The sequence below is a fragment of the Pseudomonas sp. SJZ103 genome (genome assembly GCF_007828335.1).
GTDB lineage: Bacteria > Pseudomonadota > Gammaproteobacteria > Pseudomonadales > Pseudomonadaceae > Aquipseudomonas.
Genome location: NZ_VIUN01000009.1, coordinates 1 through 230,686 on the forward strand (window position 1 = coordinate 1; position 230,686 = coordinate 230,686).

General features: G+C 62.0%; 188 protein-coding genes and 3 pseudogenes. 109 read left to right on the top strand and 82 right to left on the bottom strand.

The annotated features are described in order from the left end of the window. Window positions 1-575: 575 nt before the first annotated feature. Both narL and FBY10_RS19145 read right to left on the bottom strand, forming a co-directional pair. On the bottom strand, window positions 576-1,223 hold the full coding sequence (gene narL, locus FBY10_RS19140; RefSeq protein ID WP_145338841.1) for a two-component system response regulator NarL: 648 nt from the start codon (window positions 1,221-1,223) through the stop codon (window positions 576-578). Then, window positions 1,220-3,022 carry a HAMP domain-containing protein gene (locus tag FBY10_RS19145; protein WP_145338840.1) on the bottom strand — a complete coding sequence of 601 codons (1,803 nt, stop codon included), beginning with the start codon at window positions 3,020-3,022 and terminating at the stop codon, window positions 1,220-1,222. Before FBY10_RS19145 ends, narL begins: the two co-directional genes overlap by 4 nt. A gap of 325 nt (window positions 3,023-3,347) precedes the next feature. On the opposite strand from FBY10_RS19145, the gene FBY10_RS19150 reads away from it, so the two are divergent. From FBY10_RS19150 to FBY10_RS19210, 12 genes are all read left to right on the top strand, one after another. After that, window positions 3,348-4,589: a nitrate/nitrite transporter gene (locus tag FBY10_RS19150; protein ID WP_205885947.1), complete on the top strand. Its 1,242-nt coding sequence runs from the start codon at window positions 3,348-3,350 to the stop codon at window positions 4,587-4,589. Between the two features lie 2 nt (window positions 4,590-4,591). Next, window positions 4,592-5,989, top strand: a complete 1,398-nt coding sequence (locus tag FBY10_RS19155; RefSeq protein ID WP_145338838.1) for a NarK family nitrate/nitrite MFS transporter — start codon at window positions 4,592-4,594, stop codon at window positions 5,987-5,989. A 57-nt stretch (window positions 5,990-6,046) separates the two neighbouring features. After that, on the top strand, window positions 6,047-9,820 hold the full coding sequence (locus tag FBY10_RS19160; protein ID WP_090403144.1) for a nitrate reductase subunit alpha: 3,774 nt from the start codon (window positions 6,047-6,049) through the stop codon (window positions 9,818-9,820). 1 nt (window position 9,821) lies between these two features. Next, window positions 9,822-11,360, top strand: a complete 1,539-nt coding sequence (narH, locus tag FBY10_RS19165) for a nitrate reductase subunit beta (protein ID WP_027607174.1) — start codon at window positions 9,822-9,824, stop codon at window positions 11,358-11,360. Between the two features lie 3 nt (window positions 11,361-11,363). Further along, window positions 11,364-12,119 (top strand): nitrate reductase molybdenum cofactor assembly chaperone, encoded by a 756-nt coding sequence (gene narJ / locus FBY10_RS19170; protein ID WP_145338837.1) that lies wholly within the window; start codon window positions 11,364-11,366, stop codon window positions 12,117-12,119. Further along, window positions 12,112-12,792: a respiratory nitrate reductase subunit gamma gene (narI, locus tag FBY10_RS19175; RefSeq protein ID WP_131699965.1), complete on the top strand. Its 681-nt coding sequence runs from the start codon at window positions 12,112-12,114 to the stop codon at window positions 12,790-12,792. The genes narJ and narI overlap by 8 nt, the downstream gene beginning before the upstream one ends. A 10-nt stretch (window positions 12,793-12,802) precedes the next feature. Continuing rightward, window positions 12,803-13,729 (top strand): peptidylprolyl isomerase, encoded by a 927-nt coding sequence (locus FBY10_RS19180; protein WP_131699966.1) that lies wholly within the window; start codon window positions 12,803-12,805, stop codon window positions 13,727-13,729. Between the two features lies 1 nt (window position 13,730). After that, window positions 13,731-14,717 (top strand): GTP 3',8-cyclase MoaA, encoded by a 987-nt coding sequence (gene moaA / locus FBY10_RS19185; RefSeq protein ID WP_145338836.1) that lies wholly within the window; start codon window positions 13,731-13,733, stop codon window positions 14,715-14,717. 693 nt (window positions 14,718-15,410) lie between these two features. After that, window positions 15,411-17,411, top strand: a complete 2,001-nt coding sequence (locus tag FBY10_RS19195) for a ribonucleoside triphosphate reductase (RefSeq protein WP_145338835.1) — start codon at window positions 15,411-15,413, stop codon at window positions 17,409-17,411. A 31-nt stretch (window positions 17,412-17,442) separates the two neighbouring features. Continuing rightward, the gene (gene nrdD, locus FBY10_RS19200) at window positions 17,443-17,598 is read left to right on the top strand and encodes an anaerobic ribonucleoside-triphosphate reductase (protein ID WP_027607168.1); all 156 of its coding nucleotides are present in this window, start codon (window positions 17,443-17,445) and stop codon (window positions 17,596-17,598) included. Continuing rightward, window positions 17,595-18,290, top strand: coding sequence for an anaerobic ribonucleoside-triphosphate reductase activating protein (locus FBY10_RS19205; protein ID WP_145338834.1), 696 nt, complete (start codon window positions 17,595-17,597; stop codon window positions 18,288-18,290). Before nrdD ends, FBY10_RS19205 begins: the two co-directional genes overlap by 4 nt. A 68-nt stretch (window positions 18,291-18,358) precedes the next feature. Beyond that, on the top strand, window positions 18,359-19,978 hold the full coding sequence (locus FBY10_RS19210) for a methyl-accepting chemotaxis protein (RefSeq protein WP_145338833.1): 1,620 nt from the start codon (window positions 18,359-18,361) through the stop codon (window positions 19,976-19,978). A 553-nt stretch (window positions 19,979-20,531) separates the two neighbouring features. Here FBY10_RS19210 and FBY10_RS19215 read toward each other — a convergent pair. Genes FBY10_RS19215 through FBY10_RS19230 form a run of 4 tightly spaced genes read right to left on the bottom strand, consistent with a single transcriptional unit; the run spans window position 20,532 to window position 23,586 of the window. Continuing rightward, window positions 20,532-21,887 carry a 4Fe-4S binding protein gene (locus FBY10_RS19215; protein WP_145337453.1) on the bottom strand — a complete coding sequence of 452 codons (1,356 nt, stop codon included), beginning with the start codon at window positions 21,885-21,887 and terminating at the stop codon, window positions 20,532-20,534. Beyond that, window positions 21,884-22,723, bottom strand: a complete 840-nt coding sequence (locus FBY10_RS19220; RefSeq protein WP_145337454.1) for an FTR1 family protein — start codon at window positions 22,721-22,723, stop codon at window positions 21,884-21,886. Before FBY10_RS19220 ends, FBY10_RS19215 begins: the two co-directional genes overlap by 4 nt. 9 nt (window positions 22,724-22,732) lie before the next feature. Beyond that, entirely contained in the window at window positions 22,733-23,056 is a 324-nt protein-coding gene (locus tag FBY10_RS19225; RefSeq protein WP_131699213.1) for a cupredoxin domain-containing protein, read from the bottom strand. Beyond that, window positions 23,056-23,586 carry an iron transporter gene (locus FBY10_RS19230; RefSeq protein ID WP_131699214.1) on the bottom strand — a complete coding sequence of 177 codons (531 nt, stop codon included), beginning with the start codon at window positions 23,584-23,586 and terminating at the stop codon, window positions 23,056-23,058. Before FBY10_RS19230 ends, FBY10_RS19225 begins: the two co-directional genes overlap by 1 nt. A gap of 179 nt (window positions 23,587-23,765) precedes the next feature. Between FBY10_RS19230 and FBY10_RS19235 the strand changes: the two genes are divergently transcribed. Beyond that, window positions 23,766-23,975: a DUF3079 domain-containing protein gene (locus FBY10_RS19235; protein ID WP_053130271.1), complete on the top strand. Its 210-nt coding sequence runs from the start codon at window positions 23,766-23,768 to the stop codon at window positions 23,973-23,975. Here the strand turns inward: FBY10_RS19235 and FBY10_RS19240 are convergent. Continuing rightward, complete coding sequence (locus FBY10_RS19240) at window positions 23,964-24,242, bottom strand: hypothetical protein (protein WP_131699215.1); 279 nt, start codon at window positions 24,240-24,242, stop codon at window positions 23,964-23,966. The genes FBY10_RS19235 and FBY10_RS19240 overlap by 12 nt on opposite strands. A gap of 68 nt (window positions 24,243-24,310) precedes the next feature. Beyond that, window positions 24,311-24,787, bottom strand: coding sequence for a hemerythrin domain-containing protein (locus tag FBY10_RS19245; RefSeq protein ID WP_145337455.1), 477 nt, complete (start codon window positions 24,785-24,787; stop codon window positions 24,311-24,313). Between the two features lie 256 nt (window positions 24,788-25,043). On the opposite strand from FBY10_RS19245, the gene FBY10_RS19250 reads away from it, so the two are divergent. Continuing rightward, window positions 25,044-25,250, top strand: coding sequence for a PLDc N-terminal domain-containing protein (locus tag FBY10_RS19250; RefSeq protein ID WP_145337456.1), 207 nt, complete (start codon window positions 25,044-25,046; stop codon window positions 25,248-25,250). 60 nt (window positions 25,251-25,310) lie between these two features. Here the strand turns inward: FBY10_RS19250 and FBY10_RS19255 are convergent, their stop codons facing one another. After that, window positions 25,311-25,871 (bottom strand): type 1 glutamine amidotransferase domain-containing protein, encoded by a 561-nt coding sequence (locus FBY10_RS19255; RefSeq protein ID WP_145337457.1) that lies wholly within the window; start codon window positions 25,869-25,871, stop codon window positions 25,311-25,313. Between the two features lie 203 nt (window positions 25,872-26,074). Here FBY10_RS19255 and FBY10_RS19260 point away from each other — a divergent pair, with 203 nt between their 5' ends. After that, entirely contained in the window at window positions 26,075-26,287 is a 213-nt protein-coding gene (locus FBY10_RS19260; protein WP_145337458.1) for a hypothetical protein, read from the top strand. Window positions 26,288-26,289: 2 nt separating this feature from the next. Next, a complete protein-coding gene (locus FBY10_RS19265; protein ID WP_145337459.1) occupies window positions 26,290-26,724 on the top strand; it encodes a DNA methylase in 435 nt (144 codons plus the stop codon). A 257-nt stretch (window positions 26,725-26,981) separates the two neighbouring features. Here FBY10_RS19265 and FBY10_RS19270 read toward each other — a convergent pair whose 3' ends face one another. Continuing rightward, window positions 26,982-27,767 carry a DeoR/GlpR family DNA-binding transcription regulator gene (locus FBY10_RS19270; protein WP_145337460.1) on the bottom strand — a complete coding sequence of 262 codons (786 nt, stop codon included), beginning with the start codon at window positions 27,765-27,767 and terminating at the stop codon, window positions 26,982-26,984. A gap of 121 nt (window positions 27,768-27,888) precedes the next feature. Between FBY10_RS19270 and FBY10_RS19275 the strand changes: the two genes are divergently transcribed. After that, complete coding sequence (locus tag FBY10_RS19275) at window positions 27,889-29,046, top strand: alpha-hydroxy acid oxidase (RefSeq protein WP_145337461.1); 1,158 nt, start codon at window positions 27,889-27,891, stop codon at window positions 29,044-29,046. Window positions 29,047-29,241: 195 nt separating this feature from the next. Here FBY10_RS19275 and FBY10_RS19280 read toward each other — a convergent pair whose 3' ends face one another. Next, a complete protein-coding gene (locus tag FBY10_RS19280; protein WP_131699223.1) occupies window positions 29,242-30,168 on the bottom strand; it encodes an alpha/beta hydrolase in 927 nt (308 codons plus the stop codon). Between the two features lie 162 nt (window positions 30,169-30,330). Between FBY10_RS19280 and FBY10_RS19285 the strand changes: the two genes are divergently transcribed. The 6 genes from FBY10_RS19285 to FBY10_RS19310 all read left to right on the top strand — a co-directional run bounded on the left by FBY10_RS19285 (window position 30,331) and on the right by FBY10_RS19310 (window position 36,031). After that, window positions 30,331-31,176 carry an SDR family NAD(P)-dependent oxidoreductase gene (locus FBY10_RS19285; RefSeq protein ID WP_145337462.1) on the top strand — a complete coding sequence of 282 codons (846 nt, stop codon included), beginning with the start codon at window positions 30,331-30,333 and terminating at the stop codon, window positions 31,174-31,176. A 32-nt stretch (window positions 31,177-31,208) separates the two neighbouring features. Continuing rightward, window positions 31,209-31,796 (top strand): NUDIX domain-containing protein, encoded by a 588-nt coding sequence (locus FBY10_RS19290; RefSeq protein WP_145337463.1) that lies wholly within the window; start codon window positions 31,209-31,211, stop codon window positions 31,794-31,796. A gap of 105 nt (window positions 31,797-31,901) precedes the next feature. Beyond that, window positions 31,902-32,492, top strand: coding sequence for an antibiotic biosynthesis monooxygenase (locus FBY10_RS19295; RefSeq protein WP_145337464.1), 591 nt, complete (start codon window positions 31,902-31,904; stop codon window positions 32,490-32,492). After that, entirely contained in the window at window positions 32,489-34,327 is a 1,839-nt protein-coding gene (locus FBY10_RS19300) for an amidohydrolase (RefSeq protein WP_145337465.1), read from the top strand. The genes FBY10_RS19295 and FBY10_RS19300 overlap by 4 nt, the downstream gene beginning before the upstream one ends. Before the next feature lie 25 nt (window positions 34,328-34,352). Beyond that, complete coding sequence (gene ycaC / locus FBY10_RS19305) at window positions 34,353-34,970, top strand: isochorismate family cysteine hydrolase YcaC (RefSeq protein ID WP_131699228.1); 618 nt, start codon at window positions 34,353-34,355, stop codon at window positions 34,968-34,970. A 179-nt stretch (window positions 34,971-35,149) separates the two neighbouring features. Beyond that, on the top strand, window positions 35,150-36,031 hold the full coding sequence (locus tag FBY10_RS19310) for a LysR family transcriptional regulator (RefSeq protein WP_131699229.1): 882 nt from the start codon (window positions 35,150-35,152) through the stop codon (window positions 36,029-36,031). Here FBY10_RS19310 and FBY10_RS19315 read toward each other — a convergent pair. Further along, window positions 36,018-37,055: an AraC family transcriptional regulator gene (locus tag FBY10_RS19315; RefSeq protein WP_145337466.1), complete on the bottom strand. Its 1,038-nt coding sequence runs from the start codon at window positions 37,053-37,055 to the stop codon at window positions 36,018-36,020. The genes FBY10_RS19310 and FBY10_RS19315 overlap by 14 nt on opposite strands. 1 nt (window position 37,056) lies before the next feature. Continuing rightward, a complete protein-coding gene (locus FBY10_RS19320; protein WP_145337467.1) occupies window positions 37,057-37,971 on the bottom strand; it encodes a GGDEF domain-containing protein in 915 nt (304 codons plus the stop codon). A 381-nt stretch (window positions 37,972-38,352) separates the two neighbouring features. Here FBY10_RS19320 and FBY10_RS19325 point away from each other — a divergent pair, with 381 nt between their 5' ends. The 5 genes from FBY10_RS19325 (at window position 38,353) to FBY10_RS19345 (ending at window position 44,852) form a co-directional block, all read left to right on the top strand. Further along, the gene (locus FBY10_RS19325; protein ID WP_145337468.1) at window positions 38,353-40,866 is read left to right on the top strand and encodes a TonB-dependent receptor; all 2,514 of its coding nucleotides are present in this window, start codon (window positions 38,353-38,355) and stop codon (window positions 40,864-40,866) included. Window positions 40,867-41,015: 149 nt separating this feature from the next. Next, entirely contained in the window at window positions 41,016-42,881 is a 1,866-nt protein-coding gene (locus FBY10_RS19330; protein WP_145337469.1) for a phytase, read from the top strand. 47 nt (window positions 42,882-42,928) lie between these two features. Next, window positions 42,929-43,621, top strand: coding sequence for a protein TolQ (tolQ, locus tag FBY10_RS19335; RefSeq protein WP_145337470.1), 693 nt, complete (start codon window positions 42,929-42,931; stop codon window positions 43,619-43,621). Between the two features lie 14 nt (window positions 43,622-43,635). After that, on the top strand, window positions 43,636-44,082 hold the full coding sequence (tolR, locus tag FBY10_RS19340) for a protein TolR (protein ID WP_027607142.1): 447 nt from the start codon (window positions 43,636-43,638) through the stop codon (window positions 44,080-44,082). Beyond that, window positions 44,079-44,852, top strand: coding sequence for an energy transducer TonB (locus tag FBY10_RS19345; RefSeq protein WP_145337471.1), 774 nt, complete (start codon window positions 44,079-44,081; stop codon window positions 44,850-44,852). The genes tolR and FBY10_RS19345 overlap by 4 nt, the downstream gene beginning before the upstream one ends. A gap of 138 nt (window positions 44,853-44,990) precedes the next feature. Here the strand turns inward: FBY10_RS19345 and FBY10_RS19350 are convergent. Continuing rightward, window positions 44,991-45,140: pseudogene (locus FBY10_RS19350) on the bottom strand (alkanesulfonate monooxygenase); the annotation flags it as partial. A 200-nt stretch (window positions 45,141-45,340) separates the two neighbouring features. Between FBY10_RS19350 and FBY10_RS19355 the strand changes: the two are divergent. Beyond that, window positions 45,341-45,961 carry a hypothetical protein gene (locus tag FBY10_RS19355; protein ID WP_371920984.1) on the top strand — a complete coding sequence of 207 codons (621 nt, stop codon included), beginning with the start codon at window positions 45,341-45,343 and terminating at the stop codon, window positions 45,959-45,961. Here the strand turns inward: FBY10_RS19355 and FBY10_RS19360 are convergent. After that, complete coding sequence (locus FBY10_RS19360) at window positions 45,913-46,245, bottom strand: hypothetical protein (RefSeq protein WP_145337473.1); 333 nt, start codon at window positions 46,243-46,245, stop codon at window positions 45,913-45,915. The two genes, FBY10_RS19355 and FBY10_RS19360, sit on opposite strands and share 49 nt — an antisense overlap. Then, window positions 46,242-46,550 carry a phosphomannomutase gene (locus tag FBY10_RS31820; protein ID WP_256663551.1) on the bottom strand — a complete coding sequence of 103 codons (309 nt, stop codon included), beginning with the start codon at window positions 46,548-46,550 and terminating at the stop codon, window positions 46,242-46,244. Before FBY10_RS31820 ends, FBY10_RS19360 begins: the two co-directional genes overlap by 4 nt. A gap of 230 nt (window positions 46,551-46,780) precedes the next feature. Between FBY10_RS31820 and FBY10_RS19370 the strand changes: the two genes are divergently transcribed. The 18 genes from FBY10_RS19370 to FBY10_RS19455 all read left to right on the top strand — a co-directional run bounded on the left by FBY10_RS19370 (window position 46,781) and on the right by FBY10_RS19455 (window position 65,985). Continuing rightward, entirely contained in the window at window positions 46,781-47,221 is a 441-nt protein-coding gene (locus FBY10_RS19370; RefSeq protein WP_145337474.1) for a low molecular weight protein-tyrosine-phosphatase, read from the top strand. A 41-nt stretch (window positions 47,222-47,262) separates the two neighbouring features. Next, entirely contained in the window at window positions 47,263-49,482 is a 2,220-nt protein-coding gene (locus FBY10_RS19375) for a polysaccharide biosynthesis tyrosine autokinase (RefSeq protein ID WP_145337475.1), read from the top strand. Window positions 49,483-49,487: 5 nt separating this feature from the next. Continuing rightward, window positions 49,488-50,801, top strand: coding sequence for a lipopolysaccharide biosynthesis protein (locus FBY10_RS19380; protein WP_145337476.1), 1,314 nt, complete (start codon window positions 49,488-49,490; stop codon window positions 50,799-50,801). Then, entirely contained in the window at window positions 50,798-51,973 is a 1,176-nt protein-coding gene (locus FBY10_RS19385) for an O-antigen ligase family protein (RefSeq protein ID WP_145337477.1), read from the top strand. Before FBY10_RS19380 ends, FBY10_RS19385 begins: the two co-directional genes overlap by 4 nt. Then, window positions 51,970-53,133: a polysaccharide pyruvyl transferase family protein gene (locus FBY10_RS19390; RefSeq protein WP_145337478.1), complete on the top strand. Its 1,164-nt coding sequence runs from the start codon at window positions 51,970-51,972 to the stop codon at window positions 53,131-53,133. Before FBY10_RS19385 ends, FBY10_RS19390 begins: the two co-directional genes overlap by 4 nt. Further along, window positions 53,130-53,681: a putative colanic acid biosynthesis acetyltransferase gene (locus FBY10_RS19395; RefSeq protein ID WP_145337479.1), complete on the top strand. Its 552-nt coding sequence runs from the start codon at window positions 53,130-53,132 to the stop codon at window positions 53,679-53,681. Before FBY10_RS19390 ends, FBY10_RS19395 begins: the two co-directional genes overlap by 4 nt. A gap of 14 nt (window positions 53,682-53,695) precedes the next feature. Further along, window positions 53,696-54,655, top strand: a complete 960-nt coding sequence (locus FBY10_RS19400; RefSeq protein ID WP_178116772.1) for a nitroreductase family protein — start codon at window positions 53,696-53,698, stop codon at window positions 54,653-54,655. A 1-nt stretch (window position 54,656) separates the two neighbouring features. After that, window positions 54,657-55,592, top strand: a complete 936-nt coding sequence (locus FBY10_RS19405) for a glycosyltransferase family 2 protein (protein ID WP_145337481.1) — start codon at window positions 54,657-54,659, stop codon at window positions 55,590-55,592. Between the two features lie 69 nt (window positions 55,593-55,661). Then, window positions 55,662-56,783 (top strand): GDP-mannose 4,6-dehydratase, encoded by a 1,122-nt coding sequence (gene gmd / locus FBY10_RS19410; protein ID WP_145337482.1) that lies wholly within the window; start codon window positions 55,662-55,664, stop codon window positions 56,781-56,783. Between the two features lie 2 nt (window positions 56,784-56,785). Beyond that, complete coding sequence (locus tag FBY10_RS19415; protein ID WP_131699250.1) at window positions 56,786-57,763, top strand: GDP-L-fucose synthase; 978 nt, start codon at window positions 56,786-56,788, stop codon at window positions 57,761-57,763. Further along, a complete protein-coding gene (locus FBY10_RS19420; RefSeq protein ID WP_145337483.1) occupies window positions 57,763-58,971 on the top strand; it encodes a glycosyltransferase WbuB in 1,209 nt (402 codons plus the stop codon). The genes FBY10_RS19415 and FBY10_RS19420 overlap by 1 nt, the downstream gene beginning before the upstream one ends. Before the next feature lie 5 nt (window positions 58,972-58,976). Further along, complete coding sequence (locus tag FBY10_RS19425; RefSeq protein ID WP_145337484.1) at window positions 58,977-59,435, top strand: GDP-mannose mannosyl hydrolase; 459 nt, start codon at window positions 58,977-58,979, stop codon at window positions 59,433-59,435. A 21-nt stretch (window positions 59,436-59,456) separates the two neighbouring features. Next, on the top strand, window positions 59,457-60,866 hold the full coding sequence (locus FBY10_RS19430) for a mannose-1-phosphate guanylyltransferase/mannose-6-phosphate isomerase (protein WP_145337485.1): 1,410 nt from the start codon (window positions 59,457-59,459) through the stop codon (window positions 60,864-60,866). 180 nt (window positions 60,867-61,046) lie between these two features. Beyond that, complete coding sequence (locus FBY10_RS19435) at window positions 61,047-61,277, top strand: hypothetical protein (RefSeq protein ID WP_145337486.1); 231 nt, start codon at window positions 61,047-61,049, stop codon at window positions 61,275-61,277. 87 nt (window positions 61,278-61,364) lie between these two features. Beyond that, a complete protein-coding gene (locus tag FBY10_RS19440) occupies window positions 61,365-62,477 on the top strand; it encodes a polysaccharide biosynthesis/export family protein (RefSeq protein WP_145337487.1) in 1,113 nt (370 codons plus the stop codon). Window positions 62,478-62,489: 12 nt separating this feature from the next. Continuing rightward, window positions 62,490-63,149, top strand: a complete 660-nt coding sequence (locus FBY10_RS19445; RefSeq protein ID WP_306100597.1) for a YjbF family lipoprotein — start codon at window positions 62,490-62,492, stop codon at window positions 63,147-63,149. Continuing rightward, entirely contained in the window at window positions 63,146-63,913 is a 768-nt protein-coding gene (locus FBY10_RS19450; protein ID WP_145337488.1) for a capsule biosynthesis GfcC family protein, read from the top strand. Before FBY10_RS19445 ends, FBY10_RS19450 begins: the two co-directional genes overlap by 4 nt. Further along, window positions 63,910-65,985: a YjbH domain-containing protein gene (locus FBY10_RS19455; RefSeq protein WP_145337489.1), complete on the top strand. Its 2,076-nt coding sequence runs from the start codon at window positions 63,910-63,912 to the stop codon at window positions 65,983-65,985. The genes FBY10_RS19450 and FBY10_RS19455 overlap by 4 nt, the downstream gene beginning before the upstream one ends. Window positions 65,986-66,129: 144 nt before the next feature. Here FBY10_RS19455 and FBY10_RS19460 read toward each other — a convergent pair whose 3' ends face one another. From FBY10_RS19460 to FBY10_RS19475, 4 genes are all read right to left on the bottom strand, one after another. Further along, a complete protein-coding gene (locus FBY10_RS19460; protein WP_145337490.1) occupies window positions 66,130-67,521 on the bottom strand; it encodes an undecaprenyl-phosphate glucose phosphotransferase in 1,392 nt (463 codons plus the stop codon). Between the two features lie 235 nt (window positions 67,522-67,756). Continuing rightward, complete coding sequence (locus tag FBY10_RS19465) at window positions 67,757-68,404, bottom strand: winged helix-turn-helix domain-containing protein (RefSeq protein WP_145337491.1); 648 nt, start codon at window positions 68,402-68,404, stop codon at window positions 67,757-67,759. Window positions 68,405-68,442: 38 nt separating this feature from the next. Next, the gene (locus FBY10_RS19470; protein WP_256663557.1) at window positions 68,443-69,147 is read right to left on the bottom strand and encodes a hypothetical protein; all 705 of its coding nucleotides are present in this window, start codon (window positions 69,145-69,147) and stop codon (window positions 68,443-68,445) included. Beyond that, window positions 69,137-69,868: a winged helix-turn-helix domain-containing protein gene (locus FBY10_RS19475; RefSeq protein ID WP_145337492.1), complete on the bottom strand. Its 732-nt coding sequence runs from the start codon at window positions 69,866-69,868 to the stop codon at window positions 69,137-69,139. Before FBY10_RS19475 ends, FBY10_RS19470 begins: the two co-directional genes overlap by 11 nt. A 367-nt stretch (window positions 69,869-70,235) precedes the next feature. Between FBY10_RS19475 and FBY10_RS32030 the strand changes: the two genes are divergently transcribed. Continuing rightward, window positions 70,236-70,565, top strand: a complete 330-nt coding sequence (locus FBY10_RS32030; protein ID WP_371920986.1) for a zinc-binding dehydrogenase — start codon at window positions 70,236-70,238, stop codon at window positions 70,563-70,565. Window positions 70,566-70,627: 62 nt separating this feature from the next. Here the strand turns inward: FBY10_RS32030 and FBY10_RS19490 are convergent, their stop codons facing one another. Next, on the bottom strand, window positions 70,628-70,975 hold the full coding sequence (locus tag FBY10_RS19490) for a hypothetical protein (RefSeq protein WP_145337493.1): 348 nt from the start codon (window positions 70,973-70,975) through the stop codon (window positions 70,628-70,630). 145 nt (window positions 70,976-71,120) lie between these two features. Then, window positions 71,121-71,843, bottom strand: a complete 723-nt coding sequence (locus tag FBY10_RS19495) for a pirin family protein (RefSeq protein ID WP_145337494.1) — start codon at window positions 71,841-71,843, stop codon at window positions 71,121-71,123. Window positions 71,844-72,024: 181 nt separating this feature from the next. On the opposite strand from FBY10_RS19495, the gene FBY10_RS19500 reads away from it, so the two are divergent. Then, window positions 72,025-72,975, top strand: coding sequence for a GlxA family transcriptional regulator (locus FBY10_RS19500; protein WP_145337495.1), 951 nt, complete (start codon window positions 72,025-72,027; stop codon window positions 72,973-72,975). A gap of 95 nt (window positions 72,976-73,070) precedes the next feature. After that, window positions 73,071-74,594: a winged helix-turn-helix domain-containing protein gene (locus tag FBY10_RS19505; protein ID WP_145337496.1), complete on the top strand. Its 1,524-nt coding sequence runs from the start codon at window positions 73,071-73,073 to the stop codon at window positions 74,592-74,594. Here FBY10_RS19505 and FBY10_RS19510 read toward each other — a convergent pair. Both FBY10_RS19510 and FBY10_RS19515 read right to left on the bottom strand, forming a co-directional pair. Then, window positions 74,541-77,303, bottom strand: a complete 2,763-nt coding sequence (locus FBY10_RS19510; protein WP_145337497.1) for a winged helix-turn-helix domain-containing protein — start codon at window positions 77,301-77,303, stop codon at window positions 74,541-74,543. The two genes, FBY10_RS19505 and FBY10_RS19510, sit on opposite strands and share 54 nt — an antisense overlap. Before the next feature lie 58 nt (window positions 77,304-77,361). Further along, window positions 77,362-77,760, bottom strand: coding sequence for a helix-turn-helix domain-containing protein (locus tag FBY10_RS19515; protein WP_090403294.1), 399 nt, complete (start codon window positions 77,758-77,760; stop codon window positions 77,362-77,364). Window positions 77,761-77,964: 204 nt separating this feature from the next. On the opposite strand from FBY10_RS19515, the gene FBY10_RS19520 reads away from it, so the two are divergent. The 7 genes from FBY10_RS19520 (at window position 77,965) to uvrA (ending at window position 89,095) form a co-directional block, all read left to right on the top strand. After that, window positions 77,965-78,873 (top strand): LysR family transcriptional regulator, encoded by a 909-nt coding sequence (locus FBY10_RS19520; RefSeq protein WP_131699267.1) that lies wholly within the window; start codon window positions 77,965-77,967, stop codon window positions 78,871-78,873. Between the two features lie 114 nt (window positions 78,874-78,987). Next, the gene (lexA, locus tag FBY10_RS19525; protein ID WP_145337498.1) at window positions 78,988-79,605 is read left to right on the top strand and encodes a transcriptional repressor LexA; all 618 of its coding nucleotides are present in this window, start codon (window positions 78,988-78,990) and stop codon (window positions 79,603-79,605) included. Beyond that, window positions 79,605-80,219, top strand: coding sequence for a translesion DNA synthesis-associated protein ImuA (gene imuA / locus FBY10_RS19530; RefSeq protein WP_145337499.1), 615 nt, complete (start codon window positions 79,605-79,607; stop codon window positions 80,217-80,219). Before lexA ends, imuA begins: the two co-directional genes overlap by 1 nt. 7 nt (window positions 80,220-80,226) lie before the next feature. After that, on the top strand, window positions 80,227-81,642 hold the full coding sequence (locus FBY10_RS19535) for a DNA polymerase Y family protein (protein WP_145337500.1): 1,416 nt from the start codon (window positions 80,227-80,229) through the stop codon (window positions 81,640-81,642). Between the two features lie 43 nt (window positions 81,643-81,685). Continuing rightward, on the top strand, window positions 81,686-84,757 hold the full coding sequence (locus FBY10_RS19540) for an error-prone DNA polymerase (RefSeq protein WP_131699271.1): 3,072 nt from the start codon (window positions 81,686-81,688) through the stop codon (window positions 84,755-84,757). Window positions 84,758-84,866: 109 nt separating this feature from the next. Beyond that, window positions 84,867-86,579, top strand: coding sequence for an ATP-binding protein (locus FBY10_RS19545; RefSeq protein ID WP_131699272.1), 1,713 nt, complete (start codon window positions 84,867-84,869; stop codon window positions 86,577-86,579). Next, the gene (gene uvrA, locus FBY10_RS19550) at window positions 86,576-89,095 is read left to right on the top strand and encodes an excinuclease ABC subunit UvrA (protein WP_145337501.1); all 2,520 of its coding nucleotides are present in this window, start codon (window positions 86,576-86,578) and stop codon (window positions 89,093-89,095) included. Before FBY10_RS19545 ends, uvrA begins: the two co-directional genes overlap by 4 nt. A gap of 67 nt (window positions 89,096-89,162) precedes the next feature. Here uvrA and tkt read toward each other — a convergent pair whose 3' ends face one another. Next, on the bottom strand, window positions 89,163-91,226 hold the full coding sequence (gene tkt / locus FBY10_RS19555) for a transketolase (RefSeq protein ID WP_131699274.1): 2,064 nt from the start codon (window positions 91,224-91,226) through the stop codon (window positions 89,163-89,165). A 175-nt stretch (window positions 91,227-91,401) separates the two neighbouring features. On the opposite strand from tkt, the gene FBY10_RS19560 reads away from it, so the two are divergent. Next, window positions 91,402-91,626, top strand: coding sequence for a DUF465 domain-containing protein (locus FBY10_RS19560; protein ID WP_053128262.1), 225 nt, complete (start codon window positions 91,402-91,404; stop codon window positions 91,624-91,626). Between the two features lie 256 nt (window positions 91,627-91,882). Here the strand turns inward: FBY10_RS19560 and FBY10_RS19565 are convergent, their stop codons facing one another. After that, complete coding sequence (locus FBY10_RS19565) at window positions 91,883-93,259, bottom strand: VOC family protein (protein WP_145337502.1); 1,377 nt, start codon at window positions 93,257-93,259, stop codon at window positions 91,883-91,885. A 298-nt stretch (window positions 93,260-93,557) separates the two neighbouring features. On the opposite strand from FBY10_RS19565, the gene FBY10_RS19570 reads away from it, so the two are divergent. Both FBY10_RS19570 and FBY10_RS19575 read left to right on the top strand, forming a co-directional pair. Further along, window positions 93,558-94,967 carry an OprD family outer membrane porin gene (locus FBY10_RS19570; protein ID WP_145337503.1) on the top strand — a complete coding sequence of 470 codons (1,410 nt, stop codon included), beginning with the start codon at window positions 93,558-93,560 and terminating at the stop codon, window positions 94,965-94,967. A 69-nt stretch (window positions 94,968-95,036) separates the two neighbouring features. Then, window positions 95,037-97,712: a glucosidase gene (locus FBY10_RS19575; RefSeq protein ID WP_145337504.1), complete on the top strand. Its 2,676-nt coding sequence runs from the start codon at window positions 95,037-95,039 to the stop codon at window positions 97,710-97,712. Window positions 97,713-97,779: 67 nt separating this feature from the next. Here the strand turns inward: FBY10_RS19575 and FBY10_RS19580 are convergent, their stop codons facing one another. Together FBY10_RS19580 and FBY10_RS19585 are read right to left on the bottom strand one after the other, a co-directional pair. Continuing rightward, the gene (locus FBY10_RS19580; RefSeq protein ID WP_005788868.1) at window positions 97,780-98,094 is read right to left on the bottom strand and encodes an SCP2 sterol-binding domain-containing protein; all 315 of its coding nucleotides are present in this window, start codon (window positions 98,092-98,094) and stop codon (window positions 97,780-97,782) included. A gap of 56 nt (window positions 98,095-98,150) precedes the next feature. Further along, on the bottom strand, window positions 98,151-98,861 hold the full coding sequence (locus FBY10_RS19585; RefSeq protein WP_145337505.1) for a histidine phosphatase family protein: 711 nt from the start codon (window positions 98,859-98,861) through the stop codon (window positions 98,151-98,153). 195 nt (window positions 98,862-99,056) lie between these two features. Between FBY10_RS19585 and sohB the strand changes: the two genes are divergently transcribed. After that, window positions 99,057-100,082 carry a protease SohB gene (gene sohB / locus FBY10_RS19590; protein ID WP_131699279.1) on the top strand — a complete coding sequence of 342 codons (1,026 nt, stop codon included), beginning with the start codon at window positions 99,057-99,059 and terminating at the stop codon, window positions 100,080-100,082. 114 nt (window positions 100,083-100,196) lie between these two features. On the opposite strand, the gene FBY10_RS19595 is transcribed toward sohB, so the two are convergent. Continuing rightward, window positions 100,197-101,705: an MFS transporter gene (locus FBY10_RS19595; RefSeq protein WP_145337506.1), complete on the bottom strand. Its 1,509-nt coding sequence runs from the start codon at window positions 101,703-101,705 to the stop codon at window positions 100,197-100,199. 150 nt (window positions 101,706-101,855) lie between these two features. On the opposite strand from FBY10_RS19595, the gene FBY10_RS19600 reads away from it, so the two are divergent. After that, window positions 101,856-102,752 carry a LysR family transcriptional regulator gene (locus FBY10_RS19600; RefSeq protein ID WP_145337507.1) on the top strand — a complete coding sequence of 299 codons (897 nt, stop codon included), beginning with the start codon at window positions 101,856-101,858 and terminating at the stop codon, window positions 102,750-102,752. Here the strand turns inward: FBY10_RS19600 and dhaL are convergent. The 7 genes from dhaL to FBY10_RS19635 all read right to left on the bottom strand — a co-directional run bounded on the left by dhaL (window position 102,709) and on the right by FBY10_RS19635 (window position 109,999). Beyond that, a complete protein-coding gene (gene dhaL / locus FBY10_RS19605; protein ID WP_145337508.1) occupies window positions 102,709-103,356 on the bottom strand; it encodes a dihydroxyacetone kinase subunit DhaL in 648 nt (215 codons plus the stop codon). The two genes, FBY10_RS19600 and dhaL, sit on opposite strands and share 44 nt — an antisense overlap. 3 nt (window positions 103,357-103,359) lie before the next feature. Next, window positions 103,360-104,361, bottom strand: a complete 1,002-nt coding sequence (locus FBY10_RS19610; protein ID WP_145337509.1) for a dihydroxyacetone kinase subunit DhaK — start codon at window positions 104,359-104,361, stop codon at window positions 103,360-103,362. A gap of 144 nt (window positions 104,362-104,505) precedes the next feature. Next, a complete protein-coding gene (locus tag FBY10_RS19615; RefSeq protein WP_145337510.1) occupies window positions 104,506-105,621 on the bottom strand; it encodes an alcohol dehydrogenase catalytic domain-containing protein in 1,116 nt (371 codons plus the stop codon). A 27-nt stretch (window positions 105,622-105,648) separates the two neighbouring features. Continuing rightward, a complete protein-coding gene (locus FBY10_RS19620; protein ID WP_145337511.1) occupies window positions 105,649-106,404 on the bottom strand; it encodes an SDR family oxidoreductase in 756 nt (251 codons plus the stop codon). Window positions 106,405-106,493: 89 nt separating this feature from the next. Further along, window positions 106,494-107,501, bottom strand: coding sequence for a substrate-binding domain-containing protein (locus FBY10_RS19625; RefSeq protein ID WP_145337512.1), 1,008 nt, complete (start codon window positions 107,499-107,501; stop codon window positions 106,494-106,496). Between the two features lie 36 nt (window positions 107,502-107,537). Further along, on the bottom strand, window positions 107,538-108,515 hold the full coding sequence (locus FBY10_RS19630; RefSeq protein WP_145337513.1) for an ABC transporter permease: 978 nt from the start codon (window positions 108,513-108,515) through the stop codon (window positions 107,538-107,540). Continuing rightward, complete coding sequence (locus FBY10_RS19635; protein ID WP_131699287.1) at window positions 108,512-109,999, bottom strand: sugar ABC transporter ATP-binding protein; 1,488 nt, start codon at window positions 109,997-109,999, stop codon at window positions 108,512-108,514. The genes FBY10_RS19630 and FBY10_RS19635 overlap by 4 nt, the downstream gene beginning before the upstream one ends. 283 nt (window positions 110,000-110,282) lie before the next feature. Between FBY10_RS19635 and rpiB the strand changes: the two genes are divergently transcribed. Both rpiB and FBY10_RS19645 read left to right on the top strand, forming a co-directional pair. Continuing rightward, entirely contained in the window at window positions 110,283-110,744 is a 462-nt protein-coding gene (rpiB, locus tag FBY10_RS19640) for a ribose 5-phosphate isomerase B (protein ID WP_145337514.1), read from the top strand. 63 nt (window positions 110,745-110,807) lie between these two features. Continuing rightward, window positions 110,808-111,788 carry a sugar-binding transcriptional regulator gene (locus tag FBY10_RS19645; protein ID WP_027608636.1) on the top strand — a complete coding sequence of 327 codons (981 nt, stop codon included), beginning with the start codon at window positions 110,808-110,810 and terminating at the stop codon, window positions 111,786-111,788. Window positions 111,789-111,890: 102 nt separating this feature from the next. Here FBY10_RS19645 and FBY10_RS19650 read toward each other — a convergent pair whose 3' ends face one another. After that, a complete protein-coding gene (locus FBY10_RS19650; protein WP_131700823.1) occupies window positions 111,891-113,066 on the bottom strand; it encodes an integrase core domain-containing protein in 1,176 nt (391 codons plus the stop codon). A 339-nt stretch (window positions 113,067-113,405) separates the two neighbouring features. Here FBY10_RS19650 and FBY10_RS19655 point away from each other — a divergent pair, with 339 nt between their 5' ends. After that, a complete protein-coding gene (locus tag FBY10_RS19655; protein ID WP_131699288.1) occupies window positions 113,406-114,974 on the top strand; it encodes a TerC family protein in 1,569 nt (522 codons plus the stop codon). 19 nt (window positions 114,975-114,993) lie between these two features. Here the strand turns inward: FBY10_RS19655 and FBY10_RS19660 are convergent. Continuing rightward, window positions 114,994-115,290 (bottom strand): annotated as a pseudogene (locus tag FBY10_RS19660) (thioredoxin family protein); the annotation flags it as partial. A 68-nt stretch (window positions 115,291-115,358) separates the two neighbouring features. Continuing rightward, a complete protein-coding gene (locus tag FBY10_RS19665; protein WP_131699289.1) occupies window positions 115,359-115,607 on the bottom strand; it encodes a hypothetical protein in 249 nt (82 codons plus the stop codon). 332 nt (window positions 115,608-115,939) lie between these two features. On the opposite strand from FBY10_RS19665, the gene FBY10_RS19670 reads away from it, so the two are divergent. The 8 genes from FBY10_RS19670 (at window position 115,940) to FBY10_RS19705 (ending at window position 122,373) form a co-directional block, all read left to right on the top strand. Continuing rightward, window positions 115,940-116,788 (top strand): transporter substrate-binding domain-containing protein, encoded by an 849-nt coding sequence (locus tag FBY10_RS19670; RefSeq protein ID WP_027608633.1) that lies wholly within the window; start codon window positions 115,940-115,942, stop codon window positions 116,786-116,788. Between the two features lie 52 nt (window positions 116,789-116,840). Beyond that, entirely contained in the window at window positions 116,841-117,503 is a 663-nt protein-coding gene (locus FBY10_RS19675) for an amino acid ABC transporter permease (RefSeq protein ID WP_115488214.1), read from the top strand. Window positions 117,504-117,514: 11 nt separating this feature from the next. Next, entirely contained in the window at window positions 117,515-118,177 is a 663-nt protein-coding gene (locus FBY10_RS19680) for an amino acid ABC transporter permease (RefSeq protein WP_145337515.1), read from the top strand. Then, a complete protein-coding gene (locus FBY10_RS19685; RefSeq protein WP_131699291.1) occupies window positions 118,174-118,956 on the top strand; it encodes an amino acid ABC transporter ATP-binding protein in 783 nt (260 codons plus the stop codon). The genes FBY10_RS19680 and FBY10_RS19685 overlap by 4 nt, the downstream gene beginning before the upstream one ends. A gap of 16 nt (window positions 118,957-118,972) precedes the next feature. Further along, window positions 118,973-119,362 (top strand): RidA family protein, encoded by a 390-nt coding sequence (locus FBY10_RS19690; RefSeq protein WP_010210958.1) that lies wholly within the window; start codon window positions 118,973-118,975, stop codon window positions 119,360-119,362. 106 nt (window positions 119,363-119,468) lie between these two features. After that, the gene (locus tag FBY10_RS19695) at window positions 119,469-120,233 is read left to right on the top strand and encodes an IclR family transcriptional regulator (RefSeq protein ID WP_145337516.1); all 765 of its coding nucleotides are present in this window, start codon (window positions 119,469-119,471) and stop codon (window positions 120,231-120,233) included. Between the two features lie 9 nt (window positions 120,234-120,242). Beyond that, window positions 120,243-121,451 carry an amino acid deaminase gene (locus FBY10_RS19700; RefSeq protein ID WP_145337517.1) on the top strand — a complete coding sequence of 403 codons (1,209 nt, stop codon included), beginning with the start codon at window positions 120,243-120,245 and terminating at the stop codon, window positions 121,449-121,451. Window positions 121,452-121,461: 10 nt separating this feature from the next. Next, window positions 121,462-122,373: a sugar kinase gene (locus tag FBY10_RS19705; RefSeq protein WP_131699294.1), complete on the top strand. Its 912-nt coding sequence runs from the start codon at window positions 121,462-121,464 to the stop codon at window positions 122,371-122,373. A gap of 139 nt (window positions 122,374-122,512) precedes the next feature. On the opposite strand, the gene FBY10_RS19710 is transcribed toward FBY10_RS19705, so the two are convergent. The 12 genes from FBY10_RS19710 to FBY10_RS19765 form a co-directional block, all read right to left on the bottom strand. Beyond that, window positions 122,513-122,788 carry a peptidylprolyl isomerase gene (locus FBY10_RS19710; protein ID WP_010564624.1) on the bottom strand — a complete coding sequence of 92 codons (276 nt, stop codon included), beginning with the start codon at window positions 122,786-122,788 and terminating at the stop codon, window positions 122,513-122,515. Window positions 122,789-122,819: 31 nt separating this feature from the next. After that, window positions 122,820-125,327 (bottom strand): PAS domain-containing sensor histidine kinase, encoded by a 2,508-nt coding sequence (locus FBY10_RS19715; protein ID WP_145337518.1) that lies wholly within the window; start codon window positions 125,325-125,327, stop codon window positions 122,820-122,822. A gap of 140 nt (window positions 125,328-125,467) precedes the next feature. Further along, the gene (locus FBY10_RS19720; RefSeq protein ID WP_145337519.1) at window positions 125,468-127,420 is read right to left on the bottom strand and encodes an acetoacetate--CoA ligase; all 1,953 of its coding nucleotides are present in this window, start codon (window positions 127,418-127,420) and stop codon (window positions 125,468-125,470) included. A gap of 160 nt (window positions 127,421-127,580) precedes the next feature. After that, the gene (locus FBY10_RS19725) at window positions 127,581-128,354 is read right to left on the bottom strand and encodes a 3-hydroxybutyrate dehydrogenase (protein ID WP_131699297.1); all 774 of its coding nucleotides are present in this window, start codon (window positions 128,352-128,354) and stop codon (window positions 127,581-127,583) included. A 7-nt stretch (window positions 128,355-128,361) separates the two neighbouring features. Further along, entirely contained in the window at window positions 128,362-129,753 is a 1,392-nt protein-coding gene (locus tag FBY10_RS19730; RefSeq protein ID WP_131699298.1) for a GntP family permease, read from the bottom strand. 293 nt (window positions 129,754-130,046) lie between these two features. Beyond that, complete coding sequence (locus tag FBY10_RS19735; RefSeq protein ID WP_145337520.1) at window positions 130,047-131,438, bottom strand: sigma-54-dependent Fis family transcriptional regulator; 1,392 nt, start codon at window positions 131,436-131,438, stop codon at window positions 130,047-130,049. Continuing rightward, a complete protein-coding gene (locus FBY10_RS19740; protein WP_131699300.1) occupies window positions 131,435-133,009 on the bottom strand; it encodes an ABC transporter ATP-binding protein in 1,575 nt (524 codons plus the stop codon). Before FBY10_RS19740 ends, FBY10_RS19735 begins: the two co-directional genes overlap by 4 nt. Window positions 133,010-133,019: 10 nt before the next feature. Next, complete coding sequence (locus FBY10_RS19745; RefSeq protein ID WP_167655810.1) at window positions 133,020-134,042, bottom strand: ABC transporter permease; 1,023 nt, start codon at window positions 134,040-134,042, stop codon at window positions 133,020-133,022. Next, on the bottom strand, window positions 134,042-135,103 hold the full coding sequence (locus FBY10_RS19750) for a microcin C ABC transporter permease YejB (RefSeq protein WP_027608619.1): 1,062 nt from the start codon (window positions 135,101-135,103) through the stop codon (window positions 134,042-134,044). The genes FBY10_RS19745 and FBY10_RS19750 overlap by 1 nt, the downstream gene beginning before the upstream one ends. Beyond that, the gene (locus FBY10_RS19755) at window positions 135,103-136,962 is read right to left on the bottom strand and encodes an extracellular solute-binding protein (protein WP_131699302.1); all 1,860 of its coding nucleotides are present in this window, start codon (window positions 136,960-136,962) and stop codon (window positions 135,103-135,105) included. Before FBY10_RS19755 ends, FBY10_RS19750 begins: the two co-directional genes overlap by 1 nt. A 130-nt stretch (window positions 136,963-137,092) precedes the next feature. Continuing rightward, window positions 137,093-137,374, bottom strand: coding sequence for a peptidylprolyl isomerase (locus FBY10_RS19760; RefSeq protein WP_044274278.1), 282 nt, complete (start codon window positions 137,372-137,374; stop codon window positions 137,093-137,095). Between the two features lie 510 nt (window positions 137,375-137,884). Beyond that, window positions 137,885-138,379: a DUF1543 domain-containing protein gene (locus FBY10_RS19765; RefSeq protein WP_145337522.1), complete on the bottom strand. Its 495-nt coding sequence runs from the start codon at window positions 138,377-138,379 to the stop codon at window positions 137,885-137,887. Window positions 138,380-138,485: 106 nt separating this feature from the next. Between FBY10_RS19765 and FBY10_RS19770 the strand changes: the two genes are divergently transcribed. After that, entirely contained in the window at window positions 138,486-139,307 is an 822-nt protein-coding gene (locus FBY10_RS19770; protein ID WP_145337523.1) for an aldo/keto reductase, read from the top strand. 53 nt (window positions 139,308-139,360) lie between these two features. On the opposite strand, the gene FBY10_RS19775 is transcribed toward FBY10_RS19770, so the two are convergent. Beyond that, the gene (locus FBY10_RS19775; RefSeq protein ID WP_048729440.1) at window positions 139,361-139,876 is read right to left on the bottom strand and encodes an Hcp family type VI secretion system effector; all 516 of its coding nucleotides are present in this window, start codon (window positions 139,874-139,876) and stop codon (window positions 139,361-139,363) included. Between the two features lie 471 nt (window positions 139,877-140,347). Here FBY10_RS19775 and tssA point away from each other — a divergent pair, with 471 nt between their 5' ends. Genes tssA through FBY10_RS19855 form a run of 16 tightly spaced genes read left to right on the top strand, consistent with a single transcriptional unit; the run spans window position 140,348 to window position 160,241 of the window. Beyond that, complete coding sequence (gene tssA, locus FBY10_RS19780; protein WP_145337524.1) at window positions 140,348-141,904, top strand: type VI secretion system protein TssA; 1,557 nt, start codon at window positions 140,348-140,350, stop codon at window positions 141,902-141,904. Window positions 141,905-141,936: 32 nt separating this feature from the next. Continuing rightward, entirely contained in the window at window positions 141,937-142,434 is a 498-nt protein-coding gene (tssB, locus tag FBY10_RS19785) for a type VI secretion system contractile sheath small subunit (protein ID WP_131699306.1), read from the top strand. Between the two features lie 27 nt (window positions 142,435-142,461). Further along, window positions 142,462-143,937, top strand: coding sequence for a type VI secretion system contractile sheath large subunit (gene tssC / locus FBY10_RS19790; RefSeq protein ID WP_145337525.1), 1,476 nt, complete (start codon window positions 142,462-142,464; stop codon window positions 143,935-143,937). Next, the gene (gene tssE, locus FBY10_RS19795; protein WP_371920985.1) at window positions 143,934-144,353 is read left to right on the top strand and encodes a type VI secretion system baseplate subunit TssE; all 420 of its coding nucleotides are present in this window, start codon (window positions 143,934-143,936) and stop codon (window positions 144,351-144,353) included. The genes tssC and tssE overlap by 4 nt, the downstream gene beginning before the upstream one ends. Further along, window positions 144,343-146,130 (top strand): type VI secretion system baseplate subunit TssF, encoded by a 1,788-nt coding sequence (gene tssF / locus FBY10_RS19800; protein WP_145337526.1) that lies wholly within the window; start codon window positions 144,343-144,345, stop codon window positions 146,128-146,130. The genes tssE and tssF overlap by 11 nt, the downstream gene beginning before the upstream one ends. Beyond that, window positions 146,094-147,101 carry a type VI secretion system baseplate subunit TssG gene (gene tssG, locus FBY10_RS19805; protein ID WP_145337527.1) on the top strand — a complete coding sequence of 336 codons (1,008 nt, stop codon included), beginning with the start codon at window positions 146,094-146,096 and terminating at the stop codon, window positions 147,099-147,101. Before tssF ends, tssG begins: the two co-directional genes overlap by 37 nt. Window positions 147,102-147,113: 12 nt before the next feature. Further along, window positions 147,114-149,681, top strand: coding sequence for a type VI secretion system ATPase TssH (tssH, locus tag FBY10_RS19810; protein WP_145622929.1), 2,568 nt, complete (start codon window positions 147,114-147,116; stop codon window positions 149,679-149,681). Further along, entirely contained in the window at window positions 149,678-151,210 is a 1,533-nt protein-coding gene (locus FBY10_RS19815) for a sigma-54-dependent Fis family transcriptional regulator (protein ID WP_145337529.1), read from the top strand. The genes tssH and FBY10_RS19815 overlap by 4 nt, the downstream gene beginning before the upstream one ends. A 42-nt stretch (window positions 151,211-151,252) precedes the next feature. After that, window positions 151,253-151,384 (top strand): type VI secretion protein, encoded by a 132-nt coding sequence (locus FBY10_RS31830; protein WP_131699313.1) that lies wholly within the window; start codon window positions 151,253-151,255, stop codon window positions 151,382-151,384. Between the two features lie 16 nt (window positions 151,385-151,400). After that, window positions 151,401-152,570, top strand: coding sequence for a type VI secretion system-associated FHA domain protein TagH (tagH, locus tag FBY10_RS19825; protein WP_145337530.1), 1,170 nt, complete (start codon window positions 151,401-151,403; stop codon window positions 152,568-152,570). Window positions 152,571-152,575: 5 nt separating this feature from the next. Continuing rightward, window positions 152,576-153,061, top strand: a complete 486-nt coding sequence (gene tssJ / locus FBY10_RS19830) for a type VI secretion system lipoprotein TssJ (RefSeq protein ID WP_145337531.1) — start codon at window positions 152,576-152,578, stop codon at window positions 153,059-153,061. Between the two features lies 1 nt (window position 153,062). Continuing rightward, window positions 153,063-154,391 (top strand): type VI secretion system baseplate subunit TssK, encoded by a 1,329-nt coding sequence (tssK, locus tag FBY10_RS19835; RefSeq protein ID WP_145337532.1) that lies wholly within the window; start codon window positions 153,063-153,065, stop codon window positions 154,389-154,391. Window positions 154,392-154,396: 5 nt separating this feature from the next. After that, window positions 154,397-155,260, top strand: coding sequence for a type IVB secretion system protein IcmH/DotU (gene icmH / locus FBY10_RS19840; RefSeq protein WP_178116773.1), 864 nt, complete (start codon window positions 154,397-154,399; stop codon window positions 155,258-155,260). A 15-nt stretch (window positions 155,261-155,275) separates the two neighbouring features. Then, window positions 155,276-158,647 carry a type VI secretion system membrane subunit TssM gene (tssM, locus tag FBY10_RS19845; protein ID WP_145337533.1) on the top strand — a complete coding sequence of 1,124 codons (3,372 nt, stop codon included), beginning with the start codon at window positions 155,276-155,278 and terminating at the stop codon, window positions 158,645-158,647. Then, entirely contained in the window at window positions 158,614-159,372 is a 759-nt protein-coding gene (locus FBY10_RS19850; RefSeq protein ID WP_145337534.1) for a PP2C family serine/threonine-protein phosphatase, read from the top strand. Before tssM ends, FBY10_RS19850 begins: the two co-directional genes overlap by 34 nt. Further along, window positions 159,369-160,241, top strand: coding sequence for a serine/threonine-protein kinase (locus FBY10_RS19855; protein ID WP_145337535.1), 873 nt, complete (start codon window positions 159,369-159,371; stop codon window positions 160,239-160,241). Before FBY10_RS19850 ends, FBY10_RS19855 begins: the two co-directional genes overlap by 4 nt. Here the strand turns inward: FBY10_RS19855 and FBY10_RS19860 are convergent. Further along, window positions 160,217-160,546, bottom strand: coding sequence for a DUF6388 family protein (locus FBY10_RS19860; RefSeq protein WP_131699320.1), 330 nt, complete (start codon window positions 160,544-160,546; stop codon window positions 160,217-160,219). The two genes, FBY10_RS19855 and FBY10_RS19860, sit on opposite strands and share 25 nt — an antisense overlap. Before the next feature lie 207 nt (window positions 160,547-160,753). Between FBY10_RS19860 and FBY10_RS19865 the strand changes: the two genes are divergently transcribed. Beyond that, window positions 160,754-162,829 carry an EAL domain-containing protein gene (locus FBY10_RS19865; RefSeq protein WP_145337536.1) on the top strand — a complete coding sequence of 692 codons (2,076 nt, stop codon included), beginning with the start codon at window positions 160,754-160,756 and terminating at the stop codon, window positions 162,827-162,829. Here the strand turns inward: FBY10_RS19865 and FBY10_RS19870 are convergent. From FBY10_RS19870 to FBY10_RS19880, 3 genes are read right to left on the bottom strand one after another with little or no spacing between them, the layout of a single operon-like run. After that, window positions 162,826-163,659, bottom strand: coding sequence for a metal-dependent hydrolase (locus FBY10_RS19870; protein WP_131699322.1), 834 nt, complete (start codon window positions 163,657-163,659; stop codon window positions 162,826-162,828). The genes FBY10_RS19865 and FBY10_RS19870 overlap by 4 nt on opposite strands. Before the next feature lie 15 nt (window positions 163,660-163,674). Next, window positions 163,675-164,565 (bottom strand): SDR family oxidoreductase, encoded by an 891-nt coding sequence (locus FBY10_RS19875; RefSeq protein WP_131699323.1) that lies wholly within the window; start codon window positions 164,563-164,565, stop codon window positions 163,675-163,677. Beyond that, window positions 164,562-166,100, bottom strand: a complete 1,539-nt coding sequence (locus tag FBY10_RS19880) for an NAD(P)/FAD-dependent oxidoreductase (protein WP_131699324.1) — start codon at window positions 166,098-166,100, stop codon at window positions 164,562-164,564. Before FBY10_RS19880 ends, FBY10_RS19875 begins: the two co-directional genes overlap by 4 nt. A 276-nt stretch (window positions 166,101-166,376) precedes the next feature. Between FBY10_RS19880 and FBY10_RS19885 the strand changes: the two genes are divergently transcribed. The 10 genes from FBY10_RS19885 (at window position 166,377) to FBY10_RS19930 (ending at window position 179,957) form a co-directional block, all read left to right on the top strand. Further along, the gene (locus tag FBY10_RS19885; RefSeq protein ID WP_237683125.1) at window positions 166,377-167,366 is read left to right on the top strand and encodes an alpha/beta fold hydrolase; all 990 of its coding nucleotides are present in this window, start codon (window positions 166,377-166,379) and stop codon (window positions 167,364-167,366) included. Window positions 167,367-167,660: 294 nt separating this feature from the next. Next, complete coding sequence (locus FBY10_RS19890; protein ID WP_145337538.1) at window positions 167,661-168,941, top strand: alkane 1-monooxygenase; 1,281 nt, start codon at window positions 167,661-167,663, stop codon at window positions 168,939-168,941. Between the two features lie 118 nt (window positions 168,942-169,059). Then, on the top strand, window positions 169,060-169,554 hold the full coding sequence (gene praA / locus FBY10_RS19895) for an alkane oxidation protein activator PraA (RefSeq protein WP_145337539.1): 495 nt from the start codon (window positions 169,060-169,062) through the stop codon (window positions 169,552-169,554). 122 nt (window positions 169,555-169,676) lie between these two features. Continuing rightward, window positions 169,677-170,171: an alkane oxidation protein activator PraB gene (gene praB / locus FBY10_RS19900; RefSeq protein WP_027608591.1), complete on the top strand. Its 495-nt coding sequence runs from the start codon at window positions 169,677-169,679 to the stop codon at window positions 170,169-170,171. A 131-nt stretch (window positions 170,172-170,302) separates the two neighbouring features. Further along, a complete protein-coding gene (locus FBY10_RS19905) occupies window positions 170,303-171,757 on the top strand; it encodes an outer membrane protein transport protein (protein ID WP_131699328.1) in 1,455 nt (484 codons plus the stop codon). Window positions 171,758-172,012: 255 nt separating this feature from the next. After that, on the top strand, window positions 172,013-174,538 hold the full coding sequence (locus FBY10_RS19910) for an acyl-CoA dehydrogenase (protein ID WP_145337540.1): 2,526 nt from the start codon (window positions 172,013-172,015) through the stop codon (window positions 174,536-174,538). 151 nt (window positions 174,539-174,689) lie between these two features. Next, window positions 174,690-176,033, top strand: a complete 1,344-nt coding sequence (locus tag FBY10_RS19915; protein ID WP_145337541.1) for a 3-oxoacyl-ACP reductase — start codon at window positions 174,690-174,692, stop codon at window positions 176,031-176,033. Window positions 176,034-176,036: 3 nt separating this feature from the next. Further along, window positions 176,037-176,927 carry a MaoC/PaaZ C-terminal domain-containing protein gene (locus tag FBY10_RS19920; RefSeq protein WP_145337542.1) on the top strand — a complete coding sequence of 297 codons (891 nt, stop codon included), beginning with the start codon at window positions 176,037-176,039 and terminating at the stop codon, window positions 176,925-176,927. Further along, window positions 176,924-178,222, top strand: a complete 1,299-nt coding sequence (locus FBY10_RS19925; protein WP_145337543.1) for an acetyl-CoA C-acetyltransferase — start codon at window positions 176,924-176,926, stop codon at window positions 178,220-178,222. Before FBY10_RS19920 ends, FBY10_RS19925 begins: the two co-directional genes overlap by 4 nt. Window positions 178,223-178,253: 31 nt before the next feature. Next, window positions 178,254-179,957: an AMP-binding protein gene (locus FBY10_RS19930; protein ID WP_145337544.1), complete on the top strand. Its 1,704-nt coding sequence runs from the start codon at window positions 178,254-178,256 to the stop codon at window positions 179,955-179,957. A gap of 660 nt (window positions 179,958-180,617) precedes the next feature. On the opposite strand, the gene FBY10_RS19945 is transcribed toward FBY10_RS19930, so the two are convergent. Continuing rightward, the gene (locus tag FBY10_RS19945) at window positions 180,618-181,733 is read right to left on the bottom strand and encodes a Gfo/Idh/MocA family protein (RefSeq protein ID WP_145337546.1); all 1,116 of its coding nucleotides are present in this window, start codon (window positions 181,731-181,733) and stop codon (window positions 180,618-180,620) included. Window positions 181,734-182,031: 298 nt separating this feature from the next. Between FBY10_RS19945 and FBY10_RS19950 the strand changes: the two genes are divergently transcribed. Together FBY10_RS19950 and FBY10_RS19955 are read left to right on the top strand one after the other, a co-directional pair. Next, the gene (locus tag FBY10_RS19950) at window positions 182,032-183,060 is read left to right on the top strand and encodes a YCF48-related protein (RefSeq protein ID WP_178116777.1); all 1,029 of its coding nucleotides are present in this window, start codon (window positions 182,032-182,034) and stop codon (window positions 183,058-183,060) included. A gap of 15 nt (window positions 183,061-183,075) precedes the next feature. Further along, window positions 183,076-185,451: an RND family transporter gene (locus FBY10_RS19955; RefSeq protein ID WP_145337547.1), complete on the top strand. Its 2,376-nt coding sequence runs from the start codon at window positions 183,076-183,078 to the stop codon at window positions 185,449-185,451. Window positions 185,452-185,531: 80 nt separating this feature from the next. Here FBY10_RS19955 and FBY10_RS19960 read toward each other — a convergent pair whose 3' ends face one another. Both FBY10_RS19960 and FBY10_RS19965 read right to left on the bottom strand, forming a co-directional pair. Further along, window positions 185,532-190,181: a hypothetical protein gene (locus FBY10_RS19960; RefSeq protein WP_145337548.1), complete on the bottom strand. Its 4,650-nt coding sequence runs from the start codon at window positions 190,179-190,181 to the stop codon at window positions 185,532-185,534. Between the two features lie 42 nt (window positions 190,182-190,223). Beyond that, the gene (locus tag FBY10_RS19965) at window positions 190,224-195,080 is read right to left on the bottom strand and encodes a hypothetical protein (protein WP_145337549.1); all 4,857 of its coding nucleotides are present in this window, start codon (window positions 195,078-195,080) and stop codon (window positions 190,224-190,226) included. 140 nt (window positions 195,081-195,220) lie between these two features. Here FBY10_RS19965 and FBY10_RS19970 point away from each other — a divergent pair, with 140 nt between their 5' ends. The 4 genes from FBY10_RS19970 (at window position 195,221) to FBY10_RS31835 (ending at window position 197,306) form a co-directional block, all read left to right on the top strand. After that, entirely contained in the window at window positions 195,221-195,511 is a 291-nt protein-coding gene (locus FBY10_RS19970; protein ID WP_131700572.1) for a DUF5629 family protein, read from the top strand. Then, window positions 195,498-196,673 (top strand): lactonase family protein, encoded by a 1,176-nt coding sequence (locus tag FBY10_RS19975; protein WP_145337550.1) that lies wholly within the window; start codon window positions 195,498-195,500, stop codon window positions 196,671-196,673. Before FBY10_RS19970 ends, FBY10_RS19975 begins: the two co-directional genes overlap by 14 nt. 156 nt (window positions 196,674-196,829) lie before the next feature. After that, the gene (locus FBY10_RS19980) at window positions 196,830-197,009 is read left to right on the top strand and encodes a hypothetical protein (RefSeq protein WP_145337551.1); all 180 of its coding nucleotides are present in this window, start codon (window positions 196,830-196,832) and stop codon (window positions 197,007-197,009) included. Window positions 197,010-197,180: 171 nt separating this feature from the next. Beyond that, window positions 197,181-197,306 carry a hypothetical protein gene (locus FBY10_RS31835; RefSeq protein WP_256663561.1) on the top strand — a complete coding sequence of 42 codons (126 nt, stop codon included), beginning with the start codon at window positions 197,181-197,183 and terminating at the stop codon, window positions 197,304-197,306. On the opposite strand, the gene FBY10_RS19985 is transcribed toward FBY10_RS31835, so the two are convergent. The 11 genes from FBY10_RS19985 to FBY10_RS20035 form a co-directional block, all read right to left on the bottom strand. Beyond that, the gene (locus FBY10_RS19985; RefSeq protein ID WP_131700575.1) at window positions 197,303-197,896 is read right to left on the bottom strand and encodes a glutathione S-transferase; all 594 of its coding nucleotides are present in this window, start codon (window positions 197,894-197,896) and stop codon (window positions 197,303-197,305) included. The genes FBY10_RS31835 and FBY10_RS19985 overlap by 4 nt on opposite strands. Next, window positions 197,893-201,531 (bottom strand): AAA family ATPase, encoded by a 3,639-nt coding sequence (locus tag FBY10_RS19990; protein WP_145337552.1) that lies wholly within the window; start codon window positions 201,529-201,531, stop codon window positions 197,893-197,895. Before FBY10_RS19990 ends, FBY10_RS19985 begins: the two co-directional genes overlap by 4 nt. Next, complete coding sequence (locus FBY10_RS19995; RefSeq protein ID WP_131700577.1) at window positions 201,528-202,769, bottom strand: exonuclease SbcCD subunit D C-terminal domain-containing protein; 1,242 nt, start codon at window positions 202,767-202,769, stop codon at window positions 201,528-201,530. The genes FBY10_RS19990 and FBY10_RS19995 overlap by 4 nt, the downstream gene beginning before the upstream one ends. A gap of 106 nt (window positions 202,770-202,875) precedes the next feature. Further along, window positions 202,876-205,956, bottom strand: coding sequence for a hypothetical protein (locus FBY10_RS20000; RefSeq protein WP_131700578.1), 3,081 nt, complete (start codon window positions 205,954-205,956; stop codon window positions 202,876-202,878). Window positions 205,957-206,228: 272 nt separating this feature from the next. Beyond that, window positions 206,229-207,869, bottom strand: a complete 1,641-nt coding sequence (locus FBY10_RS20005; RefSeq protein WP_145337553.1) for a BatD family protein — start codon at window positions 207,867-207,869, stop codon at window positions 206,229-206,231. Further along, complete coding sequence (locus FBY10_RS20010; protein ID WP_145337554.1) at window positions 207,866-209,611, bottom strand: tetratricopeptide repeat protein; 1,746 nt, start codon at window positions 209,609-209,611, stop codon at window positions 207,866-207,868. Before FBY10_RS20010 ends, FBY10_RS20005 begins: the two co-directional genes overlap by 4 nt. Then, window positions 209,608-210,696: a VWA domain-containing protein gene (locus FBY10_RS20015; protein ID WP_145337555.1), complete on the bottom strand. Its 1,089-nt coding sequence runs from the start codon at window positions 210,694-210,696 to the stop codon at window positions 209,608-209,610. Before FBY10_RS20015 ends, FBY10_RS20010 begins: the two co-directional genes overlap by 4 nt. Beyond that, window positions 210,689-211,183 (bottom strand): DUF4381 domain-containing protein, encoded by a 495-nt coding sequence (locus tag FBY10_RS20020; RefSeq protein WP_131700582.1) that lies wholly within the window; start codon window positions 211,181-211,183, stop codon window positions 210,689-210,691. The genes FBY10_RS20015 and FBY10_RS20020 overlap by 8 nt, the downstream gene beginning before the upstream one ends. Next, entirely contained in the window at window positions 211,180-212,112 is a 933-nt protein-coding gene (locus FBY10_RS20025; protein ID WP_145337556.1) for a DUF58 domain-containing protein, read from the bottom strand. Before FBY10_RS20025 ends, FBY10_RS20020 begins: the two co-directional genes overlap by 4 nt. A 5-nt stretch (window positions 212,113-212,117) precedes the next feature. Then, window positions 212,118-213,077, bottom strand: a complete 960-nt coding sequence (locus FBY10_RS20030) for a MoxR family ATPase (RefSeq protein ID WP_003174327.1) — start codon at window positions 213,075-213,077, stop codon at window positions 212,118-212,120. Window positions 213,078-213,672: 595 nt separating this feature from the next. Further along, on the bottom strand, window positions 213,673-214,026 hold the full coding sequence (locus FBY10_RS20035) for a hypothetical protein (protein WP_131700584.1): 354 nt from the start codon (window positions 214,024-214,026) through the stop codon (window positions 213,673-213,675). A gap of 491 nt (window positions 214,027-214,517) precedes the next feature. Between FBY10_RS20035 and FBY10_RS20040 the strand changes: the two genes are divergently transcribed. Further along, the gene (locus FBY10_RS20040) at window positions 214,518-219,386 is read left to right on the top strand and encodes an NAD-glutamate dehydrogenase (protein WP_131700585.1); all 4,869 of its coding nucleotides are present in this window, start codon (window positions 214,518-214,520) and stop codon (window positions 219,384-219,386) included. A gap of 69 nt (window positions 219,387-219,455) precedes the next feature. Here FBY10_RS20040 and FBY10_RS20045 read toward each other — a convergent pair whose 3' ends face one another. The 3 genes from FBY10_RS20045 to FBY10_RS20055 form a co-directional block, all read right to left on the bottom strand. Then, a complete protein-coding gene (locus FBY10_RS20045; protein ID WP_131700586.1) occupies window positions 219,456-220,142 on the bottom strand; it encodes a GntR family transcriptional regulator in 687 nt (228 codons plus the stop codon). Between the two features lie 17 nt (window positions 220,143-220,159). After that, window positions 220,160-220,861 (bottom strand): FadR/GntR family transcriptional regulator, encoded by a 702-nt coding sequence (locus tag FBY10_RS20050; protein ID WP_131700587.1) that lies wholly within the window; start codon window positions 220,859-220,861, stop codon window positions 220,160-220,162. 148 nt (window positions 220,862-221,009) lie between these two features. Further along, on the bottom strand, window positions 221,010-222,320 hold the full coding sequence (locus FBY10_RS20055) for a C4-dicarboxylate transporter DctA (RefSeq protein ID WP_145337557.1): 1,311 nt from the start codon (window positions 222,318-222,320) through the stop codon (window positions 221,010-221,012). Window positions 222,321-222,552: 232 nt separating this feature from the next. Here FBY10_RS20055 and FBY10_RS20060 point away from each other — a divergent pair, with 232 nt between their 5' ends. Next, window positions 222,553-223,182, top strand: a complete 630-nt coding sequence (locus FBY10_RS20060) for a DNA-3-methyladenine glycosylase I (RefSeq protein WP_145337558.1) — start codon at window positions 222,553-222,555, stop codon at window positions 223,180-223,182. A gap of 81 nt (window positions 223,183-223,263) precedes the next feature. Here FBY10_RS20060 and FBY10_RS20065 read toward each other — a convergent pair. The 9 genes and pseudogenes from FBY10_RS20065 to FBY10_RS20105 all read right to left on the bottom strand — a co-directional run bounded on the left by FBY10_RS20065 (window position 223,264) and on the right by FBY10_RS20105 (window position 230,366). Continuing rightward, window positions 223,264-223,666: pseudogene (locus FBY10_RS20065) on the bottom strand (cupin domain-containing protein). Between the two features lie 84 nt (window positions 223,667-223,750). Then, complete coding sequence (locus FBY10_RS20070) at window positions 223,751-225,184, bottom strand: PLP-dependent aminotransferase family protein (RefSeq protein ID WP_145337560.1); 1,434 nt, start codon at window positions 225,182-225,184, stop codon at window positions 223,751-223,753. A 70-nt stretch (window positions 225,185-225,254) separates the two neighbouring features. Further along, window positions 225,255-226,022, bottom strand: a complete 768-nt coding sequence (locus FBY10_RS20075) for an SDR family oxidoreductase (protein WP_027608558.1) — start codon at window positions 226,020-226,022, stop codon at window positions 225,255-225,257. A 10-nt stretch (window positions 226,023-226,032) separates the two neighbouring features. Next, entirely contained in the window at window positions 226,033-227,100 is a 1,068-nt protein-coding gene (locus tag FBY10_RS20080) for a phosphotransferase family protein (protein WP_145337561.1), read from the bottom strand. 129 nt (window positions 227,101-227,229) lie between these two features. Further along, window positions 227,230-228,183, bottom strand: a complete 954-nt coding sequence (locus FBY10_RS20085) for a 2-hydroxyacid dehydrogenase (RefSeq protein WP_145337562.1) — start codon at window positions 228,181-228,183, stop codon at window positions 227,230-227,232. Between the two features lie 140 nt (window positions 228,184-228,323). Continuing rightward, entirely contained in the window at window positions 228,324-228,518 is a 195-nt protein-coding gene (locus tag FBY10_RS20090) for a hypothetical protein (RefSeq protein WP_131700594.1), read from the bottom strand. Window positions 228,519-228,608: 90 nt separating this feature from the next. Then, window positions 228,609-229,133 carry a cysteine hydrolase family protein gene (locus FBY10_RS20095; RefSeq protein WP_145337563.1) on the bottom strand — a complete coding sequence of 175 codons (525 nt, stop codon included), beginning with the start codon at window positions 229,131-229,133 and terminating at the stop codon, window positions 228,609-228,611. A gap of 260 nt (window positions 229,134-229,393) precedes the next feature. Next, entirely contained in the window at window positions 229,394-229,813 is a 420-nt protein-coding gene (locus FBY10_RS20100) for a hypothetical protein (protein WP_178116774.1), read from the bottom strand. 52 nt (window positions 229,814-229,865) lie between these two features. After that, window positions 229,866-230,366: a DUF4822 domain-containing protein gene (locus FBY10_RS20105; protein WP_145337564.1), complete on the bottom strand. Its 501-nt coding sequence runs from the start codon at window positions 230,364-230,366 to the stop codon at window positions 229,866-229,868. Window positions 230,367-230,686 lie beyond the last annotated feature (320 nt).

Below are 230,686 nucleotides of genomic sequence, written 5' to 3' on the forward strand. Positions count from 1 at the left end.
CAGCTTGAAATCAGAGTGGGTGCCTGAAACGGGCTACAAACTGGAACATGAGGCCCGAGCAGACGTGCAGCGCTATGTCTCGCGCTACAACATCACCAGGCCTCATAGCTACAACGACTACCGGTCGCCGGTCGTGAAGGAAAGGTTGGCGGCGTGAACCTTAATCAGTGTCCAAGATTACTTGACCAGTTCAAGCCCCCTCCCACATTTGGATCTCCATATATCAGATGGGCCTCGGTCTGCTTTTGCTCTGCTTTTGCTCTGCTTTTGCTCTGGCTTTTGATCTTGATCCTGGGCGCCCCGTCAAACACGCTGGCCGAACGCAGGCTTGAATCCGTGGGTAACCCGGCAGGACGCCGGGTTAGCCGTCCTGGGCCAGGGATGGCCCATGACGGCGGCCCACGGATTCAAGCCGGAGTGAGGGCACACCGAGCCTAAGCGAGGTGCCGAGTGTTGGGGCAAGAGCCCTTTTGGTTACTTTTGGGGCTCTTTTCCAAAAGTGACCCGCCGTAAGGGCGGAACCCTAAGCCGCCGTTACCTAAATAACGGATATGTACTCAATCCCCCCAAAAACCTCACCCCGCCTGCCGCAAATGCTCCATCGCCCAAACCGCCGCCTCCACCCGCGACCGCAACCCCAGCTTATGCAGCAAATTCTTCACATGCACCTTCACCGTCCCTTCGGTAATCCCCAACTTATGCCCGATCACCTTGTTGCTGTACCCACTGGCAATCGTCCTCAGCACCTGCCGTTCCCGCTCGGTCAACTCCACCGCCGCATGGGGTTGTGGCGAGCGCAGCGCCTGGGCCAGCACCCGCGTCAACCCGGGGCTGATCACCAGCGCGCCATGCAACGCATCGCGGATGTACGTCACCACCAGTTCCGGCTCCATGTCCTTGAGCAGATAGCCATTGGCATCCAGCCGCAACGCATCACGAATATCGTCTTCAGCGTCGGACACGGTAAACAGCAACACCTTGCCGCCATAGTTCATGGCCCGCAGGCGGCGCAGGGTTTCGAGGCCGTTCATGTGCGGCATGTTGTTGTCCAGCAGCACCAGGTCCGGTTGCAGCGCGTCGATCTGGTCCAGGGCTTCCTGGCCGTTGCCGGCTTCGCCGACCACGTGCAGGTCGTCTTCCAGTTCAAGCATCTGGCGCATGCCGTGGCGCATCATCGGGTGGTCGTCGACCAGCAGGATACGGTGGCGAGTGGCTGTGTTCATGCGTGGGTGCCTTGTAGGGGTTGCCCGAGAAATTCCGGGTGAAAGCGCAGTTGCACCCGCGTGCCTTGGGGCTCGCGGGGGCTGATGTCGAGGTGGCCGTGCAGGCTGCGGGCGCGCTCGTCCATGATGGTCAGGCCGTGGTGTTCACGTCTGTCGACCTCTTCGCAAAAGCCACGGCCGTCGTCTTCGATGCTCAGGCTCACGGTCTCGCCCTCTTGGCGCAGTTGCAGCCAGGCGTTTTGCGCATGGGCATGGCGCAGGCAGTTGGACAGCGCCTCGCGGGTGATTTGCAACATGTGGATCTGTTCACTGGCCGACAGCTGGAAGGCCAGGGCGTCCACATGCAGGTGCACTTGGAATTCGCCACGCCGCGAGAACTCCTCGGCGGTGTCCTGCAGTTCGTGCACCAGCCCGGCATCGTGGATTTGCAGGCGGAACGTGGTGAGCAATTCGCGCAGTTGGCGGTAGGCGTTGTTCAGCCCCTCGCGCAGTTCGGCCGTGACGGTGGCCAGGGTCTCCACCGGTTCGCCACGGCGGATCAGGGTTTGCATGCGGCTGACTTGCAGCTTCATGTACGACAGCGCCTGGGCCAGGGAATCGTGCAGTTCGCGGGCGATGATGGTGCGTTCGTCGAGCAGCAGCAGGCGGTGGTCCTGTTCACGCTGGCGCTTGAGCGACAGCGAGGTGCCGATCAGGTTGGCCAGGGCCTGGATCAGTTGTTTTTCCCAATCCTGGGGGGGATGGCCATCGTCGAAGTGGGCCTTGAGTTCGCCCAGTTCCGAGCCCTGGTTGCTGATGCTGAACACCTGCGGGAGCGCCACTTTGTGCTTCTGGCACGTCGCGCAATCACCGATGGCGCAGACGTTGCGGCTATCCCCACCATGCAGCGATAGCATCTGCTGGGCCGGCGCGAGAAAGTGCCCTTGCAGGCACAGCGACAGGCGCAGCCCCGGCAGGCGTTTCTGGAAGCGCCGGATCAATTCATCCAGGCCCTCGGCATTCGCCAGGCGCGTGGCCAGGCTGCGGCTGCTCTGGTAGAGCAGTTCGAGGGCGGCGTTGGCTTGTTGCAGGTTGAGGGTTTTCTGCCGCACCTGGCTCTCCAGGGTGCTGTGGGATTGTTCAATGGTCTCGGCCATGGCGTTGAAGCTCAGGGCCAGTTGCCCCAACTCGTCTTCGGAGCGGTGGTTGACCCGGGTCTTGAAGTCGCCGTCACGAAAGCGCCGGGTCGCGTGCACCAGTTCTTCCAGGGGGTTGACCACGCCGTACTGCAATTCATACAGGCCGATCAGCAGGATGATCAGCGTGCTGAACAGTGCCAGCCCCTGGATACCCTGCTGCCAGCCTTGTTTCTGTTCGCTCTGTTGCTGCAACAGGCTGACGAACTGGTTGAGTTGATCGACAAAACCCGGCGCACTGGCCTGGAACAGCGCCGCGTCGCCACGAGCCAGGGCCGGGTGCAGGTCATCGTTCCAGCGCTGCTGGATCTGTTGGTAGCTCTGGAGCAGGGCGCTGCGCGGGCCGTCTTCGAGCACCGCCTTGAGCGATTGGCTGTCGAGGCGCCCTTGCAGGCTGTGGATGATGGTGTCGATCTCGTCGGCCGGGGCACCGGCGGCGAGTTTCCAGCTGAGGTGGTAGGTCTCCATGCGCACCGAACCGGCGGTGTTGATGGCGGCCGCGTCGCCCTGGCTGAACCAGGCGATCAAGCCGGCGCTCAAGGAACTGGCGAGGGCGAGGATGGCGATCAGGATCACCGCCAGCCCGGCGCGAGCGGGCAGGGAGCTGCGCAGCCAGTTAAACATGGTGGCGTAAGTGAAGGGGGTTGGAAGCCTGCATGGCGGAACCTGCAAAGGGAAAAGGGCTGAAAAACCGCAATCCCTGGCGCACTACCTCTAAAGAATTGCCGGCCAACCCTCCCACGGGAAAATACCGGCACAAGAGACCAATCCATTGATAAATAAAGACTTTATCTTGTTATTGGGACTACCTCCTTAGAGGTATGTGGGGCCAGCATAGCCCCATACCCCCCAGGCGGACGTTGATCTGGGTCAAGTTCCACGGGGGTGCCGCCCCTAACCTGCGCCCATGAAATCACTTTCTGGAGCGCATACCGTGACTCAACCCCGTATGAGACAGGGCCTGGTGCTGGGCATGAGCACCCTGGCCTTCACCGTCTGCTTTATGGTGTGGATGATGTTCGCCGTGTTGGGCGTACCCATCAAAGAGCTGTTGCAACTCAACGAAACCCAGTTCGGCCTGTTGGCCGCCACGCCGGTGTTGACCGGTTCCCTGGTGCGCTTGCCCCTGGGCCTGCTGACTGACCGCTTCGGCGGGCGCATCGTGTTCTTCCTGTTGATGCTCGCCTGTGTGCTGCCGCTGTACCTGATCACCTACGCCACTGCTTATTGGCAGTTCCTGGTGCTGGGCCTGTTCGTCGGCCTGGCCGGCGGTTCGTTTTCGGTGGGCATCGCCTATGTCGCCAAGTGGTTCGACAAAGAGAACCAGGGCTTTGCCATGGGCGTGTTCGGCGCCGGCAACGCGGGCGCCGCCGTCACCAAGTTTCTGGCCCCGGCGCTGATCGCCCTCGGCACCTGGCACCTGGTGCCCAAGGTGTTCGGCGCGATCCTGTTTATCACCGCGCTGCTGTTCTGGTTCCTTACCAGCGAGAACAAGGCGCACCGCAGTGCCGGCGGCGCCACCCTGCGCCAGCAGTTGCTGTGCCTGAAAGACCCGGCCGTGTGGCGCTACTGCCAGTACTACTCGATTGTGTTCGGCGGCTATGTGGCCCTGGCGCTGTGGATGACCAAGTACTACGTGCAGGAATACGGCTTCAGCCTGCAAAGCGCCGCGTTGCTGGCCGCGTGTTTCTCCCTGCCGGGCGGCGTGCTGCGTGCGGTGGGCGGCTGGATGTCCGACCGCTGGGGCGCCCAGAGCGTGACCTGGTGGGTGCTGTGGGTGAGCTGGATCTGCCTGTTCCTGCTCAGCTACCCGCAGACCCAATTGCAGGTGCAGACCGTCAACGGTCCCCTGGATTTCCACATCGGCCTCAACGCCACCCTGTTCACCGTGCTGCTGTTCGTGATGGGCATCGCCTTCGCGTTCGGCAAGGCCTCGGTGTTCAAGTACATCGCCAATGACTACCCACAGAACATGGGCGCGGTGTCCGGCATCGTCGGCCTGGCCGGTGGCCTGGGCGGCTTTGTGCTGCCGATCCTGTTTGGCGCCCTGGTGGACCTCACCGGCGTGCGCTCGTCCTGCTTCATGTTGATGTACGGCGTGGTCTGGGTGTCCCTGACCTGGATGTACTTCGGCGAAATGCGCAAGCAACCGCTGTTGGGCAAAACCGCCCAACCTCTCCAAGGAGAATGAACATGTCCATCGCGCAAAAGCCCGGCTCGGGGCCGGTGATCCACGACTGGCGCCCTGAAGACCCTGCGTTCTGGGGCGCCAGCGGCAAGAAGACCGCGACCCGCAACCTGTGGATCTCGATCCCTGCGCTGTTGCTGGCCTTCGCCGTGTGGATGGTGTGGAGCACGGTGATCGTGCGCCTGAACGCCATCGGCTTTACGTTCACCACCGACCAGCTGTTCTGGCTGGCAGCGTTGCCGGGCTTGTCCGGCGCCACCTTGCGGGTGTTCTACTCGTTCATGGTGCCGATCTTCGGCGGCCGCCGCTGGACCGCCCTGAGCACCGCGTCGCTGCTGCTGCCGTCGCTGTGGATGGGCTTTGCGGTGCAAGACCCCAACACCCCCTACAGCGTGTTTGTACTGATCGCGCTGCTGTGCGGTTTCGGCGGCGGCAACTTCGCCTCGAGCATGTCCAACATCAGCTTCTTCTATCCCAAGTCGCAGCAAGGCACGGCCCTGGGCCTGAACGCCGGCCTCGGCAACCTGGGGGTGTCGGTGATGCAGTTCTGCGTGCCGCTGGTGATCACGTTCGGCGTGTTCGGCCTGGTGGGCGGTCAACCGCAAACCTTGCCGGATGGCAGTCAACTGTGGCTGCAGAACGCCGGTTTTATCTGGGTGCCGTTTATCCTCACCGTCACCGTGGCGGCCTGGTTCGGCATGAATGACCTGTCCAGCGCCCGCGCTTCGTTCAGCGAGCAGGCGGTGATCTTCAAGCGCAAGCACAACTGGCTGATGTGCTGGTTGTACCTGGCGACCTTCGGCTCATTCATCGGCTTTTCGGCGGCGTTCCCGCTGCTGATCAAGACCTCGTTCCCCGACGTGGTGGCACTGAAATTCGCCTTCCTCGGCCCACTGGTCGGTGCCCTGGTGCGCCCACTCGGCGGCTGGCTGGCGGACAAAATGGGCGGTGCACGGGTGACCTTGTGGAACTTCGTGCTGATGATCGTGATGGTGTTCGGCGTGCTGCACTTTTTGCCGGTGAACGGGCAGGGCGGCAGCTTCTACGGCTTCCTCGGCATGTTCATGCTGCTGTTCATCACCACCGGCGTCGGCAACGGCTCCACCTTCCGCATGATCCCGGTGATCTTCCGCACCCAGCACGAGAAGGCCAGTGCCGGTAAATCCGCCGCCGAGCGCGAGCAGGCGATCAAGGATGCCGGCAAGGAATCCGCCGCCGTGCTGGGCTTCAGCTCGGCCATGGGCGCCTTCGGTGCGTTCTTCATTCCCAAGTCCTTCGGCACGTCCATGGCCGCCACCGGCAGCCCGGCGATGGCCTTCTACATGTTTGTCGGTTTCTACCTGAGCTGCATCGTCGTGACCTGGTGGTGGTACGCCCGCAAAGGCTGCGCCACACCCTGCTGATCGACCACGAATTCGCGGGGCAACGCACCCCACGGCACGCCTGATGAGGAAAGCATCATGAGTCACTTATTGGATCAACTGCGGTTCTTCAACCGCAAGCAAAACGAATTCTCCGACGGTCACGGCGAGACCCGCAAGGAGTCCCGCGACTGGGAAAACGTCTACCGCTCGCGCTGGCAGTACGACAAGATCGTGCGCTCCACCCACGGCGTGAACTGCACCGGCTCGTGCTCGTGGAAGATCTACGTGAAGAACGGCCTGATCACCTGGGAAACCCAGCAGACCGACTACCCGCGCACCCGCAACGACTTGCCCAACCATGAGCCGCGCGGCTGCCCACGGGGTGCCAGCTACAGCTGGTACATCTACAGCGCCAACCGCCTCAAGTACCCGAAGATCCGCAAGCCGCTGCTCAAACTGTGGCGTGACGCGCGCCAGACCCTGTCGCCGGTCGAGGCGTGGGCGAGCATCGTCGAGGACAAGGTCAAGGCCGACTCCTACAAGAGCAAACGCGGCATGGGCGGTTTCATTCGCTCGAACTGGGAGGAGGTCAACGAGATCATCGCCGCCTCCAACGTCTACACCATCAAGCAATACGGCCCGGACCGCATCGTCGGCTTCTCGCCGATCCCGGCCATGTCGATGGTCAGCTACGCGGCGGGTTCGCGTTACCTGTCGCTGATCGGCGGCGTGTGCCTGAGCTTCTACGATTGGTACTGCGACCTGCCACCGGCCTCGCCGATGGTGTGGGGCGAGCAGACCGACGTGCCGGAATCGGCCGACTGGTACAACTCCAACTACATCATCGCCTGGGGTTCCAACGTTCCGCAGACCCGCACCCCGGACGCGCACTTCTTCACCGAGGTGCGCTACAAGGGCACCAAGACCGTGGCCATCACCCCGGACTATTCGGAAGTGGCCAAGCTCACCGACCTGTGGCTCAACCCCAAGCAGGGCACCGACGCCGCGTTGGCCCAGGCCTTCAACCATGTGATCTTCAAGGAATTTCACCTGGATAAACCGAGCGCCTACTTCACCGACTACGCCAAGCGCTTTACCGACTTGCCGGTGCTGGTGATGCTCAAGCCGATGACCGGGTTCGCGCCCGGCGCCGGCTTCCAGCCTGACCGCTTCCTGCGTGCCTCGGACCTCACCGGCAACCTCGGCCAGGACAACAACCCGGAATGGAAAACCATCGCCCTCGACGAGAGCGGTGAACTGGTCTCGCCACAAGGGTCCATCGGCTACCGCTGGGGCGAGAAGGGCAAATGGAACATCCTTGCGAAGGAGGGCGGTGAAGGCCGTGCCATCGACCTGAAACTCAGCCTGATCGGTGACGACGTCGCCGAAGTGGCGTTCCCGTATTTTGCCGGCGAAGCCCACGAGCACTTCCAGCACGTGGCCGGCGATGCCGTGCAGTTCCGCCGCGTGCCGGTGCACAGCGTGACCCTGGCCGACGGCAGCGTGGCCAAAGTGGCGACGGTGTTTGACTTGTCCGCCGCCAACCTGGCCATCGACCGTGGCCTGGGCGGCCAGAACGTGGCCAAGGACTACGACGACGCCAGCGTACCGGGCACCCCGGCGTGGCAGGAAGCGATTACCGGCGTCAGCCGCGAGAAAGCCATCCAGATCGCCCGTGAGTTCGCCGACAACGCCGACAAGACCAAGGGCCGTTCGATGATCATCGTCGGCGCGGCGATGAACCACTGGTACCACATGGACATGAACTACCGCGGGCTGATCAATATGCTCATGCTCTGCGGTTGCGTCGGCCAGACCGGCGGCGGCTGGGCCCACTACGTCGGCCAGGAAAAACTGCGCCCGCAATGCGGCTGGCTGCCCCTGGCCTTCGGCCTCGACTGGAACCGCCCGCCACGCCAGATGAACGGCACCAGCTTCTTCTACGGCCACAGCTCGCAATGGCGCCACGAGAAGATGAGCATGCACGACGTGCTCTCGCCCCTGGCCGACAAGTCGCAGTTCCCGGAACACGCCCTGGACTACAACATCCGCGCCGAACGCGCCGGCTGGTTGCCGAGTGCGCCACAGCTCAACACCAACCCGCTGCACATTTGCCGTGATGCGGCCGCCGCCGGCATGACGCCGAAAGACTACGTGGTCAAGTCCTGGCAGGACGGCAGCCTGCGCTTTGCCTGCGAACAGCCGGACAGTCCGGTGAACTTCCCGCGCAACATGTTTATCTGGCGCTCCAACCTGCTCGGTTCCTCGGGCAAGGGCCATGAGTACATGCTCAAGTACCTGTTGGGCACCAAGAACGGCGTGATGAACGAAGACATCGGCCACAGCACCGAATGCAAGCCCACCGAGGCCGAATGGGTCGAAGACGGCGCCATCGGCAAGCTCGACCTGGTGACCACCCTCGACTTCCGCATGTCCTCCACCTGCGTGTACTCCGACATCGTCTTGCCGACTGCCACCTGGTACGAAAAAGACGACATGAACACCTCGGACATGCATCCGTTCATTCACCCGTTGTCGGCGGCCATCGACCCGGCGTGGGAGTCGCGCTCCGACTGGGAAATCTACAAGGGCATCGCCAAGGCGTTCTCGGCCATGTCGGTCGGCCACCTGGGCGTGGAGCAAGACCTGGTCACCGTACCGTTGATGCACGACAGCGTCGGCGAACTGGCCCAGCCGTTTGGCGGCACCGATTGGAAAAGCGCCGGTGTGGCGCCGGTTCCGGGCAAGAACGCGCCGAACATGGCGGTGGTGGAACGGGACTACCCGAACATCTACAAGCAGTTCTCGTCGCTGGGCCCGATGCTGGAAAAACTCGGCAACGGCGGCAAGGGCATCAACTGGAACACCGATGAAGAAGTCGAGTTCCTCGGCGAGCTGAACCATCACGAAAGCGATGCGGGCATCAGCCACGGCCGGCCGAAAATCGACACGGCCATCGACGCCGCCGAAGTGATCCTGTCCCTGGCCCCGGAAACCAACGGCAAGGTCGCTTTGAAAGCCTGGGCCGCGCTGTCGGAATTCACCGGCATCGACCACAGCCACCTGGCGATCTCCAAGGCCCACGAAGCGATTCGCTTCCGCGACATCCAGGCGCAGCCGCGCAAGATCATCTCCAGCCCGACCTGGTCAGGCCTGGAAGACGAGCACGTGAGCTACAACGCCGGCTACACCAACGTCCATGAAAACATCCCATGGCGCACCATCACCGGTCGCCAGCAGTTCTACCAGGATCACCCGTGGATGCAGGCGTTCGGCGAGCAACTGATGAGCTACCGGCCACCGGTCAACACCCGCACCATCGAAGGCGTGAAGGGCAAGCGCAGCAATGGCGAGACCGAGATCGTGCTGAACTGGATCACCCCGCACCAGAAATGGGGCATCCACAGCACCTACAGCGACAACCTGCTGATGCTCACCCTGAGCCGTGGCGGACCGATCGTGTGGCTCTCGGAAATCGACGCCAAGCGCGCCGGCATCGAAGACAACGACTGGATCGAATGCTTCAACGTCAACGGCGCATTGACCGCTCGTGCGGTGGTCAGCCAGCGCGTCAAGGAAGGCATGGTGATGATGTACCACGCCCAGGAACGCATCGTGAACGTGCCGGGTTCGGAAACCACCAAGACCCGTGGCGGCCACCATAACTCGGTGACCCGCGTGGTGCTCAAGCCGACCCACATGATCGGCGGCTATGCCCAGCAGGCCTACGGTTTCAACTACTACGGCACGGTCGGTTGCAACCGCGATGAGTTTGTCGTGGTGCGCAAGATGGCCAAGGTCGACTGGCTCGATGGCTCCAGCGGTGATGATTTGCCGCGCCCATTGCCGACTGACATCGAGGAGAACTGAGATGAAAATTCGCTCACAGATCGGCATGGTCCTCAACCTGGACAAATGCATCGGCTGCCACACCTGTTCCATCACCTGCAAAAACGTGTGGACCAGCCGTGAAGGCATGGAATACGCCTGGTTCAACAACGTCGAGTCCAAGCCCGGCATCGGCTACCCCAAGGAGTGGGAGAACCAGGACAAGTGGAAGGGCGGCTGGGTGCGCAACGCCAACGGCTCGATCAACCCACGCATCGGCGGCAAGTTCCGCGTGTTGGCGAACATCTTCGCCAACCCCGACCTGCCAAGCCTGGACGACTACTACGAGCCGTTCGACTTCGACTATCAGCACTTGCACACCGCGCCATTGGGCGAGCACCAGCCGACCGCACGCCCGCGTTCGCTGGTGTCCGGCAAGCGCATGGAAAAGATCGAGTGGGGCCCGAACTGGGAGGAAATCCTCGGCACCGAATTCGCCAAGCGCCGCAAGGACAAGAACTTCGACCAGATCCAGGCCGACATTTATGGCGAGTACGAAAACACCTTCATGATGTACCTGCCGCGCCTGTGTGAGCACTGCCTCAACCCGGCGTGTGCGGCATCGTGCCCGAGCGGTGCGATCTATAAACGTGAAGAAGACGGCATCGTGCTGATCGACCAGGAGAAGTGCCGGGGCTGGCGCATGTGCATCAGCGGTTGCCCGTACAAGAAAATCTACTTCAATTGGAAGAGCGGCAAGTCCGAGAAGTGCATCTTCTGCTACCCGCGTATTGAAGCCGGTATGCCGACAGTGTGCGCCGAAACCTGCGTGGGTCGGATTCGCTACCTCGGTGTGCTGCTGTACGACGCCGACCGCATCAGCGAAGTGGCAAGCACCGCCAACGAGCAGGACCTGTACGAGAAGCAACTGGAAATCTTCCTCGACCCGAATGACCCGGCGGTGATTCGCCAGGCCCTGGCCGATGGCGTGCCGCAGTCGGTGATCGACTCGGCCCAGCGTTCGCCGGTGTACAAAATGGCCGTCGACTGGAAGTTGGCGCTGCCGCTGCACCCGGAATACCGCACCTTGCCGATGGTCTGGTACGTGCCGCCGCTGTCACCGATCCAGAACGCCGCTGCTGCCGGCACCGTGGGCATGAACGGGGTGATCCCGGATGTGGACAGCCTTCGTATTCCGCTGCGTTACCTGGCGAATATGCTCACCGCCGGCGATGAAAAACCGGTCAAGCGTGCACTCAAGCGCCTGTTGGCGATGCGCGCCTACAAACGCTCCCAGCAAGTCGATGGCGTGCAGGACCTGCAAGTGCTCGAAGACGTCGGCCTGAGCGTTGAACAGGTGGAAGAGATGTACCGCTACCTGGCCATTGCCAACTACGAAGACCGCTTCGTGGTACCGAGCGCCCACCGTGAAGACGCCATGAGCGATGCCTTCGCTGAACGCTCCGGCTGTGGTTTCAGCTTCGGCAGCGGTTGCAGCGGCAGCTCCGACACCAACATGTTCGGCGCCAAGAAAGCCAACCGCCGTGACGTGCTGAAAACCGTCCAGATCTGGGAGGACTGAGCCATGCGCATTCTTAAAGTGATTTCGTTGCTGCTGGACTATCCCACTGAAACCTTGGTGAACGGCCGCGACGAACTGGAACAGGCGATTCTCGAATCGCGGGAAATCAGCCCCAAGCAGCGCGGTGCGTTGTTTGAGCTGCTGGAACTGATCTGTGCCAATGACCTGATGGACGGCCAGGAACACTACGGCGCGCTGTTTGGCCGGGGGCGTTCGCTGTCGCTGTTGTTGTTCGAACACGTGCACGGCGAGTCCCGCGACCGCGGCCAGGCCATGGTCGACATGATGGCCCAGTACGAAGAAGCCGGCTTCGCCATTGGCGTCAAGGAGCTGCCGGACTACATCCCGTTGTACCTGGAGTTCCTGTCCACCCGCGAAGACATCGAGGCCCGCGAGGGCCTGGCGGATGTGGCGCACCTGTTGGCCTTGCTCGCTGCGCGTCTGGACGAGCGTGAGAGCGGCTATGCCGGTTGCTTCCGTGCGCTGTTGCAGATTGCCGGCGCCGAGCCGCACCAGGCCGTGGCCGAACTGCGCGCCCAGGTCGCCGCCGAACCGCGCGACGACTCCCTCGAAGCCCTGGACAAAATCTGGGAAGAGGAAGCGGTGGACTTTATGCAGGCTGAGCAACAGGACCGCTGCAGTTCAATGCCGAGCAGTCCGGGCAAGGCCCGCGAAGAAAGCGCGGTGCCGTTGCACTGGGTGGATTTTCAGCAAGAAGGCCGGGCCGCAGCGCCCGCCGGGGAGGTGGGTAATGTCTAAGTGGAATTTGCTGGTATTCGGGGTGTACCCCTATGTGGCCCTGGCGATCTGCCTGTTGGGCAGTTGGGCGCGGTTCGACCTGTCGCAGTACACCTGGAAGGCCGGATCCAGCCAGATGCTCAACAACCGGGGCATGCGCGTGGCGAGCAACTTCTTCCACATCGGCGTGCTGTTCGTGCTGGCCGGGCATTTTGTCGGCCTGCTGACCCCGGCGTCGGTCTACCACCATGTGATCAGCACTGAGAACAAGCAGTTGCTGGCGATGGTCTCGGGTGGCTTCTTCGGCCTGCTGTGCCTGGTGGGCTTGCTGATGCTGGTCAAGCGCCGCCTGGGTGACCCGCGCGTGCGGGCTACCTCGAGCCCGTCGGACATCCTGATCCTGCTGGTGCTGCTGGCGCAGCTGGTGCTGGGTTTGCTGACCATCGTCGCGTCCACCGGGCATATGGACGGCTCGGTGATGGTGATGCTCGCCGACTGGGCGCAGAACGTGGTGCTGTTGCGGCCCGTGGAAGCGGCCGAGTCGATTGCGCCGGTGTCACTGATCTACAAGGCCCACGTGGCGCTGGGCTTGACCCTGTTTGTGCTGTTCCCGTTTACCCGCTTGGTGCACATGGTCAGCGCGCCGATCTGGTACCTGGGGCGTCGTTATCAAATCGTGCGGCAGAAGTACTGAGGAGAACGTCATGAGTACAGGATGCGGATGTGGTGGCGGTAACGGCGGCAGCGGTGGTTGCGGTTCGTCGGCCAAAGAACCGGTGGTGGCCGAGGGTGTGGCCCAGGCTTCTTTCGAGGAGATCAAGGCGCCGGAGTTGATCGCCAGCAGTGAACAGGAATGGCCGATCATCAGCGTCAACGGCGTGGCGGTCACGCCCGAGGCCATGGCCCTGGAGTTGCAGTACCACCCGGCCGACAGCCGCGAGGAAGCGGTGTACCTGGCCGCCCGCGCGCTGGTGATCCGCGAGCTGTTGCAACAGCGGATCGCCGAGCTGGGCCTGGCGGTGGAGATCGCCGCCGGCGAGAACGAAGAAGAAGCCGCCACGCGCCTGCTGCTGGAGCGTGAGGTGACGGTGCCCGACTGCGACGAGGCGACCTGTGTGCGCTACTTCGAGAACAACCGTGGGCGCTTTCACAGCGCGCCGTTGCTGGCGGCGCGGCACATCCTGCTCGAATGCGCGCCGGACGACGCCGAGGCGCGCCACCTGGCGCGCACCCAGGCCGAAGTCCTGCTGCTGAGCCTGGAAGAACAGCCCGGCCAATTTGCCGAACTGGCGCTCAAGTACTCGGCCTGCCCGTCCAAGGCCCAGGGCGGCTCATTGGGCCAGGTGAGCAAAGGCCAGACCGTGCCCGAGCTGGAGCGCCAGCTGTTCACCCTGGCCCCAGGCCTGGCCGCCAAACCGCTGGAGAGCCGTTACGGCTGGCATGTGATCAGTGTCGACCAGCGTATCGAAGGCCAGCCGCTGCCGTATGAAGCGGTGGCCGTCGCGATTCGTACCCAGTTGCAGCAAGGGGTGTGGCAGAAGGCACTGGTGCAGTACCTGCAAACCCTGATCGGCGCAGCGGACATCCGTGGTATCGCGCTGCAGGGCGCCGACTCACCGTTGGTGCAGTGACATGAGCCTGGTGGATGGGGTGGGCCGTTCGATCGATTACCTGCGCTTGTCGGTGACCGACCGTTGCGATTTTCGCTGTGTGTACTGCATGGCGAAAAACATGACATTCCTGCCGCGCCAGCAGGTGCTGACCCTGGAAGAACTGGAACGCCTGGCCGCGCTGTTTGTGGGGCAGGGCGTACGCAAGATCCGCCTGACCGGGGGCGAACCGTTGATTCGCCCGGGCATTGTCGGTTTGTGCCGCAACATCGCGGCGCTGCCGGGCTTGCGTGAACTGGTGATGACCAGCAATGGCTCGCAGTTGGCGCGGTTGGCGCGGCCGTTGGTAGAGGCGGGGGTCAAACGCATGAACATCAGCCTCGACAGCCTGGATACGCAGCGCTTTCGCGCAATTACCCGCAACGGTGATCTGCGCCAGGTGCTGGACGGTATCGAGGCCGCGCGGGAGGCGGGGTTCGAGCGGGTCAAGCTCAACTGCGTGGTGATGAAGGGGCGCAATTTTGACGAGGTCCCGGCGTTGGTGCGGTATGCCATTGACCAGGGTGTCGACATCAGTTTTATCGAGGAAATGCCCCTGGGGGACGTGGGGCGGTCGCGGGGGGAGACGTTCTGCTCCAGCGATGAAGTACGGGCGGTGATTGCCCGTGAGCATGGGCTGATCGATAGCACCGAGAACAGCGGAGGGCCAGCGCGGTATGTGCGATTGGCGGGGCACCCGGGGACGCGGGTGGGGTTTATTTCGCCTAATTCGCATAATTTCTGTGGCAGTTGTAATCGGGTACGGATGACGGTGGAAGGGCAGTTGCTGTTGTGCCTGGGGCAGGAGGATGCGCTGGATTTTCGCGCTTTGTTACGGCGCTATCCGTTGGCGGATGGGCCGTTGGTTGAGGCGCTGCACAGGGGGTTGAAGGGCAAGCCGTTGCGGCATGATTTCAGTGGGGCGGGGGAGGTGCAGGTGGTGCGGTTTATGAATATGAGTGGGGGGTGAGTGCATACCCATTACTTCGGCCTGCCGGGGTAGCTACGCTCCAACGCTTGTGTTCGGCCAGCGTGTTTGACGGGGCGATTTGAGATCAGAAGCCAAAGCGCGGCGGCCTTAGAGCCGACCGGTTTTGTGTCTGGTGTACTCGGTAAAAAATGTGGGAGGGGGCTTGCCCCCGATGAGGGAGTGTCAGTCACTTATTTTTTACTGACCCGGCGCTATCGGGGGCAAGCCCCCTCCCACATTTGGATCTCCATATATCAGATGGACTTCGGTCTGCTTTTGCTCTGCTTTTGCTCTGGCTTTTGATCTTGATCCTGGGCGCCCCGTCAAACACGCTGGCCGAACGCAGGCTTGAATCCGTGGGTAACCCGGCAGGACGCCGGGTTAGCCGTCCTGGGCCAAGGATGGCCCATGACGGCGGCCCACGGATTCAAGCCGGAGTGAGGGCACACCGAGCCTAAGCGAGGTGCCGAGTGTTGGGGCAAGAGCCCTTTTGGTTACTTTTGGGGCTCTTTTCCAAAAGTGACCCGCCGTAAGGGCGGAACCCTAAGCCGCCGTTACCCAAATAACGGATATACCCCCAATCAAAAAACCTTGACCCCGATCAAGGGATCCCCACCCCATTCTCCGTAACCTCACTGCATATTGTGTCTTAAAGCCTAAAAACATCTATATGTAGTGCCTGGAGCCCGGAAAATGCAAAACACGCTCACCCCGTTGGTCAGCACCCGCCTACACAAACGCGACGGCAGCCTGGTCCCCTTCAACGCCGAAAAAATCCACCACGCCCTGATCGCCGCCGGCACCGCCACCGGCGAGTACCAGGAGGCCGACGTCGACCTGTTACTGGGCGCCGTCCTGGCCCGCCTGAGGGGCATCGAACACCTGGACGTCGAACAAATCCAGGACAGCGTCGAACGCGTACTGATGGACGCCGGCTACTTCCTCTCCATGCGCGCCTATATCGTCTACCGCGAACAACACGGCCGCCTGCGTCGCGACCGCAAGACCCTGGTGGAAGTCGCCACCTCGATGAACGAATACCTCGACCGCGAAGACTGGCGCGTGCAAGCCAATGCCAACCAGGGCTACTCCCTGGGTGGGCTGGTGTTGAACGTGTCGGGCAAGGTCACTGCCAACTATTGGCTCGACGAGGTCTACAGCCAGCAGATCGGCCGCGCGCACCGCGAGGCGGATTTGCATATCCATGACCTGGACATGCTCGCCGGTTATTGCGCCGGCTGGTCGCTGCGTTCACTGCTGCACGAAGGCCTTAATGGTGTGCCGGGCCGTGTCGAAGCGGGGCCGCCCAAGCACTTGAGCAGCGCCCTGGGGCAGATGGTCAACTTCCTCGGCACCCTGCAAAACGAATGGGCCGGCGCCCAGGCGTTCAGTTCGTTCGATACCTACCTGGCGCCCTATGTGCGCAAGGATCAACTGAGCTACGCCGAGGTGCGCCAGGCGGTGCAGGAGTTCATCTACAACCTCAACGTACCGTCGCGCTGGGGCACCCAGACGCCGTTTACCAACCTGACCTTCGACTGGGTGTGCCCGGAAGATCTGCGCGAGCAGGTGCCGGTGATCGGTGGGGAGGAAATGCCGTTTGCCTATGGCGACCTGCAAGCGGAAATGGAGCTGATCAACCGCGCCTATATCGAAGTGATGCAGGCCGGCGATGCCAAGGGCCGGGTGTTCACGTTCCCGATTCCCACCTACAACATTACCCACGATTTCCCTTGGGACAGCGAGAACGCCGACCGCCTGTTCGAGATGACCGCGCGCTACGGCCTGCCGTATTTCCAGAACTTCCTCAATTCCGATATGCAACCCAACCAGGTGCGCTCGATGTGCTGCCGCCTGCAACTGGACGTGCGCGAGCTGCTCAAGCGCGGCGGTGGGTTGTTCGGTTCGGCGGAGCAGACCGGCAGCCTCGGCGTGGTGACGATCAACTGCGCGCGCCTGGGTTACCTGTTCAAGGGCGACACCTCAGGCCTGTTGCAACGCCTGGACAGCCTGATGGACATGGCCATGGAAAGCCTGGAGGTCAAGCGCAAGGTGATCCAGCACCATATGGACGCCGGCTTGTACCCGTACACCAAGCGTTACCTCGGCACCTTGCGCAATCACTTCTCCACCATCGGCTTCAACGGCATGCACGAGATGCTGCGCAATTTCACCGGCGACGAGCAGGGCATGCACACCGAAGAGGGCCGCGCGTTTGCCCTCAAGCTGCTCGACCATGTACGCGCCACCTTGCTGCGCTTCCAGGAAGACACCGGCCACCTCTACAACCTCGAAGCCACGCCGGCGGAAGGCACCACCTACCGCTTCGCCAAGGAAGACCGCAAGCGCTATCCGGACATCCTGCAGGCCGGCAGCGACGTCGCGCCGTACTACACCAACTCCTCGCAATTGCCGGTGGGCTTTACCCAAGACCCCTTCGAAGCCCTGGAGCTGCAAGACGAACTGCAATGCAAATACACCGGCGGCACCGTGTTGCACCTGTACATGGCCGAGCAGATTTCCTCGGCCCAGGCCTGCAAGCAACTGGTGCGCAAGGCGTTGGGGCGTTTCCGCCTGCCGTACCTGACGATCACCCCGACGTTCTCGATCTGCCCGGTGCACGGCTACCTCGCCGGTGAGCATGAGTTCTGTCCCAAGTGCGATGAAGTGCTGGCACTTGCCGCTGCGCATTGAACCGATCTTCCAACCCGCAAGGAGATTCACCATGCAAACATCCCAGCCACAACGTCAGCGCTGCGAAGTCTGGACCCGGGTGATGGGCTATCACCGGCCCGTGTCGGCGTTCAATCCCGGCAAACAATCCGAGCACAAGGAACGGGTGCATTTCACTGAAACGGCCGCCGTGGCCGGGCGCCAATGAGTCGAGCGCTACGGATCGGGGGCCTGGTGCCCCTGACCACCCTCGACTACCCCGGCATGCTCGCCTGTGTGCTGTTTTGCCAGGGCTGTGCCTGGCGCTGTCGTTACTGCCACAACCCGGACCTGATCCCACCGCGCGGCAGCACGGAGGTGGATTGGCGCCGGGTGTTGCTGTTTTTGCAGCGGCGCAAGGACCTGCTCGACGCCGTGGTGTTCAGTGGTGGCGAGCCGACCTTGCAGGAAGGCTTGCCGGCGGCCATGGATGAAGTGCGGGCGATGGGCTTTCGCGTCGGCCTGCACAGTGCCGGGATCAAGCCGGCAGGATTTGCCAATGCGTTGCGCCATGCCGACTGGGTCGGTTTTGACGTCAAGGCGCTGGCCGAGGATTGCCAGTTGATTACCCAGGTCAGGAACAGCGGTGCCGCCAACTGGCGCAGCCTCGACACCCTGTTGGCCAGCGGTGTGGAATACGAGTGCCGCACCACGGTGCATTGGCATTTGATCGACCCCCCTCGGTTGTTGTTGCTGGCCCAGCGTTTGCAAGCCAACGGTGTGCAACGCTTTGCGGTGCAAATGGTGCGCACGGCCAGCATGCTCGATGCGCAATTGTCGAGCTCACCCGCACAGGCCGCATTGCCGGAGTTATGGGGCCGATTGCGCGAATTGTTTCCTGCTTTTGTATTGCGAGGGTGATGCGTGCCCTCACCGGATTTTTATAGATGCTGCCCATGACGGGCAGGTTTTCATCAGGGAATAGCACAATGAAGCAATTAACCACGGCACAACGCATTGTCATCGGTTTCGCGATTGCGCCGTTGGCGCTGGCCGGCTTGGTGTTTTACGCCCTTCACGATCTGGCAACCCTCAAGCAGCAATCCGAGCAGATCGTGCAGCAGGACTGGCCCAGGATCGCGCCGATCATGGTGATTGCCACCGGGGTGCGCGATAACGGGCGCAACACCCGCGACCTGCTGATCGACCAGGACAACCAACAGGCCCAGGCCTCCATCGGCACCACGCGCGAACGCATCACCCAGGCGTTCGCTACCCTTGAGCCGCTGCTCGACACCGCTGAAGGCAAGGCGGCCTATGCCACCTTGAAAACCCACCGTGAGGCCTACGTGGCGGCCTTCACCCAGGTGCAGGCGCTGATCCGACAGGGCGCGCGCGAGCAGGGCCTGGCCCAGCTCAAGCAACAGGTGATGCCCGCCGAGTTGGAAGTGTTCAAGAGCCTGGATGCGTTGATGGCCATGCAAGGAAGGCTGTTCGCCGAACGCCAGCAGGCCGCGCAAATCCTCTATGACGAGGCCCGACGCAATATGCTCGGGCTGTTCCTGCTGTGCCTGGCCCTGGTGGTGGCGGCGGCGGTGATCGTCACGCGCAGCGTCACCCGGCCGCTGGGCGGCGAGCCGGATGAAGTGGCGCGGGTGTTGAGCCACATCGCCGAGGGTGACCTGACCATCGAGGTGCCGTTGGGCAACAGTATCGACGGCAGTGTGATGCGCAATCTGCATCAGATGCAGCAGAACCTTAACCAGATGGTCCGGCATATCGCGGCGTCGGTGGACGGCGTGGCCAGTTCGTCGGAAGAGTTGAGCGCGGTCAGCAGCCAGACCAGCAGCAGCCTGCAGTTGCAGGGCCAGGAAATCGAACAGGCCGCCACCGCGGTGAATGAAATGACTGCCGCCGTCGACGAAGTGGCACGCAATGCCGTGAGCACCAGCGAAGCCTCGCGCCTGTCGGAGCAGACCGCCCAGCGTGGACAGGCGCAGGTGCAGGAAACCGTGGCGTCGATCAACACCTTGGCCACCGGTGTGGTGGAAACCTCGGAGCGTATCCAGCAACTGGCCGGCCGCGTGCAAGACATCAGCAGCGTGCTCGAAGTGATCCGCAGCATTGCCGACCAGACCAACCTGTTGGCGTTGAACGCGGCCATCGAAGCGGCCCGCGCCGGGGATGCCGGGCGAGGTTTTGCGGTAGTCGCCGATGAAGTGCGCGCACTGGCCCATCGCACCCAGACCTCGACCCAGGAGATCGAGCAGATGATCGGCAATATCCGCCAGGACACCGAACACGCCGTGGCCGCCATGCACAGCAGCAGCGAGCGGGTACAGGCGACCTTGAGCGTGGCGCAACGCTCGGGAGAGGCGCTGGACGAAATCACCCGGTCGATCTCGCAGATCAACGAACGCAATATGATGATTGCCAGCGCCACCGAAGAACAGGCACTGGTGGCGCGGGAAGTGGATCGCAACCTGGTGGGCATTCGCAACCTGTCGCAGCAGGTGTTGCAGGGCGCCATACACACCGAGACGGCAGGGCATGACCTGGCCGGGATGGCGGGGACGCTGCATCAGACGGTGGCGCGGTTCAAGGTGTAACTTCGGCTGGTGCGGTCAAAACTGTGGGAGGGGGCTTGCCCCCGATGAGGGTGGGTCAGTGATACTTGGGTTGACTGACTCACCGCTATCGGGGGCAAGCTCCCTCCCACATTTGGATCTCCATATATCAGATGGACCTCGGTCTGCTTTTGCTCTGGCTTTTGATCTTGATCCTAGGCGCCCCGTTAACCACGCTGGCCGAACGCAGGCTTGAATCCGTGGGTAACCCGGCAGGACGCCGGGTTAGCCGTCCTGGGCCAAGGATGGCCCATGACGGCGGCCCACGGATTCAAGCCGGAGTGAGGGCATACCGAGCCTAGGCGAGGTACCGAGTGGTGGGGCAAGAGCCCTTTGGTTACTTTGGGGCTCTTTTCCAAAGTGACCCGCCGTAAGGGCGGAACCCTAAGCAGCCGTGACCGCAACAATGGATATGTACTTATTCCAACCCCAACGACATGGTCGGCCCGAAGGCCGCCACGGGAGCAAGCGCCCGCGCCACAGATACCCATGCTCATCGGGGGCAAGCCCCCTCCCACATCTGGATCGGTGTGCATCAGCCAGCCCACCCCCAGAACTGCAACCACCAGCCACACCCCACCAGCCCATTACTCAGCAGTACGCACAACCACCCGAGGCAACGGCGCCGGGTTTCCAGCCCCTGGAGCTGTCGCCACCCCAACCACAAGCACCAGCCAATCGCGGCGCTCAGCATCAGTGCGCGCGCCGGTTGCACCCACGCCAATGCCAACCCTTCATAACGCAACAACTTCACCGTCGTCGCCGACAGCCCCAGGAACAGCCCTGCACCACCCAGGGGCGTGAGCGTCAGTGCCAAGGGCCGAAACAGTGCGCGATCTCCGGCCACATACGCGGCCAGGCGCAGCAGCAGCCAGCAGCCACCGCCGATCAGCAGTGCGCTGCCACCCAGGTACAGCACGATGCACAGGCCATCGAGCCAGCTGAAGCTGTCGTTGAGTTGCGGGTAGTGCGTGAGCAGCCACCACGGCGCGTTGTCTTGCAGCAGCCATACCCAGTCGCGGCTCACCAGCCATTCGGCGAGTGTCTGTTTCAGCGCGATAAACCACGGGCTTACGGTCCACTGGAACGCGCCCATGGCCAGGCCGATCACGCCAAACAGCAGCAGGCGCGCATCCCATGGCGAGCCGGGTTGGCGCGGTGCCTGCAGAATCTCTTGATTGCACGAGCGGGCGATCAGTTGCACCGCGCCGCGTTGCCCGCTGCAACGGCCACAGGCGTGGCAGTCGCTGGCGCCTTGCAGGCGGCGGATGTCCAGGAGTGGCGCGCAGTTGGGCAGAGGCAGGCGCGGGGCGCTGTTGGCTTTCCAGCGTTGTTCATCCACGGCGAAATGGAGCGGCGCCAGGCGGGCGAGCAGGGCGAACACGCCGCTCACCGGGCACAGGTAACGGCACCACACGCGCTTGCCGCGCACGAACAACAGGCCGACCACCACCGCCGCCAACGTCGAGCCGCCCAGGATCAGCAACGCTGCCTGGGCGTAGTCGTACACGCTGATCAACTGGCCGTAGAGCGTGGTGAGGCAAAAGCCCAGGGTCGGCCAGCCGCCCCAACGCAGCCAGCGCGGTATGCCCAGGCCGCGCCCGTGCTGGCTGGCCCATTCGCTCAGTGAACCTTCCGGGCACAGCACGCCGCACCACAGGCGCCCGAACAGCACCATCGACAGCAACACGAACGGCCACCAGATCCCCCAGAAGATAAATTGCGCGAGCAGCGTCAGGTTGTTCACCACACGCGCCTGGCTATCCGGCAACGGCAGCACGGTGGGCAGCACCAGCAATACGGCGTAGACCAGCACCACCGCCCATTGCATGGCACGGATCAGCCGGGCATGGCGGCGCATGCCATCGCCCAGTTGCTGCAGCCAACTCATGCCGCGTGCCGGGCGCGACGCAGGCCGTTGCCCACCCAGAGCCAGTAGCCGAGCAGTACCAACACGGTGATAAGGCTGGGGGCCGCACGGTAGCCGGCAAAGTCGGCCAGCAGTGCGCCCAGGCCGTGGCTGTCACTGAGCAGTGCGCTGCTGTCCCAGCGGCTGTCACCGAAGGCGGCGTAGGCCCACTCGGGCATGTCCATGCCCAGCAGTTGCCCGCTGATGCGATCCACGGCCGCCACCAGCAATGCACCGCCGAGCAGCAACAGCAGCGCCTCGCTGAGGGCGAAAAACAGTGACCAGGAGATAAAGCGCCGACTGCCGCGCAACAGCAGCACGGTGAGCCCCGCCAATGCCAGGCCGAGCACGCCGCCGACGGCGAACAGGCCTTGCGCCTCCTCGTGCAGGCGCGCCCCGGCACCATACAAAAACACCACGGTTTCACTGCCTTCGCGGCTCACCGCCAGCAGCGCCAGTAACAGCACGCCCCAGCCGCCCTGGCGCGCCAGGCGCTCATCGGCTTCGCGTACCAGGGTGTGTTTGAGCGTGGCCGCGTTGCGGTGCATCCAGAACACCATCTGCACCATCAAGCCGCTGGCCAACAGGGTCAGCGCCGCTTGCAGCCACTCGCCCTGTGGACCGGTCATGGTGTCACCGGCCCACAGCATCAAACCGGCCAGACCGGCCGAACACAACAACCCCAGCAGCACCCCGGCCCAGAGGAAGCGGGCCAGTTGCGCATGGCCGGCCTGGCGGCTGATCCAGGCTTGCAGAATGCCGATCACCAGCAGGGCCTCGACGCTTTCACGCCAGACAATAAACATCGATTGGTTCATCAACGGCTCCTATTCGGCGAGGATGCTGCCTTCGGGCAACTGTGGGTTGAACTCGTCGAAGAACGGGTACAACCCCGGCTTGAGCGGGTGGATCACCACAAAGGTGGTCACCCCCGCAGACAACACCTTCTCCACCCGCAGGGGCGTGCTTTCGAATTCGGCCGGGCCTTGGCCGATGTTCTTGAGCACGATCTTGAAACGCTCATCGGCCTTGACCACCAGTTGTGGCGGGTCGAAATGGCCGTCCTGCAGGCTCAACTCATAGGTGGGCAACGGCGCTGCCATCGCCGCGCCGCTTAGTAGCAGGCCGCCCAGCAACAGGGCGCGGCGCATCAATAGCCGCCTTTTTTGCCGATGCCGGCGTAGACGAATTCGTAATGCACCTCGCAGCGTTCGAACCACGGGGCGACCCCGGTTTCCTTGTCGGTATGACGACCCAGGGAGTGATGGCCGGTGGGCGGCAATACGCTGAAGGTGAGGGTGTATTTGCCGGGGCCTTGCAGCTTGACGTTATCGCCATAGTGCGGCCCGTCATTGGCGACCATGGCGTGGAAATCACCGCTGATGGGGGTGTCGCTGCCTTGTTTCTTCAGGGTGAAAGACAGGTTGAGGTAGGGCACGAAACTGCCTTCCTGAAACCCTTGGGCATTGTCCGCCGTGGCGCGTACGTCGGCCTCCAGGTGCACATCGGAATCGGCCGTGGCGCGCATCATGCCGGCGGGTGCCATCTCGATCGGTTGCAGATACACCGCGCCGATTTCCAGGCCGGGGCAGTGTTGTGGTTCGCCGATGGGGTACTCCTTGGCAAACACCACGGAGGTGCTCAGCAGCAGGGCAAGGGACAACAAAGAAGGGCTACGCATCGAGGCTTCCTGACGGGTGAGGAGAGAGAACCCGAGTCTAGGAAGGTCAGCCGTAAATAATAATGATTCCTGTCAAGTTTCGAGGATATTTCATCTTGGCCAGGCTTGATGCCGGTCAAGGTTGTACAGGTTTTATCGGGGTAGGTTGCTGGGAGTGTTCGTCGCCAGGGAGTCCACGCATGGCCAAGCCTTTTCCGCTGCACCCCAAGCATCCTGAACGTATCTGTTGGGGCTGTGATCGCTACTGTGCCGCCACCGACCTGGCGTGCGGCAATGGCGCCGACCGCACCATGCACCCGGCCGAGATGATCGGGGACGACTGGTACGAGCATGGCGACTGGGGGCTTGCACCCGAGCCGCCGGTTGCGGATGAACCGTCAGCTGCCTGAGCGGGGTTTTTCCTTGCCGTCTTTATGGGTGTCAGCCGGCCTGGCGGGTTTGCTCGGCGGTTTGGCGGTGTCCTTGGTTTTTTTGTCGCTGTCGGAAGGGCTGCTGGGGTAGGTCCCCGGTGGCAGGGCGGAGCCGGCGGCGCTGTCGCCACTCAAGGCGTTGGAGGCAGGTTCAGGGTTATCGCCAAAGGCGGCGAGGGCGGGGCCGGTGAGCAGGGCTGACAGGCCGACGATAAGCACAATCCGTTGGGACGATCTGGTCTTCATGACGCTATCCCCTATCGTGTGGATGTATCAAGAGCCTGGATGAATTCCAGGCTCTTGTCATGCCTCGATCAAGCCGCCATAGGCTTGCTCGACTGCAACTTTTTATGCGCCGCTTTCATGGCTTCCATTTCAGCGCCCAACTCTTCAAGCAGCGCCTTGCCCAGCAGCTTTTTAGCCTGCGGGAACATCTCGGTTTCCTCTTCTTCGATATGGTGCTCCAGCAATTCCTTGACCACTTTGACGCGGCCGGAAAACTCGGTGGTCGAAGGTTCGGTTTGCTTCAGGTCGGGCAGTACCAGGGCGTCGACGGTGCGATGCTCTTCCTTGGCCTCGTGGTACATGATGTCCTGTTCCTTGCCGCCAGCCTTCCTGAATGCCGGGTAGAGGATTTCTTCTTCCAGCTTGGTGTGCAGGCTGATTTCCGCTTCCAGCTTGGCCAGCAATTCAGTGCGTTTTTTAACCCCGCGTTCAGTGGACTCACTCAGTTGAGTCAACAGGGCCTTCACGCGTTCGTGGTCGGCTTTGAGCAGATCAATGGCATTCATCGGTGACACCTCACGGGCATTTCAGGGCGTGTCGACATGCACACCTCGTCCAGTTGACAGGTGCATCAGGTGTACCAACTTGAGCAGTTTTTAAATTATTCGTTAATTCAACAGGTTATATGTGATCAGGGGGGGCGATTGTCGTGCAGGTTGCATGGTCGGCGCTGCGGCGCGTTGCATTCCACAACGTCGGAAAATTTAAATGAACCCTCGCGGCCGATGCTTGACCTAATGCATACGACCTAGGAGGTGAAGCATGGAAATTCAATATATCTGGATCGGCTTGGCGGTGATTCTGCTGCTGTTGGAGTTGTGGGCGATCAATATCGTCCTGCGCAGCACCGGTGGTTGGGAGAGCAAGGGCTTGTGGTTGGTGATCCTGATCTTTGTGCCGTTGTTTGGCTTGATTGCGTGGGCGATGTTCGGGCCCAAGCGTGAGATGCCGGAGCAGCGTAAGAACTGAAGGGCTTGGGGAAAAAAAACAGGCGCCGAGAGGCGCCTGTTTACGTTCAACAGCGACCGTTCAACCAGCGACAGCCTTGGCAATCGCTTCGTTGAACGCCGGCAAATCATCCGGCGTACGCGACGTGATCAACGTCCAGCCATTGGCCTGGCATTGCTTGACCTCGGCATCCACCCATCCAGCCGCGCCGGCGTTTTCCAGGTCGATGCGCACGCTCTTATAGGAGGTCAGGGTCTTGCCCTTGATCACGCCGGCATCGATCAGCGTCCATGGGCCGTGGCAGATCGCGGCGATGGTTTTACCGGCGTCGGCGAAGTCCTTGATCAGGCGCAGCGCCGCCGCATCCTGGCGCAGGGTATCGGCATTGACGGTACCGCCAGGGATGACCAGGGCGTCAAAGTCGCCGCTGACGACGTCCGACAGCTGCACCTCGGACTCCACTGTTTTGTCTTTCTCGGTGTCGCCGACGAAGGTCTGGGTGGTGCCGCCTTTGCTGGAAGCGTGGGTTACCGTGGCGCCGTAGCCGCGCAAGGCGTCCAGGGGTTTGAGCAGCTCGTCGCGCTCGATACCGGTGTTGGAGGTGATGATCAAAATTTTCTTGCCGTTAAGGTGTGAACTCATGATCGAGTGTCTCCTGAGGGGTGGATTAAAGAAGCGATATGGGAGAGTGGATCGAGTCCGGGCGGCAAAGGTTTAAATTAATTTGCGCTTATTTCGCCGGCGGTTTGGCGCGGGCAATTTCCTTGAACTATCTAAATCCACCGGCCTCTGCTGCATACGTGCCCGCACTTTTTCGTGGGCCTTCAACCCCTTGGAGAGAGACCATGACTGCCGACAAAACCCCCGCGCCGATCAGCTCTGAAGATGCTCAGAAAGGCACTGATAAAGCTGCCAAAGGCCAGACCCTGGAACGCCCGAATCCAAAGACCGAAACCGTCGATAAAGTGTTGACGCCCACCTCGATCAAAGACACTGAACGCCAGGCCGATGCCATCAACGAGCAGGCCGCCAAGGCCGAGCGCAAGCTGGGCCACTGAACATGGCCCGTGCCATTACTGCGTCGGAACTGGGTATCGAGCTCAAGCCGGAGGATGACAGCAGCCTGTTCAAGTGGTTTGTCGCCAGCTTCCTGATGGGCAAGCGCATCCAGGCCCCCATCGCGGCACAGGCGTACAAGGTGATCGTTGAGGAAGAGGGGCGTGATACTGCGCGCAAGCTGCAACATTGCACCTCCCGAGAGCTGGTCTCCATGCTCGGGCGTGCTCACTACGTGCGGTACGACGAAAGCACCGCGCAGCGCCTGCTGGACCTGAGTGCCAAGCTCAACGCCGAGTACGCCGGCAAGATCAGCCACATTGGCAGTGCCAGCGAAAACCGCCAGGCGTTCGAAAAACGCCTGGGTGAATTTGACGGCGTGGGGCCCAAGACCATCGAGATTTTCATGCGGGATGCGGCGAAGGTGCTGTCGTGGTGAGCAGGCTTGTTGTGGCTATCGAGCTTGTCGTGGTGAGCGAGCTTTTTTTGTGGCGAGCGGGCTTGCCCCGCGTTGGGCTGCGAAGCGGCCCTGAAACCTGCCACCGCGTTTAGGCAGGATAGTGGCGGTGACCTTATGTGGGGCCGCTACGCGCCCCAACGCGGGGCAAGCCCGCTCGCCACAATAAACTTGCTGGCCACAACAAGTCTGCCAGTCACAAAAGCCAATCCGCCACACAGCTATTTGATGCCCTGCTGCTACTCGACCTCCACCCGCAACACCTCCAACCCTAACTGCTCATACGCCTCCACACTCGGCACATGCCACTCCGTGATCAACGTGTGAATACGGTTGCACGGCGCCACCACAAACGGTTCCACCGCACCGAGTTTGTCCGCCAGGGTCACCGCCACCACATGGGACGCGCTGTCGAGCAGGGCCTGTTTGACCGCGACCTCGTCAAAATGCAGCGAGCTGATGCCCACTTGCGGATGCAGTGCGCACACCCCGGTAAACAGCAGGTCGGCCTTGATACTCTGGATCAGGCGCACGCTTTCCTGGCCGCTGGTAGACAAGGTGGCCGGGTTGAGTTGGCCGCCGGCGAGAATCACTTTTACATCGCGATGGTCGGCCAGGGCGATGGCGATCATCGGTGACGGCGTGACGACGGTCAGGCGGATCGAGCGCGGCAATGACTGGGCGATCTGCAACGTGGTGGAGCCGGAATCGAACAGCACAATCTGGCCGTCCTGCACCTGGTCAGCGGCGAGTTGTGCAAGTTGACGCTTGGCTTCATTGGTCTCGCCGACCCGGGTGAAGAAGTCCTTGCCGGTGTCCTTGGGCCGGGGCAGGGCGCCACCGTGCACGCGCTGCAACAGGCCGGCGGCGGCGAGTTCGCCGAGGTCGCGGCGGATGGTGTCCTGGGACACGGCGAAGTGTTCCACCAGTTCCGAGGCGGTGACTTTGCCGTCGCGTTCCAGCAATAACAGGATCTTTTGTTTGCGCAGGGAAGGCAGGTCGATGGCTTGATGGGTGTTATGCATGTTTGTGCGCTTTTTTGCGGGTTTGTGCGAGATTAGTCCGCAGTCGATATAAACGCAATGGCTGGTTGCCCACCCGAGGGGCGGTTACTCTTTGTGCTCAGTTCAGGGAGAGGTGACCTAGATGTCGTTGATTACAACCATCGAAGATTTACGCAAGCTGGCGCAAAAGCGTGTGCCACGGATGTTCTACGATTACGCCGATTCCGGGTCCTGGACTGAGAGCACCTACCGCGCCAATGAAAGCGATTTTGCCCGGATCAAATTCCGCCAGCGCGTGGCGCGCAATATCGATGAACGCTCGATCCGAGCCAGCATGATCGGCCAGGACATGGCCATGCCGGTGGCCCTCGCACCGACCGGCCTGGCCGGTATGCAGCATGCCGATGGCGAGATTCTTACCGCCCGCGCCGCCGCTGCGTTTGGCCTGCGCTACACCTTGTCGACCATGAGTATCTGCTCCCTCGAAGACATCGCTGAACAGGTCGGCAAGCCGTTCTGGTTCCAGCTGTATGTGATGCGCGACCGCGCATTTGTCGAGCAATTGATCGAACGTGCCAAGGCGGCCGGTGTGGATGCACTGGTGCTGACCCTGGACCTGCAGATCCTCGGGCAACGCCACAAGGACTTGATCAACGGCCTGTCTGCACCGCCCAAGCTGACCTTGCCGAACATCCTCAACATGGCCACCAAGCCGCGCTGGGTGATGGGCATGCTCGGCACCCAACGGCGTGGCTTCGGCAATATCGTCGGGCATGTGAAGGGTGTGGCGGACATGAGCTCGCTGTCATCGTGGACCGCCCAGCAATTCGACCCGCGCCTGAGCTGGGACGATGTGGAATGGATCAAGCAGTGCTGGGGCGGCAAGCTGATCATCAAGGGCATCCTCGATGTTGAGGACGCGCGCCTGGCCGCCAATTCCGGTGCCGACGCACTGGTGGTGAGCAACCACGGTGGCCGCCAGTTGGATGGTGCGCCGTCGAGCATCAGCCAGTTGCCGGCGATTGTCGACGCGGTGGGTGAGCGGATTGAAGTGTGGCTGGACGGCGGCATTCGCTCCGGTCAGGACGTGCTCAAGGCGATGGCACTCGGCGCCAAAGGCACCATGATCGGTCGCCCGCATTTGTATGGCTTGGGCGCGATGGGCGAAGCGGGGGTGACCAAGGCGCTTGACATCATCGCCCGTGAGCTGGACGTAACGATGGCACTGTGTGGCTATAACGATATACGCGATGTGAATCGCGAGATTTTGCTGCCGGGTACATTCCCCGAAACCGTTTAGTGAGCAAAAAAATCGTAAAAAAATAAAAAGAGTTGTCCACGAAAACCGTGGGTATCTCTGTGGATAACTTTGCGAACGCCCGGCAGGGTTGGCGATTTAACCAAAGGTTAATATTTGATCAACTGCCGGCCATGTCCAGTATGGGCAGGGTTTGCGCTTGACAGCCAAGCGCGAACCCAGTGCCGAAAAGCAGATTTATGACTCGTTGTTATGACCTGGAGTGTGGGTGACCACCTGTGCTGGCATCTTCGCTTGCATCAGGTTATTGAGTGCCTGGCGATAGCTGCCACCGGCCAGGCTCATGCTGTTGTTATGGCTGGCACCCGGCACCAATAAGAGGCGTTTGGGTTGCCGGGCCGCTTCAAATAGTTGCTCGCTGAAACGCGGCGGCACGTAGCGGTCGTCCAGGCCATGGACCACCAGCAGCGGCATGTGAATGTCGGCAATCTTGTCGATGGAGTCGAACTTCTGCGACAGCAGCCAGCGCACCGGTAGCGATGTATTGGCTACCGCTGCGGCCACATCGGCCAGGGAGGTGAAGGTGGACTCGATCACCAGCCCACGCACCGGCAGCGGCGTTTGCCGGCCCAGCTCCGCCGCCAGGTCGATGGCCACCGCGCCGCCGAGTGAGTGCCCGTAGATCAGGCGTTTGCCGGGGTCCGGTTGCAGCACCTGGAAACGTTCCCAGGCGATGCGTGCATCTTCATACACCGTGGTTTCCGACGGCAGTTCGCCATGGCTCTGGCCGAAACCGCGATAGTCGATGGCCAGCACCGAGTAACCCAGGGCGTGCAATTGCTCGATGCGAAACAGCTGCCCGGTGAGGTTCCAGCGTACGCCGTGCAAGTAGAGGATCGCCGGCGCGTCCTTGTTGGCTGCCGGGTACCACCAGCCATGAATGTTCTGCCCCGATTTGAAACTGGCGGGCTTGAGTTCGAATTCCTGCACCGCCTTGGGCAAACCGCTGTACCAACTGGCGGTGCCGGGCTCGATGCGAAACACCAGCTCGCGCTCCTTGTGTTGCAGCACCGCGCAGCCCACTGGCAGGCCGACGATCAACAGTGCCATGCACAGCAGGGGAAACCAGCGCAGGCTCAGGCGCGATAGAAAACGTGAGGGCATGAAGATTCCAGGGCAAAGGTGAAGTGGGGGTTTTACCAGATGGCCTACACAGGCAGGTATAAATTCGACGGCCGCCCACGGCGATTGCTTGCAAAGTGTTACAGCATTGAACAACCCGTACACCGGTTGTTAGGGTAGGCGGCCGAACAGGAGAGCAAGCACATGGATTTCACAGGTAAAACCGCCATCGTCACCGGCGGTGCGCGCGGGTTGGGACTCAGTTATGCACGGGCACTGGCCCTGGGCGGTGCCCGGGTGGTGATCAGCGATATCGGCGCTGACAAGGTGGGCGCCGGCAACGATGCCTCGGTGGTCAAGGCGGCGGCAGAAGCCTTGCAGGCCGAAGGGCTGGCGGTGATCGCGCATGGCGGTGACTTGTCCACCCACGAGGGCTGCCGGCAACTGGTTGCATATGCCGTCGAGGCCTTCGGTCAACTCGATATCCTGATTCACAACGCCGGTTGGGTGGGTTACCAGAACATCCAGGACCTGGATGCCGCGTTCCTGCAGCGGGCCATGGACATCAACCTCTACGCGCCACTTTGGTTGTGCAAACACGCCTGGCCGCATCTGCTGCGTTCAACCGCACCACGCATTATCCTCACCACCTCCGACCGCGCCATGTACGCACAATACGAGCAGACCGGCCTGGTGGCCTACAGCGCCGGCAAGATGGCGCAACTGGGGATCATGAACGCGCTGAGCCAAGAGGGCGCCGAGGCCGGCATCCGGGTCAATGCGATTTCGCCGGTGGCCAAGACGCGGATGTGGGGCGTGACCGAGGAACCCGACGAGCTCAAGCCTGATTGGGTAACCCCAGGCGTGTTGTTCCTCGCCTCCACACAGTGCGAGGACACCGGCTACATCCTGCGGGCCAGCAACGGTCAATTCACCGCAACGCGCTTCACTGAGAATCCTGGTGTGGATTACCCGCGCAACCTGGCGCGGATCCACGCCGGCAGTGCTGAAGAAGTTGCGGCCGCGTGGCCTCGCATCAAACAAGCGTGAACCCCGATCACCCCTTTGGAAAAGAGCCAGCCATGGACAACAGCCCCGTTCGCATCACCGCCGAAGAGACCCTCTCGGACAACTGGTACCTGCTGAAAAAATACAGCTTCGACCTGCGTCGCCGCGACGGCAGTTGGCAAGCCCAGACCCGCGAGGTGTATGACCGCGGCAATGGCGCGACCATCCTGCTGTACAACCGTGAGCAACGCACGGTGTTGCTGATTCGCCAGTTCCGCATGCCCACCTTCGTCAATGACTACCCCGGTTACCTGATTGAAGCGGCGGCGGGGTTGCTGGACAACGCCAGCCCCGAAGAGCGCATTCGCCTGGAGGCGGAGGAGGAAACCGGTTATCGCGTCGGGCATGTGGAGAAGATCTATGCGGCGTTCATGAGCCCGGGGTCGGTCACTGAGCGGATTCATTTTTTTCTCGGCGAATACCAGCCAGGAGACCAGGTCGGCAGTGGCGGCGGCCTGGAAGAGGAGGGCGAGGACATCGAGGTGCTGGAGCTGGGTTTCGAGCAGGCACTGGTCATGGTGCAGAGCGGCGAGATCGCCGACGGCAAGACCATCATGCTGTTGCAGCACCTGGAGTTGCGCATGCTGAAAGAAGGCTGGTGACACCCTTCCAGCGCCCCGCTTAAACAGCACGTATATCCAATTTTCCCAACGCTGGCCCCGGCAAACTCCCCTCATCGCTGACATTTCAAGGCAGAGGGGCATCCCATGGACCCAGCACCACAGACAGGGCCCGACGAAATCGTCACCCTGGTCGTGAAACACCTGATCAAGGCAGGCCGCGAAGCCGACTACGAAGCCTGGCTACGCCGTACCGTACGTATCGCCGGCGAGCGTCCCGGCCACCTCGGTGTCGACGTAGTGCGCAGCAAACAGAGCGGCCTGACGCTGTTCACCTGCGTATTGCGCTACCGCTCCACCGCTGACCTGGAAACCTGGCTCAATTCCCCCGAGCGCAACACCCTGATCGCCGAAGCCACGCCGATGCTGGCCGACGGCGACAAGACCGAAATCGGTGCGGTCAACGAATTCTGGTTCACGCCCCTGGCTGACAGCGCCGCCAAGCCGCCGCGCTGGAAGCAGGCGGTGGTCACCCTGTGCGTGATCCTGCCGCTGACCTTGTTGGTGCCGATCGTGTGGGGTCCGATCCTCGGCCTGCACCCGTTCCTGTCCAACTATGTGGTCGCGACCTTCCTGGTCACCGTGACCATCGTCCTGCTGGTGGTCTACCTGCTGATGCCGGCCGCCACTCGCCTGTTCGCTCCCTGGCTTGAAGCCTCTGTAAAGGAAACCCTATGAACGCCGATCTGATTCTGTTCAATGGCCAGTTCCACACCGTGGACCGTGAAAACCCGCGGGCAACCGCCGTCGCCATCCGCGAGGGGCGCTTTGTTGCCGTCGGCACCGATGGCGAGGCCATGGCCCTGCGTGGCAGCGGTACCCAGGTCATCGACCTCAAGGGCCGCACCGTGATCCCCGGCCTCAATGACTCGCACCTGCACCTGATCCGTGGCGGGCTGAACTACAACCTCGAGCTGCGCTGGGAAGGCGTGCCGTCCCTGGCCGATGCCCTGCGCATGCTCAAGGAGCAGGCCGACCGTACCCCTACGCCGCAATGGGTGCGGGTGGTGGGTGGCTGGAACGAATTCCAGTTCGCCGAAAAACGCATGCCCACCCTGGAAGAACTCAACCAGGCCGCACCGGACACCCCGGTGTTCGTGCTGCACCTGTATGACCGCGCCTTGCTCAACCGCGCCGCCCTGCGCGTGGCCGGTTACACCAAGGACACGCCAAACCCGCCGGGTGGCGAGATCGTGCGCGACAGCAACGGCAACCCCACCGGCATGCTGGTGGCGCGACCCAACGCGATGATCCTCTACTCGACCTTGGCCAAAGGCCCGAAACTGCCGCTGGAATACCAGGTCAACTCCACCCGCCAGTTCATGCGTGAACTCAATCGCCTCGGCCTGACCAGCGCCATCGATGCCGGCGGTGGTTTCCAGAACTACCCCGATGACTACGCGGTGATCGAGCAACTGGCCAAGGATCAACAGCTGACGGTGCGCATCGCCTACAACCTGTTCACCCAGAAGCCCAAGGAAGAACTCAGCGACTTCAAGAACTGGACCGGCAGCGTCACCCTGCACCAGGGCGATGACTACCTGCGTCACAACGGCGCCGGCGAGATGCTGGTGTTCTCCGCCGCCGACTTCGAAGACTTCCTCGAACCCCGTCCCGACCTGCCGCTGACCATGGAGCAGGAGCTGGAACCGGTGGTGCGCCATCTGGTGGAACAGCGCTGGCCGTTCCGCCTGCATGCCACGTATGACGAGTCCATCTCGCGCATGCTCGATGTGTTCGAGAAGGTCAACCGCGACATCCCGTTCAATGGCTTGCCGTGGTTCTTCGACCATGCCGAAACCATCACCCCGAAGAATATCGAGCGGGTCCGCGCCCTCGGTGGCGGTATTGCGATCCAGGACCGCATGGCGTTCCAGGGCGAATATTTTGTCGAGCGCTACGGCGCCAAGGCCGCCGAAGCCACGCCACCGATCAAGCGCATGCTGGCCGAAGGCGTGCCGGTAGGGGCGGGCACCGATGCCACGCGGGTGTCGAGCTACAACCCGTGGACCTCGCTGTACTGGATGGTCAGCGGCCGCACCGTCGGCGGCCTGGAGTTGCACGCCGAAGGCCTGCCGCGCCTCACCGCGCTGGAGCTGTTCACCCATGGCAGCGCCTGGTTCTCCTCCGAGCAGGGCAAGAAAGGCCAGATCAAGGTCGGCCAATTGGCGGACGTGGCGGCGCTGTCGGCGGACTTTTTCAGCGACGATGAAGAAGCCATCAAGTGGATCGAATCAGTGCTCACTGTCGTGGGCGGCAAGGTGGTCTACGGCGCCGGCGACTTTGAAGACTTCGCACCGCCACGCGTGCCGGTGCTGCCGGACTGGTCGCCGGTGGTCAAGGTGCCGGGGCACTGGCGCCCGAGTTCGCCTTTGCAAGCTCAAGTACACCAATGCAGCGGCCCGTGCGGCGTGCATTCCCACAGCCACGAAAAAGCGCGCCTTTCCAGCGTGCCGGTCAGCGACTTCCAGGGTTTCTGGGGCGCGTTTGGCTGCTCGTGCTTTGCCTTCTGATTTCACTACCCAAAGGAGTTACCCCATGACTTACTCGCGCTTGAACAAAGATGACGCCGTTGTCCTGTTGGTCGATCACCAGACCGGCCTGATCTCACTGGTGCAGGATTTCTCCCCTAACGAATTCAAGAACAACGTACTGGCCCTGGCCGACGTGGCGAAGTTCTTCAACCTGCCGACCATCCTGACCACCAGTTTTGAAGGCGGTCCTAACGGCCCACTGGTGCCGGAACTCAAGGAGCTGTTCCCGGACGCGCCGTACATCGCCCGTCCTGGCCAGATCAACGCCTGGGACAACGAAGATTTCGTCAAGGCGGTCAAGGCTACCGGTCGTAAGCAGATCATCATTGCTGGCGTGGTGACGGATGTGTGCGTAGCGTTCCCGACCCTGTGCGCCCTCGACGAAGGCTTCGAGGTGTTCGTGGTCACCGACGCCTCCGGCACCTTCAACGAAACCGTACAGCAGGCCGCCTGGGCCCGTATGACCGCCGCCGGTGCGCAACTGGTGAACTGGTTCGCCGTGGCCTGCGAGCTGCAAGTGGACTGGCGCAACGACATGGAAGGCCTGGCCAACCTGCTGTCGCCGCGCATTCCCAACTACCGCAACCTGATGAACAGCTACTCGGCGTTCACTGCCAAGTAACCGGTTTTCAAGCCTTTAGGTGATCAATGTGGGAGGGGGCTTGCCCCCGATAGCGGTGTATCAGTCAAAGCTATTGAGACTGACACACCGCAATCGGGGGCAAGTCCCCTCCCACATTTGATTTGTGGTGTTGCGACCATCCAGTTATAAATCTCCAAACTGTCCACCGAGAAGCGACAATGAACCCCTTCGAAGACATGCGCCTGTTCTGCCAGGTCATGGAATCCGGCAGCTTCACCGCCGCCGCCGAACAGCTGGGCCTGTCCAAGCAATTTGTCAGCCGCCGCCTGATCCAGCTGGAAGACCGCCTCGGCGTGCGCCTGCTCAACCGCTCCACGCGCCGCCTGGATATCACGCCCCTGGGCCAGAGTTACTACGAATCCGCCTTGCGCCTGCTCGGTGAAGTCGAGCAAGTGGAGCAGGGCATCGCCGGCCAGAACAGCGAACCGCGCGGCACCCTGCGCCTCAGCGCGCCGTTGTCGTTTGCCATGGCCCATCTGGGTTGCCTGTTGCCGTTGTTTTTGCAGCGCCACCCCCAGGTGTCGGTAGAAGTTGACCTCAGCGACCGCCCGGTGGATCTCATCGGTGAGGGCTACGATCTGGTGCTGCGCATCGGCACCCTGGAAGATTCCACCCTCATAGCTCGTCGTATCGCCAGCATCGAGCGCGTGTATTGCGCCAGCCCCGAGTACCTGACACTGCGCGGTACACCACTTAAACCCGAAGACCTCGCCGAACACGACTGCCTGCCCTACGGCCATGGCCGCCAGGTGCAATGGCGCTTCAAGGGCAAGCTGCAAGCGCTGAATGTCACCGGCCGTATGCGCGTAAATAACGGCGAGTTGCTGCGCGATACCGCCGTCGCCGGCCTGGGCGTCACCTACCTGCCGACCTTTATCGTCGGCGACGCCTTGAAGGACGGGCGCCTGGTCACCGTCCTTGATGACTTTGCCCCCGAAGCCCTGACCCTGTCGGCGGTGTATCCCCAGCATCGGCAAAGCTCACGGCCGGTGCAGGCGCTGGTGGAGTTTTTGCGCGAACGCCTGGCTAGCGGCTGTTGAACAGCTGGCGGATCAGGTTCGGGGTGCTGCCGGTCCAGCGCTTGAACGAACGCCGGAAGTTCGCCGCATCGTTGAAGTTCAGGTACGCCGCCACTTCATCATTGCTGTAGCCCTTGACCTGGTACAAGTGCAACGCCACCTGCTTGCGCACCCGGTCCACCTGCTGTTGAAAACCGGTGTCGTGCTTGTGCAACTTGCGCTTGAGGGTCGCCGGGCTCATGGCGAAGGCCTGTGCCGCCTGTTCCAGGCTGGGCGGCTGGCGCACCTGGTCGCGCAGGTACTCGTAGAGGCAGTCGAGAAAGCTGTTGGCAAAGCCCAATTGTTCGATCTGCTCGCGGGCTTGGCGGCGCGCAACCTGGCCGGCCGTGGCCGAGGCGCCAGGCCAGGTGCGGGTGAGGTATTCACGCGGGATGCTCATCATGTCCAGCGGGCGCTCGAAGCGCGTGCTCTCGCCCAGGTGCACCCAGTACTGCTCGATATAACGCGGTTCGGCATGGCTGAAACTGCACGTCCACGGCAGGCGCTCGCCGCTGAGCCATTGGCTCATGGCAACCAGCGAGGTCATGCTGGCTTCCAGCAGGAAACGCCAGTGCTCGCCGGCGCCGCAACTGTCCAGCCAGTACAGGTAGGCGTGGTGCTCATCCAGCTCCAGTTGCAGGGTGGCCAACGGGCTGAGCAGCACCTGTTGCTGGATCAGTATCTCCAGGGCCTGGTGCAGGTTCTGCGCATGGCCAAGGGCGTGGCTGGCGGCACCGTAGTAGCCGGGTAGCAGGCGCTGGCCAAACAGGAAGCTGCTGTCGTCGGCGTCCAGTAACTTGCGGCTGTTGCCGATCAAGCCGAAAAACTGCTGCGGGCTCAGGTGCGCGGTGCCGGCCAGGATGTCCTCGTGAAACAGCCCGGTGCCGCGCAGCAGGCGATGGCTGTCGATGTCGCGGGACAAGGCCAGGTCGATCAGCGTGGCGGGTTGGTAATGCCCTGGGATAAAGCGGCTGTCGGCTTCATACCAGCTGGTTTTCACGGCCATCTCAGGCACTTTTCGCAAGCGGTTGCTTGGCCCTGGCCAATGCCAGGTTCAGGCGCTTGAGCAAGTCCTGAGGCGGTTCTTCAAGGGCCATGACCACGGCGGTGGTCGCGGCCAGTTGCAGGCGTTCGCCTTGTTGCCGGGTCTTGTGGGCCAGGCCGAGCACCGCTTGCTGCAACTCCAGCGCCAGCTCCTTGGCCTGGCGTTCGCCGGTATTGGGCAGCAGCACCACAAAGCGGTCGCCGGCCAGGCGGCACAGCAGGTCCTGGCGGCGCAGGTTGAGCAGCAGCAAATGGCTGAGCGCCTGCAACACCGCGTCGCCCTCGGCATGCCCGTAGGCCTGGTTGATGGCGGCGAAGTTGTCCAGGTCCAGGGCCAGCAGCGACAGCGGTTGTTGCTGGTCGCGGCTGTCTTGCAGGCTGTCGGCCAATTGGCGCTTGAGGTAGTCGGCGCCGGCCAGCGGCGTGAGTTTGTCGAACAGTCGATGCTCACGGAACAGCCGCTCGCGTTTTTCCATCTGCGCGCTGATCGCCAGTTGTTCGCGGTGCCAGTGGTAGATGCCGATGGTCAGCAGGATCATGCCCACCGGCATCGGCCCGGACTCGAGCCAATGGTCCCAGGTGATGCTGTCGGGCAGGCGGATAAATTCGTCGAGGCTGTCGATCCACCAGGAAAAAAAGATGCACGACAGGCCCAGCGCCAGGTAATTGGTGACGCGCCCGGCGGGGCGGCTTTTGAGCACCAGGCCCAGCCACACCAGGGCGAGCAGGGCGGAACCGCCTTCGCCGAAGATATCCAGCCACACCCATTCGCTGACGCTTTTCAACTCGCCACAGGCCAGGTTCAGGATCAGCCCGAGGTTGGCGGCGATCAGCAGCAACGAGAGTTTCCAGCGGTGGGGCTTGAGCACGGAAAACATGGCCGCGGGTCCTTGGGCAAATGAGCGATGGGCGCCAGCACAGCAGATGGATGTGACCGTTGGATGACGGTGGAGGAGGGTCGAATCAGCTCAGCTCAAACACACTGGAGATGAAAAAATGTGGGAGGGGGCTTGCTCCCGATAGCGGTGGATCAGTAGAGAAACAGGTGACTGACCCACCCCTATCGGGAGCAAGTCCCCTCCCACATTCGATCTGCTGAGGTCATTTCAGCTCATTTCAAACCGGAAATCGGCTAAACCCCTCGGTTTATGGGCCTGCGACAGACCTTCTGTCACAGAACCGTCATCCCCCACCCCTAGCTTGCCCTCCCAGTTGCCGGGCCCCTTGCCTGGCGCCAACGGATTCTTGGGGAGGATTGCATGTACAAGCGCACCGGGCTCGTCAGCTTTACGCTTACCGCCTTGGCCCTGGCGATGGCCAGTGAACGGTTGAGCGCCGCCGAAGCGAGCGCCACCGAGCATGTCGAAGTGATCGGCCAGGCTGCCGCCATCGACCAGGCGCTCAAGGAGCAACGCAGCGCCGACAGCATCAAGAGCGTGGTGCATGCCGACGGCGTGGCCCAGTTGCCGGATCAGAACGTCGCCGAAGCGGCGCAGCGCCTGCCGGGCATCAGTGTGGAGCGCGACCAGGGCGAAGGGCGTTTTGTCAGCGTGCGCGGCCTGGGCCCGGACCTCAACAGCGTGACCATCAACGGCACCCTGGTGCCCGCCCCGGAAAGCGCGCGCCGCGCCGTGGCCCTCGATGTGCTGCCCTCGGAGCTGGTGCAGTCGCTGTCGGTGATCAAGACCCTCACCCCGGACATGGACGCCAACTCCCTCGGTGGCACCGTCGATGTGCAAAGCCTCTCGGCCTTTGACCATAAAGGCCTGTTCTATACCGGCAGCAGCGAAGCCAGCTACGACAAGAACACCCGCCAGACCAGCCCGAAATTCTCCGGTGCCGCCAGTAACCGTTTCAGCCTCGGCGACGGCATCGACAACTTCGGCGTGGCTGCAGCGCTGAGCTGGCAAAAGCGCGACTTCGGCTCGGACAACGTCGAAACCGGTGGCGCCTGGGACTTCACCGACGGCGCGCGGCTCAACGAGTTCGAACAACGCGATTACGACATCAGCCGCGAACGCGCCGGCGGTGGCCTGAACTTCGACTACAAGCCCGATGACCTCAGCAGCTACTACCTGCGCACCCTCTACAGCCGTTACACCGACACCGAAACCCGCAACTCCACCAGCATTGAATTTGCCGACCCCCAGGCCCCGGGCCAACTGGGCGATGCCGAGGGCAAGCGCAAGCTGAAAAACCGTGAGGAAACCCAGGAAATTCAATCCTATGTGTTCGGCGGCGAACGCATGCTCGGCCTGTGGACCTTAAGCGGCCAGGCCGGCTACAGCCAGTCCAGCGAAGACAGCCCGGCGCATATCGCCGGCGCCACCTTCGACGGCGGTGACTTTGCCAACAGCGGTTTCTACGACAAGGACAAACCCCGCCCGATCATCGGCAGCGGCTTCTACGACGCCAGCAACTTCAGCCTCGACAAGGTTGATTGGGAAAAACAGAACACCCAGGACACCGAGAAAAACCTGCGCCTGGACCTGGCCCGCGACTATGACCTGAGCGGCTATGCGTCCCAGGTCAAGTTCGGTGGCAAGGTCAGCCGTCGCAACAAGGACAACGACCTGGAAGCCTGGGTCTACGAAGACCTCGACACCCTCGGTTTCAACGCCGACCAGCTCAACCTCACTCGGTTCCAGAAGGGCAGCGTCGACTATCGCCTGGGCAACTACGGCCCCGGCATCAGCCCCGGCGCCATCAAGCAGCTGATCGGCAGCCTCAACCCGGCGGACTTCTATGACCAGACCGAGTCGCGGGTCAACGACTTCACCATCCGCGAGGACATCAACGCCGGCTATCTGATGAACACCCTCGACATCGACGACTGGCGCTTTATCGCCGGGCTGCGCTACGAAGGTACCGAGTTCGAAGCCAAGGGCACCGGCGCCACCGATGGCGTGTTCACCCCCACCGAGACCAAGCGCCGCTATCATCATTGGCTGCCGGGCCTGCATGCGCGCTACAAGATCGACAAGAACACCCAGGTGCGCGCGGCCTGGACCAAGTCGGTGGTGCGCCCGACGTTCGGCCAGTTGGCGCCGGGTTTTGTGATCGACGATGACGAAGCCACCTTCGGCAACCCGGACCTCAAGCCCCTGGAATCGAGCAACCTGGACTTGGGTATCGAGCACTTCATGGGCCGTGCCGGCACCGTGTCGGCGTTCGTGTTCTACAAGGACATCAAGAACTTCGTCTACAACACCGACCTCGCCGGCACCGGCGCCTGGACCAATTTCTCCGAGGCTCACACCTACGCCAACGGCGACAGCGCCAAGCTCTACGGCCTGGAACTGGCCTACTCACAGAAGTTCGACTGGCTGCCGGCGCCGTGGAACGGTTTGCTGGTCGGCGCCAACAGCACCTTCAGCCGCTCCAGCGCCGATATCGAAGGCTTCGACGCCGCCAGCGGCACGAATCGCAAGCGCAACATCAGCCTGCCCAACCAGTCGGACACCGTCGGCAACCTGATGCTCGGCTGGGAGGACGACAAGCTCAGCCTGCGCCTGTCGGCCAACTACAAGTCGGCCTACCTGTATGAACTGGCCTCGATCAACGACAAGGCCCACGACCTGCACGTCGACGCGCAGACCTTCGTCGACTTCAGCGCGCGCTACTCACTGACCAAGAACCTGAAGGTCAGCTTCGAGGCCCAGAACCTTACCGATGAGTCGTACTTCGTCTACACCGGCCACCGCAGCTACAACGGCCAATACGAAGAGTACGGCCCCACCTACAAAGTGGGCCTGACCTTCACTCATTTTTGAATTCAACACATGCCAAATGTGGGAGGGGGCTTGCTCCCGATGGCGGTAGGTCAGATACAAATTTATTGACTGGTACACCGCTATCGGGAGCAAGTCGCGCCGCCCCTTCCACATTGGATCTCTATTGCTTCCGAAGGATTTGCTTGTTCATGAGAATTTCCAAGCTGTACCTGCTGATTGCCCTGGTCACCAGCGGCAATGCGTTCGCCGCCGACCTGGCGCTGACCCCGTGGGCACCCAGCCTGAAGGCCGAAGCCGTGGCCTTCCTGCCCAACGCCACCGAGCGCGTGGCTGCCAGCACCCGCGACGGCCTGCAACTGCTCGACAGCAAGGGCGCCGAGCTGGCGCGTTTCAAAGGTAATTTCAGCAGCCTCGACACCCGCGCCGCAGGTGCCCAGGTGCTGGTCGCCAGCCTCGACAACGACCGCCAACAGGCGCTGCTGATCAGCCTGGACAGCGCCGGCAAAAACTGGGGCAAGCCGCTGTACCTGCCGACCCGCGACTACCCGGTGAACGGCCTGTGCCTGTACCGCGACGCAGCGGCCAACCTGTTTGTGTTCCTGGTGGGCGAAGAGGGCAAGGGCGAGCAATGGCTGGTGGGCAACGGCTCGACGCTGCTCACCGATCCCCAGCGCGTACGCGGTTTGCCGCTGCCGCCGTCGGCGCAGTTCTGCCAGGTGGACGATGCCACCCAGCAGTTGCTGGTGAATGAAGAGAATGTCGGCTGGTGGGCCTACCCGGCGCACCCGGAAGCCGAGGTGAAACGCACGCCGGTGGCGCTGTTCGACACTCCCAAGCGCGAAGCCGGGGCCATGGCGTTGGTACCCGGTGGCGTGGTTGCGCTGGACCCGAAGACCGCCCGGTTACACCTGTTCCAGCACACCGGCGAGCGCTGGGTGGAGCAATCGAGCCTGGGCCTGCCGGGCCTGAAAGAACCGGAACAATTGGCGATCAATGGCCGCCAGCTGCTGGTACGCGATGACGACAGCGGCACGCTCTACCAGGCCAGGCTCGACTGGCAGGCCACACCCGTCGCGGCGGCTGCGGTGCTGCCGGAAGTCGCGGCCTTGCGCCAGAGCGACCCGGTCGGCCGCCAGGGCGATGCGGCGGATGACCCGGCGATCTGGATTCACCCGGAAACACCGGCCAACAGCCGTGTGCTCGGCACCAATAAGAAACAGGGCCTGCTGGCCTACGACCTCGACGGCAAGCTGTTGCAGGAGCTGGCGGTGGGCCGCCTGAACAATGTGGACGTACGCCCCAACTTCAAGCTCGGCGCGCAAACGGTCGACCTGGCGGTGGCGAGCAATCGCGACCACAACAGCCTGAGTCTGTTCAGCATCGACCGCCGTAGCGGCGAGCTGCGTGAGGCCGGTGAAGTGCCCACGCCGCTCAAGGAAATCTACGGTATCTGCCTGTTCCAGCCCGCCAGCGGCGAGATCTACGCGATTGCCAACGGCAAGGACGGCACCTTCCTGCAATACCGCCTCAGTGCGCCGGACGGCCGTGTGCACGGCGAGCTGGTGCGCCAGTTCAAGGTCGATAGCCAACCCGAAGGCTGTGTGGCCGACGACCAGCGCCAGCGCCTGTTTATCGGTGAGGAGGACGTCGGCGTATGGGCGGTGGATGCGCGCGCCGATCAACCGGCGACGCTCACCAGCGTGATCAAGGTCGGCCCGCAATTGCATGCGGATGTCGAGGGCCTGGCGCTGTACCAGAGCGATAAACATGACTACCTGGTGATCTCAAGCCAAGGCAATGACAGCTACCTGGTGGTGGATGCCGAACCGCCGTTTGCCGTGCACGGCGGCTTCCGTGTCGGCTTGAACGCCGCCGCCAGGATCGACGGCGCGTCGGAAACCGATGGCCTGGAAGTCACCGCCATCAACCTCGGCGGGCCATGGAGCCAAGGCATGCTGGTGGTGCAGGACGGGCGCAAGCGCATGCCCGAGCAAACCCAGAACTTCAAGTTCGTGCCCTGGGCCGAGGTCACCCGCGCATTGAAATTGCCATGAACCGTCATCAACCGGTCATCACTTTTTAATCGAATGGGAGATTCACTATGCACGCGACGATGGAACATATGACGATCTGGGGTTTGATCAGTGACGCCAGCCTGTTGGTCAAGGCTGTCATGGTCACCTTGCTGTTGGCGTCCTTGCTCAGCTGGTACCTGATTATCCAGCGCGGCAGTGTGTTGCGCCGCCTGGAACGGCAGTTGAATACGTTTGTGCAGCGCTTTCGCGCCGCGCCGGATTTGCAGGCACTGTCCCGTGAGATCCAGCAGGCGGGCGAGGGCGGCATTGCGCCGATCTTTATCGCCGGGGTCCAGGAATACCAGCACCTGCACAGCCATGACCCGGCGGTGCTTGAAGGCGTGGAGCGGGCCTTGCAGGTGGCGATTACCGAGCAGGAAATCGAGCTGGAAAAGGGCCTGCAATTTCTGGCGACCGTGGGTTCGGTCAGCCCTTATATCGGCCTGTTCGGCACGGTGTGGGGCATCATGAATTCCTTTATCGGTCTTTCCCAGGTGCAACAGGCGACGTTGTCCACCGTAGCGCCGGGCATCGCCGAAGCCTTGATCGCCACGGCCATCGGCCTGTTTGCGGCGATCCCGGCGGTGATCGCCTATAACCGCTTCGCGGCGCGCGGCCAGACTCTGCTCACCCGTTACTACGCCTTTGGCAACGAGCTGCAAGTGCGCCTGCACCGCACCCTGCGCGGTACGTCGATCAACCTGGCCGCCGCCGCCTGAAAGGAGCAACTCCCATGTTAGTCAGGCCGCAACGCAAGCACGGGCCCAAGGCCGAGATGAACGTGGTGCCGTATATCGACGTGATGCTGGTGCTGCTGGTGATCTTCATGGTCACCGCGCCGATGCTGACCCAGGGCGTGAAGATCGACCTGCCCAAGGTCGCCGCCGAGGCGTTGGCTACCGACACCCGCCAGCAGATCCTCACGCTGTCGGTAAAGGCCGACGGTGGCTACTACTGGAACCTCGGCGGCGAACTCGATACCCAACACCAGACCGATAGCGCCGTGAGCCTGGATGAAATGGGCGCCAAGGTCATGCAGGTGGTGGCGGCGCGCAGCGACACCCAGGTTTATATCCGCGCCGACGACAACGCCGGTTACGGCCGTGTGGTCGCGGCCATGGCGGTGTTACAGAAGGGTGGAGTCAGCAACCTGGGGCTGGTGACCGAGGCCCCGCAATGACGGCGATGATCATGCACAGTCCCTCCCTGACGATGGCGCCCCGGGATGCCTCCGGGATTTGGAGAAACAGCCTCGCCGCCAGCCTGGCGGTGGCGCTGCACGTCGGCGTGCTGGCCGCGTTGATGCTGGGCTGGTCGACGGAGAAGCCTGTGGTGGATGCCCCTCGGGTGATGCACACGCAGTTGGTCATGCTGCCACCGGCGCCAGCGCCCGAGCCTGAACCGGTGGTGGCTGCACCCGCACCGCCGGAGCCGGTGGTGATGCCGGTGCCGGTGCCGACAAAGCCCACGGTAGACCCGCAGGTCCAGGCGCAAAAACTCGAGAAAGCCGCCCTGGCGCGTAAACGCGTCGAAGACAAGAAAATCGAGCAGCAGCAGGAACGCCTGGCCAGCGAACAACGCAACCGCGAGCTGGAACAACAACGCCTCAATCAGCAACGCCTGGCCGCTGAAAAAGCCCGGGTTGCCACACCCGCGCCAGCCCAGGCACCCGCCTTCGACAGCCGCCAATACCAACCCCTGAGCAAGGAGGCACCGGACTATCCCGAGCGCGCCCTGGACAAGAACATCGAAGGCGACTGCACCTTGGAGTACAGCGTCAACACCCAAGGCCGCGTGGAAAACCCCAAGGTGCTGGACGGCTGCCACCCATTGTTTATCCGGCCGTCACTGGCGGCGGCGAACACTTTCCGCTACCAGCCGAGGATCGTTGATGGCAAGGCCGTGGCCGTACCGGCAGTGCGCAACACCTTCCACTACCGCATCAAATGATATTTCCCCGTCGACCCAATGCCAGTCAGTTAAGGCATTTTGTAGGAGCGAGCAAGCTCGCTCCTACAGGAGGCGATGTACGCTTAACTGACTGGCATTAGGGCATGCCCCCTCCCACATGGATTTTGTGGTGTTTGGTCAGGCGACTTTCTGCTCGCGTTTAGCAATCAGCTGTCGGGTGAGGGGGATCAACCGCCTGCCATAGTCGATTGCATCATTGAGCGGATCAAACCCACGAATCAGGAAGGTGGTGATGCCGAGGTCGTAATAGTCGACCAGCGCCCATGCTCGTCCACGGTAGGGGCCGCGACAGCCGGTGTAAAATGCCGTTTGGTTCTAACCTAACTATTAAAATATAGAATCATGTTTGTATGCAGTGATCAGTAAATTGCATTTTGAAGGCGTTGCTGACGTTAGATAACGTTGTGTTTTTTTCGGGCCTGAGGTCTGATGAGCGCCGAAAACGGCACCTCGAAGGTTAGGCAGTGATGCGGGCAGAACTTGCGCAATATGGCGGCATTACGGTCATGATTCCGGCCGCACTGGTGATTGCTGTCTGGTTAAGGTATTCCACGCCGTGGGCATTGCGGGCCTGGATAATAACGCTGGGTATTACTTATTCGATCGTGGCGGCCAGCAAGTTGCTGTTTAAAGGTTGGGGCTTATCCTTCCAGCACTTGGATATTGCTGTAATAAGTGGCCATGCCATGAACACCTGTTTGATGGTCACGGTGGCAACGAGTGTGCTGGCCCGCCAGTTCAACTTGGCCTGGCGTTGGCCGGCGGCGTTGGCGGGATCAGTGATAAGTATCGGGTTCAGTGCTTATTGTGTCGCGCCTTATATACATCCGCTGAATGAAGCCCTGGCCGGTGCCGCATTGGGGGCGACAGCCGCCATTGTGTTTCTGTGGCGTGTTGATGCCGCACCCATCAAGGTATCCCCCGCGTTCATCGGCGGCGGGCTGGTGTTTTTACTGGTCTGTGCGCTGGTGCCCAAGTACAACGCGGAGTTGCTGCTCAACCGCGTCGCGGTGACCCTGTCAGGTGCCGACCAGGCCCATCAAGAGCCTGCCTGGCGGCTGGAAACGGCGCACAGGAAGGCCGAGTAAGTCGCCAGGTCCAGCGCCAGGTTGCTTTCCACCATCAGCGCGAGCAAGGTCGTCTGCGCGTTGAAGCGTTGCGCATTGCCACGGCGCCGCGCGCGCTTCATCTGCTGGAACAGCGCATGGGTAATCTGCTGGGGGGAGCTGCCTCGCAGCTGGTCCAGCCAGCGGCCGATGGCCCGGGTGTTGCGCTGGTACTGCGCGCCCAGCACCGGCTCGGCAAACCCCTCGAATATCCCCGTCAGCCGGCGCAGCGCATAGCCGCGTCTCAAGCCTGCCCACAGGTTCATGGCCGCTCCTCGGTGCCGCAGATATTGGCCAGCAGTTCAGCGGTCTTGACCTGCATGAACTGGCTGTCGCCGCGACTTTCCACGCACAGGCACACGGACAGCGGATCACTGACCTGCAACTTGAAACGCCAGTCGGCGAAGACCATGGAAAATCCGGCGCCGGAGGCATCGCTGTCCAGTGAGTTATCGGCATACAGCACCTGGATGCGCTCGATGACATGGGTTGAGTCATGCACTTCCACGTGAATATTTCCCGAAGAAGGAAATAGGCCAATACGTTCTACCAATAACTTTGACGTGTTCATGGCCGTCTCCTATCTGGTGCATTCAAATGGCACTTTATTATGGGGCGATGAAAAAATACCGGAATGTTATTTTTAGTCGGGTAATACGCTGGTTGTTATTTTTTGTCTTGCGCGATAGATGGTCTCTGTTTGTAGGCTGTGGTCATAATTACTCGGTCGTTAGTTGCCGGTTATTAAATAAGGTCGTCCCTTTTGCCGAAGAATAAGTGTGCGGTGCGTGGGAGGTAGCCTTGTTCAAAAAGATATTGATTGTGTGCATCGGCAACATCTGCCGCAGCCCTACGGCGGAACACTTGCTGGGTGCCGCGCTTACGTCCTCCGAGATCACGGTGAGTTCCGCCGGCTTGGCGGCGTTGCGTGACCATCCGCTGGAGCCGACGGCCGGGCAAGTGCTGCAGGAGCATGGGCATGTTCCGCGGGCGCACAAGGCGCGGCAACTCAGCGTTGAAGCGGTGAGTGAGGCCGACCTGATCCTGGTGATGGAACAACGGCACATCGACGGCGTGCTCAAGCTCGCCCCTGAGGCGCGGGGCAAGGTGTTCCTGTTGGGCAAGTGGCAGCACGATCGCGAGATCACGGACCCCTATCGCCAGGGCAAGCCCGCCTTTGTGCAGGCCTATGCCTTGATCGAACAGGCCGCACAGGCCTGGGCCCAGCGCCTGGCGCGCTGACGCTCCCTCTTTAAACGATTGCAAGGACGAAGACGCGATTTATGCATTCACCCCAGAACGCTTCCCCTGAAAGCCCTCACCGTGACGAGATCGATGTGCTCGGCATGCTTGGCACCCTGATCGATCACAAATGGCTGATCGCCGGGATCACCGGCACCTGCATGGTGATCGGCGCCGCCTACGCGATTCTGGCGGCGCCGGTGTACCAGGCGAATGCGTTGATCCAGGTGGAACCGAAGAAGAACGACATGCTCGGTTTCTCCGACGTCAGCAGCCTGCTGGGCAAGGAGTCGCCAGCGGTGACCGAGATCGAGCTGATCAAATCGCGCACCATCATTGGCAAGACCGTCGATACCCTGGCGCTGGATATCACCATCACGCCCCAGCATTTTCCGTTGATTGGTGGCTTCCTCGCGCGGCGTTATGCGCCTGAACACAAGGGCGATATTGCGCCACCGCTGTTCGGTTTCAGCCGCTACTCGGCGGGTGGCGAGTCCCTGGCGCTGAGCAGCTTGAACCTGCCGACGGCGTTGCTCGGAACCACCCTGGTGCTGGTGGCCGGCGAGGCCCAGGCCTACACATTATTTGATGAGGACGGCGTCAAGATCGCTGCAGGGCGCGTCGGCGTGCCGTTTGCCGCCGCAGGTGTCGAGGTGCTGGTCAAGGAGCTGCGGGCTAATCCGGGCGCGCATTTCAAGATCGTGCGCAAGCCGCGCCTGGACGCGGTGGCCGACTACCAGGACCTGCTCACCGTGATCGAGCGCGGCAAGGAGTCGGGGATCATCAGCCTGTCCCTGGAGAGCACGCGCCCGGCCCTGGCGGTGCGGACGCTGAATGAAATCTCCAACCTGTATGTGAAGCAGAACGTCGACCGCACCTCGGCCGAGGCGGCGCAGAGCCTGTCGTTTCTCAATGACCAGTTGCCCCAGGTGCGTCGCGACCTGGAGAAGGCCGAGAACGCCTTGAACCGCTTCCAGACTCGCAGTAAATCCATCGACATCAGCCTCGAAGCCAAGGCCATGCTCGACCAGGTGGTGGCCCTGGACACCGGCATCTCCGAGCTCAAGCTGCAACAGGCCGAGATGGACCGCAAGTTCACCCCCCAGCACCCGGCTTATCGTGCCTTGATCGCCAAACTGGCAGAGCTCAACGCCAAGCAGGCGCAGATGACCAAGCGCGTCGAAGGCTTGCCCACGACCCAGCAGGAATTGCTCAGCCTGACCCGCGACGTGCAAGTGGGCACCGAGATCTACACCCAGTTGCTCAACCGCTCCCAGGAGCTGGACGTGATGCGCGCCGGCACCGTGGGCAACGTGCGCCTGATCGACAGTGCCGATGTCAACCTGGCCAAGCCAGTGGAGCCGCGCAAGGTCATCGTGGTGCTGCTGGCGATGCTGCTCGGCGGCATGCTTTCGGTGGGCATCGTGCTGGTGCGCAGCCTGCTCAACCGTGGCCTGGAAAGCCCGGATGACATCGAGAAACTCGGCCTGCCGGTGTACGCCTCGATCCCCTTCAGCCTCTTGCAAAAGGCCGAGGAAACCAACGCCGCCAAGGGCCGCTCCGCCGCGCCGTCGCTGCTGGCGCTCAACCATCCCCATGACCTGGTGATGGAAGCCATGCGCAGCCTGCGCACCAGCCTGCACTTCGCCATGCTCGAAGCCAAGAACAACCGCCTGATGATCACCGGCCCGAGCCCCGAAGTGGGCAAGACGTTTGTCTCGGCCAACCTGGCGGCGATTGTCGCGCAGTCGGGCCAGCGCGTGCTGCTGATCGATGCCGACATGCGCAAGGGCTACTTGCACAAGATGCTTGGCAAGGCGGTGGAGGCGGGGTTGTCCGACCTGCTTGCCAAGCGCTGTGATCTGCAGGAAGCGATTCACCCCACGGCAGTGGAGCGTTTCGACTTCATTGGCCGTGGGCAGATCCCGCCCAACCCGTCGGAACTGTTGATGCACCCCAACTTTGCTGCGTTGCTGGCCGAAGTCAGTGAGCGCTATGACCTGGTGATCATCGACACGCCGCCGTTGCTGGCGGTGACCGACGCCGCGATTGTCGGGCGCCAGGCCGGCACCAGCCTGATGGTTACGCGTTTTGGGGTGAACTCGGCGAAGGAAATCGAGTTGACCCTGCGCCGCTTCCATCAGAACGGCATCGAGCTCAAAGGCGCGATCTTCAATGGTGTGGAAAAACGCCGGTCCGCCAGCTACGGCTATGGCGACTACGGCTACTACAGCTACGCCTATCAGTCCGACAAGGCCTGATGACCATGAGCAAAGTGCTTGAAATGCCGCGTTCGTTGTCGCGACGGTTTCGCCTCAACGTGCTGAGCTACGGCTACACCCAACTGGTGACGCTGGCGGCGCAACTGGTGCTGGTGCCGTTCTTCCTGCACGCCTGGGGCACCGGGCGCTATGCCGATTGGCTGGTGCTCACCGGTATTCCGTCGATGCTCAGCCTGCTGGACCTGGGGGTGGCCCAGGCGTCGGCCACCAGCGCCACGTTGCGCGCCAGCCAGGGCGATGTGCCGGGGGCGCGGCGCAGTGTGCAGACCGCGCTGGCCTTTACCCTGGCGGTGGTTGCGCTGGTGCTGGTATTCGCCCTGACCCTGGGCCAGTGGCTCGACTGGGTGTCACTGCTCGGGCTCAAGACACTGACACCCGAGCAGGCCAGCCTTGTGGTGCTGTTCATGTCCGGCTACCTGTGCACGCGCTTGCTGGGTGGGCCGATCGACGCCTGGTTTCGCACCATCGACAGAACGGTCGGCGGCGTCTTCATCATGGCCAACCGCAGAACCCTGGACATTGTGCTGTCCATCGTCGTGCTGCTGCTCGGCGGCTCCGAACTGCAATTGGCCCAGGGCATGTTCCTAAGCCAGGTGCTGTTCCTGGTGCTGGTGACCCTGTTTGTGCGGCGGATTTCACCCTGGCCTTTGCTGGGGCTGGCGTCGGCGTCCTGGGCCGAGTTTCGCGGTATCTGGAAACCGGCGCTGGGCAGCGCGGCGATCCCCCTGGCACAGGCGATCACCCTGCAAGGCGGCCTGCAAGTGCTCAACCAGATCGCTGGCCCGGCGGTGGTGGTGGGTTACACCATGGCGCGCACCTTGATGCGCCTGATCATCCAGTTAGGCATCACCTGCAGCAACGCCCTGACCCCGGAGATCTCACGGCTGGCCGGGCGCGGCGAGTTCGAACAGGCGCGACGCTTTACCCAGCGCGCCAGCTCCCTGGTACTGGGCCTGTGCCTGCTGGTGTATGCCGCCGGGATCTGGGCCGGGCCGCAGATCATCCTGCTGTGGAGCCATGGTCTGGTGCAGGTCGATCGCCTGTCATTGGCGCTGATCGGCTCCCATACGATTTTGAATGTGGCCTGGTTCATCCTCGCGGCGATGCTGATCTCCACCAACCGCCACACCCGCACTTCGGTGATCTACGCCTTGAGCAGCGTCGCGGCCTTGCTGCTGTGGCTGGCGTGCAAGGAACGTATCGATCCGCTGCTGGGCGCGTCGCTGTTGTTGTCGCTGCCGGAACTGGTGGTGTTGGTGTACCTGCGGGTGATTCGCGTGGGGGAGGTGGGCCCATGATGCTGTCCCAGGCGCGCCTGACCCTCTACTTGCCACTGACGTTCTTCGCCTTGCCCCTGGCGCTGAGCAACAACCTCTCGCAACCCTTGGCGCTGCTGCTGTTGCTGCCGTTCGTGGTGTACGCGGCGCGTGGCTTTACCCGCGCGCTGCCATTGCTGGCGCTGGTGGTCGCGTCCAGCGTGTTGCAGGTATTGGTGAGCAGTGGGGCGAAGATCTCGCTGTACCAGTTCCTGCGTTCCGGTATTCCGTTTTTCTATTTTGTGCTGCTGTTGGCCGGGTACAGCTATGTGTTGGCCAATGTGGAAAAAATCGCGCTGGCCCATAGCGTCAACTACCGGCGCATCCTCGAACGCATCATCTATATCTTCGCCCTTGGCCAGTTACTGCAGGTCAGCCTGTACGGCGTGGGTATCGACCTGACCAACGCCGCGTCCAAGTCCAGCGACGAAGTCGGGCGGATCATGTTGTTCCCCACCAGCTCGGCGGTGCTGCTGTTTTTCTATGCCTGTTGCCAGCGCAGGATCGGCTTGATGCTGATCCTCGCGGTCACGCTGCTGGCCGCCGGTTCCAAGACCATCCTTGCGGCGATGGCGGTGATGATCCTGTTGTCGGCGATTACCCAGCGCAAGCTCAAATCATTGGCGGTGCTGGTGGTGGCCATCGCTGCGCTGGGCACGCTGACGTTCTATGCCAGCCCCTTGGCGGTGTCGCGCTTTGCCACTTACCTGTTTGAGGAGAAGGGCGAGGACGTGACCCGAGCGTTCGAGATCGCCCATGCCAAGGAATCGTTTCTCGACAACCCCGCCACGGTGTTCCTGGGCAATGGCCTGGCCAAGCAATTGACTCCCGGCGTGCCCACCAATGACGAGCGCTGGTTCGAGAACTCCAAGTTCGATATCGAGAACGGCTACTGGGGCGTGACCGCCAAACTGGGTGTGGTCGGCGTGGCGCTGTTTTGCCTGCTGTTCAGCAGACTGCCGCGCAACCCGGTATCGCTGGCTGTGGTGGCGATCCTGCTGATTTTCTCGTTCAAGACCAGCTACCAGTTCTTCACCACCTTCGATGGCAGCTACTTGCTGGTGTGGTCGATGTTTATCGGCCTGCTCAACAAGGCTGCGCCTGCACGCCAGGCTGTTTACCCAAATTACTTACTGAAACAGGCTGGATCATGAACGCACCTGCAAGCACTATCAGGGCCGGGATACTGACGTACCACTTCAGCGAAAACTTCGGCGCGGTGCTGCAAGCCTATGCCTTGCAGCGCTGGCTGCAGCAACAGGGCTTGCAGGTGAGCTTGATCAACTACCACCCGGCATACGTGGAGGATGGCAGCGAGGTTCGCCAGCTGTTCAACCCACGCCAGCTCAAGGCCAACCTCAAGGCCCTGTACCTTAAGGCCCTGGCGTTGAAAACCCGGGTGCTGGGGCCCAATGCCCAGTCGCGCCAGTTCCAGGCGTTCAAGACGCGCTTCCTGAATATCCAGGCGTCGCGCTATGTCCATGCCGACCAGCTCAACCAGGCGGTGGCCGGCCAGCAGTTGCTGGTGGCCGGCAGTGACCAGATCTGGAACCCTTCGGGCCAGACCGGCCTCGATCCGGCGTACTTCCTGGCCTTTGATTGCGACAAGGCGATCCGGCGCATTTCCTATGCCGCAAGTTTCGGCAAGGAGTACCTGGAACCGCAGTACCACGCCGAAGCCGAGGGCCTGCTCAAGCAACTGTCGGCGATCAGCGTGCGCGAGGAGAGTGGAGTCAGCATCGTGCAACAGGTCTCGGGGCTGGCTGCCCAGTGTGTGCCGGACCCGACGCTGTTGCACCGCGACTATTCGGCGCTGCTCGCCACGTCCACCCAGACCCGCACCGGCCACGTGTTCTGCTATGCGCTGCGCACCGGCGTGGGCGTGCGCGAAGTGGCCCAGGCGCTGTCGCGGCAGGTGGCCGGGCCGATTGTCTCGCCGTACAACGCTCACCGGCGCTGGCGGCAGATCGGCGAGACCGTGCAGATGGGCCCGCAGGATTGGCTCAAGTTGCTCAAGGAGAGTGCCTACGTGGTGACCAACTCCTTCCACGCCACGGTGTTCGCGATCATTTTCGAGAAGCCGTTTATCGCCGTGGGGTTGCCGGGCAACAAGGCCTCGCTGAATGCCCGCGTGCGCAACCTGCTGGAGAAGCTGGAACTGTCGCAACGCTTCCTGCCGGCAGACAATGCCGACCAGGTGCAGGCCTTGATCGCGGCGCCCATCGACTGGGTGGCGGTGCGGGCCCGGCGCCAGGCCCTGCAACAGGTGGGCGAGCGCTACCTGTTGGAACAACTGGCGGCGATCCGGCCATGAGCGACTTCGCGCAACTCAAGTACGTCGATACGTTGCCGCGCAGCAACAAGGCGCGGCGCCTGTTGTGGGGCATCGTCTACCAGCTGCTGTTTCGCCCCACGCCGCGCTGGATGCTGCACAACTGGCGGCGTTGGCTGTTGCGCTGCTTTGGCGCCAAGGTCGGCGTGGGCTGCCGCATCGCGCCCACGTGCAGCATCTGGGCGCCGTGGAACCTGGAGATCGGCGACTACACCGCTATCGGCGATGGGGTCGATGTGTACGCCATGGCCAAAATCACGTTGGGCTCCAAAGTCACCATCAGCCAGCGCAGCTTCCTGTGCACCGGCAGCCACGACACCCGCAGTCTGCTGCGGCCCCTGGTGACCCGCGAGATCGTGATCAAGGACCACGTGTGGGTCGCCGCCGAGGCCTTTATCCACCCCGGTTGTGTGCTGGAGGAGGGCTGCGTGGTCGGCGCGCGCTCGGTGGTCACGGCAAGCCTGCCCGCCTGGATGATTTGCGTCGGTGCGCCGTGCCGGCCCCTCAAAACGAGAGACATCGCACTATGAAGCAGGTGAAACGCATGATGGATAAGGCATGGAAGTTGATGTATTTCGTCAGCGAGTTTTTTCGCGACATGCTCACGTTTATTCGCCACAACGGTTACTCGCCGCTGGAAAGCCGCAACAAGAAGCTGTTCTACAAAATCCTCATCGAAACCCACACCGTGGAAAAAGGCCTGTCTCTCAAGGAACCCAAGCCGCTGTTCGGCAAGGACAAGATTAACGGCATCATCCATATGCTCAACGACTACGACCGCACGTATTCGGCGTTGCCGGTGGAGATGGCCCTTGGCGCCTTCCAGGGCTACCTCGACCTGCACCGCACCCTCGGTATCAGCGACGATTTTGTGTTTTACCTGGATGCCTATGTAGAGCACCTCAAGCGCGACGGTACCGCCGGCAGCGGCGGCATCAAGCGCGCGGCGACGTGGCTGGGCAACGGCGGGCTGGATGCCAAGGCGTTCCTGCAATCGCGCTCCAGCTGCCGCATGTTCCAGGCCGGCAAGATCGACAGTGGCTTGCTGACGTCCCTGGTGGAATTGGCGCAGTCGTCACCCTCGCAATGCAACCGTCAGTCATCGCGGGTGCATGTGTATCAGGACCGCGCGGTGATCGCGCAGTTGCTTGAACTGCAAGGCGGCTCGCGCGGGTTTGCGCAGTCGGTGGACAACCTGTTTGTGGTCACGTCCGAAGTCACCGCCTGGGGCGGCGCGGGGCAGCGCAACCAGCTATACGTCGACGGTGCGTTGTTTTCCATGGGCCTGCTGCTGGCCTGCCACGCCAATGGCCTGGGCGCGTGCCCGCTGAACCTGGCGATCCTCAATTCGGTGGAAAAGAAGATCCGTGGCATCGGCGCCATCCCGGCCAGCGAGCGGTTGATCATGATGATCGCCGTGGGACTGCCCCTGGAAAGCCACTTCCGGGCCGCGCGTTCACCGCGCCGGCTCACCACCGAAGTCCTGCAGATGCACGGTGGCTGATATGAAGCGCGAAACCGTCAGTGTGATCATCCTTACCTACAACGAAAGCCTGCATATCGCCCGGGCCATCGAGTCGGTACGGGCCTTCAGCGACGAAGTGCTGGTGGTCGATTCGTTTTCCACCGACGACACCTGCGACATCGCCCGGCGCCATGGCGCGCTGGTGGTGCAGCATGTATTCGTCAACCAGGCCAAGCAGTTCCAGTGGGCGCTGGATCACCTGCCGATTACCGGCAACTGGACGATGCGCCTGGATGCCGACGAAATCATCGAGGCCGACCTTGCCGCCGCGATCAATACCCGACTGCCGACCCTGGCTCGCGACATCACCGGCATCAACTTCAAGCGCAAGCATATCTTCATGGGGCGTTGGGTGCGCCATGGCGGCCGCTATCCGTTGAAAATGCTGCGGCTGTGGCGCACCGGGCAGGGGCGCGTTGAGGACCGTTGGATGGACGAGCACATCTCGGTCGCCGAGGGACGCACCATCACCCTCGAAGGCGGGTTTGCCGACCATAACCTGCATGACCTGACCTTCTTCACCCACAAGCACAACCAGTACGCCACCCGCGAAGCGATTGAAGTGCTTAACGCGCGGCTGGGGCTGTTTGCGATACGCGATGAACTGCATGCCGGGCAGAGTTCGTTCCAGGCCAAGGCCAAGCGCCTGGTCAAGAACCGCGTGTACAACCGCGTGCCGTTCACCCTCAGTTCCACCGCGTATTTCCTGTGGCGCTACATCATCCAGCTGGGGTTTCTCGATGGCCGCAGTGGCCTGGTCTATCACCTGCTCCAGGGGTATTGGTACCGCTTTCTGGTGGGCGCCAAAGTGCTCGAACTGGAAACCGCGATTGCGCACTTAAACGATAAGGAAGCCATTGTCCGGGAACTCTCAAAGTTGACCGGACATAACTTGAACCTGCCCACACCGAAGTAACTGAGCGTTTTTAACAAACACCCAAGTTTGGGTGTCGGCCTTCGCTCGCCTATCAATTGGGAGACAGACATGAATAAAGTCGCGCTTATTACCGGGATCACCGGTCAGGATGGCTCGTACCTGGCAGAGCTGCTGCTGGAAAAAGGCTATACCGTGCACGGCCTCAAGCGACGTTCTTCGTCGTTCAATACCCAGCGCATCGATCATATTTACCAGGACCCGCAGGCCCTGCATAAAAACCTGATCCTGCACTATGGCGACCTGGCGGACTCGTCGAACCTGACACGCATCATCCAGCAGATCCAGCCCGACGAAATCTACAACCTCGGCGCCCAATCCCACGTGGCGGTGAGCTTCGATTCGCCGGAATACACTGCCGATGTGGATGCCCTGGGTGCCTTGCGCATCCTTGAGGCGATCCGCCTGCTGGGCCTGGAAAAGAAGACCCGTTTCTACCAGGCCTCGACCTCCGAGCTGTACGGGCTGGTGCAGGAAACCCCGCAGAAGGAAACTACGCCGTTCTACCCGCGTTCGCCCTATGCGGTGGCCAAGCTATACGCCTACTGGATCACCGTGAACTTCCGCGAAGCCTATGGGCTGTATGCGTGCAACGGCATCCTGTTCAACCACGAGTCGCCGCGTCGCGGTGAAACCTTCGTGACGCGCAAGATCACCCGTGCCCTGAGCAACATCGCCCTGGGCCTGGAACAGTGCCTGTACATGGGCAACATGGATGCACTGCGCGACTGGGGCCACGCCAAGGACTACGTGCGCATGCAGTGGATGATGCTGCAACAGGAACACCCCGAGGATTTTGTGATCGCCACTGGTGTGCAGTATTCGGTGCGCGACTTTATTCGCTGGTCGGCGGCGGAACTGGGGCTGCATTTGCGCTTTGTCGGCGAGGGCGTGGAAGAGGTGGCGGTGGTCGAGCAGATCGACGGCGACCTGGCGCCGGGCATCCTGGTGGGCGATGTGATTGTGCGCGTCGACCCGCGTTACTTCCGCCCGGCGGAAGTCGAGACGCTGTTGGGCGACCCGGCCAAGGCCAAGCGCCTGCTCGGCTGGGTGCCGGAAATCAGCGCCCAGGAAATGTGTGCGGAGATGGTCCGCGAAGACCTCAAGATCGCCCAGCGCCACGCCTTGTTGCGCTCCCATGGTCACGATGCACCGATTGCCGTGGAGAACTGAACATGGCTCGTGACTTTGATGCGCGGATTTTTGTGGCCGGCCATCGCGGCATGGTCGGTTCGGCCATCGTGCGGCGCCTGTGGGCCTTGGGCTACACGCAGTTGCTCACCGCCGGCCGTGATGAGCTGGACCTGCTCGACCCGGCGGCGGTGCAGGCGTACTTCGCCAGGCACCGTGTGGACCAGGTGTACCTGGCGGCCGCCAAGGTCGGCGGGATTCACGCCAACGCGACGTACCCGGCCGATTTCATCTACCAGAACCTGATGATCCAGGCCAACGTGATCCACGCCGCCCACAGCCATGGCGTGGAGAAACTGCTGTTCCTGGGCTCGTCATGCATCTACCCGGTGCATGCACCGCAACCGATGATCGAAGCGGTGTTGCTGGACGGCGCGCTGGAACCCACCAACGAACCCTACGCGGTGGCCAAGATCGCCGGGATCAAGCTGTGCGAAAGCTACAACCGCCAGCATGGCCGCGATTACCGCAGCGTGATGCCGACCAACCTGTACGGGCCGGGCGACAACTACCATCCGCAGAACAGCCATGTGATCGCCGCCTTGCTGCGGCGCTTCCATGAAGCGACCCAGCGCGGCGATGAGGAAGTAGTGATCTGGGGCAGTGGCAAGCCGCGGCGCGAGTTCCTGCATGTGGATGATATGGCGGCAGCCAGTGTGCATGTGATGGAGCTTAGCCAGGAACGCTACCGCGAGCAGACCCTGCCGATGCGATCGCATTTGAACGTCGGCACCGGAGTGGATTGCACCATCGCCGAACTGGCCCAGGCGCTGGTGCGGGTCACCGGCTTCAAGGGGCAGTTGCGCTTTGACGCCAGCAAGCCCGACGGCGCGCCGCGCAAGCTGCTGGATGTGAGCCGGATCAACGCCCTCGGCTGGGAAGCCTATGTGCCGCTGGAGGAGGGCCTGCGCGACGCCTACAACGCCTACCTCGCGGCCCTTGAACAGCCTCGGGGCCACTGATGAAGATCCTCCTGTACGGCATCAACTACAGCCCGGAGCTCACCGGCATCGGCAAGTACAGCGGTGAACAGGCACGCTGGCTGGCGGGCCAGGGGCATGACGTGCGGGTGGTGACGGCGCCGCCGTATTACCCGCAGTGGCAGGTGGGCGATGGGTATTCACCATGGCGCTTTCGCACCGAGCAGGATGAGGGTGTGACGGTGATTCGTTGCCCACTGTATGTGCCACGCCAGCCCACGGCGTTGACGCGCTTGCTGCACCTGATGAGCTTTTCCGCCAGTTCGTTTCTGGCGGTCATGGGGCAGTTGCGCTGGAAACCGGACCTGGTGATCCTGGTAGTGCCGACCCTGTTTTGTGCGCCCCAGGCACTGTTGTTGGCCAAGCTCAGTGGCGCGCGCTCGGTGCTGCACATCCAGGACTACGAGGTGGACGCGATGTTCGGCCTCGGCATTGGTGGCGGCTCCGTTATGCATCGCCTGGCGTTTGAGCTTGAACGCTGGCTGTTGCGGCGCTTTGACCGGGTCTCGACGATTTCCAGCGGCATGCTCGACAAGGCTCGGGGCAAAGGCGTGAGCAGCAAGCGCCTGCTGTTCTTTCCCAATTGGTCGGAAACCGCCCGCTTTCGCCAGGTGCCTCGCAGCTGCGGGCTGCTGCAACGCCTGGGTGTGGCGCCGGGCCAAAAGGTGCTGTTGTACTCCGGCAATATCGGTGAGAAGCAGGGCCTGGAACTGATCCTCGACGCCGCCCAGGCCTATGCCGATCGCCCGGAGCTGGTGTTCCTGATCGTCGGCCAGGGCACCGGCAAGGCACGCTTGCTCGAGCGTGTACAGCGCGATGGCCTGCACAATGTGCTGTTTGCGCCGTTGCAGCCCTACGAGGATTTGCCGGCGCTGCTGGCCTCGGCCGATGTGCACCTGGTGATCCAGAAGCGCGGGGTGGCGGACGCAGTGCTGCCTTCCAAGTTGACCAATATCCTGGCGGTGGGCGGCCACGCCATCATCACCGCCGACCCCGACACCACCCTCGGGCGCCTGTGCGAGGAACACCCCGGCATTGCGGTGTTGACTGAACCGGAATCCGTCGCGGCGTTGAACACAGGGATCGAGCGGGCACTGGCATTGCCCGCGCGCAACGAGGTGGCGCTGAACTACGCCAAGGAGTTCCTCGACAAGGAACGCATTCTGCAACGCTTTCTGGCACAGGTCTGATGGGTATGTGGCTTGATTTACCGACCTTCAATACGGTCGTGGCGTCGACGCCGCTGGTGGCGATCGACCTGGTGGTGAGAAATACCCGTGGCGAGGTCCTGCTGGGCTTGCGCGTCAATCGGCCGGCCTACGGCTTCTGGTTCGTGCCCGGCGGGCGTATCCAGAAAAACGAAAACCTCGACAGCGCATTCCGGCGCATCACCCACGACGAACTGGGGCACACCTTCGAGCGCGCCGAGGCGCGGCTGCGGGGGGTGTTCGAGCACTTCTACGACGACAGCGTGTTTGCCAACGCCGGGGCCGGGCCGGACACCCATTATGTGGTGCTCAGCTATTGCCTGGACCTGGCGCAAGGCCAGACCCTGCAGCCGCCCACGGAGCAACACCAGCATTACCGCTGGTGGTCCGAGGATGAACTGCGCATCAGCCTGCGGGTGCATGAACACACTCGCGCCTACTTCTGACTCTCTCCCGAGGACGCTCTCATGTTGTTACCCGTGATCATGGCAGGCGGTTCGGGGTCGCGCCTGTGGCCGCTTTCGCGGCAACTGAACCCTAAGCAGTTCCTGCGCTTGACCGACGCGCACCTGTCGATGCTGCAGCAGACCATCACGCGGCTGGAAGGCGCCAACGTCGCGCTGCCGCAGTTGATCTGCAATGAACAGCACCGCTTCCTGGTGGCCGAGCAGTTGCGCCAGTTGGGCATGGAGCAGGCCAGCATCCTGTTGGAGCCGGTGGGGCGCAACACGGCGCCGGCCATCGCGCTGGCGGCGTGCAAGGCGCTTGCCGAGCAACAGGACCCGATCCTGCTGGTGCTGGCGGCGGACCATTTGATTGAAGACATCCCTGCGTTTCATGCCAGCCTGGAAGTGGCGTTGCCGCTGGCCCGTGACGGCAAGCTGGTGACTTTCGGTATCACGCCCACCAGCGCCCATACCGGCTACGGCTATATCGAACAAGGCGCGGCGGCGGGCGAGGGCGGTTATCGGGTCAAGCGCTTTGTCGAGAAACCCGACGCCGCCACCGCTGCGGCGTATGTGGCCAGCGGTGCGTATTACTGGAACAGCGGCATGTTCATGTTCCGCGCCAGCCGTTACCTGGAGGAACTGGAACGCTTCCAGCCGGCCATCCTCGAGGCCTGTCGCGTGGCCCTGGAAGGGGGCAGCCAGGATCAACCCTTCACCCGCGTGCATGCCGCGACCTTTGCCGCTTGCCCGGACGATTCCATCGATTACGCGGTGATGGAAAACACTCATGACGCGGTGATGGTGCCGTTGCAGGCCGGCTGGAGTGATATCGGCTCGTGGTCGGCGTTGTGGGAGGCCAGCGAAAAAGATGCCAGCGGCAATGTGATACGCGGCGATGGGCTGAGCCTGGACACCCGTGACACCTACGTCCACGCCGACAGTCGGCTGGTGGCCACGGTGGGGGTGCAGGACCTGATCATTGTCGAGACGAAGGATGCGGTGCTGGTGGCCCATAAGGACCAGGTGCAGCAGGTCAAGGGCATCGTCGACCTGCTCAAGCAGGCCGGGCGCCATGAGCATCTCAACCACCGCGAGGTGTATCGGCCATGGGGCATGTACGACTCGGTGGACAACGGCCAGCGCTATCAGGTCAAGCGCATCACGGTGAAGCCGGGGGCCAAGTTGTCGGTGCAGATGCACCACCACCGCGCCGAGCACTGGATTGTGGTCAGCGGTACGGCGCGGGTCACCAATGGCGAACAGACTTACCTGGTGTCGGAAAACCAGTCGACCTATATCCCCATCGGCCAGGTGCACGCCCTGGAAAACCCGGGGGTGATTCCGCTGGAGTTGATCGAGGTGCAGTCGGGCTCTTATTTGGGCGAGGACGATATTGTGCGCTTTGAAGATAAGTACGGCAGGGTCTGAGGTTTTCCGACAATTAATAACATTTAAAATAACGTTGATAGCCCTGATGCATTGAACGCCGGGCACTTCATCGGAAAAACGTTATTTTCAATTGGTGCGCTTGGAAGTTGTCCGTCTGGTGTGCTGTTTAGTTGAGTGGCACTATCGGTTTGCCTGCTCACTGAAGATAAGGAGTCTGATATGAGAAAAGCACTGGCTGTTATGGTACTCAGTGTATTGAGTACTGCTGCATCGGCCGTCGAGTTGCCCTTGGGGCTGGATACAACGGTGGCGGGGACTGTGACGGTAGGGCAAACCCTGCTGGTCGGCAGCGCCCTTATCGCCGGTGTTGCCGCTGTTTCCAGCAGTGGCGGCAGCTCCAATGGCGGCACCACCACGGGTACCACCGGTACAACCGGTACCGGCAACTAGTTGTCAATCTTCCGCTTTTAAGACCGCTTGGAATCCCCGCCCAAGTGGTCTTTTTTTCTTGTCGTTTATCGCGAGTGTCCTAGCACTATGATGCGTATTTTTTCTATGGCGGCTGTGGCCGCTGCATTGTTGCAAGGCTGCATGTTTTCCCCGGGTCAATATATGGACACGGCGGCCATGACCCAGGAGGGCGATGCGCAAAATAGTCGGGTGGATTTAATTCCCATCACCCCGAAGTTATTGGCCATGGACGCAGCGACTCGCGTGCCTTATTCCATACCGGCGGAACTCTTGAGTTATAAACCCGGCCCGTACCTGATTGGCGCTAATGATGCGCTGTATATCACCGTATGGGACCACCCTGAACTGACCGCACCCTCGGGTCCGCAGCAGCAGATCGATGCCAACGGTCGATTGGTCAGCCCCGAAGGCAATCTGTTCTACCCCTATGTGGGCGAAGTGGTTGCCAAGGGCCGATCCATTGAAGCGTTGCGCAGTGAAATCACCGACAAGCTGCGTCAGTACATCGACAGCCCCCAGGTGGATATCAGCGTGTTGCGTTTCGCCAGCCAGAAAGTGGTGATCACCGGTGCAGTGATCAAGGCCGGGCCTGTGCCGATCACCACCATCGCAATGAACCTGACCGAGGCGCTCGGTGCCGCCGGAATCGATCCCATTAATGCCGACCTGTCGAACCTCACGCTCACCCGTGGCGACAAGCGCTACACCCTCGACCTCGATACGCTCAACCTCGAGCCATCGCGGTTGAACGACATCTACCTCAAAGACGGCGACCAGCTGTACCTGGCCTACAACGACCGCAAGCGCATCTACGTGATGGGCGAGGTGATGCAGCCGCGCGCACTGAGTTTCAAGACCCGCAGCATGAACCTCTCCGACGTGCTGGGTTCGGTGGGCGGGGTCAACCAGAACACCTCCAACGCCGATGCCATCTATGTGATTCGTGGTGCGCAGAACATCGATGTGGAGCCGGCCAAGGTGTTCCAGCTGGAAGCCGGATCCCCGTCGGCCATGGCCCTGGCCACGCGCTTTGATGTGCAACCCCAGGATGTGGTGTTTGTCGGTCCCGCGAATATCACGCGCTGGAACCGCTTTATCAGCCAACTGGTGCCGTCCGCGTCGATCATCGGCATTGGTGCATCCACCCAGAACAACCTGAGCGAAGCCAGCAGCCGATAGGGTGGTACCTGCGTGAACAGTCTGAAAATCGGTACGTACGCGGGGTTGGCGTGGCTGTTGGCTGGCTGTAATCCGCTGATGACGGCCTCACTCGATACCTTCAAGGCAGCCGTGGGCGGGCCTGCACCGTTGCAGTTGAGCCAAGCCCAGGTGGATGCGGTGCCGTTTCCCCAGATCAAGGTCACCACGGTGTCCAGTGAAGGGGTGATGGCGCTGATTCGCCAGCGCGGCGACTTGCAATTCTGGGTGGCCTCCGGCAAGCAGGTGTTGCTGGTGCGCGATGGCCTGGTGGTGCGCACGGTCGGTCTGGGTGCCGACCTGGATGGCACGCGCTGGCAGGGCCAGTCGCCGTTCCAGCAAGGGCTGCACCACGTGCCGGATGGCTATCGCAGCACGCGCCAGATCGACTTGGTCGGTGGCTATCGGCTGGGCGTGGTGGTCACCAGTCACATGAGGCGCAAAGGCATCGAGACCGTCGAGATTCTCGATAAACCCTATGCCTTGCTGCGCGTAGACGAAGACATCGAGTCCGAGGCGCTGGGCTTTCAGGCACGCAACCGTTACTGGGTCGATCCAGAAAACGGCTTTGTCGTGCAGAGCGAGCAGCACCTCACGCCCGCCCTGACCCTGACCATTACCCAACTGCAACCCACCCGCAAGGATGCCCGATGACTGGCCGACGATTAGGCGCGCTGCTGTTGTTGTGGGGATGCGCCAGTGCGTGCCACGCCGCAATGACGGTCAGCGGCCAGGTGCGCAATCCCGGCGCGATCACGCTGCACCCCGAGACCCGCTTGCTGGATGTGATCGGTGCGGCGCAACCGGATGCCCAGGGCTATTGGCTGGGCGCGGCGTGGCTGCACCAGCCGTTGCTGGAGCGCCAGGCACGGCTCAAGGCCGGTGTGCTGTTTGACCTGGACACGTTGCGCCGTGCGGCATTGGCGGCCGGGCGCGAAAGCCGGGCCCAGGTGGCGGTGCGCTTGTATGAGCAGGTGCAGGCGTTGCCGGTGACCGGCCGCCAGGTGGCGGTGCTGGACCCGGTGGCGGTGGAGGTGGGGTTTGCGCCGAACCCGCTGGTCAGCGACGGCGACCGCCTGGTTTATCCGCCACGGCCTGACAGCGTGCGTGTGTTCGGCGCCGTCGCCGGCGTCTGCACTCTGGCGTTCCAGCCACTGCAGCCGGCCCGCGATTACCTGCGCAGCTGCCCGTCATCGGCGCAGGCGGATGCCGATTACCTGTGGCTGATCCAGTCCGACGGCCGCATCACGCGCCTGGGCATTGCCCCCTGGAACCGCGAGGAGGGTGATCCGCCGGCGCCGGGCAGCACATTGCTGGTGCCTATCCGCAGTGATGACCTGGACCCGCCCACCCCCGACCTGAACCCGCAATTGGCCGAGTTTCTTGCCACTCAACCCCTGGCCGAGGTCACGCCTTGAAATTATGTATTGCAGCTGTGCTGCTGGTGCCCTGTGGCGTCGCGCACGGCGATCCCCGTTACACCCAAAGCGATTTTGGCGGCGTCGGGCTGCTGCAAACCCCTACCGCGCGCATGGCGCCCACTGGCGAACTCAGCGTGAATGCCAATCGCACCGAACCTTACAGTCGATATAGTTTTTCCGCGCAGCCCCTGGACTGGCTCGAAGGCACCTTTCGCTACACCGCGATTACCAACCGCCCGTATGGCGCCGAGTCGTTCAGCGGCGGCCAGAGTTACAAGGACAAGGCGGTCGATGCCAAGGTGCGCCTGTATCAGGAAAGCCATTGGCTGCCGGAGGTGGCGCTGGGGTTCATGGACCTGGGCGGCACCGGGCTGTTTTCCAGCGAGTACCTGGTGGCTAACAAACGCTATGGCGATCTGGATTTCAGTGCCGGCATCGCCTGGGGCTACCTGGGCAGTCGCGGTGATTTGGACAACCCGCTGGGCGCGCTGGATGATCGCTTCAAGGAGCGACCCAGCGCCGAGGGCTCCGGCAATTTTTCCAACGGTTATTTTCGCGGCCGGCCTTCCTTGTTCGGCGGTGTCGCCTACCAGACACCCTGGGCGCCACTGAGCCTCAAGCTCGAGGTGGAAGGTAACGACTACAAGAACGAGCCTCGGGACAACAGCTTTCGCCAGGACTCGCCGATCAACCTGGGCCTGGTCTACAAGGTGGCCGACGCCATCGACGTGAGTGCCGCCTGGGAACGTGGCAACACCGCCATGTTCGGTATCACCCTGCACACCAATTTCGTCAGTCGCAAGGCGCCGGCGAAGACCTACGACCCACCGGCGTCGAAACTGCCCACCAAGGCACCCACCACGCCGATGGATCAGGTGGACTGGGCCGCCGTATCCCAGCGCCTGCACGACAATGCCGGCTACAACGTGCAGCGCATCGCCCAGCGCGGGCCGGAGCTGTTGGTGTATGGCGAGCAGCAACGCTATTTCTACAGCGCCAAGGCGGTGGGTCGCGCCAGTCGTATCCTGGATAACAGCGTCAATGACCAGATCGATTGGTTTACGTTGGTGAGCGAGCGCTACGCCATGCCGATCGAGGAAACCAGTGTGCCGCGCAAGACCTTCCGCGAGGTGGTCAACAACCGCGAATCCCTGCAAAACCTGCACCGACAGGCTGAAGTCAATCGCGCCAACATCAACACCCAGACGGTACTCTACACTCAGCCCCCCAAACCCTTCAGCTACGGTGTGGGCCTTGGCTACAAACAGAACGTTGGCGGGCCGGATGGCTTGCTCTACCAGATTTCCGCCGACCTCGACGCCGAATACCGCTTCACCCGCAACACCTGGTGGAGTGGCCTGCTGAGCGTCAACCTGCTGAATAACTACGACGGTTTTACCTACGATGCGCCCAGTGGCCTGCCCCGGGTACGCACCGACTTGCGCCAGTACATGACCAGCGCCGATGTGACGCTGCCGACTTTCCAGCTCAACCATGCGATGCAGTTGGACCAGGACCTCTACGGCATGGTCTACGGTGGCTTGCTTGAATCGATGTATGCCGGTGTCGGCAGTGAAGTGCTGTACCGCCCGATGGGCCAACGCTGGGCATTGGGTGCCGACCTGAACTACGTGCGCCAGCGCGGTTTCGAGCAGGATTTCAGCTTGCGCGATTACCGCACCGTCACCGGACATATCACCGGCTATACCGATCTGCCGTTCAACATTCAGGGCGCCTTGAGTGTCGGCCGCTACCTGGCCAGGGACTGGGGCGCGACCCTGGACCTGTCGCGCCAATTCACCAATGGCGTGCGCATAGGGGCATGGGTCACCCGGACCACCGCGTCGACAGAGCAATATGGCGAAGGCAGCTTCGACAAGGGCCTCTACCTGTCCATTCCCTTCGATGAGTTGATGAGCCTGTCGACCATGCGCCGCGCCAACCTGGTATGGGCGCCGCTGACCCGCGACGGCGGCGCACGCTTGAACCGCGCCTACTCACTGCATTCGATGACCGATGGGCGCGACAGTGAGCTGTTCTACAAGAACATCGACAAGATCACCGAATAGATGCACCCCTGTAGATACTGTCTTATCCAACACCGCGCAAATCCGTAGCAGCTTTCGAGCCCCCGGCGAGGCTGCGTTTGCGGCCTGCCAGGCACACCGCTGACGCAGCCTCGCTTGCGCTCGGCAGCTGCTACCCGTAGGGGATCAGTAGATGTCCTTGGACAGCAGCGTAAATGGCGTCTTCAACAGGATCTTGATGTCCAGCCACAGCGACCAGGTGTTGATGTAGCGCAGGTCGATGTCGACGCGCTGTTGCATCTTCTCCAGGGTCTCGGTCTCGCCCCGGCAGCCATTGACCTGAGCCAGGCCGGTGATGCCGGGTTTGATTCGATGGCGGGCCATGTAGGCGCGGATTTTTCCCGAGTAGTAATCGTTGTGTGCAATCGCATGGGGGCGCGGGCCGACCAGTGCCATGTGCCCTTGCAGCACGTTGAACAGCTGCGGCAATTCATCGATGGAGGTACGTCGGATAAACCGGCCCACCGGCGTAATGCGCGAATCGTTGCGACTGGCCTGGCGTACCTCATGGTCGTCATGCACACGCATGGAGCGGAATTTCCACACCTTGATCACCTCACCATTCCAGCCGTGGCGGTCCTGTTTGAAGATCACCGGGCCGGGGGAGGTGAGCTTGATCAGCAGGGCGACCAGCAACAGCAGGGGGCTCAGCACGATGATCGCCAGCAGCGCCAGGCTCTTATCCAGCAGCGCCTTGCTCAGCGCAGCGGTGGGGCGGCTGGTCAGCGGGCTTTCGTTGAGGTAGATCGCCGGCAGCCCATCCACTTCGGCCACGCAATGGTTGAGCAGCAGCATGTTATTGAGGTCGGGCACCCAGATCACATCCACGTTGATCTCCAGCAGGTTGAGGTACAACGCCTCAATGTGGGTGGCGTCCTGCAATGAATGGGTGATGTAGAGCCGGCGGATGCCGTGTTGCCGGATCAATTGGGGTAATTGCTGCAGCTCGCCGAGTATCTGCGCTTGCGCATCCTCGGCCGCCTCGGCACGGCCGCCGACCAGACCTACCAGGGGCGAGCGTTTTTGCCGCGAGAGGGTTCTGGCCAGGTCCACGGCAAGCTTGCCGGTGCCCACGATCAATGACTTTTGGCGCTCGTGAAGTTGGCGGTGGTAATACCGGGACAGGCTGTGCAGCGGTATGTAACACAGTGCCAATAACGGGTAACTGACCGCTGCCCAGAGTAATAAAATTTCTACAGGGAACAGGGCGTTGGCATTACACGCTACACCCACGGCAAACAATATGCCCATGGTTAACAGCCAGCCCATGAACAAGCGTCCAAGGCCTACGGCATAATCATCTTTCTTGCTGTAGACACCGCACAAGGTATACGCCGGGAGAGAGGCTAATATCGTAAAGGCGGCCAGGACGCGGTAGTAATACTCCAGTTGGCCAGTCTTTAAGATGACCAGCGTGAATAACAGCGCAACAACTAAGCTCGATGCGAGTGTCCATTGCCCCCAGAACGTCAACCCCCTAGGGGTGAGGTTGCGATGCATTCTAGTGTTATTAAGCATAGTTCTGCTCCCGGTGATGAGCGCGCACGTGGTGGCAGGTGTTTAGGATTAACTGTTATAAACAACAGGCACGCGCAAGCGCGTGCCTGTTGATAGTAATGAACGGCATGGGGCAGTGGCTGACGACTTATAACAAGGTCAGAAGGGGGCAGGCGAATTGTATGTTATAAAAGGGCAGGTAGAAGCGTGTGGTAATAGGCAGGGTGCGTGCTAAATGCTGGATTGTTTTTATTGTTTAACGGCGTGGCTGACTAAGCTCAAGCGGCTTTTTGATTTTTTGCGTCAGGCAATAACCACGGTTTCTTACCGCACGAAACAGGCGTTCACCGTCATTAACCCGCTTGAACTTTTCCTGCAGGCGACTCAGGCACATTTCCAATCCGCGGTATAAGTCAGGTTCACGACCTATATTGCGGATCAACTCTTCTTTGCTGACCACGCGTTCTTCATGGTGCAGCATCTTTTTAATCAACGCCGATTCAATAGTGGTCAATGAAATGCGCAGACCACCTTTGACCAGTGCTCGGTCATGTTGAGTGAGCAGCCAGAAATCCTGTGGATACAGTGGCGTTCGTCCGGCGCTGGTCTCCTGAGTACGCGTAGGGTTATTCGGCGCGCTGTCAGGGGCCTTGGTGGTTGGCATTCTGGATTCTTGCCGCTTGGCGTTAAACGATTGCGAGGGCAAGCTGAGGGTGTGGGTAATAATGTAGGTATTAAAGCGCGAGGTGATCCGTGTTTGAGAAAACGCCAGGTTTGTATCGGCGGGGTCCGTCGCCTCCGGGGCGTTTACGTCGTAATGGAAGAACTCTGCGTTGGGCGTGAAGTCCTGCAGTGCGATAGACGCAAGTGTTGGAGCGAAAGTGTGTTTCTTGAAAGAGCTCATAGGGGCCACCCATATCAGGAAGATGCAGTTGTTAGTTGTTAAAGGCAGTCAGCAGGGGAGTAATAGCCGCCCTGAAAGTATTCGAACGGCAAGTTTTTAGCCAGCATGGCGCTGTCGGAAAATTCCACCTGGTCGGCGATAAAGCGCACTCTGCTTGCACTCATCAGCTCCAGCATGCGGTCGTAGAGCCGGTCGAACAGGTCCGAGCGGGTATTGAGGCTGAGCCGCAGGGCGGAATCCGGAAACGGCATCTTTATATAGTCGTAGAGCTCAAGGCCGATCAGCAGGTCCGCCGGCTTTGTATCGAGTCTGTAATTGTTATAGGCCAACGTGATACCGCTCTGGTCTTTCAACTTATACAACTGGCGCACCATCGCCCGGCGTTCCACCGGACCGGGCAGGGCGTCCAGGGGGTTGTCGAGACTGAGGGTGAAAGGTTGTTTGTGGTATTCCAATGCCCGCGTGACCTGAATGATCGCCTTGAGGATGTCGTCGTTCATCAGGGCCGATTGCCCCATGCGCAAAAGCGTATGACCCGTCGCCGGACTGACCGCCTTAAGCGTTGTGCGCGGTGGGTGGATATAGCGCAAGGCCTTAGTGCAGGCACTTTCAAGTTGTTCGAGGTCTACGCCACCCGTTACGCTGATTTCACTGCCCCACCAGGCATGACTGCGGTCAACGACAGCTTGCCTGATGATCTTGACAGGGGGGGTATGTAGGGAGGGCTCTTTTTCACTCTTCACGGCTCAACCCCTCCTGAGTGGGGTGGAAATGGCTGGCGCAAATAAGGCCCCGACTGAGTTTGTAACCATAACCGCGAATGTTTTGGATGATGTTTTCACCATAGTGCGCCTTGATCTTACTGCGCAAACGGCTGATGGACTTTTCCAGTGCGCGGGAGTCGTAGTACTTGGTATTAAGCCCCATGACACCGGCGATCTCATTATGGCTGAGCAGTCGGTTCTGAATAAGTGCTTCCAGTACTTTCATTTCGACGAAGGATATTTCCAACTTTTTCCCATCGCCATACAGGCACATGCGATCTTGGTCGAGCACCAGGTCGCACTGATTGAGTCGAGCGCTTTCACTGAGAAAGGCATCAAAAAAATTCAATTTTTTTTCAGGGGAAGTTTCGACCACCTTGATGCAGTAGTCGGCGCCGGCCAGGTAGTATTTTGTTTTGCTGAGGGTCGACGCAAAGGTGACGACGACGAATATCGTGCAGTCAGGGTTTTCAGTTCGCGCCTTTCTTATTATGTCCAGGCTTAGATTGCTGGCGGAGGGTGTATCAATTTCTATAATGATGGCACGGTAATGTACGTGGCTTTCCTGGGGGTCAATTAGTTGTCCGTAGCAACGTGTATCGACTTTTAAATTATTCGCTACAGTGCGAACTAAAAGCTCCCGAAAGTCCTCCGATTTCGATTGAGTCCGTGCAATGGCGAGGACGTTGGAAAAATGCATAACCTACTCCCTTTTCCGGCATGCAAGGCCGTCAGTTCAATCACTGCTAGCGTTTAGATACTAATCGAATTGATTACGCTAAAACGTGACAAATTTTAACATTTGCCACTTGTTTTTTACGTTCGCAAGGGGGGGAGTAGGGGGATGTTCCACAGAACTCGTACGGACTTACACATATGCTAGTGCAAACTCTTAATGCTCGATAAGTATTTTGGTTCCAACGATTTTTTTGACGGGCGCAGGTTTAAGCGTTGCCTGCTCAGGCCGGAAAAACGCCCGGCAGGGCGACCCGAAGGGTGGCGGATGCGCCTCGGCTTTGCACGGCACCAGAAACTCCATGACCACCTTTACCGACGGCGAACGGCGCATGTGGGGGTACACCGTGAGCCAAATATCACGCACAGGACCCTCGACCGCAGTGGGTGGCCAGGTCGCTTGCGGCAAACGCGATCTCACGGCCGCCGCGCAGTGGGTGCATCTGTTTTTGACGCGCCCCCGGTTGGCCGACCATATGGCCGACGGCGTGACCGTACAACAGCGTGCCAACGCGGTGTTTGCGGCGATGCTCGAAGGTACGTTGACGGTGGCTATCGAAGGGCATTACACCTTGGAAACGCTGCAGCAGGTGCATGAGCGCATCGAAGCGCGGCAACAGATCGGCAAGGCTGTGGTGTGGGTGGATCGCGAGCTGCATTAATCGAAGACGAAAAAAAACCGGCTGATCAGGCCGGTTTGGGGTGCCCCGCGAACAGTGCGGGATTAAGCGTGGTTGTCCAGCAGGCGGTCGGCACCGCCTTCGGCCAGGCCACGTTCCTGCAGGCGATCAGCGCCACCTTCGGCAACGCGGTTGCCTTGCAGGCGGTCGGCACCACCTTCAACAATACCGCGTTGCTGCAAGCGATCAGCACCACCTTCGGCAACACGACGCTCCAGCAGGCGATCCGAGCCACCTTCGGCAATACGACGTTCCAGCAGGCGATCCGAGCCACCTTCAGCAACACGATTTTCGATCAGGCGATCCGCGCCGCCTTCAGCAACAACAGGGTGGGCAAATGCGTTTGCAGCGAGTACCGAGAAAGCGAGGCTAAGCAAGATTTGGCGTTTCATGATGGTGTGCTCCGAGTGTTTTAGTTGGGTGTTGCCTGGTATGGGTTTGATGTTACGCGTTGCGTTTTTTAAGAGAACTTCATTGGGCTGATGGTGACTATCGATGCCAGCGATGGCCCGTTTCAAAGGGCCATCGCCGTGCTCGTCACGGCATCTGCGGCAATTCCTGGGGACGCAGGTCGAACACCAGCACCTCGGCATCCTGGCCCTGGCTCAGGCGGATTTGCCGCTCATCGCGCACTCGGGCACCGTCGCCTTCCTGCAAGCGCTGGCCGTTGATGTCCACGCTGCCCCGAGCTACATGGATGTACACGTGGCGATCCGGCGGCAGGTCGAGGGTCGCGGCTTCGTCGCCGTTGAACAGCCCGGCGTACACCCTGGCGTCCTGGCGCACGGTCAGGGAGCCGTCGGTGCCGTCCGGCGAGATGATCAGTTGCAGGCGCCCTTGTTTCTGCGCCGCGCTGAAGTGCTCCTGTTGATAGCGCGGCTCGGCACCGGCCACGGCGGGTACGATCCAGATTTGCAGGAAGTGCACGCCGCGGGTCTGGCTGTGGTTGAACTCGCTGTGGGCCACGCCGCTGCCGGCGCTCATCAGTTGCACATCGCCGGGGCGGATCACCGAGCCGGTGCCCAGGGTGTCCTTGTGTTCCAGGGCGCCTTCAAGCACATAGGAGAAAATCTCCATGTCGCGGTGCGGGTGCTGGCCGAAGCCTTTGCCGGCCGCGACGCGGTCGTCGTTGATCACCAGCAGGTCGGAAAAACCCTGTTCATTGGGGTTCCAATAGTTGGCGAACGAGAAGGTATGGAACGACTTCAACCAACCGTGATTGGCGGCGCCGCGTTCGGAAGCTTTGCGAAGGGTCAGCATGGTCTTGTCCTCAAGTGAGCGCGGGCTGCGAGATGCAGGGCGCTTGCGTTGAGAAGAAGATTACTGGTAACTGAAATATTCATTAAGAAGCTGGAATCTGAATAACTGTCCCCTATATGTTGACAATAAAAAGGCGTGTCATAATATCTGCCGCTTTCTTCCCTCGATGGATTCTTGCCGTATGAAAACCGTGGCCATGGCGCTGTTCCCGGACTTCCTCCTGCTGGACATGGCCGGGCCGCTCGAAGTGTTTTCCATTGCCAACCGCTACCTGCCGGCGGCGGAGCATTACCAGATTCTCACCCTGGGTACCGAGCCCGGTCCGTTGCGCGCCTCCAATGGGGTGATGGTCCAGACTGACCTGCTGCTGGACCAGGACCAGGCGGCTTATGACCTGCTGCTGGTGCCCGGCGGCCCGGGTGCCTACAACGAATGCCACCCGTCGCTGCTGCCCTGGCTCAAGGCGGCGGCGCCACGGGCGCGGCGCTTCGGCTCGATCTGCACCGGAGCCTTTGTGCTGGGCCACGCCGGGCTGCTCGACGAACGCCGCGTGACCACCCACTGGCACTACACCGAACGCCTGATCAAGGCCTTCCCCAAGGCCATCGTCGAGACGGATCGCATCTACCTGCAGGATGGGCGGTTGATTACCTCGGGCGGGGTCACCGCCGGTATCGATCTGGCGCTGTCGATCGTCGCCCAGGACCATGGCAAGCAAGTGGCGGTGGATGTGGCCAAGGTGCTGCTGGTGGTGATGAAACGCCAGGGCGGCCAGGCCCAGTTCAGTCCGATGACGGCGTCCGTGGCGCCCCAGGAAACCGCGATCACCCGCGTGCAGAACCATGTGCTCGCCCATCTGGACCAGCCCTTCACCATCGAGTCCATGGCCGAACTGGCTGGCATGAGCCCACGCCACTTTGCCCGGTTGTTCGCCAAGGACGTGCAGATGACGCCCATGGCCTTCCTGCAGGGCGCGCGCATCGACCGCGCCCGGCAATTGCTGGAAACCACCGACCTGCCGCTCAAGACCGTGGCGTTCCATGCAGGCTTCGGCAGCGTGCGGCACATGCGCTTTCTATTCAGTGAAAAACTCGGCTTGAACCCTACCCAATACCGCCAACAGTTCAGTTAACGACGGGATGTCCGTCTCGCGCACCCGATTGTCCGTATCGCTCCCTGTGCCAGCATTGCCCTGTTACAGGTAGCTGGCAAGATAACGTCGAGCCCATGGAAAAGGATGCGCGGATGCCCAAGACCGGGCGTTTCAGCGCGATTGCAGACATGAATGAGCCTCAGGCGATTGACGCGGATGGCACGGTGCGCTTCGGCACCTATGCGTTTCACCGGCAGCAGCGGTTGGTGAGCAAGGCGGGTTGGCCGGTGCCGTTGGGCGGTCGGGCGTTGGATGTCCTTGCGGTGCTGCTGGAGTCGCCAGGGCAATTCATCAGTAAGGCTACCTTGATCGAGCGGGTCTGGCCGTGCAGCGTGGTGGAGGAGAACAACCTGCGGGTGCACATCGCCGCACTGCGCCGTGCCCTCGACGGGCAACGCCTTATCCTCAATGACCCCCAGCGCGGTTACTGTTTTGTTGCACCCGTGGAGGTTGCGGCCGCCACGGTGTTGCCCCGGCATAACCTCGGCACCCGGCTCAGCCCGGTGATCGGTCGCGATGAACTGCTGGGTGTGCTGGTTCGGCGTGTGTCCGGGCAGCGCCTGATGACCCTGACCGGTTGCGCCGGCGTGGGCAAGAGCACCTTGGCCCAGGCCCTGGCCGAGCGCGTGTTGCCACGTTACCGCGACGGTGTGTGGTGGGTCGACCTGGCCACGGTGGAGGCGCCGCTGATGATGCTGCGCCATCTGGCCACGATCCTGCATCTGGAACCCAGCGGCAGTGTCACTGAGTTGTGCCGCCAGCTGGTGTCCCGGCAATTGCTGCTGGTAGTCGACGGCGCCGACCTGTTGCTCGGTGCCTGTCGACATCTTTTGCGGGCGCTGCGCGAGAACGCGCCCCAGGTCAGCGTGCTGGTCAGCAGTCGCGAAGCGTTGCAGGCCCCAGGCGAATGGGTGCTGCGCGTGCCCCCATTGGCCGTGCCGGCGCCGTCGGCGGTGGGCAGTATTGAACAGGCGATGGCGTTCCCCGCCGTGCAACTGTTCGTCGCACGGGCGTGCGCCGGTCAACAGGGCTTTGTGTTGCGCCAACAGGATCTGACGCCGTTGCGAGACATCTGCCGGCGCCTCGACGGTATTCCCCTGGCCCTTGAACTGGCGGCCGCCCAGGTGGACGCGCTGGGCGTACGTGGTTTACAGGCGCAGTTGCACAGTGGATTGCAGGTACTGGCCCGGGGCCGCCGCACGGCGGTGGAGCGCCACCAATCCCTGGCCGCCGCCCTGGACTGGACCTACGAGCGCCTGAGCCTGCCGGAGCGCTGGCTGTTCCTGCAATTGAGCCTGTTCAAGATGGCCGTGACCGCGCCCACCCTGAATCAGCTGGTCGCCGGCACAGAGCTGGAACACGCCGACTTGTCGTATTTGCTCACGCGCCTGGTCGGTACCTCGCTGTTGAGCCTCGAACCCGGTCCGGGTTATCCGCGCTATCGCCTGCTCAACAGCGTGCGCAGCTATGGCCTGGCACTCCTGCGCAACCCGCAGCAGGTTGCCCGTTTGCAGCAGGGTTATGGGCATTACCTGGGGACGTTTTCAGGCCGGCCGTTTGTCCTGCAACTCGTCGAGCAGGCAGCGTACGCGGACTAGGTCCTGGGTGGCGAAGCCTTCGGTAAATCGCGCGTAGACCGAACCCAGCAGGTCGCGGGCGGCCTGCACACGACCCTGCTTTTGCCACAGCCGCGCCAAGGAGTCCGCACAGCGCAGCTCCCAGGCCAGCGCGCCTTGCTGGTGTGCCAGGCCCAGGGCTTCGAGCAGCAGTGCCTCAGCCCCGTGGATGTCGGGCATGGACTCGGCGCGCACGCGCAGGATTTCCGCGCTGCACCAGCCGGCCGCACCGCTCCGGGCGCGTTCGAACAAGGCCTCATCCACTGCGCGGGCGTTGAAGGTCACCAGGATGTCTTCGACCAGCCCCAATCCCTGCCTATCGTCGATCTGCGCCGTGCCTTCGTAGCACTGCGCCCAGGTGTGGAACAACTGCACCGAATGCTTTTGCGCCTGCTGCAGCAGCAGGTCCAACTGGTCGCGGGCTGCGACGGAGTCACCGTTGTAGTGGGCGATGACCACCCCGGCCAGGGCCAGGGTGTAGCAAATCGACGTGCCGTGATTGATCTGCAATGCCAGCGCCAGTGCCTGGCTTGCGGTGCGCCACGCACGTTCGGGAAAACCGCGCAGCCACAGGATGCGCGCAAGGATGGTCAATGAGGCCACGCTCTGGTCGTACTGCACGCCAAAGCCGTGGGTAAACCGGTTGAGATGGCCGCTCTGGGCCATGCGCTGGATCACCTGTTCGGCATTCTGCTGCGCCAGCGTCTGGTGGCCGGCGAAGTGCTGCGCCAGCACCCTCAGGCGTTGGGCGCTGAGGGCCAGCAACGGCTCGGCCTGAGGCCCCAACCGGTCGAAATGCAGGCTTTGCTCCAGGGCCTCGCGGTAGTTGCCACCGCACAGGCTGACCGTCATTTGCCCCGACACCGCGCGCAGTTGACCGACCAGGTTGCTGTCGGCTTCGGCCAGGCGCCGTGCATGGGCAAAGGCTTCGATGGTCTGCGGCGTACCGCCCTGGGTGTGATAGGAAAAACTGCCGAAGGCCAACTGCAGGGCCATGTTCAAGTGCGGGCTCGGCGTGCTCGATTGCCCCAGCCGCGCCAGGGCCTTGCTCACGTACAGGCCGTGTTCGCGCAGCAGCGACAGCTCCTGCCACAACGGCATGGCGCTGACGGTGAGACGAATGCCCAGCAGGTGGACACCCTGGTCGCCCAGGCCCCAGTCGAGGGCGGCACGAATGTCTTCGCGCAGCGGGGCATAGCGGTCGATCCAGGTTTGGGTGGCCGTCTGCTCCCAATCGGCCTGCGCCTGGTTCATCAGGACCAGGCAACGGTTGGCGTGGCGTTCACGCGTGGCGTCGAGTTCATTGGCGACGCTGAGTTTTTCCAGGGCGTAGGTGCGGGTGATGTCCAGCAGGCGATAGATCACCTCGTCATCCCCAGCCTCCACATTGAGCAAGGATTTCGCCACCAGTTGGGTGATCGAACCCAGTACCGCGACCGGCGCAACCTGTTGCCCTGCGATCACCGCTGCGGCACTGGCCAGGCTGAAGCCACCCCGGAACACCGCGAGGCGACGCAGGCAGATTTGCTCGCAGCCGGTGAGCAGTTCAAAGCTCCAGTCCAGGGTGGCGCGCAAGGTTTGATGGCGGGGCAGGGCGCTGCGCCGGCCACGGGTGAGCAGGCGGAAGTTGTCTTCCATTTGCACCAGCAGGCCGGGCAGGCCGAAGCGCTCGATCTGCGCGGCCACCAATTCGATTGCCAGGGGGATGCCGTCCAGGCGTTGGCAGATGTCGATAGCCAGGGGCAGTTCGGCTTCGCTCAGTTCGAAGCTGTCCTGATGGGACATGGCCCGCTCGATCAGCAGTTGCAGGGCCGGATAGCCCAGGGCCTGGGCGCGGTTGCCGGTGGCGGGCGGGCAGGCCAGGGGCTCCAGGCGTTGCACCGACTCGCCCTCGGCGCGCAATGCCTCGCGGCTGGTGGTGAGGATGTGCAATTTGGGCGCGTGGCGCAGCAGGGTCTCGCTGATCAGCGCGATGTCGTCCAGCAGGTGTTCGCAGTTGTCGATCACCAGCAGCAATTGGTGCTCCTGCAGGCGGCGGGCAAACACAGCCAGCGGTTCGTGCTCAGTGTGGGTGAGGTCGAGCAGCGCGGCGAGATTGGGCAGGATCATCGACGGCGTGCTGAGGGGCGCCAGGTCCAACAGGCGAATACCGTCGCGGTAATGTCCGATCAACAATTCCGCCACGCGCAAGGCGACGGTGGTCTTGCCGATGCCGCCGGCGCCGGTCAGGGTGATAAAGCGTTGCTCGGGCAGCTGCTGCACCAGGCTGTCGATCAGGGCCTGGCGGCCGAGCATGCGCGTGCGTCGCAGCGGCAGGTTGTGGCCCGGGCGTGGGGGCGCGCCTTCGGTCGGTAGGCTCATCGGCTCGATGCTCAGTGGTGCTACAAAACTGTAGCCCCGCTGGGCCACCGTGACGATATAGCGCTGCCCGGCCTGGCCATCGCCCAGGGCCTTGCGCAGCGCTGCCATATGCACCCGCAGGTTGCCGTCTTCCACCACGCTTTTGGGCCAGACCCGGGCGATCAATTCCTGCTTGCTCACCACAGTGCCGGCCTGCTCCAACAGGATCAGCAGGATGTCCATTGCCCGCCGGCCCAAGCGCAACGGGCGACCGGCCTCCAGCACCAGGCGCTGGCGCGGGTGGATACGGTAAGGACCGAAATGCACGGCCTGGTCGCGTGGGGCACTCATGGGTGGCCATGCTCTGGGAAAAGTAAGCGGCCAGCATATTCCAGGTGCATGCAGACCACTAGGCAGCGATCTCTTGAGGCTTGTGACGCAGTTGGTGATTTCGCCAGGTCATCGGGTTGACGCCCTCGCTGCGCGTGAACATATGGCAGAAATGCGCCTGGTCGCAAAACCCGCACTCCAGGCTGATTTGCGTGAGGCTCAAGGAGGAACCGGTGATCAGTTCCTTGGCCCGCTGGATGCGCTGCTGGCGTATCCATTCCTGGGGCGACAGCCCGGTGGTGCACTTGAATGCGCGGGAAAAATGGCTGCGCGACAGGGCGCAGGCTTGGGCCAGGTCGGCGATCGCCAGGCTTTCGCCGAGGTTGGCGAGGATCAATTGCTTGGCGATCCGCTCGCGCCGGGGGCACAGGCCGCCGGTAGCGGATAAGCGAGGAGCACAGTACGCAGGTCGGGCCATGACGAATATCCGCAGTCGATGGGAGCGTTCCCGGTGAATGGATGCAGTGTAGACCGGCTCATTTTTGGCGCCGCACCGTCTGGCTGGCGAGTTAATCGTTGTTAATTTCGCCAGGTTCGGTCACGGAAAAGACAGCACAGGCATGCAATCCAGGCAGTGTTTTGCCTGCTTAGCTGGCAGCCTGCTAACCGTTTGGATACCGCCATGAACCGCAACGACCTGCGCCGCGTCGATATGAACCTGTTGGTGATTTTCGAAGCGCTGATGTTCGAGAAGAACCTGACCCGGGTCGCCGAAAAGCTCTTCATGGGCCAACCGGCGGTGAGCGCGGCCTTGGGTCGGCTGCGAGATTTGTTCGACGACCCGTTGCTGCTGCGCAACGGCCGGGGCATGGAGCCCACGCCACGCGCCGTGGCGATACTCAAGGAGCTGCAACCGGCCATGGACACCATTTCAGGCGCAGTCAGCCGCGCCAAGGACTTCGACCCCTCCACCAGCTGTGCGGTGTTCCGCATCGGCCTGTCCGACGACGCCGAGTTCGGCCTGTTCCCGCCGTTGCTCAGCCAACTGCGCGAAGAAGCCCCGGGCATCATCGTCGTGGTACGCCGCGCCAATTACCTGCTGATGTCCGCATTACTGGCCAGTGGCGAGATCTCGGTAGGCGTGAGCTACACCACCGAACTGCCGGCGAATGCCAAGCGCAAGAAACTGCGGGACATACCCTGCAAGGTACTGCGCGGTGATGACGGCGTTGAACCGCTGACCCTCGACGACTATTGCGCGCGGCCCCATGCGATGGTGTCGTTCTCGGGAGACTTGAGCGGCAATATCGACCTGGACCTGGCGCGTATCGGCCGTGCCCGCCGGGTGGTGCTGGCGGTGCCGCAATTCAGTGGCTTGCGGGCGTTGCTGGCCGGTACACAGATTATTGCAACGGTGCCGGACTATGCGGCGTGTGCGTTGACCGAGGGCACGGCGCTGCGGGCAGAGGATCCGCCGTTTGCGATTGATGCGGCGGAGTTGTCGATGGTGTGGAGTGGGGTGCATGACAATGACCCGGCGGAGCGGTGGTTGAGGGGCAGGATTGCGCAGCATATGGCGGGAGGGGGGTGAGCTTGGCGGCTTCTGGGCCGACCGGAGTTGTGAGCCTGGTGTACTCGGTTAAATGTGCATAACCCCCCAACCCCGACTACCGGTCCTTGTAAGAAATTTCCCAAAAGAGTACAAATGTACTCCATGACAACCCTGACCCCCCGCCGCACTGCCATCCTGACCTTCATCCGCGACCGTATCGCGCAGCAAGGCCAACCCCCCAGCCTCGCCGAGATCGCCGAGGCGTTCGGCTTTGCCTCTCGCAGCGTCGCGCGTAAACACGTAGTGGCCCTGACCGAGGCCGGCTTCATCGAGGTCAATCCCAACCAGGCGCGTGGTATCCGTTTGCTCAACCAGCCCATGCGCCCGGAGTGGCTGGATATCCCGGTGCTCGGCCGAGTGGCAGCAGGCCTGCCCATTGGCGCGGATGCCGAAGTGCACAGCCGCCTGCAACTCGACCCCGCTACTTTCGCGAAAACCCCGGATTACCTGTTGCGGGTGCAAGGTGATTCGATGATCGAAGACGGCATCCTCGACGGCGACCTGGTGGGCGTCCGCCGCAGTGCCGAAGCCGTGAACGGGCAGATTGTGGTGGCGCGCCTGGACGGCGAAGTCACCATCAAGCGTTTCGAACGCAGTGGCGAACGTGTGCGTCTGCTGCCGCGTAACCCCGCATACGAACCTATCGTGGTAGGCCCCGACCAGGACCTGGCCATCGAAGGGGTATTCTGCGGCCTGGTGAGGCAAGGCTGATGGGCGCCGTGATTGCACTGGACACGCTGTTCAATGGCGGTCGCGTCTGGAAAGGCCGGCCTGCCGCGCCCCCGGCCAGCGTACACCCCACGGGGCTGGCGGCGCTGGATGCGGTGCTGCCCACGGGCGGCTGGCCGGAGTCGGCCTTGAGCGAAATCCTCATGGCCAAGGAAGGCGTGGGCGAACTGCAACTGGTGCTGCCGACCCTCGCGCGATTATCGGCGGCGGGGGAGCGCATTGTGCTGGTGGCGCCGCCCTACACCCCGTACCCCCACGCCTGGCAGAACGCCGGGGTGGATTTGCGCCAGCTGTCGGTGGTCCAGGCCGAGGCGCGCGATGTGTTGTGGGCGGTGGAGCAGTGCCTGCGCTCCGGCAGTTGCGGCGCGGTGCTGTGCTGGCCGCGCAAGGCGGATGACCGCGCCTTGCGTCGATTGCAGGTGGCCGCGGAAACCGGGCAGACCCTGGCGTTTGCCTGGCGCGCCTTGAGTGAAGCGATCAACGCTTCACCCGCCGCCCTGCGCCTGGCCGTCGAGGCCAAACCTGCCCAGGTGCGGGTGCTCAAGTGCCGGGGCGGTTTGGCTCACCCGGCGCCGATTGCACTGGCGGGGCACTGAGGTTGCCATGCGCTGGGTGTGTATTGTCTTCCCGCAATTGGCGCTGGACGGGGTGCAGCGCCTGCACCCCGAGCCCGACCAACCCCTGGCGCTGCTGGCCGGCACGCCGCAGCGGCGCGTGCTGCAAACCGTCAATGACGCCGCCCGCGCAGTGGGCCTGCGTCCCGGTCAATCGCTGACGGCCGCCCATGCCCTGGCCAAGACCTTTGCCAGCGCCGAATACGACCCCGTGCAAATCGAACGCTGGCAGCAATTCCTGGCGGCCTGGGCCTACCGCTTCAGCTCCCAGGTCAGCGTGTATTACCCGCGCGCCTTGTTGTTCGAGATCGAATCGAGCCTGGGCCTGTTCGGGCCTTGGCCACAGTTCGAGGCACGCTTGCGCCAGGAACTGACCGAGCTGGGCTTTCGTCACCGTATCGTCGCCGCGCCCAACCCGGCGGCGGCGCGGGTGCTGGCCAATCTCTACGATGGCTTGGCCGTGGCCGATGAGGATGGGTTGCTCCAGGCCCTGGCGCCATTGCCCATCGACCGCGCCGGCTTCGACCCGCAAGCGGCCACCGCGTTGTCGCGCATGGGCCTGCGTACCCTGGCCCAGGTACAGGCGTTGCCCCGGCACACCCTGGCGCGGCGCTTTGACGCCGGCCTGCTCAAGCACTTGGATGCGTTGACCGGGCAACGACCATTGGCCCTGGCGTTCTATCAGCCACCGGACCAGTTCGATGTGCGCATCGAGTTGAATTTCGATGTGCAATCCCACCAGGCCTTGTTATTCCCCCTGCGGCGTTTGACCGGCGACCTCTCGGCCTTCCTCTGCGGTCGCGACAGTGGCGTGCAACGCTTCGACCTGCATCTGGAGCATGCCCAGGCGCCGGACAGCGTGATCAAGGTCGGCCTGCTCAGCGCCGAGCGCGAACCGGCGATGCTGTTCGAACTGGCCCGTGGGCGCCTGGAGCAGGTACAGGTCACTTCACCGGTGCGCGGCTTTCGCCTGGTGGCCCAGGACCTGCCGGTGTTCGTGCCGCAACGCCAGGACCTGTTCGACGATCGCCCGCAACAGACCTTGCCGTGGGAGCAACTGCGCGAACGCCTGCGGGCCCGCCTGGGGGATGGGGCGGTGCAAGGCCTGCGCTTCCATGCCGACCATCGCCCCGAATGCGCCTGGCAAATGGCGGCGGATAAAAGCCCGTGCGTCACCTTGAACAAGGTCCAGCGTCCCGGCTGGCTGCTTAACGAACCGACCTTGCTGGCCGAGCAGGGCGTGCAGATCCTCATGGGGCCGGAGCGCATCGAATCCGGCTGGTGGGACGGCGCCGATATTCGCCGCGACTACTACCTGATCCGTACCCGCGCCGGCCAGCAAGGCTGGGCCTATCGCAGTGTGGGGCAAAGCGATGGGCTGTGGCTGCAAGGCTGGTTTGCATGAGTCCCCATAGGCTGCAACCGGCTCTCTGTAGGAGGCGGTGGACATGAGTTACGCCGAGCTGCATTGCCTGTCCAATTTCAGCTTCCAACGCGGTGCCTCCAGCGCGCTGGAGTTGTTCGAACGTGCCAAACGCCAGGGCTACAGCGCCCTGGCGATCACCGATGAATGCACTTTGTCGGGCATTGTGCGGGCCTGGCAGGCATCGAAGGCGGTGGGCTTGCCGCTGATTATCGGCAGCGAAGTGCGCATCGAGAACGGCCCGAAACTGGTGCTGCTGGTGCAGGACCTCAGCGGCTACCAGGCCCTGTGCCGCCTGATTACCCTGGCCCGCCGCCGCGCTGAAAAGGGCCGTTATCGCCTGCTGCAAGAGGACTTCGAACGCCCCCTCAACGGCCTCCTGGCGCTATGGATTGCCGAAGACAGCGACACCCAGGCCTCCATCCAGTGGCTGCGCCGTACCTTCGCCGAACGCCTGTGGCTGGCGGTGCACCTGCACTGCGGCCAGGACGATGCGCGGCATCTGGAGCAACGCCTGCAACTGGCCGCCAGCCTGCATATCCCGGCGGTGGCCTGCGGCGATGTGCATATGCATGCGCGCGGCCGCCGCGCCCTGCAAGACACCATGACCGCGATCCGCCATCACGTGCCGGTGGCCGAAGCCGGCACGCGCCTGCATCCCAATGGCGAGCGCCACCTGCGCAGCATCGAGGCGCTGGACGCGCTGTACCCGCAAGCCTTGCTCGACGAGACCCTTAACATCGCGCACCGTTGCACCTTCGACCTTGGCCAGTTGCGCTATCACTACCCGCGCGAGCTGGTGCCCGAGGGCCATGACGCCAAATCCTGGCTGCGCGCCGTCACCGAAGAAGGCATCGCCCAGCGCTGGCCGCAAGGAGTCGACGCCAAGACCTTGCAGCAGATCAACAACGAACTGGAACTGATCAGCGAGCTGGGCTACGAAAGCTACTTTCTCACCGTGCACGACATCGTGCGCTTTGCGCGCAGCCGTTCGATCCTGTGCCAGGGACGCGGTTCTGCGGCCAACTCGGCGGTGTGTTTTGCCTTGGGGATCACCGAGATCAACCCGAGCCTGATGAACATGCTGTTTGAGCGTTTCCTGTCGCGCGAGCGCAACGAGCCGCCGGACATCGACGTCGACTTCGAACACGAACGCCGCGAAGAAGTGCTGCAATACGTGTTCCAGCGCTATGGCCGCACGCGCGCGGCGCTGACGGCGGTGGTCAGCAGTTACCACGCGGCCGGTGCGGTGCGCGATGTGGCCAAGGCCCTGGGCTTGCCGCCGGACCAGATCAACGCGCTGGCCGAATGCTGCGGCCGCTGGAGTGACGATGCGCCGCCCCTGGAACGCTTGCGTGAGGGCGGCTTCGACCCGGACAGCCCGATCCTGCGCCGCGTACTGACGCTCACCCAGCAACTGATCGGTTTTCCCCGGCACCTGTCCCAGCACCCCGGTGGCTTCGTGATTTCCGAGTACCCGCTGGACACCCTGGTACCGGTGGAAAACGCCGCCATGGCCGAGCGCACCATCATCCAGTGGGACAAGGATGACCTCGACGCCGTGGGCCTGCTCAAGGTGGATATTCTCGCCCTGGGCATGCTCAGCGCGATCCGCCGCTGTTTCGATCTGCTGCGTCGCCATCGCCATCTGGACTTTTCCCTGGCGACGATCCCCAAGGAAGACCCGGCCACCTACGCGATGATCAGCAAGGCCGACACCATTGGCGTGTTCCAGATCGAGTCGCGGGCGCAGATGTCGATGTTGCCCAGGTTACGGCCGCAAAAATTCTACGACCTGGTGATCGAGGTGGCCATCGTGCGCCCCGGGCCGATCCAGGGCGGCATGGTGCATCCCTATCTGCGCCGGCGTAACAAAGAGGAACCCACCACCTATCCGTCGCCGGAGCTCGAGGCGGTGCTCAAGCGCACCCTGGGCATTCCGCTGTTCCAGGAGCAAGTGATGCAGATCGCCATGGTCGCCGCCGACTACAGCCCCGGCGAGGCCGACCAGTTGCGCCGTTCCATGGCCGCCTGGAAACGTCACGGTGGCCTGGAACCGCATCAAGCACGCCTGCGCACCGGCATGCTGAAGAATGGCTACACCGAGGCTTTTGCCGCGCAGATCTTCGAACAGATCAAGGGCTTTGGCAGCTATGGTTTCCCCGAGTCCCACGCCGCCAGTTTTGCCTTGCTGACCTACGCCAGTTGCTGGCTCAAGTGCCATGAGCCGGCGGCCTTCGCCTGTGCGCTGATCAACAGCTGGCCCATGGGTTTCTATAGCCCGGACCAGATCCTGCAGGATGCGCGGCGCCATGGTTTGCAGATCCGTCCGGTGGATGTGCAGGCCAGCGACTGGGATTGCAGCCTGGAACCCATCGACGGCCAGCAACCGGCGATTCGCATGGGCTTGCGCATGATCTCGGGGTTTCGCGAAGAGGATGGGCGGCGTATCGAAGCTGCACGTCAGCGCCGGGCGTTCAGCGACATTGCCGACCTGGACCAGCGCGCCGACCTGGAGGCGCGTGCCCAGGCCTTGCTGGCGGATGCCGGGGCTTTGCGCGCGCTGGCCGGCAATCGGCATACGGCGCGCTGGGCCGTGGCTGGGGTGCATAAGCAGCTAGGGTTATTTGCTGGCCTTCCCAGCCCCGATGAAGCACGGGTGGAACTGCCAACACCGACGGTGGGCGAGGACCTGCATGCCGATTACGCCCTGCTCGGCACCACCCTTGGCCCGCATCCGTTGGCGCTGTTGCGCGCCGAGCTGCGTAAACGGCGCTGCCGCAGCTCGAACGAACTGATGGCGGTGGAACATGGCCGCACTGTCAGCGTTGCCGGGCTGGTGACCGGTCGCCAGCGTCCCGGCACTGCCAGTGGCGTGACCTTTGTCACCCTCGAAGATGAATTCGGCAACCTCAACGTGGTGGTCTGGCGCGACCTGGCCGAACGTCAGCGCCAGGTCTTGGTGGGTTCGCGCCTGCTCAAGGTGGACGGACGCTGGGAGGCGGTGGGCGAGGTGCGGCACCTGATCGCCGGGCGCCTGACCGACCTGACGCCGCTGCTGGAAGGCATCACGGTGCGCAGCCGGGATTTTCACTGAGGCCGGTAGCGCTTGCGGTGATTAACCCCTAATTTATACAAAATGAAACCATCGACCCTTGATGCGCTCAAAAAATTGCGACTGTCCTTTCTCTGCGCAGAGCCGAACGATGCAATTCTTATCCAATCCCCACGGCTGTGAAGGTTGGGCCGGCGAAATGGCCCAGCGAATTCGCGCATTTGACTGGTCAAGCACCGACCTGGGACCGCTTGACCGCTGGTCCACCAGCCTCGCCTGTACCGTGCAGATGATGCTGGCGTCCCCCGTGCCCATGGTGATGCTGTGGGGCCGGGCCGGGTACATGATCTACAACGACAGCTATTCGGTGTTCGCCGGTGGCCGCCATCCGTATTTGCTCGGCTCGCCGGTGGAGCTGGGTTGGCCGGAAGTGGCCGACTTCAACCGCCATGTGGTGGACACCTGCCTGGCCGGCGGCACCTTGTCGTTCAACAACAAGGACCTGGTGCTCCTGCGCAACGGCCAGCCGGAAACGGTGTGGCTGGATCTCTACTACAGCCCCGTCCCTGGCGACGACCAGCAACCGGCCGGCGTGCTGGCGATTGTGGTGGAGACCACCGCCCATGTGCATTCCGAACGCTTGCGCCAGGAACTGACCCATAACCTGGAGCAGCGCGTGGCCGCTGAAGTCCAGGCGCGTTCCGCCGCCGAAGACCAACTGCGCCAGGCGCAAAAGCTCGAGGCCATCGGCGGCCTGACCGGTGGCGTGGCCCATGACTTCAATAATCTGCTGCAAGTGATCGCCGGCAACCTGCATTTACTGGCCCGCCATGAACCAGAGAATGCCCAGGTACAGCGGCGCGTCACGGCGGCCATCGCGGCGGTGGAGCGTGGCGCCAAACTGTCGTCGCAACTGTTGGCCTTTGCCCGTCGCCAACCGTTGTCACCGGCCGTGTATAACCCGCAGCGCATCTATGCCGGGCTGGGCGAGTTGCTGCAACGCGCACTCGGCGAAACCATTCATATCGATGTGCAGTTGCCGCAGGACTCCTGGTGCATCAACGTCGACCGCAACCAGCTGGAAAATGCGTTGCTCAACCTGGCGATCAATGCCCGCGATGCCATGAAAGGCGAGGGCGTGATTCGCATCACCGGCGAAAACATCATCCTCAACCCCAGGGATTGCATCGGCAAAAGCATCAAGCCGGGCGAGTATGTGCGCCTGGCCGTCACGGACATTGGCGTGGGCATGCCGGCGACGATCCTGGCGCGGGTGTTCGAGCCGTTTTTCACCACCAAGCGCAACGGCCACGGCACCGGTCTTGGCTTGAGCATGGTGTTTGGTTTTGTTCGCCAGAGCGGTGGGCATGTGGACGTGTGGAGCGAGGAGGGCAAGGGCACTGTGGTGCAAATGTACTTCCCGCGCAGCCTGGGCGAAGAAGTCCAGGAGACTCACCCTGAACCCGTGCCGCACGATGTGGGCCAGGAAACCATTCTGGTGGTCGAGGACAACGAGGACGTACGGGTGACCGTGGTGGATCTGCTCGAACAAGCGGGCTACACGGTGTTGACCGCCGAGGACGGCGACCGCGCAATGCAAGCCTTGCAGGACGGTGCGCGGCCCGACCTGATCTTCACCGACGTGGTGATGCCCGGCCGGGTCAAAAGCACCGACCTGGCCGAGTGGGCCCGTGCCCAGTCGCCGCCGGTGGCGGTGCTGTTCACCTCGGGGCACACGCGGGACATTCTCTCCAGCAATCACCTGCTCAGCGCTGACATCCACCTGCTGAGCAAACCCTACAGCCCCGAGGCCCTGACGCAACGGCTGCGCAGCGTGCTCACCGCCAGACAAGGTTGTTCATGACTTCACAGCGCACCATCCCCCCGATCACTGCCCAGCACCTTGGATTTGTACGGGTGCGCGGCGCCCGCGAACACAACCTGAAGAACGTCGACGTGGATATTCCCAGGGATGCCCTGGTGGTGTTTACCGGCGTCTCGGGCTCGGGCAAGTCGTCCCTGGCGTTTTCCACGGTGTATGCCGAAGCCCAGCGCCGCTATTTCGAATCGGTGGCGCCCTATGCGCGACGGCTGATCGATCAGGTCGGCGTGCCCGATGTGGACAGTATCGAAGGACTGCCCCCCGCCGTGGCTTTGCAACAGCAGCGCGGTACGCCGAGTGCGCGTTCCTCGGTGGGCAGTGTCACCACCTTGTCGAGCCTGATCCGCATGTTGTATTCGCGTGCCGGCAGCTACCCGGCGGGACAAGCGATGCTGTACGCCGAGGACTTTTCGCCGAACCTGCCCCAGGGCGCGTGCCCGCAGTGCCATGGCCTGGGGCGCGTGTATGAAGTGACCGAGGCGCTGATGGTGCCCGATCCGTCCCTGACCATCCGCCAGCGCGCAGTGGCGTCCTGGCCCTTGGCCTGGCAGGGCCAGAACCTGCGCGACATCCTCGTGACCCTGGGCTATGACGTGGATGTTCCGTGGCGCGACCTGCCGAAAAAGCAGCGCGACTGGATCCTGTTCACCGAAGAAACCCCGACCGTGCCGGTGTATGCCGGCTTCACCCCCGAGCAGACCCGCGAAGCGTTGAAACGCAAACTGGAGCCGAGCTACCAGGGCACCTTCAGCGGTGCGCGGCGCTACATCCTGCACACCTTCAGCCACACGCAAAGCGCGCTGATGAAGAAGCGTGTCTCGCAGTTCATGCAAGGCAGCGCCTGCCCGTTGTGCGAGGGCAAGCGGTTGACCAAGGCGGCGCTGTCGGTGAAGTTTGCCGGGGTGGACATTGGTGAGTTGTCGCAACTGTCATTGACGCAATTGGCCGCGTTGTTGCGGCCGGTGGCGGCGGGGCAGGACAAGATGAAGCTGTCGGTGGAAAAACGCCTCGCGGCCCAGCGCATCGCCGAGGATCTGCTGGAGCGGGTCAGTACCTTGATCGAGTTGGGGTTGGGCTATCTGTCCCTGGAGCGCAGCACGCCGACCCTGTCGTCCGGGGAGTTGCAGCGCTTGCGGTTGGCCACGCAATTGGGCTCGCAGTTGTTCGGGGTGATCTATGTGCTGGATGAGCCTTCGGCAGGCCTGCACCCGGCGGATGGCGAAGCGTTGTTCACCGCGCTTGAACGCTTGAAAGCGGCGGGCAATTCGTTGTTTGTGGTCGAACATGATCTGGAAACCATGCGCCGCGCCGACTGGCTGATCGATGTGGGCCCGGCCGCGGGTGAACATGGCGGGCAAGTGCTCTATAGCGGGCCGCCTGCCGGCCTGGCGGACGTCGAAGCCTCGCAGACCCGGAAATATCTGTTTGCCGACAAGCGCCCTGCGAATCAGGCGCGCCGTGAACCCACCGGCTGGCTGAGCCTGGAAGGCGTCACGCGCAATAATCTCAAGGACCTGAGCGTGGATTTCCCGCTGGGCTGCTTTACGTCGGTCACCGGCATTTCCGGCTCGGGCAAGTCCAGCCTGGTCAGCCAGGCGCTGCTGGAGTTGGTCGGCAGCGGCCTCGGCAGCCGGGTGGACAGCGACGAAGAACCGAGCCTGGAAGACGACGCCCCGCAAACCAGCGGCGGACGCATCGGTGCCGGCTTGGAGCATATCCGTCGCCTGGTGCAGGTGGACCAGAAACCCATCGGCCGCACCCCGCGTTCCAACCTGGCGACCTACACCGGTTTGTTCGACAACGTGCGCAAGTTGTTCGCCGCGACGCCTGCGGCGAAGAAGCGCGATTACGACGCCGGGCAGTTCTCCTTTAACGTCGCCAAGGGCCGTTGCCCGAACTGCGAGGGCGAGGGTTTTGTCAGCGTTGAATTGCTGTTCATGCCCAGCGTGTACGCCCCGTGCCCGACCTGCCACGGCGCGCGCTACAACCCCGAAACCCTGGCCGTCAAATGGCAAGGCTTGAACATCGCCCAGGTGCTGGGGCTGACCGTGGAACAAGCGGTGGAGGTGTTTGCCGAGCAGCCGGGGGTACTGCGCTCGCTGCAAGTGCTGCGGGATATCGGCCTGGGTTACCTGCGCCTGGGGCAGCCGGCGACGGAACTGTCCGGCGGCGAAGCGCAGCGGATCAAACTGGCCACCGAGCTGCAACGCAACGCCCGCGGCGCGACGTTGTACGTATTGGACGAACCCACCACCGGGCTGCACCCACGGGATGTCGACCGCTTGCTCAGCCAGCTCAATCATCTGGTGGAGGCGGGGCATACGGTGGTCGTGGTGGAACATGAAATGCGCGTGGTGGCCCAGAGTGATTGGGTGATCGACATCGGGCCGGGGGCAGGGGATTTGGGCGGCAAGGTGGTTGCCAGTGGAACGCCGCAGAAGGTGGCCAAAAACAAAACCAGCCGCACCGCACCGTTCCTGGCTCGAGAGCTTATCTAACCGGCGGTGTGGTCCAAATGTGGGAGGAGGCAAGTCGAATCGTCGCACCGCCCCTCCCGCATTTTGCTCAGCGTTGGGTCAGTTGGATCTGTGCCTTGGCCTGCTTCACCACGTTCTCGACCGTAAACCCGAACTTCTCCTGCAACTTCGCCAGCGGCGCCGACGCGCCGAAGCTGTTCATCACCACCTTGGCGCCGGTCTGGCCGACGTAGCGGTCCCAGCCCAGTGGCCCGGCCTGTTCCACCACCACCCGTGCCTTCACTGCCGGCGGCAAGACACTGTCGCGGTAGGCCTGGTCCTGGTCTTCGAACAGTTCCCAGCTGGGCATTGAAACCACCTGCGCGGCGATCCCTTCGCTTTTCAACTGCTCATACGCTGCAACCGCCAGGCTGACTTCACTGCCCGTCGCCAACAGAATCACTTTAGGATCATCAGCCCCCGCCAACACATACGCGCCCTTGGCCGCACCCGACGCCGCCGCATACTGCGTACGATCCAGCGTCGGCAGCGGCTGGCGGGACAGCACCACGCAACTTGGCCGGTGGGTTTGCGCCAGTGCGACCTTCCACAGTTCCAGGGTTTCATTCGCGTCGCCGGGGCGCAGGGTCAGCAACCCCGGCGTGGCCCGCAGTTGGGTCAGGTGTTCGATGGGCTGGTGGGTTGGCCCATCTTCGCCCACGCCAATCGAGTCATGGGTGAACACGAACACCACCGGCAACTCCATGATCGCAGCCAGGCGGATCGGCGGCTTCATGTAGTCGCTGAACACCAGGAACGTCGAGGTGTACGGCCGCAGGTAGGACAGCGCCATGCCATTGGCAATCGCGCCCATGGCGTGTTCGCGGATGCCGAAGTGCAGGTTGCGCCCGCTGTAGTCGTCGGCACTGAAGCGCCCGGCACCGTCGAAGGTGAGGTTGGTCTTGGTCGACGGCGACAAATCCGCCGAGCCGCCGAGCAACCAGGGGATGTGCTGGGCAAACGCATTCAGCACTTCGCCACCGGCGGCGCGGCTGGCGACGCCCTTGGCGTCGGTGTCGAAGCGGGGCAGGTCATCCTGCCAGTGCTCCGGCATTTCGCCGGCACGCATGCGGCGCAACTCGTCGGCCAATGCCGGCTCAGCTTGCTCAAGCTGCGCCAGGTGCTGGTTCCATGCTTCATAGAGCGGCCGGCTGCGCTCCAGCAGCGCATCACGCAACACACTGCGGGCTTCGTCCGGTACCAGGAAACTGGAGTCTTCGGGCCAGCCATACGCGGCCTTGGTCAGGCGAATTTCATCGTCGCCCAACGGCTCGCCATGGGCGGCGGCGGTGTTGTGTTTGTGCGGCGAGCCATAGCCGATCACGCTGTCGACCACGATCAGGGTCGGCGCGCCGGTGTTGCGCTTGAAGGTGTTCAGCGCCTCGCTCAAGGCCTGCAGATCATTGGCATCGGTGACGTGCAAGGTGTGCCAGCCATAGGCCTGGAAGCGCTTGATCACGTCCTCGCTGAAGGCCAACTCGGTGTGGCCTTCGATGCTGATGGTGTTGTTGTCGTAGATCCAGCACAGGTTATCCAGCTTCAAGTGCCCGGCCATCGACGCCGCTTCGCTGCTGATGCCCTCCATCATGTCGCCGTCACCGCACAGGGTGTAGACGTTGTAGTCGAACAGCACGCGGCCGTCGCGGTTGAAGCGCTTGCCCAGCCAACGCTCGGCCATGGCCATGCCGACGCTGTTGGCGCAGCCCTGGCCCAGCGGCCCGGTGGTGGTTTCCACGCCGGTGGTCATGCGGTACTCGGGGTGCCCGGGGGTCTTGGAACTCATCTGCCGGAACTGCTTGATGTCGTCCAGGCTGATCGCCGGTTGCCCCGAGCGTTTGCCATGGGCATCGATCTCGACCACGCCGGCCAGGTGCAGCAGCGAATACAACAGCATTGACGCATGCCCCACCGACAACACAAAGCGATCACGGTTGGGCCAATCGGGATGCTCGGGGTGGTAACGCAGGAAGCGACTCCACAGCGTATAGCCCACCGGCGCCAGGCCCATAGGCGTGCCGGGGTGGCCGGAGTTGGCCTTCTGCACGGCGTCCATGGCCAGGGTGCGCAGGGTGTTGATGCATTGGGTGTCGACAGCAGTGGCAGCGTGAGTCATGAAACCGTTCTCCCTCGGGTGGCGATCTACAGTTGAGGGCAGGGTGTGGTAAAGGTTTGATCCCATTGCCTGCGCCGCGACGAACGGGGATGGATTGAGCCTAATCATGACAAGACCGGTTGGAATGGGCTAGCTTCAAGGGTGTAGGCCATTGATCAACTTGCGGAGGTACGCCATGCCAGTGAAACACGACCTGTATCAGGATTTGGGGTTGAGCAAGGAAGCCGTTCACGAACGCAGGGCGAGCGACAAACGCCTGGACTCGCTGCTCACTCAATACGACGCTGCCGACGGGGAGGTGTTGAAGGCGGAATCGGCCAAAGCCAGCGATGAGGATGTGGAGAAGCTGAAAAAGAAACGGCTGTTGGTCAAAGACGAGATCGTGGGGCGATTGGGTTAAATGAAAATCTGACCCACCGGTAGGAGCGAGATTGCTCGCGAAGAACGTCAACGATTACGCAGCTCTTCTGATTTAACGCGGCGTTCTCAAGTTTTTCGCGAGCAAGCTCGCTCCTACAAAAAGCACAGCGTATTTATTCAGAATTGCCTTAGGGGCATCATTCACGCCACTGTCTATGATGCCGCTCGCCCACCCGGCTCAGGGGACTGTTGCGGCGCAAGGATTGCGCCGGTGAGCCGGGTGGCACTTGCTGTTTTTACGCCAGCAGTGTCCGGGTGCATTCATCCATCGAACGCTGCTGCGTCTCGCCATACAACTTCAATTCATCAATCGTCTTGCGCCCCAGGGCCTTCTCGAACTCGGCCTGGTTCGAATTGGCCGCGTAGTGACTCTGCGCCGCATCCCCCAGGTTCGACTGGAAAATCCCCGCCGCACTCACCGGCAGGAAATCCTCATACACCAACGGTTCGACATCCACATGGCCGGCGGCGACCAGTGCCTCCAGCGTGCGCGGTTGATCGGCCTGGCCGCGTGCTGCCAGGCCTTTTTCCGTGGTGAAGTAGCGGAAGTAGGCGAGGCCCTGTTCACGCATTTGCGCGTGGGTATCCGGGAAGGCCTGGAAGTGCTGCTCCATCAATTGCATGTAGCGCGCGGCATTGCCCTCGTTGGGGAACGCGCCCAGTTCGTCCCGCGCGGCATTCAGCAGTTGGTCGTACAGTGCGCGGCCTTTGGGCGTCAGCGCCACGCCACGCTGTTCGATTTCACCGAAGCGCGCGCTATGGCTGCCCTGGGCATCGGTGAAAGCGATGGGTTCGTCGAGGGCCTTGAAGCTGGTCTGGCGCAACAGGATCGGGCACTGGCGGCGGGGTGGACCTTCGATCACGGCCTTGGGGGTGATGCCCTTGCCGGGCATGGCGGCCTGGACCTGATCGATGTCCAGGGTGCGCGGGGTCAGATGGTTGATGTGCGGGCCCTTGAAGGCCACCACGTCGGCGATCAGGCGGTGCTGGTCGCTGAGTTGCTGGTACTGCGCGGCGGTCACGGTCGCGGTGTGGTGCCAGCGGAAGGTTTCCAGGGCCTGGCGCACAAACTCATCGGCATCCTCAGCAGTGAGGCCGCCGTCTTTCTCCGATTGCTCGATCAGCGCCAGGGCGCGGGGGGTGAAGATCGAGCGCTTGGCCAGGGCGGTTTCGGCAAACGCACGCAGCTCGGGATTTTCGATCAGCTCCAGGCGCAGCAGCGAGGTGAACACGCGAAACGGGCTGGTTTGCAGCGCGCGTTCATGCACGGCGCGGAAGGCGGTGGAGTGCACCGGTACGCCGGCGGGGGTCAGGTCGTAGTAGCCCACCGGCTGCATGCCCATCACCGCGAACAGGCGGCTGATGGTCGCCAGTTCCGCCGCAGTGCCCAGGCGGATGGCGCCATGGCGTTCCATGTCCAGGCGTTGGATCTCGCCGGTGCGTTGCAGCTGGTGCGCCAAGCCCGGTTCGGTGTCGAGTACGTGGGTGTTGGTCTCGGCGACCAGCTCCATCAGCGCGCCATACAGGGGAACTTCATCTCGGTACATGTCGGACATGGCCTTGGAAAAGCCCTTGCGGATCTCGTCGGGGCTGACATGTGCGGTGGTGTGCATAGAAAAATTCCTGATGGCGATGGAGATGGGTGGAGATGGGCGCGGCCTGTGCCTGGATTTTGTTGGGCTGTGGGCGGGCGTGCAAACGAAGAATCCTCTGGACTTCATTCTGCAAATGAATGAAATGACGTGAATATGACAAAAAACGGCGGCAGGGAAATTTCATTTTCCAGGCACTTTTCTAAAGAAAGCTTCACGAGGTCCGCCCGGGCCAGCATGAAAGAATCGTCACGTTTGCAGAGCCCACGATGGGTTTGCACGCCAAGCACGATAAAAAAACATTCAGGGGCCGCAGTTAATGAAAATTTCTACACTGGCGTTGTCGATCACGGCCGCCGTTCTTGCGCAACAGGCTTACGCTGATGACTTCGGGCTCGGCTCGCTGGGCACGGGCAATGGCCACAGCGGCTTTCTCGAAGACAGCCATGCGTCCGTCAGTTCGCGGACCATGTACTACAGCGCGGATAACCGCTCGGGGACCAACAACGACTTGCGCGAAGCGGCAACCGCGCTGCGTTTCGACTACAAATCCGGTTTCACCCAAGGCACCGTTGGCCTGGGTTTTGACGTGATGGCCTTCGGCGCCCTGCGCCTGGACGGTGGCGATGGTCACGCCGCAGGCCCTGGCCTGGCGGGTAATGGCAACAGCTTCTTCCCGACCAGGAACAACGGCACCGAGCCGGCGGATGCCTTCGGTCGCGCGGCCGGCAACGTGAAGTTCCGTATTTCCCAGACCGAGTTGCATGTCGGGGGTGGTTTGGCGCCGGTGCTGCCGATCCTGGTCTCCAACGACAGCCGCGTGGCGCCGCAAACCTTTGATGGCGGCATCCTTACCTCCAGCGATATTCCCAACGTCACCTTCACCGGCGGCGAGCTGAACCGCGTCGAAGGCCGTGCCTCCAGCAACTCCACGGGCTTGAGCGTGGCCGGCGGTACGCGCGACAGCGACAGTTTCAAGTTCGGTGGGGTGGACTATAAGCCGTTTGGTTCGTCCGACAACGCCATCGCGAAAAACCTGACGTTGCAGTACTACTACGCTCAGTTGCAGGACTTCTACAAACAGAACTACTTCGGCCTGGTCCACGTGCTGCCGCTGGGCAATGACCAGTCGTTCAAGACCGACCTGCGTTACTTCGACAGCAGCAGCGACGGCAAGAATGGCGAGAGTGGCTACCAGTTCAACAACAACGGCGGCTACGCCAAGCACGCGAACGAAGTGGACAACAAAACCTACAGTGCCGCGTTCACCTACCAACTGGGCGGCAGCAGCTTGATGCTCGGCCACATTGGCGTGGGTGACGATGGCGGCTTTGTGTGGGTCAACCAGGGCAGTCTTGCCGATCCGCACGCCCAAGGTGCCGGCGGCAGCGACTTCTACCTGTTCACCGATGCGGTGGTGGGCCAATTCTCCCGGGCGGGCGAGCAGGTCAACTTCGGGCAGTACTCGTATGACTTCAAGGCCTACGTGCCGGGTCTGAAAGCGTCCGTGGCGTACCTGGACGGTTCGGATATCAAGTCGAAGGTCGCCGGTGGCCCTGACCAGAAAGAAAACGAAACCGACTTCCGCCTCGACTACGTGGTCCAGGCCGGTCCTCTGAAAGGCTTCGGTACCACCTTGCGTACCGGTACCTATCACGGCAAAAACACCGGCACCGCCGACCAGGACCAGACCCGCCTGATCTTCAACTACACCTACGCCATCTTCTAAGTCTTCATGTGCACCCGGGCGTCATTGGGCTCTACACTGCTCCGCACCTGGTAGGCGATGGAGGACCCGATGACGGCCACACCCGACACCCGAATACTGGACACGATTGAAGGCCAACGCCTGGCGACGCAGGATGCCGAGCGTTGGCGCGAGTGGGGCCCCTACCTGAGCGAACGCCAATGGGGCACGGTGCGCGAAGACTACAGCGCCGACGGCGACGCCTGGGCTTACTTCCCTCATGAGCATGCGCGCAGCCGCGCCTATCGATGGGGCGAGGATGGCCTGGCCGGTTTCAGCGACAAAGCGCAACGCTGGTGCCTGGGCCTGGCCCTGTGGAACGAGCGCGACGCGATCCTCAAGGAGCGCCTGTTCGGCCTGAATAACGCCGAGGGCAACCACGGTGAAGACGTCAAGGAGCTGTACTTTTTCGTCGACGGTGTGCCCAGCCATGCCTACATGCGCATGCTCTACAAATACCCCCATGCCGCCTTTCCCTACGCCGACCTGATCGCCGAGAACGCCCGTCGCGGGCTGGGCGATGCCGAGTACGAGATCCTCGATACCGGCGTGTTCGAAGACAACCGCTACTGCGATATCAGCGTCGAATATGCCAAGCACCAGCCTGACGATATTTTCATGCGCGTCACCGTGCACAACCGTTCGCAGCAGCCGACGCGCCTGCAGGTGTTGCCGCAGGTGTGGGCGCGCAATGACTGGAGCTGGACCTTCGATGCGCCCAAGCCGCAGTTGAGGCTGGAGGGCGAACACGTGCTGGCCCGTCATCATGAACTGCCCGATCGGCAGCTCAGCGCCTGGGGCCAGGACGGCCTGGAATGGCTGTTCTGTGAGAACGAAAGCAACTTCCCGTTGCTCGACGGGCAACCGGCGCCGGGGCCGTTCAAGGACGGGATCAACGATTACGTGGTCGAAGGGCTGGACGCTGCGATTCGTCGCGACACCGGTACCAAGGTTGCCGCGCGCTTTATCCTTGAGCTGGCGGGGCTGCAAAGCAAAAGTCTTTACCTGCGCTTTGCGCCCGTTGATGCGCCCGAGGTCAGCGCGCGCAAACTGTTTGAACAGCGTCGCCAGGAAACCGATGACTTCTACGCCGCCTTGCAGCAAGGCATCGCCGATGACGACGCGCGCAATGTGCAGCGCCAGGCCCTGGCCGGCTTGCTGTGGTCCAAGCAGCTGTATTATTTCGATGTGAACCAGTGGCTCGACGGCGACCCGGCCCAGCCCGCGCCACCGCCCGAGCGCCTGCATATCCGCAATACCCATTGGCGGCACCTGTCCAACTTCGACATCCTCTCCATGCCCGACACCTGGGAATACCCGTGGTACGCCTCCTGGGACCAGGGTTTCCAGGCGGTGGCGTTTGCACTGATGGATCCTGGGTATGCCAAGCAACAGTTGTTGTTGCTGGTGAAGGACCGCTTCATGCACCCCAACGGTCAACTGCCGGCCTACGAGTGGCGTTTCGACGACGCCAACCCACCGGTGCATGCCTGGGCCAGCTGGCGCGTGTATCAGCAGGACAAGGCGCTGACCGGTGTGGGCGATCTGGATTTCCTTGAGCGGATCTTTCACAAGCTGCTGCTGAATTTTTCCTGGTGGGTCAACCGCAAGGACGCCGAAGGCCGCAACCTGTTCCAGGGCGGTTTCCTGGGGCTGGACAATATCGCCTTGTTCGACCGTTCGGCCGACTTGCCGCCGGGTTATCAGCTCGATCAGGCCGACGGCACCGCCTGGGTGGCGGCGTATGCGCTGGACTTGATGCGCATCGGCCTGGAGCTGGCCAAGCGCAATGTCGTGTACGTCGATATTGCGGTGAAGTTTTTCGAGCACTTCCTGTACATCGCCGGCGCCATCAACCGTGTCGACGACAGCGCCGAAGGCCTGTGGGACGAGCAGGACCTGTTCTTCTATGACGTACTGCACCGTCCCGACGGCCAGAACGAGCCGGTGCGCCTGCGCTCCATCGTCGGCCTGATGCCGTTGTTTGCCGTGCTGGTGCTGGAACAGCGCGAACACGAAGGGCTGGCGGGGTTGCGTGAACGGCTGTTGGGTTTCATGCATCACCGGCCGGACCTGGCCAAGCTGGTGTCGCGCTGGAACGAACCGGGGCAGGGCAATCGCCTGTTACTCGCGCTGTTGCGTGGCGAGCGCACCAAGGATCTGCTGCGGCGCATGCTCGATGATGACGAGTTTCTCTCGGCCTTTGGCGTGCGTTCCCTGTCCAAGGCGTTCGCCGAGCAGCCACTGGCGCTGAAGATGAATGGCGACACCCTGTGCGCCCGTTACCAGCCGGGGGAATCCGACTCGCGCTTGTACGGCGGCAACTCCAACTGGCGCGGGCCATTGTGGATGCCGGTGAACTACATGCTGATTGAATCGCTGCGCGAATTTCACCGCTATTACGCGGACAACTTCTCGGTGGAATACCCGACGGGCAGTGGGTATCTGGCATCGCTGGAGGAAGTGGCCGACAGCCTCAGCCAGCGGTTGACCCGCTTGTTTCTCCGGGATGAAAACGGTTCACGACCGTCGATGGCGGGGTATGCGCAGTTGGAAGCGGACCCGGCCAGTCGTGACCTGGTGTTGTTCCATGAATATTTCCATGGCGAGACGGGGCGGGGGTTGGGGGCTTCGCACCAGACCGGATGGAGTGCGTTGGTGGCGTTGCTGCTACAGCCCAAATGTGGGAGGGGGCGTGCCCCCGATAGCGGTGAATCAGTCAACTGATGAAGCGACTGACAAACCGCCATCGGGGGCAAGCCCCCTCCCACAGGGATTCAGGGTTGCCCGTGAATCAGGAAGGGAACAGTTCGCTCAGCTTCATGGCCAGCATCATGTCGCCTTCGGTGCGCAGCTTGCCGCCCATGAAGGCCTGCATGCCGTCAGTGGAGCCGTCGACGATGCCTTCCAGGGTCTCGCTGTCCATGACCAGAGTCACCTGGGCGTCCGGGTTTTCGCCTTCTTGCAGTTCGCAGGTCTTGTCTTTGACCACCAGGGAAAAGTTCTTGGTGTCGTCGATACGGAAACCGAACACCAGGTCCAAGCCTTCAGCAGCGCTTGGGTTGAATTTGGCTTTCATTGCTTCTACAGCTTTGGCTACGTCAGTCATGGTTTCGATCCTTTTATGGTGAGTCCAGTGACCTTGGGGTCACGGTTGGCCGCACTTCATCGGAAGGTGATGAGTTGCGGCGCCTTCAACAGTTGCAAGTGGGTGTGACTGTTGAAGGAAGCCAGTGCCACCTCGCGACCGCGGAATTTCAGCTGGTTGAGCGAGGTGTTAACAATTTGCCAGTTCAGTTCGAAGGCCTGGGCGGCAGGCATCCGGGTAATCAGGTGGAGCAGGGCGGTGATGGTGCCGCCGGAGGTGAACACGGCGATCTTCTGCGTGTTGTCTGCCGCTTCAAGAATGCGTTGCAGGCCACCCTGGACGCGCTCCACGAAGCCCAGCCAGCTTTCCAGCTCTGGCGTGTCATAGGTGCCGGCCAGCCAGCGCTCGATGATCAGGGCGAAGATGCGTTGGAACTCGCTGCGGTTTTGCGCGGCGTTGCGCAGGATGTCCAGGGCTTCGGGTTCGGTGGTGAGCAGGTCAGGGAGCAGTGCGCGGATGATCGCGTCGGCGTCGAATTCGTTGAAGGCGCTGTCGGTTTCCAATGCAGGAACAGGCAGGCCGAGGGTGTTGTATTGATCGAAGGCGGCAGTGGCCGTGTGTTGCTGGCGGCGCAGGTCGCCGGCTATGCAGCGGTCGAACACCAGGCCCATATCCGCCAGGTGGCGGCCGAGCACTTGCGCTTGTTCCACGCCAACGGGCGACAGCACGTCATAGTCGTCTGCACCGAAGGAGGCCTGGCCATGTCGAATCAAATAGATGCTGCCCACGTCCGTTTTCCCGGTACGTTGAAAGTCTGGCGAGGTTATGAGGATGCCAGGGAGCTGTCAATGAAAAAACATACGCTTGTTTTAAAACCTCGTTAGAGCGCGCATCTGCTGGCGGTTTGAGCACTGGTCGCCCGGCGATCCCGTCGGTATGCTTGGCCAATCCGCGCCTGGCGCCGTGCATTTTTAAGGAGACACATGGATTTTTTGGCTGAATACGCGAGCTTTCTGGCGAAGACCGTCACCCTGGTGGTCGCTATTCTGGTGGTCTTGATCAGCTTCGCGGCACTGCGCAGTAAAGGTCGCCGCAAAGCCGCCGGCCAACTGCAGGTCAGCAAGCTCAATGACTTCTATAAAGGCCTGCGCGAGCGCCTTGAGTCGAGCTTGCTCGACAAAGAGCAACTCAAGGCCCTGCGCAAGTCCGAAAGCAAAGCCGAAAAGAAGAACAGCAAGAAGAAACCCGAGGTCAAACCACGGGTGTTCGTGCTGGATTTCGACGGCGACATCAAGGCCTCGGCCACCGAGAGCCTGCGCCATGAAATCACCGCACTGCTGAGCCTGGCCACGCCCAAGGACGAAGTGGTGCTGCGCCTGGAAAGCGGCGGTGGCATGGTGCACAGCTACGGCCTGGCATCGTCGCAACTGGCGCGTATCCGCCAGGCTGGCGTACCGTTGACCGTGTGCATCGACAAGGTCGCGGCCAGCGGCGGCTACATGATGGCGTGCATCGGCGAGAAGATCATCAGCGCACCGTTTGCCATCCTCGGCTCCATAGGCGTGGTGGCGCAGTTGCCCAACGTCAACCGCCTGCTGAAAAAGCACGACATCGACTTTGAAGTGCTGACCGCCGGCGAGTACAAACGCACCCTCACGGTCTTTGGCGAAAACACCGAGAAGGGCCGCGAGAAGTTCCAGGAAGACCTGGACATCACCCATCAGCTGTTCAAGAACTTCGTCTCGCGTTATCGCCCACAGCTGGCGATTGACGACGTAGCGACCGGAGAAGTGTGGCTGGGTGTTGCCGCGCTGGATAAGCAACTGGTCGACGAACTGCAAACCAGCGACGAATACCTGGCCACCAAGGCCAAGACCGCCGAGGTGTTCCACCTGCACTATGCCGAGCGTAAAAGCCTGCAGGAACGGGTGGGCCTGGCGGCCAGCGGCTCTGTAGACCGCGTGCTGCTGACCTGGTGGAGCCGCCTGACCCAGCAACGGTTCTGGTAAGCCTCTTTGGGGTATAGGTAATACCTGTGGGAGGGGGCTTGCCCCCGATGGCGGTGGGTCAGTTACAGTTGTATTTACTGACACACCCTCATCGGGGGCAAGCCCCTTCCCACATTAGTTCGGTGTGGGAAGGGGCTTGCGCATCAGCCTCCCCACCACCAGCGCTCCGAGCAATCCCAATAACCCTGCCACCCACAACACCCTGCTGAACCCGTCCACAAACGCCTGCTGCGCCAGCGGTTGCACCACAGCCCGTGCGGGTTCCGGCAATAAGCCCATTGCCGCCGGCATATCCCCAGCCACTACCCGTGAAGCAATGCCCGCCACCTGCGCCTGCCATTGCGGGTCGATACTTGCGCGCAACAATTGCTCGCTGTGGCTGCTCAGCAGTGCCCCATACACACCAATCGCCAGCATGATCGCGCTGAACCGCATGGTGGTGCTCATGCCCGAGGCCATCCCTGCACGGTCCCGTGGCACGCAGGCCATGATGTTTTTCTGCGTATCGCCGTTGAGTAAGCCCGCACCGGCCCCCGTGACCGCAATAGCCAATGCAAAGGGCAGGTAACCACCGATATTCACGGCCCAGGCGCTCAAAAGGTTGCCGCCGCCTACGAGGGCCAAGCCGGTTGCCATCATCGTTGCCGGCGCGAAGCGAGCCGACAGGCGTGCGCCGATTCGTGGGCATACCAGCATGGTCAAGGCAAACGGCAGCATGCCCAGGCCCGAGATAATCGCGGAGAAGCCCAGGCCGTTCTGCAGATAGAACGGCAGTAACGTCATCATCACTTGGGCGCAGCCGGCATAGGCAAACATCCCGAGCAAGGCGCCGATAAAGCGCGGGTGGCGAAACAGTTGCAGGTCCACCATGGGCCGCTGCTGCACACGTTCGACCCCTATAAATACACCCAGCAACACCGCACCGCCGATCAGGCGCACATAGGTCAGCGGGTTATCCCAGCCGATGCGGTTGGCCTCGATCAGGCCCCAGATCAAGCACAACAGGCTCGCGCTGAAGGCCAGGCTGCCCCACGGGTCGAGGCGGGCGGATTGGGTATCGCGGGATTCCGGAATCGCGCGCAGTACCAAGGCCATCAGCGCCAGGCCCACGGGCAGGTTGAGGTAGAAAATCCAGCGCCAACCCAGGTACTCGGTGATCAACCCGCCCAGGGTCGGCGCGGCCGTCATCGCCACGCCCATGCAGGCACCCCAGAACGCCCAGGCTTTGGCCCGCTCCACTTCATCGTGGAAGGTGTGGCCAATGGAGGCCAGGGCTGACGTGAGCAATAACGCTGCGCCGACGCCCTTTACCGCACGGGCGATATCCAGCCACAACGCACTCGGCGCCGCCCCGCAGCCGAGGGAGGCGAGGATAAAAATACTCAGACCCCAGACCAGGGATTTCTTGCGCCCGAACCGGTCGGCAACGCTCCCGGCCGGCAGCAACAAGGCGGCAAACGCCAGCATATAGGCGCTGACCACCCATTCGATATCGGCAAAGTTAGCCCCCAGGTCGCGAGCGATGCTCGGCAGCGTCACGGCGACGATATTGGTGTCGAGCACGATCAGCGAGCAAACGCCGGACGCGGTCAGCAACGTCAGGCGTGGGCTGACTCGGCTCATGATTGGATTACCTTGCAGGCAATAGGAGGAATACGGTTGACGCACATCGCAAAGGCTCTCTAGTGTTGAAGTGCTTCGAGCTTATCCCCGGCTGCTGCTGACATTGTTAGCCCGTGTGGAGCACTTCATTACCTTTGAGCTAATCCTGTTATGGACATCCGCCATTTTCGCTACTTCCTGGCCGTGGCCAGGCAGCGCAACTTCACCCGCGCCGCCGAGCAGTTGGGGATCGCGCCGCCGACCCTGAGCCGGCAGATCCAGGACATGGAAACCAGCCTGGGCACTCGCCTGTTTATCCGCCGGCAACGCGAAGTCAGCCTCACCGAAGCCGGCGCGGCCTTGCTGATCGAGGCCGAAGCTACCGTGCGCCAGTTCGAATTCGCCCAACGTCATGCCCAGCGCGCCGGGCGTGGCGAGATCGGCCATATCGAATTGGGTTATGTGGCCTCGGCGGTGTACTCCGGGCTGTTGCAACGGCAGATGCAGGGGTTCAGCCAGGCGTTTCCTGACGTGAGCGTGACTGTGCGCGAATGCGCCATGGCCACGTTGCCTAGCGCGGTGGCGGATGGGCGCTACGACATCGGCTACATCCGCTCGCCGATGACCTTGCCCGAGGGCCTGGAGGCGGTGCGCCTGGACAGCGAAGGTTTTGTCTTGGCGCTGCCCCAGGATTCCTGGTTGTTGGGGCTCGCGGCCATTGGCTGCGAACACCTGCAAAACGAGACATTTATTTTGCCGGAGCAAATCAGCGGCACCTTGCATGTCGCCGCGCAAGGCGGTTATGCCCCGCGCCTGGGGCCACAGCCGGGCGGGCTGGTCGCGGTGGTGGCGCTGGTGTCGATGGGGCAGGGCGTGGCGGTAGTGCCCGCGTCAATGGTCGGGCATGTGCAGTTGCCGGGCGTGGTGTACCGCAGCATTCAGGGCAGCGATGCATCGTCGTGGTTGTCGCTGATTCACCGGCGCTTCGATAAAGCGCCGGCGGTGGCGCGGTATATCCAGCAGGTCAAGCACTCAGGCGTGGCTGCACCGAATCCGCCAGGCGCGTAAGGATCAGGCAGCACGACACCGCCCCTGCATCCAGCACGCCCAGTGAGCGCTCGCCCAGGCGACTGGCGCGGCCGATCTTCGCCACCAGCTCCTTGGTGGAGTCGCGTCCCTGGGAGGCGGCGGTTTTCATCGCGTCCAGTGCATCGTTGAACGACGCCCCCGAGGCGTGCGCGCGTTCAAACGCTTCCACCGCCGGGATCAACGTATCCATCAGGCACTTGTCGCCCACACCCGCTTCGGTAATGTCCTGCAACGAGGTCAAGCCGCCCCGCAGCAGGTGGGCGAAGGTGGCCGCGTCGATGTCGTCACGGCCGCGCACTTCGTCGGCCATGCCGATAAACAGACTGCCATACAGCGGCCCCATTGAGCCGCCGATGCCTTCCATTAGGCTCAGGGTCAGTTCATCCAGGGCCTCGGCGAGGGTCAGTTGGCGGCCTTCGATAGTGCGCCCGCAATGGGCAAAGCCCTTGGCCATGTTGATGCCATGGTCGCCGTCGCCAATCGCGCCGTCGACTTCGCTGAGGTATTCACGGTTGGCCACGATCACGCTGACCAGGTCGGTGACGATGGCGCTGCCGTCGTGGCTGGAAAAATGTTGGCTCATGGTTCAGTCCGCCTGGGTCATGCCGATGGAGCGGCAGGGTTGGTCGATCAGGGATTTGAGCTCCGCGTCGAGGCCGAGCAGGGTCAGGGTCACGCCCATCATTTCCAGAGAGGTGAAGTAGTTGCCGACGTAGCAACGGTGAATCTTCAAGCCCTTGGCGTTGAGTTGGCGTTCCACCTCGGCGTAGAAAATATACAGCTCCATCACCGGCGTGGCGCCGAGACCGGAGACCAGCACCACCACGCTGTCGTCCTGGCTGAAGTCGCGGTCGGCGAGGATCGGCGCGAGCATGCGCTCGGCCATGGCGGCGGCGGATTCGATCGGGACAACCTCAATGCCCGGTTCGCCGTGATGGCCGATGCCCAATTCCATCTGGCCGTCGGCGATCTGGAAGTTCGGCTTGCCTACGGCGGCAATAGTGCAGGGCGTGAGGCCGATGCCAATCGAGCGGCAGTGGTCGACGGTTTTCTGCGCGACGCGAATCACGCCGTCCAGGTCGTAGTGCTGGGCGGCCGCGGCACCGCCGATCTTCCACATGAAGATTTCCCCGGCCACGCCACGGCGCTTGGCGATCTCGGCCTTTGGAGCGGAAGCCACGTCGTCGTTGGCGACCACGGTGCGGATGCGCATGTCTTTGCTGGCGGCCATTTTCATCGCCAGCTTCACATTCATATTATCGCCGGCATAGTTGCCGTACAGGCAGGCCACGCCGGCGCCCTGGTCGGCGGCGCGGAAGGCGTCGAAAAAGCTCTTGGCGGTGGGCGAGGAAAACACTTCGCCGACGGCCACGGCATCGACCAGGCCGGGGCCGACATAGCCGAGAAACGCCGGCTCATGGCCGGAACCTCCGCCCGTGACAATGCCGACTCGGCCTGGCCCGGAAGGCCTGGTCTTGACGATCACCCGTGGGTTGCTTTCGTATTGGCGCAGTTCGGGGTGCGCGACCAGGATGCCGCGCAGCATGTCCTCGACCACTTGGTCCGGATCGTTGATGACTCGATTCATAACGCGGGTTCCTGTGTTCTTTTTGTAGGCGCGAGCTTGCTCGCGAAAAACGTGAAGACACCGCGTTTACTCAGAAGCCCCGCGTTATCGTTGTCGACCTTCGCGAGCAAGCTCGGCTCCTACAGTAAAAGCGGTTGTGTGTTCCTAGGGTTCGAGTACAACCTTGAGCGACTTGTCGCCACGCTCCATCACCGCAAACGCTTCCTTGAAGTCCGCCAGGGCGAACTTGTGAGTCACCACATCACGCATATCAATCTTGCGGTTGCCGATAAAGTCGATGGCCCTCGGGTACATGTAGGGCCCCAGGTGCGAGCCGAGGATGTCCAGTTCCTTGCGGTCGCCGATGATCGACCAGTCCACCGTCGCCTCGTCGTTGAATACGCTGAACTCCACGAAGCGCCCCAGCTTGCGCAGCATCGCCAGGCCCTGGTTCACCGCCTTGTGGTGCCCCGTCGCTTCGATATAGATGTCGCAGCCGTAGCCGTCGGTGATCGCGCGGATGTTGGCCATGACGTCCACTTCGGCCGGGTTCCACACTTCGTCGGCGCCCATGCGCAGGGCGAGGGCGGCGCGTTCGGGTTTCATGTCGAGCACGATGAGTTTTTTCGGGTTGCGCAAACGCACGGCACCGATGATGCCCAGGCCCAGGGTGCCGGCGCCGGCGACCACCACGACGTCGTCATGGTCGACGTTGGCTCGCTCCGCTGCATGCAGTGAGCAGGCCAGGGGTTCGATCAGGATCGCTTCGTCGGGGGCGATGGATTCCGGCACTGTGTGAATGATGCCTTCCTTGGTGAAGATCATGTACTGGGCCATGGCGCCCTGCACATTGTTCTGGAAGCCATACAGGTCGTGTTTCTGGCACATCCAGTACTGGCCGTGGTTGCAGAAGCGGCAGCCCCAGCACGGCACGATCTGCTCCGAGATCACCCGGTCACCGACCTTCACGCCGCGCTTTTCCGCGCCGGGCCCCAGGGCAACCACACGACAGACGAACTCATGGCCGGGGATCATCGGCGGCTTGACATAGCGCGGTTGCTCGGCATCGCCCCAGAACGACGGTGCGCCGCGATAGGTCTTGATGTCGCCCATGCAAATGCCGCACAACTCGACCTTGGTGAGGATTTCATCGGGGCCGGGCGTGGGCACGTCGACGGTTTCCAGGCGATAGTCTTCCGGGCCGTGGCAGACCACGGCCTGCATGGTTTTCGGGATGACCGGGAAGAGTTGTTCGGGTGTGCGTTGGGTGACGGTGGACATGACAAAACCTCACGACAGATAAATGAATTACTGAATGCTGTAGCCACCGTCGATCACCATGTTGGCGCCGGTGATCATCTGCGCGGCATCGCTGAGCAGGTACAGCGCCAGCCCGGCGATTTCCTCCGGCTGCGCAAAGCGGCCCGCCGGGATCTGCAATTTGGCCCGCTCGCCGACTTCACCGGCCCAGGCCTTCTTGCCCAGCGCGGTCTCGACGATGGTGGGGGAGATGGCATTGACGTTGATGTGCGGCGCCCATTCCATGGCCAGCACCTTGGTCATGCCGACGATGGCCGCCTTGCTCGCGCAGTAGGCGACGTGGCGGTCGAGGCCGATCACCGCGGCCTGGGAGGCGAGGTTGACGATGCGCCCGCTGCCCTGGGCCAGCATGTGCCGCGCGCAGGCCTGGGCCACGAAAAAGCTGGCCTTGAGGTTGATGTCCAGGGTGGTGTCCCAGGCGCTTTCGCTGACATCGACGGCCTTGTCCAGCAGGGCCACGCCGGCGCTGTTGATCAGGTAGTCCAGGCGTTGGAAGTGTTCGAAGACCTGATCGATGGTGTGTTGCACCTGGTTGATCTGGCTGAGGTCGACGGCAATGCCCAGATGCCCGGCACCCAGGCTTGCTGCCACTTCAACCACCGCCGGGTCGCGGTCGAGCAAGGCCACGCGGGCGCCGCGCTGCACCAGCAGGCTGGCGCAGGCCAGGCCGATACCGGCGGCACCACCGGTGATCACCGCGCAACGGCCGCTGAGGTCGAAGGCTTGGTTCCAGAATCCAGGCATTTACATGACTCCATTTTCGAAAACAGTGAAGATCTCGGGTGGGAGGGGGCTTGCCCTCTCCCACACTTGACTGTATTTCAAGCCAATGATTACTTACTGCCACTGACCTGTTTGTACAGAGCATCGGCGTTGGCGTTAGTCACTGGCACCCACGGCAGGATGTAGGTCTTGGCCGTGCCATCACCCCATTTCACGTCCTTGGCATAGCGCTCCCAGATCACCGACTGCGGCGTGTAGTCCTTGCCGGCCAGTGCGCGCAGGGCCACGTCCAGCGCACCTTGGGGCTGAGCCTGGGCGTCCTGGAGGAAGGTGGTGACTTCGTCTTTTTTCGCCGCCTGGATCGCGTCCGGCATGCCGTCAATGGAAGTGACAGGCACATCTTTGGACGTCAGGCCGTGGGATTTGAGGGCCTGCACGGCGCCGAGGGCCATGTCGTCGTTCTGTGCGATCACGCCGTTGATGCCTTTGGGGTGGGCGTTCAGCCAGTCTTCGGTCAGCGCCAGGGCCTGGGCGCGGTCCCAGTTGGCGGTCTTCTTCTCGATGATCTTGATGTCCGGGTACTTGCCCAGCACTTCCAGCTCGCCTTTTTCGCGGTCGATCTGCGCCGACTGGCCAATCGGGCCCTGGATGATCACCACATTGCCCTTGCCGTTGAGCTTGTCGACCATGGCCTGGGCCTGCAGGCGGCCGCCTTCGACGTCATCGTTACCGACGTAGGGCACCGAGGCGTCGGCGACTTTGGTGTTGGAGGCGATCACTACCACGTCGTTGCTCATGGCTTGCTTGACTGTGCCGACGCCGGCCTTGGTGTCGATCGGCACGAACAGGATCGCGTCGTAGCGCTGAGTCACCATGTTTTCGATCTGGTTGTTCTGGGTCAGGGCGTCGTAGTTGCCATCGAACACCGTCAACTGCACGGTGCCGTCCTTGACCGCCGGGTGTTCCTTAAGCTCGCGAACCCAGTTCTGCATGAACTGGCCCTTGAGGCCATAGACGGCCGCGCCGACTTTGTAGGTCTTGCCATCGGCAGCCATTGCGATACTGCCGGCGAGCAGGGAGAGAGCCGCCGCGGCGGCCAGGGTGGTACCAAGTTTCATGGGGGGAACTCCGGTTATTGTTGTAGTGGTCGTTCTCTAGCGTTTTTTCTTGCGCCACACGTCGATCAGTACTGCAAACACGATGATCAGGCCCTTGGCGACCTGCTGGTAATAGGAGGACACGCCGAGCAGGTTCAGGCCGTTGTTGATCACGCCGATCAACAGCGCGCCGAACAGCGTGCCGACAATGCTGCCGGTGCCTCCCGACAGGCTGGTGCCGCCGATGACCACGGCGGCAATCGCGTCCAGCTCATAGGACGCCCCGGCCTGGGGCAGGGCGGAGGTGGTGCGTGCCGACAACACCACGCCCGCCAGCCCGGCGAGCAGGCCGGACACCACGTACACCGAAAACATCACCTTGCGCACGCCGATCCCGGAGGTGCGCGCGCTTTTTTCATTGCCGCCCACCGCGTACACGTAGCGACCGTAGGTGGTGTAGCGCAGCACCATCCAGAAGATCAGCGCGACCACGGCGAAGATGATGATCGGCACGCCAATCGGGCCGATCTTGCCGATGCCCAGGGCCAGGTAGGCGTCGGGCAGGTCGGTGATCGGGCTGCCGTCGTTGAGGATGAAGGTCATGCCGCGCGCAATGCTGAGCATGCCGAGGGTGGCCACGAACGGTGGGATCGACAGGTTGGCGACCATAAAGCCGTTGACCACGCCGAGCATCGCCCCGGCAAACATCCCCGCACTCACCGCCGCCAGCAGCCCGTAGCCCTGGGTCGCGACCATGGCGCTGCACAACCCGGCAAAGGCCAGGATCGAGCCGACGGAGAGGTCGATGCCCTTGGTCAGGATCACGTAGGTCATGCCCACCGCGAGGATGCCGTTGATGGAGGTCTGGCGCAGGATGTCCATCCAGTTGCGCCAGGTCATGAAGTACTCGCTGGAAAACGCCATCACCACGCACAGCAGGATAAACACCAGCGGCAGGCCGAAACGGTCGAGGGACAGGCGCAGGCGGTTGCGTGGCGCTGTTGTGATAGGGGCGGCAATGGTTTTGGCATTCATGAGGCAAGACTCAACAAGGCTTCCTGGGAAAGGGCGGTGTCGGTGCTGATGGTCACCAGGCGGCCGCCCTTGAATACGGCGATGCGATCACTCAGGTGCAACAGTTCCGGGGCTTCGGATGACACCACGATGGCCGCGCCACCGGCGCGCACGAATTGATCCAGCAGGTGGTAGATCTCCTGCTTGGCGCCCTCATCGATCCCCCGGGTCGGCTCATCGCAGAGCAGGCATACCGGTTCGGTCGACAGGCATTTGGCGAGCACCACTTTCTGTTGGTTGCCGCCGCTCATGGACGCCACCGGCAGTTCCAGTGAGGTGGTTTTGATCTGCAGGCGCCTAACCATGTCCTGGGCCAGCTGGGTTTCCTTGCGCGCATTGATCAGCGACCAGCTCGACAGGCGCTTGTAGGCCGACAGCGCAATGTTGGAAAGAATGCTGCCGGTCAGCACCAGGCCGCTGTCCTTGCGGTCTTCGGTGACCAGCGACATGCCGGCATTGATGCTCTCCTTGGGCTGGCCGATGGGCATGGGCTTGCCTTGCAGGGTGACGCTGCCGGAGTCCGCCTCGGTCAGGCCATAGATGCAGTTGAGGAATTCACTGCGGCCCGAGCCCATCAGGCCGTAAATACCGAGGATTTCACCCTGGCGCAGTTGCAGGCTGATGTCGTGGAACTCGCCGGCGCGGCTGAGGCTGTCGACTTGCAGGCAGGTGTCGGCGGCGCATTCACGGCCGACCTTGTGGTCGATGCGGGTCAGTTCCTGGCCGACGATGCCGCGCACCAGATGGTCGCGGTCGATATCGGCCATGCGTCCGCTTTCCACAAAGGCACCGTCGCGGAAGATGCTGTAGTCGTCGGCGATCTGCGCCAGTTCGCTCAAGCGGTGCGACACATACACAATGCCGGCGCCGCGCGCGGTGAGACGGCGGATCGCCTTGAACAGGGTTTCGGCTTCGCGCTCGCCAATGGCCGAGGTGGGCTCGTCCATGATCATCACCTGGCAGTCATGGCTGAACGCCTTGGCGATTTCCACCAATTGGATCTGCGCCACGCTAAGGCGGTGCATGGGGCTGGTGGCGTCGACCTCGAATTCCAGGCTTTCCAGCAGCTCGCGGGTGCGGCGGTTCAAGGCCTTGTTGTCGACGATGCAGCCGGCGCGGCGCGGTTCGCGGCCCAGCCAGATGTTTTCGGCGACGGTCATGTAGGGGATCGGTTCCAGTTCCTGGGTAATCATCGCGATCCCCGCCGCGAGGGCTTCGCTGGGGCGGTTGAACTGTACGGGGGTGCCGTTGAGCAGAATGCTACCGGCATCACGCGGGGTAATGCCCATCAGGATGCTCAGGAAAGTCGACTTGCCTGCGCCATTGCCGCCGCACAGGGCGTGGACGCTGCCGGCCCGCAGAGAGAGGCGCCCGTCACGCAGGGCAGGGATCCCGGCGTAAGCCTTGGCGACGTGTTCAGCCTGGAGCAGTAATGGCGTGGCCATCGGCGTGTCCTCGTGCTGTGAATTCTTATTAGGTCGCACAGTCATGTTTCGCTGTGATCATATGTGTATCAAATGAAATTCTGATCAGTCAATCTCTTTCATGTAAATGGTGTGATTCTGATCTTTTACGCCAATTAGCCTTTTTTAGACGGCTTTGACTGGCAGGTCAGTTAAATCATGCTTGACAGGAAGGGGGTAAAGCCCGCGAAATGAATGAGAGAAATTTCATTGAGTGATCAATTGATCAGTCGTAAGCACGACCTCGGCAGCGGAGCCAGACGCCATGAACACACCTTTCCCGGTGGCTATCGGATGCGATGAAGCGGGTTTTGAGCTCAAGGAGCTGTTAAAGCGCCATATCGAGGCGCTGGGCTATCCGGTGACCGACTTCGGCACCCATTCCACCGCGCCGGTGTTGTACCCGGACATCGCCCTGGCCGTGGCCACCGCCATCAGCGCCGGGCAGCAGCGCCTGGGCGTGCTGGTGTGCGGCACGGGGATTGGCATGGCGATTTCGGCCAACAAGGTGCTGGGGATCCGTGCGGCCCAGGCCCATGACACTTACTCGGCAGAGCGGGCGCGCAAGAGTAACGATGCGCAGATCCTGTCGATCGGCGCGCGGGTGATCGGCGCCGAACTGGCGAAAAGCATCGTCAAGTCGTTCCTGGAGTCGGAGTTCGAGGCGGCCCGTTCCGGGGCCAAGGTCGAGCGCATCAATGCGATCGAGCGCGATGGGCATCAATAGTGGACGTAGCAGGGCAAGAGTCGGGAGAATGCGCCTTTGACGCCGAAACGGAAGCCCGTCCCCATGAGTGACAGTACCCAGCGCATGGCCAGCGATATTGATCAGATGACTGAAGTGGCGATGCTCTATTACCTCGAGAACGTCACTCAGGAAGCCATCGCCAAGCGCTTCGACCTGTCGCGGGCAAAAGTCAGCCGATTGCTCAAGCGCGCGCGGGATGAAGGCATTGTCGAGGTGCGCGTTTTGCAGCATCCGGCGATGAATAACGAGCTGGAACAGGCGCTGGTGGCGCGCTTCAAGCTGGATCGCGCGTTGATCGCAGTCGATCACAGTGATCCCGATACCCAGCGCTCGGCCGTCGCCAGCCTGGTGGCCAACTACCTGAACAAGACCTTGAGCGACGGCATGATCGTCGCCGTCGGCATGGGCCGCAATGTCGGTGCCGTGGCCGATAACGTGTTCCTGCCGGTGACGCGCAACTGCACATTTGTCTGCGCCATTGGCGGTTCGCTCAAGGCCGGCGAATACATGAACCCCGATCACATCTGCCGGCGCCTGGCCCTGCGTTTTGGCGGCGAGAGTGAAAGCCTGTACGCCCCGGCCCTGGTGGCCAACCCGGAGCTGCGCGGGGTGTTGATCAATAACGATACGGTGCGCTCCACTCTCGACCGCGCGCGGCGGGCAGACATGGCGCTGATCGGCATCGGTGACATGAGCGAAAACAGCAACATGGTGCGCATGGGCTGGTTCTCGCCCCAGGAGATTGCCCAGGCGCGCCTATCCGGCACCGTGGGCGACATGATGGGCTATGACTTCATCGATATTCACGGCCAGCCAGCGGTCAACGCGATTCAGGGGCGGGTGATCGGGTTGACGGTGCAGGAGTTGTTTCGCATCCCGGACGTGGTGGCGATTGCCAGTGAGAACACCAAGGCGGCGGCGACGTTGGGGGCGTTGCGGTCGGGGGTGATCAATACCCTCGCAACCACCGTCACTAATGCCCACACCATCCTCGCGCTGGACGATGCAACCCGTAAGACCTGACACGCCAGTGCTCAAGTGTGGGAGGGGCAAGCCTCCTCCCACATGATTTTGTGTGGGGTTCGAAGTGTACGGGACAACCACATGGGTTACAAAAAAGTGCATTCACATAGGTGACACTTTGATTGAAACATAGCCGTTCTTTGCATCCCTGGCATTGACGTGACCTAAGATCACCGGACCGAAAATCACATTCCATACCCCGTCCTTGATCAGCTCCATTCCAATGTTCTGATGCCTGAGCAGGTGACCCACGTAAATGCGCAGGCCACCTCGATTGATGATTCCACTACAGTCAGCCAGGTAACACTCAATATGGCTGGCATATCCCATTTCCGGCAGCTTCTCTGGGTAGGCCCGGATTGACGGCACGTAGCATGAAGCAGGTGTTTTCTGCCCGAGCGCTTCATGCCCTCGCTCATAATTGTAGTGCTGCATAAATCGATCAAAGTGTTTTTGCTGAGCCTCCCAAGCAATTGCCGGCGGTTGGGGAAAGGTGCTTTTCAATGTCCGGTGCATGCGTTCATGACGTCCATTTTGGTCTGGCCGACCGGGCTCAATTCGCTCAGGAATAATCCCAAGGCGTAACCACCAGATTGACAATTGCGACAGCCCCGCACGCCCTGTACTCGCAAACGGCACGCCGTTATCGGTGCGGATGCGCTCAGGCATTCCATACTCACGAAAAACGCGTTCGAAGGTTTGCTGGGTCTCCTTGAGATTGGTATTGGCCATGCTCTTGCAGGCAAGCAGGAAGCGACTGGCATGATCCATGATCGTCAGCGGATAGCACCAAACGCCCGCACCGGTAAGAAATTGGCCCTTGTAATCAGCGCTGAAGAGCTGATTAGGCGTTTCTGCCTTACGCAAAGGCTTGGGATAGACCGCGACACGCTGACGCGACGATCGAGGCGTGATCAAGTCAGCGGCCTTAAGGATGTTGTAAATCGTCGTTTTCGACGGTGGATCCTGCCCCGGAAAACGTTTCATCAGATCGTTCTGGATCTTTTTAGGACCTGGAGTCGTTTCGCCAATCGAACGAAGTTCAATAATTGCCTGCCTCACAACAAGCGGCACCACATAAGTTTGGTTGTGCCGTCGGCGACTACGTTCGTCGAGCCCACTGGGTCCCTCCAGTTCATAGCGCTCGACCCATTTGTAGCCAGTCTTTCGGCTGATCTGGTAGTCCTGGCACAGCCGGCTAAAGCTGTGCTTTTCAGATAGATACTCAGCGATGAACATCACTTTGAGGTCCATAGGTTTCAGCTCTCTCCAGGGCATGGTCAGATCCTCGCGAAATCGACCCTGCCAGTTAAAAACTGTTACCTATGTGTGTGAACTGATTTGTAACCCATGTGGGTGAGTCATACCCGAAGACAGGTTTTGTAATACTTTTGCGTTGTGGGACATTTGTGTTTCGACTGTACGATTCAAGTCCTTTTGTTATTTCAGGACGTGCATGAACATCCTCTTGGAGCCTCCCGGTCGTCTTTCCCCAAGACATTTGCTGCCGCTGTTCCCGCTGAAACATCCCGTATTCCGACTGCTAGCCTTGTCCCGGTCCACCGATCGTGCGTTGCCGTGTCCGGCATTCTGAAACCTGTAAAGAGACTTATATAAATGGAATGGTTAGCGGATCCAACGGCTTGGCTCGGCCTGTTGACCTTGATTGTGCTGGAACTGGTGCTGGGCATCGACAACCTGGTGTTTATTGCGATCCTGGCGGACAAGCTGCCACCGGAGCAGCGTGACCGTGCGCGGTTGATCGGTTTGTCCCTGGCGCTGCTGATGCGCCTGGGCCTCCTGGCGAGTATTTCCTGGTTGGTGACCCTCACCCAGCCGCTGTTCGAGGTGTTCGACAAGAGCTTCTCCGGGCGTGACTTGATCATGCTGTTCGGCGGTGTGTTCCTGTTGTTCAAGGCCACCATGGAACTGCACGAACGCCTGGAAGGTCATGTGGCCCAGCGCACCGGCAATGTGGCGTACGCCATGTTCTGGCCGATCGTGGCGCAGATCGTGGTGCTCGACGCGGTGTTCTCCCTGGATGCGGTGATTACTGCCGTGGGCATGGTCGATGAGTTGGCGGTGATGATGATCGCGGTGATCATTTCCATCGGCCTGATGATCGTGGCGAGCAAGCCGCTTACGCGCTTCGTTAACGCCCACCCGACGGTGATCATGCTGTGCCTGGGCTTCCTGATGATGATCGGTTTTGCCCTGACCGCCGAGGGCCTGGGTTTCCATATTCCGAAGGGCTACCTGTACGCGGCGATTGGTTTCTCGATCCTGATCGAAGTGTTCAACCAGATTGCCCGCGCGCGTCGCAAGAAATCTGCGCAGGGGGTGTTGCCGGTACGTGAGCGGACGGCCCATGCGGTGATGCGCCTGCTCGGCGGCCGCAGCCTGGCGGTGGAAGAGGTGGGCGAAGACGTGGCGGACCTGTTGGGCGAGACGGATGCTGCGCAAGGGCCGCTATTCGACCGACGTGAACGGGTGATGATCAGCGGTGTGCTGCAACTGGCCGAGCGGCCGATTCGCACCTTGATGACGCCGCGGGCCAACGTCGACTTTATCGACCTGGCTGACGATCCCGACACGATTCGTCTGAAACTGATGCATTCGTCTTATTCGCGCCTGCCGTTGATCCGCAATGGCGCGGTGGATGAGCCGCTGGGCTTTGTGCACAAGAAAGAACTGCTCAAGGAATACCTGGCCGGCAACGAGCCGAACCTGGAGCACCTCGCGCGTCGGGCGATCAACCTGCTGGAAAGCTTCTCGATCCTCAATGCCCTGGAGCAGATGCGCCAGGAATCGACCCATATCGCCTTCGTGATCAACGAGTTCGGTGACTTCATGGGCGTATTGAGCATGACCGACATTCTTGAATCCATCGCCGGTGAATTGCCGGATGCCAGTGAGATCGAAGGGCCGGATATTGTCGAGGAAGGCGCTGGCTTCCGTGCCAATGGCGGCTTGAACCTCACCCAGATTCGTCAGCGCACCGGCTTCAAGGCTGTCGCGACCGAGGATTACCAGACCCTGGCTGGCTTGGTCATGAGCCTGCTCGACCGCCTGCCGATGGTGGGCGATAGCCTGGAGCATGAGGGCTGGCGCCTGACGGTGGCAGCGGTGGAGGAGCGGCGGGTGACGCAGGTGTTATTGCATCCTTGCGGCGTGCATAGCGCCTGAAGGTATCTTCCACAAACTGCGCTTGCTGCTCTTCCGGTCCGAAACCTTTGAATGTTTCCTTCAAGGTGCCGTTCTGGAAGATCAGCAGCGTCGGGGTGCCTGTAACCTCTGGGTGCCTCGGTGTCTTCGCGCAATCGAGTACCATGCTCACCACTGATCGATACCGGGCTGCAATCAGTTCAAACAGCGGCCCGGCTACTCCGCAGGCCGGGCAGTGATCTGAGACAAACAGCATGAACACCGGGCGCGAAGTGCTCAGCGCGCGCCGGTAGTCTTCTGCATTGGCAATGGTTGCTGTGGCAATCCCCATGATCATCTCCCTTTGAGCCGAACAGGCTTTCGCCAACGCTAAGCTGGGGGACCACTACCGTCTACTGTCAACCTTCACAGGTCCGCATCACGCTCCGCACGTTCCCGGGCCTTGCGCGCCTGGCTCGCGCACTTGCGATATTCCTCATTGTCACGGGACGCCTTGGCGCGGCGATAGCCATGGTGATTCTGGCTGGTGTAGTTGGTGTCGAACGCAGCTTTGAGCTTGCGCAGTTCTTCTTTGCATTCTCGGCGGTCGTTGCTGGCCTGCGCGCTGCCGGCTGCCAGAAAACACAGCAAAACCAGGGTAAGACTGAACTTCATCGGAGTGCGGTCCTTGTCATGAGGCGTGTGCCAAAGGCTAGTCCAGCACCGCGGATTTTCCATGGGAGGGTGCACCGCCGATGTGCGTAGTAACAGGGCGGTGACGCACTTGAATCGTGCTGTCACCCTCGCGTGAGGCCTTGGGTAGCAATCTGCTTGCAAGTGCTGGCGCAACGCCGCATCTCACGTCGCGAGTTATCTCTCTGATTAATAAGCGTTTTATCGTAGTCATAGGTTTTGCTCGGTGCGTGTGGCACACTTTCTGCTGTCTATTCCGTTGTTACATACTAAGTTCCGGTATAGCGGAATACACAACTCCTGGAGTGCTTGTCATGCATCACCGACCTTCCGTGTTTAAAGCGTGTGTTTTTCTCTTCGCCGCATCGGCTTCCCTCGCAGGCATCGTGCAGGCGGCGGACAGCAAGCTCGATGATGTGCTCAAGCGTGGGCACCTGATCGTGGGTACAGGCAGTACCAATGCGCCGTGGCACTTCCAGGGAGCGGATGGCAAGTTGCAGGGGTTTGATATCGACATCGGCCGCATTGTGGCCAAGGGCTTGTTCAACGACCCGAGCAAGGTCGAGTTTGTGGTGCAGTCCTCCGACGCACGCATTCCCAACCTGCTGACCGACAAGGTCGACATGAGCTGCCAATTCATCACCGTCACCGCCAGCCGTGCGCAGCAAGTGGCGTTCACTCTGCCGTACTACCGCGAAGGCGTGGGCCTGCTGCTGCCAAACAACAGCAAGTACAAGGAAATCGAAGACCTGCAGGCGGCGGGCGATGGCGTCACCGTGGCCGTGCTGCAGAACGTGTATGCCGAAGAACTGGTGCACCAGGCGCTGCCCAAGGCCAAGGTCGACCAGTACGACAGCGTCGACCTGATGTACCAGGCCGTGAACTCCGGTCGCGCCGATGCCGCCGCCACCGACCAGTCCTCGGTCAAGTACCTGATGGTGCAGAACCCCGGCCGCTACCGCAGCCCGGCCTATGCCTGGAGCCCGCAGACCTACGCGTGTGCGGTCAAGCGTGGCGACCAGGACTGGCTGAACTTCGTCAACACCGCACTGCATGAAGCCATGACCGGTGTGGAGTTCCCCACCTACAAGGCGTCGTTCAAGCAGTGGTTCGGTGTGGACCTGCCGGAACCTGCGATTGGTTTCCCCGTCGAGTTCAAGTGATTCGTGAAAACCGGGGCGCCGCCAACGGCGCCCCCATCAGGTACTGCTGACCATGAACTATCAGTTGAACTTTGCCGCCGTATGGCGTGATTTCGACACCTTGCTGGCGGGGCTCGGCCTGGGCCTGCAACTGGCATTGCTGTCGATCGCCATCGGTTGCGTGATCGGCCTGTTGATGGCGTTTGCCATGCTGTCCAAACACCGCGCGTTGCGCATCCTGGCCTCGGTGTATGTGACGGTGATCCGCAATACGCCGATCCTGGTGCTGATCCTGTTGATCTACTTCGCCTTGCCCAGCCTCGGCATCCGCCTGGACAAGATTCCGTCGTTCATCATCACCTTGTCCTTGTACGCCGGCGCCTACCTGACCGAAGTGTTCCGCGCCGGGCTGTTGAATATTCCCAAGGGCTTGCGCGAAGCCGGCTTGGCCATCGGCCTCGGCGAATGGCGGATCCGCGCGTATATCACCGTGCCGGTGATGCTGCGCAACGTACTGCCCGCGCTGTCGAACAACTTTATCTCGCTGTTCAAGGACACCTCCCTGGCCGCCGCCATCGCGGTGCCCGAGCTGACCTATTACGCCCGCAAGATCAACGTCGAAAGCTACCGGGTGATTGAAACCTGGCTGGTCACGACCGCGCTCTACGTGGCGGCCTGTTATCTCATCGCCATGCTGCTCCGTTACCTGGAACAGCGTCTGGCGATCCGTCGTTAAGGAGGGTTTCCATGTACGAGTCCCCCAGCTGGCTGCATGAGTTGTGGATCGCCCGGGATACGCTCTGGGCGGGGTTTCAGACCAGCATTTACTGCTCGGCGCTGGCGATTATCTTTGGCACCCTGATTGGCATATTCGCCGGGCTGGTGTTGACCTACGGCAGATTCTGGATGCGTGCGCCGTTTCGCCTGTATGTCGACCTGATCCGTGGCACCCCGGTGTTTGTGCTGGTGCTGGCGTGTTTCTACATGCTGCCGGCGCTCGGCTGGAAAATCAGCGCGTTCCAGGCCGGCGCCGTCGGGCTTACGCTGTTCTGCGGCTCCCACGTCGCGGAAATCGTGCGCGGTGCGCTGCAAGCCATTCCCCGTGGTCAACTGGAAGCCGGCAAGGCGATAGGCCTGACGTTCCGGCAGTCCCTGGCTTACGTGCTGTTGCCCCAGGCGCTGCGGCAGATCCTGCCGACCTGGGTCAATTCCTCGACGGAAATCGTCAAGGCCTCGACCTTGCTCTCGGTGATCGGCGTCGCTGAATTGCTGCTGAGTACCCAGCAGGTGATCGCACGTACCTTCATGACCCTGGAGTTTTACCTGTTCGCCGGGTTTCTGTTCTTTGTCATCAACTACGCCATCGAGTTATTCGGGCGCTACATTGAAAAGCGGGTGGCCTTGCCATGAACCAACCTCAAACCAACCAACCGCTGCTGAATATCTGCGGCCTGCGTAAACAATACGGCGAGGTCGAAGTGCTCAAGGGCGTCGACCTGTCCATGCAGCGCGGCAACGTGGTGACGTTGATCGGCTCCAGCGGCTCGGGCAAGACCACGTTGCTGCGTTGTGTCAACTTGCTGGAAGAATTCCAGGGCGGGCAGATCACCCTGGATGGCGAGTCCATCGGCTACAGCGACATCGGCGGCAAGCGCGTGCGTCACCCCGAGCGCGTGATCGCCCAGCACCGGGCGATGACCGGCATGGCATTCCAGCAGTTCAACCTGTTTCCCCATCTGACCGCGTTGCAGAACGTCACCCTCGGCCTGTTAAAAGTTAAGAAAATGCCTAAGGACGAGGCGGTGGCACTCGCGGAAAAATGGTTGGACCGTGTAGGACTTTTGGAGCGCCGCAATCACTTCCCGGGCCAGTTGTCCGGGGGGCAGCAACAGCGTGTGGCGATTGCCCGTGCCATTGCGATGAACCCGAGCCTGATGCTGTTCGACGAAGTCACTTCGGCCCTTGACCCGGAACTGGTGGGCGAGGTGCTCAGTGTGATCAAGGGCTTGGCGGAAGAGGGCATGACCATGTTGCTGGTCACCCACGAAATGCGCTTTGCCTATGAAGTCTCGGACAAGATCGTCTTCATGAACCAGGGCCGGATTGAAGAGCAGGGCTCGTCGAAGGATATCTTCGAGCGGCCGCAATCGCCGCGCCTGGCGGAATTTCTCAAGAACATTCGTTTTTAATCAGGAGCATCGTTTTATGAGCATCACTCGTTACGGAGCCGGCAGCACTGCCGGCGGTGGCCAGCCTCGTCCCTTCGCCCGCGCGGTGGAAGCGGACGGTTGGCTGTACGTCTCGGGCCAAGTGCCTGCGGTGGACGGCGAAATCATCACTGGCGGGATCATCGAGCAAACTCGCCAGACCATGCGCAACGTGGTGGCGATCCTCGAAGAAGCCGGCTACGAGTTGAAAGACGTGGTGCGGGTGGGCGTGTGGCTGGAAGACCCACGGGACTTCTGGAGTTTCAACAAGGTCTTCGGCGAGTACTTCACCCCGGAACACGCCCCGGCGCGGGCCTGTGTGCAGGCCAACATGATGGTGGACTGCAAAGTCGAGATTGATTGCGTGGCCTACAAGAAAAAGGGCTAAATTGCCCCCACTCTTAAGCCCACCAGAGATCAAATGTGGGAGAAGGCTTGCCCCTCCCACAGTGGACTTGCGCCAGCCCTACCATTTCGACCGGACCGAAATTGCCATGACCGAAGACACCATCAAACGCCGCGCCAAAGGCCTGGACCGTGCATTCGATATCCTCGATTTTCTCAAGGAGATCGGCCAGCCCCTGCGCCCGAATGATATTGCCAGCGGCATCGGCAGCCCCAAATCCACGGTCTATGAACTGGTCGCCTCCTTGTTGGAGCGGCGCATCCTCGAAACCGTGGGCAAGGACGGTCACGTCTACCTCGGCCGCCAGCTGTACTTCCTCGGGCAGGCGCACCTGCGTCATTTCGACCTGACCCGCGAGGCCGACCACGCCTTGCAGGAGATCGTCAGCCAAACCCACGAAACCGCGCAGATGTGCCTGCTCAACGGGCGTAAATACACGGTGGCGCTGATGCGAGAAGGCGAGCGGCATTTCCGCATTTCCTCGGACATCGGTGAAAACGCGCCGATCCCGTGGACGGCCTCCGGGCGCCTGTTGCTGGGGCACTTGAGCGACCAGCAGATCATCGACCTGATCGACTACGACGACTTTATCCTGCCGGATGGCCAGCGCCTGCCGCTGGAGACCTTCCTCGCGCAGATCCGCCAGGCCACCCTCGATGGGTTCTTTTCCTTCGACAGCGTGGCCGACACCTTTACCCACTGCTTTGCCGCCCCGGTCCGGGACGCGCAGGGCGTCAGCATTGCGACCCTGTGTATCGTCGCCCCTCGCGCCGATGCGAGCAAAAACTACAACGACTATCGCCGGGTGTTGATCGACAGCGCCAATAACCTGGCCCGTCGCATCAACGAATAGGAGTTTTCCATGTCTGCCATCAATGCCGTTGAAAAGGGCGCCGCTGCCGTCGGTGCCCATTTGGTCCGTGACGTCAGCCTGCCCGCCCTGGTGCTGCACCGCGACGCCCTGGAACACAACATTCGCTGGATGCAGGATTTCGTCAGCAACAGCGGCGCCGAACTTGCGCCCCATGGCAAAACCAGCATGATGCCCGCGCTGTTCCAGCGCCAGATCGCCCAAGGCGCCTGGGGCATCACCCTGGCCAACGCCGTGCAGACCCGCGCCGCCTATGCCGGTGGCGTGCGCCGTGTGCTGATGGCCAACCAGTTGGTGGGCGCGCCGAACATGGCGTTGATCGCCGACCTGCTGGCCGACAAGGATTTTGACTTCCACTGCATGGTTGACCACCCGGACAACGTCGCCGACCTGGGCCTGTTCTTCGCCGCCCGTGGCCTGCGCTTGAACGTGATGATCGAATACGGCGTGGTCGGCGGCCGTTGCGGTTGCCGCAGCGAGCAGGAAGTGCGCGACCTGGCCAAGGCGATCAAGGCCCAACCTGCCCTGGCCCTCACCGGTATCGAAGGCTATGAAGGGGTGATCCACGGCGAACACGCCATCAGTGGCATCCGCGACTTCGCCGCGAGCCTGGTGCGCCTGGCCGTGGACCTGCAAAACAACGGTTCCTTCGACCTGCCCAAGCCCATTATCACGGCGTCGGGTTCGGCCTGGTATGACCTGATCGCCGAGTCCTTCGAAACGCAAAACGCCGCCGGCCGTTTCCTCAGTGTGCTGCGCCCCGGCAGTTATGTGGCCCACGACCACGGTATCTACAAAGCGGCGCAGTGCTGCGTGCTCGACCGCCGCAGCGACCTTCATGAAGGCCTGCGCCCGGCCCTGGAAGTCTGGGCCCATGTGCAATCGTTGCCTGAGCCGGGGTTTGCGGTGATCGCCCTGGGCAAGCGCGACGTGGCCTACGACGCCGGTTTGCCGGTGCCGCTCAAACGCTATCGGGCCGGGATTCTCCCGGCTGAAGGCGATGATGTGAGCGCCTGTACCGTCACCGCAGTGATGGACCAGCACGCCTTCATGACCGTGGCGGCAGGTGTCGAGCTGCGTATCGGCGACATCATTTCCTTCGGCACCTCGCACCCTTGCCTGACCTTCGACAAGTGGCAGGTCGGTTGCCTGGTGGATGAGCAGTTGCAGGTGATCGAGTCCCTGGAAACCCGTTTCTGAGTGTAAAACCATGACCACCGCCTCTCCACGCATTGCCCTGATCGGTGAATGCATGATCGAACTGCAACACCGCGCCGACGGCAGCCTGCAACAGAGCTTCGGCGGCGACACCCTGAACGCGGCGGTGTACCTGCGCCGTGAGCTGGGCGATGTCGGCAGTGTCGACTACGTTACCGCCCTGGGCGATGACAGCTTCAGCGATGCCATGTGCCGGCAATGGCAGGAAGAGGGGCTTGGGCTGGAGAGAGTCCAGCGCCTGCCTGGACGTTTGCCCGGCTTGTACTGCATCCAGACCGACGCCAACGGCGAGCGAAAATTTCTCTACTGGCGTAACGAAGCGGCGGTGCGCGACTGCTTTACCACGCCAGCCGCCGAACCGATCCTGGCGGCATTGCCGGGGTACGACGTGGTGTATTTCAGCGGCATTACCCTGGCGGTGCTGGGTGAAGTCGGGCGGCAGCGCTTGCTCGAAGTCCTGATCGAAACCCGCCGACGTGGCGGCAAAGTGGTGTTCGACAACAACTACCGGCCACGGCTGTGGGCCACGGTGGACGTTGCCCGTGAGGCTTATCGCACCGTACTGGCCGAGGTGGATATCGCCTTGCTGACTGAAGATGACGAGCGCGCGCTGTTTGGTTATGCCGACAGCGAGCAGGTGTTCGCGGCGTACCCGGCGATTGCGGAAGTGGTGCTCAAGCGCGGTGCGGATGCGTGTTTGATTCGTTGCGACGGCGAGCGCTTTGGTGTGCCGGCATTGAAGGTGGAGAAGGTGGTGGACACCACGGCGGCGGGGGATTCGTTCAGTGCCGCGTACCTGGCCTGTCGGCTCAAGGGTGGTTCGCCGCAGGAGGCCGCTTTGGCCGGGCATCGGCTGGCGAGCCGGGTTATCCAGGTGCCCGGTGCGCTGATCCCCAGGGAGTAGGTGAATGGCCGCCTGCGGCGGATCGGGAGCAAGTCGAATCGTCGCACCGCCCCTCCCACAGTTGACCGCATTCCTCCAGATGAAATGCGGTCAACTGTGGGAGGGGGCTTGCTCCCGATAGCGGTCTTAAGTCAACGCCTCAATCGCGGTAAAACACCTGCACCAGGTGATACCCGAACTTGCTCTTGATCGGTCCGTGAACCACCTTCACCGGCTTCTTGAAGATCACCGCATCAATCACCCCGACCATCTGCCCAGGCCGCACTTCACCCAAATCGCCGCCGCGCTTGCCGGACGGGCAAGTGGAGTACTTCTTGGCCAGCACATCGAAGGCTTCGCCCTTGGCAATGCGCTGCTTGAGTTGTTCGGCTTCTTCGCTGGTTTTCACCAGGATATGGCGGGCTTGGGCTTTCATTGATCTCTACCAGGTGTGCGACGGCGCGCGATTATGCCTGAACTGAATCATCGACGCTGATCATGCTGCGGATTTTGGTCGCCAGCAGGTCGATGGAAAAAGGCTTGGCGACCATGTCCATGCCGTCCTCCAGGAAGCCCTGGCGCTCGGCGGCTTTCTCCGCGTAGCCGGTCATGAACAGCACCTTGAGGCCCGGCCGATGCTGGCGGGCGATCTCCGCCAGTTGGCGGCCGTTCATGCCGGGCAGGCCGACATCGGTCACCAGCAGGTCCACGCGCAGGTCCGACTCCAGCAATGGCAGCGCCGCACGCGCATCCGCCGCCTGGTGCGCGGTATAGCCCAACTCGTCGAGTACATTGACCACCAGCATGCGCACCGCCGGGTCATCCTCGACCACCACCACCGCTTCGCCGGCAAGGGCTACCGGAACTTCGCCCAATTGAGCGGGCAGGCTGCTTTCCAGGGAGGTGCCGTGCAGGCGCGGCAGGTACAAGCGCACGCAGGTGCCCTGGCCCGGTTCGCTCTGGATGGTCACGTGACCACCGGACTGCTGGGCAAACCCATAGATCATCGACAGCCCCAGGCCAGTGCCCTGGCCGATGGGTTTGGTGGTGAAGAACGGGTCGAACGCCTTGGCGAGAATCTTCGGTGCCATGCCGCTGCCGTTGTCACACACGCCAAGCATCACATAGTCGCCGGCCCTGACCGGTTCGAGGGTGGTGATATCGGTGCCGTCGAGGTAACTGTTGGCGGTTTCGATCAGCAGTTTGCCGCCGTCGGGCATGGCGTCGCGCGCGTTGATCACCAGGTTGAGCAGGGCATTTTCCAGTTGGCTCGCGTCGGTGTTGACCGGCCAGATATCGCGGCCCAGTTGCACCTTGAGCGTGATATGGGCGCCCTTGGTGCGCTGGAACAGCTCCTCCAGGGACGCCACCAACTGGTTGGGGTCCAGTGGGCGAAGGTCCAGCGACTGGCGTCGCGAGAAAGCCAGCAGGCGATGGGTGAGGGCGGCCGCGCGATGGGCCGAGGATACGGCGGTTTCGGTAAAGCGGCCGATTTCCTCGCTGCGCCCGGCGGCGATGTAGCGCTGCATCAGGTCCAGGCTGCCGATGATACCGGTGAGCATATTGTTGAAGTCGTGGGCGATACCGCCGGTGAGCTGGCCCACCGCTTCCATCTTCTGCGCATGGCGCAGGGCGTCTTCGGCGCGCTCACGCTCGAACATCTCGGTTTTCAGGCGTTCGTTGGCTTCGGCCAGCGCCTGGGTACGCTGGGCCACACGCTCCTCGAGGTTCTCGTTGAGGTGGCGCAGGGCTTCTTCGGTGAGTTTGCGTTCGGTTTCATCGATCACAAAGATATAGAAACCGTTCACCGAGCCGTCATTGCTGAAGCGCGGCAGGTATTTCATCAGCGCATGGCGTGGGCGGCCATCACGATGGGGGGTGATGGTCATGAAACTGCAGGCCTTGCCCTTGAGCGCAGCGGTGATCTTGTCCTCGCGCCCGGCATACACTTCGTCGCCGAGCACCTCGCGGATGGTCTTGCCGTACAGCTCCTGAGGCGTCATGCCGTACCACTCGAGGTAGGCGCTGTTGTTCAGGCGAAAGCGCTGCTCGTGGTCGACGTAGCCGATCAGCACCGGCATGGCGTTGATGATCAACTGCAGCTCGGTCTGGCTCTGGCGCAGGGCCTGCTCGGTGTGCTTGCGCTCGGTGAGGTCGAGTGCCGCGCCGAGGAAGCGCGCGGGGCGGCCTTGATGATCCTTGTAGCAACGCCCGCGGGCAAACACCCAGCGCACCTGGCCGTCGGCTTGTTGCAGGCGGTATTCCTCGGCGTATTCGGTGCCGTGGGTGATGCAGTGCTTGATGCTGCGCGTCACGGTGCCCCGGTCTTCGGGGTGTACGCCGTGCAGGTAGTCGCTGATGGGCAACAGGCTGGCGTTGCTCGGGTCCACCCCGTGCAGGTAGGCGAAGTGGGCATCGGCGATAAAGCGGTCTTCGCCAATGTCCCAATCCCAGGTGCCCACTGCGTCGGTGGCGGCGAGGGCCAGTTGCAGGCGCTGCTCGGTGTTGTGCTGGGCTCTGCGACGTTCGTTGGTTTCGATGGCCGTGACCAGGATGCCGGCCACGCTGGCGCTTTCATCGCGGACCGGGCTGTAGGTCAGGTCCAGCCAGATTTCAGTGTCGCGATTGTTGCGTTGCAGGACGAAACGCTGCTCGCTGAAGGTACGCACCTGGCCGGTCAGTACGGCGTCGTAGATCGGTGCGGTGAAGCTTTCGAGTTCCGGCCAGGTCTGGTGCGCCGGCTGGCCCATGGCGTCGGGGTGCTTGTTGCCCGCCAGCAGGGCGAAGCCGTCGTTGTAGAGTTGGGTGAGTTCGCTGCCCCACAGCAGGAGCATCGGCATCGGTGAGTGGATGACGATGTCCACGGCTGTGCGCAGGCTTTGCGGCCAATCATTGGCCTCACCGAGGGGGCTGTGTGCCCAGTCCAGCCGCGCAATCAATGCAGCGGCTTCGCTACCGGTGGTTGTTCCCTTCATAAAAAGCCCTGAGCGTAACGCTTTGAAAAAAGACAACACCCATTATCCCGTGGGAAACCTATGGGTGACTACCCTCGAAAAATAGCATGCATTGAGGGTTTGTCTTCAAATGAGTGCTTTAAGGCTGAAACCTTTCATCTTTACGCCAGCTCAGGTCGGTCGCGAAACTGCGCCAGGGCCTCCGGATTGGCCAGGGCGTCGGTGTTTTTCACCGGCTCGCCGTGCACCACGTTGCGCACTGCGAGTTCGACGATCTTGCCGCTGATGGTACGGGGAATATCGCTGACGGCGAGGATCTTCGCCGGCACATGGCGCGGCGTGGTGTTGGCGCGTATTACCTGGCGGATCTGCTGCTCCAGGGCCTCATCCAGTTCGATCCCGTCATCGAGGCGCACAAACAGCACCACGCGCACATCGTCCTGCCAGCGCTGGCCGATGGCCAGGCTCTCCAGCACCTGTGGGACTTTTTCCACCTGGCGATAAATCTCCGCAGTGCCGATGCGAACGCCGCCCGGGTTGAGCACCGCGTCGGAGCGGCCGTGAATCAGCAAGCTGCCGTTGGCGCGTTGTTCGGCGTAGTCGCCCTGGGCCCATACGCCGGGAAACTGGCTGAAATACGAGGCGCGCAGCTTCTTCTGGTCCGGGTCGTTCCACAAGCCGATGGGCATCGCCGGGAAGTGCCGGGTGCACACCAGTTCGCCTTTTTCCTCGAGCAGCGGTTGGCCCTGGTCGTCCCACACCTCAATGGCCATCGCCAGGCTCTTGCATTGCATTTCACCGCGCCGTACGGGCAACACCGGGTTGCCGATCACAAAGCAGGAGACGATATCGGTGCCGCCAGACATTGAGGACAGGCACAGCTCGGCCTTGATCTCGCGGTAGACGTAGTCGTAGCTCTGGGGCGACAAGGGCGAGCCGGTCGAAATCAGGCCCTTGAGGCTGCTCAGGTCGTGGCTCAGGCGCGGTTGCAGCCCGGCCTTTTCCAGGGTGGCGAGGAACTTGGGGCTGGTGCCGAACACGCTGATCTTTTCCGCGTCGATCAGGTCGATCAAGCGTTCCGGGCCGGGATGAAATGGCGAGCCGTCATACAGCACCGCCGTGGCCCCGATCGCCAGCACCGAGACCAGCCAGTTCCACATCATCCAGCCGCAGGTGGTGTAGTAGAACAGGCAGTCCTCGCGGGATATGTCCGCGTGCAGGCCGTGTTCCTTGAGGTGGGTGAGCAGCACGCCGCCGGTGCCGTGGATGATGCATTTGGGCACGCCGGTGGTGCCGCTGGAGTAGAGGATGTACAGCGGATGATCGAACGGCACCGCGACGAACGCAGGCTCGCCGCCGGGTTGGTAGAAGTCGTTCCACAGGGCAACGCGGGCCTGGGTCTGATAGTCCTCGACGCAGGCCTGGGGCCGTGCATACGGGACGATGATCAATTGTTCCAGGGACGGCAGGCGTTCGAGGATTTCATTGAGCTTGGCGCTTTGGTCGATGGTTTTGCCGGCATAGCGGTAGCCGGCGCAGGTGATCAGCACCTTGGGCTTGATCTGGCCGAAGCGGTCGATGACGCCTTGGGTGCCGAAGTCTGGCGAGGAGCACGACCAGATCGCGCCCAGGCTGGTGGTGGCGAGCATGCCGACCAGGGTTTGCCAGGTGTTGGGCATGCACGCGGCCACCCGGTCACCGCTGCCGACACCGGCCGCCCGCAGGCTGTCTTGAAGGCCGGCGACATGGGCGGCCAGTTCGGCATAGGTGAGTTGTTCGCGCTGGCCGTCTTCACTGATCGCGACCACGGCCGGGTGATCGTCGCGTCGACGCAGCAGGTGTTCGGCAAAATTCAGGCTCGCGCCCGGAAACCACTGGGCGCTGGGCATCTCGGCGTCTTCGATCAACACTGCGCTGGGCGGGCTGCGAAACTGCACTTCGAAGAACGTGACGATTGCCTGCCAGAAGTCCGGACGCTGGTCGATGCTCCACTGGTGCAGGGCCGGGTAGTCGTTGAGCTGCACGCCGTGGCGATCATTGATAAAGCGTCGGAACTGGTCCATCCGCGTGGTGCGGATGCGTTCCGGGGAGGGTTGCCAGAGGATCTCGGACATCAGCACGGTCTCTTGTTTTTATGCAGGTCTTCAAAACAATAGAATTCTACTGTGGGAGGGGGCTTGCTCCCGATAGCGGAGTATCAGCTAGCCCGTGTGGTACTGACCCACCGCCATCGGGAGCAAGTCCCCCCACAGTTTAGATCTCCAGTGTCTGGTTTTATTGGGCCAGCCAGCCGCCATCAATGTTCCACGCCGCACCCCGCACCTGCGCACCGGCCTCACTGCACAAGAACAGCACCAGCTCACCCAACTGCGACGGTGTCACGAACTCCAGCGACGGCTGTTTCTCCGCCAGCAGATCATGCTGCGCCTGCTGCGGGTCGACGCCATTGGCCACACGATCATCAATCTGCTTCTGCACCAGCGGCGTCAACACCCAGCCGGGGCAGATTGCATTGCAGGTCACGTTGCTGGTGGCGGTCTCCAGGCCCACCACCTTGGTCAAGCCGATCACGCCGTGCTTGGCTGCCACATACGCGGCCTTGCCCACCGAGCCGACCTGGCCGTGCACCGAGGCGATGTTGACGATACGCCCCCACCCCTTGGCTTTCATGCCTGGCAAGCTCAAGCGTGTGCTGTGGAACACCGACGACAGGTTGATCGCGATGATCGCGTCCCAGCGCTCCACCGGGAAGTCCTCCACCGCCGCCACATGCTGGATGCCTGCGTTGTTGACCAGGATGTCGACACCGCCGAACTCACGCTCGGCGTACGCGAGCATGTCGGCAATCTGCGCCGGGTCGCTGACGTCCGCCGGGTGATGGCCGACCTTGCCGCCAAACGCCTGCACCTGGGCGACCACCGCACTGGCGTCGCCGAAGCCGTTGAGGATCAGGTTGGCGCCGGCCTTGGCCAGGCTCAGTGCGATGCCCAGGCCGATGCCGCTGGTGGAACCGGTAACCAGGGCGGTCTTGCCGTTCAATGTCGTCATGAAAACCTCACACAATGCCGGTGGCGTAGAAAGTACCGATCACCACGAACACCGCGAGGGTCTTGATAATCGTGATGCCGAAAATGTCCTTGTAGGCTTCGCGGTGGGTCAGGCCGGTCACCGCCAGCAGCGTGATCACCGCGCCGTTGTGGGGCAGGGTGTCCATGCCGCCGCTGGCCATGGCTGCGACCCGGTGCAGCACTTCAAGGGGAATATTGGCCGCATGGGCCGCCGAAATAAAGCTCTCGGACATGGCCGCCAGGGCGATGCTCATGCCACCGGACGCAGAGCCGGTGATACCGGCCAGCAGGGTCACGGTAATCGCTTCGTTGACCAGCGGGTTGGGGATGCCCTTGAGCCAGTCCGCCAGTACCAGAAAGCCCGGCAGCGAGGCAATCACCGCACCAAAGCCGTATTCGGAAGCGGTGTTCATCGCCGCCAGCAACGCGCCGCTGACCGCGCTTTTGCTGCCCTCGGCGAGCTTACTTTTGATCGCCGACCACCCGAACGCCAGCACCATCAGGATCCCCACCAGCAACGCCGCCTGCACCGCCCAGATCGCGGTGAGCTTGGCGATTTCAGTGGTCACCGGCGCGCTCATGCCCGGCAGGCTGAGGCTGTGGGTCTTGCCGTACCACTGCGGGATCCAGTGGGTGAACAGCAGGTTCATTACGCCCACCAGGATCAGCGGCGACAGCGCGATCCAAGGGTTGGGCAGGGCAATGTTCTCGGCGGTCTCAGGCTCGTTGCGCAGCTCGGTGCCGTAGCCTTCACCCGCGCGCTGGGCCTTGTTGCGCTGGCGCGCCAGGTAGAGCATGCCGGCGCAGAACACGAAAATCGTGCCGATCAGCCCCAGCCACGGCGCCGCCCAGGCGGTGGTGTTGAAGAAGGTGCTGGGGATGATGTTCTGGATCTGCGGCGTGCCGGGCAGGGCGTCCATGGTGAACGAAAACGCACCGAGGGCGATGGTCGCCGGGATCAGGCGCTTGGGGATATTGCTCTGGCGGAACATCTCCGCCGCAAACGGGTACACCGCAAACACCACCACAAACAGCGACACGCCGCCGTAGGTGAGCAGGGCGCAGACCAGCACGATCACCAGCATCGCCTGGCGCGTGCCGAGCAAACGGATCGCCGCGGCCACGATAGAGCGCGAGAAGCCCGACAGCTCGATCAGCTTGCCGAACACCGCACCGAGCAGGAACACCGGGAAATACAGTTTGATAAAGCCGACCATTTTCTCCATGAACACCCCGGTAAAGGCAGGGGCGACGGCGGACGGGTCGGTGAGCAGCACGGCACCGAGGGCGGCGATGGGGGCAAACAGGATAACGCTATAGCCACGGTAGGCAGCCAGCATCAGCAACGCGAGCGCTGCCAGGGCAATGATCACACTCATGGTGTGTCTCCATCGGATTGTTATTGTTGTGGGGGAAGCGGTGGGGAGGGCTATAGCGAGATGTGTGCCATGTTTTCAACTTGTTGAAATATAAGGGTATTTTTGAATTTTTTTCGAGGATTTTTGAATTTTGTCTCAATTTTGAGACAGGTGAAGATCAAATGTGGGAGGGGGCTTGCTCCCGATAGCGGTGTATCAGCCAGCATATGTGTTAACTGACCTGATGCTATCGGGGGCAAGCCCCCTCCCACAGGGATTGTCTTTGTCTGGAGAATGGAGTCTCTATATGGAGACTAGGCAATCCCCAGTGCCACCATTTTCTTGTACAGCGTCGACCGCCCCAGCCCCAATCGCCTGGCCGCCTCCACCACATTCCCACCACACGCCTCGAGCGCCGCCGTAATCACCTGCCGATCAAAGCGCTCCCGCGCTGCTGCAAACGTCTCACCCGCAACCGTGTCCACCGCCCCGCGTTCCACCGGGCTGAACGTGCCAATCGCCGCACGAATTTCCCTGGCGTCCAGCACCAGGTCATCGCTCAGCAACGCCGCGCACTCCAGCACGTTGCGCAGCTCGCGGATATTTCCCGGCCACGCATGTTGCGCCAACAGCGCCAGGGCTTCTCGGTCCAGCTCATGCTGGCTGCGCAGGTCTTCGAGGATCGCTTCGCTCAGCGCCGGGATATCCTCCAGCCGCTCACGCAGCGGCGGCACCCGGATCGGCAGCACATTCAGGCGGTAATACAAGTCCGCGCGAAACTCACCGCGCTTGATCGCCGCTTCCAGGTCCATGGAGGTGGCCGCGATCACCCGCACATCGCTGTGCAGCATCTCGTTGGAACCCACCGGTTCGAATTCCTTTTCCTGCAACACCCGCAGCAGTTTGCTTTGCAGCGGCAGCGGCATATCGCCGATTTCATCGAGGAACAGCGTACCGCCCTGGGCAATCTGGAATTTACCCGGACGGCCCTTGCGATCGGCGCCTGTAAAGGCGCCCGGCGCGGTGCCGAAGAATTCTGCTTCCAGCAGGTCATGGGGAATCGCCGCGCTGTTGATGCTGACAAAGGCCTTGTGCGCACGCGGTGAGGCGCCGTGGATCGCCTGGGCGAGCAATTCCTTGCCCGTGCCGGTTTCGCCGAGCAGCAGCACCGGCGATTCGGCGCTTGCGCTGCGCCGTGCACGGCGTTTGACTTCCAGGCTGGCGGCGCTGGTGCCGATAAAATGCGCGAAGTTGTACTTGCTCTGGCGTGAGCGCAGCAACGAACGGGTGGAGGCCAGTTCCTGCTGCATGCTCAGGTAGCGTTCGATCAGCGGCGACAGGTTACGCAGCTCATCGAACAAGGCAAAACCAATCGCCCCGATCACCGCCCCGGCATCGTTGTGGATCGGCAGGCGCATCACCACCAACGGGCCTTTGGGGGTGTCCTGGATGTCCAGCAGAATCGGCCGGTCGGTGCGTACCACCTGGCGCAACAGGCTGTTGGAAATCACCCGCTCGCACGGCTGGCCGATGGCTTCATCGGCACTCTTGAGGCCGAAGCGCTTGGCGTAGCGCTCGTTCATCCAGACGATATTGGCGTCGCGGTCGACAATCACCGTGCCTTCGCTGGACTGCTCAATGATCTCGAACAGCGACTGGATCGCCAGGCCGCGAACCTGTTGGTAATCCGTCAGGCTGGTACTCATGACGACAGCCCGCCGGCCGCCGCCAGGAGTTCTTTGGTATACGGGTGCTGCGGCGCGTCGAAGACTGCATGGCTCGGCCCGCGCTCCACCACCTTGCCGTCCTTGATCACGATCATGTCATGGGCCATGGCGCGCACCACGGCGAGGTCATGGCTGATAAACAGGTAGGTCAGGCCGTACTTCTCCTGCAACTCACGCAGCAACGCTACGACCTGCTTCTGCACGGTGCGATCAAGGGCCGAGGTGGGCTCGTCCAACAGCATCAACGCCGGCTTGAGCACCAGCGCACGGGCGATGGCGATGCGTTGGCGCTGGCCGCCGGAGAATTCATGGGGGAAGCGATGGCGGCTGGCGGGGTCGAGGCCCACGTCCTTGAGCACCTGGATCACTTGCGCATCGCGGTCGGCCAGGCTGCACGGCGCATGCACTTCCAGGCCTTCGCTGATGATCTGCTGCACCGACATGCGCGGGCTGAGGCTGCCATACGGGTCCTGGAACACCACCTGCATCTGTTTGCGCCACGGGCGCATCTGCTTGTGGTTGAGCGGGTCGAGGGCCTCGCCCTGGAAGCGGATGCTGCCGGTGGAGTCCAGCAGGCGCAGGATCGCCTGGCCGAGAGTGGACTTGCCCGAACCGGACTCGCCGACAATCCCCAGGGTCTTGCCGCGCTGCACGCTGAGGCTGATGCCATCCACCGCGCGCAGGTAGGTCTTGCGCCGGAACAGGCCGCCGCCAAGGGGGAATTGCACGCTCAGGTTGTCCACCTCCAGCACGGTCTCCCGTGGGTCGCTGCACAGCACATCGCCGGACGGCTCGGCGTCCAGTAACAGGCGGCTGTAGGGATGTTGTGGTGCCGTGAACAAGGTCTCGCAGCCGGCCTGCTCGACAATCTCGCCGGCATGCATCACGCATACGCGTTGGGCAATGCTGCGCACCAGGTTGAGGTCATGGCTGATCAGCAGCAGCGACATGCCCAGGCGGTGTTGCAGGGATTTGAGCAGCAGCAGGATCTTGCGTTGCACTGTCACGTCGAGGGCGGTGGTGGGCTCGTCGGCAATCAACAGCTCCGGCTCACAGGCCAGGGCCATGGCGATCATCACCCGCTGGCGCTGGCCCCCGGAGAGTTGGTGCGGATAGGCCTTGAGGCGTTCCTGGGGTTTCTGGATGCCCACCAGTTCGAGTAACTCAAGGATGCGTGCCTGCGCCGCCTTGCCGCCCATGCCCTTATGCAGCAGCAAGGTTTCGCCGATCTGTTTTTCGATGCTGTGCAGCGGGTTGAGGGAGGTCATCGGCTCCTGGAAGATCATCGCAATGCGGTTGCCGCGCAGTTTCTGCAAGGTCGACGCCGAGGCGCCGATCAGTTCCTGGCCGCGATACTTCACGGAGCCGCGGGTGTCGGTACCGGCCTCGGGCAGCAGTTGCAAGATTGAGTGGGCGGTCACCGACTTGCCGGAGCCGGATTCGCCCACCAGCGCCAGGCACTCGCCGGGGCGGACGTCCAGGCTCAGGTTGCGCACCACGGTCTGGCCGCTGAACGCGACGCTGAGGTCGCGGATTTCGATCAGGTTCATACGCAATCACTCATGAGCGTGGGTCGAAGGCATCGCGTAATGCCTCGCCGATAAAAACCAGCAGCGACAGGATCAGCGCCAAGGTGAAAAACGCCGTCAAGCCCAGCCACGGCGCTTGCAGGTTCTGCTTGCCCTGGGCAATCAACTCGCCCAGTGAAGCACTGCCCGCAGGCATGCCGAAACCAAGGAAATCCAGGGCGCTCAGGGTGGAAATCGCCCCGGTGAGGATAAACGGCAGGTAGCTCAAGGTGGCGGTCATGGCGTTGGGCAGGATGTGCCGGCGAATGATCTTGCCGTCGCCCAGGCCCAGAGCCCGTGCGGCCTTGACGTACTCCAGGTTGCGCCCACGCAGGAACTCGGCGCGCACCACATCCACCAGGGCCAGCCAGGAAAACAGCGCCATGATCCCCAGCAACCACCAGAAGTTCGGCTCGACAAACCCCGACAGGATGATCAGCAGGTACAGCACCGGCAGCCCGGACCACACTTCAAGGATGCGTTGGCCGAGCAGATCCACCCAGCCGCCGTAATAGCCTTGCAAGGCCCCGGCGGCGATGCCGATGGCGGCGCTGATGGTGGTGAGCGCCAGGGCAAACAGGATCGACACCCGCGCGCCGAAGATCACCCGCGCCAACACATCCCGCGACTGGTCATCGGTGCCCAGCCAGTTCACCGTCGAGGGCGGGCTGGGGGCCGGGCGGGTCAATTCGTAGTTGGGCGTGTCGTCGCTGAACGGAATCGGCGGGAACAGCATCCAGCCGCCGCCCTGCTTGATCAGCTTTTGCACGTAGTCACTGCGGTAATCGGCCTGGAACGGCAGTTGCCCGCCGAACTGCTGCTCGGTGTAGCGCTTGAACGCCGGGAAATACAGCTCGTGCTTGTAGCTGAGCACCAAGGGCTTGTCATTGGCGATCAACTCGCCGCCCAGGGTCAGGATAAACAGGCCGATAAACAGCCACAGCGACCACCAGCCGCGACGGTTTTTCTTGAACCGTTCGAAACGCCGACGGGCCACGGGAGACAGGTTAAGCATCAGGCGTTCCTCGCGGCGAAGTCGATACGCGGGTCCACCAGGGTGTAGCAGAGGTCGCCGATCAGTTTTATCAGCAGGCCGAACAACGTGAAGATAAACAGCGAGCCAAACACCACCGGGTAGTCCCGGGACACGGCGGCTTCGTAGCTCATGCGGCCGAGGCCATCGAGGGAAAAGATCACCTCGATCAACAGCGAGCCGGCAAAGAATACGCTGATGAACGCCTGGGGAATCCCCGAGATCACCAGCAGCATGGCGTTGCGAAACACATGGCCGTACAGCACCCGCCGTTCGCTCAAGCCTTTGGCGCGGGCGGTCACGACGTACTGGCGCGTGATTTCATTGAGGAACGAGTTTTTGGTCAGGATGGTCAGGGTGGCGAACCCGCCGATCACCAGCGCGCTGACCGGCAGTACCAGGTGCCAGAAGTAGTCGGCGATCTTGCCCACGGTGCTCAGCTCGGCGAAGTTTTCCGAGACCAGCCCGCGCACCGGGAACCAGTTCAATGACGTGCCTCCGGCGAACACCACGATCAGGAACATCGCGAACAGGAACGCCGGCATCGCGTAGCCAATCACAATGGCGGTGCTGCTCCACACATCAAAACTGCTGCCATGGCGCACCGCCTTGCGAATGCCCAGGGGGATCGACACCAGGTAGGTGATCAGCGTAGCCCAGAGGCCGAGGGAAATGGTGACCGGCATCTTTTCCAGGATCAGGTCGATCACGGTGGCACCGCGAAAGAAGCTGTTGCCGAAATCCAGTTGGGCGTAGCTCTTGAGCATCAGCCACAGGCGTTCCGGCGCGGGCTTGTCGAAGCCGTATTGTTTTTCGATGTCCTTGATCAGTTTCGGGTCCAGGCCACGGCTGGCGCGGGAGCCGCTGCTGACACCGTCGCCGGATGAGCCGCCGACCGCGCCGCCGCCGATGCCCTGCAAGTGAGCGATGGCTTGTTCCACCGGCCCGCCGGGGGCGGCCTGGACGATCACGAAATTCACCAGCAGGATGATCACCAGCGTCGGGATGATCAGCAGCAGGCGCCTCACGATATAGGCAAACATCAGCGAGCTCCTGCGCGTTTTTTCAATTCGGCATTCATTTGTTCATTTGTCAGCGGGGTGGGGCTGATTTCCCACCAGGTTTCCAGGGCTTCATCATTCCTGGCCTCGATGGCCGGGCGGCCGAAGCGGTTCCACCAGGCGGCGGAGGTGCCGGGCGGGTAGTAATTGGGGATCCACAGGTAATTCCATTGCAGCACCCGGTCCAGGGCATGGGCATAGGTAAGCATCTGCGCCTGGGTGTCGGCCTTGACCAGGCCCTTGATCAGGCTGTCGACGGCCGGGTCCTTGAGCACCATGTAGTTGTTGGCGCCCGGATCGAACGCGGCGGTCGAGCCGAAGTAGTTGTACAGCTCCATGCCGGGCGACGTGGTGACCGGGAAGCCCGTCACGATCATGTCGTAGTCGCGGGCCATCAAGCGGTTGACGTATTGCGAAGAGTCGATGCGGCGGATATTCAAGGTGATGCCGATCTGCGCGAGGTTGCGTTTGTACGGCAACAACAGGCGTTCCAGCCCGTTCTGGGCATTGAGGAAGGTGAACGCCAGCGGCTCGCCCTCGGCGTTGACCAGTTTGTCGCCGTCTGGCTTCCAGCCGGCGTCTTCCAGCAGCGCCAGGGCTTGCAGCTGCTTGTCACGGATCATGCCGCTGCCATCGGTGACCGGCGCCTTGAACACCTGGGTGAACACCTCGTCGGGAATCTGCCCGCGCAAGGGTTCGAGAATTGCCAGTTCTTCCGCAGTGGGCAGTTGGGTGGCGGCCAACGGGCTATTGGAGAAGTAGCTTTGCTGGCGGATGTACACGTTGCGCATCATCTGCCGGTTGGCCCATTCGAAGTCCCACAGCATCGCCAGGGCCTGGCGCACGCGACGGTCCTTGAACATTGGTTTTTGCACATTGAACACATAACCCTGGGCCGGTTGCGGCATGTCCTTGGCCAAGTGCGCGCGTTGCAGGCGGCCATCGTCCAGGGCCGGGCCGTTGTAGCCGATGGAATAGCCGGTGGCGGAAAACTCACGGTTGAAGTCGTAGGCGCCCCCACGCAATACCTGGCGGGCCACTTCGGTGTCGCCGAAGTACTCCAGGCTCAGGTGATCGAAGTTGTACAGGCCGCGGCTGACGGGCAGGTCCTTGCCCCACCAGTCGGGGTCGCGGGTAAAGGTGATGGTGCTGCCCGAGTCGATCTTGCCGACCTTGTACGGGCCGCTGCCCAGGGGGGCTTCGTAGCCACCGCCGTTGGCGAAGTCGCGGGTCTTCCACCAGTGCTCGGGGAACACCGGCAGGGTGGCGATATCCAGGGGCAGGGTGCGGTTTTCGTTGCTGGAAAAATCAAAACGGACCTGGCGCGGGCCTTCGACTTCGACGTGCTTGACGTCAGCGAACAACGTGCGAAAGCGCAGGCTGCCTTGGGTCATCAGCAGGTTGAAGCTGTAGCGCACATCCTCGGCGGTGATCGGCTTGCCATCGGCAAAACGCGCCTTGGGGTTGAGGAAGAAACGCAGGGACAGGCCGTCTTCCGCGCGGTCCATCTTCTCTGCAACCAGGCCATACACCGTATAGGGTTCGTCCAGGGAGCGCAGGGCCAGGGGCGCATACAGCCAGCCGTCGACCTGGGAGACGCCGATGCCTTTGTCGATATACGGCAGCACATGGTCGAAACGTCCGATTTCAATCGCCGAGCGTCGCAGGCTGCCACCCTTGGGGGCGTTGGGGTTGGCGTAGTCGAAATGGCTGAAACCGGCGGGATACTTGGCCGGCTCGCCGTACACGGTCATTGACGGTTGGGGCGCCGCGATCACGGCGGTGCTGGCCAGCAGCAGGGCCAGGGAGGTACTGAGCAGTCTGGAAAAAGCCAATCGCATTGTCAGCCTTGAACGCCGGGTGAAGAAGAATAAGGATTTGTACGCTAACAGCATCAGCGTCGCCAGTCGTCACATGCACAACGGCCCACCAAAAGGCGGGCCGTTGTTTCAAGCAGCAGCGCGGACGGGATCAGTCCTGGCGGCTGGTGACTTCCAGCAGGTGGTAGCCGAACTGGGTTTTCACCGGGCCTTGCACGGTGTTGACCGGGGCGCTGAAAACGACGGTGTCGAATTCTTTAACCATCTGGCCTGGACCGAACGAACCCAGGTCACCGCCCTGGCGGCTGGATGGGCAGCTGGAGTTGGCTTTGGCGATTTCTGCGAAATCGGCGCCGCCTTCGATTTGGGCCTTGAGTTCGTTGCACTTGTCTTCAGTGGCAACAAGGATGTGACGGGCGGTGGCTTTGGCCATGGGGATTAACTCCTTGAGTAAAAACGGTGAGCGTACCGGATTCAGGCGGTTATTTCCTGGCAAAGTTCCGCTGGGTTTCTGGTTGGTGCGTTGAGCTTGGGTATTGGCGTGATGGAGTGAGATCCAGAGCAGACTGATATCTGCCTGATGCATAGAGATCAAATGTGGGAGGGGCGGTGCGACGATTCGACTTGCTCCCGATGGCGGCATGACAGCCGACCAGGATGTTGGATCAGATCGAGTACATATCCGTTGCTGCGGTAACTGCCACTTAGGGTTCCGCCCTTACGGCGGGTCACTTTTGGAAAAGAGCCGGAATGCCGGCCCAGCCGAAAGTAACCAAAAGGGCTCTTGCCCCAACACTCGGCACCTCGCCTGCGTTCGGCCAGCGTGTTTGATGGGGCGCCTGAGATCAAGATCAAGATCAAGAGCCAGAGCCAGAGCCGAGCAACAGCAGTGTTACGTCTGACATTACCTAAGTCATCTGATGTCCGGTCGAATAAGCCCCCATCAATTCAAGACAATGTAGTCATTCTGCTGAATGATCGGCCGATGGTCACCTTGCACCAGGTGCAGGTAGCGGCCGTCCACCAGGTCGATGGGCAGGCAGTCGTCGATATCCATCACGCCGTCGGTGTGGGCCTGGGACCAGTGGCGCAACATTTGTTGCTTGCCCTTGCGGGTTGCCTCCTGTTTGTTGCGGGCGACCACCAGCAGGTAGTGGTGGGCTTCGCCAAAGCTGTTGGTTTCATAGCCGCCAAGGTTGATGAAATACAGGTGATGGGCGTCGGCAGCGGGGGCCAGTTGGCTGAGTTCGATCTTCCAGCCGTCGACGCCATCCACCGCCATCCACGAATCAATATGCACACCCTTGGGGCTGCCAAACCAGCCCTCGCGCAATTGCGGGTAGGTGCCTTCCAGCGTGTCCGCTACGGCGAACACCACATCGTGAACTTCAATTCTTGCCCGTGGGTGCTTGCCCCCGAGCATCACGACAAACAGCATTGCAGGTCCTTCCTGGCGACTTGGCAAAGGGTAACCATACTTCGATTGAACCCTTTTGTCCGGGCAATGCCACACTGTTAATCCGCGAATTCATCAGGAGGTTGTCATGCGCACCATTGATCTGGCGGGCGTTCCCGTCCCTGTCATCGGCCAGGGAACCTGGCGCATGGGCGAAGACCCAGACCGGCGCCGCGCCGAAGTTGCGGCATTGCAACTGGGGATCGGCGAGGGCATGACTTTGATCGATACCGCCGAGATGTATGGCGAGGGTGGCGCCGAGGAGGTCGTCGGCGAAGCCATCAGCGGCAGGCGCGACCAGGTGTTCCTGGTGAGCAAGGTCTACCCGCACAACGCCAGCCACAAGGGCGTGCCCCGTGCGTGTGAAGCCAGCCTCCAGCGCCTGGGCACGGACTACATTGATCTGTATCTGTTGCATTGGCGTGGCCAGTACCCGCTTGAAGAAACCGTCGAAGCGTTCGAGCGCCTGCGTGAGGCGGGCAAGATCGGCCGCTGGGGCGTATCCAATTTCGATGTGGCCGACCTGCAGGAACTCGCATCCCCGGCCTGCGCGACCAATCAGGTGCTGTACAACATCGAAGAGCGCGGGATCGAATTCGACCTGTTGCCCTGGTGGCAACAACACCATTTGCCGCTGATGGCGTACTGCCCGATTGCCCAGGGTGGGGAGTTGCTGTCCAGCCAGACCCTTAAGCAGATCGCCCGCCGCCACGAGGTCACGCCCGCCCAGGTCGCCCTGGCCTGGGTGCTGCGCCAGGACGGTGTGATCGCCATCCCCAAGGCGGTCACCCCGGAGCATGTACGGCTCAATGCGGCCGCCGCCAAGGTGGTGCTGGATGAGCACGACCTGGATGCCATCGATCGGGTGTTCGGCGCACCCAAGCGCAAGCATCCCTTGGCGATGGTGTAGCTGCTTGGCAGAAACGGTGCCATCCCTGGCACCCGTTCCTGCACAGGTCCGACTTAACCCGCTACCGGGCTGCGCCAGTCATCCGATCCGGATGTGCCGGACACTTCGTGGGTCCATACGATCTTGCGATAGGTGAAATACACATCCTCCAGGTGAGTGAAGTGGGCATTGTCCGGGTCCTGGCAATTGGGCATGCGGGATTGGATGTCCACGAGCGTCGCGCCCTCCAGTTCAATCGTGAAGTAGTGCTCCTGGGTGCCGGCCGATGATGTTCGGAACCACTCCAGTCGGCATTTGACCTCTTCACCGCTGGTCAATGCGCTGAACAGCAAGGGCGATGACTTATCGAAGACCTTGCTGATCATCAACGGCTTGTGGACCCTCTGGCCCGTCGGCTGACCCGACTGCGGGTCGCGGGGGATGATCACCTGATGAGCAAAGGCCTGGACCAGAATCTGGTCTTCATGGCCTTCCTGATAAATGTTGCCTACCGAGTCCTGGGTAAAAGTGCCTGCCGTAATCAAACCTTGTTTGACACCGGTGATGGAAAGATACGCGGGTGTTGGCATGACGGGTTTCCTTGCCTGATTGATGAGGTCGTTCCAACCGGTAATGGTGCCGGTCGGGCAACTCTCATTAACAAGAAGCGTGCCCGAAAGTATCAGTCCCAATAAAAACAGTGGGTCCGGCGGTCAGTGGGGTGGTTTTTTGATTGGAGGTGCATGATTTAATCGAATATATGCAGAATACGTTGCGCATAAGTGCGCATTTAGTTGCTCATGGAGTTTGGTTTGTTGGTATTGGGCTTGGCAAGGATATTCGGAAACAGATGAGGGTTTAACTGCGCAAAACCCTGCGCAGGCCTTGAATTGCAGTGATTGTAGGAAATTACTTAAGTGTCGAGGCGCTGCTTGTTGAATGCTGTTTGCATGGCTAAGGTTTACGAACTTTGCGGTGGCGCTGGCGAAGATTGGATGGCGCTTTGATATATGGTTTAAATGTTAATGCTTTGAACTTTTTGTTTTGGGTAATTGTGCCGAATGTCTTATTCAGAAAAACTCTATAACGATTACCTTGAACTTGCACGGTCGCCCTGCACGCGGACGAGTTTTGCCGGCAGCGATATGCGCTATTCAAGTGAGTATGAAGTTCTGGAGTTCGAATTGGGCAAGGCGCAATCGATTCATGCGGGCGTCCAGACCGACTGGCAGAAGGTCCTGGAAATCGGCGAGTACCTGTTGCGTCAACAATCCAAGGATCTGCGGGTCGTCGTCTGGCTGACCTGGGCATTGTATCAACGGGAAGCCTTTCCAGGGCTGTTGGCCGGCCTTGGGTTATTGCGCTATCTCTGTGAGCATCATTGGTCTGCGGTCTATCCCGAAAAACCGCGTACTCGTGGCGCAGCCTTCAGTTGGCTGGCGGGGCGCCTCGAGTCCCTCTTCGCGCAAAGCCCGTCGCTGCAGGGTCAGCAGCCCTTGTTCGAATCCGTGCTTGAACATCTGGTGTGTCTCGATGAGTGCTGTGTCGAGCGCCTGGAAGATAACGCGCCGCTGTTCCTGCCGATTCGCAGGCAACTTTCCCAGCGGTTGGAGCGTGTTGCGCAAGACGATTCTCCGGTCGCGAGCTTGGGCGATATTGCCGGGCAGGGGCAGGTCAAGCAGGTGACCACCCTGTTGCAGAATGCCGAGGTTGTGGTGGGCACCGAGAAAGATGCCCACAAGTTGCTGCGCGCCTTACAGGATCAGGCTCGTCCTTTGTGTGCCTGGTGGTTGCGCCAGAACGCCGCCGACCTGCGCGCACTGCGCCTGAATCGGGCGCTGACCTGGCTGACCCTCGTCAGCTACCCGGACGCTGACAGCGAACGGATAACCACCTTGCGCGGGCCTGCACCCGACAAGCTCAAGCGTTATCAGGAGCGGCTTGCCCAAGGCTATTACACCGACTTGATGCTCGAACTCGAGGCCAGTCTCGCCGGTGCGCTGTTCTGGTTTGACGGGTTGTACATGGTCTGGCAGTGCCTGGAAGCGCTGCAGGCCGACCTGGCCATGACTGAGTTGGAAGTGAACTTCGCCCTGTTGCTGCAGCGCCTGCCCAACCTGCCCGAGTTTCGTTTTCACGATGGTGCTCCCTTTGCCGATGTCCCCACGCGCAACTGGATCGCGCAGCAGGTTGCCCGTCATCTGCAGTTGCCCGAATCACTGACAGTGGTGGATGCCGATGCCGAGCCTTGGGAGGCGGCCTTGCAAGCGGCACGACTGCGGCTGCGCAAGGACGGGCTCAAGGCGGCCGTCCATGAACTCAAGCAGGGCATGCATGCCGCTCACAGCGATCGTGCCCGTTTTCATTGGCGACTTGCGCAGGCGCGTCTATGTGGGCAGGCGGGCAAACACGAGTTGGCGAAGATCCAGCTCGAACATCTGGAAAACGAGCTGCAACGCAGGGGCCTGGAACACTGGGAGCCGGAGTTGGCCTTGCAAGTGACCCAACTGCTTCATCGTTGCTGTGACTTGTTGCCACAAAACCAGGCCGTGCGCGAGCGTAAGGAAGACACCCATCGCAGGCTATGCCTCTTCGATCTTGAAGCGGTACTTGAATAGGCTTTCGAGCCACTTGGAAAAGGAGAAACACAATGGCCAAAGAAGGTTCGGTAGCGCCCAGGGAACGTATCAATATCACCTTCAAGCCCGCCATCGGTGGGGCGCAGGATGAAGTCGAACTGCCGTTGAAGCTGCTGGTGCTGGGTGACTTCACCCAGCGTGAGGATGTACGCAAGCTTGAAGACCGCAAGCCCATTGCCATCGACAAGAACACCCTTGATGACGTGCTGGCCAAGCAAGCGCTAAGCCTGACGCTGAACGTACCCAATCGCCTGCAGGAGTGTGCTGAGGTCGAGGAGCTGGCCATTGAGGTGCGTATCAATGCCATGAAGGATTTCAATCCCGCGAACCTGGTGGAGCAGATACCCGAATTGCACAAGCTGATGGCATTGCGTGAAGCACTCATGGCTCTCAAAGGACCGCTGGGCAATACACCAAGCTTTCGCAAAGCCATTGAGCACGCCCTGGCGGATGACGAGTCCCGCGCCCGGGTATTGGCCGAGTTGGAACTGGGCAACCACACCGCCTGACATTTTCAGTAAAAGGACACTGACCGCATGACCACCCAACAGAATCCGATACCGGAACACACCAGTGAGGATTACAGCATCCTCGACAACATCATTGCCCAGACACTGCTGAGTGCGGATGACGAGGCCTATGCCATCGCCAAGCGGGGTGTCTCGGCGTTTATCGAGGAGTTGATCAAACCACAGAACCACGGCGAGCCCGTCAAGAAGCGCCTGGTCGACCGAATGATTGCCGAGATCGATACGAAGCTCAGCCAGCAAATGGATGAAATTTTGCACCACCCGGAGTTCCAGGCCCTGGAAGCTTCCTGGAAAGGTTTGCAATTGCTGGTCGACCGCACCAATTTTCGTGAAAACATCAAGATCGAACTGTTGAACGTCTCCCGGCAAGACTTGCTGGATGATTTCGAAGACTCACCGGAAATGACTCAATCCGGGTTGTACAAACATGTCTACAGCGCTGAGTACGGTCAATTTGGTGGTCAGCCTGTGGGCGCGATCATTGCCAATTACTTCCTGTCCCCCAGCGCGCCCGATGTGAAACTGATGCAATACGCTTCAAGTGTCGCGTGCATGGCGCACGCGCCTTTTATTGCCGCAGCCGGGCCGGCGTTCTTCGGCCTGGAAAGCTTCACGGGACTGCCTGACCTCAAGGATCTCAAGGACCATTTCGAAGGGCCGCAATTTGCCAAATGGCAAAGCTTTCGCCAGAGCGAAGATGCGCGTTATATCGGTCTGACCGTGCCGCGCTTCCTGCTCCGTACGCCCTATGATCCCCTTGAGTGTCCTGTCAAGACCTTTGCCTACCAGGAAAACGTGGTGAGCAGCCACGAGCATTACCTGTGGGGCAATACCGCCTATGCCTTCGCCACACGCCTGACCGAAAGCTTCGCGCGGTTCCGCTGGTGCCCGAACATCATCGGTCCGCAAAGCGGAGGGGCCGTGGAAGACTTGCCGTTGCATCACTTCCATAGCATGGGCGAAATCGAGACCAAGATCCCCACCGAAGTGTTGGTGTCCGATCGCCGCGAATACGAACTTGCGCAAGAGGGCTTCATTGCCTTGACGATGCGCAAGGGCAGTGACAATGCCGCGTTTTTTTCCGCCAGTTCGGTGCAGAAGCCCAAACAGTTCGGCATCAGCGCAGAGGGCAAGGACGCCGAGCTGAACTATCGCCTGGGGGCCCAGTTGCCCTACATGATGGTGGTCAACAGGCTGGCCCATTACCTGAAGGTATTGCAGCGTGAACAGTTGGGTTCGTGGAAAGAGCGCACAGACCTCGAGCTGGAGCTCAACAAGTGGATTCGCCAGTACGTCGCCGACCAGGAAAACCCCAGTGCCGAAGTGCGTGGGCGGCGTCCGCTGCGAGCGGCCCGCATCGTTGTCAGTGACGTAGATGGCGAGCCTGGCTGGTACCGCGTCAACCTGAGTGTGCGACCGCACTTCAAGTACATGGGGGCGGACTTCACTTTGTCTCTGGTTGGCAAGCTCGACAAAGAATGAAAGAAGGTCAGGGGATACCCCACAAACATAGCCTTTTCGAGCGCCTCGAACGCCCGGCGGCCGCACATGCCTGTGGCGTGACGTCCATTGCCAGCCACCTGGGGAAAATGCTCAGTATCCGTGCGGGCAGTGTTCAGACATTGCCGGACTACGGCTTGCCCGATCTTAATGATATGAACCAGAGCCTGCATGAGTCATTGAGCCAGTCGCGCTTGTTGATCGAGCGATTCATACGGGCCTACGAGCCACGATTGAAGCAGGTGCAGGTTACTGCATTGCCGCGCGATCACGACCCTCTGGCCCAGGCGTTCTCCATTGAGGCCACGCTGATGGTGGCGGGTGTCAAGCAGCCCGTGGTGTTCGTTGCGCGACTATGCGAGCCCGGACGAGTCGAGGTTTTGCCGGATGTCCTTTAATCGTTATTACCAGAGCGAGCTGAGTGCGTTGCGTCAACTCGGGCGGCGTTTCTCCGAACGTAACCCTGCGCTCGCGCCGTTTCTTGCCGACCCAGGGCAGGACCCGGATGTGGAACGGTTGTTGGAGGGCTTCGCGTTTCTCACCGGTCGCTTGCGCCAGAAACTGGATGATGAGCTGCCTGAGCTGACTCATTCCTTGATGCATTTGCTGTGGCCCAACTACATGCGGCCGATGCCCGCCTTCAGCATCTTGCAGTTTGGTCCGTTGAAGCACGTCGGCCCTGGGGTGATGGTCGCGCGGGATACCCCGGTCGAAAGTGCTGCCCTCAAGGGTGAGCGTTGTCGCTTCCGTACCTGTTACGCCACGCAAGTCCTGCCGCTGCAACTGAGCGCTCTGGAATACAGCCTCCAGGGCGAGGTTGCGCTGTTGAGCCTGCACCTGGACATGAGTGTCGGGGGCAACTTCAGTGAATGGACGTTCGATCAACTACGTCTGCACCTGGCGGGTGATCGCTGCATCAGCCAAGGGCTGTACCTGAGCCTGTTGCGTCATCTCGAGGGTATCGAGTTGCTACCTTTGGGCCGCGATGGCCTGCCGGTCAGTGGGGAGGATGGGCAACCCCTCTCGTTGCGATTGGGCGCCGACCGGGTACGCCCGGTGGGATTCAGCGAGGAGCAGGCGTTGATTCCGTATCCAATGAATACCTTTCGTGGATATCGTCATTTGCAGGAGTACTTTGCCTTTCCTGACAAGTACCTGTTTGTCGACGTGGTGGGCCTGGATGTACTGCACGGTTTGCCCCATGAGCTGCTCAAGCAGGTGTGTGCGGTGGTGCTGCGTTTCAAACTGCGTAACCCATGGCGTGATCCCCATCACCCCACCCTGGACAACGTGAAGCTGTACTGCACGCCCATCGCCAATTTGTTCAAACATGACGCCGTGCCGATCCGCCTGGACGGCAAGCAGGACGAATACCTGGTGATACCGGGTGAATACTCACGGGAAAACGCCTGTGTATTTTCCGTGGACAGTGTCACGGGTTGGCGCCCCGGCGGGTCGGGATATCGGACCTACGTACCGTTTGAGTCCTTCGAGCATGACAGCGATGACGCACTGTCGGCGGCCTCCGCCAGCTACAGCATTCGCCAACATGCATCGGCACAGCACGCGGGCCTCGATACCTGGCTAGGGTTTTCCAATGCTCCGGAGCATGGCCCGGAAACCCTGTCGATCGAGCTGACGTGTACCAACCACGACCTGCCTCGGCTGCTTCAGATCGGGGAGATCAACCAACCTTGCGAGCAAACACCGGAAGGGTTGTCGTTTCGTAATATCTGCATGCCGACCGCGAGCTATTCGCCCCCCCTGGAGCAGGACTTTCTCTGGCGGCTCATCAGCAACATGTCGCTCAACTACCTGTCATTGACCGACATCAATGCCTTGAAGGTCATTCTCGAAACCTACGACCTGCCGCGCTACCACGACCGACAGGCGCAGAAAGTCAGTGAGCGAAAGCTTGGCGCATTGCGATCCATCAGGCACTCGGCTGTCGACCGACTGCACCGTGGCTTGCCGTTCAGGGGCTTACGAATCGACCTGACGATTGATCCACAAGGTTTTCTTGGCCAGGGCGAGGTGTTTGTGTTCGCGTCGGTACTCAACGAATTCTTCGCGCTTTACGCCAGCCTTAATACCTATCACGAATTGCGAGTCATCAGCACACAAGGAGACGTGTACCTATGGCCACCCCGGATGGGCCAGCAGCCCCTGCTTTGACGGCACTGTCCAGCGTCATCCGCGAATACTCGCTGTTCCAGGCGGTTTTGCAGGTGATCAGGCGTTTGCGCGATGCTCATCCGATGCTGGATGACGACGCGCTGTATGACTTGTTGGAGTTTCAGGCCAACCCAGATCTTGGTTTCCCCGGTCACGATATTGAGCGGGTGGAGTTTTTTGTTGAACACGGTCAATTGCGCGCGCGTCTTTGCCTCAACGTGTTGGGGCTGTGCGGCGCTTGTTCGCCATTGCCGGCGTTTTATGGCGAACAAGCGATTGTTGACGGTGCGGGCGGCAAGGCTACCCGGGACTTCCTCGACCTGTTTCATCATCGGTTACAACGGCTGATGCTGCCGATCTGGCGCAAGTACCGGTACCGGGCGTTTTTTCAGGCTGGCGCCCGGGATGTCTTTTCCGAGCAGATGTTTGCCTTGATCGGGTTGAAGGGCCAGCACCTCCGCGCGACTACCCAATTGAACTGCAAACGGCTATTGCCCTACCTGGGGTTACTCAGCCTGCGAGCCCATTCGGCAGCCTTGATCGAGACGGTGCTGCGTTACTACTTCAAGCACACCCGCTTGTTCGTCGAGCAGTGGGTAGAACGCTCGGTGGTCATTGCCGTCCCCCAGCAAAATCGGCTGGGTGCCACCAACAGTGTGCTCGGTCATGACCAGGTGCTGGGTAGTCGGGTCACTGACCGCAGCGGCAAGTTCAGGGTGCATGTGCAGGGCCTGGGCTGGCAGCGTTTTCATGAGTTTTTACCCACGGGTGGGGACTATCCGTTGCTGTGCGCATTGCTACGGCTGACGGTACGCGACCCTCTGGCCTATGACCTGCGCCTGGTACTGCTCAAGGAGGAAATCAGGCCATTGCACATCGGCGAACACAACGTCTGCCGCCTCGGCTGGACAACTTGGCTGGCGCATGGGTGTGCCGACGGTGTGGTCATTGTGACCAGCAATGCTGATTAGGGATGAATGATTATGATGAATGTGGACCTGCAACAACTTATCCAGACATTGGCTCCCCAGGCGCGCCGAGACCTTGAACGCTCGGCGGAACGTTGCGTGGCACGCGGCGGCAGGGAAGTGTTGGTGGAGGACCTGCTGCTGACCCTGCTGGAATACCCCCACGGCATTCTGGTGCGGGCATTGGTGGATGCGGGTGTGGAGCCAGGCGAGCTGCAGGCGGCCCTGCATCCCCAAGCTGGCACGAGTGCCTCGCGTAATCCCGTGTTTACCCAGGCCCTGGTGCAATGGCTGCAGCAAGCCCTGATGTTGGCCCGCCTGGAGCTGCGGCAGGCGGACGTTGATCACGGCGCTCTGTTACTGGCGCTGTTGCGTCATCCGTTACAACACGCCGGCAGTGGTTATCAGGCGGTACTGAACCGGTTGGATGCACAGCGTGTGTGCAGTTATTTGTTGAGCCTGGCGCCTGAGGTCGACCCTGTGTCGAGCAGCGATGCGTTGCTGGCGCGCTTTACCCATGACTTGACCCGTCAGGCCCGGGAAGGCGGTATCGACCCGGTGTTGTGTCGCGATGCCGAAATTCGCCAATTGATCGACATACTTGTGCGCAGGCGCAAGAACAATCCGATCCTGGTTGGCGAAGCCGGGGTGGGTAAAACCGCCGTGGTTGAAGGGCTTGCCCTGCGTATCGCCAGCGCAGAGGTGCCGGAGCCGCTCAAACACGTACAGGTGTTGACCCTGGATATGGGCCTGCTTCAGGCCGGCACGGGGATCAAGGGGGAATTCGAACGGCGCCTCAAAGGCGTGATTGATGAAGTCAACGCCTCACCAACACCGGTGATCCTGTTTATCGACGAGGCGCATACATTGGTGGGCGCGGGCGCCCAGGCAGGTGGGTCCGATGCTGCCAATCTGCTCAAGCCCGCCCTGGCCCGTGGCGAGTTACGCACCATCGCCGCCACCACTTGGTCGGAATATAAGAAGTACTTCGAAAAAGACCCGGCATTGGCGCGGCGTTTCCAGCCTGTGCAGGTCGGCGAGCCCGGTGTTGAGCAGGCGGTTTCGATCCTGCGCGGCCTGGTTCCGGCGTATGAGCGCAGCCATGGCGTGTATGTGCGGGATGATGCCATTGTCACGGCAGCCCACATGAGCGCGCGCTACCTGGCTGGGCGGCAGTTGCCCGACAAGGCCGTGGATGTGCTGGACACCGCCTGCGCCCGCATGAGAACCAGCTGGGAGACGGCGCCCGAGGCATTGCAACGCCTTTACGCCGAGCAGGCGGAAGGCGCGCGCCAGCGCCAGGCGTTGAATCGCGACAGGGATGCCGGGTTGCCTGTGGACGAGCAGGCCTTGCACGCGTTGAACCTGCGCCTGGAGACCGTGGAGCGCGAGCGTGAACATCTGGAGCAACACTGGTTGGAACAGCGAGCATCGGCGCAGCAGGTGCTAGCGCTGCGCCAGCAATTGGATGCTGCTCGTGGTGCAGGGCAGAACACTGAGACCCTTGAACATGCCTTGGCCCAACAGCGCCAGGTACTGCACGCGCAACAAAACGGCCAGCCATTGGCCAGCCTCGAGGTTTGTCCAGGTCTGGTGGCACAGGTCGTCAGCGCCTGGACCGGTATTCCTGTCGAACGACTGGCCCTGGAAAGCAGTGAAAGGGTGTTGGGCTTTGCCGATGCATTGCGTTCGCGCATCCTCGGCCAGGAACACGCCGTGCAGATACTTGAACGCAACTTGCGCGCGGCTGCCACCGGGCTCAATAAGGCGGATGCCCCGGTCGGCGTATTCCTGCTGGTTGGCCCAAGTGGCGTGGGCAAGACCGAGACGGCCCTGGCCCTCGGCGACCTGCTGTACGGCGAGCGGCGTTTTGTCACCACCCTTAACATGTCGGAGTTCCAGGAAAAACATTCCCTTTCCCGGCTGATTGGTGCTCCCCCCGGTTATATCGGTTTTGGCGAGGGCGGCGTGTTGACGGAGGCTGTGCGCCAACGCCCGTATTCGGTCGTGCTGCTGGACGAGGTCGAGAAGGCTGATCCGGAAGTAGTGAACCTGTTCTATCAGATTTTCGACAAGGGACTGGCCAATGACGGGGAAGGTCGGGAAATCGATTTTCGCAACACGCTGATCCTGATGACCTCCAACCTGGGCAGCGAGTGCATCGATCAATTGTGCGCAGGCGACCGGCGACCTGCTGAGGAGGTCCTGCACGAAGCCATTCGCCCGTTGCTGCGCAAGCACTTCAAGCCTGCCTTACTGGCGCGAATGCATGTCGTGCCGTATTACCCGATCACGGGCGAGGTTCTGCATGACCTGGCAAGGCTCAAGCTGGACCACTTGGGACAAAGGTTGCAACTGCGCAAGCTCACCTTCAGCTATACGCCCGAACTGGTTGCTTGCGTCGCCGAGCGTTGCGCTGAGGGTGACAGCGGTGCCCGCTCTATCGATCAATGGATCGACGCACACTTGCTGGCGCAGGTGGCGGATCGGTTGCTGGAGGCCATGGCCGGGGGCGAATCGCTGTCCCGGGTGCATGCCGGCCTGGATGGCAGCGGTTGTCCTGTCTGTGAGGTCAGCCAATGACGGAAAATTCTTTCAACCGGTTGCCCCATCCCTCGGAGTACGCCGACGCGATGCTGAGTTGGTTCACCCGTCTGGGGATCGAAGGTGACGCGACAACCTTGCCGGACCTGTGTGTCGCGGCGGTAGCTCAACTGAGCCAGTGCGAACTCAGCCAATTGTATTGGCGCGACGAGGCGACAGGTCGGCTTGCCCTGATTGCCCAGCATTTGCCAGGCGTGCGGCCGCCCGACGACCTGGCTTCAGACGCGGATTTCCAACATGAGCAGGTGTTGCAGTATGTGCTCAGTCAGCGCACTGCCTTGAGCCTTGAGCATCTGGAAAACAGCTTCTATGAAAGCCAGTTCCTTCCTGCGATGGCGACGCCTTGGCAATCGTTGACGTGCATGCCGTTGTTCGGTCAGCACAGGACTCTCGCGGGCGTGTTGCTGTGCGCCAGCCAGCGTCCGAAACAGTTGGAGCACTACACCCACTCATTGACCCAACTGGGCAGCTTTGCCTTGAGGCAACTTGCACTGATGCAGCGTCTGAGTCCTGCGGTGAGTGTCACTCCACCTACGTGCCGCACGCCGGGCACCTGTGCCACGTTCGGATTGATCGGCAACAGCAAGGCCATGGATGAGACGTGCCGCTTGATCGGCAAGGTGCTGAATACGCCCTACACCGTGCTGCTGCATGGCGAGACCGGTACCGGCAAAGAGGTGGTGGCGCGCGCCATCCATACCGCCGGTCCACGCGGTGGTAAAGCCTTCGTGGTGCAAAATTGTGCAGCCTTTCCCGAAGGGCTGCTGGAAAGTGAACTGTTCGGTTATCGCAAGGGGGCGTTCACGGGGGCTGAACGCAACTACACCGGTTTGTTCGACACCGCTCACGGCGGCACATTGCTACTCGACGAAATCGGCGATATGCCGTTGTCGTTGCAGGCCAAGTTATTGCGGGTTTTGCAGGAAGGCGAGATTCGCCCATTGGGTGCCAGTACGGCCCATAAGGTCGATGTACGCATTATCGCTGCGACGCACCGTGATCTCCCTGCGATGGTGGCCCAAGGCAGCTTTCGCGAGGACCTGTATTACCGGCTCGCGCAGTTCCCCATTGAGTTACCGGCCTTGCGTGAGCGTGATGGCGATGCGTTGCTGTTGGCTCGGCATTTTGCGCAAAAGGCCTGCGCTGCGCTGGGTCGCGTATCGGTGGGCTGGTCAAGTACGGCGTTGGATCAACTGTCCAGCCATGGCTTCCCCGGCAATGTGCGAGAACTCAAATGCCTGGTGGAGCGCGCGGTACTGCTCTGTGACGACGGTGTGATCCTGCCGGCGCACCTGTCCCTGTCATCGGCACCCGCCAACGATGCTGTCGATGCAACGTTGCGTCAACGCCTGGAGCGAGTGGAGCGGGTGTTCCTGATTGATTGCCTGCACAAGAACCGTGGCAATCGTACCCGTACCGCGCGGGAGTTGGGCGTCGCGCGCCGCACGCTGCTCTACCGTCTGGCGCGCTTGAAGATTCCGGTTGGCGATGCCCGAGAGGAATGCTGAATAGCGTATGCGTGGACACCTTACTTTCATGGGAGATTCCTGATGCCTCTTCGTCCGTGGCAAGCCGTGACGCTTGTGCTGTGTTTGCTGGGTGGCTGTAACGCCAATTATGTCTTTGACGATGCTGACTACCGTCCACTGGGTGACCCCCAGGCGAGCCGTCGTGGTCATTGAACAGGGAAGCCTTGCCATGCAATTAGTGCTTGAAGTGTGTTCCGACAGTGGCGAGCCGCCAGCCCGCAAAACCTTTGATGGCGTCGGCGGTGTGATCGGCCGTGGGACGGCGTGTGACTGGGTCATCCCCGACACCGCGCGCTTGATTTCCAGCCACCATGGCTTGGTCAGTTTTCGCGACGGCCATTACTTTTTGACGGATATCAGCAGCAACGGTATTGGCGTATCCGGCAGCCTGGAGCGCTTGCGCAAGGGGCACGCGCGGCAGATCAGTGATGCAGATGTATACCAACTGGGGGCGTTGGAAATTCGTGCGCGACTGGTCGAGCATCAACGACCGCCGCTCGGGCGGAGCGAGGTGATTCCAGACGATGCTTTCCTGGGGCTGGACCCGATTCAGGCGCTGGATCGCGAACAACGACGCGGCGAGTCATCGCAAGAGCTGGAGGCATTGAACACGTTGACGGAGTCGACCGCCCAGGCATTCTGTCCGGGAACCGTGGACCAGGACCATCTGGTCGTACCGCAATGGGCTGAGCCTGTCAGTGACGTAGTACCTGCACAGCCCGTTACGGCTGCATCCGCAGTCCCTGAGACGTTCTGGGCGCAGTTCGGCGAGGTGTTGGGCATGGAGGTGGGGGCGCTCGATACGCCGGCCCGCGAGGCCCTTGCGATCAAGGTGGCCGGGTTGTTCAGGCAAGCCATCGAAGGTTTGCAGCAAAGCCTGCGAACTCGCGACGAGCTGAGCAGTGAGGTGCATCTGGATTGGACCTCCCCGGCGCTTATGCGGCAGAACCCCTTGGTGGATTGTCCAGACGCCCAGGCGGCCTTGACGGCGCTGTTGGGGGGCGGTGAGTGGGGGCGTCTGCCGCCCGAACGGGCGGTAGCCCACGCCTGCCGGGACTTGCAGATTCATCAGCTGGCCTTGGTGGTGGCCTGCCGTGCAGTCGTTCGCAGCGCGCTGGCGGCCTTTGCTCCAGGTCACCTGCTGCTGTGCTTCGAGCGCGAGGACAAGCCGCCCAGGCTCCTCACCGATGGCGCTCATTGGCGGGCGTACCAGCGCTATTACCGACGGCTGACCGACGAGGCGTCGTTGGGCGATCAATTATTACGCAACGACTTCTGCAAGGCCTACGAAGAGCAGGTGCGCCTGGTCTCCAGCCTGCATGCGGCTTACCCGGGATGACGTTCATGTATCTAACCACCGTTGCATCAACACTGCTGGCACTGGGCATGTTGGCCGGCTGCAGCAGCGTTTCACCCTTTTCGACCTTGACCAAGCTGGACCTGGCGTTGATGGCCAGTGAGGAGGTCAACCCCGACCTTCATGGCCGTCCTTCACCTGTGGTGGTGCATTTGCTTGAACTGCGGCACCCCGTGGCATTCGAGAATGCCGACTTTTTCAGCCTCTATGGGCGGGCCGAGCAGACCCTGCCCAAGGACTGGGTCAGCAGCGAAGAGCTGGAGCTGCGGCCCGGTGAGCGGTTGATGCTCAAGCTCAGTATCGAGCCGCAAAGCCGCTATGTCGGCGTACTGGCGGCCTATCGCGACCTGCCCAATGTGCAATGGCGACTGGTGCTGCCTGTTGCCCCCCAGCAACGGACACGGGCCCGAATAATGCTGGACCAGAGCGGTGTTCGTATTGCCGCCCCGCAAACCGAGCGGGCGGAGGATTGAGATGCACATCCATAACGTTATCTGGCAGGAAGGCATGTTGCTGCGGCCCCAGCACTTGCAGCACAACGACCGCTACTACCATCAGCAGCTCAACCGTACGCGCTTGCTGGGCTGCGACGCCTGGGGGTTCCTGACCCTGGACATCGATGTGCAGTACCTCAACCTGGGCAAGGTGGTCGTCAACCAGGCCAGCGGCATATTGCCGGACGGCAGCCTGTTCGAGCTCAATGGCGCGATGGAACCTCTGGTATTGCAAGTGCCTGCCAACGTCGGCCGGCAAGCTGTGTACCTGGCGTTGCCGCTGGTCACCGACAATCAGGTTGAAGTGCGCAGGCCGGAGCAACACGAAATCCTGGCGCGCTATGTTGCCTGTGAAATGGAGATCGGGGACTCCAATGCCGGTGTCGATGCCCGTTGCCAGATCAGCTGTGCGCGTCCGGATCTGCGCCTGATGCTGGGGGAACATCCCGGTGAGCCGTTCAACGTGAAGCTGCAGGTCGCTCAGGTGCTGGACTGCACCCGTGAAGGCGGCGTGCGACTGGATACCGATTTTGTGCCGACGTTCATTTTTTTGCAGGGCTCCGGCTATGTGTCGTCGTGCGTCAAGGAGGTCATCAGTCTGTTGGCCAGCCGTGGAGATGCGATTGCCGCGCGCATCCAGGGTAACGGCGCGTCGGCCGGGGCGCAGGTTGGCGACCTCCTGATGCTGCAGCTGATCAATCGCGCTGAATTGATGTTGCGCCACTTTTTGAGCCAGGCCCAGGTGCGCCCGGAGGCGTTGTATCGCGAGCTGCTGTCGATCCTTGGTGAATTGGCCACGTTCGCCACCGACAGCAAGCGCGCCCAATTGGAGGTGCGTTACCAGCATGGTGATCAAGGTGCGAGCTTTCGCGAATTGATGGAGCACCTGCGCGCAGTGTTGTCGCGGGTACTGGAGCAGCATGCCATCGAGTTGACGCTGCAACCACGTCAGTACGGTGTGCTGGTATGCCCGGTGAGTGACCTCAAATTGCTGGGGACGGCGACGTTCATCCTGGCGGCAACCGCCCAGTGTGATTCGGAAACGCTGCGTCATCGGCTGCCGGCGCATCTCAAGATTGGCCCGGTGGAGCGCATCCGCGAGTTGGTCAACCTGCACCTCACCGGTATCAGGATCAAACCGTTGCCGGTAGCGCCGCGACAGATTCCGTTCCACGCGGGCAAGACCTATTTCATGCTCGAACTCAGCGCCCCGGATATCGCGCAGTTGGAGCAGTCAGGTGGATTCGCCTTGCATGCCAGCGGCGAGTTTACCGAGCTGGAACTCAACTTCTGGGCTATCAGGAACTGAACTCCATGATGATGGATAGTGAATACCCGCAGGACGAGAAAACCGTCTTGCTTGACCGCGAGGGACGCGGTCCGGCGCAGGGCGCTGTGACGGACTTCCCATCGCCGCCGCGCTTCGAGCAGTTGGAGGACAGGATGATCTATACCGCCCGGCTGCACAGCTCGCAGAGTGTGAATGTGGGCCCCAACACCCTGGTGGCAGCGGCTTGGGAATTGTTGTTGCAGGTGGTGCAGCTCAAGGGCAGCTCCGGCCGTGAGAGCCTGCAGACCCTCAACGACCGGTTGTCTTCGGGCATCACGACGTTTGAAGCGCACGCCCTGCACCTGGGGGGCGAGGAAGGTCAGGTGATGTCGGCGCGCTATGTGCTGTGCAGTTTCATTGACGAGGCGGTGGTCACCACCGCGTGGGGCGGTTGCAGCGACTGGTCCAGGTCCAGCCTGTTGAGTCGCTTTCACAACGAAACCTTTGGCGGCGAGAAGTTTTTCCTGCTGCTGGAGCGATTGTCCCGCGACCCCGTCAAGCACGTGGCCATGCTGGAGCTGATGTACCTGTGCCTGTCGCTGGGGTTCGAAGGCCAATACCGCGTGATGGAGCGGGGAGGCGCTCAGCTTGAAGGGGTACGCGACGCGCTGTACCGGCAGATCAGGCATGTGCGGGGAGATCGGCTCTCGATGGCCGCGCCATCGCACGCAGGGAAAGTCCGCGCCGTGCCGGTGCGCATGCTCTGTGCCAAGTGGCTCATGGCTGTCGGGCTGGCCTGTTTGCTGGTGATGTACTCAGGGTTTGCCTGGGTGCTGGGCACGGAGCGCATGACGGTGCTGCAACCTTTTCAATCGTTGGCGTCGGACCAGGCTCAGACGCCCTTGTAACGCTGGGAGCAATGAATGAACGCATTCTTCAAGGGCGCGGGCACGGTGCTGCGCAAGATTTGGTTATGGAGCCTGTTGCTGGTGCTGTCCAGCGCGTCGCTGGTGTGGTTTTTCGGGCCCTTGCTGGCGGTGGATGACTATCGGTTCTGGCAAGGCGCGACGGCTCGCTTGCTGACCATCTGTGGCCTGTTCCTGCTGTGGGGGCTGGCGATGGTGGTGGTTGGCGCGCGCCGCGCCGCACGGCTCAACCAGCCGGAACACCAGGCGCATCATCAGCGCCTGGGGCTGATCCACGATGAGCAGAGGCAGGTACGCGGGCGATTCAAGGAGGCGCTGCAGACCCTGAAAACCTCCCGCCGCTACGGTGATCGCAGTGAGCGTTGGCGAAATACGCTGCCCTGGTACCTGTTGATCGGCCATCAAGGCAGTGGCAAGACCCATCTGCTGGCCGCCAATGGATTGCAGTTTCCACTCGATCGGGCCGAGTCGCCAACCCCGGGTACAACGGCCTACTGCGACTGGTACTTCGCCGATGACGCCGTGCTGCTGGAGACTGCCGGGCGCTACCTGGACCAGCCTGACCGTACGGTGGATGCGGCGGGATGGTCGACGCTGCTCGGTCTGCTCAGGTCGCGCCGCCGGGCTCGCCCGCTCAACGGTGTTGTAGTGACGTTGTCGGTGGACACGCTTTGGGGGGGCAATGAGCACGACCTGGAACTCCATGCGCGTCATGTCCATACCCGCTTGCAGGACATCCAGCAGACGCTGCATGTAGATGTGCCGGTTTATCTGGTGTTGACCCGGGCCGACCGTTTGCCAGGGTTCGCCGAGTTCTTTGATGCGCAGCAGGGCGACGGCACGGAAGACATATTGGGCGGGCACCTGGTGGCGGGCAAGACCGGAACTGACATTGCTCAGGTGCGCGAGGCCTTCGAGGCGCTGCTGCAACGCCTGGGGGCGGAGCTGATCCCACGCTTGCATCAGGAGCGCAGCGGCGAGCGCCGCGGTCGTATGCTGGATTTTCCTCGGCAGGTCGCACGCCTGGGCGACCGCTTGGGCCTGTTTGTCGAGACGGCGTTTTCCGCCCCGCGCTATCAGCGTATCAATGGCCTGCGAGGGTTCTACCTGACGTGTGCGAACGTGGGCGATACGCGCTCGCAGTTTGTCCAGGGCTTGTTCCGCCGAGTGATTTTCGCCGAGGCCGATCTTGCCGGGCTGCATACCCCCGAGCGGCGTCGCCTGCATCGACGCCAAGGGGGACTGGCGCTGGCCACGGCGCTGGTCATCGGTATGGCGGGGTGGTTATGGGGGCACAGTTATTCGTTCAATCATCAGCGTCTGGTGCAGTTGCAGGCGCTGAACATGCCTGCGCCTGCTCAACCTGATGCGGACGAGAGCCGGGTATTGCTGGCGCTGCTGGACAGTCGTCTGGCAGCGACACGGGTGTTTCCACCCGTCACCGAGGTCCGCTGGGTCGATCGAGCCGGCTTGTATCAAGGGCAGGTGAGTCGTCCGTTATTGACTAATGCCTATGACGAGAGCTTGCGCCATCAGTTGCTGCCGCACGTGGCAACCCTGCTCGAAGAACAGGTGCAGGCCAGCCTTGGCGAGCGCGAGCGATTGCTGGACAGCTTGCGGGCGTACCTGATGCTCAACTTGCGCGAACGGCGTGATAACGCGTGGTTGGCGGAGTACATGGCAGGCCATTGGTCTGCCCGTTATGCGGGGGATACCTCGATGCAGAAGCGTTTGAACGAACACCTCGGGCGGTTGCTGGAGCAACCGTTCGCAGCCCCGTTGAACGATGCATTGGTGGCCCAGGCCCGCCAGGCATTACGCGGCGAGTCGCTGGCAGAGGTGGTCTACCGCGCGCTGCGCGAACAAGCCCGCAGCCTGGAGCCTCTGCGACTGGCCGATGGCGGCGTGTTCGCCAACCTTGAACCGCCCATACCCGGCTTCTACACCAAAAGGTACCAGCAGTATTTCGAAAAGCAGGGCCCTGCGCTGGTCAATGCCATTGCCCAGGATAACTGGGTGCTTGGGGAAGGTACCGACCTCAGCGCCGTGGATATGCGCCGGTTGCTGCAGGCCCTGGAACAGCGTTATTTGAGTGAGTACGCCGATGCCTGGAGTCATGCTCTCGGTCGTGTCCGCCTGCAGGAAAATGACAATCTGCGGCACAGCGCCGAGCAGTTGGCGAGCCTGATATCCGCCCAGTCGGCGTTGGTACGCCTGTTGCAGCAGGTTCGCGAAAACACTCGACTGTTACCGGCCCACGATCGGGTCGAGGCGCTGAGCCAGCAGGCCGGTGAGTTAAGTGCCGCGGTGTCCGGTGCGATGGTCAAACCGTTGCAGGGCCAACTACTGCCTGACACGGCCCGGCGTGCGTTGCAGCGCCGCTTCGAACCGCTGCACCAGCTACTCGATGAAGAGCAGAACCCGGGGGCTGAATTGACACAGGCATTTCGGCTGCTCGACGAACTACACCTGCAATTGTCGTCGCTGAGCCGGGAGAGTTCCCCGGAGCAGGCAGCGTTCACCTTGGTCAAGCAGCGCATGGAAGGGCAGCAGCCTCTTCTGGCCAACCTGCGTAATGCCGCCGCACGCTTGCCGCTGCCGCTCAAGGGCTGGCTCGAAGACATTGCCGACCACGTCTGGCGTCATCTGCTCGATGGCACCTATGTCTACGTGAACCAGCGTTACCAAAGCGAGCTCTATGGTTTTTACGCCAAGGCCATCCAGCGTCGCTACCCGTTCAATGCGCATGCCACCAGTGACGTTGCCCTGGGCGATTTCCAGGCATTTTTCAAACCCCGAGGCGCTATGGCACGCTTTTATGAAACGTACCTGCGGCCTTTTGTCAGCGTTGATGGCAACCGGTATCGACTGCGGGGCCTGGACGGTCGCAGCGTGCCGATATCGCGCTCGCTGTTGGACCAACTGGCCAGGGCCCAGATGATTCGGCAAGGTTTTTTCACCGAGGAGCAGGGGGAGTGGGCCGTTCGATTCACCTTGGCGCCCTACAGTCTCGATCAAGCCGTCAGCCGGGCGATCCTGCGGGTGGGTGACCAACAACTGGAATACCGTCATGGGCCGATTGTGCCTATGGCCTTCCACTGGCCAGGCGAGGCGCCTGGCAGTCGCAGTAGCCTGGTGCTGGAACGGGGTACGGAGCGACCGCTGGGGATCGAAAAAAACAGTGGCGAGTGGTCGTTGTTCCGCTTCTTCGACCTGTTGCAGAGTGAGCCGGCAAATGGCAGGGATGCGCACATTCTCAAGGCCGATCTGGCCGGCCTGCGCGCCAATTACCTGCTGACCAGCCAGCGCAACCCGAGCCCGTTCCAGATGGCGGCATGGCGCACGTTCCGCCTGCCGGAGCAACTGTGAACCCGGCGCACACCTGGCGAAGCGCCGGGCGCACGGTTCAAGGCAAGTTGCGTTCGCGCAACGAGGACGCGTTCCTCGATTGCCCACAGCGTGGGTGTTGGGCGGTCGCCGATGGAATGGGGGGCCACCAGGCCGGGGATGTGGCCAGTCAATGGGTAATCAGCAGTCTTGCCGCGCTGCCAGATCAGGGCAGTTTTGATCAGCGTGTCGAGGCAGTCCGGCGCTGCCTGCGCGGGCTCGACAGCCAACTGGGGCAGGCGCCGATTGCGCCGGTCGACGGCCTGGCAGGCATCATGGGCAGTACCGTGGTTGTACTGTTGCTCGAAGACCAGCGTGCGGCCTGCATTTGGGTGGGCGACAGCCGTTGCTACCTGTGGCGCGGGCAGCGGCTGTACCAGCTGTCCCGTGACCATACCGTGTTGCAGCAACTGATGGATACGCAGCAGTTGAGCCTGGAACAAGCCCAGGTCTATCCGGGCGCCAGGGCCTTGACCCGTGCGATCGGCGCCCGACAGGCGCTGAGCCTGGAGGTGCTGGAACTCAGTACCCAGCCTGGGGATGTATTTTTGTTGTGCAGCGACGGCCTGTACCAGGGGCTCAGCCTTGGCGAACTGGGCGGCGCCATGAGCGTAGGCACGCCATGGCGGGTGGTGGATCGATTGTTCAGCGACGTGTTGCGTGGGCCGGCGCGGGATGACCTTACGGCCGTCGTGATCCAGCCATGAGCGAGGAGGCACGCCCGCCGAACTTGCTTGCCGGGCGCTATCAGCTTGAGCGCAAGCTGGGCACAGGCGGCATGGGGGTGGTCTATCGCGCCCGGGACCTGCTGCATGAGGCGTTCGGTGAGCCCGCCTCCAGCGTGGCCCTGAAACGCTTGGACGAAACATTTTCCGCGTGCCCTGACGCCCATGTGCTGCTGTACAGCGAGTTCGCCCTCACACGCCGCTTGCGGCATGACCATGTGGTGAGGGTGTTTTCCTTCGAAGTCGACACGCTGCACCAGGTGGCATTCTTCACCATGGAGTTGCTGCACGGCATGACCCTGGATCGGCTGCTGGTGGAGTGTCCACAAGGAGTGCCCTGGCAGGAGCTTCAGCCCATCGCCTTGCAACTGCTGGACGCGCTGGCGTACACCCACCAGCAGGGTATTCTCCATGGCGATGTGAAGCCCGCCAATATCATGATGGGTGAGCAGGGACTGCGTTTGTTCGATTTCGGCCTGGGCTGGTCGAAAATGCAGCAGACAGCCGGGCTGCCGGGCTTGAACCGCAGCCGTTTGAACGCCTGGACGCCCGCGTATGCAGCGCCGGAACTGATGGCGGGTGGGGGCTTGTCAGCCGGCGCCGATTTGTATGGCGCGGCCTGCGTGATCTATGAGTTGGCCCAGGGCCAGCGCCTGGGCGAGCGCCAGCCCGATCGACCACTGCCGCGGCCGCGCCGATTGCCCAGGCATTGCTGGTCGGCGCTGCACTCAGCGTTGGCCATGGATCCGCAGCGGCGCAGCGTTTCCGTCGCCGAGTTGCGCGAGGCGCTGGATGGCAGGCGGCACTGGTACCTGCCGTTGCGGGTTCAGCCGGGCAAGTCATGCAATTGACAGTACTCGGCCCAGCTCAGGCCGGCCATCTGCGCCACTTCCTTGTGCACTTCAAGACGTTGGGCCTCAAAGGCTTCGCGGGAGTCCGCAGTCAGCTTGAGGGTCAATTCCCAGGCAAACAGGCCCTGGCGTTCGGCTTCAGCCTCGAAGGCTTCATGCAGGCGTTCATCGCGGTACTGTGCGAGGGTTTCGCCCTTGGCTTGGGCGGCAAGCGGGTTAAGGGTGTTGAGTTCAAGGGCTACGCCCGGATGTTCGCTCAGGAATCTATCCAGGGCGCGTTGGTGGTTATCGCCAGGTGGTGTCAAAGGTTAACTCCTGAAAGGGAACGGTATCGGGGCCCTCGGCATGTTCTCGGCGTCGGGGCGCCAATCGTCCACAAGGGCCTAAATTGATTTGGAATAATGACCGGTAGTGTGGCAAAAGTCTTTCGCTCACGGCATCAGGGCGTGTAGCGTTACAGGGGTTTTGGGCCTGCCCCTGGGGGCAGAGAGCGATGGGCAGAGGGATGGGGCATGGCGCAAACGCTATTCAAACTTTTCCTTACTCAGCGCCTGGCGGCTTTGGCCAGCACCGAGTCGTTGCGTGCCATCCGTGAAGGGCTGCTGTGGATCCTGCCGTGCCTGCTGGTGTCGGCAGGGTTTCTGATCCTGTCCGAATGCGCCCGAGTGCTGGGCTTCGACCCACAGGTAGTGACATTCCTGGCCGGGTTGCACAACCAGATCAGCTCAGTGATCCCGCTGTTGGTTGCCGCCTCCATCGGTTACATGCTGGCTATCCAGCACCGCCTGCCACAGTTGCCGGTGGCATTCCTGTGCCTGGCCCATGTGGTGGTGGCGACGTTCATACTGCGCGAATACCCCCGAGCCTCGGCGACGTTCGTACTGTTCATTGCTATCGCCTCGCCGTTGCTCAATGTGCCGGCCATTGCCTGGCTGCACCGTTTCCGTTGGACCCGCCTGGTCAACGAGGACCTGGTGGGGCACAACCTCAGGGGCACGATCAATATGGTGGTGCCAGGCCTCATCACGGCCCTGTTGCTGGTGGTGGTGCTGTCCTCGCTGTTGCAGGTTCCGTCTGTGGCGCAGCTCCAGGGGCCTCAGATGCTGGATGCTCTGGAGTCGCCCTATGGCAGCGGTTTGTTCGTGACCCTGATGAACTCATTGCTGTGGTTTTTCGGGATCCACGGCGTCTACGCCATGCAACCACTGTTTGATGTGCTGGACCAGGCCGTGGTGCTCAATAACGCGGCGTCGGCGGCGGGCGAGCCAATCAGGTATGTGTTGAACAGCGGCCTGCTGGGCAGCTTTGCTTTTATCGGCGGCTCGGGCGGTGCGTTGTGCCTGCTGCTGGCGATCCTGCTGTTTTCCAAGAGCCAGTCCATGCGTCTGCTGGCGGTGGCGAGTTTGCCGCTCTCGCTATTCAACGTCAGCGAGGTGCTGCTGTTCGGCTTGCCGATCATTCTCAACCCGCGCTTGTTCATACCGTTTCTGTTAGTGCCCGCCGTCAACGCCATGGTGGCGTTGACGGTGGTGCAGATGGGGTGGGTGTCGCCGGCGGTAGCCAGTGTACCGTTCACTGCGCCGGTACTGCTTAATGCCTACCTCAGTACCCACGGCGACCTGGCGGCGGTAGCGCTGCAACTGGCGTTATTGGGCTTGGGCACGCTGGTGTACGCACCCTATGTGCGCGCGATTCATCGCCAGGTTGCCGAAGGTGGCACGGTGTACCTCAAGTCTCTGGATATGACCTTCCGCGGCCTGGAAGAAAAAGGCCGGCTGCGCGAACTGGACCCGGTCCTGGCCTCCCACAAGACCGTGGCGCGCCAGGCCAATGAACTGAGCCGCATCCAGCAGATCAGCGACTATGAGTTCTATCTTGAATACCAGCCGCAGGTCTCGACCCGCACCGGCCTGTGTACGGGCTGCGAAGCGCTGATGCGCGCCCGCGATGCGCAGGGCACGGTGCATTCACCGTGGGAGTTCCTGCAGTGGCTGGCCCAGGCTCGGTTGATGCCGGACGTGGATGTGTGGGTGGCATCCCAGGCGATTCGCCAGTACCAGAAATGGCAGAAGCTCGGCTTTGCTCTGCCGATGACCATCAATATCTCCAGCGCCACCCTGACCGACGCCGCCCACGGCGAACGCCTGGTGGAGATCCTCGCCCAGGCCCATGGCCAGGTGTCGGTGGAGATCACCGAAGACGCGCTGGTCAGTGACATCCCGGCCACGCGGCAGAATATCCAGAAATTGCAGGCCATCGGCGCCAAGGTCTATATCGATGATTTCGGCACCGGGTTTTCGGCCTTGAGTTACCTGCACCAGTTCCCGGTGGACTTCATCAAGATCGATCGCAGTTTCGTGGTGGCGCAGCACGATCCCAAGGGCGCCCAGGTCCTGACTGGCATGCTGCGTTTCTGCGAAGCGCTGAACCTGGGCGTGGTGGTGGAGGGCGTGGAGACCGCCGAGCAGTTGGCCTTCTTGAACACCGGCGCCGAGCTGATCATTCAGGGCTGGTATTTCAGCAAGGCGCTGCCGGGCGATCAGTTGGAAGGTTTTGTGCGCGAGCGTGCGGCCATGGCGCAGGTCTAGTAGCCGCGCTGGGTCTGTTCGATCTCCTCGACCAAGCTATCGATACCTGTCAGGCGTGCACGGTTGTCGTGATCCCAGGGGTGAAAGCCGGGTTTGAAGTAGTGCAACCACGGCCGCAGCATGCGTGGGAAAACTCCTTTGGGACCATAAAGAAATTTCAACATGCGCCAGAAGCCTTTGAGGTGCCCACCCGCCTTGCGGTCGGCAATCAACAGGCGCACATGAAAATCCAGCACCACCAGCCAAAAAAACACTGTGGTGGTGAGCATGGCGCCCGTGCGCAGCAGGTAGCGTTTGGGCCCAGGCTCGATCACCGTATTCCACACATCAAATGCCACGGCTTTGTGTTCGGTTTCTTCCAGGGCGTGCCAATACCACATCTGTTGGTAACCCTTGAGCGAATCGCCAAAGCGTGACGGATCGCTCAGCAGGATCTCCGCGAGCATCGCCGTGTAGTGCTCAAGGGCAATGGTGATCGCCAGGTTGAACGACGGCGCGAAGTGTTTCTTCTGCAGATCGAGGATGAACTTCAGCCGACGGTCCAGGGTGTGCGCCGGAAGTCCGGCTGCTTGCATCAGGTCGTTGTAGGCCACATGTTCGCGGCTGTGCATGGCCTCCTGGCCGATAAATCCCTGGATCTGTTTCTTTAGCTCCGGGTCGTCGATGCGTTGGCGGTAGTGGCGCACGCTGTCCATGAAAAACAGCTCGCCCTGGGGGAACAGCAGCGACAAGGCATTGAAGAAATGCGTGATGAACGGACCCTGTTCGTGCCAGTCGGTGATGCGCTCGGCGGGCAGGGCAAAATGGAGGTCGCGGCGGATTGGCAACATAATTCGTGCTCCTGTTCAGAGACGGGGCTCGTCGTTGGTTTCAAACACTGGCCTGCGTTGCTTGGGGGCCATGCGCTTGCTGGCGAGCACCACCAGCGCTTGATAGGCCGCCGGCAGGCAACGGGCGAGCAGGTCGAGGAAATACGCGTCGCGGCCAATCAGCACACGACGTTTGTTTTTGCGTACGCCTTGCAGGATCACCTTGGCGGCCTGGTCGGCGTCGGTGATGAAGAGTTTTTCGAAGTCGGCACGGGCCTGCTGTTCGCTGTGGATCAGGAAGCCGGTCATGTTCGCGTCGATGCGGCTGCTGCGACAGATATCGGTGCGAATGCCGCCGGGGTGTACGCAGGTGGCCGAGACGCCGCAGCGTTGCAGGTCCAGCTCCTGGCGCAGGGCTTCGGTAAAGCCGCGCACGGCGAATTTGGTCGCGTTGTAACCGCTCATGCCAGGCTGGGCAAACAGGCCGAATACACTGGACGTGTTGATCACATGGCCTTCGCCGCTGGCCTTGAGGTGTGGCAGGAACGCCTTGGTGCCATGGACCACGCCCCAGAAATTGATGCCGACGATCCATTCCAGGTCGGCGTAGTCCACGCCTTCGACGGTACTCGACAGGGCCACGCCTGCGTTGTTGAACACCAGGTTGACCTGGCCATGCTCGGCCACGCAGCGCGCCGCCCAAGCCTCCATGGCCTGGCGGTCGGCAACATCCAGCACCTGGGTGGTGATCGTCACCGGCGCCAGGGTTGAAGTTTTGATCAGTGCCAGAGTTTGCTCCAGGCCCTGGGCGTTTTTGTCCGCCAGTGCCAGGTGGCAACCTTCGCGCGCGAGTGCCAGGGCCAATGCGCGGCCCATGCCGGACGCCGCGCCGGTAATCGCCGCCACGCGGCCGTTGAATGACTTCATGAGAGGCTGCCTTCTGCGCTGGAGTGGGGCGCCGCTGCCGGACGGAGCGGGGTGTTGAGGGGCAACAGGTCGACCACATAGTCCTTGAGTGAAAACTGCCGGGTGACCCGCTTGAAGCGCCATGTTGAAGCGGGCCACAGGGTGGTGTTCTTGCCGGTACGTGGGTCCAGGTACCAGCTCTGGCAACCGCCGGTGTTCCAGATGGTGCGCTTGAGTTTGTCTTGCAATTGACGGTTATAGGCCTGTTCCACTGTCGGTTTGACGTCCACCGTGGCGATGCGATGGCGCTGCATCTGCCTGAGCGCGTCGAGGATGTAGGTCACCTGCGCCTCGATCATCAGAATCATCGAGTTATGGCCCAGGCCGGTGTTGGGCCCGATGATCAGAAACAGGTTGGGATAGCCCGGCACTGTGGTGCCCTTATAGGCGTGTGCACCGTCGCGCCAGGTGTCCATCAGGTCCACGCCGTCGCGACCGATGATGCAGTCGCGGGGCAGCGGGTCGGTGGCCTGGAAGCCGGTGCCGAAGATCAGGCAATCAGCCGGATGCTTGAGGCCGTCGGCGGTGATCACGCCGTCGGCTTCGATGCGCAGCACCGGCTCGGTGACCACCTCGACATTGCTGCGCGACAGCGCCGGGTAGTAGTCATTGGAGATCAGCACGCGCTTGCAGCCGATGGTGTAGTCCGGCGTCAGGGCCTTGCGCAGGGAAGGGCGGGCCACCTGTTTGTGCAGGTGGCGTAGGGCTATTTTCTGTACCATTTTCATCAGGCGCGGGTGCAGGGAAAAGCCCACCACGCGGCCTTCCAGGGCCCAGTAAAAGGCAGCGCGCACCAGGCGCTGGGTGAAAGGCAGGTGCTTGAACATCCAACGTTCGAAGGACGAAATGGCTCGGTCGGGCTTGGGCATGATCCACGGCGGGGTACGTTGGAACAGGTCCAGGTGGGCCACCTGCGGCGCGATCTGCGGCACGAATTGAATGGCACTGGCACCGGTGCCGATCACCGCCACGCGCTTGCCTTTCAAGGCGTACGCGTGATCCCACTGCTGGGAGTGGAAACGCTTGCCCTTGAAGTTCTCCAGCCCCGGTATGTCCGGCAACGCCGGACGCGACAGCCCGCCCATCCCGGATATCAGCACCCGCGCGCTTACCTGGCGACCATCGCTGAAGTTCAACTGCCAGCGCTGTTGCTGGTCGTCGAACACCGCGCGCTCAAGACCCATGCCGAAGCGCAGGTACGGCGCCAACCCGAAGCGCGCAGCGCAGTGTTCCAGGTAGGCGCGGATTTCTGCTTGCGGCGCGAACTGCCGAGTCCAGTCCGGGTTGGGCGCAAAGGAAAACGAATACACATGGGACTGCACATCGCAGGCGCAACCTGGGTAATGGTTGTCCCGCCAGGTGCCGCCGAGGGTATCGGCCTGCTCGGCGATAAAGAAGTGGGTGAACCCCGCTTCCTTGAGCTTGATGGCCATGCACAGGCCGGCAAAGCCAGAGCCGATGATGGCGATGTCGATGGAATCACTGTGGGCATTCATAGGCGGACCTTCGTGGGCATCGGATGTGCTCCTGTTTTTGTTTTGTCTTTTAGATAGAACACCATTGCAAAGAAAAATTGAATTAATTATTTTAAAAAAAGATTTTAAATAATCTACCTGAAAATAGCGCCTACGCTAGGAACTTGTGCCTTGTGTGCGACTTGTCCGACGGACGAGCGTGGTACGCACGCCGTCAGGTCCAGGGTGTGGACGTTGGCCGAGGCCTTGATCAATTCCGGTCAGGTCGCCGGCAACAGGGAAGCTGAGGACCGAGCTATGGCTGTGGAGTGGGTTGCCGCTGCGGCGGGTGCGAGTGCGGTGCTATGGGGTTTCAGCGCCTGGATGACACGGCGCATCGAAGCCGCTGTTCCAATCAACGGGCGCTTCGTAGAGGTGGATGGCGAGCGCTTTCATTATGTGGAAGAGGGCAAGGGCCCACCCCTGGTGATGATTCACGGGCTGATGGGCAGCAGTCGCAACCTGACCTATGCCTTGTCCGGCCAGTTGCGTGAGCACTTTCGGGTGATCACCCTCGACCGACCCGGGTCGGGTTATTCCACGCGGCATAAAGGTACCGCTGCGGACTTGCCGGCCCAGGCGCGGCAAGTCGCGGCCTTCATCAACCAGCTTGGCCTGGACAAGCCTGTGGTGCTGGGGCATTCCCTCGGCGGCGCGATTTCCCTGGCCCTGGCCCTCGATCATCCCGAGACGGTATCGGGCCTTGTGCTGGTGGCACCGTTGACCCATCCCCAGCCCACGTTGCCGCTGGTGTTCTGGTCGCTGGCGGTACGACCGGCCTGGTTGCGACGCTTTGTGGCCAACACCCTCACCGTGCCCATGGGCTTGTTGACCCGACGTTCCGTGGTCAAGGGCGTGTTTGCGCCGGACGCAGCTCCCGCGGACTTTGCCACCCAGGGTGGCGGCTTGCTGGGGATGCGCCCCGACAACTTTTACGCCGCCTCCAGCGAGATTGCGTTGGTCAACGACTGCCTGCCCGGGATGGTCAAGCGCTACCCGCAACTGACCCTGCCCATCGGCCTTATCTATGGCGCGCGGGACAAGGTGCTGGACTTTCGCACCCATGGCCAGGCCCTCGCCGACAAAGTGCCAGGCCTCAAGTTGCAAGTGGTGGAAGGGCGCGGCCATATGCTGCCGATCACCGCCACGGCGCGGGTGGTTGAGGCCGTGCTGCACGTGGCCAAGCGCGTGCGCCCTGTGGAAACGGCCACGGTCCTGCATCCGCCCTTTGCCTTGGCGAACAAATAATCGTGGCCCTCATCGTGGGGTCAAACGTCGCAAATGCTTGCCCTAGAGACCTGACCAGACGGCTGAAAAAGAGACTGCTCGGTCACGCCAAAAAGGCTTCGAAAAAGTAGTTGACGACCTAACGATTCCGCGTTATTTATTTAAAAAAATATTTCAATATTTATTTTGAAATGATTTTTGAAATGCCTAAGAGCGAATAAAAATGAAAAAAACGTCTTTTATCGCATGGTTGATTTCCCGGGGCACCCAGTGCTCCCTGAACCTGTTTTCCGCCTGCCTGCCACGGAGGCTGCCATGAACCAGACTCTGGCAGCGCCAAGCGTTTGGACCGACGGCAAGCGCCACCTGTGGTGGTTGGGCATCATGCCGTTGGCTACCCCTCTGTTGTCCGGCGCACTCGCCATTACCACCGGCATTCAACAACTGTGGTGGGTCGGTGTACTGGTGATCTTTGGCCTGATCCCCCTGATCGACGGCCTGCTCGGCGAAGACGTCAGCAACCCGCCCGAATCTGCCGTCAACCACCTTGAATCCCAAAGCTACTATCGCTGGATCGTCTACACCGGTGTGCTGTTCGTCATCTCGTCGGTAGTGATTACCGGATGGCTGGCCGCCGACGGCATCGACTGGATCATCCAGGGCGGCCTGTTGCATGCCACCGCCAACCTTGAGCCTTCCAGCTGGCTGGTCCACGCCGCCGGTTACATCACCGACCGTACGCAACTGCATGGCGAACCGAGCTGGTTCACCTACCTGGGCATGGCCATGTCGACCGGCGCCGCCACCGGCATCGCCATCAACACGGCCCATGAACTGGGGCACAAGCCCAATGCCCTGGAAGTGTTCCTGGCCAAGGTCACCCTGGCGCCGACTTTCTACGGGCACTTCTACACCGAACACAACCGTGGTCATCACGTGCGCGTCGCGACGCCGGAAGACCCGGCCAGCTCGCGGCTGGGTGAAAGTTTCTGGGCCTTCCTGCCGCGCTCGGTGTGGTTCAGCGCACATTCGGCCTGGAACCTGGAACGCGAGCGTCTGCGCAAACTCGGCCTGCCGGCCTGGCATTGGAAAAACGCTGTGCTCAGTGCCTGGATGTACAGCGTGGTGTTGTGGGGCGCGATGATTGCCTGGCTGGGGGCGACGGTGATTCCGTTCCTGGTTATCCAGGGCGTCTACGGCTTCTCGTTGCTGGAAGTGGTGAACTATGTGGAGCACTACGGCCTTAAACGCCAGAAGTTGCCCAACGGTCGTTATGAGCGGTGTTCGCCTCGGCACTCCTGGAACAGTAATCGGATTGTCACCAATATCTTTCTCTTCCAGTTGCAGCGGCATTCCGATCACCATGCCAACCCGACGCGCAGTTATCAGTCGTTACGCCACTTCGATGAGTCGCCGCAACTGCCTTATGGTTACGCGAGCATGATTGTCTGGGCGTATGTGCCTTACTTGTGGCGACGACGCATGGACCATCGAGTCCTTAATCACTATGCCGGGGATATCACCCTGACCAATCTTCAACCTTCACAGCGTTTGAAGTACCTGGAAAAGTACAGCGGCAGTGCCAAGCCGTTTTGATCTGAAATAACACTTAGTTTTTGTTGTGTGCTCGGGGCCTGATTGCCGCGCAGGATTTTATCGCCCAGAGAAAGTGCTTTGACCCGAACAAAAATAATTAAAGGGAAGGACGTACACCATGCAAACACCTGCCAAGTTCACCACCCATATCGTATTCGCCGCGCTGGGCTTGATCGCCTATCACCAGGCCCAGGCCGCACGTATCGAACCGGCCGGCAGCGCGTTTACCGCCCAAGGCCCGATCAGCTTCTCCAAGGGCGCGCTGATCAGCGCCGATTGCACCATCAAGGTGGCCGGCAAGGTCGCTGCGGACGGTTCCTCGGTCAATGTCGACCAAGTCGAATTCGACGGCGGCCTCAAATGCAGCCGCGTCGAAGCCATCAACTTGCCGTGGATTCTGGTCGCCAAAGATACCAGGAGCGGTTCCATGTCGAAGATCAGCGTCGATGTTCATGCCTTCGGCCTGGGCGGCAAGTGTGGGCCTTCCACCGCCGATGGCACCTGGGATAACGCCACCGGTAAGTTGGAAGCCGCCAATGTACCGATTGGCGAAGACTGCAAGATCAAGACGGTGTCGATCAAGATGCCGCCGAACTTCAAAGTTGTTGAATAACGTGCTGCGGTAATTGAATTGAAATTTGGCTGGAAAGGGAAGTTCTGCAGTTTCACCGTGACCTCTCGTTCATGGCCATTACCCCCTGGCGAATGACTCGCCATTACATGTGAGGAAAAACAATGAAAAGCTTGAAAACCCTCGTGTCGTTGTCTGCTTTGGCTGTTTGCATGGGCGCTGCTTCGATGGCCAATGCCTATAGCATCACCCCGGTGAACTCGAGCTTCACTGCGCCAGGCACCATTTCGGTGAAGTCACCATCCTCGTTCCAGGCCACTGTTAACTGCGGCGCAACTTTTACCGGGAACGTCGATGCCAGCGGTGTCGCAAAAATCACTGGCGTGGCGGTGACCGGCGGTGGTCTTTGTGCGCTGCCGAAAATCACCGGTCTGCCATGGACCTTGACCGCCACCGGTGCCGCTGCGGGCTCGGTCAGCAACGTTGGTTACACCATCGCCGCGTCGGTTCTGTACCCGGCGTCCAATTGCGGTCCGTCCACCATTACCGTGGGCTACAGCGGTGGTGTGCTGACCGCCTCCAACCAGACCCTGAGCGGCAGCTGCACCGTGGTGAGCCTCAGCGTTACCCCAAGCCCGACATTTACCATCGTGCCTTGATGGGCAACGGACACACCGGGCTGATCACCTGTTGAAAGACTGGCGCCTCGATCGGGCGCCAGTTTGTGAACTGCCGGAAGCAAAACGAACCGGCGGGGCCGGCTCAGAGAAATAACAATAAGGAGTGCCGCATGAATAATAAGAAACAACACGTGCAGGTTTTGTTGGGGCTGGCACTGATAGGCGGGGCGATGGTGAATGCGCCCGCACAGGCCGGCGGTTTTTCAACACCGACCTACGGCGCACCCGGTTGGGGCCGGGCATTTGCCGGTGGTTCGTTGTTCAAGAACGATCCCAGTTCCGCGTACAACAACCCGGCGGCCATGGCGTTTGTCGAACACAACGTGGCGCAATTTACCGTCGACTATGCCCGCATCAAGATCAAGTACAAAGGTGACGCCTCTGATTATGCAGGCAACCCGATTTCCAATACGCCCTTGGACGCCAATGGGTTTCCCGACGTTGCAGCGACTACGGTGAATAACAACGACGGTGGTCAAGGCGGGTTCACTGCCTGGTTGCCAACCGGTTTCATGGTCATGCCCCTGGGGGATCGGTTCGCTTTCGGCCTGAGCCAGGTTGTGCCGCAAGGTATGCGCTCCACTTGGGATCAGGACTCGAAACTGCGCGACTTTGCGGTGGACACCAAAATTGAAACCGTAGGGTTGACCGGATCCCTGTCCTTTAAGGTGAATGACCAATTCTCTATCGGCGGTGGCGTGATCGTGCAACACAGCAAGGGCTTCGTCAGCCAAAACGTGGACTTGTTGTCTGCCGCCGCGGTGTCCGATTCCGTGCTGGGCGGGATCAATTTTCCGTCTGATGTCGGCAGTGCCTTGATGCGTGTGAAGGTCGACAACATTTCAGCGGGCTGGTTTACCGGCATTGTTTGGAAACCCACGGAACGAGATACCCTTGGCTTGAATTACCACGCCAAGATCAAGAACAAGATGACCGGCAAATACAATATTTACGCCGATCAGTTTTCCTACAACCTGATGACCCAGCCAAGCCCGTTTGGCGGTAGCGGTACGTTGGTGAATACCGCTTATCCAGGGTTAGAGCTGGCGCCGGACGGCGCCCATGCCAGTGTCCAACTGGACATTCCTGCCACGGCTGGCCTGGACTGGGTGCACCAGTTCAACGATCGCTTCACCCTGGGGGCCAGTGTGACCTGGACTGAGTGGTCCTCTTTCAAAGACCTGACACTCGAGTCCGGTGGCACCACCATTGTGTCCATTCCCTACAACTACAAGAACACCTGGATGTACTCCCTCGGCGGAGACTACCGCTTGACCGATGAGTTGACCTTGCGTGCAGGTGTAGCCCTTGACCAGACACCTACACGCAATTCGACCCGCGACCCGCGAATCCCGGATGGCGACCGTACATTCCTGTCGTTGGGGGCTGGTTACGATGTGAAAGCAATCAAAGGCCTCAGTCTTGACTTGGCCTATTCCCACCAGTTCGTGCAAGAGGTCAAGCTCAAGACTCAAAACGTCGATCGCCTGGGTGGCGCAAGCCTGAATGGCAAGGCGGAGTCGTCGGGCGATGTGGTGAGCGTGTCGGCCACCTACGCGTTCTGATGTTTCATAGAGGGTGATGGAAAAGGCACCAAGCGCATCTTGATGCCTTCACCCTCATTCCACGTCGACAGTTCCTTGAGTATTGGCGTTCCCAGGCTGATTCATTCAGCCGCTATTTTTTCGCCCAAGCATTAAATAAAAATTTCAAAACAAAATTTGAATTTGGCTTTCCAAGTTTGTAGTGTGGCTTTACGCCGCAGGTCAATCCGACCTTCCGCACGTAAACCACGCCCTGAATCGAGTAGAGGTATCCCCATGGTTATCTGGTTATTGGTGGGTGTCGCAGCCGCGATTGCCCTGGCGTATCGACAAGCTGCCGCCACCCTGTGGTTGGGCGCCGGACTGATCTGGCTGACAGCGTGTTACCTGTTCAACGTGGTGGCGGCGTTCGGCGCCACCGTCGCGGCGGTGCTGGTGGTGTTACCGGCTTTGCTGATGACCATTAAACCGCTGCGCCGCACGTTGTTGACCAGCAAGGCCCTCGGCCTGTTTCGCACGATCATGCCGGCGATGTCCGACACCGAACGCGCCGCCATCGAGTCCGGCACGGTGTGGTGGGACGCTGAGCTGTTCAGCGGCAAACCTAACTGGCAGCGCCTGCTGCAAGCCGCCCCGGCGAGCCTCAGCGCCGAGGAACAAGCCTTCCTCGACAATGAAGTGGAAACCCTGTGCGACATCGCCAACGACTGGGAAACCACCCAGGTCTGGCAGGACATGTCCCCCGAAGGCTGGCAGTACACCAAGGATGCCGGCTTTCTCGGCATGATCATTCCCAAGCAGTACGGCGGCAAAGGCTTCTCCCACTATGCGCACTCGCAGGTGGTGATGAAGCTCTCGACGCGCTGCTCGGCGGCGGCGATTTCGGTGATGGTCCCCAACTCCCTGGGCCCGGCCGAGTTGCTGTTGCACTACGGCACCGACGCCCAGCGCAATTACTACCTGCCGCGTTTGGCCCGGGGCGAAGACATCCCGTGCTTTGCCTTGACCAGCCCGTATGCCGGCTCCGATGCCGGGGCGATTCCCGATCTGGGCATCGTCTGCAAAGGCACCCATGAAGGCCAGGAAGTGCTGGGCTTTCGCGTGACCTGGGACAAGCGCTATATCACCCTCGGGCCGATCGCCACGGTGCTTGGCCTGGCGTTTCGCGCCGAAGACCCGGACGGTTTACTGGGGCCAAAAGGTTCGCTGGGCATCACCTGCGCCCTGATTCCTACCTCCCATCCCGGCGTGAACAGCGGCCGTCGCCACTGGCCGCTCAACGCGGTGTTCCAGAACGGTCCGACCACCGGCAAGGATGTGTTCATCCCGCTGGAATGGGTCATCGGTGGCCGCGAGCAAGTGGGCAATGGCTGGCGCATGTTGATGGAATGCCTGGCCGCCGGCCGCGCGATTTCCCTGCCGTCGGCCAACGTCGGCCTGGGCAAGGTCGCGGTGCGCGGTACCACGGCCTATGCGGCGATGCGCAAACAGTTCGGCTTGCCCATCGGCAAGTTCGAAGGCGTGCAGGCGCCGCTGGCGCGCATGGCCGGGCACCTGTATGCCTGCGATGCGGTGCGCAAGGTCTCGGTGGCGTCCCTGGATGCGGGTGAGAAACCCTCGGTGATCTCGGCCATCGCCAAATACCACGTCACCGAACGCGCGCGGATGATCGTCAACGACGGCATGGACATTGTTGCCGGCAAGGGCATCTGCATGGGCCCCAATAACTTCCTCGCCCGCGCCTACCAGCAAAGCCCCATCGCCATTACGGTGGAAGGCGCGAACATCATGACGCGCTGCCTGATCATCTATGGCCAGGGCTTGATCCGCTGCCATCCCTATGTATTCCGCGAAATGGAAGCCGCCCGCAACCCGGACCGGCGCAAGGCGCTGGAGGAATTCGACAGCGCGATGTTCGGCCATGTGAGTTTCGTGCTGGCCAACACCGTACGTGCGGCGGTGCATGCCCTGACAGGCGGGCGCCTGATTTCCGTACCGGCCAAGACCGACCCGGCTCTGGCAACCTACTATCGCCAGGCCAATCGTCTGTCGGTGGTGTTGGCGCTGGTCTCGGATATTTCCATGGGCGTGCTGGGCGGTGCCCTCAAGCGCAAGGAAAGTATCACCGGGCGTTTGGGCGATATTCTGTCGCAGCTGTACATCCTGTCCTGCGTGCTCAAGCGCTTTGAGGACGACGGCCGGCCCCAGACAGACCTGCCGCTGGTGCATTGGGCGGCACAGGACGCGTTGCTGCGTGCCCATGAAGCCCTCGCCGAAGTGCTGGATAACTACCCCTCCACGGCGGCGGCTGCGGTGCTGCGAGGCTTGACGTTCCCGTTCGGTATTCCGCTGCGCAAACCCTCGGACCACCTGCTGGCCCAGGTGGCTGATGTGGTGCAGACCCCCGGCGAAACCCGCGACCGCCTGCTGGCCAATTCCTACATTCCGCGCCCGGAAATCGACAAGCTGGCCTATGGCGAACTGGGCTTCCGCCTGTTGCCGCAGGTGGAGTTGATCGACGCCCGACTCAAGCCAGCCATTAAGCAAGGCCTGCTCGAACCAATGCCGATCTCCACCACCGCGTTTACCGCCTGGCGCGTCAAGGCGCGGGCGCTGGACCTGATCAGCGACGACGAAGACGCCTTGCTGGCGCGCTATGTGGAATACGCCGACCACGCTATCCAGGTGGATGACTTCCCCCAGGACTTCGGTTTGCTGGAGGCGTTGCAGCAGCGCAAGCAGGCGTTGGAACCGGCGCCCAAGCGCCGCAGCAGCCAAAGCGAAAACGCCTCGGTCAACTAGGACAAACGCGGTCAATGTGGGAGGGGGCTTGCTCCCGATAGCAATCCATCAGTCACCGACTCATTGGTTGAACCACCGCTATCGGGAGCAAGCCCCCTCCCACATTGGATCGGGTTTACAAGGTCAGAATGTGTTGTGAGTGAATGCGGATATGAGTGACAGCTACCTATCGTTCGTCAATTCCCCCTGGGGCCGTCGCCTGGCCCAGGCGGTGGGCTTGCCTCAGCCCGTGCCGTTGCAGCGCCATCGCAGCGGCCAGCCAGGCCTGGCCAACCCGGTGATTGTCGCCGGGGCAGGGCGCCTGGTTGCGCAGGTGCAACAGGTGTTCAGCGCCACCGACACGGTCACCGCCACCCCGGCGACGCTCAAGGCGCCGTCCACGGTCAAGGTGCAGGGCGCAGTGTTCGATGCCAGCGCTGTGGTCGACCTGAAACAGTTGGATGAGCTGTACGAATTCTTCCACGCCAACGCCAAACGCCTTGGCCAGCACGGTCGAGTGGTGGTGTTGGGCACGGCGCCCGAACACTGCGCGGACTTGCCCCAGGCCATCGCCCAGCGTGCCCTCGAAGGGCTGGTGCGCTCGCTGGCCAAGGAGCTGCGCCGGGCGATCACCGTGCAGTTGTTGTACGTGGCGCCGGGTGCGGAAGATGCGCTGGACAGCAGCTTGCGTTTCTTCCTGTCGCGCCGTTCGGCCTACGTCTCCGGGCAAGTGGTGCGCCTGGAAAAACCCGTGGATGGTCATGTCAGCGTCAATTGGGACAAACCCTTCGCCGGCCGACGCGCGCTGGTGACCGGGGCTTCCCGTGGCATCGGCCTGGCGATTGCCCAGGTACTCGCCCGCGACGGCGCCCATGTGGTCTGCGTGGACGTGCCCCAGGCCCAGGCATCGCTGCAACAGGCGGCCGCCAGTGTGGACGGTTCGGCGCTGCCATTGGACATCACGGCGGCGGACGCCGCTGTACAGCTTCAAGCCCACGTCAGCCAATACGGCGCCTTCGACGTGGTAGTGCACAACGCCGGGATTACCCGCGACAAGACCATCGCCAAGATGACGGAGGCGGCCTGGCGCAGCGTGCTGGCGGTCAACCTCGAAGCACCGTTGAACCTGAGCAACGCCCTGTTGGAATGCCAGGGCCTTAACCCCGGTGGGCGCATCGTGTGCGTGTCGTCGATCTCCGGCATTGCCGGCAACCTCGGGCAAAGCAACTACGCCACCTCCAAGGCCGGCGTGATTGGCCTGGTGCAAGGTCTGGCGCCGCATGCGGCGGCGGCCCAGGTCACGGTGAATGCCGTAGCGCCGGGGTTTATCGAGACCCAGATGACCGCAAAAATCCCGCTGATGATTCGCGAGGCGGGGCGGCGCATGAACTCGATGTCCCAAGGCGGGCAGCCGATCGATGTGGCCGAAACCATTGCCTGGCTGGCGCATCCTGCGTCCGGCGGGGTCAACGGCCAGGTCGTGCGCGTGTGCGGCCAAAGCCTGCTGGGAGCCTGAGCCATGGACTACGTGACGCAGATCATCGACCCACCGCCATCACGCACGCGCCTGTTGCTGGACGGCGTGCGTGGCTTGCGCAAGCCCAAGTTCGACGGCGCCCCGCTGTTGCCCAAGGAGCGCCTGGTGCGCTCGGCGGTGGAGTTGTCCGCCGCCGGTATCGCCGCCTATGGCCGTGCCTGTGGTTTTCGCCGCGAGCAGGGTGTGCCGTTGTCTTACCCCCATGTGCTGGCGTTCCCCCTGCACCTGATGCTGCTGACCCGTCCGAGTTTTCCGTACCCGGCCAGCGGCATGGTGCACCTGGCCAACCGCATCCGGCAGCACCAGCGGCTGCGGGAAGGCCAGGCGCTGCGCCTGGACGTCTTTTGTGAACGCTGGGTGGCCCATGCCAAGGGCCAGGCGCTGAGCATCGCCACCCGCGCCTACAGCAGCGGCACCCTGGTGTGGGAAAGCGACAGCCTGTACCTGCGCCGCGAGGTCAAAAGTCCCGTCGGCGAGCCGTGGGAGGACGCGCTGGCCTTGCAGGAGGAAGGCCTGTTGCGTACGCAGCGCTGGGTGTTGCCGGCCAATCTGGGGCGGCGCTTCGCCAAGGTCTCGGGGGACTTCAACCCGATCCACACCTCACTGATCGGCGCCAGGCTCTTCGGCTTTCGCCGCGCCATCGCCCATGGCATGTGGACCCTCGGCCGCGCATTGGCCGCTCAACAACCGCCCGGTGGCCTGGATCAGGCCCAAGCCCATTGCGACTTCAAGCTACCGATCTTTTTGCCCGGCCAGGTCGCCCTGTGGCAACACCCCGTGAGCGGCCCGCGCCGCGAATTCGAAGTGCGCAATTTCGCCGGCGACAAACCGCATATGCGCGGGCTATTTGTCTGGAATGAGAGCCCTACATGAGTGACTACAGCTTCAATCCGGCCCCGACCCGCCGCGTGGCGATTATCGGCGGCAACCGCATCCCGTTTGCCCGTTCCAACACGGTGTACGCCCACGACAGCAACCAGGACCTGCTGGTGGCGGCGCTGCAGGGCCTGGTCGACCGTTACAACCTGCACGGCCAGCGCCTGGGCGAGTTTGCCGCCGGCGCGGTGATCAAGCATTCGCGGGATTTCAACCTGGCGCGCGAGTCGCTGTTGTCGACCACCTTGTCCCCGCAGACCCCGGCCTACGATGTGCAGCAAGCCTGCGGCACCGGCCTGGAAGCAGCCTTGCTGGTGGCGAACAAAATCGCCCTCGGCCAGATCGAGGTGGGCATCGCCGGTGGCGCCGACACCACCTCCGACGCGCCCATCGGCATCAATGAGTCCCTGCGCCACACCTTGCTCGCGGCCAACCGCGCCAAGGGCATGGGCGACACGTTGAAGGCGCTGCTGAAGGTGCGCCCGTCGATGTTGTTCAAGCCGCTGTTGCCGCGCAATGGCGAGCCGCGCACCGGCTTGTCCATGGGCGAGCATTGCGAGGCAATGGCCCAGCGCTGGCAGATCAAGCGTCTGGCCCAGGATGAGCTGACCCTCACCAGCCACCAGCGCCTGGATGCCGCGTATCAGCGCGGTTTCTTCGACGACCTGATCAGCCCCCATCGCGGCCTGGCGCGGGACAACAACCTGCGCGCCGACGCCAGCCTGGAGAAACTCGCCGGGCTGTCCCCGGCCTACGATCGCCAGAACGGCACCCTCACGGCGGGCAACTCCACGCCACTGACGGATGGCGCTTCGGTGGTGCTGTTGGCCAGCGAAGAGTGGGCGACCGCCAATGGCTGGCCGGTGTTGGCCTACCTGCGCACGGGCGAGACAGCGGCGGTGAGTTTTGTCGACGGCAGCGAAGGCCTGTTGATGGCCCCGGCCTATGCGGTACCGCGCATGCTCAAGCGCGAAGGGTTGAGTTTCGCCGACTTCGATTTCTTCGAGATCCACGAAGCGTTTGCCGCCCAGGTGCTGTGCACGCTCAAGGCCTGGGAAGACGCCGATTACTGCCGCGAACGGCTCGGCCTGGACGCGCCACTGGGGGCCATCGACCGCGCCAAAATGAACGTCAACGGCGGCTCCCTCGGCTGCGGTCACCCGTTTGCCGCCACCGGTGGCCGGCAATTGGCGGCCCTGGCCAAGGCCATTCACGAGCGGGGCGGCGGTCGCGGCCTGATATCCATCTGCGCGGCGGGCGGGCTGGGCATTACCGCCATCGTCGAAAAGTAGCGCCAACAAAAACAACAACAAGGAGACTGCCATGAACGCTATCAGCCTGGAACACGCCGAACGGGTGTGGTTGAACGCTTACCTGCCCGGCGTCCCGGCAGACATCGATGCCGCTATCGAGGACTACCCGTCGCTGCGCGAGGTGTTCCTGGAACACCTGGAGAAATTTCGCGAGCGGGTGGCCTACGTCAGCATCGGCACCGAAATGACCTACGCCGACTGGCAGGTGCAAGGCATTGCGTTTGCCGCCTGGCTGCAGGGCCAGGGCGTGAAGAAGGGCGACCGCGTGGCGCTGATGATGCCCAACTGCTTGCAGTACCCGATCTGCCTGCTGGGCACCATCCTGGCCGGCGCGGTGGTGGTCAACGTCAACCCGTTGTACACCTCCCACGAGCTCAAGCATCTGCTCAAGGACAGCGGCGCCGAAACCGTGGTGATCTTCGAAAACTTCGCCCACACCCTGGAAAAAGTCATTGCCGGCAGCAGCGTCAAGCGCGTGGTGGTGGCCGCCATTGGCGACTTGCTTGGCACCTTCAAGGGCGCGGCGATGAACTTCATCCTGCGCCGCGTGCAAAAGCAGGTGCCGGCCTTCAACCTGAGGGGCTCGGTGCGTTTCAACCAGGTGCTGAAACAGGGCCGCGCGCTCAACCACTTCCCGGTGGACATACACCTCGACGACCTGGCCTTCCTGCAATACACCGGCGGCACCACGGGGGACGCCAAGGGCGTGATGCTCAGCCATCGCAACATCATCGCCAACCTGTTGCAGGCCAAGGCCTGGGTCGGCGACCAGTTGGACCAGGACAAACAGGAAACCAACGTCACCCTGCTGCCGCTGTACCACATCTTTTCGCTGACGGTGAATTGCCTGATGTTCATGTGCCTGGGTGGGCGCAACATACTCATCGCCAACCCCAGGGATGTGAAGCGGGTGCAGATGATCCTGCGCAAGGAGCGCTTCAATGGCATCGCCGGGGTCAATACGCTGTTCAACGGCCTGCTGGAGAACAAAGAGTTCTGTGCGCGGGACTTCTCCGACCTGCGCATGGTGATTGCCGGCGGCATGGCCACGCACACGGCGGTGGCCAAGCGCTGGAAGGAAGTCACCGGGCTGCCGATCATCGAAGGCTACGGCCTCACCGAATGCTCGCCGGTGGTGAGCATCAGCCCGATCAACATTGCGCGCATGCGCGAGATGGAATTCACCGGCAGCATCGGCGTCCCGCTGCCGTCGACCTGGGTGCGGTTTATGCGGGAAGACGGCGAACTGGCCGATATCGGCGAGCAGGGCGAACTGCAAGTGCGCGGCCCGCAGGTGATGCAGGGCTATTGGAAGCGGCCGAAGGAAACCGCCGAAGTGCTCGACGCTGAAGGCTGGTTGTCGACCGGTGACATCGGCGTGATGGATGAACGCGGCTTTATCCGCCTGGTAGACCGCAAGAAAGACATGATCCTGGTCTCGGGCTTCAACGTGTACCCCAATGAAATCGAAGACGTGGTGGCGCTGCACCCGGGCGTCGGTGAAGTGGCGGCCATTGGGGTGGAAGATGGCGTGACGGGGGAAAAGGTCAAGATCATCGTGGTGCGCAAGGACCCGAACCTGACCCAGGAGCAGATCCTCGCCCATTGCCGGGAATACCTGACGGGTTACAAGGTGCCCAGGTATGTGGAGTTTCGCACTACCGAGTTGCCCAAGACCACTGTGGGTAAAGTACTGCGCCGAGCCTTGCGCTGATTTAACTGCGTGTAGGTGATCTAAATGTGGGAGGGGGCTTGCTCCCGATGGCGGCCTCTGGGCCGACCATGTGCTGGGGTTGGAATGAGTACATATCCGTTGCTGCGGTAACGGCCACTTAGGGTTCCGCTCTTACAGCGGGTCACTTTTGGAAGAGCGCCAAAAGTAACCAAAAACGCTTCGCCCCACCACTCGGCACCTCGCCTAGGCTCGGTGTGCCCGTAATCCGACAGTGATTTGGGGGGCCGCCGCCACGCGCCATCCATGGAGCGGGGCGGCTAAACCGGCATCCCTGCCGGTTTACCCCCCAAATCACTATCGGATTCCGGCCAGCGTGGTTAACGGGGCGCCTGAGATCAAGATCAAAAGCAAGATCAAGAGCGGCTCGCTTCGCATCGTGGTTACCGTTGGCTGCTACAACGTTGTGTAGATGGTTGACGCTCCGCCATCGGCGGCATGGGTATCTACACAACTTTTCAGACCCTGACAAATCTCCCTGTGACGAGCGGGCTTGTCCCGCGTTGGGCTGCGGAGCAGCCCCAAAACCAGCCGCAGTGGAGTGCCTGATACACCGCATTCGTCTTCATCAGGGGCGCTTCGCACGCCAACGCGGGACAAGCCCGCTCGCCACAGAGGTAGTGGGGCCTCCCTCCTACATGTTCAGAGCGAGTTCACGTTGACCCAGCGTTCTTCCTGGGCAGCCACACGAATCGCCGTCGCCAACCGCTCCACTTCCCACGCGGCTTCAAAGTCGGTGCCATCCGCGCCTTGCCCCGTCACGGCCATGATCAACTCCTGCACCTCCAGGGTCTTCAGCTCGTTGTACCCCAGCTGATGCCCCGCCGCCGGGCTGAAGGCCGCGTAGCCGGGCAGGGCAGGGCCGGCCAGCAAACGCTGGAAACCGTCCTGGCCGGCACGGCACAGGCGCAGTTCATTCAAGCGCTCCTGATCGAACGCCAACGTGCCCTTGGTGCCGCTGATCTCGAAACTCAGGTGGTTCTTGTAACCATGCTTGAGCCAACTGCTGCTCACCGTACCGCGCGCACCGTTGGCGAAGCGCAGCAGGGCGTGCACCTGGTCATCCACGGCGATGGCTTTCTGCTCGGCGCTGCCGTTGACGGCCGGGCGTTGGGCGTGGACGGTCTGGGTGTCGGCGCATACGCCGGTCACATCGCCCACCAGGTAACGCGCCATTGCCAGCAAGTGGCTGCCCAGGTCCGCCAGGGCGCCACCGGCGTGCCCCACTTCACAACGCCACGACCACGGTGACGCCGGGTCGGCCATGAAGTCTTCACTGAACTCGCCCTGGAAGCTGATGATGTCGCCGAGGTCACCCTCGGCAATCAGTTGCCGCGCCAGGCCGATCATCGGGTTGTGCTGGTAGTTGTAGCCGACCCGCGTCACCACCCCGGCTTTGCGGGCGGCTTGGCGCATGGCATCGGCCTGCTCCAGACTGACCGCCAGGGGTTTTTCGCAGTACACCGCCTTGCCCGCTGCAATGGCCGCCATCGCCATGGGAAAGTGCAGGTGGTTCGGCGTGGTGATGGCCACCACATCCACGGCGGGGTCGTCGATCAGCGCCTGCCAGTCGCCGTGGGCCTGGGCAAACCCCCAGGCCGTGGCACAGCGCTGGGCGCGCTCGGTGTCGGCATCGGCCAGGGCGGCCAGCTTGAGGTGTACCGGCAGTTCAAATACCGCCCGGGCATTGTTGAATGCCAGGGCGTGGGCGCGGCCCATGAAGCCTGTGCCGATCAAGCCGATTCCGAGTTCACGCATAGCCGTGGTCCTTTGGATTATTGTTTTCAGGAGGGCTATTAATGGAATAAAAATTCAAATAATTCAATAGATGGAATAAAAATTCATTAATCAGCCTGGCTAATACCCTCCTATTCAGGCATGGCCAAACGCCGTCAGTTAACAAAAGATAACGTAGCACCGATTGTCAGACGATTCGAAAGCCCGATAGGATGGCCCCTGCTTCCTCCAGGCGCTCTAGATTGCAGGTTTCAGGGCCCGGGAAGGCGAGACGACCTAACAATAATAAATGGGAGAAAGGTCTATGAGTGAGCCTGTCATGGGTTGGGTTGTTTGCCGCCCACGCGCCGCACGCAGGGTTGCGTTGCTGGCCGCAGCGCTCTCGCTGTTTGGGACTGTCGCGTTGCCGACTGTCGTCCAGGCCGCCAGCGATACCCCTTTTGCGATTGAATCCCCCAAGGCCGCCAAAGGCCTGATGATCGATGTCGTCCACGCCGGCAAGCGCCTGGTGGCGGTCGGTGATCGCGGGCACATCCTCTATTCCGATGACCAGGGCAACACCTGGACCCAAGCCAAAGTCCCCACCCAGCAGTTGCTCACGGCGGTGTATTTCGTCGATGACAAGCAGGGCTGGGCGGTTGGCCATGATGCGCAAATCCTCGCCAGTACCGACGGCGGCGCCACCTGGACCCAGCAATACCAGGACCTCAAGCGTGAATCCCCGCTGCTCGACATCTGGTTCAACGACGCCAGCCACGGCCTGGCCGTGGGCGCCTACGGGGCGCTGATCGAGACCACCGACGGCGGCAAGACCTGGAACGACGTCAGCGACCGCCTCGACAATGAAGACCAGTTCCACCTCAACGCTATTGCCCGGATCAAGGACGCCGGCCTGTTTATCGTCGGCGAGCAGGGCAGCATGTTCCGCTCCAGCGACGACGGCCAGACCTGGGAAAAACTCGAAGGCCCCTACGAGGGCTCGCTGTTTGGCGTGATCAGCACCGCACAACCTCAAACCCTGCTGGCCTACGGCTTGCGCGGCAACCTTTACCGTTCCACGGATTTCGGCAGCACCTGGGAACAGGTCGAACTGAATGCCGCACGCGGCGCATTGGAGTTCGGTTTGTCGGGGGCGACGTTGCTCGAGGACGGCGCCATCGTTGTCGTCGGCAATGGCGGCAGCGTGGTGGTCAGCCATGACGACGGCCAGACCTTCAGCGTGTTCAATCGCCCGGACCGCATTTCGTTGTCGGCCGTCACGGCGGCAGGCAATGGCAACTTGATTCTGGTCGGGCAGGGTGGTGTTCGCGTCGCCACACCCACTGGCGCCGAACCGACACAACAATAAGAAGGCGGGGAACGCATGAGCAGTCATCACAACGATAAAGCGACCTTTCTTGAGCGCCTGATCTTCAACAACCGCCCGGCAGTCATCGTGATCTGCCTGTTGGTGAGCATTTTCCTGTTCTGGCAGGCGACGTTGATTCGCCCGTCCACCAGCTTTGAAAAGATGATCCCGCTCAAGCACCCCTTCATCGAAAAGATGATGGAACACCGCAACGACCTCGCCAACCTGGGCAACACGGTGCGTATCTCGGTGGAGGCCAAGGACGGTGACATCTTTACTAAGGAATACATGGAGACCCTGCGCCAGATCAACGACGAGGTGTTCTACATCTCCGGCGTCGATCGTTCGGGCCTCAAGTCGCTGTGGAGCCCCAGCGTACGCTGGACCGAAGTGACCGAAGAAGGCTTTGCCGGCGGTGAAGTGATCCCGCAGAGCTACAACGGCTCGCCGCAAAGCCTCGATCAACTGCGCAACAACGTGCTCAAGTCCGGCCAGGTGGGGCGCCTGGTGGCCAACGATTTCAAGTCGAGTATCGTCGACATCCCGCTGCTGGAGTCCTACCCGGACCCGCAGGACCAGGGCAAGTTGCTGGCCCTGGATTACCGCAAGTTTTCCCATGAACTCGAAGACAAGATCCGCGACAAGTTCGAAGCCCAGAACCCCAACGTCAAGATCCACATCGTCGGCTTCGCCAAGAAGGTCGGCGACCTGATCGACGGCCTGGTGATGGTTGTGCTGTTCTTCGGCGTTGCGTTCGTGATCACCCTGGTTCTATTGCTGTGGTTCACCAACTGCCTGCGCAGCACCATTGCGGTGTTGAGCACCACACTGGTGGCGGTGGTCTGGCAACTCGGCCTGATGCACTTCTTCGGCTTCGGGCTGGATCCGTATTCGATGCTGGTGCCGTTCCTGATCTTCGCCATCGGGATTTCCCACGGTGTGCAGAAGATCAACGGTATCGCCCTGCAATCCAGCGAGGCAGACAACGCGCTGACCGCCGCGCGGCGGACTTTCCGGCAACTGTTCCTGCCAGGGATGATCGCGATCCTCGCGGACGCCGTGGGCTTTATCACGCTGCTGATCATCGATATCGGCGTAATCCGCGAACTGGCCATTGGCGCGTCCATCGGCGTGGCGGTGATCGTGTTCACCAACCTGATCCTGCTGCCGGTGGCGATTTCCTATGCGGGCATCAGCAAGCGTGCCATCGCCCGCAGCAAGAAGGACGCGCACCGCGAACATCCGTTCTGGCGCCTGCTGTCGAAGTTCGCCAGCGCCAAAGTGGCGCCGGTGTCGGTCTTGCTGGCGCTGGTGGCGTTTGGCGGCGGCCTCTGGTACAGCCAGAACCTGAAGATCGGCGACCTCGACCAGGGCGCCCCGGAACTGCGTCCCGACTCGCGCTACAACAAAGACAACAACTTCATCATCAGCAACTACTCCACCAGTTCCGACGTGCTGGTGGTGATGGTCAAGACCAAGGCCGAAGGCTGCTCGCGCTATGAAGCCATGGCGCCCATCGACCAGTTGATGTGGAAAATGCAGAACACCGAAGGCGTGCAGTCGGCGATCTCGCTGGTGACCGTGTCCAAGCAGATGATCAAGGGCATGAACGAGGGCAACCTCAAGTGGGAAACCCTGTCGCGTAACCCCGACGTGCTGAACAACTCCATCGCCCGTGCCGATGGCCTGTACAACAACAATTGCTCACTGGCGCCGGTGCTGGTGTTCCTCAACGACCACAAGGCCGAAACCCTCGACCGCGCGGTGCATGCGGTGCAGGACTTCGCCAAGGAGAACAACAAGGACGGCCTGGAATTCATCCTCGCCGCCGGTAACGCCGGGATCGAGGCGGCCACCAACGAGGTGATCAAGGAGTCGGAACTGACCATCCTGATCCTGGTGTACCTGTGCGTGGCGACCATGTGCATGATCACCTTCCGTTCCTGGGCAGCGACCCTGTGCATCGTGCTGCCGCTGGTGCTGACCTCGGTGCTGGGCAACGCGCTGATGGCGTTCATGGGCATCGGCGTCAAGGTCGCGACCTTGCCGGTGGTGGCCCTGGGCGTGGGGATCGGCGTGGACTACGGCATCTACATCTACAGCCGCCTGGAAAGCTTCCTGCGGGCAGGTTTGCCGTTGCAGGAAGCCTATTACCAGACGCTCAAGTCCACCGGTAAAGCGGTGCTGTTCACCGGTTTGTGCCTGGCCATCGGCGTGTGCACCTGGATCTTCTCGGCCATCAAGTTCCAGGCCGACATGGGCCTGATGCTCACCTTCATGCTGCTGTGGAACATGTTCGGTGCACTGTGGCTGCTGCCGGCACTCGCGCGTTTCCTGATCAAGCCCGAGAAGCTGGCGGGGCAGAAGGGCAACTCGTTGTTTGCCCACTAAAGCCTGGGTAAAAAACAATCTCCATGCCCGCTCGCCACAGAAAGCCCGCTTGGCACTGCAAGCGGGCTCGCCACAGTTTTTCAGGAGGCCAGCGGCAGGAACCAACGCTCCGCCAGCGCCTTGCCGATCAACCCTCGATGCACATCCACCACCGCCTGGGGGCTTTGGGCCCTGGCCAGCTGCGAGTAGTAGCTCACCCGGCGTTGCTCGCGGATTTTCAGGTGCGCGGCGGTGTAGTTCTGCTTGGGCGTGTCAGCCGCCGGGTAATGGAAATGGGCGTACCACAAGGGGTAGCCACCCTGGTCGTTGACCGCGTATTCCTGGACAAAGTCCCGCCGGTCGCCGCTGAGCTGGATACGCTCGCCCAGCAGCGCCATGTTCGCGCGCTTTTGTTCGATCAGGAATTCCAGGTTGCCGTGGGTGGGAGGTAATTCGAGGCACAGCTGAATGCGTAGCGCCAGGCCACGCTCATTCAGGCGCACCGCGGCCTGGCGCATGTCGCGCTCCAGCGCCTGGTCTGCGGGCGTACGGGCCTCGGCTGGTTGGGCCTGGATGGCCCGGTACAGTTCGTTGGTCAATTTGTCGTAGCGTACCGACTCATGTTGCAGCACCTCCTGGACCTCTTCCGGATGCCTGGAGATTTTCATGTATTGATCGCCGCGCTTGAGGTGTTCTTCCAGCATGGCCAGCAGCTTGCGGGCTTCACCCTTGACCAGGCTCAGGCTGCGGGGAGCCGGTGCGGCTGTCGGCAGTACCGATTCCTTGAACTTGATCCATTGTTCGCCTCGTTGCGCATAAGTACCCAGCACCTCGCCGGTGACTTCCGAGCGAACCTCGACGGTTTCCAGGGTACCCAGGGGTTTGACTTCGCCGATAAAGGTGCCTTTTTTGGGCGTGCGTATGACTTTTTTCTGCGGTCGGCCCACGGCCGTCGGGCTGCGCCGATTCGGGCGCCGGGGGGGCCGGGCAATCGGCTTGATTTCGCTGGCCAACTGCCTGGCCGCCTCCTGGTACAGCTCCCTCACCAGCGTGACCAGCTTGGGGAAATAGTCGCCGTCGAGCTCATCGGCGTTGACGATGCCAACCCCCTGCAATGAGTCCAGGCCTCGCCCATAGTGCTCCACCAGGCTTTCCAGCACGTTGATGCGTTCCTCTGCCGACAGTTCCAGGTCGTTCAGGTCACTGTGGGTACGCAAGTGCTCCTGAAGCGGCTCGAGGATATCGATCAGCACACTCACCAAGGGATGATCAGGGTGTTTATGGGTCATCAGTTCATAGTTGCGCATCAGCAGGGCCTTGACGGCCAAGGCACTGATTTCCTGCGGGCGTTCCCAGGTCAGGCGCTTGTAGTATTCAGCCCCGGCGTCGCCGAGGCTGAACAGCTGGTCGAGATAGCGGTCACGCCGTTCGAGCCAATGGGCCGAGCGTTCATTGATGGCAGTCATTGCGCGGATGAACTCGCGGTAAGCCGCGAAGTCGGTCAGTACCGCTTCGGCCAGGCGTGCGCCCTTGACGGTGAAGCGACTGTTGTTGTGGTAAAGCGCTGTACGGTCTTTTTCGGCCACCACCACATGTTTGCGCGCGTTGTTGACGATATTTTCCAATAAGCTCGCCACCGACTGGGACGGCAAGGCAATCCCCAGCGCGCTGCGCTCTTGCAGGCTGTCCAGCTGTTGCTGGTAGGCCTGCGTCTGTTCCTGCAGCGCCGTATCGAAGCGTTGGCGACTGTCGGCCCGTTGCGTTTCGCTGAAGCGTGGGTCCTCGTCGGTTCTGGTCATCACCCCCAGGATAATGTCGATCCGACTCTGCTGGGCCGCCTGGCCCTGGATGAACTGTTCGAAGCTGAGCTTGAGTTCGCTGATGCGCTGCGCCTGGCGCTGGCGTTCGGCGGCAATCCGCTTGGGCGGCATGCCGCCACGCAGCCGCATGTCGACCGACCAGGTCCCGTCGCTCTCGCTGCGCAAGTAGGGGCCGTGGTGCGTCGCGTCGCCAGGCATCACCACGCGGATATCGCCCTCCGGCTCCAGGGCCACCTGCAGCCACTCGTCCTCCACCAGGGCATGCCAGGTGTTCTCCACCAGGTAGAGCCCGCGACGTGGCCCGTTCAATACCGGTTGGGGCAGGGGCGTCGGGCGAGGCGCGCGGAAGCTGGTCAGGCGGCTGCGCTGGATCGTGGTCAGACGCTGGCGTGCCTGGGTAAAACTCAAGTCCAGTAGAGTTTTGCCCGTCTGCGCTGGCGCGCCCGGCAGGATGACAGCGCCTTCACGGATCCTGGGCGGTGGCGGCAGCGGCCACTGCTCGGCGATCCACGGGGCCAGGGGGGCGGGCAATGCTTCGTCCTTGAGCCCTACCTCCAGCGCAGAGGGTGCGGCGATCACCACGGGAACGGCCTCAAGCAACAGCAAGCCGAGGTTGAGCAGCAGGTCGACGGTCGCCAGTTCTCGGGTTTGCGGGTCTTGGGAGGCCAGCGCCGGAATGTCCTGGTCCAGGCTGGCCATCAGGCCCCACAGCCAGCCGGTCAGCATGGCCGGCCCACGCAGCAGTGGCAGCAACAGGTTACCGAACAACAAGCTGCTGCCTTCGCGCAGCACCTGCCAGCGGCCTTCGCTGTTGGACACCGATTCACGATTGGCCTGCTCCACCAGGGCCCGCGCGTGGTCGCTGTACAAGTAGCTCATCAGGCGCCCGGTCACCCGGCATTGTTGCAGCTCGTCATTGATACCATCGACGGACAGCGTGGCCGGCGCCGGTTTACTCAAGGGGGCGAATTCGTCGCCCTGGCCAAAGCGCAGCGAGTGGGGCTCGCGGAACCCGCCATTGGCGTAGATGGGCCGGGCTTTGTCACTCAGCCAGGTCAACACGCCGTCCTGCAAGGGGCCGCTCTCCGCGATGGCCTCGAACAGGGCCTCGCGGCTGGCAAATTCCTGGAGTGCCTCGGCATACAGCGGGCGGTACAACACATGGGGGCCGACGCGGATGTCTTCGGCCTCGATCAAGTACATCGCGGTGACCGTGTCCGGTTGGGCGCCGGGCGTCCGCAGCAGCGCCAGATGGCGGATCACCACGGGCCGTTGGTCGACCCTATGGTTGGCAGCATCAGGCTCCATCAATGCCGCTACCAGGCGCGCGCCCGTGGCGCTCAGGCCCGCTTGCTGCTTGAGGTTCAGTTCCAGGGCCAGCAAGGGCAACTGCACGGCCTGTTGTTCGGCGAACAGGGTTTCACGCTGGCGTGCCTCGGCGCTTTCGCCAAGCAGATGTGTTTCCAGCAGGCGCGGGTAGTACTGGCCGATGTCCGCGCGTGCCACCGGGCCGTCGGCACCCATCAGGTAGTCGGCGGTCAGCCAGACCGGTAGTGGCAAGCCGAGCCGGTGGGTGAGGGTCACGCTGCCGCTGGGGCGGCTGGACACGTTGTCGATGGCCAGGTCGGTCAGGCTCATGCGTTCATGCCGGATGATCCCGGCGGTACCCGGATAGCCGGCGGCGATGGCGAAGCTCAGTTGCAGGTCATCGGGATGCAGGGCGGCGACCGAGGGCGGTGTGAGCGCCGACATGCCCAAGGTCACGGCATCCTGCTGCAAGGCTTGCAACAGCGCGTTGACGGTGTAGGTACGCAGGTCATCGATGTCGCTGAAGGCGTTACGCCCCGCAGCCCGCCGTTTGGCCCCGGCGAGCGCCAGGGTATAGCGCCTGTACGTGGCCTGGTCGTCGGAACTGGCGTCGCGCAGCCAGGTCGGCAGGTGCTGGCGCAAGCTGTCCAGGGTTCGCGCTGGGGCGGCCGGCGCATCGCGCAAAAAACGCCCCGGGTCGGTGATGTCGGCGTACAGCGCCTCCCAGGTGCTGAAGGGCTGGCCGGTGGGCAGGCGCAGGCTGCCCAGGTCTTCGAGTTGGCGATTGAGGATCATCGACGCTTGGTGCTCGAAGGGATCGCCGTCGGGCTCGTAGCGTTGAATCAAGATGTCATCGACCTGGTACCGGCGGCTCAATTGTTGGCCGTAGGCCTGGATCAGTGCGTCCATGCTCTCGAACGTCTCGACGGAGTGTTCCGGGCTGCACAACAGCACCGAAACCTTGCCGTTGAAGGCGCGGACCAGAGCCAACTGCGGCCCGATCAGGGTCACGCTGCGTTCGGCGGTTGTGAGTGTGGCTTCCAGGCTGTACGCAATCACGGCATTCGGCCCATGACGTGCGATGCGTGCCTCGCGGTGCGGCCTCTCGAGCAACTGCTCGAGGGTCTCCCTGGCGGGTGGGTCCAGACTGGCCTGGCTCAGGGCACTGATGCGCAGGGCGTCTCTCAATACGCCAGCCAGCCAGCGCCAGGGGCCGCTATCCCAGTATTCGGTCAGCGCATTTTGCAGGGCGATGGGCAGGATGCGTGGCAGTTCGTCGACCAGCGTCGCGATGACCTGCATATCGAGTTTTTCCCCGGTCACACCGGGCAACTTCAGGCGCTTGGGTGGCTCGTCCGAGAGGTACCAGGGCGAGCCGTTCACGTCGCTGAAGTCCAACGCCACACCACTGGCCAGGGCGTCGTGGACCACCTGCATAAAGGGCTGCAGCAGCCAGCCTCGGCGTTGTGGCCTGGCCAGGCGTGTGCGGCTGAGGTCCAGGCTCAGGCTGGGGTATCCGGCGCCGATGGTCGTGGCGAGTTGCTGGCGAATCACGCTGTCCAGTGTCGGTCGATCAGCGAAGCGAGCGCTGACGGCGTGGGCAATAGAATGAGGGGCTTGCATAAACATCCTTTTTGGCAAAGCGATGCCGTTCATGGCGGGATTTCAGCTGGGCAGCAGGCTTAGGAACAGGCGTTGGTCCAGCGGTGCGGTGATCGGGTTGTACAGGTCGCGCACGATGCTTCGGTTGTCTGCCTCGGCCTGGGCGATCAGGTCCTTGAGGGTGACAAAGCGCTGTTCGGGACGCTTGAGATGCGCCGCCGTATAAGCGCCCGGTGGGCTGTCGGCCTGGCTGTAGTGAAAGTGGGCATACCACAGCACCGTGAGACGGTTCTTCTCGCGCACGGCGAACTCCGACACATAGTCCTTGGCGGCGGTGCGTTGCGGGCCGTGGACCAGGCCGATATCGATCGCGGCATGAGCCCGCAGGAACTCGATGTTTTCCTGGCGCGGGCGTTGAGCCTTGTAGCCCTCGATGCAATGCTGGCGGCCTTGGCTGCGCAACTCGTCGGCGCGCAGGCGCAGGCGCTCGACGGTCTGGAGCACGTCCGGCTTGTCGGCCGTGTGGCTGGACAACTCGGCGGCGACGCTGTCGAGGCGCTCGGCCTGGTGCGCGAGCATGTCGTGCCAGTCACGCGGGTTGAGATCATCGCGACGCGTCGGGTCGCCGAGTTTCTTCTTCTGGAACTCGATGGAGCGCTCGAGGGCCGGCACTTCTTCCAGCAACCGTTGCGCCTGGCTGCGCAGCGTGGACAGCGCGGGGGCCTGGGGTGGCTCGACGGGGCGGCTGGGCCTGGCCTCGATAATCTTCACCCACCCCTCGTTGGGGTGCTCCATGAAGCGCCCGCTGACCTGCTGGGTAATGGGGTTGCGGGTCACGATGGTCGGGAAGGGCTGGTCACTTTGTGCCGGCTCCAGTTCACCGACCAAGGCGCCTTTGTCCCGTGACTTGAATACGCGTTTGGTTCTTGACGGGGATCGCACCGGTTTGAAGGCGCCCGGTTGCGGCGGCAGGAATTCATCTTCGCGCAGCAGCGCGGCCAGGTCGGCCTCGGCGCTGTCGCGCGCGGTGTACAAGCGCTCGATCAACAGCGGCATATGCCGCGGGTGCACCAGGGGCGAGTCGAGCTCCAGCAGGCTCTGGTAAATCTGCAGGCGCCGGTTGTAATGCCTGACCAGGTTGGCCAGCACCTCCTTGCGCTCGGTCGGGGTGAAACCCTCGGTGGTCAGCAGGTCCAGGTGTGAGTCTTCCAGGGAAGACAGGGAGGATTGCAGGTGCTCATGGCGGGCCAGGAAATACTGCTCCTGGGGCGTTGTGGCCGGGATCGTCTGGTCGATGCTCAACTCGGTCAGTACATCCAGGGATTCGAGGGTGGCATTGAGGCGGTTGTAGAACCGGCGCTTGGGATGCCCGTTGAGGTAGTTCAGGCGCTGGGCCGCGCCGGTTTTCAAGCGTGTGGCCATCGCCTCCAGGGTGTCCTCGATGGCGATCATTGCCTGGGCATGGCGCTCGGACACGGCGAAGTTGGTTTCCAGCAGGTCTTTGACATAGCGGATTGCCCCCGCGTCCTGGGCGCGGCTTTGCAGTTCGATCAGCGACTCACCCTGCTCGGACATGAACGTCGCCAGGTACAGGGACGACAGCTGGCTGACACGAATTTCATCGGTGGCCAGGATCGACTGGTATTGCTCCACGCACAGCCCTTCGTAGTCAAAGCGGCTGTCCACCGCCTTCATCCGGGTGTAGGCCTCGATCAACGTGCGCCGTTGTTGCAGCAACTCGGCGGCGGCCACGTCGAAGCGCTCCTGAAATGCCTGGAAGCCGGCCCTGGCCCGAGAGCGCTGAGCGACGCTGGCCAGGTGCTCGGCCACCCGCGTCGGGTCGTCAGGTGCGCCGCGCAAGCGGTTGCGGGCCAGGCCCAAGGCATTGTGGGCCTGCTCGAACTTCAGGCGGGCGGCATCCAGCACCTGGTCGATAGGCTGCAGGCGTTTGATCAGGCTGCTGACCTCATCACTGATGCGATTGATTTCATCCGACACTTGGGTGCGCTGCTGGTCGATCTGCGCCAGCTTGGCCTTGAGCCGGTTTTTCGGCCCGCCACCGCGCAGTTTCAGGCCCAGGTCCAGGCCCCATTGGCCACGGGCATTGCGTGCCAGTGCAAACCCCGGATGTTGCGGTTTTTGCGGGTGGATCAGCGTCACTTCGCCGAATTCCGGCACGATGGCGACCCGAAACAGCAGGCCGGCCACCGAGGCATGCCATTGCTGGTCGATGCGGTACAGCCCTTTGAACATGCCGACTTCCAGCGGCTCGGGCGCCGGCACCGGCCATGGCACCCGCAGCTCGCGCAGGGCATCGAGCAGTCGTCGACGGCTGGCGTCGCGGGCGTTGCAGTGAATGAAGTCGACCAGGGTCCGGTCGCCGGCCGGCGGCTCCGCGGGCAGGCCCACCGGCCCCAGTTCCACCGGTGTGGTCGGGTGTGGCGCAAGGCCTGTGGGGCGCTGCAGGGCCGCGAGGGTGGCCGGCAAGGCGGGCTCCGAGGGTAACTCGATGGTCGGGTGTTGCCGGGTGCCCATGTGCAGCAGGATCAGGCCGATATTGAGCAGCACGTCGACCCAGGCCAGCTCGCGGGCGGCGGCATCGTCGCCTTGCAGGGCGGCCATATCGTGCTGGAGGCTGACCGCCAGTTGCACCATCCAGCCGGCGACCATCGCCGGCCCGCGCAGCAGCGGCATCAGCAGGGCGTTGAACAACAACCAGCCCCCTTCGAGCAACACCGCCCAACGGCTTTCGGCATTGGACACCGAGTCGCGGTCCGCCAGGTCCACCAGCGCCCGGGCGTTGCTGCCGTAGAGATACTGGGTCAGGTTGCCGGTGGCCAGGCATTGGGCCAGGGAACCCTGGACCTCGTCGCCATTGGCGTCATGTGCCAACTGTGCAGGCGGCGGTGCTGGCCACTGTACCGTGTCGTCGCCCTGGCCGAAGCGCAGGATATGCGGGCTGCGGAAGCCATCGTGGCTGTAGATCGGCCGGGCCTTGTCGGTCATCCAGGCCAGCACGCTGTCTTGCAGCGCACCGGGTTGGGCGATGGCGTCGAACAGGGCCGCGCGGCTGGCGAATTGCTGCAACGCGTCTGAGTACAGCGGGCGGTAGAGAATGGACGGCCCGGCGTCGATGTCACGGGCCTCGACGATAAACATATTGCCGACGATATCCGGCACGGCAGCGGGCTTGCGGGCGAAGGCCAGCGGGCGCATCACGATGTCGAGGGTATCGACCACGCGCCCCGCCGTGCTGGCGTGCAGCACGGCCTTGACGTAGCGATAACCCAGGAAGCTGAAGCCCTGTTGCCCGCGAATCGCCAGTTCCAGGGCCTGGCGCGGCAGTTGCACCGTCAGCGCCTGGCCGAACAGCATCTCACGCCGGCGTACCTGTGGGGTGTCGCCCAGTAGCAGGCCGCGCAGCTGTTGCGGGTAGTCCCGGCCGATATCCACTTGGCGGATCAGGCCGGGCGTGCTGTGGAACAGGCCTTTTTCCCCGAGGATGTAGTCCTCGGTCAGCCAGGCCGGGAGGGCGGCCCCGGACGTGTCCTGCAAGGTCATGCGGCCGTGAGGCGCGGCGGCGAGGTTCTTGATGGCCAGCTCGGTCAGGCCCAGGGTCACCGGTGCCAGGTAGCCGCCGTGCAAGTCACCCACCGGGACGTGGAAGGTCAGCCGCAGGTTGTCCGGGTCCACGGTGGAGCCGGGGTGGTCGCGACGCATCTGCTCGCGCAGGGTGCGGGAGGCAAAGGCCGGCAGGCTCTCGACCCCGTCCAGGAACGACGCCCCGGTCTGTTGGCGCTGCAGGTGTGCCTGTTCCAACAGACCCTGGCGATAGGCGAAGCGCTGCTGGGCATTGGCGGTCTGCAGCCAGGCGGGCAGCGCCGTGTGGATGGCGTTCTGATGTGTCGGGTCGGGGGCCGGCGCAGCGATGAAGGCTGAGCTGGGGTCCGTCGCCTGGGCAAAACGCTGCTCCAGACTGCGCACGCCGTCGGAGGCGGGCAGGGCGATGGCTTCGAGGTCGTCCAGTTGCTGGTTGAGCAACAGGGCGGCCTGGGTATCGAAGAGATTGCCATCGGGCTCGTAGCGCCTGACCACCACCTTGTCGACCTGCAACCGCTGGCTCAGGCGCTGGCCCCAGGCTTGGGTGAAGGCCTCCAATGAGGCAAATGGCTCGACGCTGCCCGACGCCTGGCACAGCAAGGCCTGGTGGCCTTGTACCAACAGCAGGTCGCTGCTCAGCAGGCGAGCTTCGCCTTCCTGCCGGGTCACACAGGCTTCCAGGCAGTAAGCATGCACAAAGCCGCCGGGCCCCTCCTGGCGTTCGCGCCGGTCAGGCTGGCGGGTCAGGCTGTCCAGCATGTCTCGCGGCGTGCCGGCGGGCAGCAGGCTTGCGCTACTTTTGAGGGTATCCGCCAGCAGATCGCCGAGCCATTGCCAACGGCTGGTGGCCGTGTCGGCATCGCCGTTCCAATAGGTGGCCAGGGCTTGCTGAAAAGCGATGGGCAGGGTAAAGGCCAGGTCCAGGATCAGCCGTTCGATCACCGCCATGTCCGGCTCGCGCGGGCCATTGGCCTCAAAGGTCAAGCGTGAGGGCGGGCGCTGGGACAGGAAGCAGCGGCGCTGGTCGACCGCCTGGGTCAGGTTCAGGGCCGTGCCATTGCCCAGGTGTTCGAGGACCACATCGGTCAAGCGCCTGAGGTCCCAGCCGCGCCGTTGGTTGGGGATGGCCAGCTTGAGGGTGGACAGATCCAGATGCAGCGATGGGAACTGTTCCTGCAGGCGTTCGTGCAGGTGCAGTTCGACCACCTGGCGCAACGTCGGGCGTGTGGCGAACTGCTGGGAGACCGCCAGGGCGGGAGTGTTGCTGCGGTGTGCGAACTGCAGGGGCCCCGTCGGCGAGGCGATAGAAGTGTCTGGCATAGGAGATTCCGTTCTTTGGGGTGGTTCGCCCCCAGAATGGCAAGCGCCGGCCGCCGCGGTGCGGTAGCCCGCTATCGCGGCACGACGGCATCGCCGGATTGGCCTATCATCAGCGTTTTTTCCAGCGATGAATGAACCTGATGACTGCCGCCTCCCTGCTTACTGAACTCCAAACCAGCGACATGCTCGAAATCGATGGGCTGCATGCCTTTGATTTCACGCTCGACGATCAACAGCTGCTGATCAAGAGCATGGACGGTCGGGCCGAGAAACGCTGGACGTTCAGCCTGGCGCAAATAGAGGCTGCGACCTTTGATGACGCCTTGCAAAGCTGGACCCTCACCGGTGATTCGGGCGAGCACCGCCTGGTGTGCATGGCCGCCTTCACCGGCAACAATAACGACGAGGAAGACGAGCATGATGATGCGTAAATTCTGGCCGCTGCTGATGGCCGGCAGTGTGGGCGCGATGTCGGTGCAGGCTGCACCGGCTGACACCTATGAGTTGTTGGTGGGCAGCTACACCGCCGGCTCCAGCGAAGGCATTTATCGCCTGCAATTCGACAGCCGCACCGGTCAGTTCCAAGGCAAGCCGGTACTGGCCGCGAAGGCCGCCAACCCGTCGTGGCTGACGGTCTCAAAAGACCAGAAGCATCTGTTTGTGGTCAATGAGAACGGCCCTGGCCAGCAAGACCCGGTCGGTCGCGTGAGCAGCTACAGCATCGACCCGAAGAGTCATCAGCTCACCCTGATCAACCAGGTGCAGAGCCTGGGCAATGAGCCGACCCATTCCAGCGTCGCCGCGGATGGGCGTTACCTGTTCGTCGCCAATTATTCGGTGGTGGAAGACCCGGGCGGCAGTCTGGCGGTCCTGCCGGTGGACGCTGCCGGCAAGCTGTCGGCCCCGGTGCAGTTGAGCGGGCACCCGGCCAGTCGCGTCAATCCCGAGCGCCAGGCCTCCAACCACGTGCATTCGGTGGTGTCGTCGCCGGATGGCAAGTACGTGTTTGTGCAGGACCTGGGCGCGGACAAGGTCTTCGCCTACCGCTACGACCCCAAGGCCAATCACGAACTGCCGCTGACCCCTGCCAACCCGGCATCGGTGCCCTTGCCACCGGGCAGCGGCCCGCGCCACCTGCTGTTCAGCGCCGATGGCAAGCATGCCTGGCTGACCACCGAGATGAGCGCCCAGGTCGCGGTGTTTGATTACGCCGACGGCACGCTTCGCCAGACCCAATTGGTCGACTACGCCGCCGGGCAACCGGTGTCCGACAAGGCCGGCGCCGCACTGCACGCCTCCAGCGATGGCAAGTTCCTCTACGTGAGCAATCGCGGCACCGCCAACCAGATCATCGTATTTGGCGTGGACCCGGCCACCGCCCACCTCAAGGAGCTGCAGCGCCGCAGCGTCGAAGGCGACCACCCGAGGGAGTTCAGCCTCGATCCGAGCGGCAAGTTCCTGCTGATCGCCAACCAGAAGAGCAACGAAATCGTGGTGGTCGAGCGTGACCCCAAGACCGGCCTGCTGGGTAAAACCGTGCAGAAATTGCCGATCGATGCCCCCAGCGACCTCAAGTTTCTGGTGCGTCAATAAGCCACAGGCCTCGCAGTGCGGGGCCTGACCCTTAGTATTAATTGTATTAATAGCGGCTACTGTTTCAAAGCATTTCTAAGCTTCAACCCTCGGGCGTAAGTTGGGTTCCAAGGCCTTCCCCGGCCACCCAACCAAACGAATACAAGGGTTACCGACATGAACTTGAATCTCTTCTCCGTCATCGCCGCCTCCGCCGTTTCCGCCACCGTGGCCCTGCCTGCCGCTGCCAGCGTGGAAGTCACCGGCACAAAATCCAGCACCAGTGCCTACACCCAGAAATACCTGCAACAAAGCGCCAACTTCTACGCCGCCCTGGATCACAAGACCCAGCAATGAGCGCTGATTGACCCTGCACACAAGCAGACGCCAAACCACTGGAACGTAAGCGCGCGTTCGAGTGGTTTGGCGTTTGTGTATCTGTCAAAGAAAAAAATGAGGTAGTGGCGTATTGCCATGTGTTTAAATTGACGCTTAAATATTGACGCCCTCTTTCATGGAATCGACAGCATGGCATTTCGACTCGCCGCACTTATCCTCGCCCTTTATTCCACCCCGATCCTGTCATCCGTGCAGTTGTCGGACGGCGAACCGGAGATCGCCCGCGAGCGGTTGTTGAGCCTGATCGAAGGCTAAGCCTTCGCCATCACGCCGATAAACAGGGGGGATTGCAGGAAGTCTTCCAACCAGCGTTGCAACGCTTTGAACGGCGTACCGGCAAACCATTCGCGGTCCACGTGGGCAAACTGCCGTATAAACGGCGCAAGCGCCATGTCCGCCAGGCTAGGGTGGTCGGCCAGCAGATAGGCGTGTTGGGCCAGCAACCCCTCAAGCTTCTGCAAGAACACCTCGCCTTCGGCTCGATAGTGTTCCATCGGCTGCTCGGGGTAGCGTTCGGCGTACTTGTATCGATTCAAGTGATGTTTGAAGGTTGAATCGTTCTCGGCGATCAGCTCAAGTACCGCCGGATCTCCCTGCAATAACCAGTTATCCGGGTCGTGCCGGGCCAAGGCCCACCGCATGATCGCCAGGCTCTCGTCGATCACTTCGCCATCCACCACCAGCACCGGCACCGTGCCTTTGGGCGACAGCGCCAGCATCTCGGCCGGCTTGGCCTTGAGGCTCACCTCGACAATCCGCACCGCCACCCCCGAGTAGCGCAGCGCCAGGCGTGCGCGCATGGCATAGGGGCAGCGCCGGAACGAATACAGCAGCGCCTCGCTCACTTGACCTCCAGGGTGCTCAAGCCATTGCCCTGGCGCTTGACCTGGATCTGTACCGGGATGCGTTCGTGCATTTCCTGCACGTGGGAGATCACTGCCACTTTGCGCCCCTGGGCCTGCAACCCGTCGAGGGCGTCCATCGCCAATTGCAGGGACTCGGGGTCGAGGCTGCCGAAGCCTTCGTCGATAAACAGCGACTCGATCTTCAACGTGCTTGAGGCCATCGACGCCAGACCCAACGCCAGCGCCAGGGACACCAGGAACGTTTCGCCGCCGGACAACGAGTGCACCGAGCGCAGTTCATCGCCCATTTCCGTGTCCATCACCAGCAGGCCCAACATGCTGCCGCCGCGCTTGAGGCGGTAGCGGCGCACCAGTTGGCGCAGCTGCACGTTGGCGTGGTGCACCAGCAGGTCGAGGTTGTAGGCCTGGGCGATCTTGCGGAAGGTGTCGCCGCTGGCTGAGCCGATCAGCGCGTTCAGGCGCGCCCAGCGTTGCCACTCTTCATAGGCCTTGGTGATTTGCTCGGCCAGGGCGCTGTTGGCGTCCTGGCGACGCTGGTCTTCGGACTGGCGCGCGCGCAGTTCGGCGCAGTGTTTTTCGCCCTCGGCCAATTGTTGATTGAGCGCGGCCAGGGCGCCATCGAGTTGTTCGGCGTCCAGGTTGTCGTTGTGCAGGGCCTGGTGTTCGGCGAGGCGTTGTTCGCGCTCTTGCAGCAACACCTTGGCTTGCTCGACGGCTTTTTCGCTGCTGTGCAGATGCTGGCGCAGCGCGCTGATGTGCGCGTCATCGAAAGCCAGCAGACGCGCCAGGCCCTCGTCATCCAGTTCGGGGTGCAGGGCGCGCCATTCGTTGGTACGGGCCTCGAGGGTGTGCTGTTCGGCTTCGAAGGATTGCTGGCGCTCCTGGTGGGCCTTGAGGTCGGCGGCCAGTTGGATCAGCTGGTTGCGGATGTCCTGCAACTGTAGGTTGGCGTCGGCCTCGCTCTGGCGTGACTGCACCACGGCCTGTTCCAACTGCTGCTGCCAGTGTTCGGCGCTGGCGTGCTCGCCCAGCAAGGCACTGAGTTTTTCCTGGGCGGCCTGTTGCTGCGCTGCCAGTTCGGTAAATTGCTGGTTCAGGGCGTCGAGTTGCTGTTGGCGATGCAGCTGATGGGTGTGCTCTTTCTCGATGGCCTGCTGGCGTTCCTGCTGCTCGGCGAGCTCATCCTTCTGGTGACCCAGCTGTTCAAGGCGTTGGCTGACCTGCTGGTCCAACTGCATAAAGGTCGCAGCCGGGTCGCTGCGCAAGCCTTCCAGTGTGTCGGCGGGCAGCAGGTGGGCAAAGGCGGTGAGTTCTTCGTCGAGACGTTCACGGTCGTTGGACAGCTCGCGCTGCTGGTCCACCAGCAATTGGCGCGCCTGCTGGCTCGCGTCCTGGGCGGCTTGCAGTTGCTGCTGCAAGCGCCCGGCGTTTTGCTGCAGGTTGAGCAGGGCGCCCTGGCGTTGTTCGTCCTGGGTGATGCTTTGGGTCAGTTGGCTGAGTTGCTGGGCCAACCAATGGCTGCGTTTGGCTTCGTCCTGGTTGAACAGCGAGGCCGCCAGTGGGTGCGCGTCCAGGCTGGGCTGGAGCGTCTGCTGTTGGGTGACCAGGTGTTCCTGTTGTTGCAGGAATTCTTTTTGCTGGGCGATCAAACCGCCGACTTCACCACGCAGTTCGGTGAGTTTTTCCTTGAGGGTATCGACGGCTTTCTGCGCCGTGGCCTCTTCGTTGTCGTCGTGGCGCCCGAGGCTGTGCAGCAGAGCTTCGGGCTGGTGGTAAGGATGTTCATGGCTGCCGCACACCGGGCAGGGCTGGCCGTCCTGCAATTGCTCGCGCAGTTCCTCGACGCTGGCGCTGCGCGCCAGGCGCTGGCGTTCCAGCACCTGCTTGGTCACCGCCAGGGTCTGTTCGGCGACGGTAAGTTCGGCTTTGGTTTGCAGGCCGGTCTGGTTCAGTTGTTCGCGCTGCTGCGCGGCATCGACGAGCTTTTGCGCGACGGCAGCGGCTTGCTGGTCCAACTGCTGCTGGCTGTCCCACAGTCGAGTCAGGTCTTCGAAGGCGCGTTGCTGCTTGCGATTGTCTTGCAGCAGGCTGGCCAGCAGCTGGACCTGCTCGGCCACGGCGTGCGGCTCGGCACCGGCTTCCTGGTACAGCAGGTCCAGCGCGTCACGTTGTTGGGCGAATTTTTCCGCGGCGGTCGTGGCACGTTGTTCCAGTTGCGGCAGTTCGGCCTGGCCTTTCTTCAGGCGATTACCAATCAGCATCAGTTGTTGCAGGCGATCGCGGTAGGCGTTCCAAGCCTCGCTGAGCGGGGCGAGGGCGCTGCTGCGTTCAAGTTCGGCGGCCAGGCGTTGCAGGCGTTCGGCAACGTGGGTGTGCTTGGCCTGTAAGCCTTGGAGCAGCGTCTGGCCTTCGGCGCAGGCGGCTTCGTGTTGCTGCTTATCCTCGCTGCGCTTGGCCAGGTCCTTGGTCAAGTGGGCGAGGGTGTTCTGTTCGGCGAAGGCCTGATGCAGCAGCGGGGCGGCGTCGGTCTGTTGCTTCACGGCATCGGCCAACGCGGCTTGGGCTGAGGCCTGCTGTTGCAGGGCCTGTTCCTGACGAGTCTGCAACTCGGCCTGTTGCTCGATATGCGCCTGAATTTGCGTAGCCAGCGGCGTGAGCAAGGTGTCGAGTTCTGCCAGGCGCGCAAACTGATGTCGTTGCGGCGCCAGTTGGTCCAGGCGGCTCAGGTCTTGGCGCTGTGCCCCCTGGCTGTCCCACTCCGCTTGCGCGCGCTGCAACTGTTCGGTGGCACTGCGCTGGCGGTCCTGCCATTCGCGCAATTCCTTGAGCCAGGTGTGCTGCAACTCCAATTGCTTGAGTTGGGCCTGTTGGGTCTTGAGCTGTTGCTGGGCCGCATTGAATTGCTGGTCCAGCTCGGCGCGCGCTTCAGGGGCCAGGGGCACCACGCCGGTGGCCTGGTCCTGCAAGTGTTTGTGCGCGTCTTTGGCCTCCTTGGCCTTATCGAACGCGCGGCGGCCGAGCTGGGTGTACAGCGCGGTGTCGGTGAGCTTTTCCAGCAGTTCGCTGCGTTCGTTGTCATTGGCCTTGAGGAAGGCGCTGAACTCACTCTGGGCCAGCAGCACGGCGCGGGTGAACTGCTCGAAGTTCAGGCCCAGGGCCAATTCCAGCTGGGTCTTGTATTCGGTCTTCTGGCTGGCCAGCAGTTGGTCGCTGTCCAGGTCGATCAGGCTTTGCCGACTGTTCTGCAACTTGCCGCTGGCCTTGTCGCGGGCGCGATTGGCTTCCCAGCGCGCACGGTAGCGACGGCCGCTGACGCCGACAAAGTCAACTTCGGCATAACCGCCACCGGTGCCGCGACGGATCAGGGTGCGTGGGTCGCCGATGGAAATATCGCTGTCGGCATCCGGCATCTTGGCCTGGCCGGTATCGCCCAGACGTGGCACGGCGCCAAACAGCGCCAGGCACAGGGCATCCAGCAGGGTACTTTTACCGGCGCCGGTCGGCCCGGTAATGGCGAACAGTCCGGCGCTGGCCAGGGGCTCTGCGGTAAAGTCGATCTCGAACGGCCCGGCCAGGGACGCGAGGTTTTTCAGGCGGATGGCGAGGATCTTCATGGCTGTTCACCTGCCTGTTGCACTTCCTGGAGCAGCACGGCGAAATCTTTCAAGGTCTGTTCATCCACTTCACTGCCGTAGCTGTCCTGCCAGGCGCGGCTGAACAGCTCCTGGGGCGTGAGCTGGTCGAGTTCGATCAGGCGCTCATCATCGGTGGTGTCGCTGCCACGTTTGCCGGCGTACTCGGCAGCGATGCGCACCAGGCGCACGGCCTTGCCTTGCAGGGCGGTTTCGATCTGTTGGCGCAGGTCCGGTTGCGGCTCGTCGAGGCGCACGCGCACTTCCAGCCAGGGGTGGCGCTGGGTTTCGGCGAGCAGGTCGATATCGGGCAAGTCCGCCAGGGCCTTGAGGATGTCGGCCAGGGGCGCGGCTTCCAAGCGTTGCAGGTTGACCGAACGGGGAATCAGCAGCGGTTCGACGCTGACCAATCGTTCGCCCTGGAACGTCACGTCGAGAATCTGGTGCTTATAGCCAATTTCGGAAAACGACAGCGGAATCGGCGAACCGCTGTAGCGAATGCGCTCTTCGCCATTGACCTTTTGCGGCTTGTGCAAATGGCCGAGGGCAACATAGCCGATACTTTTGTCGAACAGTTTGGCCGGCAGCGCCTCGGCATTGCCGATGATCAGGCTGCGCTCGGAGTCTTCCGACACTGAGCCACCGGCCATGTGCGCATGGCTGATGGCAATCAGCGCCTGGCCTTTTTTACGCTTGGCGTTAGCCGCGGCGATCAACCATTCATGCACCTGGCCAATCCCGTGCAGGTAATCATCGCCCAGGTGCGCACCGGTAACTTCCGCCGGGCGCAGGAACGGCAGCGCCAGGCACCACGCGGCGACTTTGCCCTTGGCATCCGGCAGGGGAATCAGCAGGCGTTCTGCGTCCAGCTGGCCGTCGTCCAGCCATAGCACGCGGCCCAGCGCATGGGTGCGCAGGCGCCGCATCAACGGCGCGGGCAGTTCGATCCGCGAGCCGGAGTCGTGGTTGCCGGCAATCATCACAATGGTCAGTTTCGGGTTTTGTTCGTGGGCGCTGATGATGAAGTCATACAGCCGCTCCTGGGCCTTGAGCGGCGGGTTGACGGTGTCGAAGATGTCGCCGGCGATCAACAGCACATCGGGATGCTGGGCCGCGATCTGGCGCAGCAGCCACTCGAGGAAGCAGGCGTGTTCGAAGTCGCGTTCCTGGCCGTGGAGGTTTTGGCCAAGGTGCCAGTCGGAGGTGTGGAACAGACGCAAGGCGAACTCCGTGGGGAAGCTGAAAAGGGGGGAGTTTACCTGTAAACCTGGAGGAGAGGGCTGATCGTTCCCGGGCGAGGTGGGAACGATCAGTTGTTTCAGTTAGTTACCGTTCTTTCATCGTGACATGCCCGATGTAGAAGTCATTCCCGTCGCCACTGGAGATCGTGTTGTGTAGACCAAGCTTTACCGAGCCTGTGACCGGCGCGGTATAGACACCAGTGCCGGTGCGCCAGATCGTCTGTCTTTGTGTGTTCACGGCTGAGCCGATAGCGCTGCCACTGACGGTGAGATAGATATTGGTTGCGTTTGCGCCCGTGGCTCGTATCGCGCGCAGTGAAAAGCTCAAGTCATAGGTCTTGTTGGCTTGTACCTGGACTGTATACGCGATGACCGGCCCGGAAAAGTTGTAAGGCCCGTCGGTATATGAGCCAATCCCAAGCCCTACGCCTTCGTTGGCGATGTTGTTTGTGTCTCGGTATTGTCCATCTGGGCTCCAGCCGTGCCAGCTGCCGGTAGTGAAAGGCCATTCCATCGACAGCTTGCTCCGCTGCACAACGGTGTATGTCGTGATCGGAAAGGTGACGATGCTCTCGGCATCCAGGGTGCCATCGAACGTTGCCTGGAACTTCACATGGATGGGACTGTTGTTGGGGATCGACTCCAGCCAACTGCGCGGTACTGGCAGGTTGTGCAACCCATTCGCCGCCTCCGCTGAGGTAAGCGGGTGTGCCGTCAACAGGTTCAAGTCATCTACGCCTGCGCTGCTGCAGGTCAGCCACACCCAATCGCCCGCCGCACTCAGGGGCCACTTGGCCACGGCGGCGGTCGCATCGCCGGCAATGGTGTTGAGGTTCAGCGTTCCGCCGGGGGCGATGTCGTTGATCCTTGGAAAGGGAAGTGGATTGGGCGTCAGCTCATCAAACGCCAGTACCCGCAAGTCCAGTATCTCGGAGTTTGTGAGGGCACCCTGGCGGTGGACGCTATAGCCCACTCTGAGTACCTGCCCCAGATGAGCCGCGATATTCCTGCCGGAGGCATAGAAATCAACATACCCCAAGGACGGGTCGCCGGGCTTCGGTTTGATGGCCGGTATCGCGAAACCGGGCTTGCCGAACAGGAAGACGGTGATGTCATCGGTATAAAGCATCGGCGCATACCTCACGCGGATGGTGAATACCGCCGCTTGATCGATATGCAACGGATTCATCTGCGCACTCGTCGGGCCTGTCTTCGTGGCCTCCAGCACTTCAGGTACATCCAAGGTCAGCATGGCACCGACTTTCATCACGACGGCATGGGATAATCGCGTGCGCGCACCCGGACGGGTGAGGGTGTAGTAAATGCGCGCCGATCCGTTGAGATTGGCCAGAACATACTGGCGCTGGACGTTAAATGGCAGATCGCGGCCAACCCAGTGCGGCAATACCTGGAAGATGATGGGGGGCGCACTGCCGCCGCTGGCGCTACCTTCGAAGTACAAGGTAATGATGTCATCTTCTTGTATATCGGTGTGTGCCCGGACCAGGATGTGTGCGTCACCGCTCGACTGGTCTGGATCGAACACATACTCGGGGGGCGGTGCCTGTTCCACGAATGGTTCAGGCAACGAAGCCTGGGGTAATCCGACATCGAGCAGCAGATCCTGCGAGGGACGAGTTCCTTGGGCGTTAGTGGCGGTATAAGAAAGCCTGAGGGTACCGCCTTCGAGTTTGGCGATATCGCCGTTGACCCCGTTCGCCAACCGGAAGGTGATAGGCCCTTCGCCGGCCGCTTTGTAAACCTCGCGGTAATACCGCGAACCGTTGGCATACACGCCAACCAGGAACAGAGTGACCAGGTCGAAAGGATCCTGGCCTGTGTATTCGTCAATTCTCACGGTGACATATGCCGATTCCGGCGGCAGGGTGACGCCGTCCGGCGCCTCATCCACGCGAGGTGCTGGCAAGCTGATGTTGATCGGTGTGCCGGTGACCTGCACGATAGTCGTGTGCGAGCGCCGGTTTGGAACGCCAGCGCGTATGCGCTCATAGGACAATTGCACACGCCCGCCCACCAGTGGCGCAAAATCCTCGAACGGGAAGGGGATGCGGGCATTGCGCCCGGTGACGGTGACGCGGTGTTCGTAGTAGGTGGTGACGCTCGCCCCCTGCGCATTGCGGCCAATAGCCCTGACCCGAATCAGATCGCCGACCACATAGTCAAAGCGATGAACGGAGACTTCGATGGTGGCGTCTGCCCCCATCTGCTCGTCCACATCAAGGACGTCCGCAGGTGCTTCGTAGATGTAGCACTCAGGCAGCAGCGGTTCGGCGCCATCATCCAGCTCGACCTCGATCAGCACCGCCGGTGACCAGCCTGGGGAATAGTTACCCACCTCATCGACGACTTCGTACTCGCAGACGTGTGAGCCGCTGCCGATCTGCGCCCAGGTGCCCGCATACACCCAGATTACAATCGGCTCGCGGCCGGCCGCCTCGCCTTCGGTGATCCGGTGGTTGAGGATAAATCCGCCAATGCTCAGGCGAATGCGGTCCCGCACCGTGCGGTGGGTGTTGGCGGGCCTGTTGATGTCGAGGGGGTAGAAGGGAATTGTCACCTTCACCCCCAGACCGGCTGCTGTTTCATCGACGAAGTCGGTATCCGGCTCGGGCGCGCCAAGGTTGGAATGCCACGGTTCGCTAGGTATCGGATCCGGCCCGGCAGGCGCTACAGTGTCGATTTTGAGCCTGAAGCGGCGAGTCTCCTCCGTTCCGCCAAGCACTCGCGTAACCCGGAAAAAAACCGGTTCCACGGGGCCGTCTGTAAACCGTGTACGGGGGATGTACAACGGGATCTGAATGCCCTTGTCGGCTTGTTCCTTGGTCACCGTGTGAGTCGCTACGGGTGTGATGACATCGCGGTAGAACAGCTCGATGAAATCCAGTTGCGTCATGTCCAGATAGGGCAACAGGATGCACAGCAGACCCTCGTCGCGATGGTTGTCCAGGGCGGCCAAATTGATCCCACCGTCGAAGCCGACCACAGGCGTGGTCATGCCGGGGATGTAGAGTGGGAGCTCGGAAAACGGCACGGGGGCATGGTATTCGGGGGTGGTCAGGTCGAAAAAGTCGTCAGACCCAGGTTCAGGATGTAAGGGCGAGCGTACGGCAGGCAGCCGCGGGTTGGAGAGCTGTTCTTGATCCATGGTCAGGCGTCCTGTGAGTAGCGAAATGACCCTTACCGGCGAGTGACGCGCGGCAGGTCGTACACAGGATTTAGCGTCAAATAGATGCGATTCAGCACCTGTCAGAGTTAACAGTAGCGACGAGTGGGCAGTCATTAATGGAAGACGTCTGTCGATGCCCACACGCAGGCACGGGGCGACGCACATCAACATGCAGCAGATTTTTTACTGACAGACCGCCTTCGTGGGCAAGCTCGCTCCCACGGGGTTGCGTGGCGTGGGCTGAATCCAGCTTATTTGGGGTACAGCGGCGGCAGGCTGGTGGTATCGGTTGCCGGGTCCAGCTCACGCTCGGTCATCGGGATGGTCTTGATCGCGCGCCACAGGTCTTCGCCCAGCCAGTACTGGCCACTCTCGCTGTACAGCGCGCCATTGAGCCCATCCAACGCATCCGACAACGGCACAAACCGCGCTGCCATATCCGCCAGGGTTTCCGGCTGTTGCCGCGCCCAGGCATCCAGCGCCTGGCGCGTGGCCTGGGGGTCGTTGGCCTGGGTGGCGCGCTTGAGGTCGTCGAGCAAGGTGCGTGGGCTCGGGCCGGTTTGCGCAGCGCGCAGTACCGCCGGTTGCCAACGGGCACGCCACCACAGGCCGAAGCCCAGCAGGGTGGTGCAGGCCAGGATCAGTGTGCTGAGTTGCCACAACCACAGGCGGCTGTCGTCCGGCGCGGTGATGATGGTCGGGGTGGCCGGCGTGTCCACCGCCAGGCTGGGGTTGTTGGCCACTTGCAGGGTGCGGGCCGGTAGGCTGGTGCGCTCCAGGTGGTCTTCGTGGGTGTTCCACCACACCACCTCGACGGCGGGCAGTTCCAGGGCGCCGACACGGTTGGGCACCAGGGCCTCGCGGTCTTCGCGACTGCCGATCAGGCCACGGTCACTGGTCTGGTTGCCGAGCACCGGCTGGTCCGGGTAGCGGCGCAGGCCGTTGATGTCGGTGCTGGGCAAGGCCGGCAGTTGGGCGCTGGACAGGCCCTCGGCCTTGACGGTCAGGCTGCGGGTCAGGGAGTCGCCGACTTGTACATGCTCAGGCTCCGGGTTCCAGCTCTCGTTCAAGGTGAGGCTACGGGCCGGCAACCATGGGGCATCGACGGGGTACAGCGCCGGCTTGGGCTTGACCACCAGTGGCAGCGCCGCCGAACTCACGTGGATCAGTTTGCCGGGCTTGGTGCCTTGCAGCGTATTTTCCTGGGGCGGACGCGACTCCACCAGGGTGGCGCTGAAGGTCTGCGAGGGAATCTCCAGGGTGCCGCTGTGTTGCGGGTAGATCGCGTAGCGGGTTTCGATCACGCCATGGCGGATGCTGTTGATGACCTTTTCATAGGTGCGCGACTCGCCCAACTGCTCCACGCGCGCATCGGGAATCTGTAGCGGCGTGAGGCTGCTGTCATCGTACAGCGACACCGAGTGGTACACGCGCACGGTCAACAGCGCCTGGGCCTGCACGTACACGCTGGTCTGGTCGAGGTTGGCTTCGACAAACACCGGGGCCAGCTCGGCGTTGGTGTCCTGGCTGGTGGTTTCCAGCACTTGCAGGCTGATCGGCTGGGTCGTGTATTCGCCCACTTGCAACGGCGGAATCACCACCGTGCCGTTTTCCTTGGGCAGCAGGGTAATGATCCAGCGTGTGGTCGCATGGTTATCGCCACCCAGCGTCGTAAGTTGGTTGAGCTGGCGTGTGCCGCTGACTTCGAACTGCGCATCCAGGGGCGACAGGTCGGGCTTGCCGAACTGGGTGACATCGGTGGATTCCACCGTCAGTTCCACCGTTTCCCCGGAATTGAGGCGGTTGCGGTCGACGCTGGCGACCAGGCTGGCCGCCTGGGCGTGGCCTGCCGACAACGCGAGCAGAAGCAGAAGGGTGGTGCGGCGGCTCATCGAGTCTTGTCCTGATGCTGTTGCTGTTCGTACCAGAATTTGCGTCGCAGCAGTTCGCCGGGGTTGTCCGGGATCTCCTGCAGCCATTGCTCCAGGGCCTGGCGGTGTTCACCGTCGAGGTTGGCGTCGGTGGGACGCAGCGGCGGGGTGGTGGTTTGTTCATCGCCCAACTCGCTGCCCGGCACGTCGTTGCCGCCGGCGTGCGGCGGGGTGCCGGCCTGGGTATCGCCGCTGCCGGCTTCGCCCTGGCCCTGGCCCTGGGACGACTGCTCGCCACCTGTGGCATTTTGCCCAGTGGCGCCCGGTTGCGCAGTTTGGCCGGGTTGGGTGGTTTCGTCATCCTCGTTTTTTGCAGGCTTCTCAGGCTCGGGTTCTGCCTGTTCCTGGATCAGCGCTTCTACCAGGGCCTTGTTTTTCAGCGCCGGTTGCAGGTCGGGCTGGGCTTCCAGGGCTTGTTCGTAGGCGTCGATGGCTGCTTCGAGTTCACCTGACCTGGCCAGGGCGTTGCCGCGATTGTAGTGGGAGTAGGCGTCATTACCCTCGGCGAACCGCTTGATGGCCTCGGCATAGTTGCCGGCCTCATACAGGGCGACGCCTTGCCACTGCGGGTCCTGGAAGTGCTCTGCGGCCTCGGCGGGGCGTTTCTTCTTGAGCAGGTATTGGCCCTGCTGGTCCGCACGCAGCCACAAATCCTGGAATTCAAAGGCATAGCTGGGTTGCGGCGCGCCCAGGAGCAGCAGTGGTAAAAAGAACAACCAGCCGCGCCGCCCGGCGCAGGCGGCCAGCAGCAACAGCGGCAGCAGCAGCCAGTAACCCTGGTCGGCCCAGGTGTCGAGGTGCTGCAACTGGCCATCGTTGCGCAGGGCTTGGGGCGGGTCCAGCACGCCGAGCTGGCGCAGGTCTTTATCGTCCAGGCGCGCGGCGCGGTAACGGCCGCCCATTTCGCTGGCGAAGGCCTTGAGTGTCGGGCTGTCGAGGCGGGGTACCAGGATCGCGCCTTGCTCGTCCTTGAGGAATTCACCGCTTTCCTGGGTCACCGGTGTGCCTTCACGGCTGCCGACGCCCAGGATCGACAGGCTCGGCGCCTGGTTGCCTTGCAGCAGCAGGCGAATGCCCTGGCGTTCCTGTTTTGACAACGAGGAGCCGACCAGCAGCATGCGACCCTGACCCAGACCGCCGTGCTTGAGCAGCTCCAGGGCTTTCTCCACGGCGAGGTCGGCGCGGTGGCCGGACTCCGGCATGATCGAGGGGCGCAGGGCGTCGAGCAGGTTGCGGCTGGTGGCCAGGTCGTCCGACAGCGGCACGAGGGTGTGGGCGCTACCGGCATACACGACGATGGCGGTTTGCGCGTCGCTGCGCGCCTGCAACAAGTCGAAGAGCTTGCGCCGTGCCTGTTCGAGGCGGTTGGGCGGGCTGTCGGTGGCGAGCATTTCCGGGGTCAGCTCGAGCAGCACCACCAATGGGTCGGAGGGCTTCTGGCTGGTTTGTTCAACCCGTTGCCAACTGGGACCCAGCAACGCCAGCACGGCCAGCAGCCAAGCGAGGCCCAGCAACACCCACGGCGACTTGCTTTCGCGCCCGTTGCCGCCGCTGAGCAGCACGGCGTGAAAGGCCGGCGGCAGGATCATCTGCCAGCGTCCGGCGCGCTTCTGCCGGTGCCACAGTTGCCACAGCAACCAGCCGAGCAGCGGCAGCAGCAACAGCCACCAGGGGCGGAACCAGTGCGGCCACAGGGCGATCATCGACGCCTCCGCAAACGCAGGCGTTTAAGACGCTGGCGCCATTCCGGATGCTGTTGCAGGAAGATCCCCTTGCTCGACAGTTTGTTGTACGCGCGTTGCAGTGCGTTGTTCGGCCAGCGTTCCTGGATCACCAGCAACATGCTCAGGATCAGCGCCAGGGCCAACGGTCCGCTGTACAGCGCCTGCGCCGGGCGTGCCTGGGTGGGTTGCTGTTCGACGGGCTCAAGCTTGTCCAATGTTTGCTTGATCGCTTCCAGCTCTTGGCCATCGCGGGCACGGAAGTATTGGCCTGCGGTGGCTTCAGCGATGGCCTTGAGTGCCGGCTCGTCGAGATCCAGGCTCGGGTTGACGCCCAGGATACCCAGGGAACCGGTTTGTTCAGGGTCGGCGCCGATGCCGATGGGGTAGATCTTCACCCCTTCTTCGGCCGCCAGGCGCGCGGCGGTCAGCGGGTCGATCTGCCCGGCGTTGTTGGCGCCATCGGTGACCAGCACCAGTACACGGCTTTGCGCAGGCCGCTGGCGCAGGCGTTTCAGCGCCAGGCCTATGGCATCGCCAATGGCGGTGTTCTTGCCGGCGATGCCGATGCGCGCTTCATCCAGCCAAGTGCGCACGGTGCGCCGGTCGAAGGTCAGTGGCGCTTGCAGGTAGGCCTGGCTGCCGAACAGGATCAGGCCCACGCGGTCGCCTTCGCGGCCTTCAAGGAAGTCGCCGAGCAGATGCTTGACCAGGTTCAGGCGGCTCACGTCTTCGCCCTGCCAGTGCATATCGGGAAAGTCCATGGAGCCGGACACGTCCACCGCCACCAGCAAGTCGCGGCCGCTGGCGGCAATCGGCAGCGGTTCGCCGAGCCATTCCGGGCGCGCAGCGGCGGTCAGCAGCAGCAGCCACAGCACCACGAAGGGCGCCTGTTGGCGCCAGCCCGGCAGGTTGACCCGTGCACGGCGGCCCGCAAGGTTTTCGAGGTCGCCGAGGTAGCTGACTTTCAGCGCCGGCTCGCCGCTGTCGGCCGCCGGGAGGATAAAACGCATCAACCAGGGGAGCGGCAACAGGGCGAAGATCCACGGCCAGGCGAACTCAAACATGTTTGCGAATCCAGGTATCGACGGCTTGGGTCAGGCCGGCGATAGCTTTGTCGTCGAGCTTGCATTCGGGTTTATAGGCGCCTTCGACCAATACCATCCAGCGCGTGAGGCCGGCGGCCGGGCAGCGGTTGTCGAGGAATGCCAGCCATTTGCGGCCGTTGAGGGTGTGGCTTTGGCTATAGGGGTAGTCGTTGCGGCACAGGCGCTTGAGCAAGCCGTTGAGCTGTTGCAGCCAGGCCCCGGCGGGGGCGCCGTCGTAGGGCTTGGGCATCAATGCCAGCTCGGCCAGCGCGGCGATGCGCAAAGGGTCCAGCGGTTGTTCGGCGCGGGTCATGGGGCGTCGAGTCGGCAGCAAACGGCGCAGCGACCATAGGCCCCAGCCCAGCAGCGGGATCATCAGCAACAGCAACCACCAGCCCGGCGCAGGGGGCCAGAAGCCAATGGGCGGCGGGGCGATCAGCGGTTGCAGTTGGTCGAGGCTGCTCATTGCTTTTTAACCGGGCGTTGCGGGTTGAGGTATTCGCGCAGTTGTTCGACCATTTCGCTCTGGGTGCTCAGGGGCATCAGCAGGATTCGCAGTTTCTGCGCGAGCAGTTCCCAGCGGGCGATGCGCGCTTCGGCCTGGGCCTTGTAGGCCTGGCGCAAGTCGAAGTTCAGGGTGTCCAGTTCCAGCTGCGCGCCCCGTTCGGCAAAGCGCAGCAGCCCGGCGGCGGGCAGGGCGTGGTCCAGTGGGTCGGAGATCGGCAACAGCAGCAAGTCGCAATGGCGTGACAGCAGGCTCAATTGTTGCTCGGCACCTTCGGTGATGGCGCGCTCGTCGCAGATCACAATCACCAGGCTGCCGGGACGCAGCACTTCGCGGCCACGGCGCAGGGCCATGCCCAGGGCGTCGGCCTCCGGGCGGCTTTCGGTGTCCAGGCTCTGGTTGACGCGCACCAAGCGGTTGAGCAATTGCAGCAGGCTCTGCTTGCTGCGTCGCGGCTTGATTTCGTAGTGCTCGTTGTCGCCGAACACCAGCCCGCCGACGCGGTCGTTGTGGCCCAGGGCCGCCCAGCCGATCAGGCTGGCGGCTTGAGCGGCGAGTACTGACTTGAACATCTGCCCCGAGCCGAAAAACAGCCGGCAGCTTTGCTCCACCATGATGAAGATCGGCCGTTCGCGCTCTTCGTGGAACAGCTTGGTGTGCGGCTCCTGGGTGCGCGCCGTCACGCGCCAGTCGATGGTGCGCACATCGTCGCCGGCCTGGTACACGCGCACCTGGTCGAAGTCGACACCGCGCCCGCGCAGCTTGGAGTGGTGCAGGCCGATCAGCGGGCTGCGCTGGCTTGGCGTGGAAAACAGCTGCACTTCGCGCACGCGGTGGCGCATCTCGATCAGTTCGCTGAGCGTGACGCGCACCCCATCGCTGGCGTTCATCGACTTCAAGCGACGGCAACGACGTCGAGAATGCGTTGCACCACACGGTCCTGGTCAATCCCGGCCGCTTCGGCTTCGAACGACAGGATGATGCGATGGCGCAGCACGTCGAACAGCACCGCCTGGATATCCTCCGGGCTGACAAAGTCGCGGCCGGCCAGCCAGGCATGGGCGCGTGCGCAGCGGTCCAGGGCGATGGAGCCACGCGGGCTGGCACCGTAGGCGATCCACTCGGCCATTTCCGGGTCGAACTTGGCCGGGGTGCGCGTGGCCATGACCAGTTGCACCAGGTATTCCTCCACCGCATCGGCCATGTACAGGCCGAGGATTTCCTTGCGCGCGGCAAAGATCGCCTGCTGGCTGACCCGGCGCTCGGGCTTGGTTTCACCGTTGAGGGCTTCGCCACGCGCCTGTTGCAGGATGCGCCGTTCGACGGCGGCGTCGGGGAAGCCGATCTTGACGTGCATCAGGAAACGGTCGAGCTGGGCTTCGGGCAGCGGGTAGGTGCCTTCCTGCTCGATGGGGTTTTGCGTGGCCATCACCAGAAACAGCGGAGACAGGTCGTAGGTACTGCGCCCGACGCTGACCTGGCGTTCGGCCATGGCCTCCAGCAGGGCTGATTGCACCTTGGCCGGGGCGCGGTTGATTTCGTCCGCCAGCACCAGGTTGTGGAAGATCGGCCCTTGCTGGAATACGAAACTGCCGGTTTCCGGGCGATAGATCTCGGTGCCGGTGATGTCCGCGGGCAACAGGTCGGGGGTGAACTGGATACGATGGAACTGCGCTTCGATGCCTTCGGCCAGCTCTTTGATCGCCTTGGTCTTGGCCAGGCCCGGCGCGCCTTCCACCAGCATATGGCCGTCGGCAAGCAGGGCGATCAGCAGGCGATCGATGAGTTTTTCCTGGCCGAGAATCTGCGTAGAAAGAAAGGTTCGCAGCGCGAGCAGCGCTTCACGATGTTCCATCGATGACGGTTCCTGGAGAGATGAGCCTGTGCGTCATGTAACAAACGACAGCCTGGGGCGCCTACTTTAATGCATGGCAGGGGGTGGCGACTAACGGCGCGCGGGGTATTTTTAGCAAAACTTGTAGGAAAATTGTGTGAGAGGCACAAATGGCGGTGAGCAGGCATGCCCGCTCACCGCCTTTGCTTCAAGGGCAGGGCACCCCGCCGCGTCCGTCACTCACGGCGACGCCGACTGTGGCGCGGGTATCGCCGACCACGGCATACACCTTGCTCGCAATCCACGGGGCGGTGCAGTCGCCGACCGGAGGCGCGTCAGGGGCTTTGATGATCATGTGTAGTAGCGGTCCTGTCGATGCCGGCGCAGGGCTTCTACATCCCCCTGCGTGCGGGTCTTGGTCGGCGTTATCAGCGGCTTGATGTTGGGCACGTGGTGCTGGAAGGTGCTGGAGGGATCGACACGGTCCTGAAGATTTCGCGACCTGGATCCGTCGTCTTTGATCAGCTAAGGCTTAAAACACGGGGCCGGGTATTGTTAGAAATAACAGTGGCGACCAACGGTCAAGCACCGTCGTTGCTGGCTGCGCAACTGCGATTCAGGTGCGGATGTAGGTGCCGGTGCCCTTGAGAATGTTCTGCAGGGTTTGTTCCACTTCTGCCATATCCGCCGTGGCGGTGGCGTGGGTTATCTCCAGTTGGTCCTTGCCACCCAGGGCATCGGCATCGCCTGCGGCCAGTTCGACCCGCAGGGTTGTGTCCCCCAGGGTGACTTTCAAGCCGTCCAGGGTCGAAGGCTCGTAGTCCCAGGTCAGTTCCACTTCGTCTTCGTCGGGGTAGCGGGTCAGCATGAACATCTCGCCGTTCTTGCCGTGGCAGCAGAGCATGGCCATGTTGTCTTCTTCGTCGTCGCACGGGGTGGCCATCAGGGCGTCGGTTTTCAGTTGCAGCATGGGGAATCCTGTCTGGGGTAGGGCGTTGCGTAGGCAATTGTGCCATTGCGGCGAATTTTGTGCTGCTTCCTGTGTCAGACCCAACGCATGACCTGACGGGCAATACCAGTCATTTTCGGTACTCGTGGCGGGGGAAATAGCCGGTTTTTCTACCGGGAATTCCGGGTTGCCCAAGACGCAACCCCAACCCTGCGTACCGATGACCGAATATGTCGCAGCATCGCAAGCAGCTGGCTTCCCACACTCGTTAAGCTGCGCAACGGATGTGCATGTGCCAGGCGCCTGACCTGCCCGTCGTACCGTCACCCGGCAAGGTGCGCATCTTATGGACGTTGTATGTGACCTGACTGTCTTGTCCAGCTTCACCCACCTGTCACCCTGATTCGTTTATGGTGCTTAACTCGTTACCTGCGAACAGAGCTGACGGTCTCCCCACCAGGGGATAACACGCGACGCTTCCATCAATAACAAGCCCAAGCGGAGTACCACAGATGGCGTTCTTCACCGCAGCCAGCAAGGCCGACTTCCAGCATCAACTGCAAGCGGCACTGGCGCAGCACATCAGTGAACAGGCACTGCCACAAGTGGCGCTGTTCGCTGAACAATTCTTCGGCATCATTTCCCTGGATGAACTGACCCAGCGTCGCCTTTCCGACCTGGCCGGTTGCACCCTGTCTGCCTGGCGCCTGCTTGAGCGCTTTGATCACACCCAACCGCAAGTGCGGGTCTACAACCCCGATTACGAACGTCATGGCTGGCAATCGACCCACACCGCGGTCGAAGTGCTGCACCATGACCTGCCATTCCTGGTGGACTCGGTACGCACCGAGCTGAACCGCCGTGGCTACAGCATCCACACCCTGCAGACCACCGTGCTCAGCGCGCGCCGTGGCAGCAAGGGCGAGTTGCTGGAAATCCTGCCCAAGGGCACCCAGGGCGAAGGCATCCAGCAAGAATCGCTGATGTACCTGGAAATCGACCGCTGTGCCAACGCTGCCGAACTCAACGTGCTGAGCAAAGAGCTTGAGCAGGTACTGGGCGAAGTGCGCGTGGCCGTGGCCGATTTCGAACCGATGAAGGCCAAGGTCCAGGAGCTGCTCGACGGTATCGACGCCAGCCCGTTCGGCATCGACGGCGAAGAGAAAGCCGAGATCAAGAACTTCCTGGAATGGCTGGTGGGCAACCACTTCACCTTCCTCGGCTATGAAGAGTTTGTGGTACGTGACGAGGCGGAAGGCGGTCATATCGAATATGACGCCAGCTCGTTCCTCGGTCTGACCAAACTGCTGCGCGCCGGCCTGACCGCCGACGACCTGCGCATCGAAGACTACGCCGTGTCGTACCTGCGCGAGCCGACCGTGCTGTCGTTCGCCAAGGCCGCGCACCCAAGCCGCGTCCACCGCCCGGCTTACCCGGACTATGTGTCGATCCGCCAGATCGATGCCGACGGCAAGGTGATCAAGGAATGCCGCTTCATGGGCCTCTACACCTCTTCGGTGTATGGCGAAAGCGTGCGCGTCATCCCTTATATCCGCCGCAAGGTCGCGGAGATCGAACGCCGTTCGGGCTTCCAGGCCAAGGCGCACCTGGGCAAGGAGCTTGCCCAGGTCGTTGAAGTGCTGCCCCGTGACGACCTGTTCCAGACCCCGGTCGACGAGCTGTTCAGCACCGTGATGTCGATCGTGCAGATCCAGGAACGCAACAAGATCCGCGTGTTCCTGCGCAAAGACCCGTACGGTCGTTTCTGCTACTGTCTGGCCTACGTGCCGCGCGACATCTATTCCACCGAAGTGCGCCAGAAGATCCAGCAAGTGCTGATGGATCGCCTGAAAGCCTCGGACTGCGAATTCTGGACCTTCTTCTCCGAATCCGTGCTGGCGCGCGTGCAGCTGATTCTGCGGGTCGACCCGAAGAACCGCCTGGACATCGACACGCTGCAACTGGAAAAAGAAGTGGTGCAGGCCTGCCGCAGTTGGCAGGACGACTACTCCAGCCTGGTAGTGGAAAGCTTCGGCGAAGCCCACGGCACCAACGTGCTGGCGGATTTCCCGAAAGGCTTCCCGGCCGGTTACCGCGAGCGCTTCGCTGCGCATTCGGCTGTGGTCGACATGCAGCACTTGCTCAGCCTCACCGAAGCCAACCCGCTGGTGATGAGCTTCTATCAGCCGCTGGGCCAGGTGTCCGGCCAGCGTGAGCTGCATTGCAAGCTTTACCACGCGGATACCCCGCTGGCGCTGTCCGATGTGTTGCCGATCCTGGAAAACCTTGGCCTGCGCGTGCTGGGTGAATTCCCGTACCGCCTGCGCCATGCCAACGGCCGCGAGTTCTGGATCCATGATTTCGCGTTCATCGCCGCCGAAGGCGTGAACCTGGATATCCAGCAGCTCAACGACACCCTGCAGGACGCGTTCGTGCACATCGTGCATGGCGACGCCGAAAACGATGCGTTCAACCGCCTGGTGCTCACCGCCGGCCTGCCATGGCGCGACGTCGCGCTGCTGCGTGCCTACGCCCGTTACCTGAAGCAGATCCGCCTGGGCTTCGACCTCGGCTACATCGCCAGCACCCTGAACAACCACACCGACATCGCCCGCGAGTTGACCCGGTTGTTCAAGACCCGCTTCTACCTGGCGCGCAAGCTCACCGCCGATGACCTGGAAGACAAGCAGCAACGCCTGGAACAAGCGATTCTCACGGCCCTGGACGACGTCCAGGTGCTCAACGAAGACCGCATCCTGCGTCGCTACCTGGACCTGATCAAGGCCACCCTGCGCACCAACTTCTACCAGACCGACGCCAACGGCCAGAACAAGTCGTACTTCAGCTTCAAGTTCGACCCGCGCGCCATCCCCGAGCTACCCAAGCCGGTGCCGAAGTTTGAAATCTTCGTCTACTCGCCGCGTGTCGAAGGCGTGCACCTGCGCTTTGGCAACGTTGCCCGTGGCGGCCTGCGCTGGTCCGACCGTGAAGAAGACTTCCGTACCGAAGTGCTCGGCCTGGTAAAAGCCCAGCAAGTGAAGAACTCGGTGATCGTACCGGTGGGCGCCAAGGGCGGCTTCCTGCCGCGTCGCCTGCCATTGGGCGGCAGCCGTGACGAGATCGCGGCCGAGGGCATCGCCTGCTACCGCATCTTCATTTCCGGCCTGTTGGACATCACCGACAACCTCAAGGACGGCGCTCTGGTGCCGCCGGCCAACGTCGTGCGCCATGACGACGATGACCCGTACCTGGTGGTGGCAGCGGACAAGGGCACGGCGACCTTCTCCGACATCGCCAACGGCATCGCCATCGACTACGGCTTCTGGCTGGGCGATGCGTTCGCCTCCGGTGGTTCCGCCGGTTACGACCACAAGAAAATGGGCATCACCGCCAAGGGCGCGTGGGTCGGTGTGCAGCGTCACTTCCGTGAGCGCGGCATCAACGTGCAGGAAGACAGCATCACCGTGGTGGGCGTCGGCGATATGGCCGGTGACGTGTTCGGTAACGGCTTGTTGATGTCCGACAAGCTGCAACTGGTCGCGGCCTTCAACCACCTGCATATCTTCATCGACCCGAACCCGAACCCGGCCACCAGCTTCGTCGAGCGCCAGCGCATGTTCGAGCTGCCGCGTTCGGCCTGGACCGACTACGACACCAGCATCATGTCCGAAGGCGGCGGTATCTTCTCGCGCAGCGCGAAGAGCATTGCCATCTCGCCACAGATGAAGGAACGCTTCGACATTTCGGCCGACAAGCTGACCCCGACCGAACTGCTGAACGCCTTGCTCAAGGCGCCGGTGGACCTGTTGTGGAACGGCGGTATCGGTACCTACGTCAAGGCCAGCACCGAAAGCCATGCCGATGTAGGCGACAAGGCCAACGACGCGCTGCGCGTCAACGGCAACGAGTTGCGCTGCAAGGTAGTGGGCGAGGGCGGTAACCTCGGCATGACCCAGCTGGGTCGTGTGGAGTTCGGCCTCAATGGCGGCGGCTCCAACACCGACTTCATCGACAACGCCGGTGGTGTGGACTGCTCCGACCACGAAGTGAACATCAAGATCCTGCTCAACGAAGTGGTGCAGGCCGGTGACATGACCGACAAGCAACGCAACCAGTTGCTGGCGAGCATGACCGACGAAGTCGGCAGCCTGGTGTTGGGCAACAACTACAAACAGACCCAGGCCCTGTCCCTGGCTGCACGACGTGCCTACGAGCGTGCTGCCGAGTACAAGCGCCTGATGAGCGACCTGGAAGGCCGTGGCAAGCTGGACCGCGCCATCGAGTACCTGCCGACCGAGGAGCAGCTCACCGAGCGCGCCGCGACCGGCAAGGGCCTGACCCGTCCGGAGCTGTCGGTGCTGATTTCCTACAGCAAGATCGACCTCAAGGAAGCGCTGCTCAAGTCGCTGGTACCGGATGACGAATACCTCACCCGTGACATGGAGACTGCGTTCCCACCGAGCCTGGTGGCCAAGTTCGGCGAGGCCATGCGCCGCCATCGCCTGAAGCGCGAGATCGTCAGCACCCAGATCGCCAACGACCTGGTCAACCACATGGGCATCACCTTCGTTCAGCGACTCAAGGAGTCGACCGGCATGAGCCCGGCGAACGTGGCCGGTGCTTATGTGATCGTGCGCGACATCTTCCACCTCCCGCACTGGTTCCGTCAGATCGAAGCCCTGGACCACCAGGTCTCCGCTGACGTGCAATTGCAGTTGATGGATGAGCTGATGCGCCTGGGCCGTCGCGCCACGCGCTGGTTCCTGCGCAGCCGTCGCAACGAGCAGGACGCCGGCCGTGACACCGCGCACTTCGGTCCGCACCTGGCTGCGTTGGGCCTCAAGCTCGACGAACTGCTGGAAGGTCCGACCCGCGAAGGCTGGCAGACCCGCTACCAGGCCTACACCGAAGCCGGTGTACCGGAGTTGTTGGCGCGCATGGTTGCAGGCACTACTCACCTGTACACTTTGCTGCCGATCATCGAAGCCGCCGACGTCACCGGGCACGACGCCGCCGAAGTGGCCAGGGCCTACTTCGCCGTCGGCAGCGCCCTGGACCTGCCGTGGTACCTGCAGCAGATCAGCGATCTGCCCGTGGCCAACAACTGGCAGGCCCAGGCTCGTGAAGCGTTCCGCGACGATGTGGACTGGCAGCAACGGGCGATCACCATTTCCGTCCTGCAAATGGCCGACGCGCCACAAGACATGGAAGCCCGCGTGGCCCTGTGGCTTGAGCAGCACAAGGACATGGCTGATCGTTGGGTCGCAATGATGGTGGAAATTCGTGCTGCGGTCGGCACGGACTACGCCATGTACGCGGTGGCCAACCGTGAGTTGCTGGACCTGGCGTTGAGTGGTCAGTCGGTGCTGCAACCGGCTTGATGCCTGGGTGAAACCAATGTGGGAGGGGGCAAGCCCCCTCCCACATTTGGATATTTACTTATCTGGATATCAGTGGTGTTTGAGTAATTTGCTTTCCAGGTGATCCAGGTGCTGGGTCATCAGGGCCACTGCGGTGCTTGAGTCGCGTTGCTCCACCGCATCCACAATCGCCACATGCTCCTGCCACGCGCAATACGTGCAGGCTTTTGCTTCGAATTGGGCAATGATCAACGACGTCAACGGCACCAGGCTGTTGATGAACTGCGCCAACGGCGCGTTGCCCGCCATCTGCGCCAATTGCAGGTGAAACTCCCCTGACAATCGAATCGCCGGCCCTCGCTGGTTGCGTTCAATACAGTCGCGTTCCCGTGCTATCAGCTCGCGCAGCTGGCGTATATGCGCGGATGTTGCCTGGGCGCAGGCCAATTGCACCACCGTGATTTCGGTCATGCGCCGTGCTTCCAGGATCTGCCGCGCCTGCTGGGCATCCGGCGCCGCCACCTGGGCCCTCTGGTTGGGACGCAGAATGACCACTTGCTGATGGGACAGCTTGGCCAGCACCCGACGAATCACGCTGCGGCTGACGCCAAAGCTTTCGCCCAGGCCTTCTTCGGTAAAGCGGCTGGACGGGGCGATGCGTTGTTCGAGGATCGCGTCGAACAACCGTGGGTAGATGTCATCCACCGAAGGCTTTTTACCGGCCACCAGGCGCAGGGTCGGCAGGAAGGGGTCGTGTTGCAGGGCGTGAGCGGTCATGGCCGGTCTCCAAAAAATCAACTGCCCAGGTGGTCGTCCGGGATGTTCAAGTGAATGCCCATGCGCAGGCCTTCCTGGAGGATGTGCCGACGCATCTCGGCGCTGGCCAGGGCGCTGTTCTTGTTGCGGATGGCGCGGACCACCGCTTCATTTTCCTGCAGGCGTTCCGCCAGGTGCTCGGGGGAGTTGCGCAGTACCTGGGCGCTTTGCTTGAGGGCGTTGCTGGTTTGCTGAACCACGTTCTGGAAGATCGGGTTGGAGGTGAGCGCGAACAGTTCTTCGTGAAAATCGAGGTAGGCGTTCATGCCGGCTTCGGCGTCACCGGCATCCAGGGCCTCGCGCATGTCCATCAGGGTCAGGCGCAATTGGCCGACTTCCTTGCTGCTGATTGACTGGGCCACCAGGCCGACGATAAAGGGTTCGAGGGTGTAGCGCAGTTGCAGGATGTCTTCGAGACTGGCGTCGGCCACGGCGTCGCTCGATTGCGGTTCGCTGACGCTGGTTTCGAGCACAACCACGCCTTTGCCGGGCATGGAGCGCACCAGGCCGAGGGTTTCGAGCACGATGACCGCTTCACGCAGGCTGGGGCGGCTGATGCCCATCTGTTCGGCCAGTTCGCGCTGGCCGGGCAACATTTCGCCCCGGCGCCACTGACCCCGCGCCAGGGCGGCGCGGAGTTTTTCTACGACTGAATTGACGACGGTTGAGGTGCTGATCACGTCGATACTTCCTTAATGTTGCTAATACAGTCATGTGGGAGGGGACTTGCCCTCGATGGCGGTGGATCAGTTACAGATAGATCAACTGACCGTCCTCATCGGGGGCAAGCCCCCTCCCACATTAGCCAGTGTTGCCCATGAGACAGCGTTAGAACTCCTGGTGCGCCGGCACTACCGGCTTCTTGGCCTGGAAGGCATAGCCTTGCTGGCCGTCGAGCACCTTGTTGGCGCGTTGGATATCGATGTCTTTTTCCCAGCGGGCAATGGCCACGGTGGCCACGCAGTTGCCGATCAGGTTGGTCAAGGCGCGACCGATACCCATGAACCAGTCCACAGCTAACACCAGCACCAGACCGACTACTGGAATCGCCGGGATCGCCGTGAGCGTTGCCGCCAGGATCACCAGCGCCGAGCCGGGAATCCCATGGGCGCCCTTGGAGGTGATCAACGACACCAGCAGGATGGTCATCAGGTCGGTCATCGACAGCGGTGTACCGGTGGCGTTGGCGATAAACACGATGGCCAGGGTCAGGTAGATCGAGAAACCGTCGAGGTTGAATGAATACCCGGTGGGAATCACCAGGCCCACGGTGGAGCTGCCAATGCCCAGGTGTTCGAGTTTGCGCATGACCTGCGGCAGCACCGCGTCGGAGGAGGCGGTGCCCATCACGATCAGCAGCTCTTCGCGCAGGTACTTGAGCAGCGGCAGCATGCGCAGCCCAGACACGCGCATCACCAGGCCGAGTATCAGTGCGACGAAGGCGAAGCAGGTCAGGTAGAACAGGCCCACCAGGCTCCCCAAGTGTTGCAGGGAGTCCAGCCCGTAGGTGCTGGTGGTGAAGGCGATCGCACCAAACACGCCGATGGGCGCCAGGCGCACGATCATGCCCATGATGCGGAAAATCACGTGGCTCAGTTCATTGATCAGCCGAGTGATACCGGAAGCCGCTTCGCCCACCAGGTTCAACGCGCTGCCGAACAGTACCGAAAACAGCAGCACTTGCAGCACATTGTTGTCGGCAAAGGCGCCGATCACCGAGTTGGGAATCAGGTCCATCAGGAACTGGCTGGTGCCCTTGATGTGCTGACCCTTGTCGGCCAGTTCATTGAGGCCGGCGGAGGACAGCTGTTCCAGATGGATATTGGCGCCCGTGCCGATCCCGGTGCTGAAGGCCATGATCAGGCCGATCACCAGGGCGATGGTGGTGAGCACTTCGAAGTAGATCACCGACTTGAGGCCGATGCGCCCGACCTTCTTCAAGTCGCCGGCACCGGAAATACCACTGACCACCACGCAGAACACGATCAGGCCGATCAGCATCTTGATCAGCTTGATAAAGCCGTCACCCAGGGGCTTGAGTTGCGAGGAGAATTCGGGAAGGGCCAGGCCGCACACGATGCCGAGCATCAGGCCAATCACGACTTGCAGGAAAATCGAACGCGAGCACCATCTGAGCATGGGAGAGATCTCTATTCGGTGCCCCGGTGGTTCCGGGGCTTAATTGTTGTGGTCATACCGGTAAGTCCAGTGCGTGGCCAGTCTAGGCCAGGTATTTTTGAAATCACAAGTAATAATTCGTCGGTTGGCAGGTTGCGGTCTGACCAGTTGGTCGAGAAGGTTGATGCTTGAGCGGTTGGCGGCGCACAAATTTTTTCGCTTATCATCCGCCGCCTGGCACATGAGGTGATGGATGGATAACCCAGGACTGACCACCGACGAAACCGGGCAGACCCACTGCACCTGGCGCACGGCTGCGCCGGAATACCCCCGTTATCACGACCACGAGTGGGGCGTGCCGGTGGCGGATGATGTTCAGCTGTACGAGAAGATTTGCCTGGAAGGTTTTCAGGCCGGTATGGCCTGGATCACTATCCTGCGCAAGCGCGAGCAGTTTCGCGCCGCGTTCGAAGGGTTTGATTTTCGCCGGGTGGCGCATTACGGCGAGGCGGATATCGAGCGGCTGATGCAGGACCCGGGCATCGTGCGTAATCGGGCGAAGATCGTTTCCACGATCAACAACGCCCGCCGGGCGTGTGAGCTGGTGGAAGAGACCGGCTCGCTGGCGCAGTGGTTGTGGGCATTCGAACCCGGCCCCGAAGAGCGCCCGGCAGTGGTGGACCTGGCTTACTGGATTGGCAACCCCACCTCACCGGCCTCGGTGCGACTGTCCAAGGCCTTGAAGAAACGTGGCTGGACGTTCGTCGGGCCGACCACGATGTATGCGCTGATGCAGGCGATGGGGATGGTCAATGATCACCTTGAAGGGTGTGCGTGCCGCCCAGAGATTGAAGCGCTGCGCCGCCAGTTCAAACGCCCGTGAGTCGCTGACTCACCGCTATCGGGGGCAAGCCCCTCCCACATTTAGCACCCCACCCACACCTCTGATTGGTGGTTCGGTTGATTATTTTGGAAGCGGGGTCAGCACCTCGGCCTTGTCATCCAGCACCATCACCACCAGCAACCTGGCCGGCTGGGTCTGGCTGGCATTGCTGGATTCGAAATGCCGCGAGCCGGCCGGCTCGTAGAACGATTCGCCGACCTTGTAGGTTTTCGCTTTCTCATCATTGACCCGCGAAGTGATCGCGCCTTCGAGCACGTAGGCCACGGCCGTGCCCGTATGGCTATGGGGCACGCTGGCCTGGCCGGGGGCGTAGTCGACGGTGAGCATGAGAGTTTTCTTGCCGGGCACAGTGGTCAGCGCGTGTTCTTGCAGGACTTTGATCGATTCCTGGTTGTACACGGGCTCATGGGCAAAGGCGCTGAGCGAGGCGAGCATCAGGGGGGGTGGCGAGCAGGCGTTTCATGGCGAAGTTTCCGAGAAGTTCGAGACCTGCCCACCGTACGCCGGGATTTTCGAGCGACCAATGACCAATCCGCCGGAAAACCCCTTAGCCAATCTGCTGGAGAATATCGCGCACCTTGTCCAGCGCCGGGTCGATGTCGAGGGTCTCGATGGCCCCAAACCCGATGATCAGGCCCGGGCGCACCGGCGTGTCGTGGAAGAACACATCCAGCGGGTACAGGCCGACTTCCACCTGGCGCGCCAGTTCCATCAACAACGGGATATTCACCGGTACTTTGCTCAACGCCGCCATATGGAACCCGGCCACGGTGGGGACCGCTTCGAACCACGGCGACAGGTCGCCCGCCAGGCGCTGCAAAATGCGCTCGCGGCGCCCGGCGTACACGGTGTGGCAGCGGCGAATATGCTTGAGCAAATAGCCTTCACTGATGAACTTGGCCAGCGCCCATTGCGGCAACGTGGAGCTGTGCTGGTCGGTCAATTGCTTGGCCTTGAGCACCGCGCCGTAAATCGCCGGTGGCAGCACCGCGTAGCCCAGGCGCAGCTCGGGCAGCAGGGTTTTAGAGAAGGTGCCGACGTAGGTGACCACGCCACGGCTGTCCATGCTTTGCAGGGAATCGGTGGGACGGCCTTCGTAGCGGAACTCGCTGTCGTAGTCGTCCTCGATGATGATCGCACCCAGCTCGAAGGCACGCCCCAGCAGTGCCTCTCGACGTGACAGGCTCATGGGCATGCCGAGGGGAAACTGGTGGGAGGGCGTGACGTAGATCAGCCGTGCGCCATCGGGGATCTGCTCGACCTGGATGCCTTGCTCATCGACGGGAACACCGATGACCCGCGCCCCCATCGCCATGAACAACTGGCGCGCGGGGCTGTAGCCGGGATCTTCCATGGCGACGATGCTGCCCGGCTCCAGCACCACACGGGCGATCAGATCCAACGCCTGCTGCGCGCCGTTGGTGACCACGATGTCGCTGTCGCGGCATTTGACCCCACGGGAAAACGCGATATGCCCGGCAATGGCACTGCGCAGTGCCGGCAACCCTTCGGGCTGGCTGTAGAACCCACTGTTCTGGGCGATGCGCCGCAGCGCGTCCTGGGTGCAGCGCCGCCATTCATCCTGGGGGAACTGGTTGCGGCTCGTGGCGCCGCCGATAAATTCGTAGCGCAACGTGCTGTCGCGGGTGGGATGGCGCATGGGTGAGGGCAGCGACTGCCACTTCGCCAGGTTGGCGGCGCAGGCCACGTCGGTGGCGGTCTGCACGCGATTCGGCTGTGGCGCCCACGCGTTGACGAAGGTGCCACGGCCAATCTTCCCCACCAGCAGGCCTTCGTAGGTCAACGTGGCGTAGGTGTCGGATACGGTCTTGCGCGATACACCTAATTGCTCGGCAAGCAGGCGGCTGGGTGGCAGTTGCGCGCCCGCCGAGAGACGCCCGGTGGCGATGGCTTCACGCAACTGCTGATAAAGCTGGGCCGCCAGGTCCTTGCGCCCGTTGATGACGATGTGGAGTTCCATGTTTCATCCTGAGACAGATCGATCTGCGCCAAGGTTACGCGTAAATCGATCTGTAGAAACCCAGGCGCACTCAGGACAGGAAGCCGCCATCCACATTCAGCGACACACCGGTGGTGTAGCTCGACGCGTCGCTGGCCAAATACAGCACCGCGCCGGCCATCTCGCTCGGGTCGGCCACGCGCTTGAGCGGGATCTGCGCCAGGGCCATTTTCAGGATCGCGTCGTTCTTCACCAGCGCCGAGGCGAATTTGGTGTCGGTCAGGCCCGGCAGCAGGGCGTTGCAACGAATGCCGAACTCGGCGCATTCCTTGGCGAACACCTTGGTCATGTTGATCACGGCGGCCTTGGTCACCGAGTAGATGCCCTGGAACACCCCCGGCGAAATACCGTTAATCGACGCCACGTTGATGATGCTGCCGCCGCCGTTCTCACGCATCAGCTTGCCGGCTTCCACCGACATGAAGAAGTAGCCACGAATGTTCACGTCCACGGTCTTCTGGAAGGCGCCGAGGTCGGTGTCCAGCACGTTGCAGAACTGCGGGTTGGTCGCGGCATTGTTGACCAGGATGTCCAGGCGGCCGAACTGCTCGCGAATCCCGGCGAACACTTGGGTGATCTGCTCCATCTCGCCGATATGACAGGCAATTGCCGTGGCCTTGCCGCCGTCGGCGATGATGGCATCCGCCACATGCTGGCAGCCTTCGAGCTTGCGGCTGGAGACGATCACATGGGCGCCTTGCTGGGCCAGCAACTTGGCGATGGCTTCACCGATGCCACGGCTGGCGCCGGACACAAAGGCAATCTTGCCGTCGAGGTCGAACAGGTGGGTCTTGGACATTAGCGATTCCTTAGAGGGCTGATTTACCGATGACATTCAGGCTCATCTGCTCCAGCAGCTTGTTCATCTGGATGAACTGCGCAAAGCGTTTGTCCTGGGTCTGGCCGTGGAAGAAGCGGTAGTAGATCTGCTGCACGATGCCGGCCAGGCGGAACAGGCCGTAGGTGTAGTAGAAGTCGAAATTGTCGATCTGGATGCCCGAGCGCTCGGCGTAGTAATCCACGAACTGGCGGCGGGTGAGCATGCCGGGGGCATTGCTCGGTTGGCGGCGCATCAGTTGTACCGGTGCCGGGTCGCCGGCTTCGATCCAGTAGGCGAGGGTGTTGCCCAGGTCCATCAGCGGGTCGCCGAGGGTGGTCAGTTCCCAATCCAGCACGCCGATGATCTGCATCGGGTTGTGCGGGTCGAGGATCACGTTATCGAAGCGGTAGTCGTTGTGCACGATGCTCGAGGTGGGATGGTCGGCGGGCATTTTGTCGTTGAGCCAGGCGCGTACGGCCTCCCATTTGGGCGCGTCGGGGGTCAGGGCTTTTTCGTAGCGATCGCTCCAGCCGCCGATCTGGCGTGCCACATAACCTTCCGGCTTGCCCAGGTCGGCCAGGCCGCAGGCGCGGTAGTCGACCTGGTGCAGTTCGACGAACTTGTCGATAAAGCTTTTGCACAGCGCCTCGGTCTGGGTGGCATCCAGACCCAGTTCGGCGGGCAGGTCGGAGCGCAGGATGATGCCGTTGACCCGTTCCATCACATAGAACTCGGCGCCGATCACCGACTCGTCGGTGCAGTGCACATAGGCCTTGGGGCAATACGGGAAGCCATCCTTGAGCTGATTGAGAATGCGGTATTCGCGGCCCATGTCGTGGGCGGACTTGGCCTTGTGGCCAAAGGGTGGGCGACGCAGCACGAACTCCTGGCCCGGGTATTCCAGCAGGTAGGTGAGGTTGGACGCACCACCGGGGAACTGGCTGATCGTGGGCATGCCGCTCAGGCCCGGGATATGGGCCTTGAGGTAGGGATCGATCAGGTTGGCATCAAGTTCTTCGCCTGGGCGAATCTGGGTCGATTGGTCGTTAAGCGCCATGCTTATCCCTTCTGCTTATTCTAAAGGCGTCGGACTATTTCCTAATCTAATGCGCACCACCGCCCAGCGACAAGGACGGGGCGGCTTAATAGGTTAGCGTGTTGAAGGGTGATCAGCGTGCCTGATTGGTCATTTTACGGGCGGGGGCAGGACGACCGGGGTGAGCACCGGACGGCCGGCGAAGTACTCCAGCAGGTTGTCGGCCACACGCTGCACGGTATCGTGGGCGGCTTCCGGTGACAGCCCGGCTACATGGGACGTGAGCACGGTATTGCTCAAGCGCTTGAGGGCATCCGGCACCTTGGGTTCATCGTCGAACACGTCCAGCGCGGCGCCACCGATACGGCGTTGCTCAAGGGCGGCGACCAGGTCGTCGGTGACCACCACGCTGCCACGGCCGATATTCACCAGGTAACCATTCGGGCCGAGGGCGTCAAGGGCGTGACGGTCGATCAAGTGGCGCGTGCCGGCGCCGCCGGGCGTGGCCAGGATCAGGAAGTCCGAGGCACGCGCCAGTTCCACGGCAGTGGAGCAGTAGGTGTATTCCACGTCATCGCGCGGCTGGCGGTTGTGATAGCTCACTTGCATGCCAAAGCCGAGGGCTGCGCGCTTGGCGATCTCCAGGCCCACCGCGCCCAGCCCGAGGATGCCCAGTTGCTTGCCGCCAAGGGAAGGGCGCATCACCTTGGGCCATTCGTTGCGGCGCACCGCTGCGTCCGTCTGGGGAATGCCGCGCACCAGCGACAGCAGCAGCGCCATGGCGTGGTCGGCCACCGACGGCGCATTCACACCGGCGCCATTGGTGACGACAATCCCGCGATTGCTGGCGGCCTGCAGGTCTACATGCTCATAGCCAGCGCCGATCACGCAGATAATCTCCAGCAGCGGCAGGGCGGCGATTTCCTCGGCGTACAGCCCCAGCGGGCCACGGGTGAGCACGGCCTTGATTTGCCCGCCATGGGTCTTGATGGCTTGGGCGCGTTCGGAGGGGGTTGGCGCCAGAATCACATGAAAGTCGTTGCTCTCGATGATCGGCAGGTAGTCGTTGATGGTTTCAACCAGGACCAGAACGGTTGCGGGCATGAGGCGGCTCTTCCTAAGAGGCAGGATGGAAGAGAGAGTATGCGACATTTCCCGTGACGGTGGCGTGAGAGGCTTTAAGGCGCGGTGAGGGGGCGATGAACCCATCGCATGGATCCACCACCCTGATGAGTCACGGCGCTTTAGCCAATTCGCGGTGTGGGGATCATGGTGTTGCGAGGTTTGGGCGCGGCGGAATACTCAATGCCGTTGAACGGGAACGTATCTGTCTGCGGTGGCTTGGGCTTTTCTTTTGGATCGATTTGAGCGGCAATGTAGGACGATACGCTGTCGACCAACTGACCGGCGTTGGACAGGTTCAGGGAGGAAGTGGTCATGGTGAAATCTCCAAAGTTAGATGCGTTATCTGGGTGGGGCGGTTTGGGATTAACGTTCCTGATTTAAATGAATTGTCGTCAATCGCCTTGTCAGAAGTTGACGTCAGCTGCTTTCACACGCCGCGCAAACGCCCCCGCCAGCGTCGCGTTGTGATGCTCGATAATTGCCTTGGCGTTCAATGCCGGGGTGTCCATGCAGGTATGGCCGTCTTCAGGCAATACCACCGAGAAGCCCAGTTCTACCGCCACCCGGCAGGTAGTGTCGATGCAGAACTGGGTTTTCATCCCGACGATGACCAACTGATGGACCTCTACGGCGCGCAGTTGCTGCGCCAGGTCGGTGCCCAGGAAGCAACTGGGGCGGGTTTTATTGAAGAGGTGGTCGCGGGCCTCGTCTACGTGCAGCCCGTGCCACAGTTGCCAATACGGGCTGCCTGCTGCTATCGGCGAGCCTTCCGGGCCGGTATGGCGGGCGACGAAGATCGGCCTATTCGCTTCACGGGCTCGCCCAATCAGTTGGTTGATGGTGGCAAGGACACGCTCGCGTTCGAAAGGTTTGTCCGGGGCGTCGTACAAGCCGGTTTGCATATCGATGATTAATAGGGCGTCAGTCATGGTGTTGCTCCTTGTGAGTGCCAGGCGACGGAGCAATAAAAAGGCCCCGTCCATTGCTGGCGGGGCCTTGGGGTGAATCCGTGAAGTGTTTAGTTCAAGCACCCACGGCAACCGCACGACCCGCCTGGAGCGGTCGTGGTGGTGGTGCGGGTGAGGAATGGCTGAGTCAGGTTCATGGCCCCGATCATGCTGCGTCACGCGCGCGGCTGTCAACGGATAGTAGGGTGTTTCGTACGGCCCCTAGGGACTGATCCGACAGCTCATTGGCGTGCCTTTTCCTGCTCTGCTTGTGCGATGGGCATGAAATTGTAGGTGGGGAAGAATTCCGTGGTGTAGACACCCCATGCGGTGTTTTCAATCGCCAGGTTGACTTCTGCCAGCCGCGACGCCGGCAGGCGCAGCACGACGACTTGCCCGATGCCCATGGTGATGTTCCAACTGACCACTTCCACCCCGGCAGGCGGGAATACTTTGTGAAACGCCTGCTTGGCCAGTTGTTCTTTCAACTCGCCCAGCGGGCGTGATTGATCGTGTTTAAGAAACACGGTCAACATGACGGCGTTGTCCGGCGTGGCAGCCGCGTTTTTTACCGGAGGGGTTGTTGACGTTTGTGCAGTCGCTACACCGGGGAACAGAGTTGCGGCCAGCAGTGCAGGTATTAAGAATTTGCGCATGTTCATTGTCAGGTGCCTCGCTTGTTATTCGATATTATCGCTAAACCTTAATGTTTAATTAGTTCGACATGACTGTCTTCATGGGGCCGGTGTAGGGCGCGTGCACCACATAGATTCGAACGGGTGGGTTAGTGCTGACCATGTCGCGCGGCACTTCGCGAGAATAGGTGAATTCGCTGCTGTCGAGTTTTTCGAGCCTTCTGACAATGGTTCTGGTCGGGCCAACGTCAGGGACCAGGATATGGGTCTGCTTGTCGCCGGTGACGAGGAAATAACCGCCGCCGCCATCGGCGTATTTCGAGCGGCCTGTATCGGTGTAGAAGAACTCATAGCGATTGCGCTGCGGGTCCCACATCGATATACCGACCACGCCGGGGTAGTTGGCCTTGACGTCGGTGTCCGGCTCGCCTTCGATATAAACCTTGGTGGTCAGCCATTGGGGCGAGGAGGCCAGTGCGTGAATGTCAGGTTCAGGTGCCGCTTGATTGGCGTAACTTTCGGACGAGAAAAGTAGGCCCGTGATTAACAAACCAGTAAAAACAACAGTGAATCTTCGCATGTTCGAATCCTTGTTATTTAAATAGCATGTTGTTGTTTTTTTTTTTTTCGATTGAGGCGGCGCGATGTTAGTTCGGGGTTCTGGTGCGCTCAATGGCGATGTATGGTTGTGTAACAATTATAATGGTTTGGGGGTTTGAATTTTAATTGGCTATGAAAGTTATCTGGTTTTGCTGTAGGAGGTTTCTCTAAAAAGTACGAGGAATATTAAAGTCAGCCGCTCAAGTCGATCTCTTGGAAGCTTCTTGGCAGTCATTCAAGAAGCCGGCGGCATCACCCTGGCACCCTTGGCTATGGCTGCTCCTGAGCGCCTGCACCGGT

What these genes read in the sequence shown, in the direction of transcription:
- FBY10_RS19405 (WP_145337481.1), top strand. Translation starts at nt 54,657, where the DNA reads ATGAAGCGCGAAACCGTCAGTGTGATCATCCTTACCTACAACGAAAGC.
- FBY10_RS19725 (WP_131699297.1), bottom strand. Translation starts at nt 128,354, where the DNA reads ATGACGACATTGAACGGCAAGACCGCCCTGGTTACCGGTTCCACCAGC.
- icmH (WP_178116773.1), top strand. Translation starts at nt 154,397, where the DNA reads ATGATGATGGATAGTGAATACCCGCAGGACGAGAAAACCGTCTTGCTT.
- FBY10_RS19475 (WP_145337492.1), bottom strand. Translation starts at nt 69,868, where the DNA reads ATGCATTTTTCCAACGTCCTCGCCATTGCACGGACTCAATCGAAATCG.
- FBY10_RS19460 (WP_145337490.1), bottom strand. Translation starts at nt 67,521, where the DNA reads ATGCTTAATAACACTAGAATGCATCGCAACCTCACCCCTAGGGGGTTG.
- FBY10_RS19980 (WP_145337551.1), top strand. Translation starts at nt 196,830, where the DNA reads ATGAACTTGAATCTCTTCTCCGTCATCGCCGCCTCCGCCGTTTCCGCC.
- FBY10_RS19965 (WP_145337549.1), bottom strand. Translation starts at nt 195,080, where the DNA reads ATGCCAGACACTTCTATCGCCTCGCCGACGGGGCCCCTGCAGTTCGCA.
- FBY10_RS19620 (WP_145337511.1), bottom strand. Translation starts at nt 106,404, where the DNA reads ATGCCTGGATTCTGGAACCAAGCCTTCGACCTCAGCGGCCGTTGCGCG.
- FBY10_RS20095 (WP_145337563.1), bottom strand. Translation starts at nt 229,133, where the DNA reads ATGACTGACGCCCTATTAATCATCGATATGCAAACCGGCTTGTACGAC.
- narJ (WP_145338837.1), top strand. Translation starts at nt 11,364, where the DNA reads ATGCGCATTCTTAAAGTGATTTCGTTGCTGCTGGACTATCCCACTGAA.
- FBY10_RS19560 (WP_053128262.1), top strand. Translation starts at nt 91,402, where the DNA reads ATGCCAGTGAAACACGACCTGTATCAGGATTTGGGGTTGAGCAAGGAA.
- narI (WP_131699965.1), top strand. Translation starts at nt 12,112, where the DNA reads ATGTCTAAGTGGAATTTGCTGGTATTCGGGGTGTACCCCTATGTGGCC.
- FBY10_RS19255 (WP_145337457.1), bottom strand. Translation starts at nt 25,871, where the DNA reads ATGAGTTCACACCTTAACGGCAAGAAAATTTTGATCATCACCTCCAAC.
- FBY10_RS19495 (WP_145337494.1), bottom strand. Translation starts at nt 71,843, where the DNA reads ATGCTGACCCTTCGCAAAGCTTCCGAACGCGGCGCCGCCAATCACGGT.
- FBY10_RS19220 (WP_145337454.1), bottom strand. Translation starts at nt 22,723, where the DNA reads ATGAACCAATCGATGTTTATTGTCTGGCGTGAAAGCGTCGAGGCCCTG.
- FBY10_RS19575 (WP_145337504.1), top strand. Translation starts at nt 95,037, where the DNA reads ATGACGGCCACACCCGACACCCGAATACTGGACACGATTGAAGGCCAA.
- FBY10_RS19160 (WP_090403144.1), top strand. Translation starts at nt 6,047, where the DNA reads ATGAGTCACTTATTGGATCAACTGCGGTTCTTCAACCGCAAGCAAAAC.
- uvrA (WP_145337501.1), top strand. Translation starts at nt 86,576, where the DNA reads ATGACTTCACAGCGCACCATCCCCCCGATCACTGCCCAGCACCTTGGA.
- FBY10_RS19400 (WP_178116772.1), top strand. Translation starts at nt 53,696, where the DNA reads ATGATGGATAAGGCATGGAAGTTGATGTATTTCGTCAGCGAGTTTTTT.
- FBY10_RS19595 (WP_145337506.1), bottom strand. Translation starts at nt 101,705, where the DNA reads ATGAGCCGAGTCAGCCCACGCCTGACGTTGCTGACCGCGTCCGGCGTT.
- FBY10_RS32030 (WP_371920986.1), top strand. Translation starts at nt 70,236, where the DNA reads ATGTGGGGGTACACCGTGAGCCAAATATCACGCACAGGACCCTCGACC.
- moaA (WP_145338836.1), top strand. Translation starts at nt 13,731, where the DNA reads ATGAGCCTGGTGGATGGGGTGGGCCGTTCGATCGATTACCTGCGCTTG.
- tssC (WP_145337525.1), top strand. Translation starts at nt 142,462, where the DNA reads ATGACCACCCAACAGAATCCGATACCGGAACACACCAGTGAGGATTAC.
- tkt (WP_131699274.1), bottom strand. Translation starts at nt 91,226, where the DNA reads ATGACTCACGCTGCCACTGCTGTCGACACCCAATGCATCAACACCCTG.
- tssH (WP_145622929.1), top strand. Translation starts at nt 147,114, where the DNA reads ATGATGAATGTGGACCTGCAACAACTTATCCAGACATTGGCTCCCCAG.
- FBY10_RS31835 (WP_256663561.1), top strand. Translation starts at nt 197,181, where the DNA reads ATGGCATTTCGACTCGCCGCACTTATCCTCGCCCTTTATTCCACCCCG.
- FBY10_RS20090 (WP_131700594.1), bottom strand. Translation starts at nt 228,518, where the DNA reads ATGACCACTTCCTCCCTGAACCTGTCCAACGCCGGTCAGTTGGTCGAC.
- FBY10_RS19215 (WP_145337453.1), bottom strand. Translation starts at nt 21,887, where the DNA reads ATGAGTTGGCTGCAGCAACTGGGCGATGGCATGCGCCGCCATGCCCGG.
- FBY10_RS19630 (WP_145337513.1), bottom strand. Translation starts at nt 108,515, where the DNA reads ATGAATGCCAAAACCATTGCCGCCCCTATCACAACAGCGCCACGCAAC.
- FBY10_RS19265 (WP_145337459.1), top strand. Translation starts at nt 26,290, where the DNA reads ATGGCCCGTGCCATTACTGCGTCGGAACTGGGTATCGAGCTCAAGCCG.
- FBY10_RS20075 (WP_027608558.1), bottom strand. Translation starts at nt 226,022, where the DNA reads ATGTCCAAGACCCACCTGTTCGACCTCGACGGCAAGATTGCCTTTGTG.
- FBY10_RS20010 (WP_145337554.1), bottom strand. Translation starts at nt 209,611, where the DNA reads ATGATCGCCCTGTGGCCGCACTGGTTCCGCCCCTGGTGGCTGTTGCTG.
- FBY10_RS19430 (WP_145337485.1), top strand. Translation starts at nt 59,457, where the DNA reads ATGTTGTTACCCGTGATCATGGCAGGCGGTTCGGGGTCGCGCCTGTGG.
- FBY10_RS19700 (WP_145337517.1), top strand. Translation starts at nt 120,243, where the DNA reads ATGTCTGCCATCAATGCCGTTGAAAAGGGCGCCGCTGCCGTCGGTGCC.
- FBY10_RS19490 (WP_145337493.1), bottom strand. Translation starts at nt 70,975, where the DNA reads ATGAAACGCCAAATCTTGCTTAGCCTCGCTTTCTCGGTACTCGCTGCA.
- tssK (WP_145337532.1), top strand. Translation starts at nt 153,063, where the DNA reads ATGCACATCCATAACGTTATCTGGCAGGAAGGCATGTTGCTGCGGCCC.
- FBY10_RS19320 (WP_145337467.1), bottom strand. Translation starts at nt 37,971, where the DNA reads ATGTTTTCCGTGCTCAAGCCCCACCGCTGGAAACTCTCGTTGCTGCTG.
- FBY10_RS19615 (WP_145337510.1), bottom strand. Translation starts at nt 105,621, where the DNA reads ATGTCCACCGTCACCCAACGCACACCCGAACAACTCTTCCCGGTCATC.
- FBY10_RS19855 (WP_145337535.1), top strand. Translation starts at nt 159,369, where the DNA reads ATGAGCGAGGAGGCACGCCCGCCGAACTTGCTTGCCGGGCGCTATCAG.
- FBY10_RS19210 (WP_145338833.1), top strand. Translation starts at nt 18,359, where the DNA reads ATGAAGCAATTAACCACGGCACAACGCATTGTCATCGGTTTCGCGATT.
- FBY10_RS19505 (WP_145337496.1), top strand. Translation starts at nt 73,071, where the DNA reads ATGGAAAAGGATGCGCGGATGCCCAAGACCGGGCGTTTCAGCGCGATT.
- FBY10_RS19450 (WP_145337488.1), top strand. Translation starts at nt 63,146, where the DNA reads ATGACTGGCCGACGATTAGGCGCGCTGCTGTTGTTGTGGGGATGCGCC.
- FBY10_RS19270 (WP_145337460.1), bottom strand. Translation starts at nt 27,767, where the DNA reads ATGCATAACACCCATCAAGCCATCGACCTGCCTTCCCTGCGCAAACAA.
- FBY10_RS19360 (WP_145337473.1), bottom strand. Translation starts at nt 46,245, where the DNA reads ATGAACCTGTGGGCAGGCTTGAGACGCGGCTATGCGCTGCGCCGGCTG.
- FBY10_RS20005 (WP_145337553.1), bottom strand. Translation starts at nt 207,869, where the DNA reads ATGAGCCGCCGCACCACCCTTCTGCTTCTGCTCGCGTTGTCGGCAGGC.
- FBY10_RS19355 (WP_371920984.1), top strand. Translation starts at nt 45,341, where the DNA reads ATGCGGGCAGAACTTGCGCAATATGGCGGCATTACGGTCATGATTCCG.
- FBY10_RS19275 (WP_145337461.1), top strand. Translation starts at nt 27,889, where the DNA reads ATGTCGTTGATTACAACCATCGAAGATTTACGCAAGCTGGCGCAAAAG.
- FBY10_RS19990 (WP_145337552.1), bottom strand. Translation starts at nt 201,531, where the DNA reads ATGAAGATCCTCGCCATCCGCCTGAAAAACCTCGCGTCCCTGGCCGGG.
- rpiB (WP_145337514.1), top strand. Translation starts at nt 110,283, where the DNA reads ATGAACACACCTTTCCCGGTGGCTATCGGATGCGATGAAGCGGGTTTT.
- FBY10_RS20055 (WP_145337557.1), bottom strand. Translation starts at nt 222,320, where the DNA reads ATGCTCAGATGGTGCTCGCGTTCGATTTTCCTGCAAGTCGTGATTGGC.
- FBY10_RS19285 (WP_145337462.1), top strand. Translation starts at nt 30,331, where the DNA reads ATGGATTTCACAGGTAAAACCGCCATCGTCACCGGCGGTGCGCGCGGG.
- tssA (WP_145337524.1), top strand. Translation starts at nt 140,348, where the DNA reads ATGTCTTATTCAGAAAAACTCTATAACGATTACCTTGAACTTGCACGG.
- tssM (WP_145337533.1), top strand. Translation starts at nt 155,276, where the DNA reads ATGAACGCATTCTTCAAGGGCGCGGGCACGGTGCTGCGCAAGATTTGG.
- FBY10_RS20105 (WP_145337564.1), bottom strand. Translation starts at nt 230,366, where the DNA reads ATGCGAAGATTCACTGTTGTTTTTACTGGTTTGTTAATCACGGGCCTA.
- FBY10_RS19695 (WP_145337516.1), top strand. Translation starts at nt 119,469, where the DNA reads ATGACCGAAGACACCATCAAACGCCGCGCCAAAGGCCTGGACCGTGCA.
- FBY10_RS19380 (WP_145337476.1), top strand. Translation starts at nt 49,488, where the DNA reads ATGAGCAAAGTGCTTGAAATGCCGCGTTCGTTGTCGCGACGGTTTCGC.
- FBY10_RS19250 (WP_145337456.1), top strand. Translation starts at nt 25,044, where the DNA reads ATGGAAATTCAATATATCTGGATCGGCTTGGCGGTGATTCTGCTGCTG.
- imuA (WP_145337499.1), top strand. Translation starts at nt 79,605, where the DNA reads ATGGGCGCCGTGATTGCACTGGACACGCTGTTCAATGGCGGTCGCGTC.
- FBY10_RS19650 (WP_131700823.1), bottom strand. Translation starts at nt 113,066, where the DNA reads ATGCCCTGGAGAGAGCTGAAACCTATGGACCTCAAAGTGATGTTCATC.
- FBY10_RS19930 (WP_145337544.1), top strand. Translation starts at nt 178,254, where the DNA reads ATGAACGCTATCAGCCTGGAACACGCCGAACGGGTGTGGTTGAACGCT.
- narL (WP_145338841.1), bottom strand. Translation starts at nt 1,223, where the DNA reads ATGAACACAGCCACTCGCCACCGTATCCTGCTGGTCGACGACCACCCG.
- FBY10_RS20085 (WP_145337562.1), bottom strand. Translation starts at nt 228,183, where the DNA reads ATGCCCGCAACCGTTCTGGTCCTGGTTGAAACCATCAACGACTACCTG.
- FBY10_RS19645 (WP_027608636.1), top strand. Translation starts at nt 110,808, where the DNA reads ATGAGTGACAGTACCCAGCGCATGGCCAGCGATATTGATCAGATGACT.
- sohB (WP_131699279.1), top strand. Translation starts at nt 99,057, where the DNA reads ATGGATTTTTTGGCTGAATACGCGAGCTTTCTGGCGAAGACCGTCACC.
- FBY10_RS19775 (WP_048729440.1), bottom strand. Translation starts at nt 139,876, where the DNA reads ATGCCAACACCCGCGTATCTTTCCATCACCGGTGTCAAACAAGGTTTG.
- FBY10_RS19240 (WP_131699215.1), bottom strand. Translation starts at nt 24,242, where the DNA reads ATGAAGACCAGATCGTCCCAACGGATTGTGCTTATCGTCGGCCTGTCA.
- FBY10_RS31820 (WP_256663551.1), bottom strand. Translation starts at nt 46,550, where the DNA reads ATGAACACGTCAAAGTTATTGGTAGAACGTATTGGCCTATTTCCTTCT.
- FBY10_RS19755 (WP_131699302.1), bottom strand. Translation starts at nt 136,962, where the DNA reads ATGCGATTGGCTTTTTCCAGACTGCTCAGTACCTCCCTGGCCCTGCTG.
- FBY10_RS19535 (WP_145337500.1), top strand. Translation starts at nt 80,227, where the DNA reads ATGCGCTGGGTGTGTATTGTCTTCCCGCAATTGGCGCTGGACGGGGTG.
- FBY10_RS19510 (WP_145337497.1), bottom strand. Translation starts at nt 77,303, where the DNA reads ATGAGTGCCCCACGCGACCAGGCCGTGCATTTCGGTCCTTACCGTATC.
- FBY10_RS19295 (WP_145337464.1), top strand. Translation starts at nt 31,902, where the DNA reads ATGGACCCAGCACCACAGACAGGGCCCGACGAAATCGTCACCCTGGTC.
- FBY10_RS20025 (WP_145337556.1), bottom strand. Translation starts at nt 212,112, where the DNA reads ATGAACGCCAGCGATGGGGTGCGCGTCACGCTCAGCGAACTGATCGAG.
- FBY10_RS20060 (WP_145337558.1), top strand. Translation starts at nt 222,553, where the DNA reads ATGGATAACCCAGGACTGACCACCGACGAAACCGGGCAGACCCACTGC.
- FBY10_RS19815 (WP_145337529.1), top strand. Translation starts at nt 149,678, where the DNA reads ATGACGGAAAATTCTTTCAACCGGTTGCCCCATCCCTCGGAGTACGCC.
- FBY10_RS19875 (WP_131699323.1), bottom strand. Translation starts at nt 164,565, where the DNA reads ATGAAGTCATTCAACGGCCGCGTGGCGGCGATTACCGGCGCGGCGTCC.
- FBY10_RS19915 (WP_145337541.1), top strand. Translation starts at nt 174,690, where the DNA reads ATGAGTGACAGCTACCTATCGTTCGTCAATTCCCCCTGGGGCCGTCGC.
- FBY10_RS19880 (WP_131699324.1), bottom strand. Translation starts at nt 166,100, where the DNA reads ATGAATGCCCACAGTGATTCCATCGACATCGCCATCATCGGCTCTGGC.
- tolQ (WP_145337470.1), top strand. Translation starts at nt 42,929, where the DNA reads ATGCACGCGACGATGGAACATATGACGATCTGGGGTTTGATCAGTGAC.
- FBY10_RS19910 (WP_145337540.1), top strand. Translation starts at nt 172,013, where the DNA reads ATGGTTATCTGGTTATTGGTGGGTGTCGCAGCCGCGATTGCCCTGGCG.
- FBY10_RS19970 (WP_131700572.1), top strand. Translation starts at nt 195,221, where the DNA reads ATGACTGCCGCCTCCCTGCTTACTGAACTCCAAACCAGCGACATGCTC.
- FBY10_RS19300 (WP_145337465.1), top strand. Translation starts at nt 32,489, where the DNA reads ATGAACGCCGATCTGATTCTGTTCAATGGCCAGTTCCACACCGTGGAC.
- FBY10_RS19280 (WP_131699223.1), bottom strand. Translation starts at nt 30,168, where the DNA reads ATGCCCTCACGTTTTCTATCGCGCCTGAGCCTGCGCTGGTTTCCCCTG.
- FBY10_RS19465 (WP_145337491.1), bottom strand. Translation starts at nt 68,404, where the DNA reads ATGAGCTCTTTCAAGAAACACACTTTCGCTCCAACACTTGCGTCTATC.
- FBY10_RS19155 (WP_145338838.1), top strand. Translation starts at nt 4,592, where the DNA reads ATGTCCATCGCGCAAAAGCCCGGCTCGGGGCCGGTGATCCACGACTGG.
- narH (WP_027607174.1), top strand. Translation starts at nt 9,822, where the DNA reads ATGAAAATTCGCTCACAGATCGGCATGGTCCTCAACCTGGACAAATGC.
- FBY10_RS19440 (WP_145337487.1), top strand. Translation starts at nt 61,365, where the DNA reads ATGATGCGTATTTTTTCTATGGCGGCTGTGGCCGCTGCATTGTTGCAA.
- FBY10_RS31830 (WP_131699313.1), top strand. Translation starts at nt 151,253, where the DNA reads ATGCCTCTTCGTCCGTGGCAAGCCGTGACGCTTGTGCTGTGTTTGCTG.
- FBY10_RS19950 (WP_178116777.1), top strand. Translation starts at nt 182,032, where the DNA reads ATGGGTTGGGTTGTTTGCCGCCCACGCGCCGCACGCAGGGTTGCGTTG.
- FBY10_RS19680 (WP_145337515.1), top strand. Translation starts at nt 117,515, where the DNA reads ATGTACGAGTCCCCCAGCTGGCTGCATGAGTTGTGGATCGCCCGGGAT.
- tssJ (WP_145337531.1), top strand. Translation starts at nt 152,576, where the DNA reads ATGTATCTAACCACCGTTGCATCAACACTGCTGGCACTGGGCATGTTG.
- FBY10_RS19710 (WP_010564624.1), bottom strand. Translation starts at nt 122,788, where the DNA reads ATGAAAGCCCAAGCCCGCCATATCCTGGTGAAAACCAGCGAAGAAGCC.
- FBY10_RS19545 (WP_131699272.1), top strand. Translation starts at nt 84,867, where the DNA reads ATGCAATTCTTATCCAATCCCCACGGCTGTGAAGGTTGGGCCGGCGAA.
- tolR (WP_027607142.1), top strand. Translation starts at nt 43,636, where the DNA reads ATGTTAGTCAGGCCGCAACGCAAGCACGGGCCCAAGGCCGAGATGAAC.
- FBY10_RS20030 (WP_003174327.1), bottom strand. Translation starts at nt 213,077, where the DNA reads ATGGAACATCGTGAAGCGCTGCTCGCGCTGCGAACCTTTCTTTCTACG.
- FBY10_RS19705 (WP_131699294.1), top strand. Translation starts at nt 121,462, where the DNA reads ATGACCACCGCCTCTCCACGCATTGCCCTGATCGGTGAATGCATGATC.
- FBY10_RS19955 (WP_145337547.1), top strand. Translation starts at nt 183,076, where the DNA reads ATGAGCAGTCATCACAACGATAAAGCGACCTTTCTTGAGCGCCTGATC.
- FBY10_RS19665 (WP_131699289.1), bottom strand. Translation starts at nt 115,607, where the DNA reads ATGAAGTTCAGTCTTACCCTGGTTTTGCTGTGTTTTCTGGCAGCCGGC.
- FBY10_RS19205 (WP_145338834.1), top strand. Translation starts at nt 17,595, where the DNA reads ATGAGTCGAGCGCTACGGATCGGGGGCCTGGTGCCCCTGACCACCCTC.
- FBY10_RS19315 (WP_145337466.1), bottom strand. Translation starts at nt 37,055, where the DNA reads ATGGCCGTGAAAACCAGCTGGTATGAAGCCGACAGCCGCTTTATCCCA.
- FBY10_RS19570 (WP_145337503.1), top strand. Translation starts at nt 93,558, where the DNA reads ATGAAAATTTCTACACTGGCGTTGTCGATCACGGCCGCCGTTCTTGCG.
- FBY10_RS19720 (WP_145337519.1), bottom strand. Translation starts at nt 127,420, where the DNA reads ATGTCCGAGATCCTCTGGCAACCCTCCCCGGAACGCATCCGCACCACG.
- FBY10_RS20035 (WP_131700584.1), bottom strand. Translation starts at nt 214,026, where the DNA reads ATGCTGCAACTGAAAACCGACGCCCTGATGGCCACCCCGTGCGACGAC.
- FBY10_RS19770 (WP_145337523.1), top strand. Translation starts at nt 138,486, where the DNA reads ATGCGCACCATTGATCTGGCGGGCGTTCCCGTCCCTGTCATCGGCCAG.
- FBY10_RS19885 (WP_237683125.1), top strand. Translation starts at nt 166,377, where the DNA reads ATGGCTGTGGAGTGGGTTGCCGCTGCGGCGGGTGCGAGTGCGGTGCTA.
- FBY10_RS20000 (WP_131700578.1), bottom strand. Translation starts at nt 205,956, where the DNA reads ATGGATCAAGAACAGCTCTCCAACCCGCGGCTGCCTGCCGTACGCTCG.
- tssF (WP_145337526.1), top strand. Translation starts at nt 144,343, where the DNA reads ATGTCCTTTAATCGTTATTACCAGAGCGAGCTGAGTGCGTTGCGTCAA.
- FBY10_RS19610 (WP_145337509.1), bottom strand. Translation starts at nt 104,361, where the DNA reads ATGAATCGAGTCATCAACGATCCGGACCAAGTGGTCGAGGACATGCTG.
- FBY10_RS20020 (WP_131700582.1), bottom strand. Translation starts at nt 211,183, where the DNA reads ATGAGCAGCCTCGACCAACTGCAACCGCTGATCGCCCCGCCGCCCATT.
- FBY10_RS19290 (WP_145337463.1), top strand. Translation starts at nt 31,209, where the DNA reads ATGGACAACAGCCCCGTTCGCATCACCGCCGAAGAGACCCTCTCGGAC.
- FBY10_RS19145 (WP_145338840.1), bottom strand. Translation starts at nt 3,022, where the DNA reads ATGTTTAACTGGCTGCGCAGCTCCCTGCCCGCTCGCGCCGGGCTGGCG.
- FBY10_RS19600 (WP_145337507.1), top strand. Translation starts at nt 101,856, where the DNA reads ATGGACATCCGCCATTTTCGCTACTTCCTGGCCGTGGCCAGGCAGCGC.
- praB (WP_027608591.1), top strand. Translation starts at nt 169,677, where the DNA reads ATGAAAAGCTTGAAAACCCTCGTGTCGTTGTCTGCTTTGGCTGTTTGC.
- FBY10_RS19515 (WP_090403294.1), bottom strand. Translation starts at nt 77,760, where the DNA reads ATGGCCCGACCTGCGTACTGTGCTCCTCGCTTATCCGCTACCGGCGGC.
- tssE (WP_371920985.1), top strand. Translation starts at nt 143,934, where the DNA reads ATGAAAGAAGGTCAGGGGATACCCCACAAACATAGCCTTTTCGAGCGC.
- tssG (WP_145337527.1), top strand. Translation starts at nt 146,094, where the DNA reads ATGGCCACCCCGGATGGGCCAGCAGCCCCTGCTTTGACGGCACTGTCC.
- FBY10_RS20070 (WP_145337560.1), bottom strand. Translation starts at nt 225,184, where the DNA reads ATGGAACTCCACATCGTCATCAACGGGCGCAAGGACCTGGCGGCCCAG.
- FBY10_RS19715 (WP_145337518.1), bottom strand. Translation starts at nt 125,327, where the DNA reads ATGAAGGGAACAACCACCGGTAGCGAAGCCGCTGCATTGATTGCGCGG.
- FBY10_RS20015 (WP_145337555.1), bottom strand. Translation starts at nt 210,696, where the DNA reads ATGTTTGAGTTCGCCTGGCCGTGGATCTTCGCCCTGTTGCCGCTCCCC.
- FBY10_RS19225 (WP_131699213.1), bottom strand. Translation starts at nt 23,056, where the DNA reads ATGCGCCGCGCCCTGTTGCTGGGCGGCCTGCTACTAAGCGGCGCGGCG.
- FBY10_RS19310 (WP_131699229.1), top strand. Translation starts at nt 35,150, where the DNA reads ATGAACCCCTTCGAAGACATGCGCCTGTTCTGCCAGGTCATGGAATCC.
- FBY10_RS19345 (WP_145337471.1), top strand. Translation starts at nt 44,079, where the DNA reads ATGACGGCGATGATCATGCACAGTCCCTCCCTGACGATGGCGCCCCGG.
- FBY10_RS19540 (WP_131699271.1), top strand. Translation starts at nt 81,686, where the DNA reads ATGAGTTACGCCGAGCTGCATTGCCTGTCCAATTTCAGCTTCCAACGC.
- praA (WP_145337539.1), top strand. Translation starts at nt 169,060, where the DNA reads ATGCAAACACCTGCCAAGTTCACCACCCATATCGTATTCGCCGCGCTG.
- FBY10_RS19235 (WP_053130271.1), top strand. Translation starts at nt 23,766, where the DNA reads ATGGCCAAGCCTTTTCCGCTGCACCCCAAGCATCCTGAACGTATCTGT.
- FBY10_RS19670 (WP_027608633.1), top strand. Translation starts at nt 115,940, where the DNA reads ATGCATCACCGACCTTCCGTGTTTAAAGCGTGTGTTTTTCTCTTCGCC.
- FBY10_RS20100 (WP_178116774.1), bottom strand. Translation starts at nt 229,813, where the DNA reads ATGAACATGCGCAAATTCTTAATACCTGCACTGCTGGCCGCAACTCTG.
- FBY10_RS19375 (WP_145337475.1), top strand. Translation starts at nt 47,263, where the DNA reads ATGCATTCACCCCAGAACGCTTCCCCTGAAAGCCCTCACCGTGACGAG.
- nrdD (WP_027607168.1), top strand. Translation starts at nt 17,443, where the DNA reads ATGCAAACATCCCAGCCACAACGTCAGCGCTGCGAAGTCTGGACCCGG.
- tagH (WP_145337530.1), top strand. Translation starts at nt 151,401, where the DNA reads ATGCAATTAGTGCTTGAAGTGTGTTCCGACAGTGGCGAGCCGCCAGCC.
- FBY10_RS19580 (WP_005788868.1), bottom strand. Translation starts at nt 98,094, where the DNA reads ATGACTGACGTAGCCAAAGCTGTAGAAGCAATGAAAGCCAAATTCAAC.
- lexA (WP_145337498.1), top strand. Translation starts at nt 78,988, where the DNA reads ATGTACTCCATGACAACCCTGACCCCCCGCCGCACTGCCATCCTGACC.
- FBY10_RS19960 (WP_145337548.1), bottom strand. Translation starts at nt 190,181, where the DNA reads ATGCAAGCCCCTCATTCTATTGCCCACGCCGTCAGCGCTCGCTTCGCT.
- FBY10_RS19385 (WP_145337477.1), top strand. Translation starts at nt 50,798, where the DNA reads ATGATGCTGTCCCAGGCGCGCCTGACCCTCTACTTGCCACTGACGTTC.
- FBY10_RS19655 (WP_131699288.1), top strand. Translation starts at nt 113,406, where the DNA reads ATGGAATGGTTAGCGGATCCAACGGCTTGGCTCGGCCTGTTGACCTTG.
- ycaC (WP_131699228.1), top strand. Translation starts at nt 34,353, where the DNA reads ATGACTTACTCGCGCTTGAACAAAGATGACGCCGTTGTCCTGTTGGTC.
- FBY10_RS19945 (WP_145337546.1), bottom strand. Translation starts at nt 181,733, where the DNA reads ATGCGTGAACTCGGAATCGGCTTGATCGGCACAGGCTTCATGGGCCGC.
- FBY10_RS19690 (WP_010210958.1), top strand. Translation starts at nt 118,973, where the DNA reads ATGAGCATCACTCGTTACGGAGCCGGCAGCACTGCCGGCGGTGGCCAG.
- gmd (WP_145337482.1), top strand. Translation starts at nt 55,662, where the DNA reads ATGAATAAAGTCGCGCTTATTACCGGGATCACCGGTCAGGATGGCTCG.
- FBY10_RS19500 (WP_145337495.1), top strand. Translation starts at nt 72,025, where the DNA reads ATGAAAACCGTGGCCATGGCGCTGTTCCCGGACTTCCTCCTGCTGGAC.
- dhaL (WP_145337508.1), bottom strand. Translation starts at nt 103,356, where the DNA reads ATGAGCCAACATTTTTCCAGCCACGACGGCAGCGCCATCGTCACCGAC.
- FBY10_RS19745 (WP_167655810.1), bottom strand. Translation starts at nt 134,042, where the DNA reads ATGCTTAACCTGTCTCCCGTGGCCCGTCGGCGTTTCGAACGGTTCAAG.
- FBY10_RS19975 (WP_145337550.1), top strand. Translation starts at nt 195,498, where the DNA reads ATGATGATGCGTAAATTCTGGCCGCTGCTGATGGCCGGCAGTGTGGGC.
- FBY10_RS19245 (WP_145337455.1), bottom strand. Translation starts at nt 24,787, where the DNA reads ATGAATGCCATTGATCTGCTCAAAGCCGACCACGAACGCGTGAAGGCC.
- FBY10_RS19730 (WP_131699298.1), bottom strand. Translation starts at nt 129,753, where the DNA reads ATGAGTGTGATCATTGCCCTGGCAGCGCTCGCGTTGCTGATGCTGGCT.
- FBY10_RS20040 (WP_131700585.1), top strand. Translation starts at nt 214,518, where the DNA reads ATGGCGTTCTTCACCGCAGCCAGCAAGGCCGACTTCCAGCATCAACTG.
- FBY10_RS19905 (WP_131699328.1), top strand. Translation starts at nt 170,303, where the DNA reads ATGAATAATAAGAAACAACACGTGCAGGTTTTGTTGGGGCTGGCACTG.
- FBY10_RS19675 (WP_115488214.1), top strand. Translation starts at nt 116,841, where the DNA reads ATGAACTATCAGTTGAACTTTGCCGCCGTATGGCGTGATTTCGACACC.
- FBY10_RS19395 (WP_145337479.1), top strand. Translation starts at nt 53,130, where the DNA reads ATGAGCGACTTCGCGCAACTCAAGTACGTCGATACGTTGCCGCGCAGC.
- FBY10_RS19180 (WP_131699966.1), top strand. Translation starts at nt 12,803, where the DNA reads ATGAGTACAGGATGCGGATGTGGTGGCGGTAACGGCGGCAGCGGTGGT.
- FBY10_RS19750 (WP_027608619.1), bottom strand. Translation starts at nt 135,103, where the DNA reads ATGTTTGCCTATATCGTGAGGCGCCTGCTGCTGATCATCCCGACGCTG.
- FBY10_RS19625 (WP_145337512.1), bottom strand. Translation starts at nt 107,501, where the DNA reads ATGAAACTTGGTACCACCCTGGCCGCCGCGGCGGCTCTCTCCCTGCTC.
- FBY10_RS19425 (WP_145337484.1), top strand. Translation starts at nt 58,977, where the DNA reads ATGTGGCTTGATTTACCGACCTTCAATACGGTCGTGGCGTCGACGCCG.
- FBY10_RS20045 (WP_131700586.1), bottom strand. Translation starts at nt 220,142, where the DNA reads ATGACCGCTCACGCCCTGCAACACGACCCCTTCCTGCCGACCCTGCGC.
- FBY10_RS19740 (WP_131699300.1), bottom strand. Translation starts at nt 133,009, where the DNA reads ATGAACCTGATCGAAATCCGCGACCTCAGCGTCGCGTTCAGCGGCCAG.
- FBY10_RS19890 (WP_145337538.1), top strand. Translation starts at nt 167,661, where the DNA reads ATGAACCAGACTCTGGCAGCGCCAAGCGTTTGGACCGACGGCAAGCGC.
- FBY10_RS19260 (WP_145337458.1), top strand. Translation starts at nt 26,075, where the DNA reads ATGACTGCCGACAAAACCCCCGCGCCGATCAGCTCTGAAGATGCTCAG.
- FBY10_RS19325 (WP_145337468.1), top strand. Translation starts at nt 38,353, where the DNA reads ATGTACAAGCGCACCGGGCTCGTCAGCTTTACGCTTACCGCCTTGGCC.
- FBY10_RS19520 (WP_131699267.1), top strand. Translation starts at nt 77,965, where the DNA reads ATGAACCGCAACGACCTGCGCCGCGTCGATATGAACCTGTTGGTGATT.
- FBY10_RS20080 (WP_145337561.1), bottom strand. Translation starts at nt 227,100, where the DNA reads ATGGCGCTTAACGACCAATCGACCCAGATTCGCCCAGGCGAAGAACTT.
- FBY10_RS19330 (WP_145337469.1), top strand. Translation starts at nt 41,016, where the DNA reads ATGAGAATTTCCAAGCTGTACCTGCTGATTGCCCTGGTCACCAGCGGC.
- FBY10_RS19420 (WP_145337483.1), top strand. Translation starts at nt 57,763, where the DNA reads ATGAAGATCCTCCTGTACGGCATCAACTACAGCCCGGAGCTCACCGGC.
- FBY10_RS19415 (WP_131699250.1), top strand. Translation starts at nt 56,786, where the DNA reads ATGGCTCGTGACTTTGATGCGCGGATTTTTGTGGCCGGCCATCGCGGC.
- FBY10_RS19870 (WP_131699322.1), bottom strand. Translation starts at nt 163,659, where the DNA reads ATGTTGCCAATCCGCCGCGACCTCCATTTTGCCCTGCCCGCCGAGCGC.
- FBY10_RS19635 (WP_131699287.1), bottom strand. Translation starts at nt 109,999, where the DNA reads ATGGCCACGCCATTACTGCTCCAGGCTGAACACGTCGCCAAGGCTTAC.
- FBY10_RS19195 (WP_145338835.1), top strand. Translation starts at nt 15,411, where the DNA reads ATGCAAAACACGCTCACCCCGTTGGTCAGCACCCGCCTACACAAACGC.
- FBY10_RS19390 (WP_145337478.1), top strand. Translation starts at nt 51,970, where the DNA reads ATGAACGCACCTGCAAGCACTATCAGGGCCGGGATACTGACGTACCAC.
- FBY10_RS19925 (WP_145337543.1), top strand. Translation starts at nt 176,924, where the DNA reads ATGAGTGACTACAGCTTCAATCCGGCCCCGACCCGCCGCGTGGCGATT.
- FBY10_RS19435 (WP_145337486.1), top strand. Translation starts at nt 61,047, where the DNA reads ATGAGAAAAGCACTGGCTGTTATGGTACTCAGTGTATTGAGTACTGCT.
- FBY10_RS19850 (WP_145337534.1), top strand. Translation starts at nt 158,614, where the DNA reads ATGGCGCACGTTCCGCCTGCCGGAGCAACTGTGAACCCGGCGCACACC.
- FBY10_RS19230 (WP_131699214.1), bottom strand. Translation starts at nt 23,586, where the DNA reads ATGCGTAGCCCTTCTTTGTTGTCCCTTGCCCTGCTGCTGAGCACCTCC.
- FBY10_RS19920 (WP_145337542.1), top strand. Translation starts at nt 176,037, where the DNA reads ATGGACTACGTGACGCAGATCATCGACCCACCGCCATCACGCACGCGC.
- FBY10_RS19565 (WP_145337502.1), bottom strand. Translation starts at nt 93,259, where the DNA reads ATGCACACCACCGCACATGTCAGCCCCGACGAGATCCGCAAGGGCTTT.
- FBY10_RS19760 (WP_044274278.1), bottom strand. Translation starts at nt 137,374, where the DNA reads ATGGCCAAAGCCACCGCCCGTCACATCCTTGTTGCCACTGAAGACAAG.
- FBY10_RS19150 (WP_205885947.1), top strand. Translation starts at nt 3,348, where the DNA reads ATGAGACAGGGCCTGGTGCTGGGCATGAGCACCCTGGCCTTCACCGTC.
- FBY10_RS19685 (WP_131699291.1), top strand. Translation starts at nt 118,174, where the DNA reads ATGAACCAACCTCAAACCAACCAACCGCTGCTGAATATCTGCGGCCTG.
- FBY10_RS19765 (WP_145337522.1), bottom strand. Translation starts at nt 138,379, where the DNA reads ATGCTGTTTGTCGTGATGCTCGGGGGCAAGCACCCACGGGCAAGAATT.
- FBY10_RS19735 (WP_145337520.1), bottom strand. Translation starts at nt 131,438, where the DNA reads ATGAGTACCAGCCTGACGGATTACCAACAGGTTCGCGGCCTGGCGATC.
- FBY10_RS19865 (WP_145337536.1), top strand. Translation starts at nt 160,754, where the DNA reads ATGGCGCAAACGCTATTCAAACTTTTCCTTACTCAGCGCCTGGCGGCT.
- tssB (WP_131699306.1), top strand. Translation starts at nt 141,937, where the DNA reads ATGGCCAAAGAAGGTTCGGTAGCGCCCAGGGAACGTATCAATATCACC.